The sequence below is a fragment of the Hufsiella ginkgonis genome (assembly GCF_009834915.1).
Taxonomy (GTDB): domain Bacteria; phylum Bacteroidota; class Bacteroidia; order Sphingobacteriales; family Sphingobacteriaceae; genus Hufsiella; species Hufsiella ginkgonis.
In genome coordinates, this window is the sequence record NZ_WVHS01000005.1 from 1 (window position 1) to 230,686 (window position 230,686).

At 49.3% G+C, this 230,686-nt stretch carries 210 protein-coding genes and 1 pseudogene (1 of these 211 cut by a window edge); 49 read left to right on the forward strand and 162 right to left on the reverse strand.

Features of this window, described 5'->3' with window-relative positions; translation table 11 throughout:
• On the forward strand, nucleotides 1–1,138 hold a 1,138-nt coding region (locus GS398_RS18770), incomplete at its 5' end, for an RHS repeat-associated core domain-containing protein (protein ID WP_304622153.1).
• A 340-nt stretch (nucleotides 1,139–1,478) separates the two neighbouring features.
• Here the strand turns inward: GS398_RS18770 and GS398_RS18775 are convergent.
• Nucleotides 1,479–1,643, reverse strand: coding sequence for a hypothetical protein (locus GS398_RS18775; protein ID WP_160908370.1), 165 nt, complete (start codon nucleotides 1,641–1,643; stop codon nucleotides 1,479–1,481).
• Nucleotides 1,643–1,834, reverse strand: a complete 192-nt coding sequence (locus GS398_RS18780; protein WP_160908371.1) for a helix-turn-helix domain-containing protein — start codon at nucleotides 1,832–1,834, stop codon at nucleotides 1,643–1,645. Before GS398_RS18780 ends, GS398_RS18775 begins: the two co-directional genes overlap by 1 nt.
• Nucleotides 1,835–1,873: 39 nt before the next feature.
• Between GS398_RS18780 and GS398_RS18785 the strand changes: the two genes are divergently transcribed.
• Nucleotides 1,874–2,632 (forward strand): ISAon1 family transposase, encoded by a 759-nt coding sequence (locus tag GS398_RS18785; RefSeq protein ID WP_439649232.1) that lies wholly within the window; start codon nucleotides 1,874–1,876, stop codon nucleotides 2,630–2,632.
• A gap of 540 nt (nucleotides 2,633–3,172) precedes the next feature.
• On the opposite strand, the gene GS398_RS18790 is transcribed toward GS398_RS18785, so the two are convergent.
• Both GS398_RS18790 and GS398_RS18795 read right to left on the reverse strand, forming a co-directional pair.
• A complete protein-coding gene (locus GS398_RS18790; protein ID WP_160908372.1) occupies nucleotides 3,173–3,931 on the reverse strand; it encodes a TIGR03915 family putative DNA repair protein in 759 nt (252 codons plus the stop codon).
• Nucleotides 3,931–5,184: a putative DNA modification/repair radical SAM protein gene (locus GS398_RS18795; protein ID WP_160908373.1), complete on the reverse strand. Its 1,254-nt coding sequence runs from the start codon at nucleotides 5,182–5,184 to the stop codon at nucleotides 3,931–3,933. The genes GS398_RS18790 and GS398_RS18795 overlap by 1 nt, the downstream gene beginning before the upstream one ends.
• A gap of 84 nt (nucleotides 5,185–5,268) precedes the next feature.
• On the opposite strand from GS398_RS18795, the gene GS398_RS18800 reads away from it, so the two are divergent.
• On the forward strand, nucleotides 5,269–7,416 hold the full coding sequence (locus tag GS398_RS18800; RefSeq protein ID WP_237488254.1) for an FUSC family protein: 2,148 nt from the start codon (nucleotides 5,269–5,271) through the stop codon (nucleotides 7,414–7,416).
• Here the strand turns inward: GS398_RS18800 and GS398_RS18805 are convergent.
• Together GS398_RS18805 and kynU are read right to left on the reverse strand one after the other, a co-directional pair.
• On the reverse strand, nucleotides 7,413–8,252 hold the full coding sequence (locus GS398_RS18805; RefSeq protein WP_160908700.1) for a histone deacetylase family protein: 840 nt from the start codon (nucleotides 8,250–8,252) through the stop codon (nucleotides 7,413–7,415). The genes GS398_RS18800 and GS398_RS18805 overlap by 4 nt on opposite strands.
• Before the next feature lie 67 nt (nucleotides 8,253–8,319).
• The gene (gene kynU, locus GS398_RS18810) at nucleotides 8,320–9,594 is read right to left on the reverse strand and encodes a kynureninase (RefSeq protein WP_160908374.1); all 1,275 of its coding nucleotides are present in this window, start codon (nucleotides 9,592–9,594) and stop codon (nucleotides 8,320–8,322) included.
• A gap of 191 nt (nucleotides 9,595–9,785) precedes the next feature.
• Between kynU and GS398_RS18815 the strand changes: the two genes are divergently transcribed.
• Genes GS398_RS18815 through GS398_RS18825 form a run of 3 tightly spaced genes read left to right on the forward strand, consistent with a single transcriptional unit; the run spans nucleotide 9,786 to nucleotide 13,110 of the window.
• A complete protein-coding gene (locus GS398_RS18815) occupies nucleotides 9,786–10,934 on the forward strand; it encodes a GAF domain-containing protein (RefSeq protein ID WP_160908375.1) in 1,149 nt (382 codons plus the stop codon).
• 50 nt (nucleotides 10,935–10,984) lie between these two features.
• Entirely contained in the window at nucleotides 10,985–11,683 is a 699-nt protein-coding gene (locus GS398_RS18820) for a ComF family protein (protein WP_369410276.1), read from the forward strand.
• Between the two features lie 41 nt (nucleotides 11,684–11,724).
• On the forward strand, nucleotides 11,725–13,110 hold the full coding sequence (locus GS398_RS18825) for a hypothetical protein (protein WP_160908376.1): 1,386 nt from the start codon (nucleotides 11,725–11,727) through the stop codon (nucleotides 13,108–13,110).
• 136 nt (nucleotides 13,111–13,246) lie between these two features.
• On the opposite strand, the gene GS398_RS18830 is transcribed toward GS398_RS18825, so the two are convergent.
• The 3 genes from GS398_RS18830 to GS398_RS18840 all read right to left on the reverse strand — a co-directional run bounded on the left by GS398_RS18830 (nucleotide 13,247) and on the right by GS398_RS18840 (nucleotide 18,489).
• Nucleotides 13,247–16,369, reverse strand: coding sequence for a PAS domain S-box protein (locus tag GS398_RS18830; protein ID WP_160908377.1), 3,123 nt, complete (start codon nucleotides 16,367–16,369; stop codon nucleotides 13,247–13,249).
• A 38-nt stretch (nucleotides 16,370–16,407) separates the two neighbouring features.
• A complete protein-coding gene (glyA, locus tag GS398_RS18835; protein WP_160908378.1) occupies nucleotides 16,408–17,679 on the reverse strand; it encodes a serine hydroxymethyltransferase in 1,272 nt (423 codons plus the stop codon).
• A gap of 63 nt (nucleotides 17,680–17,742) precedes the next feature.
• A complete protein-coding gene (locus GS398_RS18840; RefSeq protein ID WP_369410277.1) occupies nucleotides 17,743–18,489 on the reverse strand; it encodes a segregation and condensation protein A in 747 nt (248 codons plus the stop codon).
• A 173-nt stretch (nucleotides 18,490–18,662) separates the two neighbouring features.
• Here GS398_RS18840 and dxs point away from each other — a divergent pair, with 173 nt between their 5' ends.
• On the forward strand, nucleotides 18,663–20,591 hold the full coding sequence (gene dxs / locus GS398_RS18845) for a 1-deoxy-D-xylulose-5-phosphate synthase (protein WP_160908379.1): 1,929 nt from the start codon (nucleotides 18,663–18,665) through the stop codon (nucleotides 20,589–20,591).
• Nucleotides 20,592–20,595: 4 nt separating this feature from the next.
• Here dxs and GS398_RS18850 read toward each other — a convergent pair whose 3' ends face one another.
• From GS398_RS18850 to GS398_RS18925, 16 genes are all read right to left on the reverse strand, one after another.
• Nucleotides 20,596–21,600: an acyltransferase family protein gene (locus GS398_RS18850; protein ID WP_160908380.1), complete on the reverse strand. Its 1,005-nt coding sequence runs from the start codon at nucleotides 21,598–21,600 to the stop codon at nucleotides 20,596–20,598.
• A 20-nt stretch (nucleotides 21,601–21,620) separates the two neighbouring features.
• Entirely contained in the window at nucleotides 21,621–23,081 is a 1,461-nt protein-coding gene (locus GS398_RS18855) for a hypothetical protein (RefSeq protein WP_160908381.1), read from the reverse strand.
• Between the two features lie 234 nt (nucleotides 23,082–23,315).
• A complete protein-coding gene (locus tag GS398_RS18860; protein ID WP_369410278.1) occupies nucleotides 23,316–24,530 on the reverse strand; it encodes an MraY family glycosyltransferase in 1,215 nt (404 codons plus the stop codon).
• 102 nt (nucleotides 24,531–24,632) lie between these two features.
• On the reverse strand, nucleotides 24,633–27,152 hold the full coding sequence (locus tag GS398_RS18865) for an SLBB domain-containing protein (protein ID WP_160908383.1): 2,520 nt from the start codon (nucleotides 27,150–27,152) through the stop codon (nucleotides 24,633–24,635).
• A 60-nt stretch (nucleotides 27,153–27,212) separates the two neighbouring features.
• The gene (locus tag GS398_RS18870; protein ID WP_160908384.1) at nucleotides 27,213–28,433 is read right to left on the reverse strand and encodes an MraY family glycosyltransferase; all 1,221 of its coding nucleotides are present in this window, start codon (nucleotides 28,431–28,433) and stop codon (nucleotides 27,213–27,215) included.
• Nucleotides 28,434–28,509: 76 nt separating this feature from the next.
• Nucleotides 28,510–30,192 carry a capsule assembly Wzi family protein gene (locus GS398_RS18875; protein WP_160908385.1) on the reverse strand — a complete coding sequence of 561 codons (1,683 nt, stop codon included), beginning with the start codon at nucleotides 30,190–30,192 and terminating at the stop codon, nucleotides 28,510–28,512.
• A gap of 22 nt (nucleotides 30,193–30,214) precedes the next feature.
• Nucleotides 30,215–30,862, reverse strand: a complete 648-nt coding sequence (locus GS398_RS18880; RefSeq protein ID WP_160908386.1) for a hypothetical protein — start codon at nucleotides 30,860–30,862, stop codon at nucleotides 30,215–30,217.
• A 20-nt stretch (nucleotides 30,863–30,882) separates the two neighbouring features.
• Nucleotides 30,883–32,037, reverse strand: coding sequence for a glycosyltransferase family protein (locus GS398_RS18885; RefSeq protein ID WP_160908387.1), 1,155 nt, complete (start codon nucleotides 32,035–32,037; stop codon nucleotides 30,883–30,885).
• Nucleotides 32,000–33,088, reverse strand: coding sequence for a glycosyltransferase family 4 protein (locus tag GS398_RS18890; RefSeq protein WP_160908388.1), 1,089 nt, complete (start codon nucleotides 33,086–33,088; stop codon nucleotides 32,000–32,002). The genes GS398_RS18885 and GS398_RS18890 overlap by 38 nt, the downstream gene beginning before the upstream one ends.
• Nucleotides 33,085–34,053, reverse strand: a complete 969-nt coding sequence (locus GS398_RS18895; RefSeq protein ID WP_160908389.1) for a glycosyltransferase family 2 protein — start codon at nucleotides 34,051–34,053, stop codon at nucleotides 33,085–33,087. The genes GS398_RS18890 and GS398_RS18895 overlap by 4 nt, the downstream gene beginning before the upstream one ends.
• Complete coding sequence (locus GS398_RS18900) at nucleotides 34,053–35,123, reverse strand: EpsG family protein (RefSeq protein WP_160908390.1); 1,071 nt, start codon at nucleotides 35,121–35,123, stop codon at nucleotides 34,053–34,055. Before GS398_RS18900 ends, GS398_RS18895 begins: the two co-directional genes overlap by 1 nt.
• 8 nt (nucleotides 35,124–35,131) lie before the next feature.
• The gene (locus tag GS398_RS18905; protein WP_160908391.1) at nucleotides 35,132–36,211 is read right to left on the reverse strand and encodes a glycosyltransferase family protein; all 1,080 of its coding nucleotides are present in this window, start codon (nucleotides 36,209–36,211) and stop codon (nucleotides 35,132–35,134) included.
• Nucleotides 36,204–37,358, reverse strand: coding sequence for a non-hydrolyzing UDP-N-acetylglucosamine 2-epimerase (wecB, locus tag GS398_RS18910; RefSeq protein ID WP_369410279.1), 1,155 nt, complete (start codon nucleotides 37,356–37,358; stop codon nucleotides 36,204–36,206). Before wecB ends, GS398_RS18905 begins: the two co-directional genes overlap by 8 nt.
• Nucleotides 37,325–38,218 (reverse strand): glycosyltransferase family 2 protein, encoded by an 894-nt coding sequence (locus GS398_RS18915; protein ID WP_160908392.1) that lies wholly within the window; start codon nucleotides 38,216–38,218, stop codon nucleotides 37,325–37,327. Before GS398_RS18915 ends, wecB begins: the two co-directional genes overlap by 34 nt.
• A gap of 21 nt (nucleotides 38,219–38,239) precedes the next feature.
• Nucleotides 38,240–39,709 (reverse strand): flippase, encoded by a 1,470-nt coding sequence (locus GS398_RS18920; protein WP_160908393.1) that lies wholly within the window; start codon nucleotides 39,707–39,709, stop codon nucleotides 38,240–38,242.
• 11 nt (nucleotides 39,710–39,720) lie between these two features.
• Nucleotides 39,721–40,821, reverse strand: coding sequence for a Wzz/FepE/Etk N-terminal domain-containing protein (locus GS398_RS18925; protein ID WP_160908394.1), 1,101 nt, complete (start codon nucleotides 40,819–40,821; stop codon nucleotides 39,721–39,723).
• Between the two features lie 113 nt (nucleotides 40,822–40,934).
• On the opposite strand from GS398_RS18925, the gene GS398_RS18930 reads away from it, so the two are divergent.
• Complete coding sequence (locus GS398_RS18930; protein ID WP_160908395.1) at nucleotides 40,935–42,524, forward strand: capsule assembly Wzi family protein; 1,590 nt, start codon at nucleotides 40,935–40,937, stop codon at nucleotides 42,522–42,524.
• A 3-nt stretch (nucleotides 42,525–42,527) separates the two neighbouring features.
• Here the strand turns inward: GS398_RS18930 and GS398_RS18935 are convergent, their stop codons facing one another.
• From GS398_RS18935 to GS398_RS19025, 19 genes are all read right to left on the reverse strand, one after another.
• The gene (locus tag GS398_RS18935; RefSeq protein WP_160908396.1) at nucleotides 42,528–43,922 is read right to left on the reverse strand and encodes an undecaprenyl-phosphate glucose phosphotransferase; all 1,395 of its coding nucleotides are present in this window, start codon (nucleotides 43,920–43,922) and stop codon (nucleotides 42,528–42,530) included.
• Between the two features lie 38 nt (nucleotides 43,923–43,960).
• Complete coding sequence (locus tag GS398_RS18940) at nucleotides 43,961–45,064, reverse strand: glycosyltransferase (RefSeq protein WP_202406136.1); 1,104 nt, start codon at nucleotides 45,062–45,064, stop codon at nucleotides 43,961–43,963.
• Nucleotides 45,061–46,029 (reverse strand): GDP-mannose 4,6-dehydratase, encoded by a 969-nt coding sequence (locus tag GS398_RS18945; protein WP_160908397.1) that lies wholly within the window; start codon nucleotides 46,027–46,029, stop codon nucleotides 45,061–45,063. The genes GS398_RS18940 and GS398_RS18945 overlap by 4 nt, the downstream gene beginning before the upstream one ends.
• Entirely contained in the window at nucleotides 46,022–47,146 is a 1,125-nt protein-coding gene (locus GS398_RS18950) for a glycosyltransferase family 4 protein (RefSeq protein ID WP_160908398.1), read from the reverse strand. Before GS398_RS18950 ends, GS398_RS18945 begins: the two co-directional genes overlap by 8 nt.
• Nucleotides 47,139–48,320, reverse strand: coding sequence for a hypothetical protein (locus GS398_RS18955; protein WP_160908399.1), 1,182 nt, complete (start codon nucleotides 48,318–48,320; stop codon nucleotides 47,139–47,141). Before GS398_RS18955 ends, GS398_RS18950 begins: the two co-directional genes overlap by 8 nt.
• Nucleotides 48,321–48,447: 127 nt before the next feature.
• A complete protein-coding gene (locus tag GS398_RS18960) occupies nucleotides 48,448–49,302 on the reverse strand; it encodes a glycosyltransferase family 9 protein (RefSeq protein ID WP_160908400.1) in 855 nt (284 codons plus the stop codon).
• A 420-nt stretch (nucleotides 49,303–49,722) separates the two neighbouring features.
• The gene (locus GS398_RS18965; protein ID WP_160908401.1) at nucleotides 49,723–50,979 is read right to left on the reverse strand and encodes a glycosyltransferase family 2 protein; all 1,257 of its coding nucleotides are present in this window, start codon (nucleotides 50,977–50,979) and stop codon (nucleotides 49,723–49,725) included.
• Entirely contained in the window at nucleotides 50,979–52,478 is a 1,500-nt protein-coding gene (locus GS398_RS18970) for an oligosaccharide flippase family protein (RefSeq protein ID WP_160908402.1), read from the reverse strand. Before GS398_RS18970 ends, GS398_RS18965 begins: the two co-directional genes overlap by 1 nt.
• Before the next feature lie 37 nt (nucleotides 52,479–52,515).
• A complete protein-coding gene (locus tag GS398_RS22745) occupies nucleotides 52,516–53,166 on the reverse strand; it encodes an acyltransferase (protein WP_160908403.1) in 651 nt (216 codons plus the stop codon).
• Nucleotides 53,167–53,181: 15 nt separating this feature from the next.
• Nucleotides 53,182–54,039, reverse strand: coding sequence for an NAD-dependent epimerase/dehydratase family protein (locus tag GS398_RS18980; protein WP_160908404.1), 858 nt, complete (start codon nucleotides 54,037–54,039; stop codon nucleotides 53,182–53,184).
• A gap of 4 nt (nucleotides 54,040–54,043) precedes the next feature.
• Nucleotides 54,044–55,270 (reverse strand): class I SAM-dependent methyltransferase, encoded by a 1,227-nt coding sequence (locus GS398_RS18985; protein ID WP_160908405.1) that lies wholly within the window; start codon nucleotides 55,268–55,270, stop codon nucleotides 54,044–54,046.
• Entirely contained in the window at nucleotides 55,270–55,824 is a 555-nt protein-coding gene (rfbC, locus tag GS398_RS18990; RefSeq protein ID WP_160908406.1) for a dTDP-4-dehydrorhamnose 3,5-epimerase, read from the reverse strand. The genes GS398_RS18985 and rfbC overlap by 1 nt, the downstream gene beginning before the upstream one ends.
• Nucleotides 55,825–56,103: 279 nt before the next feature.
• Nucleotides 56,104–57,150 carry a lipopolysaccharide biosynthesis protein gene (locus GS398_RS18995; protein ID WP_160908407.1) on the reverse strand — a complete coding sequence of 349 codons (1,047 nt, stop codon included), beginning with the start codon at nucleotides 57,148–57,150 and terminating at the stop codon, nucleotides 56,104–56,106.
• A gap of 125 nt (nucleotides 57,151–57,275) precedes the next feature.
• Complete coding sequence (locus tag GS398_RS19000) at nucleotides 57,276–58,931, reverse strand: capsule assembly Wzi family protein (RefSeq protein WP_160908408.1); 1,656 nt, start codon at nucleotides 58,929–58,931, stop codon at nucleotides 57,276–57,278.
• Between the two features lie 48 nt (nucleotides 58,932–58,979).
• Nucleotides 58,980–60,362 carry an undecaprenyl-phosphate glucose phosphotransferase gene (locus GS398_RS19005; protein WP_160908409.1) on the reverse strand — a complete coding sequence of 461 codons (1,383 nt, stop codon included), beginning with the start codon at nucleotides 60,360–60,362 and terminating at the stop codon, nucleotides 58,980–58,982.
• Nucleotides 60,363–60,610: 248 nt separating this feature from the next.
• Complete coding sequence (locus GS398_RS19010; RefSeq protein WP_160908410.1) at nucleotides 60,611–61,351, reverse strand: tyrosine-protein phosphatase; 741 nt, start codon at nucleotides 61,349–61,351, stop codon at nucleotides 60,611–60,613.
• Nucleotides 61,352–61,436: 85 nt separating this feature from the next.
• Nucleotides 61,437–62,762 (reverse strand): lipopolysaccharide biosynthesis protein, encoded by a 1,326-nt coding sequence (locus GS398_RS19015; RefSeq protein WP_160908411.1) that lies wholly within the window; start codon nucleotides 62,760–62,762, stop codon nucleotides 61,437–61,439.
• Nucleotides 62,763–62,946: 184 nt separating this feature from the next.
• Complete coding sequence (locus tag GS398_RS19020) at nucleotides 62,947–64,065, reverse strand: endonuclease/exonuclease/phosphatase family protein (RefSeq protein WP_160908412.1); 1,119 nt, start codon at nucleotides 64,063–64,065, stop codon at nucleotides 62,947–62,949.
• A 167-nt stretch (nucleotides 64,066–64,232) separates the two neighbouring features.
• Entirely contained in the window at nucleotides 64,233–65,333 is a 1,101-nt protein-coding gene (locus GS398_RS19025) for an endonuclease/exonuclease/phosphatase family protein (RefSeq protein ID WP_160908413.1), read from the reverse strand.
• 285 nt (nucleotides 65,334–65,618) lie between these two features.
• Here GS398_RS19025 and GS398_RS22750 point away from each other — a divergent pair, with 285 nt between their 5' ends.
• The 6 genes from GS398_RS22750 (at nucleotide 65,619) to GS398_RS19055 (ending at nucleotide 72,040) form a co-directional block, all read left to right on the forward strand.
• Nucleotides 65,619–66,281, forward strand: a complete 663-nt coding sequence (locus tag GS398_RS22750; protein ID WP_160908414.1) for a CatB-related O-acetyltransferase — start codon at nucleotides 65,619–65,621, stop codon at nucleotides 66,279–66,281.
• 6 nt (nucleotides 66,282–66,287) lie between these two features.
• Nucleotides 66,288–67,556 (forward strand): O-antigen ligase family protein, encoded by a 1,269-nt coding sequence (locus GS398_RS19035; RefSeq protein WP_160908415.1) that lies wholly within the window; start codon nucleotides 66,288–66,290, stop codon nucleotides 67,554–67,556.
• Between the two features lie 7 nt (nucleotides 67,557–67,563).
• Complete coding sequence (locus GS398_RS19040) at nucleotides 67,564–68,436, forward strand: glycosyltransferase family 2 protein (RefSeq protein WP_160908416.1); 873 nt, start codon at nucleotides 67,564–67,566, stop codon at nucleotides 68,434–68,436.
• Complete coding sequence (locus GS398_RS19045; protein WP_160908417.1) at nucleotides 68,433–69,620, forward strand: glycosyltransferase family 4 protein; 1,188 nt, start codon at nucleotides 68,433–68,435, stop codon at nucleotides 69,618–69,620. The genes GS398_RS19040 and GS398_RS19045 overlap by 4 nt, the downstream gene beginning before the upstream one ends.
• 45 nt (nucleotides 69,621–69,665) lie before the next feature.
• The gene (locus GS398_RS19050) at nucleotides 69,666–70,676 is read left to right on the forward strand and encodes an acyltransferase family protein (RefSeq protein WP_160908418.1); all 1,011 of its coding nucleotides are present in this window, start codon (nucleotides 69,666–69,668) and stop codon (nucleotides 70,674–70,676) included.
• A 176-nt stretch (nucleotides 70,677–70,852) separates the two neighbouring features.
• Nucleotides 70,853–72,040: a glycosyltransferase family 4 protein gene (locus GS398_RS19055; RefSeq protein ID WP_160908419.1), complete on the forward strand. Its 1,188-nt coding sequence runs from the start codon at nucleotides 70,853–70,855 to the stop codon at nucleotides 72,038–72,040.
• A gap of 64 nt (nucleotides 72,041–72,104) precedes the next feature.
• Here the strand turns inward: GS398_RS19055 and GS398_RS19060 are convergent, their stop codons facing one another.
• The 24 genes from GS398_RS19060 to GS398_RS19175 all read right to left on the reverse strand — a co-directional run bounded on the left by GS398_RS19060 (nucleotide 72,105) and on the right by GS398_RS19175 (nucleotide 97,056).
• Entirely contained in the window at nucleotides 72,105–72,977 is an 873-nt protein-coding gene (locus tag GS398_RS19060; RefSeq protein ID WP_160908420.1) for an aldo-keto reductase family protein, read from the reverse strand.
• Nucleotides 72,978–72,983: 6 nt separating this feature from the next.
• On the reverse strand, nucleotides 72,984–73,994 hold the full coding sequence (locus GS398_RS19065) for a Gfo/Idh/MocA family protein (protein WP_160908421.1): 1,011 nt from the start codon (nucleotides 73,992–73,994) through the stop codon (nucleotides 72,984–72,986).
• Nucleotides 73,987–74,670 (reverse strand): WecB/TagA/CpsF family glycosyltransferase, encoded by a 684-nt coding sequence (locus tag GS398_RS19070; RefSeq protein ID WP_237488255.1) that lies wholly within the window; start codon nucleotides 74,668–74,670, stop codon nucleotides 73,987–73,989. The genes GS398_RS19065 and GS398_RS19070 overlap by 8 nt, the downstream gene beginning before the upstream one ends.
• Nucleotides 74,671–74,873: 203 nt before the next feature.
• Entirely contained in the window at nucleotides 74,874–75,764 is an 891-nt protein-coding gene (locus GS398_RS19075; protein ID WP_255494217.1) for a glycosyltransferase family 2 protein, read from the reverse strand.
• A gap of 241 nt (nucleotides 75,765–76,005) precedes the next feature.
• Nucleotides 76,006–77,280 (reverse strand): hypothetical protein, encoded by a 1,275-nt coding sequence (locus GS398_RS19080; RefSeq protein WP_160908424.1) that lies wholly within the window; start codon nucleotides 77,278–77,280, stop codon nucleotides 76,006–76,008.
• Between the two features lie 25 nt (nucleotides 77,281–77,305).
• Nucleotides 77,306–78,250 carry a phosphoglycerate dehydrogenase gene (locus GS398_RS19085; protein WP_160908425.1) on the reverse strand — a complete coding sequence of 315 codons (945 nt, stop codon included), beginning with the start codon at nucleotides 78,248–78,250 and terminating at the stop codon, nucleotides 77,306–77,308.
• Nucleotides 78,251–78,255: 5 nt separating this feature from the next.
• Nucleotides 78,256–78,918: an HAD family hydrolase gene (locus GS398_RS19090; protein WP_160908426.1), complete on the reverse strand. Its 663-nt coding sequence runs from the start codon at nucleotides 78,916–78,918 to the stop codon at nucleotides 78,256–78,258.
• A gap of 4 nt (nucleotides 78,919–78,922) precedes the next feature.
• Nucleotides 78,923–79,618, reverse strand: a complete 696-nt coding sequence (gene pgl, locus GS398_RS19095) for a 6-phosphogluconolactonase (RefSeq protein ID WP_160908427.1) — start codon at nucleotides 79,616–79,618, stop codon at nucleotides 78,923–78,925.
• Nucleotides 79,615–80,499, reverse strand: a complete 885-nt coding sequence (locus GS398_RS19100) for an NAD-dependent epimerase/dehydratase family protein (RefSeq protein WP_160908428.1) — start codon at nucleotides 80,497–80,499, stop codon at nucleotides 79,615–79,617. The genes pgl and GS398_RS19100 overlap by 4 nt, the downstream gene beginning before the upstream one ends.
• Before the next feature lies 1 nt (nucleotide 80,500).
• Nucleotides 80,501–81,292: an HpcH/HpaI aldolase family protein gene (locus tag GS398_RS19105; protein WP_160908429.1), complete on the reverse strand. Its 792-nt coding sequence runs from the start codon at nucleotides 81,290–81,292 to the stop codon at nucleotides 80,501–80,503.
• The gene (locus tag GS398_RS19110; RefSeq protein ID WP_160908430.1) at nucleotides 81,273–81,743 is read right to left on the reverse strand and encodes a NanQ anomerase/TabA/YiaL family protein; all 471 of its coding nucleotides are present in this window, start codon (nucleotides 81,741–81,743) and stop codon (nucleotides 81,273–81,275) included. The genes GS398_RS19105 and GS398_RS19110 overlap by 20 nt, the downstream gene beginning before the upstream one ends.
• 2 nt (nucleotides 81,744–81,745) lie before the next feature.
• Complete coding sequence (locus tag GS398_RS19115; protein WP_160908431.1) at nucleotides 81,746–82,420, reverse strand: acylneuraminate cytidylyltransferase family protein; 675 nt, start codon at nucleotides 82,418–82,420, stop codon at nucleotides 81,746–81,748.
• 214 nt (nucleotides 82,421–82,634) lie between these two features.
• Nucleotides 82,635–83,525, reverse strand: coding sequence for a glycosyltransferase family 2 protein (locus GS398_RS19120; protein ID WP_160908432.1), 891 nt, complete (start codon nucleotides 83,523–83,525; stop codon nucleotides 82,635–82,637).
• A 4-nt stretch (nucleotides 83,526–83,529) separates the two neighbouring features.
• A complete protein-coding gene (locus GS398_RS19125; RefSeq protein ID WP_160908433.1) occupies nucleotides 83,530–84,693 on the reverse strand; it encodes a glycosyltransferase family protein in 1,164 nt (387 codons plus the stop codon).
• Between the two features lie 34 nt (nucleotides 84,694–84,727).
• Nucleotides 84,728–86,149 (reverse strand): oligosaccharide flippase family protein, encoded by a 1,422-nt coding sequence (locus tag GS398_RS19130; protein WP_160908434.1) that lies wholly within the window; start codon nucleotides 86,147–86,149, stop codon nucleotides 84,728–84,730.
• The gene (locus GS398_RS19135) at nucleotides 86,146–87,171 is read right to left on the reverse strand and encodes a glycosyltransferase family 2 protein (protein ID WP_160908435.1); all 1,026 of its coding nucleotides are present in this window, start codon (nucleotides 87,169–87,171) and stop codon (nucleotides 86,146–86,148) included. The genes GS398_RS19130 and GS398_RS19135 overlap by 4 nt, the downstream gene beginning before the upstream one ends.
• A 1-nt stretch (nucleotide 87,172) precedes the next feature.
• Nucleotides 87,173–88,297 (reverse strand): hypothetical protein, encoded by a 1,125-nt coding sequence (locus GS398_RS19140; protein WP_160908436.1) that lies wholly within the window; start codon nucleotides 88,295–88,297, stop codon nucleotides 87,173–87,175.
• A 167-nt stretch (nucleotides 88,298–88,464) separates the two neighbouring features.
• Nucleotides 88,465–89,331: an NAD-dependent epimerase/dehydratase family protein gene (locus GS398_RS19145; RefSeq protein WP_160908437.1), complete on the reverse strand. Its 867-nt coding sequence runs from the start codon at nucleotides 89,329–89,331 to the stop codon at nucleotides 88,465–88,467.
• Nucleotides 89,332–89,371: 40 nt separating this feature from the next.
• Entirely contained in the window at nucleotides 89,372–90,673 is a 1,302-nt protein-coding gene (gene rfbH / locus GS398_RS19150; RefSeq protein ID WP_160908438.1) for a lipopolysaccharide biosynthesis protein RfbH, read from the reverse strand.
• Between the two features lie 39 nt (nucleotides 90,674–90,712).
• Nucleotides 90,713–91,792 (reverse strand): CDP-glucose 4,6-dehydratase, encoded by a 1,080-nt coding sequence (gene rfbG, locus GS398_RS19155; protein ID WP_160908439.1) that lies wholly within the window; start codon nucleotides 91,790–91,792, stop codon nucleotides 90,713–90,715.
• Between the two features lies 1 nt (nucleotide 91,793).
• Nucleotides 91,794–92,564, reverse strand: coding sequence for a glucose-1-phosphate cytidylyltransferase (rfbF, locus tag GS398_RS19160; RefSeq protein WP_160908440.1), 771 nt, complete (start codon nucleotides 92,562–92,564; stop codon nucleotides 91,794–91,796).
• A 27-nt stretch (nucleotides 92,565–92,591) separates the two neighbouring features.
• Entirely contained in the window at nucleotides 92,592–93,632 is a 1,041-nt protein-coding gene (locus GS398_RS19165) for a ferredoxin--NADP reductase (protein ID WP_160908441.1), read from the reverse strand.
• A 213-nt stretch (nucleotides 93,633–93,845) separates the two neighbouring features.
• Nucleotides 93,846–96,278 carry a GumC family protein gene (locus tag GS398_RS19170; protein ID WP_160908442.1) on the reverse strand — a complete coding sequence of 811 codons (2,433 nt, stop codon included), beginning with the start codon at nucleotides 96,276–96,278 and terminating at the stop codon, nucleotides 93,846–93,848.
• 16 nt (nucleotides 96,279–96,294) lie between these two features.
• Complete coding sequence (locus tag GS398_RS19175) at nucleotides 96,295–97,056, reverse strand: polysaccharide biosynthesis/export family protein (protein WP_160908443.1); 762 nt, start codon at nucleotides 97,054–97,056, stop codon at nucleotides 96,295–96,297.
• Nucleotides 97,057–97,697: 641 nt separating this feature from the next.
• Here GS398_RS19175 and GS398_RS19180 point away from each other — a divergent pair.
• From GS398_RS19180 to fcl, 3 genes are all read left to right on the forward strand, one after another.
• Nucleotides 97,698–98,429, forward strand: coding sequence for a carbohydrate deacetylase (locus tag GS398_RS19180; protein ID WP_160908444.1), 732 nt, complete (start codon nucleotides 97,698–97,700; stop codon nucleotides 98,427–98,429).
• Nucleotides 98,430–98,622: 193 nt separating this feature from the next.
• Nucleotides 98,623–99,744 (forward strand): GDP-mannose 4,6-dehydratase, encoded by a 1,122-nt coding sequence (gene gmd, locus GS398_RS19185; protein ID WP_160908445.1) that lies wholly within the window; start codon nucleotides 98,623–98,625, stop codon nucleotides 99,742–99,744.
• Between the two features lie 8 nt (nucleotides 99,745–99,752).
• The gene (fcl, locus tag GS398_RS19190; RefSeq protein ID WP_160908446.1) at nucleotides 99,753–100,679 is read left to right on the forward strand and encodes a GDP-L-fucose synthase; all 927 of its coding nucleotides are present in this window, start codon (nucleotides 99,753–99,755) and stop codon (nucleotides 100,677–100,679) included.
• A gap of 7 nt (nucleotides 100,680–100,686) precedes the next feature.
• Here fcl and GS398_RS19195 read toward each other — a convergent pair whose 3' ends face one another.
• The gene (locus GS398_RS19195; protein ID WP_160908447.1) at nucleotides 100,687–101,823 is read right to left on the reverse strand and encodes an acyltransferase family protein; all 1,137 of its coding nucleotides are present in this window, start codon (nucleotides 101,821–101,823) and stop codon (nucleotides 100,687–100,689) included.
• A gap of 10 nt (nucleotides 101,824–101,833) precedes the next feature.
• Entirely contained in the window at nucleotides 101,834–103,081 is a 1,248-nt protein-coding gene (locus GS398_RS19200) for a WcaI family glycosyltransferase (RefSeq protein WP_160908448.1), read from the reverse strand.
• Nucleotides 103,082–103,238: 157 nt separating this feature from the next.
• Here GS398_RS19200 and GS398_RS19205 point away from each other — a divergent pair, with 157 nt between their 5' ends.
• Both GS398_RS19205 and GS398_RS19210 read left to right on the forward strand, forming a co-directional pair.
• Nucleotides 103,239–103,787 (forward strand): LbetaH domain-containing protein, encoded by a 549-nt coding sequence (locus tag GS398_RS19205; RefSeq protein ID WP_160908449.1) that lies wholly within the window; start codon nucleotides 103,239–103,241, stop codon nucleotides 103,785–103,787.
• On the forward strand, nucleotides 103,784–104,623 hold the full coding sequence (locus tag GS398_RS19210; RefSeq protein ID WP_160908450.1) for a glycosyltransferase family 2 protein: 840 nt from the start codon (nucleotides 103,784–103,786) through the stop codon (nucleotides 104,621–104,623). Before GS398_RS19205 ends, GS398_RS19210 begins: the two co-directional genes overlap by 4 nt.
• A 6-nt stretch (nucleotides 104,624–104,629) precedes the next feature.
• Here the strand turns inward: GS398_RS19210 and GS398_RS19215 are convergent, their stop codons facing one another.
• From GS398_RS19215 to GS398_RS19385, 35 genes and pseudogenes are all read right to left on the reverse strand, one after another.
• On the reverse strand, nucleotides 104,630–105,829 hold the full coding sequence (locus tag GS398_RS19215) for a glycosyltransferase (protein ID WP_160908451.1): 1,200 nt from the start codon (nucleotides 105,827–105,829) through the stop codon (nucleotides 104,630–104,632).
• Nucleotides 105,830–105,852: 23 nt separating this feature from the next.
• Nucleotides 105,853–106,515: an acyltransferase gene (locus GS398_RS19220; protein WP_160908452.1), complete on the reverse strand. Its 663-nt coding sequence runs from the start codon at nucleotides 106,513–106,515 to the stop codon at nucleotides 105,853–105,855.
• Between the two features lie 18 nt (nucleotides 106,516–106,533).
• Nucleotides 106,534–107,634, reverse strand: coding sequence for a glycosyltransferase family 9 protein (locus GS398_RS19225; protein WP_160908453.1), 1,101 nt, complete (start codon nucleotides 107,632–107,634; stop codon nucleotides 106,534–106,536).
• A 7-nt stretch (nucleotides 107,635–107,641) separates the two neighbouring features.
• Nucleotides 107,642–109,000, reverse strand: a complete 1,359-nt coding sequence (locus GS398_RS19230) for a hypothetical protein (RefSeq protein ID WP_202406138.1) — start codon at nucleotides 108,998–109,000, stop codon at nucleotides 107,642–107,644.
• 51 nt (nucleotides 109,001–109,051) lie between these two features.
• On the reverse strand, nucleotides 109,052–110,287 hold the full coding sequence (locus GS398_RS19235; RefSeq protein WP_160908454.1) for a glycosyltransferase family 4 protein: 1,236 nt from the start codon (nucleotides 110,285–110,287) through the stop codon (nucleotides 109,052–109,054).
• Between the two features lie 6 nt (nucleotides 110,288–110,293).
• On the reverse strand, nucleotides 110,294–110,890 hold the full coding sequence (locus GS398_RS22755; protein ID WP_304622154.1) for an acyltransferase: 597 nt from the start codon (nucleotides 110,888–110,890) through the stop codon (nucleotides 110,294–110,296).
• Nucleotides 110,891–111,086: 196 nt separating this feature from the next.
• On the reverse strand, nucleotides 111,087–112,229 hold the full coding sequence (locus tag GS398_RS19245) for a glycosyltransferase family protein (RefSeq protein ID WP_160908455.1): 1,143 nt from the start codon (nucleotides 112,227–112,229) through the stop codon (nucleotides 111,087–111,089).
• On the reverse strand, nucleotides 112,226–113,374 hold the full coding sequence (locus tag GS398_RS19250) for a glycosyltransferase family protein (RefSeq protein WP_160908456.1): 1,149 nt from the start codon (nucleotides 113,372–113,374) through the stop codon (nucleotides 112,226–112,228). The genes GS398_RS19245 and GS398_RS19250 overlap by 4 nt, the downstream gene beginning before the upstream one ends.
• Nucleotides 113,375–113,428: 54 nt before the next feature.
• Nucleotides 113,429–113,584: pseudogene (locus tag GS398_RS22945) on the reverse strand (DapH/DapD/GlmU-related protein); the annotation flags it as partial.
• Nucleotides 113,585–113,930: 346 nt separating this feature from the next.
• A complete protein-coding gene (locus tag GS398_RS19260) occupies nucleotides 113,931–115,049 on the reverse strand; it encodes a glycosyltransferase (RefSeq protein WP_160908458.1) in 1,119 nt (372 codons plus the stop codon).
• Between the two features lie 37 nt (nucleotides 115,050–115,086).
• Nucleotides 115,087–116,202, reverse strand: coding sequence for a glycosyltransferase (locus GS398_RS19265; protein WP_160908459.1), 1,116 nt, complete (start codon nucleotides 116,200–116,202; stop codon nucleotides 115,087–115,089).
• Nucleotides 116,195–117,253, reverse strand: a complete 1,059-nt coding sequence (locus tag GS398_RS19270; protein WP_160908460.1) for an NAD-dependent epimerase/dehydratase family protein — start codon at nucleotides 117,251–117,253, stop codon at nucleotides 116,195–116,197. Before GS398_RS19270 ends, GS398_RS19265 begins: the two co-directional genes overlap by 8 nt.
• A 108-nt stretch (nucleotides 117,254–117,361) precedes the next feature.
• Nucleotides 117,362–118,573 carry a glycosyltransferase gene (locus tag GS398_RS19275; protein ID WP_160908461.1) on the reverse strand — a complete coding sequence of 404 codons (1,212 nt, stop codon included), beginning with the start codon at nucleotides 118,571–118,573 and terminating at the stop codon, nucleotides 117,362–117,364.
• Nucleotides 118,570–119,163 carry an acyltransferase gene (locus GS398_RS19280; RefSeq protein ID WP_202406139.1) on the reverse strand — a complete coding sequence of 198 codons (594 nt, stop codon included), beginning with the start codon at nucleotides 119,161–119,163 and terminating at the stop codon, nucleotides 118,570–118,572. Before GS398_RS19280 ends, GS398_RS19275 begins: the two co-directional genes overlap by 4 nt.
• Before the next feature lie 7 nt (nucleotides 119,164–119,170).
• Nucleotides 119,171–120,130: a glycosyltransferase family 2 protein gene (locus GS398_RS19285; RefSeq protein ID WP_160908462.1), complete on the reverse strand. Its 960-nt coding sequence runs from the start codon at nucleotides 120,128–120,130 to the stop codon at nucleotides 119,171–119,173.
• 4 nt (nucleotides 120,131–120,134) lie between these two features.
• Complete coding sequence (locus tag GS398_RS19290) at nucleotides 120,135–121,103, reverse strand: glycosyltransferase family 2 protein (RefSeq protein WP_160908463.1); 969 nt, start codon at nucleotides 121,101–121,103, stop codon at nucleotides 120,135–120,137.
• Nucleotides 121,104–121,107: 4 nt separating this feature from the next.
• Nucleotides 121,108–121,809 (reverse strand): GDSL-type esterase/lipase family protein, encoded by a 702-nt coding sequence (locus GS398_RS19295; protein WP_160908464.1) that lies wholly within the window; start codon nucleotides 121,807–121,809, stop codon nucleotides 121,108–121,110.
• Nucleotides 121,806–122,741: a glycosyltransferase family 2 protein gene (locus GS398_RS19300; protein ID WP_160908465.1), complete on the reverse strand. Its 936-nt coding sequence runs from the start codon at nucleotides 122,739–122,741 to the stop codon at nucleotides 121,806–121,808. Before GS398_RS19300 ends, GS398_RS19295 begins: the two co-directional genes overlap by 4 nt.
• Nucleotides 122,729–123,919: a glycosyltransferase family 4 protein gene (locus tag GS398_RS19305; protein ID WP_160908466.1), complete on the reverse strand. Its 1,191-nt coding sequence runs from the start codon at nucleotides 123,917–123,919 to the stop codon at nucleotides 122,729–122,731. The genes GS398_RS19300 and GS398_RS19305 overlap by 13 nt, the downstream gene beginning before the upstream one ends.
• Complete coding sequence (locus GS398_RS19310) at nucleotides 123,916–125,430, reverse strand: glycosyltransferase (protein WP_160908467.1); 1,515 nt, start codon at nucleotides 125,428–125,430, stop codon at nucleotides 123,916–123,918. The genes GS398_RS19305 and GS398_RS19310 overlap by 4 nt, the downstream gene beginning before the upstream one ends.
• Entirely contained in the window at nucleotides 125,415–126,263 is an 849-nt protein-coding gene (locus GS398_RS19315) for an alpha-1,2-fucosyltransferase (RefSeq protein WP_160908468.1), read from the reverse strand. Before GS398_RS19315 ends, GS398_RS19310 begins: the two co-directional genes overlap by 16 nt.
• The gene (locus GS398_RS19320; RefSeq protein ID WP_160908469.1) at nucleotides 126,260–127,060 is read right to left on the reverse strand and encodes an FkbM family methyltransferase; all 801 of its coding nucleotides are present in this window, start codon (nucleotides 127,058–127,060) and stop codon (nucleotides 126,260–126,262) included. Before GS398_RS19320 ends, GS398_RS19315 begins: the two co-directional genes overlap by 4 nt.
• A complete protein-coding gene (locus GS398_RS19325) occupies nucleotides 127,050–127,814 on the reverse strand; it encodes a class I SAM-dependent methyltransferase (RefSeq protein WP_202406140.1) in 765 nt (254 codons plus the stop codon). Before GS398_RS19325 ends, GS398_RS19320 begins: the two co-directional genes overlap by 11 nt.
• Before the next feature lie 7 nt (nucleotides 127,815–127,821).
• The gene (locus GS398_RS19330; RefSeq protein ID WP_160908471.1) at nucleotides 127,822–128,856 is read right to left on the reverse strand and encodes a WavE lipopolysaccharide synthesis family protein; all 1,035 of its coding nucleotides are present in this window, start codon (nucleotides 128,854–128,856) and stop codon (nucleotides 127,822–127,824) included.
• Nucleotides 128,856–129,581, reverse strand: coding sequence for a glycosyltransferase family 2 protein (locus tag GS398_RS19335; protein ID WP_202406141.1), 726 nt, complete (start codon nucleotides 129,579–129,581; stop codon nucleotides 128,856–128,858). The genes GS398_RS19330 and GS398_RS19335 overlap by 1 nt, the downstream gene beginning before the upstream one ends.
• A 2-nt stretch (nucleotides 129,582–129,583) precedes the next feature.
• A complete protein-coding gene (locus tag GS398_RS19340; RefSeq protein ID WP_202406142.1) occupies nucleotides 129,584–129,916 on the reverse strand; it encodes a cupin domain-containing protein in 333 nt (110 codons plus the stop codon).
• Between the two features lie 5 nt (nucleotides 129,917–129,921).
• On the reverse strand, nucleotides 129,922–130,641 hold the full coding sequence (locus GS398_RS19345) for a glycosyltransferase family 2 protein (RefSeq protein ID WP_160908472.1): 720 nt from the start codon (nucleotides 130,639–130,641) through the stop codon (nucleotides 129,922–129,924).
• Nucleotides 130,634–131,260, reverse strand: coding sequence for an HAD family hydrolase (locus GS398_RS19350; RefSeq protein WP_160908473.1), 627 nt, complete (start codon nucleotides 131,258–131,260; stop codon nucleotides 130,634–130,636). The genes GS398_RS19345 and GS398_RS19350 overlap by 8 nt, the downstream gene beginning before the upstream one ends.
• The gene (locus GS398_RS19355; RefSeq protein ID WP_237488257.1) at nucleotides 131,250–131,903 is read right to left on the reverse strand and encodes a PI-PLC domain-containing protein; all 654 of its coding nucleotides are present in this window, start codon (nucleotides 131,901–131,903) and stop codon (nucleotides 131,250–131,252) included. The genes GS398_RS19350 and GS398_RS19355 overlap by 11 nt, the downstream gene beginning before the upstream one ends.
• Nucleotides 131,885–132,628, reverse strand: a complete 744-nt coding sequence (locus GS398_RS19360; RefSeq protein WP_160908474.1) for a hypothetical protein — start codon at nucleotides 132,626–132,628, stop codon at nucleotides 131,885–131,887. Before GS398_RS19360 ends, GS398_RS19355 begins: the two co-directional genes overlap by 19 nt.
• Nucleotides 132,629–132,703: 75 nt before the next feature.
• Nucleotides 132,704–134,098 (reverse strand): class I SAM-dependent methyltransferase, encoded by a 1,395-nt coding sequence (locus GS398_RS19365; RefSeq protein WP_160908475.1) that lies wholly within the window; start codon nucleotides 134,096–134,098, stop codon nucleotides 132,704–132,706.
• Nucleotides 134,099–134,102: 4 nt separating this feature from the next.
• Entirely contained in the window at nucleotides 134,103–135,377 is a 1,275-nt protein-coding gene (locus GS398_RS22585) for an ABC transporter ATP-binding protein (protein WP_160908476.1), read from the reverse strand.
• Between the two features lie 28 nt (nucleotides 135,378–135,405).
• Complete coding sequence (locus GS398_RS19375) at nucleotides 135,406–136,275, reverse strand: ABC transporter permease (RefSeq protein WP_160908477.1); 870 nt, start codon at nucleotides 136,273–136,275, stop codon at nucleotides 135,406–135,408.
• Between the two features lie 19 nt (nucleotides 136,276–136,294).
• Nucleotides 136,295–138,709 carry a GumC family protein gene (locus GS398_RS19380; RefSeq protein ID WP_160908478.1) on the reverse strand — a complete coding sequence of 805 codons (2,415 nt, stop codon included), beginning with the start codon at nucleotides 138,707–138,709 and terminating at the stop codon, nucleotides 136,295–136,297.
• Nucleotides 138,710–138,781: 72 nt separating this feature from the next.
• Nucleotides 138,782–139,531 (reverse strand): polysaccharide biosynthesis/export family protein, encoded by a 750-nt coding sequence (locus tag GS398_RS19385; RefSeq protein WP_160908479.1) that lies wholly within the window; start codon nucleotides 139,529–139,531, stop codon nucleotides 138,782–138,784.
• A gap of 571 nt (nucleotides 139,532–140,102) precedes the next feature.
• On the opposite strand from GS398_RS19385, the gene GS398_RS19390 reads away from it, so the two are divergent.
• Nucleotides 140,103–140,249, forward strand: a complete 147-nt coding sequence (locus GS398_RS19390; RefSeq protein ID WP_160908480.1) for a hypothetical protein — start codon at nucleotides 140,103–140,105, stop codon at nucleotides 140,247–140,249.
• A 4-nt stretch (nucleotides 140,250–140,253) separates the two neighbouring features.
• Here GS398_RS19390 and GS398_RS19395 read toward each other — a convergent pair whose 3' ends face one another.
• Nucleotides 140,254–141,135, reverse strand: a complete 882-nt coding sequence (locus tag GS398_RS19395) for a hypothetical protein (RefSeq protein ID WP_160908481.1) — start codon at nucleotides 141,133–141,135, stop codon at nucleotides 140,254–140,256.
• Nucleotides 141,136–141,368: 233 nt separating this feature from the next.
• Here GS398_RS19395 and GS398_RS19400 point away from each other — a divergent pair, with 233 nt between their 5' ends.
• Complete coding sequence (locus GS398_RS19400; RefSeq protein ID WP_160908482.1) at nucleotides 141,369–142,340, forward strand: GDP-mannose 4,6-dehydratase; 972 nt, start codon at nucleotides 141,369–141,371, stop codon at nucleotides 142,338–142,340.
• Nucleotides 142,341–142,571: 231 nt separating this feature from the next.
• Here the strand turns inward: GS398_RS19400 and GS398_RS19405 are convergent, their stop codons facing one another.
• Nucleotides 142,572–144,296, reverse strand: coding sequence for a glycoside hydrolase family 3 protein (locus GS398_RS19405; protein WP_160908483.1), 1,725 nt, complete (start codon nucleotides 144,294–144,296; stop codon nucleotides 142,572–142,574).
• Between the two features lie 107 nt (nucleotides 144,297–144,403).
• Between GS398_RS19405 and GS398_RS19410 the strand changes: the two genes are divergently transcribed.
• A complete protein-coding gene (locus GS398_RS19410) occupies nucleotides 144,404–145,471 on the forward strand; it encodes an acyltransferase family protein (protein WP_160908484.1) in 1,068 nt (355 codons plus the stop codon).
• Between the two features lie 27 nt (nucleotides 145,472–145,498).
• Here the strand turns inward: GS398_RS19410 and GS398_RS19415 are convergent, their stop codons facing one another.
• The gene (locus GS398_RS19415) at nucleotides 145,499–145,696 is read right to left on the reverse strand and encodes a hypothetical protein (RefSeq protein ID WP_160908485.1); all 198 of its coding nucleotides are present in this window, start codon (nucleotides 145,694–145,696) and stop codon (nucleotides 145,499–145,501) included.
• 121 nt (nucleotides 145,697–145,817) lie between these two features.
• Here GS398_RS19415 and GS398_RS19420 point away from each other — a divergent pair, with 121 nt between their 5' ends.
• The 7 genes from GS398_RS19420 to GS398_RS22730 all read left to right on the forward strand — a co-directional run bounded on the left by GS398_RS19420 (nucleotide 145,818) and on the right by GS398_RS22730 (nucleotide 153,688).
• Nucleotides 145,818–147,299 carry a glycine--tRNA ligase gene (locus GS398_RS19420; RefSeq protein WP_160908486.1) on the forward strand — a complete coding sequence of 494 codons (1,482 nt, stop codon included), beginning with the start codon at nucleotides 145,818–145,820 and terminating at the stop codon, nucleotides 147,297–147,299.
• Between the two features lie 18 nt (nucleotides 147,300–147,317).
• Nucleotides 147,318–147,893, forward strand: a complete 576-nt coding sequence (gene gmhA, locus GS398_RS19425) for a D-sedoheptulose 7-phosphate isomerase (protein ID WP_160908487.1) — start codon at nucleotides 147,318–147,320, stop codon at nucleotides 147,891–147,893.
• Nucleotides 147,894–148,014: 121 nt separating this feature from the next.
• Nucleotides 148,015–150,285, forward strand: a complete 2,271-nt coding sequence (locus tag GS398_RS19430) for an aconitate hydratase (protein WP_160908488.1) — start codon at nucleotides 148,015–148,017, stop codon at nucleotides 150,283–150,285.
• Between the two features lie 207 nt (nucleotides 150,286–150,492).
• Nucleotides 150,493–152,556, forward strand: a complete 2,064-nt coding sequence (locus tag GS398_RS19435) for a T9SS type B sorting domain-containing protein (RefSeq protein ID WP_160908489.1) — start codon at nucleotides 150,493–150,495, stop codon at nucleotides 152,554–152,556.
• A 61-nt stretch (nucleotides 152,557–152,617) separates the two neighbouring features.
• Nucleotides 152,618–152,911: a YgaP family membrane protein gene (locus GS398_RS19440; RefSeq protein WP_160908490.1), complete on the forward strand. Its 294-nt coding sequence runs from the start codon at nucleotides 152,618–152,620 to the stop codon at nucleotides 152,909–152,911.
• Nucleotides 152,912–153,060: 149 nt separating this feature from the next.
• On the forward strand, nucleotides 153,061–153,534 hold the full coding sequence (gene rlmH / locus GS398_RS19445; protein WP_160908491.1) for a 23S rRNA (pseudouridine(1915)-N(3))-methyltransferase RlmH: 474 nt from the start codon (nucleotides 153,061–153,063) through the stop codon (nucleotides 153,532–153,534).
• 19 nt (nucleotides 153,535–153,553) lie between these two features.
• The gene (locus GS398_RS22730) at nucleotides 153,554–153,688 is read left to right on the forward strand and encodes a hypothetical protein (RefSeq protein ID WP_255494218.1); all 135 of its coding nucleotides are present in this window, start codon (nucleotides 153,554–153,556) and stop codon (nucleotides 153,686–153,688) included.
• A 93-nt stretch (nucleotides 153,689–153,781) separates the two neighbouring features.
• Here GS398_RS22730 and GS398_RS19450 read toward each other — a convergent pair whose 3' ends face one another.
• Nucleotides 153,782–154,309 (reverse strand): DUF5606 family protein, encoded by a 528-nt coding sequence (locus tag GS398_RS19450; RefSeq protein ID WP_160908492.1) that lies wholly within the window; start codon nucleotides 154,307–154,309, stop codon nucleotides 153,782–153,784.
• A 3-nt stretch (nucleotides 154,310–154,312) separates the two neighbouring features.
• Complete coding sequence (locus GS398_RS19455; RefSeq protein WP_160908493.1) at nucleotides 154,313–154,750, reverse strand: peptidylprolyl isomerase; 438 nt, start codon at nucleotides 154,748–154,750, stop codon at nucleotides 154,313–154,315.
• A gap of 149 nt (nucleotides 154,751–154,899) precedes the next feature.
• Here GS398_RS19455 and GS398_RS19460 point away from each other — a divergent pair, with 149 nt between their 5' ends.
• A complete protein-coding gene (locus GS398_RS19460; protein WP_439649231.1) occupies nucleotides 154,900–156,156 on the forward strand; it encodes an asparagine synthetase B in 1,257 nt (418 codons plus the stop codon).
• A 65-nt stretch (nucleotides 156,157–156,221) separates the two neighbouring features.
• On the opposite strand, the gene GS398_RS19465 is transcribed toward GS398_RS19460, so the two are convergent.
• The 4 genes from GS398_RS19465 to GS398_RS22895 all read right to left on the reverse strand — a co-directional run bounded on the left by GS398_RS19465 (nucleotide 156,222) and on the right by GS398_RS22895 (nucleotide 162,199).
• Nucleotides 156,222–158,240: a putative porin gene (locus GS398_RS19465; RefSeq protein ID WP_160908494.1), complete on the reverse strand. Its 2,019-nt coding sequence runs from the start codon at nucleotides 158,238–158,240 to the stop codon at nucleotides 156,222–156,224.
• Nucleotide 158,241: 1 nt separating this feature from the next.
• Entirely contained in the window at nucleotides 158,242–159,060 is an 819-nt protein-coding gene (locus tag GS398_RS19470) for a purine-nucleoside phosphorylase (RefSeq protein ID WP_160908495.1), read from the reverse strand.
• The gene (gene lpxK, locus GS398_RS19475; protein ID WP_160908496.1) at nucleotides 159,038–160,084 is read right to left on the reverse strand and encodes a tetraacyldisaccharide 4'-kinase; all 1,047 of its coding nucleotides are present in this window, start codon (nucleotides 160,082–160,084) and stop codon (nucleotides 159,038–159,040) included. Before lpxK ends, GS398_RS19470 begins: the two co-directional genes overlap by 23 nt.
• Before the next feature lie 93 nt (nucleotides 160,085–160,177).
• Entirely contained in the window at nucleotides 160,178–162,199 is a 2,022-nt protein-coding gene (locus tag GS398_RS22895) for a glycosyltransferase (RefSeq protein WP_369410280.1), read from the reverse strand.
• A 204-nt stretch (nucleotides 162,200–162,403) separates the two neighbouring features.
• Between GS398_RS22895 and GS398_RS19485 the strand changes: the two genes are divergently transcribed.
• Together GS398_RS19485 and GS398_RS19490 are read left to right on the forward strand one after the other, a co-directional pair.
• Nucleotides 162,404–163,459, forward strand: a complete 1,056-nt coding sequence (locus GS398_RS19485) for a glycosyltransferase (protein ID WP_237488258.1) — start codon at nucleotides 162,404–162,406, stop codon at nucleotides 163,457–163,459.
• Nucleotides 163,460–163,488: 29 nt separating this feature from the next.
• Nucleotides 163,489–166,665: a S41 family peptidase gene (locus tag GS398_RS19490; protein WP_160908498.1), complete on the forward strand. Its 3,177-nt coding sequence runs from the start codon at nucleotides 163,489–163,491 to the stop codon at nucleotides 166,663–166,665.
• Between the two features lie 32 nt (nucleotides 166,666–166,697).
• Here GS398_RS19490 and GS398_RS19495 read toward each other — a convergent pair whose 3' ends face one another.
• Together GS398_RS19495 and GS398_RS19500 are read right to left on the reverse strand one after the other, a co-directional pair.
• Entirely contained in the window at nucleotides 166,698–167,609 is a 912-nt protein-coding gene (locus tag GS398_RS19495; protein ID WP_160908499.1) for a sugar transferase, read from the reverse strand.
• Nucleotides 167,606–168,382, reverse strand: a complete 777-nt coding sequence (locus tag GS398_RS19500) for a class I SAM-dependent methyltransferase (protein ID WP_237488259.1) — start codon at nucleotides 168,380–168,382, stop codon at nucleotides 167,606–167,608. Before GS398_RS19500 ends, GS398_RS19495 begins: the two co-directional genes overlap by 4 nt.
• A gap of 303 nt (nucleotides 168,383–168,685) precedes the next feature.
• On the opposite strand from GS398_RS19500, the gene GS398_RS19505 reads away from it, so the two are divergent.
• Complete coding sequence (locus GS398_RS19505) at nucleotides 168,686–170,170, forward strand: lipopolysaccharide biosynthesis protein (protein WP_160908500.1); 1,485 nt, start codon at nucleotides 168,686–168,688, stop codon at nucleotides 170,168–170,170.
• 5 nt (nucleotides 170,171–170,175) lie between these two features.
• Here the strand turns inward: GS398_RS19505 and GS398_RS22350 are convergent, their stop codons facing one another.
• The 3 genes from GS398_RS22350 to typA all read right to left on the reverse strand — a co-directional run bounded on the left by GS398_RS22350 (nucleotide 170,176) and on the right by typA (nucleotide 173,771).
• Nucleotides 170,176–170,979: a class I SAM-dependent methyltransferase gene (locus GS398_RS22350; RefSeq protein ID WP_202406143.1), complete on the reverse strand. Its 804-nt coding sequence runs from the start codon at nucleotides 170,977–170,979 to the stop codon at nucleotides 170,176–170,178.
• Between the two features lie 44 nt (nucleotides 170,980–171,023).
• Nucleotides 171,024–171,884: a glycosyltransferase gene (locus GS398_RS19515; protein WP_160908501.1), complete on the reverse strand. Its 861-nt coding sequence runs from the start codon at nucleotides 171,882–171,884 to the stop codon at nucleotides 171,024–171,026.
• A 75-nt stretch (nucleotides 171,885–171,959) separates the two neighbouring features.
• Nucleotides 171,960–173,771 (reverse strand): translational GTPase TypA, encoded by a 1,812-nt coding sequence (typA, locus tag GS398_RS19520; protein WP_160908502.1) that lies wholly within the window; start codon nucleotides 173,769–173,771, stop codon nucleotides 171,960–171,962.
• Between the two features lie 164 nt (nucleotides 173,772–173,935).
• Here typA and GS398_RS19525 point away from each other — a divergent pair, with 164 nt between their 5' ends.
• Complete coding sequence (locus GS398_RS19525; protein ID WP_160908503.1) at nucleotides 173,936–174,094, forward strand: FeoB-associated Cys-rich membrane protein; 159 nt, start codon at nucleotides 173,936–173,938, stop codon at nucleotides 174,092–174,094.
• Here GS398_RS19525 and ispF read toward each other — a convergent pair.
• Nucleotides 174,091–174,585: a 2-C-methyl-D-erythritol 2,4-cyclodiphosphate synthase gene (ispF, locus tag GS398_RS19530; protein WP_160908504.1), complete on the reverse strand. Its 495-nt coding sequence runs from the start codon at nucleotides 174,583–174,585 to the stop codon at nucleotides 174,091–174,093. The genes GS398_RS19525 and ispF overlap by 4 nt on opposite strands.
• The gene (gene porV / locus GS398_RS19535; protein ID WP_160908505.1) at nucleotides 174,582–175,787 is read right to left on the reverse strand and encodes a type IX secretion system outer membrane channel protein PorV; all 1,206 of its coding nucleotides are present in this window, start codon (nucleotides 175,785–175,787) and stop codon (nucleotides 174,582–174,584) included. The genes ispF and porV overlap by 4 nt, the downstream gene beginning before the upstream one ends.
• Nucleotides 175,788–176,134: 347 nt before the next feature.
• Here porV and GS398_RS19540 point away from each other — a divergent pair, with 347 nt between their 5' ends.
• The gene (locus GS398_RS19540) at nucleotides 176,135–177,796 is read left to right on the forward strand and encodes an SUMF1/EgtB/PvdO family nonheme iron enzyme (protein ID WP_160908506.1); all 1,662 of its coding nucleotides are present in this window, start codon (nucleotides 176,135–176,137) and stop codon (nucleotides 177,794–177,796) included.
• Nucleotides 177,797–177,883: 87 nt separating this feature from the next.
• On the opposite strand, the gene GS398_RS22595 is transcribed toward GS398_RS19540, so the two are convergent.
• The 26 genes from GS398_RS22595 to GS398_RS19670 form a co-directional block, all read right to left on the reverse strand.
• Entirely contained in the window at nucleotides 177,884–178,384 is a 501-nt protein-coding gene (locus GS398_RS22595; protein WP_160908507.1) for an acyl-CoA carboxylase biotin carboxyl carrier protein subunit, read from the reverse strand.
• 4 nt (nucleotides 178,385–178,388) lie between these two features.
• On the reverse strand, nucleotides 178,389–179,036 hold the full coding sequence (locus GS398_RS19550; RefSeq protein ID WP_160908508.1) for a DUF4159 domain-containing protein: 648 nt from the start codon (nucleotides 179,034–179,036) through the stop codon (nucleotides 178,389–178,391).
• The gene (locus tag GS398_RS19555) at nucleotides 179,033–179,749 is read right to left on the reverse strand and encodes a 16S rRNA (uracil(1498)-N(3))-methyltransferase (protein WP_160908509.1); all 717 of its coding nucleotides are present in this window, start codon (nucleotides 179,747–179,749) and stop codon (nucleotides 179,033–179,035) included. Before GS398_RS19555 ends, GS398_RS19550 begins: the two co-directional genes overlap by 4 nt.
• Nucleotides 179,750–179,755: 6 nt before the next feature.
• Complete coding sequence (locus GS398_RS19560; RefSeq protein WP_160908510.1) at nucleotides 179,756–181,090, reverse strand: hemolysin family protein; 1,335 nt, start codon at nucleotides 181,088–181,090, stop codon at nucleotides 179,756–179,758.
• Nucleotides 181,077–181,634: an inorganic diphosphatase gene (locus GS398_RS19565; protein ID WP_160908511.1), complete on the reverse strand. Its 558-nt coding sequence runs from the start codon at nucleotides 181,632–181,634 to the stop codon at nucleotides 181,077–181,079. Before GS398_RS19565 ends, GS398_RS19560 begins: the two co-directional genes overlap by 14 nt.
• Nucleotides 181,635–181,647: 13 nt before the next feature.
• Nucleotides 181,648–182,295, reverse strand: coding sequence for a DedA family protein (locus GS398_RS19570; protein ID WP_160908715.1), 648 nt, complete (start codon nucleotides 182,293–182,295; stop codon nucleotides 181,648–181,650).
• A gap of 166 nt (nucleotides 182,296–182,461) precedes the next feature.
• Nucleotides 182,462–183,850, reverse strand: a complete 1,389-nt coding sequence (locus GS398_RS19575) for an NADH-quinone oxidoreductase subunit N (RefSeq protein WP_160908512.1) — start codon at nucleotides 183,848–183,850, stop codon at nucleotides 182,462–182,464.
• Nucleotides 183,851–183,853: 3 nt separating this feature from the next.
• Nucleotides 183,854–185,326, reverse strand: coding sequence for a complex I subunit 4 family protein (locus GS398_RS19580; protein ID WP_202406144.1), 1,473 nt, complete (start codon nucleotides 185,324–185,326; stop codon nucleotides 183,854–183,856).
• Nucleotides 185,326–187,236 carry an NADH-quinone oxidoreductase subunit L gene (nuoL, locus tag GS398_RS19585; protein ID WP_160908513.1) on the reverse strand — a complete coding sequence of 637 codons (1,911 nt, stop codon included), beginning with the start codon at nucleotides 187,234–187,236 and terminating at the stop codon, nucleotides 185,326–185,328. The genes GS398_RS19580 and nuoL overlap by 1 nt, the downstream gene beginning before the upstream one ends.
• A 181-nt stretch (nucleotides 187,237–187,417) precedes the next feature.
• A complete protein-coding gene (nuoK, locus tag GS398_RS19590) occupies nucleotides 187,418–187,747 on the reverse strand; it encodes an NADH-quinone oxidoreductase subunit NuoK (protein WP_160908514.1) in 330 nt (109 codons plus the stop codon).
• Nucleotides 187,747–188,256: an NADH-quinone oxidoreductase subunit J family protein gene (locus tag GS398_RS19595; protein WP_202406145.1), complete on the reverse strand. Its 510-nt coding sequence runs from the start codon at nucleotides 188,254–188,256 to the stop codon at nucleotides 187,747–187,749. The genes nuoK and GS398_RS19595 overlap by 1 nt, the downstream gene beginning before the upstream one ends.
• A 77-nt stretch (nucleotides 188,257–188,333) precedes the next feature.
• On the reverse strand, nucleotides 188,334–188,840 hold the full coding sequence (locus tag GS398_RS19600; RefSeq protein ID WP_160908515.1) for a NuoI/complex I 23 kDa subunit family protein: 507 nt from the start codon (nucleotides 188,838–188,840) through the stop codon (nucleotides 188,334–188,336).
• Nucleotides 188,841–188,879: 39 nt separating this feature from the next.
• Nucleotides 188,880–189,938 carry an NADH-quinone oxidoreductase subunit NuoH gene (gene nuoH / locus GS398_RS19605; protein ID WP_160908718.1) on the reverse strand — a complete coding sequence of 353 codons (1,059 nt, stop codon included), beginning with the start codon at nucleotides 189,936–189,938 and terminating at the stop codon, nucleotides 188,880–188,882.
• Between the two features lie 17 nt (nucleotides 189,939–189,955).
• A complete protein-coding gene (locus GS398_RS19610; RefSeq protein ID WP_160908516.1) occupies nucleotides 189,956–190,960 on the reverse strand; it encodes an NADH-quinone oxidoreductase subunit G in 1,005 nt (334 codons plus the stop codon).
• 47 nt (nucleotides 190,961–191,007) lie between these two features.
• Nucleotides 191,008–192,369 carry an NADH-quinone oxidoreductase subunit NuoF gene (gene nuoF / locus GS398_RS19615; RefSeq protein ID WP_160908517.1) on the reverse strand — a complete coding sequence of 454 codons (1,362 nt, stop codon included), beginning with the start codon at nucleotides 192,367–192,369 and terminating at the stop codon, nucleotides 191,008–191,010.
• A 1-nt stretch (nucleotide 192,370) separates the two neighbouring features.
• Complete coding sequence (locus GS398_RS19620; protein ID WP_160908518.1) at nucleotides 192,371–192,913, reverse strand: NADH-quinone oxidoreductase subunit NuoE family protein; 543 nt, start codon at nucleotides 192,911–192,913, stop codon at nucleotides 192,371–192,373.
• Complete coding sequence (locus GS398_RS19625) at nucleotides 192,906–194,117, reverse strand: NADH-quinone oxidoreductase subunit D (RefSeq protein ID WP_160908519.1); 1,212 nt, start codon at nucleotides 194,115–194,117, stop codon at nucleotides 192,906–192,908. The genes GS398_RS19620 and GS398_RS19625 overlap by 8 nt, the downstream gene beginning before the upstream one ends.
• Entirely contained in the window at nucleotides 194,114–194,617 is a 504-nt protein-coding gene (locus GS398_RS19630) for an NADH-quinone oxidoreductase subunit C (RefSeq protein WP_160908520.1), read from the reverse strand. Before GS398_RS19630 ends, GS398_RS19625 begins: the two co-directional genes overlap by 4 nt.
• Complete coding sequence (locus GS398_RS19635) at nucleotides 194,617–195,159, reverse strand: NADH-quinone oxidoreductase subunit B (protein WP_160908521.1); 543 nt, start codon at nucleotides 195,157–195,159, stop codon at nucleotides 194,617–194,619. Before GS398_RS19635 ends, GS398_RS19630 begins: the two co-directional genes overlap by 1 nt.
• Nucleotides 195,160–195,384: 225 nt before the next feature.
• Entirely contained in the window at nucleotides 195,385–195,756 is a 372-nt protein-coding gene (locus tag GS398_RS19640) for an NADH-quinone oxidoreductase subunit A (RefSeq protein WP_160908522.1), read from the reverse strand.
• A 91-nt stretch (nucleotides 195,757–195,847) separates the two neighbouring features.
• Complete coding sequence (locus GS398_RS19645; protein ID WP_160908523.1) at nucleotides 195,848–197,500, reverse strand: tetratricopeptide repeat protein; 1,653 nt, start codon at nucleotides 197,498–197,500, stop codon at nucleotides 195,848–195,850.
• 109 nt (nucleotides 197,501–197,609) lie between these two features.
• Nucleotides 197,610–198,536, reverse strand: a complete 927-nt coding sequence (locus GS398_RS19650; protein WP_160908524.1) for a substrate-binding domain-containing protein — start codon at nucleotides 198,534–198,536, stop codon at nucleotides 197,610–197,612.
• Between the two features lie 247 nt (nucleotides 198,537–198,783).
• A complete protein-coding gene (locus GS398_RS19655; protein WP_160908525.1) occupies nucleotides 198,784–199,611 on the reverse strand; it encodes an energy transducer TonB in 828 nt (275 codons plus the stop codon).
• 47 nt (nucleotides 199,612–199,658) lie between these two features.
• Nucleotides 199,659–200,213, reverse strand: coding sequence for an ExbD/TolR family protein (locus GS398_RS19660; protein ID WP_160908526.1), 555 nt, complete (start codon nucleotides 200,211–200,213; stop codon nucleotides 199,659–199,661).
• 28 nt (nucleotides 200,214–200,241) lie between these two features.
• The gene (locus tag GS398_RS19665; protein WP_160908527.1) at nucleotides 200,242–200,868 is read right to left on the reverse strand and encodes an ExbD/TolR family protein; all 627 of its coding nucleotides are present in this window, start codon (nucleotides 200,866–200,868) and stop codon (nucleotides 200,242–200,244) included.
• A 93-nt stretch (nucleotides 200,869–200,961) separates the two neighbouring features.
• The gene (locus GS398_RS19670) at nucleotides 200,962–201,717 is read right to left on the reverse strand and encodes a MotA/TolQ/ExbB proton channel family protein (RefSeq protein ID WP_237488260.1); all 756 of its coding nucleotides are present in this window, start codon (nucleotides 201,715–201,717) and stop codon (nucleotides 200,962–200,964) included.
• On the opposite strand from GS398_RS19670, the gene GS398_RS22735 reads away from it, so the two are divergent.
• Nucleotides 201,710–201,838, forward strand: a complete 129-nt coding sequence (locus GS398_RS22735; RefSeq protein WP_255494219.1) for a hypothetical protein — start codon at nucleotides 201,710–201,712, stop codon at nucleotides 201,836–201,838. The two genes, GS398_RS19670 and GS398_RS22735, sit on opposite strands and share 8 nt — an antisense overlap.
• A gap of 258 nt (nucleotides 201,839–202,096) precedes the next feature.
• On the opposite strand, the gene GS398_RS19675 is transcribed toward GS398_RS22735, so the two are convergent.
• The 3 genes from GS398_RS19675 to GS398_RS19685 all read right to left on the reverse strand — a co-directional run bounded on the left by GS398_RS19675 (nucleotide 202,097) and on the right by GS398_RS19685 (nucleotide 204,782).
• Nucleotides 202,097–202,456 (reverse strand): translation initiation factor, encoded by a 360-nt coding sequence (locus tag GS398_RS19675; RefSeq protein WP_160908529.1) that lies wholly within the window; start codon nucleotides 202,454–202,456, stop codon nucleotides 202,097–202,099.
• Nucleotides 202,453–203,835 (reverse strand): OmpA family protein, encoded by a 1,383-nt coding sequence (locus tag GS398_RS19680; RefSeq protein ID WP_160908530.1) that lies wholly within the window; start codon nucleotides 203,833–203,835, stop codon nucleotides 202,453–202,455. Before GS398_RS19680 ends, GS398_RS19675 begins: the two co-directional genes overlap by 4 nt.
• A 74-nt stretch (nucleotides 203,836–203,909) precedes the next feature.
• On the reverse strand, nucleotides 203,910–204,782 hold the full coding sequence (locus GS398_RS19685; RefSeq protein WP_160908531.1) for a diacylglycerol/lipid kinase family protein: 873 nt from the start codon (nucleotides 204,780–204,782) through the stop codon (nucleotides 203,910–203,912).
• Nucleotides 204,783–204,979: 197 nt separating this feature from the next.
• On the opposite strand from GS398_RS19685, the gene metK reads away from it, so the two are divergent.
• The 3 genes from metK to GS398_RS19700 are packed head-to-tail and all read left to right on the forward strand — an operon-like array spanning nucleotide 204,980 to nucleotide 207,662.
• Nucleotides 204,980–206,236, forward strand: coding sequence for a methionine adenosyltransferase (metK, locus tag GS398_RS19690; RefSeq protein ID WP_160908532.1), 1,257 nt, complete (start codon nucleotides 204,980–204,982; stop codon nucleotides 206,234–206,236).
• A gap of 57 nt (nucleotides 206,237–206,293) precedes the next feature.
• Nucleotides 206,294–206,866, forward strand: coding sequence for an NUDIX domain-containing protein (locus GS398_RS19695; protein ID WP_160908533.1), 573 nt, complete (start codon nucleotides 206,294–206,296; stop codon nucleotides 206,864–206,866).
• 40 nt (nucleotides 206,867–206,906) lie between these two features.
• Nucleotides 206,907–207,662 carry a lysophospholipid acyltransferase family protein gene (locus GS398_RS19700; protein WP_160908534.1) on the forward strand — a complete coding sequence of 252 codons (756 nt, stop codon included), beginning with the start codon at nucleotides 206,907–206,909 and terminating at the stop codon, nucleotides 207,660–207,662.
• A gap of 15 nt (nucleotides 207,663–207,677) precedes the next feature.
• Here GS398_RS19700 and GS398_RS19705 read toward each other — a convergent pair whose 3' ends face one another.
• Both GS398_RS19705 and GS398_RS19710 read right to left on the reverse strand, forming a co-directional pair.
• Complete coding sequence (locus GS398_RS19705) at nucleotides 207,678–208,400, reverse strand: LytR/AlgR family response regulator transcription factor (RefSeq protein WP_160908535.1); 723 nt, start codon at nucleotides 208,398–208,400, stop codon at nucleotides 207,678–207,680.
• Between the two features lie 18 nt (nucleotides 208,401–208,418).
• Complete coding sequence (locus GS398_RS19710) at nucleotides 208,419–209,432, reverse strand: sensor histidine kinase (protein WP_160908536.1); 1,014 nt, start codon at nucleotides 209,430–209,432, stop codon at nucleotides 208,419–208,421.
• Between the two features lie 424 nt (nucleotides 209,433–209,856).
• On the opposite strand from GS398_RS19710, the gene GS398_RS19715 reads away from it, so the two are divergent.
• Nucleotides 209,857–210,762, forward strand: a complete 906-nt coding sequence (locus GS398_RS19715) for an ABC transporter ATP-binding protein (protein ID WP_160908537.1) — start codon at nucleotides 209,857–209,859, stop codon at nucleotides 210,760–210,762.
• Nucleotide 210,763: 1 nt separating this feature from the next.
• On the forward strand, nucleotides 210,764–211,561 hold the full coding sequence (locus GS398_RS19720; protein WP_160908538.1) for an ABC transporter permease: 798 nt from the start codon (nucleotides 210,764–210,766) through the stop codon (nucleotides 211,559–211,561).
• Between the two features lie 35 nt (nucleotides 211,562–211,596).
• On the opposite strand, the gene GS398_RS19725 is transcribed toward GS398_RS19720, so the two are convergent.
• Entirely contained in the window at nucleotides 211,597–213,471 is a 1,875-nt protein-coding gene (locus GS398_RS19725) for an AsmA family protein (protein WP_160908539.1), read from the reverse strand.
• A gap of 21 nt (nucleotides 213,472–213,492) precedes the next feature.
• Nucleotides 213,493–215,319, reverse strand: a complete 1,827-nt coding sequence (locus tag GS398_RS19730; protein WP_160908540.1) for a DUF748 domain-containing protein — start codon at nucleotides 215,317–215,319, stop codon at nucleotides 213,493–213,495.
• A gap of 141 nt (nucleotides 215,320–215,460) precedes the next feature.
• On the opposite strand from GS398_RS19730, the gene miaB reads away from it, so the two are divergent.
• The 7 genes from miaB (at nucleotide 215,461) to groL (ending at nucleotide 222,922) form a co-directional block, all read left to right on the forward strand.
• Entirely contained in the window at nucleotides 215,461–216,924 is a 1,464-nt protein-coding gene (miaB, locus tag GS398_RS19735) for a tRNA (N6-isopentenyl adenosine(37)-C2)-methylthiotransferase MiaB (RefSeq protein ID WP_160908719.1), read from the forward strand.
• A gap of 89 nt (nucleotides 216,925–217,013) precedes the next feature.
• Nucleotides 217,014–218,252, forward strand: a complete 1,239-nt coding sequence (locus GS398_RS19740) for a sigma-54 interaction domain-containing protein (protein ID WP_160908541.1) — start codon at nucleotides 217,014–217,016, stop codon at nucleotides 218,250–218,252.
• 23 nt (nucleotides 218,253–218,275) lie between these two features.
• A complete protein-coding gene (locus GS398_RS19745; protein ID WP_160908542.1) occupies nucleotides 218,276–218,785 on the forward strand; it encodes an LptE family protein in 510 nt (169 codons plus the stop codon).
• Nucleotides 218,786–218,815: 30 nt separating this feature from the next.
• Entirely contained in the window at nucleotides 218,816–220,258 is a 1,443-nt protein-coding gene (locus GS398_RS19750; protein ID WP_160908543.1) for a DUF8458 domain-containing protein, read from the forward strand.
• A gap of 10 nt (nucleotides 220,259–220,268) precedes the next feature.
• Nucleotides 220,269–220,610 carry a preprotein translocase subunit SecG gene (secG, locus tag GS398_RS19755; RefSeq protein ID WP_160908544.1) on the forward strand — a complete coding sequence of 114 codons (342 nt, stop codon included), beginning with the start codon at nucleotides 220,269–220,271 and terminating at the stop codon, nucleotides 220,608–220,610.
• A 344-nt stretch (nucleotides 220,611–220,954) separates the two neighbouring features.
• Entirely contained in the window at nucleotides 220,955–221,230 is a 276-nt protein-coding gene (locus GS398_RS19760) for a co-chaperone GroES (protein ID WP_160908545.1), read from the forward strand.
• Nucleotides 221,231–221,278: 48 nt separating this feature from the next.
• Complete coding sequence (groL, locus tag GS398_RS19765; RefSeq protein ID WP_160908546.1) at nucleotides 221,279–222,922, forward strand: chaperonin GroEL; 1,644 nt, start codon at nucleotides 221,279–221,281, stop codon at nucleotides 222,920–222,922.
• 356 nt (nucleotides 222,923–223,278) lie between these two features.
• On the opposite strand, the gene GS398_RS19770 is transcribed toward groL, so the two are convergent.
• From GS398_RS19770 to GS398_RS19795, 6 genes are read right to left on the reverse strand one after another with little or no spacing between them, the layout of a single operon-like run.
• Nucleotides 223,279–224,610 carry a DUF58 domain-containing protein gene (locus GS398_RS19770; RefSeq protein ID WP_160908547.1) on the reverse strand — a complete coding sequence of 444 codons (1,332 nt, stop codon included), beginning with the start codon at nucleotides 224,608–224,610 and terminating at the stop codon, nucleotides 223,279–223,281.
• Nucleotides 224,607–225,575 (reverse strand): AAA family ATPase, encoded by a 969-nt coding sequence (locus GS398_RS19775; protein ID WP_160908548.1) that lies wholly within the window; start codon nucleotides 225,573–225,575, stop codon nucleotides 224,607–224,609. Before GS398_RS19775 ends, GS398_RS19770 begins: the two co-directional genes overlap by 4 nt.
• Before the next feature lie 31 nt (nucleotides 225,576–225,606).
• The gene (locus GS398_RS19780) at nucleotides 225,607–226,785 is read right to left on the reverse strand and encodes a DUF4350 domain-containing protein (protein WP_160908549.1); all 1,179 of its coding nucleotides are present in this window, start codon (nucleotides 226,783–226,785) and stop codon (nucleotides 225,607–225,609) included.
• Nucleotides 226,785–227,516, reverse strand: coding sequence for a DUF4129 domain-containing protein (locus GS398_RS19785; RefSeq protein WP_160908550.1), 732 nt, complete (start codon nucleotides 227,514–227,516; stop codon nucleotides 226,785–226,787). The genes GS398_RS19780 and GS398_RS19785 overlap by 1 nt, the downstream gene beginning before the upstream one ends.
• Before the next feature lies 1 nt (nucleotide 227,517).
• A complete protein-coding gene (locus GS398_RS19790) occupies nucleotides 227,518–228,378 on the reverse strand; it encodes a hypothetical protein (RefSeq protein ID WP_160908551.1) in 861 nt (286 codons plus the stop codon).
• Nucleotides 228,379–228,380: 2 nt separating this feature from the next.
• Nucleotides 228,381–229,340: a stage II sporulation protein M gene (locus tag GS398_RS19795; protein WP_160908552.1), complete on the reverse strand. Its 960-nt coding sequence runs from the start codon at nucleotides 229,338–229,340 to the stop codon at nucleotides 228,381–228,383.
• Nucleotides 229,341–229,447: 107 nt separating this feature from the next.
• On the opposite strand from GS398_RS19795, the gene GS398_RS19800 reads away from it, so the two are divergent.
• The gene (locus tag GS398_RS19800; RefSeq protein ID WP_160908553.1) at nucleotides 229,448–230,200 is read left to right on the forward strand and encodes an RDD family protein; all 753 of its coding nucleotides are present in this window, start codon (nucleotides 229,448–229,450) and stop codon (nucleotides 230,198–230,200) included.
• Here GS398_RS19800 and GS398_RS19805 read toward each other — a convergent pair.
• Both GS398_RS19805 and GS398_RS19810 read right to left on the reverse strand, forming a co-directional pair.
• Nucleotides 230,195–230,593 carry a DUF2752 domain-containing protein gene (locus GS398_RS19805; protein WP_160908554.1) on the reverse strand — a complete coding sequence of 133 codons (399 nt, stop codon included), beginning with the start codon at nucleotides 230,591–230,593 and terminating at the stop codon, nucleotides 230,195–230,197. The genes GS398_RS19800 and GS398_RS19805 overlap by 6 nt on opposite strands.
• Before the next feature lie 7 nt (nucleotides 230,594–230,600).
• Nucleotides 230,601–230,686: the end of an SGNH/GDSL hydrolase family protein gene (locus tag GS398_RS19810; RefSeq protein ID WP_160908555.1), read on the reverse strand. It continues 631 nt past the right edge of the window; only the last 86 of its 717 coding nucleotides appear in the window; the start codon falls outside the window, past its right edge; the stop codon is at nucleotides 230,601–230,603.

A 230,686-nucleotide genomic window follows, 5' to 3' on the forward strand; every position in this document is an offset into this window, starting at 1 on the left:
CCGCAAAGCCAGCACCACCACCGGCACCACCGACTACATCGGCGGCATCCATTACGGCACCGTCAGCGGGAACTATGTGATTAACTTCATCCAAACCGAAGAAGGCCGTGCCGTGCGCCAATCCGACAATAGTTACAAGTACGAATACAATCTCACCGATCATTTAGGAAACGTTAGAAAAAGCTTCGATATTTATGCGGGAGCCGCAAGGGTGATCCAGTCCGATGATTATTATCCTTTCGGGATGCAGAAGGCGGGGACGGTGCCGGGGAATGCCAATAAGTATCTGTATAATGGAAAGGAAATGCAGGAGGAATTGGGGCAGTATGATTATGGAGCGCGGTTCTATGATCCGGTAATTGGGAGGTGGAACGTGGTCGATCCGCTGGCAGAGATGGGGAGAAGGTGGTCGCCCTATACTTATGCAATGAATAATCCGATTAGATTCATTGATCCCGATGGCATGTGGGCCTATGATGCCAATGGCAATATGTCAACCCGTGATCCTGATGAAATCAGAGATTTTATGAATTCGCATAAAGGCCGTGACGATGAATCTGAAGAGGAAAACAAAGAGCCGAGGTGGGCATCAAAGCCAGGGTTCGGAGTGCATCAGAAAGCGAATGAGAACGGGATATACAGAAATGGGAAAGCAAAGAAGAAATCGCCTGAAGCAGCACTTCAAAAAACAATGATCGACGCACTGAACGATGCCACTGTGTTCGCTGATGGAGCTGATTTTCAAACAGGAGAGACCTCATTTAGACACTCCATGCGCAATGAAGATACTGACCAAACTGTAGAAGAAGCAATGAATGCTGCTGATGCATTTGTAAGAGCTCAGTTCGCCCAAGCAAAACAATTGTTGAAAGAAGGTAATATCTACGATGCATATTTTGCATTTGGAGTTGGCCTTCATGCCTTGCAAGATGCTACGTCACCCGCCCATTCAGGATTTCAGCAATGGGGTGACAATGTATCCGCCGGCCGCGTTCTCGGCCATGTTACGCAAGAAATGTCTTATCCGGGAAATAATAGTAACCTTCAACGGGTTACCAATGTGTATTTAGCCTGGTTCCAAAAAAGCAACGCTCCGTTGCCTAAGACTAATCTATTCAGGGGTATTCGACACGATTAAAATGAAAGAAACTATAACTCTGGTAGTACTCTACCTTTTATTCCTTGTACTATCGCTTTTCTATCATAGGAGGATGATTTCCACAGAAAGGAAATGGGTCTATATCTCGACTCCTATCTACCTAATTGCCATATGGGGTTACTTTGCCCTGATTCTCAAAATACATCAGTATCTCCGAAACAATAATGTGCTAAAGCTTGATTTTGGACATGCCGAAATATCATTGGTTCTCCTAACGGCTGTATGTTATTTGACGGCAATAGTGCTTATTATAAGCATACTTTATAAAAGGTCGAAGAGGTAAATAAAGAAGCCCGGTGGGATCCGCCGGGCTTTTGTGTTATTTGGCCAGTTCCTGGATCTGCCTTTTGGTCAGGAAGGCATCGATGAACGTCTTGACGAGGTGCTTATCCTCCGGGCTTAACTGCTCAACGAGCTTGAACAGCCGTAACAGTTCCTTGTCGGTCAATTGTGCGGCCACGGCTTCGTCCTGGCTCCCCATCATCAGGAATCGGTCGTGGTATCCAGCGCCTGGGCGAGCTTCTGCAATACGTCCGAAGAAGGCGCGGACTTCTGCGTCTCGTAACGTCCCACCTGGATGTAGGTTAACCCCACCTTTGCGGCCAGTTCGGCCTGCGTCAGCTTCTTTTCCGTGCGCAGTTCTTTGATGCGCCCCCCTATGTTTATGCCTGCCATGTATCGTAGTGCTACCTGTATAGATCAAAAATACTGTTAATAGCCAAAGGTCGGAAAGGTGCCCTGGTAGCCATCATAAAGGGTGTTAAAAGCGACCAGATCATTAAGGTGCTGGAGAAGATACCCAAAAGAGAACGCAATAAGGTACAGGAAGTTACGCTCGACCTGGCTGCCACTATGGAACGTATCGTCACGCGAAGTTTCCCTAAGGCCAAACTGGTTTCCGACCGCTTCCATGTACAGCAGTTGGCCACCGATGCCGTCCAGCAATTACGTATAGAATATCGCTGGCAGGCCATAGACCAGGAAAACCTGGAGATCGAACTGGCCAGAGAGCTTGACAAAGAATATGTACCGGACCTGCTGGAAAACGGAGATACCAGGAAACAATTACTGGAAAGAAGCCGCTACCTGCTTTTCAAGGATGAGGGCAATTGGGTACCCTCGCAGAATCACCGGGCAGAGATCTTGTTCAGGCTGTATCCAGACCTGGAAACAGCGTACAGGCTGAGCAGGAAGCTTTCACATATCTTCAGTTCCACCAAAGACAAGGGAGTTGGCTTTACAAAACTGGCACATTGGTACAACCAAGTCGAGCAAGCAGGAATGAAAGCGTTCTCTTCGGTCAGACGTACTATTCAAAATCATTACCTCACCATCCTGAATTACTTCGACCATCGAAGTACTAATGCTTCAGCCGAATCCTTCAACGCCAAGATCAAGGCCTTCAGGGCAACGTCCAGAGGCGTAAGAGATACCACCTTCTTCCTGTTCCGACTCGCTAAAATCTATGCTTAAATCTTATCGTCCCCCAACTTTTCGTCATGATCCACTTTCCTGACTGATCCCTGATCCCGGGGGAGGGCAAACAAATGACAGAAAAGCAAAACGGGAGCTCATTCTTTCGAAAAGCTCCCGTTTCAGACCTCATTGTAACCGTAGTTCTCGCTGAGGCATCTCGTTTCGCGTACCTGACCGACTGACTTCCTTACTCCGTTTAACCGGGATCCGGGTTTTGTCTTTTACCTGCTGCTGCACTCTTCCGTAGAGTCCTGCAGTGCCCGGGTAACGCCTGGCCAATTTTCCCGCTGTGTTGTCCGGAGACGTCACTGCATCCTGTTTGGCTTCGATTGTTCCACTGAATAATAGTTGTCGGCTGTTAAGCTCACCTACATCGCTGTGGTTTTCTCAGGCTGTCAAAGTACGTTGCACTTGATGTAACTAAGGTACGTATTCATTAAAATTTGTCAAGAGCAAAAAGGCCTTTTTTATAAACACTTTTTTAACAGCTAATGGTGCGTTATCCACACCGCGCTCCCTTACGGAGTTATAAAATGTTTATAACTTGTTTTTTTCGGTCAGGTGTTTCCAGTAACGCCGCGGTACATGTTGCAGGTGAAGCTTCGTATTTTTTCGTTCCCGGATATTTACATGCTTGAAATAATCGTTCCAGAGGCTTTCGTAAAGTGGTTCCTCTTCGTGAAAAATACCAGCGGTCTCTTTCACTCCCACTGTTCGCTGAAGCGTTACTTCGGTCACTTTCTCGAGGTCGTAATAAATGCCGTAGTTGCGTTTCATGTCGTAGATCAGCCATCGCTGGTCGGCATATCGTTTCTCAAAATGATTAAGGATTAGCGGCAGCACGTTAAAATCAGGTTCCACTTCGGCAAAAAAAAGCGAGTCAGACGCAAGCCTGAACCTGACGAAAGCTTCCATCCGGTGTTTTTCGCGGTGTACGCTTTTAGCTACCTGGCTCACACGAAGTACGGCGGCATTGGCAAAAGCTTGCTCCACGCGATCCTTTGAAGAGAATATAAGGCGCGTGTAAGCAAATAGCGTATCCTCAATTCCATGCAGTTCTGATAAAAAGCAAGCATAGAACTGGTGAAACCCGTCTGCTGATAATTTCTTCTTTAACCCGGTGATTACCCGCGCGGCCTTCATAGTATTTGTGGTTACCTCTATGTCCTGGTCGAAAGCGGAAGGCATATGTGCCCGCGCCCGGCGGATCATGCAGTTGGTCAATTTGCGGTCAAACGCTTCAAATATCGCGGAAAGCATTCCCGGCCAGGTATGGTCGTACAACAAAATGATCATCAGAACAGATTTAGTTGCGTGTAACTGCTCTTTAAAAATTTACTTTGCGATTCCGCCAATATATATTGCCTGATGCGTGTGCCGGTAAGATCGCGGTGTACATACTCAGATCGTTTGCAGATGATAAAGTACTTTGCCCGGTTAATAGCCACGCCGATACTTCTCAGGTTCTCCCAATTGAGCTTTTGGAACTTGCGGGCCGCCACGATCTTTTGCGCCGACTGCATCCCGATCCCGGGAACCCGGAGCACCAGGCGCAGGTCGGCAGTGTTAATATCTACCGGGAAATGATGCAGGTTCCGGATAGCCCAGCTTAGCTTAGGATCGATCTCCAGGTCGAGATGAGGGTCCTGGTCATTCAGGAGCTCCTCTACATGGAACCCATAAAACCGCATCAGCCAATCTGTTTGATAAAGCCTGTTTTCGCGAAGCGCAGGAACGGCGCTTCCCATTCCAGGCAGGCGCCTGTCCTGGCTCACCGGCACATATCCCGAATAGTATACCCGTTTAAGGTTAAACGCCTTGTAGAACCGGTGAGCAGTGTACATGATCTCCTTATCTGATTCGCCGGTTGCGCCGATGATCATCTGGGTACTTTGCCCTGCGGGTGCAAAAAGGGGCGCGTGCCTGAGCACCTTCTTTTCTTCCGCCTTCGCCAGGATCTCGTTGTTCAGGTAAGTCATGGGCGAGATCATGTCCTTGCGGTCTTTGTCGGGTGCCAGCAACTTAAGTCCTGCCTCCGTGGGAAGCTCAATGTTCACACTAAGCCGGTCGGCGTATAACCCGGCTTCGTGCATCAGTTCATCGCTGGCGCCGGGAATAGATTTAAGGTGGATGTACCCGTTAAATTTATGTTCGGTCCGCAATTTCTTCGCTACGCTCACCAGCCGTTCCATGGTATAGTCTGCGTTTTTAAAGATCCCGGAGCTGAGGAACAGGCCTTCGATATAGTTCCGACGGTAAAAATTGATGGTAAGGTCTACTACTTCCTGCACCGTGAATGCGGCCCGCCTGATGTCGTTACTTTTACGGGTGACGCAGTAAGCGCAATCGTAAATACAAAAGTTGGTTAACAGGATCTTAAGAAGCGACACACACCGGCCATCCTCCGTATAGGTGTGACAAATCCCGTTCCCGGTATCTCCCAGTCCTTTATTATCATTCTTCCGCGTACTTCCGCTTGACGAGCAGGAAATATCATATTTGGCTGCATCCGCCAGTATCGCCAATTTTTCACGTATCCGTTCCGACATGGTCAAAAATACTAAAATAATTAGTAAATTAAAATCCGCTACAATCATTCAGTATCTTCGCATCAGCAAAATCCCTCCGCCCTGATGAAGCAAAGCCGCGAAATCAAACAGTTCATTTTCAGTCATTATTTTTCCGACGGGCTGCGGATCGCGTTTGGCGGCCTGCTGCCTGCGGTACTTTTCGCGCAGCTTGGCGACCTGGATATGGGTATCAATTTTTCGCTGGGGGCGCTTACGGTAAGCATCGCCGATGCTCCGGGTCCGCAGGTACATAAACGGAACGCGATGCTATTCTGTACATTGTTCATGATCATCTCGCTGTTGCTTACCGGGCTCATCAACGCATATCCTGTTCTCCTTGCAGCGGAGATTATGGTGCTGTGTTTCTTCTTCTCCATGTTTAATATTTATGGGGTACGGGCGGCATCCGTCGGTACTGCGGCGCTCCTGATCATGGTACTGAATATCGACCAGCACCTTACATTTCACGAACTGCTAGTGCATGGCGGCATTATGCTGGGCGGTTGTGCCTGGTATATGGTGTTCAGCCTGTCTATTACGGGGATTCGCCCCTACCGGCTCGCGCAACAATCGCTGGCGCTTTCGGTACGGCAGGTCGCCGACTATTTGCGGTTAAAAGCCCTGTTTTACGATAGCGATACCCCCGCCGACGAAACCTATAAAAAGCTGATCTCTCAACAGATCACCGTACACGAGCACCAGGACAGTACGCGCGAACTGTTATTTAAAAGCAGGCTGCTGATGAAAGAATCGACCAATACGGGCCGCCAGTTGGTGCTGGTATTCGTAGACGTGGTTGACCTTTTCGAACAGAGCATGGCCACCCATTACGACTACCAGGCGATCCATAAGCAATATGGCCGCACCGGGGTGCTCGAGTCGCTGCAAAGTGTGATCGGGAAGCTCGCCGATGAGCTCGAAAACCTCGCCTATTATATCAACAATAACCAGCAGCCGGTGCCGGTTTACCGGTTTCAGCCGGAGCTGGAGCATCTCAAGATCGTTATCGACCAGGTAGAAAGCGAGCACAAGGTGAACAACCTGGTACTCAAAAAGATCCTGGTAAACGTTCGCAACATCGTAAATCGCCTGCAAAAGATCTATAGCTACTTCAATCCCACACAATTGGCTTCCGCCAAGATCAGGAGCGAAGCCGATCTGTCCAAATTCGTTTCGCACCAGGACTACGACCCCAAGTTGTTCCTGGATAACCTGAGCTTTAAATCGTCTGTTTTCAGGTATTCCGTGAGGCTGGCCATCGTTGCGGTAACGGGGTATCTCGCCTCCAAGCTCTTCCCACTGGGGCATCATAGTTATTGGATCCTGCTTACCATTATCGTGATCGTGAAGCCGGGGTTTAGTCTTACCAAACAGCGTAATTTCCAGCGCGTGGCAGGAACCATCGCAGGAGCCGCGATCGGGCTACTGATCCTGGCATTTGTGAAGGACCAAAATGCCCGGTTCGTTTTCCTGCTGATCTTTATGATCCTCACGTATAGTTTCCAGCGGCTTAACTACGTGATAAGCGTATTGTTCATGACGCCTTATATCCTGATCATGTTCAGTTTTCTTGGCATGGGAAGCCTTAGTACCGCGCAGGAACGCATTTTCGATACCATCGTGGGATCAGTGATCGCGTTTACGGCCAGTTACCTTATTTTCCCTTCGTGGGAATCGCGGCAGCTAAAAGGATTTATGCGCGCTCTTCTCATTTCCAATTATTTTTACCTGCAGAAAGCGGCATACCTGTTAGCCGGCAAACTCCCCGATATGACTGAATACAAGCTCGCCCGCAAAGCGGTGTATGTAAATTCGGCGAACATGGCTTCCTCATTCCAGCGGATGCTGGCCGAGCCAAAAAGCAAGCAAATGAACCCGAAAAATGTGCACAAGTTTATTGTGCTTAACCACATGCTTTCGTCGTACACCGCAAACCTCATTTTCCACCTGCTGCAAAGCGAAAACAGGGTCGCCAGCAGCGAACATGTAAAATTGGTTAAACGTGCTTTGTACGTATTGTCGGCCGCCATTAACAGGCTGCACGCGGAAGGAGAGCCTGATTTTAAAGAGCCCGAGATCGTGCTACGCGGGAAAGAATTGCCGCCAGCCTTACAAACTGCCGACCATAAACTGGTAAGTGAGCAGCTGGATTTCGTTGTGAACGTAGCTGCGGACATTCAAAAGATCGCGGAAGACCCGGAAAGGGTTTAAAAAAACAGTTCCTGTGCCAGCCTGAAGGTATTGCAATGGGCCTCCACGATGTCGATGATCCCCGGTGAGTAGCCGCCGCCCATGCTTACCTGCACCGGGACCTTACGGGAGTGGCAAAGCTCCAGGACCAATTTATCGCGGGCAGCGCATCCTTGCCGTGTTAGCTTCAAACGGCCCAGGTTATCGGTAGCGAGCACATCCACCCCGGAGAGGAAAAACACGAAGCCTGGTTTTACGCGGTCGAACAAAGGAACCAGGGTTTGTTCAAGGGTCGAAAGATAGGTGTCGTCGCCTGTCCCATCGGCGAGACCGATGTCAAGGTCTGATTTTTCCTTCCTGAACGGGAAATTATATTCCGCGTGCATGGAAAACGTGAATACGCGTTCTTCACTTTTAAAGATCTCGGCGGTGCCGTTCCCCTGGTGCACATCCAGGTCCACGACCAGGATCGCGTCCGCCAGCTTTTCGGCCAGCAGGAAATTTGCGGCGATCGCCTGGTCGTTAAGCAGGCAAAAACCTTCGGCCCAATTTGATCCGGCATGGTGCGTGCCGCCTGCCACGTTAAAGGCGATGCCGCTTTCGAGCGCGAACCGGCAACAGGCGACGGTACCGCCGGCGATGATCATTTCGCGGTCAACCAGCTGCCGCGTCAACGGGAAACCTGTTCTCCGGATCTCTGCAGGAGACAGCCGTAGGTCGCGCAGCCGCTCCCAATAGTTTTTCTCATGTGTAAGCAGGATGACTTCTTCCGACACCTTGACGGGCGGGAAAAGGTCGTCTTCCAGGATTGTGCCTTCATAGCGTAGCTGTTCCGGGATAAGCCCGTACTTGATCATCGGGAACCTATGGCCTTCCGCCAGCGGTAAGATGTAAGCCGGGTCGTAAGCTATTTTCATGGAATGATCACACTTCCATGCCGAGCAAACATTTGCCGAGCCGGTAAACGTCTTCAAACGTATTATACAAAGGCACGGGACTTACCCGGATCACATCCGGCTCGCGCCAATCGCCGATGATGCCGTTCGCCGCCAGGGCCTGGAACGCTTCCCGGCCGTTAGCGCGGGCAATTATCGAAAGCTGGCAGCCTCTCGCCGCCGGATCAGCAGGGGTGATGATCCTGAACCGTTCGCTCCCTGCGCGGCTGTTTACTTCGCGGATCACGAATTCAAGAAAACCCGTCAACCGGATACTTTTTTCGCGAAGCCGGTTTATTCCGCCGGCCCGTTCAAAGATCTCCAATGCCGCTTGGTGTATGGCAAGCAATAAGATCGGTGAGGTACTTAGCTGCCAGGCTTCCGCACCGCGGGACGGCGAAAAATCCTTCTCCATCCTGAACCGGCTGTCGATGTGATTGCCCCACCATCCCTCGAACCGGGGATAAGGGGCCGAAAAATGTTTTTCGTGTACAAACAGGCCCGCAATCCCGCCCGGCCCGCTGTTCAAGTATTTATAGGAGCACCAGCAGGCGAAATCCACATTCCAAAGATGCAGTGCGAGCGGCACATTCCCGGCGGCATGCGCCAGGTCGAAGCCCGCTAATGCGCCTGCGGCATGCGCGGCCCGGGTGATAGGCCCGATCTCATAAAACTGGCCTGTATAATAATTGATGCCGCTGAAGAGCACCAGCGCAAGCTCACCGGCATGGTCGCTGATCGCCTTCAGGATATCTTCGGTTCTAAGCAGCTCTTCATTTTCGCGCGGCGATACCTCGATCACCGCCGTTGCCGGGTCGAAGCCATGAAACCGCACCTGGCTGGCCACGATATACTGGTCGGATGGAAATGCACCCGCCTCCATCAGGATCTTATATCTCCCGGCCGAAGGACGATAAAAGCTCACCATCGCCAGGTGGAGATTAACGCTCAGGCTGTTCATTACCGATATCTCATCGACTTGTGCCCCCAGGATGGGCGAAAGCAGCGCCCGGATCTGGTGGTGATAAGAAAGCCACGGTTTTTTACCTTCAAACCACCCTTCCACCGCCTTCTGCTGCCAGGCGTCGAGCTGCTCGGCGAGAAATGCTTTTGCGGATCCCGGCTGGAGCCCTAATGAATTTCCGCATAAATAGGTAGCCCTTTCCCCCGCATGTTCGGGCAAAAGAAACTGATCACGGAAAGTGTTAAGCGGGTCACTACTATCGCAGTAACGCGCAAACCCGAGGCTAAATTCTCTTCTCAATTATGGTTACGCCGATCAATTTTACAGGCTGATCGTTCTTCCAAATATAGGTAAATCCGTGATCCGGACGCTGTACGGCCTTTCGGCATCTATGCATTATCGCCAAATAAATGTTTGCACTTTTATTGCGCCGGGTCCAAACCATATTATGGTATATACGTATATTGCAAGTGAATGTGCCAACATGAGTTATGTCGAAACCACCTGATAATTATGTTAATGAAGAGGGTCGCCAGTTAGCCGCTGAGCGTTACCGGCATTTCCACGACGGCCGGCATGCTGACCTGAAAGACATCGTTATGCTGGCCTCCCAGATCTGCGAGACACCGATCGCACTGATCACCCTGGTGGGTAAGGATGTGCAATGGATCAGGACGCAACAGGGTATAGATGAGACGATCACGCAAATCCCCCGCGAGTTGTCTTTCTGTACGCATACCATCCAGGAAGATGACATCCTTGAAGTGCATGATGCGCAGCTCGACAGCAGGTTCGCCGCACTTCCCTTTGTTACCGGCGATCCGTACATCCGCTTTTACGCCGGATCGAACCTCCAGAGTTACGATGGGTATAACGTAGGTACGTTATGTGTAATAGATACCGCACCGAAATCGCTTTCCAATGCCCAAAAGGAGGCGCTTGCCGCACTCGGCCGACAGGTAAGCAACCTGATGGAGCTCGACAGGAGCCTGAAGTCGCTGCAAAATAATGTAGACCAGGTACAGATGCAGAAGTTTGATATGGAAGAAGCCCGGCTAAAGCTCCATGCCATTCTCGATAGCTCTACCACTTACCACCTACTTTTAAACCCCAGGCTCCAGGTGTTGACGTTTAATAAAGGAGTGGCCGATTTCGTGAGAAAATTCCTGGGTAAAGAAATCATGGCTGATGACCCGATCAGCCACTACTTCGAGCCTAAGATGCTTGAAAAAGCGCAGCCCAACTTTAACCGGGCGCTGAAAGGCGAAACCGTGACCGTTGAGCGGCTGGTTGAATTCGGCATCCATAAGCCTTGCTGGTGGGAGCTCACCTTCACACCGGCCAGGAATTCTTTCGGCGATATTATCGGGATCTCGTTCCACGCCGTAAATATCCATGAACGCAAGGAACACGAAGAAAAAGTAAAACAGCAAAATAACCTGCTGAGGAAGATCGCGTACATCGAGTCGCACGAGCTCAGGGCGCCGGTTTCTTCCATCATGGGAATTATGGACCTGATCCGCTCAGAGCATGGCGAGATACCGCGCGAATACCTGGAGCTGCTGGACAAAGCGGTGCATCAACTGGACGAAAAAATTCAAAAAGTAGTTCATTATACCGGCGAGCTTGATATAATATAAATCAGGAAAATATTTTATTAATCATTAATTAATAATTGTATCTTAGCGATGTGAAAACACTTGTCGCTTTGTGGGATGATTTTATCTCGTTGTTCTTCCCGGTTCTTTGCATGGCATGCCGGCAACCCTTATATGGCGGGGAAGCGATTATTTGTACCGATTGCGTTTTTCATCTGCCTTATACCGGGTTTCACCATGATCCCGGGAATCGCATGGCCCGGCAGCTATGGGGAAGGATCACTTTCAACGCAGCAGCAGCTTGCCTGTATTTTCGAAAGGGAGCAAGGGTGCAGAGCCTGGTACACCAGTTAAAGTACCGGCGTCAGCCGCATATAGGTAACAAAATAGGTGAACTTTATGGCGTATCTCTTTGCGAGTCGGAAAGCTTTAAACAAGCCGGCCTGGTGGTGCCTGTGCCGCTGCATCCGCTGAAGCTTCGCAAACGGGGTTACAACCAGAGTGCGCATTTTGCAGAAGGACTGTCACATTCCATGGGCATACCTGTTTTGTGCGACAACCTGGTGCGGGTGGCAGACAGGGAAACACAAACAAGAAAATCGCGGTTTATGCGATACGAGAACATGAAAGACGTTTTTATGATACGCGACCCGTCGCTATTCGCCGGTAAGCACATCCTGCTGGCCGACGATGTGTTAACCACGGGAGCGACCATAGAAGCGTGCTGCCTGGAATTGATGAAGGTCCCCGGCGTAACCGTAAGCATTGTGACGATCGCTTTTGCAGACTAATATTAACAATCTTATTAACTTGCCCTTAAATAGCCAGTCTCGTGAGAATCTTTGTATTGATCTTTTTTTCAGCGGCACTGCTTGCATCCGGGTGCAGGAAGGAGGATAAGATCAGCTACGATCCGTCGGCCAGGCTTTCTTTTTCGGGAACGTCGCTGTTTTTCGACACTTTATTTACAGGCGTAGAATCCGCCTCCCGGCGGGTAACGATTTATAACCGACATGATCATGCGTTGCGGATCTCCTGGCTGAAGCTCGGACGCGGCAAAGGTTCCCCTTTCGATCTCATCATCGACGGGAAAAGTGCCGATAGTGCGGGTAATATCATGGTAAGAGGGAAAGATTCGCTGATCGTGTTTATTAAAGCCACGGTGCCGCCTACTGCGGAGGTGGCCGCCTTTGACGTCAGGGATTCTATCACGGTCCTGATCAACGGGAACCGGCAGTCTGTTGAGCTTACGGCTTTTGGCCAGAATGTTAATTTCTATAACGACAGCATTATTAACCAGGACCGCACCTGGAACAATCGCCTTCCCTACCTGGTGTATAGAACATTGGTGGTTGAGGCCAATAAAACGCTGACGATCCAGCGGGGATGCCGGATCTATTTCCACAAAGATGCACGGCTGTTCGTGAGAGGAACGCTTCGCGTGGAGGGTAGCTTCGCGGAACCGGTCTCGTTCTCGGGCGACAGGCTCGAAAAGCTGTATACCAATTTACCCGGTCAGTGGAGCGGGATCCATTTTTCGGGTACCAGCACCAATAACCTGATCCGCAATGCGGTGATCAGGAACGCGCTTACGGCCATACGCTCGGATTCTGTACAAGGTATCGCACCAAAACTCGTACTGGCAAACAGCATCGTAAAAAATATGCAGGTTAGCGGTTTTAGCGGCTACCGAACGAGCCTTGCAGCATTTAACAACCTCTTTTATAATTGCGGACAGTATCTTTTTTATGGAGCTTTCGGCGGCACTTATAACCTGAAGCAGAATACCTTCGCCAACGAGGGCTTTATATTTCCGCGACAGATGTCTTCGGTATATTTCTCAGATTTTGACCCTGGTAAAACGCCGGTAATAACGGGCGAACTATCATTAACACTGGTAAACAACATTATTTGGGGGAGCCTGGCTACAGAACTGGTGATTGAACGAAAAGCTACCACTGGCGCGGCCACCCAATTGCTGCTTACCAACCTTTTTAAAACCAGCAACACCAGTTTACTAAACCCGGGAAATAACTTTAACGCCGACCCGTTTTTTATCTCCCCGCAAGCAGGAATCTACCGGTTAGGGAATATGAGTCCAGCATTGAATAAAGGAATAGACCTCAGTATGGATCCTGATTTCAATAATTATTTATCGGTAGACCTTCAAAATACGAAGCGGAATTTTCCATCAGAGGCAGGTTCTTATGAAAATTGAAGCTGATTAGAAAAAAGATAAAAAAAAGATAAAAAAAATGAAACCTTGTAATCGATTGTCAGTATAAGTACCTGAGAGCGTTAATTTAGATAGAAAAAGCTGGCAGCCGCGATGGCACCAGCTTTTTCTTTTTAGACTATTCGCCAAGATATTTTTCGATCTTTTGGTATAGATCAGTTGGTGCAAAAGGTTTCTGCACATAATCATTCATGCCCGCCAGCAGGATATCCTGGAGGTCGGAGCTTAACACGGAAGCCGTTAAAGCGATAATAGGAAGCTCCCGGTAGTATTTATCTTCCAGCATGCGGATGCGGCGAACCGCTTCAAAGCCATCCATCTCAGGCATCTGGATATCCATAAGTACCAGGTCGTAGTGTTTCGCCCGGATCTTTTCGATGGCGACGCGGCCATTTTCTGCCACATCAGCTTCGATTCCCCATTTAGCCAGTACTTTTCTTGCCAGCAAACGGTTAATATCATTGTCGTCAACTACGAGCACATCGGAGGAGAACGTTTTAAATGTACTTTTTTCCTGGTTCTGTTGTGTCACTTCTATGGCCCTTTGGAATGAAATAGTAAAAATAAAATCAGAACCTTTACCCTCTTCACTTAGGACAGAGATCCTGGAGCCGAAAAGCTCGATCAGCCTCCGGGTAATTGCAAGCCCCAGGCCTGTGCCGCCATAGTTCCTGGCGGTATCGCTCTTTTCCTGGGTGTAAGCCTCAAAGATATAATCTATTTTATCTTTTGCGATGCCGATCCCGGTGTCTGACACTTCAAAACGTATGGAAACGCTTTCCTGGTCCTCGCTTACCAGGATGAGCCTGAGCCTCACCTCTCCTTCGTGCGTAAATTTAAGCGAGTTACCGATAAGGTTGATCAATACCTGGTAAAGGCGCGTTTGATCACCTCTTACCAGGTCCGGTATGCGGTGATCGATCTCGGCATGCAGCGCGATACCCTTCTCCTTCGCTTTAAAACGGAAAGAATCCATGGTACGGGTCACCAGGTCGTGCAGGTTTACGTTCACCGACTCGAGCTGAAGATTGCCGGTTTCTATTTTCGTAAAATCGAGGATGGCATTTAGTAGCGAAAGCAGGTTCTCTGCTGAAAATTTAAGGATATCCAGGTGTTCGAGCTGGGAAGCTGTAGGGTTATCCTCCATCAGGATATGTGTCATCCCGATCACCGCGTTGAGCGGCGTGCGGATCTCGTGGCTCATCACCGAGACAAACATTTCCTTGGCCCGGCTCAAGGCCAGTGCCTCCTCGCGGGTTTTAATCAGTTCCTGCTCAGCAAGCTTACGCTCAGAAATGTCGTTTACGATCTCTATTTCCTGCTCAACGGCCCCGTACTGGTCAAAGATCGGGGTATTTGACACTGAAACCCAGATCGGGGTACCATCTTTTTTATAGTTAAGGAGCTCCGCGTTAAAGGGTTTTGATTCCCGCGAGAGCGTGCGCACACGTTCCAATTCATGAATATCGGTGTCGGGGCCTTTCACCACATCACCGATCCTTTTACCGGCCACATCTTGCAGCCCGTACCCGGTGATCTTTGTAAAAGACTCGTTCACCCATTTAACGCAACCTTTATCGTCGTTGATCACTACGCCGTTCACCGTTTTGCTGGCCACCAGCGAAAGCAATGTGATCTGTTCGTCGGCTTTCTTTCTTTCGGAAATATCTACGATGATCCCAACCTGCCGTTCAACTTCACCTTCCTGGTTAAAAAGCGGGTTATTGGAAATAAACACCCAGGCATCAGTCCCGTCTTTCCGGCTGATGATTATTTCGATCTCGTAAGGCTTTTTATCGAGCACGGCCTGTTTGGCGCTTTCCAGGGTAGCAACATTGCTTTTTTTCCCGATCAGCCGTTCGGCGAAAGTGTGACCCTTCAGTTCTTCGTATGAATACCCGGTGATCTTCTCAAATGCATCATTTACCCAGATGATCTCGCCGTGCGCTTTGCGGATAAACACGCCACTTGCCGATTTGGCGGCCGCCAGGGAGAGTGTTTCGAGCCGTTCCTCATCTTTTTTACGCTCCGTAATGTCGGTAATGATCTCCACTTCTTTGTCGATCTCGCCGGCATCGTTCAACACCATGGAGTTCATTACAGAGAGCCAGATGGGTTGGCCGTCTTTGCGGTAAACCAGCAATTCTACGGAGAACGATTGTTTATTCCTGGTAAACTCGCGTGCTTTCGCTATCGTATTTTCGTCTGTGCCTTCTCCCTTTAATATATCACCGAGCTTTTTCCCGGAGAGGTCGGCGATGGTATAACCGGTGATCCTGGCGAATGCGTCATTTACCCATATTACTTCGTTATCGGCATTGCTGATCACCACCCCGTTGTTTACCTTACTGGCAACCACGGAAAGCTGTTCCATCTCCGAAAGCAGGTTTTTCTGGTTAGTAACGTCACGTCCGTTTGTAAACCATTTCCTTTTTTTGGTGGAAGCGGCCCAACTGATCCATCGTATGCTTCCGTCTTTGGTACGGATCCGGGTTTCCAGTTCAAACTGGCGGTCGCCCTGCATGATCTTTCCAGTAATGTGCTGAATGGTTCTTTCGCGGTCTTCTTTCAGGCAGAAGTGCCACATATTGCGGCCAACCGCCTCTTGTACCTGGTAACCCAGGATCTTGGTCACCGAATTATTAATCATCTCGATCTTACCATACTGATCGAGGATGCAATGCAGCTCGCCCGATGTATTGAACATCGTGTTAAACTCTTCGTACCTGGCAAGTGTTTCCTGCAGCTGGCGGTTCTTTTTGGCTACCTCCATGTGCGAGACCACCTCGTTTGCAAGGACACGCAAGGCATCTTTCTGGTGATCATCCAGTTTATTTGGCTGGTAGTCCATCACGCAAAGCGTGCCTACTTTATGCCCGTCGGGCGTAACCAGCGCCGCCCCGGCGTAAAAACGGATATTTAAATCACGGGTAAGAATATCGCCGGCGAAACGCTCGTCCGCCAGCGTATCGGTGATCTCGAAAACAGAATGATCGAGGATGGTATTCTCGCAGAAAGCGACATTCCTGGGAAGCCCGGTGGCCTGGATCCCGAACCGCGATTTCACCCAAAGACGATCCTCATCGATGAGGTTTATCAGGGAGATCGGTGCTTTACAGATATAAGATGCAAGCCTGGTGATCGCGTCGAACTCCACCTGGTCGGCGGTGTCCAGTACACCGTAATCATAAAGTGCCTGAAGGCGCCTGCTTTCCAGTTCAAGATCTATAACCTCATCCACTTTGTTCCGATTATAATCGTTTTTGCGAGCCCTGCTATTTATTTGTACAGCGGGAATTCCTCCATCAGCTTGTGCACTTTTTTACGCACTTTATCCTGATTTTGTTCGCTTTCTGGATCAGAAAATACTTTATCGATCAGCTCTACGATCGCTTCCATGTGCTTTTCTTTCAGGCCGCGGGTAGTAATGGCCGCGGTGCCGAAGCGGATCCCGGACGTAATGAATGGCGACTTATCGTCAAATGGAACCATGTTCTTGTTGGCAGTGATCCCGGCTTTTTCGAGCACGTTCTCTGCGAGCTTACCGTTGATGTTCTTATTGCGCAGGTCGATCAGCATCAGGTGGTTGTCTGTTCCGCCCGAGATGATCTTGTAATTAAGCGCAGTAAATGCGTTGGCCATTGCTGCGGCGTTCTTCTTCACCTGGAGAATATATTTCATGTAAGGATCGCTCAGCGCTTCGCCAAAGGCGATGGCTTTTGCAGCGATAATATGTTCAAGCGGACCTCCCTGTGTTCCCGGGAAAACGGCCATATCCAATACCGCCGACATAGGCTTAAGATCGCCTTTAGGCGTTTTTATTCCAAAAGGGTTTTCGAAATCCTTACCGAGCATGATCATACCGCCGCGCGGCCCGCGAAGCGTTTTATGCGTGGTGGTGGTTACGATGTGGCAATGCGGCATCGGGTCGTCCAACAATCCACGTGCGATCAGTCCGGCGGGGTGCGAAACATCAGCCACCACGAGGGCGCCAATTTCATCGGCTACTTTACGGATAAATGCATAATCCCAATCGCGGGAATAAGCCGAAGCGCCGCAAATGATCACTTTAGGTTTTTCAGCCAGTGCGGTTTCTTCCAATTTTTTGTAATCGATGAGGCCAGTTTCCCTATCAACCCCATAAAATGAAGGCTCATAAATCTTCCCGGAAAAATTAACCGGCGAACCGTGGGTGAGGTGACCGCCATGGGAAAGATCGAAACCCAGGATCTTATCGCCTGGTTTTAATATGCCCAGGAAAACCGCCGCATTCGCCTGTGCGCCTGAATGCGGCTGCACATTTACCCACTCTGCATTAAAAAGCTGTTTCGCGCGATCGATCGCGATCGTTTCGATCTCGTCAACAATCTCACAACCGCCATAATATCGTTTTCCAGGGAGGCCTTCGGCATATTTATTTGTTAATACGGAGCCGGCGGCCTCCATCACCTGTTTACTGACAAAGTTTTCGGATGCAATAAGCTCAATGCCATTTTCCTGGCGCTTGCCTTCTTCTTCGATCAGTTGAAATACAAGTTTATCTTTCTTCATTATGTATGTAATAGTTTATTGTTGACAAAGGAGGTATAAGAGATGTTCTTAAATTCCGCGAATTTAGCTTAAATTCTTCTCTTCTACCCAGAAATTATTATAGCCAAGACCTACCTGGATAGAAATGAGCTGCTGCTGGAGCATTTCGAGCACGGCCAGGAAGTTATATACGAAATGCACGCGGTTATCAGATGACCGGAGGATCTGTTTAAAGTCCATTTTCTTATTAAGCAGGATAAGATCTGCAATGATCTTCTTCTGCTGTTCGATGCTGTAGGGGTACTGAACTACGGTATGTACCACCTGCTCGCTCTGTTTTTTATATTTACTCATCAGGCGGTCGTACACCAATAACAACCGGTAAAGATCGAAAGAAGCCAGTTCCTCGCCCGGCTCGGCGATCAGGGCGGCCTGCCGGACGTCTTCGGCGATGGTACCGCGCTTTTCTACGAGGAAACGCTCGTGCTCCAGGACCCTCAGCTCCCCGGTAACCAGCTTGATCTTCTTATATTCGATCAGTTTTTGTACGAGATCTTTACGGGGGTCCAACTCATCGTCTTCCGGGTCGAAACGAGGGAGGAGCATCCTGGCTTTTATGCGCATCAGCGTCGCAGCAACCACGATAAACTCGCTGGCGAGCTCGATATTGAGCGAATTCATCCGGTGAATATACTCCAGGAAATCGTCCGTGATCTTAGAGATCGAGATGTTGTGAATATCCAGTTCGTCGCGTTCGATAAAAAACAGCAGCAGATCGAAAGGCCCCTCGAATTGGGGTAATTTTATTTCGAACGTATCGGCAGAAATCACGTGTAAAAATACGTAAGAATAGGTGAAACAGGAAATTGCGGGATTTCAGTTGACAGCAACCAGTTCCTATGTGGCACCGCAGGTGAACTGATTACTGACAACTGACAACTGACCCCTGACAACTGTAAGATTTTTTATATAAATTTGTACCCAACTCAGTATTTAGTACCCCTATGGAAGTTAAGGCGGGTGAATTATTAGAACAGATCCATTATCCATCTGATTTAAAGAAACTTACGGAAAGTGATCTTGAGCGTGTTTGTAAGGAGCTCCGCCAGTATATCATCGATGTGGTGTCTGTTAACGGCGGACATTTCGCAGCCAGCTTAGGGGTAGTGGAGCTAACCGTGGCACTGCAATACGTGCTGAACACACCGTATGACCAGTTGGTATGGGATGTAGGCCACCAGGCCTACGGGCACAAGATCCTTACCGGCCGCAGAAGCTCTTTTCATACCAACAGGATTTATAAAGGGATCAGCGGCTTTCCTAAACGCGGGGAAAGCGTATTTGATACGTTTGGCGTTGGCCACTCGTCCACCTCGATCTCAGCCGCTTTGGGCATGGCGGTTGCGTCTACCTATAAAGGAGAAACCGACCGGCAACATGTCGCCGTAATCGGCGATGGCGCGATGACCGCCGGCCTTGCTTTCGAAGCGCTAAACCATGCCGGTATCGAAAACTCAAACCTGCTGGTGATCCTGAACGACAACTGCATGTCGATCGATCCCAACGTAGGTGCGCTGAAAGAGTATCTCACCGACATTACCACATCAAAATCATACAACCGCTTCCGCGATGACATTTCGCATGTGCTGGGTAAGATCTCTGAACTTGGCCCGAATGCGCACCAGATCGTAAAGAAGCTCGAAAAAAGCATCAAGGGAACCCTGCTGAAGAAAAGCAACTTCTTCGAGGCGCTTAAATTCAGGTACTTCGGGCCGATTGACGGGCACGACGTAAAACACCTGGTAAAGGTATTGAAAGACCTGCGGGATATCCCCGGTCCGAAGCTGCTGCATTGCGTGACCGTAAAGGGTAAAGGTTTTGCATTAGCCGAAAAAGACCAGACCAAATGGCACGCTCCCGGCCTTTTCGACAAGATCACCGGGGAAATAAAGCGGACGGTCCCCGATAAGCCACAGCCTCCAAAATACCAGGACGTATTTGGACACACCCTCTTGGAGCTCGCGGAAAAGAATTCCAAGATCATGGGGATTACACCTGCCATGCCTTCCGGGAGCTCACTGAACATTATGATGAAGGCGATGCCGGATCGCGCGTTCGACGTGGGGATCGCCGAGCAGCATGCCGTTACATTTTCGGCCGGCCTGGCCACACAAGGGCTGGTGCCATTTTGCAACATCTATTCCAGCTTTATGCAGCGGGCGTATGACCAGGTGATACACGACGTAGCGATCCAAAAACTTAACGTAGTATTTTGCCTTGATCGTGCGGGTCTTGCAGGCGCCGACGGCCCTACTCACCATGGGGCTTACGACATCGCGTTTATGCGGTGCATCCCCAACCTGGTGGTTTCGGCGCCGATGAATGAAGAAGAACTGCGCAACCTGATGTATACCGCCCAATTGCAGGATATGGGCCCGTTCGTGATCCGTTATCCGCGCGGCAACGGGGTAATGCCGCACTGGCAAACACCCATGAAAGCCATCCCGGTGGGTAAAGGCCGGAAAATATGCGACGGCGAAGATGTCGCCGTTCTCACCATCGGTACGACCGGAAATGAAGCCCTAAAAGCCTTCGTAGAACTAAATGCAGAAGGAATACACCCTGCACATTACGATATGCGGTTTGTAAAGCCTCTCGACGAAGAATTACTGCACGAAATATTCCAAAAATTTAAGAACCTGGTTATCGTAGAAGATGGCTGCGTGGTGGGAGGCTTCGGAAGCGCTGTGCTCGAATTCATGGCAGACAACGGTTACGCGGCAACGGTTATTCGTCTGGGCATCCCGGATAAAGTGATCGAACATGGTGAACAACCTGAGCTTTGGGCTGAATGCGGGTACGACGCACAGGCCATTATGAACGTCACCCGTAAACTTACCGTAACCCGTACAACCAGCAGCATCGCTTCCTGAGTTATCAAGCCTGTTTCTTTTGTGCTTTATATTTAACCTGCCGGGAGAGCTTTTCGGAAGGATCTTCTATGAGCCTGCAAAACACCCAGGAGACAAGTATTACGAAAACCAGCGTGGTCGTAAAAATAGCCAGGCCGTAGCCGGTACCGGCCTCCTGCTTTAGCACGGAGATCAGTTTAAGCCCCAGGATGAAGTGGATGAGGTAGATTGAATAAGAAATATTTCCGAAGAACTTCAGGTAAGCCGGAACCTCGCCATGGTAAAGCAGGACCACCATGATGGCAAAAAGCGTAGCCAGCGCAGCCGGGCCTCCCTGCCATAAAAAACACAGGCCAAGCAGCGCTAACAACAAAGGATAGGTAAACTTTTTTGGCAACTCGTTTTCAGCAATCACGAACCCCAAAATCCCCACCAGGAAGAAAATAAGGTATGGAGCCAGCGTAACACCGTTGCGCAAACCGATGGCCAGGCAGGCCGCAACTAATAGCGGCAACGCAATAAACAATGCCACCTTAGGTGATTTATTCAACAGCACGTAAAAGAGCCCGACAAAAAGATAATACTGTGCTTCCACCGCCAGCGACCAAAAGACGGGATTATCACCCGGTATGTGCAGGTAAAACAGACTTGCAATAATTGACGATGCTGTTTCGGGAAATGCGACACCCCTTACCCGGTACGAAAGGAACGTCACCAGCAGGGTAATAGCCAGCGCCAGCAGGTATGGCGGGTGCAGACGTAACAGGCGTTTATACAGGAATACGGGATAATCGCTAAGCTGATACTTTCCCTGGTGTAAGCTAAGCGGGATCACAAAGCCGGAGATCACGAAGAACACTTGCACACCGTATCCGCCATAAGCGGCCAGCAAGTTAAACACCGGCCATGCCGGATCACCGGCGGCAGTTGCTTTGGCCAGGTGCCCGACGCAGACAGACATCACGGCAATGCCTCTCAAAAGCACCAGGCTGTCGAGCTTCTGCCTCGGGGAACGCAACGATCCGGTCATCACCAGCGAAGGGAATGCTATTAAAAATCAAAATATAAATTCCGGAAGGAACTTTTCACGCCGATGGTATACAGGGCAGCCTCGTTTTTCCCAAGCCGATTTCGTTCACTCCTCAGGGTCAACCCGCCTTCGAGACGCAGGTTAATACGCGGATTCATCATCCAGGCAAGTTTGAGATCGCCATAGTACAGGCGGGTGTTAATGCCCTGGCCGGTATCGTTGCCATACTCCAGTGTCCTGGTAACATATGATTTAAGGATATCACCCCCGTAGTTGGCGTTCGCCGGATCGATCCCATAGCTGGCGTAGATCATTTGTCCCCGCACCTGGAAAGCCCTGTACTGGTAACTCATTATGCCAAGCACCTCTTTAAAGTTGGCTCCATAAGGATGTGCCAGCGGTTCGTTATAATTGCCGAAGTTCTGCAGGCTGGATCGCGCGGAATAGGTGTACGGGCGTGCTGTATTAAACTCGGCCGCCACGTTCAACTTAGGCACTTTAAAGAAATCGTTCGCTTTTATCCCGAGCTGCACGCCGTACTTATTTGCCCACCAGCCGCTGTTCGAAAACAGCTCTTTGAGACGGAACTCATCCAGCGCCAGTTGCCCGTAGGCGCTGATGCTATTGGTAACGTTATACTTAAGGTTGAACCCGATGAGCGCATTATCCGGCGAGCCGAGGTTAAACTCTACAGGACGCAAAAAAGCAAACGGGTTAAGATAGTTTACATCAAACCCGCGTTTAGAGGTACTATCGGCATCCTGCCAGATCACCGCATCAAAAAACCCGGCGGAGAACTTCCTGGAGAGATTCCAGTCGAGGTAGTGAAATACGCCCCATTTGCGCCTGAAGCCATTATCGTAAGAGAACTGCGGCGCCGAAGGATCCTGGAACTGCGCCCACATGCTCATGTAGCGAACATTATCCAGGGTGAGGTTGATCTTCAGAAACGGGTAATTAGTGCTCACGTCAGACAGCAGCATGGAGCGGTATCCATCGCCTATAAAGTTCTTGTCCTGGCCGAACATCACGTTCAAAAACTTATTTGGCGTGTACGAAAGGTACCCGCCGGCAATGGGGTAATCGAAGTTTTTAGAATCGTTGTATACATCCACCTGGAAGTTAGCCGGCCTTCCTTGCCCGGGAACGACTTTTGTTTCCTGGATATGCCGGCTTATATATTCCGGGAAAAGCGACTGTGTTTCGTAGAGATACGAGTAGATATAGACTTTTTTACCGATATCCAGCTGAACCTGGAATCCACGGGAGTTGGTCCATACAGACCGATCGTTAGCGACATCCTTACCGGTAAAAATAGAAGGCATCACATCCGCGGTGACCGAAAAATCCGGGCGCCTGAATTCCAGGAGATGCTCGTCGAAAAGCTTTCGCATGAACCAGGATGAGTGCAGTTTTTTTCCCACCATAGAGACGGAATCGGCTTTTTTCCTGATTGAGTCCTCCAGGAAATAAGGTTTCATTGAGGTATGGAGCCGCGTGGAACGGTCCTTTGCATATTGCTCCAATCCTGAATAATAGGTGTAATCGTAGGGAGCGACAAAAGCCTGCGATCGGGCTGCAGGTGAATAAAGAACACAGATCAGTAAACAGGAAAGCGCTAGACGAAAATATCCCGGCATAAATTTTTTTCCTTAAAAGTACAACTAAATACGCTTTAAGCGGGAAGGGCTCCCTCGATCCCAATGGTATTCTGGTTAATTGCGAAAGACCTGGCTGATCACTTTATTTGCAAAGCTCTTATCGGCTGCCGTCAAATTAGGTGCAGCCGCTTTTTTACCGGGCTGCAATTCATCCAGCAAATCTTGTCCCGGTTCAAAATTCTTCTCCGGGAGAAGCTGCAGGGCCTCTTCGCCAACCACCTTCTTGGTACCCGTGAGGTATAGGGTAAAGCCCGTATTTAGCACCAATATGGCTAATACTAAGGTAATTATAAGCTGGTTATCTCCAATATACTGCAGAAACGCACTTGCGGCGATCATTCCGGCAGAGATTACGGAAAGCGTTAGCGTAACTTGTGTATGTGACATGCCCGCTTCCAGCAATTTATGATGCAAGTGATTGCGGTCAGCCTTAAATGGCGAGGTATTATTCAGTACTCTGAGCGTAAACACGCGGACGGTATCGAACAAAGGCACCATTAAAACCGATAAAACAAGTGCATAGCCCGACTTGAACCTGATATCGCCCGCTTCCACAGGCTGCTGTAGGGTTAGCTCGATAAAATGAATGCTCATTACCGCAGCGAAGAACCCGATGAGCAGGGATCCCGAATCACCCATAAATATCCGTGCCGGTGCAATATTAAACACCAGGAACCCCGCAATAGCCCCGGCAAACGACAGAGAAAGATACACCCAGCCTGTATCGCCCGCCTGGTAAAACAAAAATGCATATGTTAACGACATGATCAGTCCGATGCAGCCAGCCAACCCGTCTACACCGTCTATCAGGTTAAATGAATTGACAATGCCTACGATCGCAAAAATAGTGAGGCTAATGCTGAACGGGTAAGTAAGCTCGTAAAGCCCCATAATACCGTTCAGGTTCACAAAGCGGATATCGCCGGCCACGGCGATGATGGCAGCGGCGATAAACTGGCCGATAAATTTCTTGAAAGGCGTTAACCCAGCGATATCATCTTTGAGTCCTAGCATGAATAAGATTCCTCCGCACGCCAAGATCTGATTAATGTGAGGCAGCATCGAAGAATGAATAAACAACTGCTGCGTAAACATAAAGCCGGAAAAGATAGCGATCCCTCCCAGGTTAGGAATTACCCTCGTATGCACTTTACGTGACTCTGACGGCACATCGAATAAACGCTTTTGAATGGCCACCCTGATAATGGAAGGCACAAAAATGAATGATAAGATAAACCCAAAAATAAACACAATGTAGATACCCGCCATATTAAATTTCCTTCAAGATTCGCACAGGAATTAGATTAATTGCAGGTTTAACACTCAGAGACGCCTTTTGTTCTGCGCCGCTGCAGGCGACGCAGAATTTTACTATTTAGAAAGATTCATAATCCCGAGCACAATAGCGCCTAACGATGCTATGCCCGAGGTAATCCCTACCAATTCGGCAACGGATACCGCTTTTCTTTCTTCTTTTTGCGGCACGAAAATTACGGCGCCGGGCTTTACCGCCGGGTAATTCGTAAAGAAAAAGATCTTGCTTGTGCTTTTTACCGAGCCATTAGCATACCTGATAAAGGAGTGGCGCTTTTTGGCCTTTTGCGTAAAGCCGCCGGCGTTTGAGATATAATCTCTAAAGCCTTTGGATTTTGCAAAGATCACGGTGTTGGGCGAAAGCACCTCGCCATTAACGGTAACTGTTTGGAGCTGCTTGGGAACGTTGAGGATATCGCCGTCTTCCAGGAAGATATCTTCTTTTGAGCCCGGCTGCTTCATGATCTTTGCCAGGTTAATTCCCACGAAATTGTTAATGTCTTCGGCGGGGAGGTCGAGCGTAGCTGCATTATTTACGCGTTTCTGCAAACGCTCAAATTGTTTGATCCGTTGTTTAGAGTCGTTTACGGGATCAATGGTATCTGTAGAATCCTGCTGCGGCTTGTTGGGGCCGGGACGCCGTAGCGACGCTCCTTCCACATAGGCGATGGCCGTTAAGCCGCCGGCACGCTGTATAAAATCAGAAATACGCTCGTCTTTTTTAGATATGGTATACAACCCGGTGTACAGCACCTCGCCGGTTACGCGCACTTGCTGCTGCTTCTCGTACCCTGCCGAAGCCCTCACGGTTACAATATCGAATGGTTGCAGGACAAACTTAGTTCCCTGCGCCTTCAGATCCAGGCTGATCGTGTGGTTATAAATATCGGCGGTTTTTGCGGATACCGATAGTACGTTACTGTTACTTACACGCCGGGCCACTTCTATGCGATTAGGCGTAGCGCCTTCCTTTAGGCCTCCGGCCTTAATGATCAGGTCTTCTACGGTCATCCCTTCGGCATAAGCTATCGTTCTCGGATTGCGTACCTCGCCGTCTATGGTCACTAAATATTCCTCTTTCAGGTCGAAGATCGAACTGATGGTCACTACATCTTCGCGTTTAAGCGGAATATCAGCGGCAGTACCTGCGAGTACCATACCAAGGTCAAAATCTATCAACTCTATCTGGTTATCATCCTTAAGGCGCGTAATAGAAGCACGGTTACGGAACGCATCTTCCCTTACTCCCTCAGCCTGCAAAATGAGTTGTTTCACGGTCAGGCCCGGCGTGAGCTCATAATCTCCGGCACGAAATACAGCACCTTCCACTTTTACGCGGTTTGCGTAGCGATTGAGGATACGGCTTACGAAAAATTTGTCGCCCGCTTCCGGTTTATAGGTTGCGAACTGGGACTCAGTAATATCCGCCAGCTTCCGCTCCGTAGCCGTATTTTTGAGCACTTTCACCCTTGCCCGGTAAGCGCTTTCGGTAAAACCACTGGTAAAGGAAAGCAGGTCGTTCAGGGATTCTCCCGGAAGCATTTCGAATATTCCGGGATGCTTTACCTCGCCTTCCACTTCAACCCGGTTTTTATAGGCCGGGAAACGGATTACATCCTGGTCCTGTAAACGGATATCGTTCTTTAGCTGCCCTGTAAGCAGGAAGCCATAGACATCAATCGTAGCGATCTTCTTGCCTGCACGGATCAGGTCGATCTCCCTGAAAGAGCCATTTTCTGTCGGGCCACCCGAAGAATAGAGTGCGTGGAATACGGTGGCAAGCGATGGAAAGGTATAGGTGCCCGGTTTTACCACCTCGCCCGTGAGGATCACCTTAATGCTCCTGATGTTCCCGACATTTACACTGACATTTGTATTGCCGGTACGGATTCCCGAATAAATGGTAGATAACCTGCTTTTGATCCTGCTTGTGGCAGCCTCAATGGTGATCCCGCTAACTTTCACCACGCCTACATAAGGTATGTTGATCGTCCCCTCCGGCGACACCTGGAGGTTGTAATTGGCTTCCGAATAGCCGTAAATATCGATCTGGATCTCGTCGTCGGTACCAACCACGTAATTCCTGGGGGTAGCCAGGCGGAGGTTGGGCTCGAACGTGAGCTTATTGGAGGTAAAGATCTCCGATCCGAAGATCCTCTTGCGGAAAGCTTCTTTTTCGCGCTGTTGTGCCGTAAGGCTGTCTTGTTGTACGCCCACCGAATCCATCCCGATCACGCGCCGGCCCGAAGAAGGTTGTCTTCCCTGGTTTGACGGGGTATTGCTTTTAATGGAGCCATCCCTTTTTAGTACCTCAATCCTGGCGATCAGCTTTTTTATTTCGGTAGAGGAGACTTTCATGCCCGCTTCGTTGGCCGCCTGCTGTAGCTGTACTTCGTCGAGCGGATCATAGCCGCGCGCTTCTGCCAACGTAATGAACTGTTTAACCTGGTCATCGGTCAGGTCGTCGACCCGCATATTGCTTATCGTCGATTTGTTAATTGTTTGAGCGAACGCAGGGGCGACAAAGAACAACGCAAGCACCGGCACGATCCATCCAAATATTTTTGTCAAACTCATAAGTTTCAATAGTAAATCCTGCAATAATACAAATTTACCGGGCCACATAGACCATGTCAATCAGTTACGATATATTTTTTTTATCACCTCGTCCGCGAAATCCTCGCGCGGCAAGCGGTTTCTCTGTTTCGGCGATCCCTTTCTTTTGCCTTTCGCCGAAGGGGGAGAAACGGTGTCGGCAGCGCTGAGCACCGCCTCAGGATCACGGGGGACGCTGGCCAGGTAGAGCGTAAAGCCCGTGTTCAACGAGAAAACGATCATCATAATAGTGGCGATCAACTGGTTATCTCCCACTTTTTGCAGGTAGAGGGTAAGGGCGACAAACCCGACGGTAATCAGGCAAAGTGTAATAGTTACTTGTAGGTGACTCATTCCTACAGCGAGCAAACGATGATGTAGGTGATTACGATCAGCCTTAAATGGCGACGTATTTGCCAGGATCCTGATGGTAAATACCCGAAGTGTATCGAAAAGCGGGATAATGAGGAGCGCCAGCACCAGCGCATGCGGCGATACCACCCGGATTGAGCCAAGCACAGGGGTGCCTTTGCCGGCAATATTTACAAAATGAATGCTCATGGTCACTACCAGGAAACCGATCAGCAGTGATCCCGAATCGCCCATAAAGATCCTCGCCGCCGGCATATTGTACAGGAGAAAACCGATGATCGAGCCGGCAGACGCCAATGCGAGATAACACCAGCCGGTTTCGCCGGCTTTGTAAAACAGGAAAGCGAACATAAACGTCATAACCACCCCAAGACAACCAGCTAACCCGTCTACCCCATCGATCAGGTTGAACGAGTTAACGATACCTACGATGGCAAAAACGCTGAGACTAATGCTGAAAGGATAGCTGAGCTGGTAAAGGCCCATGATCCCGTTAAGGTCAATAATCCTGATATCGCCGATGATGGCCACAATGGAGGCAGCAGCAAACTGTGCGATAAACTTTTTGAACGGGGTAAGCCCCACAATATCGTCCTTAAGGCCCAACATGAACAATAGCGTACCGCACATGAGGATCTGGTTGATACAAGGGATCATGCTGGCCCTGATAAACAACTGCTGGGTAAACATGAAACCTGCAAAGATCGCAATGCCCCCGAGATTGGGAATAATACGCTTATGTACCTTACGGGATTCTGTGGGTACGTCGAACAACCTTCTTTTATATGCAGTTTCTATAGCAACCGGCACGACGATAGCAGCGACAACAAAAGCCGAAAAAAAAATTCCAAGAAGATTAATCATGTTCATGTGCGTGATAAAGATAAGCATTACAGGCAATTTTATCACTTTTTTAATTAAGCATTTATCGTGCAGGGCGATATCTGCGGAATTGAAAATCAGCCGGTTAAAACCTGTAACTCACAGAAAATTTGGTGGTTAAATTGACCACATCACGCCCGGGGACCCAGAACACACCGGGTTGTTCCTTCAGGAAAAAGAAATAATTGAGCGATTTATTTCGCTGAAGCTCTCCCGTAAAAGCAAAATGGCCCCGAGTCAGCCCGAGCCTCAGGCTATAACTGATGTCGACCCACGACCGCCTCGCATCATAATATATATAATACATGAGGTCGTCATTATGAAGATAACGTTCGGCACGCAGTCCCACAAAGTTCAGCTTGCGGTGCCATGCAAGATCCAGTGACTGCAAGCTGCTGGCCGGGCCTGTTCCGGCTCCCAGCAATTGCCCCATGTGGGTATATCCTTGCCTGACTACCGAGTTTACGTACCAGCTTTCTCCCGGCTTACTAATATAATCGCCCGGCCCCATAAGCTGGGTAACTTCTGCGTTTACGGAAAGGTCGTCTACCGGCGTTAACGGGAAAAGCTTACGGATCCCGAGCACATACGCGCGCGAATGCCCGCCGGCCACGTCCAGCCTCGACATATCTGCGTAGTGATTGTTCATGCCATACTCGAGGTAAAATTCGCCGTTGGCACGCGGGAATAACCAACGCATGAAAAATGAAGCGTACTGATCAGATTTCCGGTCGTCCTCAAATGTAAACTTCCCGGGCTTGAATCTTTTGACAGGAAGCAGGAACGGCAGGTAATCGGCGGGATGGTCCAGGTCGCTGTGATATGCCTGGGATGTACGTGCATACCCGATAAAAAGCCCTTTTACCCACCTGGGTTGCCAGGTAAGCACCATGCCCGATAAATAACGCCATTCCGTATTTCGCGGACGGTAGATCGGCACCTCATATAAGGTTCTTGCACTATCTATGGGTGCAAACTTAGAATCGGCCAGTCTTCCGGCAATAAACTGGCCCTCAAAAGAGCCTGCGACTGTTTTTACAGGCTTTATCGTATTTAGGGTAATGTGGAAAAAACCCGGAGCCGTATTGCTCATTATAAGCGAGTTACGCATTCCAGGCCCCCACCAGAGATTCTCTGTCGACAGCCCCAGGGAGAAGTTATCCACATTTACCCGGAGACTGCTTTGACCCGGAAGCAGCCGCTGGTATGCCGACGTTCCAAACTGTTCGGGGAGGTCGATCACATTGTGGTAATAGTTGAAAAACAGGGCCCAATCTTCATCCGGGTACTCCGTGGGGAAACCCTCATACAGTTTGTTTTTGGCGGTGACAAGCTCCGGCTTTAAGGTGAGTGACAATGCCTTGTAGTTCAGGTGCACGCCCCAGGTAATTACAGACTGGAGGCCCTTCGCGGGAATCATGGCGCCGTCGTTCCAGCCGTAGGGCACTTTGGTTTGATTTTGCAGGCGAACTTCGAACGGAAGGATCCGGAGTAAACCGTTTCCCGAATCAAAGGCCCGGGTATCGTTTATACGGAGTTTTTTTTGTTGGCTGCTATCGGGATAAAACGGATTAGCCGAAAGAGAAAACGCCGCACCAGGGAGTAAAGGTCTTACCATAAAAGAAACCGCGCTGTCAAGCTCTCCTTTCAGCTGCGCACGCCGGTAGTAATCTTCCAGTTCCGGTGAGCTCACCGGGATGGGTTGAGCACGTAAAAGGCAAACAGGCAGAATAGAAAATACCAGGACCAGTAATACTCGGAACGTCATCAAAATATATTTAAAACTGCTATCAATTCGTTTCAATTGCCGTAATACTGATATTGTCAATAGACCAGCTCTCGTCACATGAAGGTGTCGGGCTATTGGGCTGCCTGAGCTTATCGAGGCATTCCAAATAAAGTGCAGCGCCCGAATGCTTTACCAGTTTTTTAACATCATACACCGAGCTCCCCATGGCTTCATGTTGCCAGATACAGGCACCGGCCAGGAGCACAGGCCGCGCGTTCGTTTTAGGAAGGCGAAATGCGGGATAATTATCAGGGTACGACTGTAAAAAATAGCTATTGGAGAAAGTCGTATTGATAAGGGTATCGCCGTCGACCTTCATTTGCCAGATATCCGGGCCATCTAAGCCCCCCTGGCTATTATTACCGTCCCAGCTATCGTGGATGTAGAGGTTAAAAGAGATTTCCACGAAATCATGAGAGGGAAGATCTTTCAGGTCCAAGGCAAACCCGCTGGCATTATACCGGCCCATATTGGTCCCCCCTCCATAAGAATAGAGATGCCCGTTTTGAATATTTGCCAGATTCCCGCTTTCAAAATCGTTCGCATACACGACCGTTTCTTTCCGTACGTCTTTTTTACAGGAAGGCAAACAAAGTGTCAGGGCCAGTAATACTGAGCAGTTAACACATAGGTTGATGATAAAGCGCATACATTCAAAAGTACGATTATTTACTGCAGTTTGATCCTTGTATAAATATCGTCCATTGCCCGTCGTTTTTCCAGCAACAAGTCCTCCGCAAGCTGCAACGCTTCCTGTTTCCTGCGGTTGATGGCTTCCCGGGTGAGGCTGTTAAACATCCCCGGTATCGAAGTACTGAAGTCTTCGCTTTGCGAAAGCAGCCAGCCGGCCTTTTTGGGCATCTGCCAATTGTCTGACTGTTCCGGTCCGAAATACACGAATGCTCCCCCCATACAAATGGAAGTAAGCACTTTGGAGGGTACGCACACATTTGCCCACGCTGGTTTTAGCGAGGCCAGGTGGATGTCGATCAGCCGCATTTCTTCGGCAGGCAGGAAAGGCAGTACAAAAACGCCGGGTTTGCCCTGTGCATAGTCGCGCAGTTTTTTTGCATGCACGCCATATGCCGAGAGCACCAGGTGATATTTCGAGTGATCAAGGCCGTCGATAATTGCGTACAGAAATTCCGGGGAGTGTGCTTCGCCGAGGTTCCCGCAATACCCAAGTATGATCTTATCGCGCGTGGCCCACACCGGCGGTGCAGTTACCGGCCCAGGCGCAGTGACAGACAGCACGCCCGCGGGAAGGATGGAGATACTTACCGGCGTTTTATACTTCATTTGAAGATATGCCGCCTGCACGCTCCCCAGCGCTATAATATGCCAGGGCGGCCGGTTGGCCACCAGCCGATCGATAAACCGGTACACGGGGTTGTTACCGGAAACAAGCCCGGCCGCCACAAACGCTTCGGGATAGAGGTCCATTGCCCATAAGATCCATTTCCGCCGTTGCAGCAGCAATGCCGCCCAGAAGTTCAGCAGTGGCGGATCTGTCATGCAAATGATCACACCAGCTTTCAGCCGTTTTGCTTTCCAGATCAGCAGAAATCCTTCAAATAGATTGGCAAACAGCCTGATCAGCTTATTTTTCCCGTTATAGAATGTGTTAACACGGATCACCTCGCCCGCCGGGGAAGCGGATACGGTTTTGCCCTCGTAAGGTGCATCAACATGCACTACGTTCACCGCAACCCCCTTCCCCGTTAAAAAAGCGGCCAGCTCCGCAGCGCACGCTCCCGTGATGCCGGGATGTGGCGGGTAGTTACGGTTAACGATGGTGACCGAATTTGCGTGTATGGATGTCATGGTAAAAATCGAGAGTTTGCGCCGCGCACGTATCCCAGGAGAATTTTGCTCCCTGGACAATACCTGCCGCTATCTTTGTGGCCCGGAAGGCCGGATCCTCCAGGCTCCTGATCGCTGCCGCTCCCGCGCTGATGTCAAGCGGATTTATGGTAATGGCGCTTTCACCCGCCACCTCCGGCAGCGACGAGCTATTGGAAACGATCACCGGGCAACCGCATTTCATCGCCTCCACCACCGGGATCCCGAACCCTTCGTATGAAGATGGGTAGAGCAGGCAAAACGCTTTGTTGTACAGCAAGCTAAGCTCATCATCAGAAAGATTTGTACGGGCATGATAGCGACCGGGCATTTGTACATTCAGCAGGAGCTTTTCAGCGGGCGATAGCGGCTTTCCCCCTGCTATTAATAAGTCATAGCCAGGCAGCAACGATACCATTTTAACTGCTTTCTCAAAGTTCTTGTAAGGGTCGCGGCCTCCTACGTATAGTACGTAACGGCCAGGAAGATGGTCCGTTGCCGGTATATTCGCGAGCTGCCGGTACGCAGCTCCCGCACCATTATGGATTACGGTTACCGTCGCCGGATCGATAAACGGATAAAAATACAGCAAATCTTTCCTGGTATTGGCTGATACGCAGATAAAGCCATCGGTACGTTTTACCACCAGCCGTTTAAAAAACAGGTGGATGGTACGCCGGTAACCTGTCCGCATATTACCCAGCTCGTAACCGAGGTCGTGCACCGTAGTGATGTTTACCACATCCCGCTGCAGGGCAACGCGCTGGTAGCTTGAATGGAACACGGATCCCGCCGGAAGTTTCGTCAGGAATGGCAGGAACCGGGTAAGAAAGATCGGCAACCGGAAGTCTTTCACGCCGGGGTAACTGAAAGCGCCCAGGTCATTTACACGGATATGGTACCTGGTGCCCGGGTAATTTACATAGTGAACGTCGGCTCTATGCTTCAGCCGCTGCATCAGTTCGAACCAGTATACAGAAATACCGCCGGACCGCTGTAGTGAAAAAATGATATTGTCGAAGAAAAGCTTCATGTGTTGCCGGTCCCCTTCCAACAGGTGATGAATAATAACACATTTTGCAGCATTGTTTTCCGCCAGATCCGGTGGCGTACGAGGAATCTCCACATAGGAAGGCCCCCGGTACCTGCCACACGAACAAACTCGCCGATAAGCGCCCGGCTTCCGGGATCCATGAGCCTCCCGAACCTGCTTACCACCAGCTCGCATTGAAGGCGTTTTTGCGCCATGTCGCGCTGCAGCTGCGAACTGTCGAATAACCGCGCTACCCGGGCTTTTATTCCGCTGTTGCGGAAGGGCGAGGTTACATTGGCTGCGTGCTGGCGGTATAAGATCGCTGATTCTGTCAGGTGAAGCGTACGTCCGCAGGAAGCGGCGACGAATGCGAGCCAATAATCATGGTTACTAAATGCGGCAGGAATAGCCTTTCCAAGCGATAGCAACGGCTGGTTGAACAGCATGGTGCAACCGTATACGGTATTTTGCACGAACAGGGATTTAAACAAGGCATCTGCCTTATTCCCGGGAGGCGACAGATCTACCCGCAGGGGTATCTTTTCCAGGTCTTGCGTAACATAGGTAAAATTGGAATACACCAGCAACGGCAATTTTGCTCCAAACTTACCCTCCAGCCGCTTCATTCCCGCCATAGCCGCGGCAATCTTACCGGGGAGCCACACATCATCCTGGTCGCAAAACATATAGTACCCGAAATGATCGCCGGCCGCATCCATCAATGCGGAGAAATTGGCGAGGCTCCCCTGCCGGGGGGATTCGTTCACGAGCAGTTTTATCCCTGGCGCGCGGGCGGCGTATTCGTGCACGATGGCCAGGCTTCCATCGGTCGAACCATCATCACGCACCCAAAGCTCCCACTGGGTGTAGGATTGGAGGAGGATACTGTCCAACTGCCCGCGGAGATATTTTTCGCCGTTGAAAACAGCCATCAGGATGGCTACCGGTGGATTTTCCGCTCGCATCACTTAAAATAGGGAAATAAGAACTCGTTGTAATACAGGTCGAACGTAAAGAAAGCGAGTGCAAACGCGATCACAGCCGCCATTGCCACATACTTTGGCCTTACGAGATATACCAGGAACGGCACCACGATCACCTGCACGATCTGCAGCACCTCGCTGAGGCGGAAGGCGGCGATCGGAATTGCAGAAAACAGTACAAAAAAACATGCCGACCAGCTGTAGATCTTTATCAACAGGAATGCGTATTTGTTATGTTCAGCCAGTACGTGTGACTTTATGATAAGGAACGTGCAAAGCGCCAGCTGTATAAGGAAGATGGTATTAAAAACGTTGATCGCGCTGCCGTCTCCCATCTGGAGCATCTGGTTGTAAACCGCGATCTTCTCCGAAATCAGCCCAAGGCTCATTGACTGGAGAATAGTAAGCGGGTTAATATTGAGGAAATAAAGCAGGTATGGCACATACAGCAGCAGCAGGTACGTTCTTTTATGAAGGCTTTGTCCGTCCAGGAAGTAAAAAGGCACGAAGATCAGGATGGAATAGTGGAAAAGTATCCCGATTAAAATAAACAATGCGAAACGCAGGTGATTACGCTGGTAGATCTCGGGAATACACAGCAGTACGCATCCCGACATTACGCCGGCGCGGATCTGCGTCATCTCGTGCAGGATAAAAAAGTGCCCGATATAAACCAGTACGGAGAGAAAAACCAGTTCGGTTAGCCGCTGGATCGCAAGAAATTTAAGGCCTACGCCGATCACCGCCACCACCAGGAACGTTAGCCAAACCTGTATGCCTAATGCCGCCAGGACCGAGGGCACCAGGTAATAAAACGGCTCGTAAAAATAATTGACCTTATATTCGGTGAAGTACTGGCCCGGGCTGCCAACCGATAAAAAATAATCGAGGTAATTAATGGAATCCCTGTCATTCCCCACTTTCTTAAAACCGGCTACCAGCACCAGCATCACCCCGATCACAAGCAGCGAATACACGGGCCGGATATCACCGGCCCTGGTGATCACAAATATTGTCAGGATCAAAAAGAAAAGCAGGTAGTAGAACAGCATATTCTCGGTCAGTTATCGTATGCAGGTTCGCCCGGGACCGCGCGTACCGCCTGTTTAAATCGTTCCTTGTCGTTTAATTTAAGCATCTCCGCGGCAATCTGCATATTTTTCGTGCTTTTTTTGAGGCTGAAATTACTGAAAGGATCTTTATACGATACGAAATCGTACCCTAAATCGTTAAAATCGCCGATGTCGGCAGATTTAACGATCGGGGTAATACCATAGTACAAATACTCGATCATTTTTGTAGGATTGGCCACACGGTTCACGGAGATGTCATCCCGAAGAATAAAGCCGTAGTGTGCTCTTGCGTAATACTGTTCCAGCTCAGCGGGCGTTACACTCAGGATGGTCACGTCGTTAGCTGTTAAACCCGCCGCCTTCGCCTGATGCTTCATGGCTTCCGGCTCACCGGTTAGCAGCAGGTAGGTAACGTGTTCCAGGCGATTATTCCTGATCGTTTGCAGCATCAACCCGATATTTTGCCAAACCTGCGTATTGCCACTATAGATCACCAGCACCCGCTCCTGCGCATTGCCAGTTAAAAGGGACTGGTTTGCGCCAGCAAGATTTTCGGGAACAATTGCATACTTCACATACCGCCCCTTAAACGCAGGGTATTTATCGCGGTAATACTGTTCCATTCGTTCGGTAACGCAGACCATCATCGCCACCCGGCGAAAGGCGGCCGCTTCCGCAAAGCTGTAAAACCACGATAACCATCTTTTGCCCTCCGCTTTTCTTTCTTCGGGCACAAGGCCGTGTAAGTCGAGTACTACCTTTTTATTTCCAGGCCGGCAAAACAACCCGACTTTCGCAAAATTGTACATCGCGTGGCAATACACCGTTTTCGCGTTAAAAAAGCAATACAGGATATAAGGCAGGCCTGTAAAAAAGTTGAGCGAGATAATGGTAAGGTGCGGGTTGGGTTGTTTTTTCTCCGGGAAAACGTGCGCAGTGAAGCTTATATCGAGGTAACGGCGGTTATCTTCTTCAAAAAGCTGGTCGACAGCTTTTACCCGCTGTACCATTCCGTCGCGGAGGTTCTTCTCGTGCGGATAGGGCGCTATAAACAACAGCTCAGCCATTTAGCGCCAGTATTTTGCGGACGATGGACGCACAGGCGGTACCATCTCCATAAGGGTTAATATTCTGGCTCATCCTCGCATATGCAACCGGGTCTGTCAGCAATAACGACGCTTCGGACACGATGGTATCTTCGTGCGCCCCTACCAGCTTTACGGTGCCGGCGTGCACCGCTTCGGGGCGTTCCGTGGTATTGCGCATCACGAGCACCGGTTTACCGAGTGACGGCGCCTCCTCCTGCACGCCGCCACTATCGGTAAGCAACAAGGTGCTTTTCTCCATCAGCCAGATAAATGCGGGGTATGCCAGCGGCGAAATGAGGGTTACGGTATCAATGCCCGTAAGCAGCGAGCGCACAGGCTGCTGCACGTTGGGGTTCAGGTGTACGGGATAGATTACCTGGACGTTTTCCATTTCCGCAATCCGGCGGATGGCGCGGCAGATCTGCAGGAAGCCATCGCCGAAATTTTCGCGGCGATGACCCGTTACCAGCACGATCTTCTTACCAGGCTGAATGAGGGATTTTAGTTCACGGATCTCGTCGTCTTCGTAACCCGCAATCTTTTTCCGCGCCCATAACAGGGCGTCGATCACTGTATTACCGGTTACGCAGATCTGTTGGGACGATATTCCCTCCGATAATAAATTCGCCGCAGCGGTGTTCGTGGGCGCAAAATGCAGGTCGGCAATGCGGGCGGTTAGCTGGCGGTTCACCTCTTCGGGAAACGGCGACCGCTTATTATAAGTACGCAGGCCGGCTTCGACATGGCAAACCCTGGCACCGGCATAAAAGGACGCCAACGCAGCCCCGGTAGAAGTGGAAGTATCCCCGTGCACGAACACATAATCCGGAGAAAAACTTTCGAGCACGGGTTTCATTCCTGTAATTACGGCAGCGGTAAGGTGGTAAAGGTCCTGACCGGGCTTCATCAGGTCGAGATCGTACGCCGGTGTGATCTCGAAAAAACGCAATACCTGGTCGAGCATTTCGCGGTGCTGGGCCGTAACACAAACACGGGTTTCGAACCGGGGATCTGCGGCAAACAGCTTTACCAGCGGAGCCATTTTGATGGCTTCCGGCCGGGTGCCAAACACAATAAGGATCTTCAACTCTTTCACGTTTTCGACAATATCTTCAATTTCTGCCACCAATTTTTATCACGGCCCAATATGCCCGACAGGCAATAGCTGGTGCCATAAAGTATTTTCATGACCGTGGCGCTAACCCTTCCGTAGCATTTTACAAAAAAGTGTTTCCGGCTGCGCATAAAAAGCGTCTCCTTTACCGGGTTAAACGCAGTCCCGGTTTGCTGCTGCGAAGCGCCTTCCAGGTGCACGATCTTTGCTTCGGGCACAATAAAGGATAACCATCGTTTCTTTTTAAAGCGGAACGAGAGTTCGGTCTCTTCAAAGTAAAGAAAAAAATCAGGGTCAAAAGTACCGGTTTCGGTTAATGCCTGCCGCCTGATGAACATGTCGGCGCCGGAAATATAATCTACGGGCCGGTCGGCAGGCGAGGTATTAACCACACCCGGACTAATATGTTGCCGGAAATATGATTTATAGAGCCGGTAAAATCCGAGGTACGAGAAGGCCTCCAGCAATGAAGGGAAATTGCCATAGGCGGCCTGCCCTTCGCCCCCGGGCTTAAACAAAGCGCCCCCGCAGCATCCGACCTGCTTGTTTTGGGGTAACTCCATAAAATGATAAAAGATCGCCGGGGCATTATTAAGAAGCCAGGTATCTGAATTGAGCAAGAAGAGATACTCCCCTGCAGCCTGTTCGATGCCGAGATTATTCGCCCTTCCGAAACCGAGATTTTCCTGGTTACGCAACAGTTTCACTTCCGGGAACGCATCGGTTATCTGCAGGCAAGAATCGCCGGCAGATGCATTGTCGACCACGATGATCTCGTACTCAAGGCCTGTGATCAGCTTTTTTACCGACCCGATACACTGGATGCAGAGACCGGCGGTATTATAATTGACGATGATAATGGAGACTTGCATGCAGTTAACCGGCTACCTGGATTAAGTGAATGTTGTTTCATCGGGAGATCGTAAACCTGCCAACCGGTTCCGGAACGAACGGTAATAGCCGTTGATGAGCTCGTTTTTAAACACAACCAGCTGCAGTATCACATAAGTAATGGCCGAAAGTATAATGGCCAGCGCCGCCCCGAAAATAGTACCCGGCCATACTTCGGCCACCAGCAGCCTGGCAGGCACAAAAAACAAGCAGGAAACAACGCTTTGAATGATAAACCGGGCAGGAACGGGAAACCTGAAGAACTTAGCGGCGTACCAGGCCATCATTACCGTTACCACAGCTTCGGTGGCTACATTGGCAAAAGCGGCGCCGTCGTGTTTAAACCGCGGAATCAGCGCGAAGCTTAAAACGAGATTCACCAGTACGCCTGCCAGCACGCTTCTTAAAATAAATTTCTCCTTGTTAAGCGGGATAAGCAACTGGTTGCTGTAGATCTGCGCGAAGCCAAGAATGATAACCACTATAGCGAAGATCCTGAGCGACGACACCGACGGCATAAAAGCGGCTCCGCCAAACATGCTTACCAGTTCTGGAGCCATTACCCAGGTGCCGATGCTCAGCGGTACGCTCAGGGTGATCACATAAGAGGCAGAGGTGGCCAGGAGCTTTCTTGCTTCCTCCGCATGCCCCTGGCTGAACACAGCTGCCAGGCGCGGCACCAGGGCCGTACCCAGCGCGCCGATCACGACGAGGGAAATCTTACTGATCCTAGCGGAAGCACTGTAATAACCCACCACCGTATCGTTTGTTAAGAAGCCCAGGATGATCGTATCCATAATAGTATATACGCTGATAAATACCGAAGAGGCAAAAATATACAGCATCGGCTTAAGGTGTTTTTTAAAGTCGAGCCCTGTTAACGTGAATGTGACCCATTTTAACGCATAAAGCTGGTTTACTGCCGCGCCACCTGCAAATGCCGCCAGGGTAAGCGCATAATATATTACCATATCCGCGGGTTCGCGTACCCACACAAACATACCCGCCACGATGAGGCAACGCAGCACCAGCGTTCTTTTAACGATAAAACTAAAATTCTCAAGCCCCTGGTAAAACCAATCGATCATAAACGCATTGGAAAGCAGGATGCAGCAGCCCACAAAATAAAGTTCCCTGCTGCTGTATAGTTTGGGTACCGTGAAGATGCATGCTATGTAAACAACCAGGTACAAAAGGGTAAAACCCAGGCTTATTAACATCAGCTCCGAGAAAAGCCGGTCAAGTTTCACGCGGTCGTCTTTGGCTTTGGACACTTCGCGTACGCCATACAGCGGCAGCCCTACGGATGCAAACAGGATAAAGTACTGGGTGAAGCTATCGGCAAAGCTTACAGCGCCTATGCCCCGGGGCAGCAACACCCGCGAGGCATAGGGGAACGTAACAAGCGGGAACAGCAGCTGGCTCAGTGAAAGCAGGATGGAGTAAACGAGATTTTTCTTTACAGATACCATATCGATCCCGCCTAATCCACAGACCGGAACACTTCGGCGAGCAGCAGCAGGATCACGCTTAGCAAACCCGCAATGAGCCCGCCCGCCACCAGGCCCAGCGCTTTGCTGATCTTCTTAATCTCGAGCGGCAGTTTCGGGTAATCTATCACCTGGATGAGCGGCGTTTCGCGGTCCTGCGACATCCTGGCCAGTTCCAGGTTCTTAACGATCTCGCTGTAAAGCGCACCGTTTGCCTGCACATCTACCTGCCGCTGTTGCGAAGGCACTTTGAGCCGTTGAATGGCGATATTGGGATTGGGATTCTGCCCCACTGCCGCAGCAACGCTGCCAATGGACGCGTTGAGCAGGCGTTTTACACTGTCGGCTTTATGTTCGAGCAGCCTTACATTTTTCGCGGATTTTTTCGTTTTTGTCTTTATGTAAAACTCATTCACATTTTCTACCAGCGCCATGGTAAATGCCCGTGAGTATAATTGGTCGCGGCCCGTATATTGTACCGCGATAATGCTGCTTTTCTTGTTGTACCGCCCAACTTCAAGATATTCTTCCCTGATCAGTTTCACCACCTCACGGATCACGCTGTCCTGCCCAACGGTAAAAGGTTGCCTGCTGAAGTCGAAATCTTCCGGCTTTGCCGATTTCCATTTATCTTTCAGCTTATTCTGATCGATAAACCTGCTGATGAGTAATTGCTGCCTTGTGCCGAACGCCGCCTTGCTGAGCAGTGTTTTTTCGAGCATATTGCGCGACTTATACAAGTCGATGATATTATCGTCTTTAAACAGGCCGCTGCTGCTGCCCATGCCGCTCAGGTCGAGACCTACCATGGCGGCTATGCCTTTATATTGGTTGAGGCCGCCGCCGCTATCTTCCTCCAGCACAAAAGTGCATTCGGCGATATACTTTGGTTTTACCAGGAAGGCGATAGCCAGCCCGAGCAAGGCGCCGATAAACGCCGAGATAATGATGATCTTATTTTTTGCGCGCAAGTAACGGTAGCCATTTTTTACACTTTTAAGGCCGTTTTTTAACATAATAGCTTCTTCTTCTTCCTGCCGGTAGCTCCGTCTCCTGGAAATTATTCGTTCCCTTGGTGGTGTAATATTATTCAATGGTGCTTTTTTGAGTTGATGCGGTATAACCTGCAGCCATGTATTAACGGCTTCGGATAAAAATAGTGTTTTAATTTAAAAAAGGATTAAATACTATCTTAGCGGTCATTGATATGAAGTTCCGCCTCTATGTAACCGCATTAATTTGCATCGCACTGGCCATCCCGGCAGCCCGCAGTCAATCGTTGCCCGTGGGCACGCCGGCTTTAGAAGATTATATCCGCAGATCGCAACTAAGCGGCGGAGATTCTGCATTATCGTTCACCATAAGGCCCGTGTCCTATTCAAGTCACTCCATCGACGTATTTTTTCCCGGGGCGGAGGAGAAAGCGTTCACACAATTTTCGGTGCTACCTGTAAGCTGGCAGCAGCAATTCACCACACGAAGCCCTTACGGCTGGAATGACGGCCTGATGATTCCGGCCCGGGGTTACCAAACCACGTTAAGCGGAGGGGTGTACGCCAGGCTCGGTCCGCTAAGCATTCAGCTGAAACCCGAATTTGTTTACGCAAGGAACCGGGATTTCAGCTTGTTCCGATCCGGTAACCCGGGCTTGTCGAACACTTTTTTCAGACTTATCCGGAACGTTTCGGACGTGCCTGAGCAATTTGGTCACGGAGCTTATGCTAAGGCGACGCTGGGTCAAAGCAGTATACGGCTTAATGCGGGACCGGTCTCCCTGGGTTTTTCCAATGAGAATATCTGGTGGGGACCTGGGATAAGAAATTCAATTATACTCACGAACTCGGCGCCCGGGTTCCGTCACGTAACGTTCAATACGTCTCGACCCGTGTCTACGCCCGTCGGATCTTTTGAAGCGCAGGTCGTGGGCGGGAGACTCGAAGGTTCAGGGATAACGCCGGATAACGATCCGTTTCAGTTGTTCGTACCCTATTCTACAGACTGGCGGTACTTTTCAGGCATCATTTTCACCTATAGCCCACGGTGGACGCCGGGGTTATTTATCGGCGTATCAAGAGCCTTTAATATTTATCATTCAGATCTCAAACCGGGATTTCGCGGGTATCTTCCTTTTCTCGACGTGCTAGAAAAAAAGAACTCCGAAGATGAAGACTTCAAGGGCAAGGACCAGGTTTTTTCATTTTTTTCAAGATGGGTTTGGCCAGAGGCTAAAGCGGAGATCTATATTGAATATGGCAGAAATGATCACTCGTACAACACCCGCGATTTTCTTATTGAACCCGATCACGCCCGCGCCTACATATTCGGGATACGTAAATTAATCCCTTTGAACCGTACCGGCGAGTCGATCGGCTTTGGCTTCGAAAACACCAATATGGCCAGTGGGAACACGCGTATGATCCGCTACGGCCCAACCTGGTATGTCCATCCGGTGATAAGACACGGATATACCAACCGCGGCGAAGTGCTTGGTGCAGGTATCGGCCCTGGCAGTAACCTCGTTTCTAATGACCTTTCCTGGCACAAAGGGCTAAATAAATCGACGATCCAGGTTGATTGGTATTGGCACAACCTGGATTATTCGAGAGTGGTGTTCAACGGTGCGGCAGCTAACCAATGGAAAGATGTGAGCGTAGCCGCGCAGGCAGACCGCAGATACCGGAACTTTCTTATTAACGCCGAAATAAGGGGAATATTCGCTTCAAATTATAAATACGAAGCGGGAAACGATCCGTTTAATTTCTATGCAAAGCTCGGCCTGGCCTATTATTTCGAATAGCCTTTAAAACGCATTCTTATCCCCGATAAGCATTCGCCATGCGGTGAGAAATATGATTTTAATATCCAGTTCGAGGCTCCAGTTTTCAATATACCAGATATCGAAAGCCACCCTCGCCTGCATCATTTCCGGTTCGGCTGTTTCCCCGCGCAGGCCATTAACCTGCGCCCAGCCAGTTATGCCGGGTTTTACAAGGTGGCGTACCTGGTAACTGTCGATGATGTTTCTCGACTCAATATTCAGCGGCGTAGGGTGAGGACGCGGCCCAACGACAGACATAGAGCCGATAAGCACGTTAAAAAACTGTGGCATTTCGTCGAGGCTGGTTTTCCTCAAAAACGCTCCGATGCGGGTAACACGGGGGTCGTTACGTTTAGCCTGCTCGAACTTCTGTTTTTTACGGGTTCCGTTATTGGTGTACATCGACCTGAACTTATAGCACTTCATCTTTTTATTTTGCTTTCCCCATCGTTCCTGTACGAAAAATACAGGTCCACGTGAATCAAGCTTGATCAGCAAAGCGATGATAGGGAATAACCAGGAACATATCATGACTAAGATGAGCAGGCTCATGACGATGTCAACCACTCTTTTTACGGTTTTCCAATGAAACTCTTCCAGTGGTTCGTGCCGAACGGTAATAATGGGAAAATTACCAAACATATCCACATTATATTTGGATGACAGGAAGTTGAAATAATCGGGAATGATCCTAACCCTCACCGTCTCCTTCATAGCGATCTGCACCACCTCTTTGATCTTTTGTACCGCGTTATTAGGCAGCGCTACGATCACTTCATCGATCTGCTTATCGCCACGCGCGAAAATCCTTTCAAGCTGCTCTATCGTTCCAAGGTACTGGCCGTTCAGGTAAGCCTTATTTTCATCATCAAGGAAACCAAGCACCTGGTATCCATAGTAGGGATTATTTACCAATACCTCGTAAAAATCCATTCCCACCTTTCCCGCACCTACGATCAAAACATTTCTCAGGTTGCGTCCTTTATTGCGCAGGTACATGAAAATCCGTTTGTAAGTAAATTTCTCTACGGGAAGCAGGATACTGAGCCAAAACAAATATAATAACGCGAATTTCCTGTCGTAAAAAGGTTGACTGATCACAAACAGGAACAACACCGTTAATACCCCCTGGAAAGCGATGTTATTAAAGGTACGTAACAGCTCATATCCCAGCCCTTTAACACCCCTGAACTCGTCGTAGAGGTTGTTCGATTTGGTAGAGAAATACCAGCCGGTAATAAGAAATACCAGCAGGCCGCCATCCAGTAAAGTGAGTGAATAACTCTCTTTTACACTAAATACCGTAAGAACGAAACCTATTGACAGAAGAAAAATATCGGACCAAAAACGAATCCTTTTTATTGCTTTCCGGTACATATAATCGTCAAAGATAGCAACATTTTAAGAATTGGTCTTTAGGAATTCTCCGCGATATACTTTCGAAGCTCGGTTACAAACACCGACTCGTCGAATTTTTTCGCATGAGCGGTAATAAAACCGGGATTAAATTTAAGGGTTTCGAACTGCTGAACGGCACTAATCAGCGACTCTTCCGTTTGTTCTTTAAAAAACAATGCAGTAGCAGCCTGATCGTTACCGGTATAAGGAACCATGGTTTCGAGCACTCCCCCTTGTCCATAGGCGATCACCGGCCTGCCTGAGGCGTTGGCTTCAAGCGGGGTGATACCGTAATCCTCGTGTTGCGGGAAGATGAATCCTTTGCAATTGGCGTACAGCGAAGCGATCTCCTCCTTTGGCAGCCCGCTTTTAAAAATGATATTATCTTTGGCCATCTCCTTAAGCGCCTCCTTCTTACTGCCATTGCCAACAATGACCAGCTTATGCCCCAGTTTGTTGAAGGCCCGGATCGCGAGGTCCACTTTCTTGTAAAACTCGAGACGCGAAACGATCAGGTAGTAATCTGAAGGACTATCCGACTGGTAGAAATTATCACATTTAACGGGCGGGTGAATGATCTTCACGTCGTCCACATGATATGCATCTTTAATTCTTTGAGCGGTCTCTTTGGTCATCCCCATAAAATACCGGCCTTTTTTAGCGGCTTTTGCGTCGATCCTGCGCAGTATGCTGGTTACCAGATCAAAAGCGATCCTTTTAATACCTGATGAATTATTGTATTCGGTATAAGAAGTCGGGTTCCAGGCCAGCCTGAAAGGGGTATACGTATAGATAAATACCTTCGAAGAGCTGTCGACCGACACATACTTTCCTCCAAAAGTATTGGATATCAGCACGATGTCGTAACCTTTGATCTTTAAGAGGTTCATACTGATAATACCAAAGGGGAAAAACAGCATTTTCATTGCTTTCTCCGTTTTTACCAGCTTCTGGAAAACGGATGTATGCACTTTGTACTGTTTAAACTCCACATAAGTAAGGTCGGGCTGGTAACACATCGTGTACAAGTCGGCCTGGGGATAAGCCTTCATCATGCTTAACACGACTTGTTCAGCTCCTCCCCTGCGCATCAGGTCATCGTGAATGATTGCGATTTTCATTTTTTATAATTAGCAGACTCTTCGTCAATCAGGAGGTTTAACACCTCGTAAAAAGTTTTATCATATTCCCATCCGAGGTCCTTTTTGGCTTTAGAGTTGTCGCCATAAATGTCTTCGATATCTGTCGGCCTAAATAAAGATGGGTCCTCCACGAGCCGATCGAAAGGTATGTTCAGGTAATCGAACACATAATGAATGATATCCTTAAGATATACCGATTCACCGGAACAGATAAAGTAATCACCGGGTTTGGATGTCTGCAGGGAAAGCCACATCGCCCTTACGTAATCGGGGGCATATCCAAAGTCTCTTTTGATATTGACATTGCCGACTTTTAACACATCCTGAACACCTGCTTTAATGTCGAGCGATGATTTAAGCACTTTTTTAATGAAGAAATTGGGACTTCTGAGATACGATTCGTGGTTAAACAACACGCCGTTCACCGCATATATGCCGTAAGACTCACGATAATTTATCACTGTCCAGTATGCAGTTGCCTTAGAAATAGCATATGGGCTTAACGGGTGCAATGGCGTACTGGAATTGATAGGCAGTGTAGAAACGCTGCCAAACATCTCGCTGCTCGAGGCCTGGTAGAATTTGGTATCGAGTGCCAGCAACCTGATACTTTCCAGTATATTTAATACGGTGCTGGTATTATAGTTTATGGTTCCGATAGGTTGTTCGAACGACAATCCGACCGAGCTTTGTGCAGCGAGGTTATAAAACTCCAGCGGCTTATATTTGAGCAGGATCTTAATAATGCTCGAGAAATCGAGCAGATCGCATTCTTCTATGATCACTTTATCAAGCACGTCGACGTACTTGAGGTTATTCTTATTAATATTTGAATAACTGCGTGTAAGGCCGACTACCTGGTAGTTATGATCGATCAATAATTTGCTGAGGTACGCCCCGTCCTGCCCGGTGATTCCTGATATAACGGCTATTTTCCTAGTCATTTAGTACGTCATTGATTTTTACAGCGACCTGGTTCCTGAATTTATTCCAGCTGAACTCGCCAAGGCGTTCATTCCCCTTGGCTGTGAGCTCCGCTCTGAGCGAATTGCTGGTAAGCAACAGGGCGATTTTTTCGCTTATGTCTCCCGCATCGTAAGCGTCGCAGTATAGCGCCGCGTCTCCGCAAACTTCCGGAAGCGATCCTTCCCTGGAACTGATTACCGGGCAGTTAAAAAACATCGCCTCTAGCGGTGGCAATCCAAAACCTTCGTATAAGGATGCAAAAAGTAAACACTTTGCATATTTATAAATGTGGGCGAGTGTGACGTCGGATATTTTGCCGGTCATACTGATCCTGCCGTCAAAACCGTCGTTTTCCTCGAGCATGGAAATAAGTTCAGAATCGCCGGTAATAAAGTTTTCCTTCCGCCCCACAATCACAAATTTCAGCTTCGGAAAGGACTCGGCCAATTGGTTAAAAGCGGCAATACAACGTTTCAGGTTTTTATGCGGTTTGATGTTGCCTACATATAAAATATACTCGAGCTCTTCATAGCTGACGCCTGACGCGGCAGGATCACCCGCCGTTTCGAGTTCATGATCGATCCGGGAAAAATGTTCCTTATCGATATCGAGTTTTGCTACGTGGATAATATCGGGGTTACAACCCGTGTATTTTACGATTTCCGCCTTCGAGAAGTCTGAGATCGTAAAAATCACATCAGATTTATTGACGGCTCTCGAAAAGAAAAACTTAGCGTATAACCGTTTGGGTAACGAGAACTCGTTTATAAATACCAGGTGATTTACATCCGGGATAAAGGTCATTTGCCGTTTCGCCTGTGGCAGGAAAAGCGGCACGTTATAATGCGGAGAGATAAAAAGGTCGCACGACGGAGCCGAGAGGAAGGCAAGTTGTTCTTTAACCGAGTAGATGGGGTGATCGAATTTAACTATCGTGATGTTCTTATTATCCTTATACTGATCGAAATCATCGGGTCTGCCCAAAATCGTCACAGCTGCATTGGTGGAGGCCAGGGTCAATATGATCTCCCTGATATACCTGCCGATGCCTGAATGAACGATCATCCTTCCATCAAGAACAATACGTTTATTCATAGGTCAGTTCCTTTTCTCTTAGTAGTATAATAATTAATGCGAGGCTGAACCATGGGTAGATAAAATACAACTGTACTCCACTCACAAAGGGTAAAACGAACGAAAGAAAAACTATTACCAGTATTTTCGACGTTTTTATTTTCATGAAAATGATGTATAAAATCAACGCAAAAGTGGCAAAAAATATAATACCACCTTCATTTAAAAGATCAATAAGTCCGCCGAGGCCGGGCGAATCCCAAAGACTGGTCGGAATGGCTTTAAAAAAACCGAGGTAATCCGGGTCATTTCTCAGTAATGGGTAATTTCCAAGTCCTATGCCCAGGAGATAGTTCTTTTTAACCATATTCGGTACAATGATCATCGCTGGTACACGCCCCATATCCATTGCCCCGTTCACATCATTAGGATCGCTTTTGCGGATGTCGTCGCTTAGTACCGATAAGTAACTTATCAGCAAAAAATATAAAAATACGGATGTAATCACCGCGATAACCGGGATACCGACGGCTTTAAGCATCAGGCGGTACCGGCCCCTGTTAATAATGCTGTATACGTGATAAACCAGGTAAAGGCCCAGGCACGCATACCCGGCTTTTGACTGAGCTACGTAGATGATCAGTATAATAATCGCTTTGCCCAATAAGTCCTTTTTCTTCATAATGGCCAGCACGCCATCGTATAAAACGAACAGGTAGGCATAAAAAAGGCCGAGCGGCCCCCCTTCTACAAAAAATCCTTTAAGTCTGAAAGAGGGAATATCTGAATAATTAAACGTGGTATCGTAAACCAGAAAGCCATTTCCCTGCGCTACGTGCAGAATCCCGAACCGGTAGAGACAAAACACGAAAACGAAGAATGTGCCGATCCAATAGATCTGGAACCGGATAAGCCGATAAACGGCCCGCATTATCCTTTCAATACTGATTTTACGAAAAGAAATACATACGTAATGAACAAATATGAGGCAACAGAAAAGCTCCATAAAGCGTGAGAAGCTTACCACATAAGGTAATTTAATAACAGACAGTTCGGTGTTAATGTAAAAAGTACGGAATGGGTTCAGTATTACGCTCGATAACAGGAACGCCACAAAAAACGCCATGATCCACCATACGAACTTATGAATAACGGTCTTTTTAAAATCGATGACCAAAAGCGTTGCCAAAAGCATAAGCTCACTTAATTTAATATCGAACACTTTTTGGTTTGTGAACTGGAATACGACCGTTACGAATAGGATCAAGCCCAGTACCCGGGCCTTATTAACCTTAACGGAATTTTGAGAGTGAAGCTGGGCACTATCCATTCACCTGAGTATTTTCGGCGAATATAGCCAAAACCTCCGCTATCCCTGAAAACATCGCTTCTATACCGATGTCTCTAACACAGTTCATCTCTGCACATCCTGTAAAGCAAGGGATGCATGGAACGGGATGGATCATCCAGCGATTAACTGATGAAACAGGTTGCCATAATTTTGGCGGGTTAATTCCATTTCCAATCACAACGCAGGGAGTATCAAAGGCGCTTGCGGCATGGCCGGCAAGTGAATCTGAACATACCAGTAACTTCGAACTCTTCACTACCATGAAAAGCTCAGTTAAGCTAAGCTGGTTCGAAAGATCGATACAGCGATGACCGCCGGCGGATCCAATCACCTCCCTGATCAGGGCAGCTTCCCGGTCCCCTTGTCCCGTAAAAACTATCGGGTAACGGTATTCCGAAAGTTTAGCGGTTAGTTGTTTCCACTTTTCTACCGGCCATTCCTTAATCGCCAAACCGGTAGCGATATGAAAGAGCAGATATTCTCCATTACGAACCTCATAACCACCTAAAATCTCCTTCATTCTTTCCTCGTTCTTTTTCGGGAAATTGTTGAAGGCAGGTTTTAGCATAGGTAAATCGCGGTCGTTGAAACCCGGAAGCTCTTTCAGCAGGCGGATATGATACTTAAGCACCGATTCGTCTCCACCAGGCCACTCCACCGCATCGGTAAGCAAGTTTGAAAATCCGGCATTGCGGTAGCCGATCCGATTGGGAATATTCGCCCTTGCTGTAAGAAAATTACAGTTCGTATAGTAAAAATAGAGGTCGACCGATACATCAAATCTTTCTTTCCTGATCGAGGAAACAGCTTGCCTGAAGGTGTTCAAATGCTGTTTCAGTTTCTGGAACCGACCGATCTTCGCCCGGTTCAATAAAAAATGATCAAAGCAATAGACCCTGGTTATCAGCGGATTGCCCTCAACAATGCTTTTCGACCACGAGCCGCAAAGAAAGTGAATTTCCGCCTGCGGATAATTTCTCCTGATAGCCGGTAGGATCGAGGTTGAGAGCAACACATCGCCAAGATGCGCATTATTGCATACCAGGATTTTTTTGGGTGATACCTGGTTAGACCGCGTAGAAGACTTAATTATCAAGAAATTAGCTATCCTGATAAACAAATTCGCCAGGCTGTTTCGAACGGTCAGCCCGTGATACAGGAATCTACCAGGAGTTGATTTCATCGCTCTTTCACCATCTAATTAAATGCATCCTATCAAACGTAGTTAAACGATCGATCCGATTTATCAACTTGTTGCCAGTTTCTTTTTTTTAGCAAGAAAGATCTTTCCAGACATGGCAAGTTCTTTAAAGAACAACATTTTATACTTAAAGTTGGATATGTTTTTATGCTCATTCAGCTGCTGGTTGAAAAGAACCGCATCGTAAATATTCAGGACAGAATCAGGCGTTTTAACTTGCAGGAATTTATCGGTAGTTTTAAACCGGCGGACAAGTTTTTTTAAGATCATCTTTATCGCCGATTTCTCATCCTTAAATTTTTCAAACAATCGTTTCCTGAAGGCCTCGTCAATTTGATTCTTATCGAGAACGGCCTCAACCGTTTCCCTGATACGGGGGTAATTGCCCTGGTAGGGCGACATGATCGCCTCTTCCATTACCACTTCAACTATGTCTTTTACCGATAGATCAGCTTTATACAACCCACGGTCTTTAGCGTGCAGGTAACTTTCGGAGTACATCATGGCCAGCGACGGAGATTTAACCAGCTTATCGTGCCACGGAAGTGTTTTAAGGTTCCAGAAATTCTGGGCGATTTCTTTGGTGCCTTTCGGGTCAAAATAAGCGATGCCGTTGCTATGCCCGGATACTCCTACGAGGATGAATGTCTGGTTAACTACCAGGTATTTGTCTATAGAAGATGAAATGGCAAATGCCGAGTAAACATCCGGTATGCTCGAATGGAAGAACTGGCCTCCCGAACGTTTCCTGATATCGTCGATTACGTCGAATGAAATAAAGCCTACGTTGTAGATACAGGGCAAATTCTGATAAGCTTTTTCCATCTTCAGCACCTGCTTCACCATAGAGGCGGTATCCTGCTCATAAGATTCTTCAAGGAGCCGGTACCGCAGCATCCCACGGCGCTCAACATCCGAGCAGTTATGCCAATAATACTCGTCGAGACGGCCGATAATGGCTTTGTAACCGGTTTCCCTGATGATTTTATCGGCTGCCTTTAAAGCGCCCGGCATCATACCGTCATCATCGCCCATGTACGTAAGATAACCATCGGTTACCTGCTTCAAGGCGAATTCATAGTTATGTGACATGCTCAATGGTTCGCCGGTATTCACATAGGTGATCCTTGGATCGCTATAAGATTCAACTACCTGCCTGGTGTTGTCCTGGCTGAAGTTATCGCTGACAATGATCCTAAAGTTATCGTAATCCTGTTCAACACAGGTTTTTAAAGCCCATTTAAGTGTGTCGGCACGATTGCGTGTAGCTATAATGATGTTGAATTTTGTATTGTTACTCATTATGTTTGAAATAGATGTTTGACCTTGCGCATAATTATATTCCTGGTGAAAGAACTGGCACCCGCAGAAACGATATATAAAAGACAGGTGAACGAGCCGATCAAGAAAAATGTTTTATAGCTATTTGTAAGCATGGCAGCCGGAACCATAAAATGAAGAATATACGCCGCCGCACCTACGATGGCACCGGGTTTGATAAAATCAAACCAATACCAGTTCCACATTTCTGCTTTCAGCAGCGTGCGGTGCATTAGCGGAACAGTTATAAGGATATACCCCATGTTCAATATTACCCAAACCATGGCGCCGCCTTCAGTTCCGAACAAGTTTACAAATAAGAATAACAGCGGCGCTAACACTACGAGGGAAATCAGGTTAACGTAAAACGAAAGGCTGGTGATCCCGTTAGCCAACTGCAGTGCATAGGGAATAAACATCACGCCCTGGAATGCCGTACCGATGATCAGAATACTGGCTATCGGGCCGGCTTCGGTACTTAATAATTGATTTTGTGTCCAAAAAAGAATAATCTCCTTTGGAAAAAAGCCGATCGTAAGCGCAACCGGCGCAACTACCACCAGCATTAACTGCGCATAATTGTGATATTTTCCGGGAAGTGCAGGATCTTTGGCGGAAACCATTTGAACCATCTTCGGATATACCGTTTGGAAAATCGGGGTGATCACTTTATATAATAATGCGACCACCGTACCCGCAAGCACATAATAACTATACTGCTTCAACGATAAGATCTTTATAAGCAATAGTTTATCCATTTGACCGAGTATAACGCCCACAATGGAAAGCATACCCATACCGGCGCTGAACCTCCACACTCTCAAAAACTCCTGCTTTTGAAACCGGGCCCTTACATATCCCGCTGGCAAGTAGTTCCAGTAAACAACAGCGGTTGTGACGGTAGAGATGGTTAAAGCGATGATCTGTGAATAAAAGAAATTAGCTATGCTTGCCCCCTTAAAATGAAAAGCTGTTAGCACCAGCAGCAGCTTACAAAGTTCGGTGATGCCGTTTATAATATTCAATGTTACTTGCCTTTGAAGCCCTGTAAGCCCGCCAGCATAAAGCGACGTAGGCAAATGAAAGATAAGTGATACTCCCATCAGCATGACCGCCTTGCTTACAACATCGGGAGAGAGTGAGGTATTAGTGATCCAATGACTGGATATAAAAGATGAAAAGGCGATGATGAGACATCCCAGGGCGATAGTTACTGCCCAGAATATCACTTCGAATGTCCTGGCGAGATCGCGCATGGATTGGCCGCTATCATTACTGGCAGATAACCGGGCCATTTCGCGCACCATGGTCGCACTAAGGCCCATATCAAATATGGAAAAAACGCTGTTCAATGTGGTATAAAACCCGATCAGTCCATACGATTCTGACCCCAGGTATGTTATATAAATCGGAACAGCCAAAATATTGACTGCGGTGATCAGCACACTTCCAAATAGATTCGAAATTAAATTCTTAATCATATCATCAGGAATACCCAGGAACTTGATACATAGGTGCTCATAATTGCCTGATTACCTTGGCGGGAATGCCTCCTATTACCGAATTTCGCGGAAAACTTTTTGTGACCACACTATTAGCGCCTATAATGCTATTTTCTCCAATCGTAACGCCTGGCAGAATTACTACACCTTCTCCTATCCAAACGTTATTTTCGATAATGACAGGGCCTTTAGAAACCAGTTCTCTCAACGACGGCGAGATTTTGATTGCGCGCTCATCAATTTCGCCGTGATAATGATCTGTGATAAATATTTTGCTTGCCATTAACACGTTGTCACCTATAATTATCTTATTTATACAGGAAATGTGACAGTAAAAGTTTATACTCACTCCATTTCCAATAACTATTGTGGGATTGAAAGTACTCTTATTATGTTTTGAATACGCGCCGATCCGTAAATTCCCCAGGCACATGAAATTATCGCCCACCGAGATGTATTCGCCGCCGGACAGCGTCATCTTTCGGCTGATCCATGGATTAGTTCCAAGGTGTTTTAACCGTGCACTGTACATTGCTCCATAAAATGCTTTCCGCATCTCCCCTAAAAAAACATATGACTGCCGGCTTTCAAGAAATGAAAATATAAATCCCAGCAGCCCGGAAATAAGTTTAAAAGGATAAAGCGCCAATGCAACCGACTTCTTCATATTACAGTAACGTTGCTAGCCCGTATTCAAGGCGCTTAAAAGTTTCTCATTATTTCCCCAAAAGGCCATAGGCTCGTAATCCGGGTAAGGATAATATCCAAGGTTCAGCCTGATCTCTGCGTTCCTGTTTATCAGGTACTCTTCTACAAGCTTTCTCAGTTTCACCGGGTTTCCGCTGCAACAATTAATAACACCGGTACATTTATCCTGCAAAGCCAACGCCACAACCCGTTTAGCCACTTCGGTTACCGGAAGAAAATCCCGTACTTGTTCCCCTCCGCTCATATTAAAAGATTCCTGTCCTGCTGCGATCGCCTTATCCAATTGCGAAAATAACGATGCCGCCCCCTGCCCCTTACCATACATATAAAATAGCCTTACCCATTTTATCCTAAACTCGTGGAATTTCTGCAATTCAAAAAGAAATTTCCTTAAGGTGTCTTTTGCCAGGCCGTAGGGATTACCTGGTTCTGTTTTCATGTCCTCCCTCAGCTCGCCCTCTGCATTTCCATATTCAAAACATGTACCGGTAACGGTAACGTCGCTTAACCCGCCCTGTATCATGTTCTTTAAAAAAGCATAATGAACAGGTAAGTTTTCTTCTATGTGGAAAAGCGACTTATAATTGGGAAGCCCCTGCCATGCGAGGTGTATCAACCGGTGCGGCCTGGAAAAGTACTCGAAATAGTTACTGCTATTGTTGAAGCCGCCAAAATCAAATTCTCTGTAAACCACGCGATCGAACCATGAAAACTCCCTGGCTTTTTGCTCATTTGTTGAAGTGGCTATTACCTCGAAATTTTGCTTTACGAGTTCGTCGATAATATAGCTTCCTATAAACCCTGTCGCGCCGGTGACTAAGATCCGATCCATCATATTAAATAACCTCAATACGGGGTATCGGGATCACAAACTGTCCGCCCCATTCCCGAACATACGCCAGCTGTGCAGTAATTTCGTCGCGAAGATTCCACGGCAAAATCAAAATATAATCCGGCTTCTCATTCTTCAGATGCTCTTCGTTAAACACAGGAATGTGACTGGCGGGCATATATTTTCCCTGTTTATGCGGACTTAAATCTACCACAAAACTGATCAGGTCATTTTTTACGCCACAGTAATTAAGAAGCGTGTTCCCTTTAGCGGCGGCACCATAAGCGGCTACAACCTTCCCGGCGGCCTTTTGCTCCACCAGGAACCGGAGCAGATCAAGCTTCACTTTAAAAGCTTTCTCCTGGAGATCGGTATAATATTCCATCTTACCCATCCCTTTCTCCTCTTCCAAAGCAAGGAGCTCAGCCACTCTACCTGAAATTTCTTTAGTGTTATCTTGCTGGTGTTTAAGATAGATCCGCAAAGATCCGCCATGCGTGGGGATTTGTTCTACGTCAAACATCTCCAGTCCACTGGCAGCAAAGATCTCTTTAACGGTGTAAAATGACAGGTATGAAAAATGCTCATGATAAATGGTATCGAATTGGCTATTCTCCACCAACTGCATTAAATGAGGGAATTCCATGGTGATCACACCATGATAATTTAACATTATTTTCATTCCCCTCACAAAGTCCTGGATATCAGGAACGTGCGCCAACACGTTATTGCCAAGCAAAAGGTCAGCTTTTTTTCCTTGCGCTACGAGCTCGCGCGCCAGGCGTTCGCCGAAAAAGTCGATTACAGAATCTATGCCTTTTTCTTTGGCTACCGCAGCCGTATTAGCGGTAGGCTCGATGCCTAGCACCGGTATACCTTCGCGGTGGAAATATTGCAACAGATAGCCATCATTAGATGCTACTTCCACTACCAGCGATGATTGATCAAAGTGAAAACGCTCGATCATCATCTGGGTATATTTCTCAGCATGCTTTAACCAACTGGTGCTAAAAGACGAAAAATAAACATATTTATTGTCGAATATAGCGCCAGACTTTTTGTATTCATCTACCTGTACCAAACGACATTTATCACAAACAAAGACTTTGAGGGGATAGTAGGTTTCGGGTTCATTTAATTCACTTTTTTCTAAAAATGAGTTAGATGCCGGAGAATTGACCAGGTCGATAAACACGTTGTGTAATTCGGTTTTACAAAATCTGCACTTCATTATTTTATTTTTATTCCTTTAAAGTCTGAATTAAGCAATGGATGACTGAGATCCCTTTCGGAGATCTCTGTAACGGGTAATGGCCAGGAGATACCAATGGCCGGATCATTATATGCGATCCCGCCTTCAACCCCCCTCATGAACATCTCATTATGGCAATAGATGAGCTCGCAGTTAGGCTCGAGCGTTTGGAAACCATGAGCGAATCCTTCCGGGATCAGCACCGCTCTTTTATTTTTGGCAGACAACTCAATACCGAACCACTGCATAAATGTTTCTGACGATTCCCTGAGATCGATAATTACGTCGAAAACCTTACCGGCGATACACCTGACAAGCTTAGTTTCTGAATACGGGGGATGCTGGTAGTGCATTCCTCTCACGGTGCCCTCGCTGGCAGTGAATGATTGGTTCATCTGCACCCATTCGCCGGAGAAACCGGTTTGACGAAACTCATCCTTACAGTAAATTCTCGAAAACCAGCCACGATTATCTGTGATTGGCTGCATATCTACAATAAATACATTTTTAAACAGGGTCTCTGTAAAGATCATTACCGCTATAAATAGGTTAATAATTGGTGCGGGCAGCTATCCTTAACATGCATCCCGCAGATGCAGGCTCGATCCGGCCATCAATTGGTAAATATCCCGGTTTGCATTCTGAATGGAGAATAACAACAAATCCAGGCATAGGTTTATGCCACCCGCAGGTTTCTTTCTCTTTCAATGGTCGGGCATGAGGCGCTATCGCTAACGGTACTTTATACATGTTTACGAATCAAAAGTTGCCCTATTCTTCATTGGGTGAGATTGTCTAAGCTCCACTAGATGCTAACTTAATAATCGTTTCAGGCTAAGAAAGGCGATTGTGGCTAAGGCCCCAGCCATTCCACCCACAAGTATCAGCATCAATTTACTCGACCTGTTGCTCTCCAACGGATAAACCGGCTGGTCGATGATCTGAATGAGAGGCATCTCCTTGCGGTACGACATTTTCGTAATCTCCAGATTCTTCATTATTTCAATATAGATCGCGCTATTTGCTTCAACATCGATCTGCCGTTGCTGAGCCGGCACCCGTAAACGCTGTAAGGCGGGGTTCGCATTGGGATTCGCCTCCAAAGAAGCTCCCGTGCGTCCGATAGCCGCGTTCAACAGTACACGTACACTGTCTGCCTGGCGTTGAAGCGTAGCAATACTTTGAGATGATTTCTTGGTCTTAGTGTCAGTATAAAACTTATTCACGTTTACCACTAATCTTTCTGTAAAAGTTTTTGAGAACCATTCATCACCCGAACTATATTTTACGCTGATAATGCTTAGCTTTTTGTCTGGTCTCGAAATCGACAGATTTTTAGCCCTGATCGTCTTTATAATTTCAGATACTATACTATCTTGTTTACGGGTTAATAAAGGAGGATTAAAATTGAAGTCAGGCTGGGCCACCTTTTTCATTGTCTCCGGCAGTTTGTTAAACTGCACATACTTATCTATGAGGAACGCCTGTTTATCGTTAACGGTTACCTTAGAAAACAACGTGTTATACAACATTAAACGGGACTTGTACAACTCAATAATATTATCGCCCTGGAAAAGCCCGCCACCACCGGAACCCAGCGACACCCCAAATTGGGAGGCGATGCCTGAGTAAACACCCAATCCCCCCGATGCATCGTCTTCTTCCAACACAAAAGTACACTCGGCTGTATATATCTTCTTCTTTAAAACATCAATGGTTAGGGCCAGTGCTACTCCGACCACCCCGAACAAACAGATGACAATCCATTTCGACAATAAGAAAACGATCAATTGCCTGATTTTACCCAGGGCGTCTTTTAAAGTTATTTCGTCATCCTCATTATAAGTACTTTTCTCCAAAACATTGATAATTTATGCCAGTTAGCAAATGGCTGCAAACAATAAAGGCGCCGGTTAAAATTTAAACGCGACAAAATTAACACTTTAATTGTTATCAGCAGCTATTATATCAGCTTTACTATATCCTAAAAACGATAAGCGGTAGCCAACTGTATGTGTACGTTTTTTGTTTTAACACCAGGTCCCCAAAATTGGTCAGGTGAAGTTTGCCGGTAGTACCATTGATAATTAAGAGAATTCACATAGGCGATCTTGGTGTTAAACACGAACCGCCCGTATGATATCTCACCATAAGCAGTTACCGACAGATCTACCCAATTAGCACGGATATCCTTAATAGCTACCGCGTGGAAGTCGTTGTCATGTAAGTAACGTTCGATGAGCAACCCTATACGCTGTAATTTCTCTTTGTTCACCCAGCCTACATCAAGTGACTGCAGGTTACTTCCCTTGCCAATCCCTGCGCCCAGTATCTGCCCAACATGCGTATAGCCGTGTAACACTTTGCCATTCATATACCACGACGGCACTGCCCGGTTCGAATTTTGAGCCTGCTCCAGTTGCGTAATCTCGATACCGGCCTCGATATAATTACCCGAGTTCAGCTTAACCAGTTTACGGAACCCAAGGACATATGCACTCGCATGCGAAGATTCCACTATAAAATCACGCCAGTCATAAGCGAAATCGGCTCTTCCAAACTCTCCATAGATCTCTGCATTAGCCTCTTTCCATACCCAGCGTACATAGCCCGAAAATAACTGGTCGCGCGTTTTATTATCCTCTCCCTCTCCGTTATCGCCCGTATTTCTCTTTTGAAGCGCATTAAACACCGGGAAGAAGTCGTTAAAACCCTTCATATCGTTGCGGTACATCTGTAACGTACGCCCGAACCCGATAAATAACCCGGTTACTCCCCGGGGTTGGTAATTAAAGTTGATGCCAGCAAGATAACGCCAGCCTTCAGGCTTCGCAGGGTAGCTAAGGGTGGGATTACGTTCGGGCAAGGCGGCATCATAGCCTGAAGCGTCCAGGCGGCCGCCGATGATCTGCGCCTCAAAAGAGCCGATGGGTGTAGGTATAGGCCGGGAAGTGTTAAGGGTAACGTGTTTAAAGCCGGGCGCATTATTCGTCATCAGCAATGAGTTTCTCACCCCCGGCCCCCACCACAGGTTCTCGTTGGAAAAGCCTGCCGAAACCGGGCCTACGGTCAAACGAACGTTGCTTTGGCCCCATGAAGTTTTGGACCAGGCCTTGTCGCCAAACCGCTCGGGCTGATCAATCAGGTTATGGTCGCCAATGTAATAGGCCCAGGCAGCATCAGAGTGTCCCTCCGGGAAGCCCCGGAACTTGTTGTTCGCGGCATAAACATACTCAGGCTTTAACTGGACGCTCAGCGGGCCGAACTTCGCATAGGCGCCCATGCTTACAAGCGCCTGGTAACCGCGTGCGGGAATCATCCCGCCGTCATTCCACCCATAGGGATGGTCGGTATTAACCTGCTGCAACCATGTTAAAGGCAACAGGCCATAAGAAATGCCATGATAAGATTTAAGATCAGGGGATAAGCCGCGCCCTGATCCGGTGGCGGCGCCCTGCAGCATGCGCATCTCTATCGGCCGGATGGCGAAAGAGATGGATGAATCTACCTCGCCAAGTAATTGTGCTCTCCGGAAATACTCCTCGGCAACGGGCATTCCTACGGGCAGCGACTGGCCATAAGAACTTACGCAAAAAACCTGTGCGCATAAAAGCAGGGTGAAAATGGTACAGGTTTTCATCGGCGGCAAACAAGGAAAAGAATAAAAGCTAAAGTATTAAAAATACAATTAATAAGCGTTATCCTCTCCTTTAACGACGTTGATGATGGTTAGGAAAATGATTTTCACGTCGAGCATAGAAGACCAGTTTTCGAGGTACCAGATGTCGTGCTCTACCCGGCTTTCCATCATCGAAGCTTCCTTGGTTTCGCCGCGGAGCCCGTTAACCTGCGCCCAGCCGGTGATGCCCGGCTTTAAGAAATGACGCACCATAAACTGGTTGATCATTCCGCTGTACTCCTTAGTATGACTTAGCATATGCGGACGCGGGCCGACTACGCTCATGTGACCGGCCAGCACGTTTAAAAACTGCGGAAGCTCATCGATACTTGTTTTGCGGATAAAACGTCCGATGGTGGTAATGCGTTTATCGTTCTTAACAGCCTGTTTGTGGTCGCTGTCTTTGTTTACCCGCATGCTCCTGAACTTAAGGCACCAGAATGGCTCATTGTCCCGGCCGCTCCGCAGCTGTTTGAAAAATACGGGCCCGCGGCTCTCACATTTAATCAGGATAGCCAGGATGGGGAACAGCCAACTGAAGACGAATATGATCACACCAAGGCTGATCACGATGTCGGCAAACCGCTTTTTAAACCGGTTCTCCATGTCGTTAAGCGGCTCATGCCTCATGTTAAGCACGGGAAATTCGCCCATGTAGTTTACAGTAAACGGCGTGGGAAGTGTGCCGGTAAGATCGGGTACGAACTTAAGCCTTACACACTGTTTCTCGGCTTCCATTATGAGGTGCTCCGCCTCTGCTATACGCTGCGGTGTTAACGATACGTATACTTCTTTCACACCGTTGGTGGCCGCAATGCGGATCTGTTCGCAGGCCGCAGGGCGGATGTCGCCGTTCTCATCGATATGCAGCGATTCCTTATCATTTAAAAAGCCTTCGAAAAGAAAGTTGTTCTTGTTGTTTTTAAAATAAGCCGCGAGCCGTTGACTGGTGTTATTATGACCCAGGATCGCCACCGATTTCCTTATTTTGAAATGGCGGATAAGCACCGTTTCAAGCACGGTACCGGCAAAACGGCTGAAGAGGAATAAAGTAAACAACCCGGTGTAGAAATACATCAGGAAGTGTTTCGAATAGATCGAATCCTTGAAGAAGATCAGGTAAAAAATAAAGAGAATTACATGCAGGAAAAGGCTCCTCCAGGTAGATTTGTAGATCCGTTCCACCCGCTCGATGGTATCGCTGCGGTACATACCAAAAAGATTGGCGCAAAAGATCCACAACAAGTTACAGGCAACGATGTATTGCATATAACGAACCCCTTCTACAGGCTGATCAATTAAAAACCGCGCGGTAATGAATGCAAGGTTTAACAGGAAAATATCAGAAACTGCTAAAACAATACGTAACAGGTATTGGTATCGGGTCTGCATCGTTTTCTATACTAAGGGGCTGATCATTGAATGTTATCCAATTCCACCTACAAATTAACAAATTTATAATCAAAATCCACAATTAAAACTTAAATCCTAATCATAGCAATAATTTGTTGCAGATATGCTAATAAATCAGCTTAACCACCGGTATATATATGTATCCGGGTAAGCAAAACTTTCAGTTATTAACTTAATATCGCAAATATACTTAAAAAGGCAACCAAATTTCCGGTGCCGATATTTATTTACATCAGGTTCATGTTTTTTAACACGGCCTGCTCCTTTAATTTCGTAAGGTACGGAAAGCGCAGCACATCTTTAAACGCCATGGCGTGCCGGGGATGGTGCATATCGCTCGATATAAAATCCAGCAAGCCTTCATCTACCAGCATTTCGGCCATGGTTTTAGCCTGTTTGCCGTAATAGCCGGTGAGTGAGATGGTATTGAGCTGCAGCATACAACCATAAAACTTCAGTCCCCGGATTTCATCGAAAGACATGTACGTATATCGCTCCGGGTGCGCCAAAATGGGCGTGTATCCTTTTGCCATTATTTTCTTCACCACTTCAAGTATGTTCGGCGGCTTGCTGATAAAAGATACTTCAAAGAGCACATATTTGTTTTTGATGAGCATCAGGTCATCGTTATCGACCCGGGCTTCAAATGTCTCATCAAAGAAGTGTTCGGCGGCGGCCTCTACCGGCACATCTATTCCTTCCTTTTCCAGGGCATCCCTAAGCACCGCCAGCGCATCATTGATAGATTCCCTGGTATTGCGGTAATAATCGGCCATGATGTGCGGAGTGGCAATAAACTTGCGTATCCCCACATCCATCATTTCCTTTATGAGCACGATCGACTCTTCGGGAGTTTGCGCACCATCATCTATCCCCGGTAATATGTGCGAGTGCATATCTACTCCTACCCACTCATATGTTAACCCAGAAATATCGGCAGTTTTTTTCCTCTTAAATAGTCCAAACATCGTGGTAGCGTAACAATTAAGATTTAAAACTACTGATTAATTCTATGTTAACAAAAACGGCATCTGTAATATGGCTGCCGCGGAATTACCGGCTCCATATCCCGGTCGCTTTTTTTTGCATGATCAGTTCGCATTGCCAGGTTAAAAATACGCTAATGATAAACATCAGGATGCTATTGGCAAGTACCGTGCCAGCAGTCCCCATGACCCGGATCAGCCACACCGAAAGCGGGATATTTATTACGCTGGCGGCAATTACCAGTAACAGCTGTATCCGCAGCTTGCCGGCGCCGTTAAGCAAGTAAGCGTGGATCATCATCCAGCCCTGCACGATGGTATAGATGGCCATCATAAGCGAAAGGATACCCGGGATCTCTACAAGGTTACCAAGCCACCAGTGGTAAAATAAGTCGGCGCCATAATACATACACCCGGCGGGCAGCATCAATAAGCAGCACACAAGCCGCATTCTACGCATCGACGCTTTTATCCACTCCAGGTCGCCCCTGGCATAAGCGTCGGTAAAAGCGCTCCAGTAAGGAGTGGCAATAATCGTAAAACCCAGGGTGATCACCGAAAAATATTTAAAAGCATTGTTAAACCGGGTAACGGCCAGCGGGCCGAGCATGCGGGTGATAATGATCGTGTCTGTTTCGTATAAAACAAGGGTGCCAACCTGGATGATGAAGAAAGCGCCGCCAATGGTGAGGAGGCCTTTTGCGGCGGATGGCTCCACATACTTCCACTTAGGCGCCATGTGCTTTAAATCTGAGGTGAACAGGTAAAAGGTGACGCCGCCAAGTACCAGCAGCGGCGCGGCGCAAACGGCAAGCACCAGCAGGATTAAGCTGCCGTGGGTGGTATAAACTAGGATCCCGATGAATAACAGGGTAAGCAGTTGTCCGGAAAATGCGATCAGCGATGCCTTAAACGGTTGCTGCAAAGCGATAAGGATGTTGTTGATAGGTTGAAGCACGAACTGCATACAAAATGAACCCATCGTGATAAGCATCACCGGCCAGATGGAATAATTGATATCGCCCTGGATCCGTAACAGTGCGTTCCAATCTAAAAAAGAACCGGTTAAGGCAAACAGGATAAATATCGTTCCCGAAATGGCCGCTAAAATAGCATAGGTGGTACTCACATATTTCCTAACGTCACCCGTCTCACCGAGCGCCGCAGCATGTGCCAGCTTATTACGCAACCCATTGCTCAGCCCGATATCGAATGTATTGATCCAGGCCACCAGCGACGCAATGACCAGCCAAATGCCATATTGAACCGGGCTCACATAGTCGATAGCTATACGCACCAGCACGAAAGTGATTAATATGTTCAGCCCCTTGATCAGGAAGGTATAAATGATATTCCTTTTGATCCCTCTATCGCGATCGTTGCCGTTATCCATCAATTAAAACCGTTAGCACTGGGTGTGATTTAATTTATGTGTCATTTTATACTCAAATCGCTTACAATTGGGTAACGATCACACAGCGTTCATCTAATACCCCGTAACCCTTCACGCCAATGCGCGGCTTGCAAAGATATAATGCATTAAACGGTCGAAAGATCTCACTTGCATACAACCAGGATCACCGCATTCTCAAATCGCTCACTATGGGGAAATGATCAGAGAGTTTTTTCCCGACTACCATATAGCTCAGCACCTCGAATTGTTTGCTGGTAAAGATATAATCAATCTGTACCGGCATAAAATCGCGATGATAAGTGATCCCGGCACCACTTCCCTTTTCGGCGAAAGCATTTGTTAAACCTTCACCGATCCGGTTTACCGAATATGACATCGGCGTATCATTAAAGTCCCCCATTACCAGGTAGGGGTAAGGGCATCGCCGCATATGCGCTTTGATAAGCTCAACCTGGTGACTGCGGCGGGAAAAGGCAGTCCTGAGTTTATCGGTAATGATCCCGATCTCTTTGACGCCTCCCCTGTTTAAGGGGCGCAGTTGCTTGAGGAATTTGTGCTGTGCGAATCCGAAACGTACCGATTGAAGGTGTATCCCATAAACACGGGTGACTTTTCCGCTGATCGACAGATCGACAAATACAGCTTCGGTTTCCGGCGCCTGCGGAGATGGCGCGACAAATCCTGACCTGATGATGGGGAACCTGCTGAACAGGGCGATACCGGTAGAATCCCATTCATCGTTTTCATGCGGTTTAAAATAGTAGTGGTTCAATCCAAGCGACCGTTGCAAGGACCGGTAGATGGCGCCCTGGTCGGCCTTAATAGAGTTGAACTCGATAATCGCGACGATGTCCGGCCGGCTCGAATGAATGATCCCGGCCATTTCATCAGGAACTGGCGTACCGATCACTTTATCCAGCGCCCTGAAACCATGCACATTGTAAGTCATTACGCGTAAATTCTCTTTCGGGGGATTACTGCTTAACGGGCAAAAGTTTTTTAAGCCATAGTTTTGTGAAACCCAAGGCAACCCAATCACCAGGAAAACGACCGGAAATAACACCCATCGACTGCGCCGGAAAAGCCAGAAAATGACGAAAATAGCATTGGCGGGCAGCAAAAAGGGGTATCCAAGGCCCGCCATACCGACCAGCCAGAAATACCTGGGGTTTATAAAGGGAGCCAGGTAACTAAACATCAACGCCAGTCCTGCCAAAACATTCACCGCCAAAACGACCCGATCGAAAACGGTCAGTTTTTTTTGGTTATTAAAAAAATTCATCGGGCAAGAAAGAAGATTAAAGTCTTGTGTGTCGGGTTATTTCAGGCGTTGCTAACCTCTTCGCAATTTCTCATAAAAGATACACATTCTTTACCATTTTAGAAGAAATTATTAAAGAAATTTATTTTTGTTGAAATAAATGATTGATGACAGCCGGAGGGGCTATGTCATGGATTGGCCAGTTGAATATCACATACCACGGGTTTATGGTCCGACAGCTTTTTATCGATCACATCGTAACTTAAAATCTCGAAATGGGGGGTAGTCATAATATAGTCGATCTGTAACTTGGGGAAATCGCTATAGTACGTAGTTACAAAACCGCTGCCTTTTTCTTTAAAGGCGTTTTTCAGTCCGTCGCCGATTTCGTTCACGGCATAAGAGATCGGCGTATCGTTGAAATCACCCATTACGACGTATGGATATTTACAATCGTCCATGTGCCGTTTGATTCTCGCTATATGATAACTTCGATTGATAAATGCCAATTTAAGGCGCGTAACAACAAATGATGATACGCCAAGGCCCACGTCCCCACTTAATATTTTGCCCTTTTTGTTCGCTGCCATCTCTACCGCGGCGAGATGGATACAATACACCCTTATGATTTTCCCGTCAATCTTAATATCGGCGAAAACCGCTTTCGTTTTAAGCATCGCCGGCGAAGGGACTATACCCGCCCCGACAATGGGGTATTTACTAAAAATCGCATTACCGGTTGAGTCAGCAGGCCTGATATTGTATGGAAAAAAATAATGATAAGCGTAACCCGATTTCTTTAAAGAGTCTGCGACAAGCGCTTTTTCCCCGGTTATGGAAGTGAACTCCTCGATGCCGACGATGTCGGGCGACTTCCCGGCGATCAACTCTCTCACCTGCCGCTGGATAGAAGCGCCTTCATGCCTTTCGATACCCGTAAATTTGTGCACGTTATACGCCATAACACGAATATGCCCGGGCGGTTTAGGATCGCCCGCAACGCTCTTCGCGTTAAAGCCATAATCAGACATGACCAGGTTAAATCCCGCAAGGATACATAACAGGGAAATAAGCCAGTACATCCTTACCCGAATTATCCAATACAGGATAAATAAAACGTTAAGCGCTATTAAAAAGTGATAACCGAAACCAAGGATCGCGATGATCCAGAAATCCCGCGGATCGGTGACCGGCGCCAGGTAACTCAACAGAAGTAATGCGGCCGAAATGCCGTTAATGACTAGTATGACCCGATCAACCGGCGTATTTTTCTTCGACTTTTTTGGCATGGGCAATGACAATGATTAAGAACGGTTCCACCGGATAAAGATATTAATTATTTCAGCCGTCATAAACCCCGGCATGCCTTTTTAAGATACCTTTAAGCCTGAACGACGCCTGATCAACCGTTTACCAGAATTTCTCCACAGGCAATGAACTTTCATTTTTAGTGCGATTATTTTATAAAAATTAGCCTTTTCTTGCCATTTCTATTTCATTTATTCGATGTTTTTATAAATCTTCTTTATCTTTACCCAATGGATCGACCCACTAAACCTTAATCGGTACAGGAAATGAAAGCCTGGCTTAAGCGGAATTTTTATAGGTTCTATTATTTCCGAAGGAAGGTGAAGATCAGGAGAGGGGTAACACTCGACACCCGGAATTTTTTCGAGGGCGATAACATGCTCGATGAACATGTCGAGGTTGCGGGTTGCAGGATCGGGCGCGGCACTTACGTTTCAGAACATACCATTCTTCGTAAAACACGCGTCGGCAGGTTTTGCTCCATCGGCGGCAGGGTGTGGACAGGTTTGGGAACGCATCCCTCCCGGACGGTTGTATCTACCCACCCGGCTTTTTTTTCGACTGAAAAACAAGCCGGTTTTTCATTCGTGGATAAGCAGATATCTCCGGATCACCTTTATACAGACCCCGAAAAAAAATACGTTGTCGAAATTGGAAACGATGTTTGGGTGGGCAATAACGTATTGATCGCCGATGGCGTTACCATCGGCGACGGCGCAATCATCGCAGGCGGCGCCGTCGTTACCGCTAACGTCGCGCCTTACAGCATCGTAGCGGGCGTTCCGGCGGTATTTAAACGACTAAGATTTACACCCGACCAGGTAAGCGCGTTGCTGACTATAAAATGGTGGCAGTGGGATATGGCCACATTAAAGGCAAAAAGTGCGTTATTTGCAGATATAGACCGTTTTATAGAAGCAAACAAATAAATATGTATGAAATTTCTCAAAAACTTTGACCTTAACTATTTCATCACGCTATTTTTCTTGCTTTTATCCTCCAATGCCAATTTCCTGGTAGTAAGCACGCCGATCTGGTACGCCATCTTCGGCATCTTTTTGGTTATCGCCATTTACCAAAAACGATTTGAAAAGAAGGACCTGGTCCATATCGCCATATTTACCGGTGTCTATTTATTGGTGATCGCCTTCCGCGACACGCTGCTCAACGAGCTCGACACCGACTACCTCGTGGCCGACTACCTCTTCCTGGTCAGGTTCATTTACCTGAGCTTTATCTACTGTATGCTGTTAAAAGAACGCTTGCTGGCGAACATCGTAAAGGTGATGACGCATCTCACGGTCGTCTCCTTTTTCTTTTATGCGTTCCAGCTGCTATCGAGCGATAACCTCTTCGCCATCACCTCTTCGCTGAAACTGCCCAATGGCAACGACCTTCCGGGCTATTCAAACATCGTTATTTACACCTACACGCAGGGGTTTCACGATTTTAGTAATTCCGGATTCGTATGGGAACCGGGCGCATTCGGCTGCTTCCTCGTGATCAGCCTGATGTTCCACTTCTTTCTTAACAAATTCTCGTTCGATGCAACCGCCGTTATACTAATTATTGGAAACATCACCGCGTTCTCTACAACGAATTACCTTGCACTGATCATTCTTTTCTTCCTTGTCTATAGGTACCGCGTACCGCGGATTAACATTTGGGTGCTGATCCTGATCCCGTCGATCATCATTGCATTTTTTACAATTCCGTTCCTCGCCGACAAGATCGTTGCTACCTATAAGGAAGACATGGACGACCTCAACAACCTGCGTGTACTCGAACGATGGTACCGCCACCACCGCATGCAGGTGCCGCTGAACCGCTTTTCCAGCGCGGTTTATATCTGGGACAACTTCGGCGACAAAATGTTCCTGGGCGTAACGAACAGGTATAATGACATCTTAAACAAACAATATAAGGTGAACATTTCAAATGGCCTGTTCGATTTCCTGGCAAAATTTGGTATTGCCGGCCTGTTGTATTTTCTATACAGGTACCTGCGTTTTTGTGCAAAGTTCATGAAAAACGGGGAACAGGTGATCTATTGCCTGCTGATCATACTTGTAGCCAGTTTCGGCGAACCGATATTGGCGATTCCGTTTACATTGATATTCCTGTTCGTTACGCGGGACCAGGTTCGCTTTTCCAGCATAAATTTGGAACGAACCGCTAACAGGAAGAAAATACTGACCCCGTAAACCGGATATGGCCCCTCACAGGATCGCCGTAATGGCAAGCTGTTATAACAGGAAGCAGACCACGCTTCGGTTTCTTCAAAGTTTGACCGTCCAACCGGCGTTCGCAAATAACGAAACCGACGTTTACCTGCTGGATGACGGGTCGACGGACGGAACCGCGGCTGCAATAGCCGAAAAATTCCCGTTTGTTAAAGTAGTTCCGGGAAGCGGCGCTTTGTTCTGGGCGGGCGGTATGCGTACCGTATGGCAGCATGCCCGCGCACAAAAAGATTACGATCTTTTCCTGTTGTGTAATGACGATGTGGTGCTGTTTGAAAACGCCCTGGGCGACCTGGTAGCGCAATACGAACGTGTAAATAAAACCGGTGTTATCCTCGTGGGGTCTACATTAAGTGAACAATCGGGGAAACTCTCCTACGGTGGTTTCATACTCCGGAAGCCCGGGCATTGCAAATACGACCCCGTGTTGCCGGATGAGCAGGAGCTGGTCCGCTGCCACCTGGGCAATGGTAATATTTTAATGGTTGATCGCGCGACAGTACAAAAGATAGGTATTTTTACGGAGGCATATACGCATTATTTTGCCGACTTCGACTATACGCTTAGGGCGTCTCAATCGGGGATAGATATTCTGGTGCCGCCTGGCTACTACGGCTATTGCGAAGACGACCACGGAAATAAATGGCTGCCGGGAAGCATCCCGTTAAAAGAAAGAATACGTTACCTCTACAGCCCAAAGGGCATGGCTTTTTCGGAACATTTATTGTACATAAAAAAGCACTTTCCAGGGGATTATTTCAGTGAGTGGAGCAAATTATGGCTTCAAACACTTTTTCCAATCGTTTGGGATACATTTAAAAGAGGGGACGACGCATATTGAGAGTAGTATTATTAAATAATGATTTCCGGGTTTACTGGAAAGGACGGCTGGGCTACTTCCATCAATTTTTGACCTCGAAGGGGATCGATTTACACGCTATCGAACTTTTCGGGAAAGGATCGCCCTACCAATTCGATACCTATAACAACAAGGAAAGCTGGTGGACCTGTTTATTTCCCGAAAACAGCTCCGACGAACTGTCAAAAAAGAACATCGAGAGAACGCTGTTCGGGGCGCTCGACAACGCAGATCCGGATGTGATCATTGCGCCGTCGATCGTTTTCTTCGCGGGCGCGCTTGGTCTTCGCTGGGCTAAAAAGAACAAGAAGAAATTCATTATGTTCGATGATGCGAAACCGTCGCACCTGAAACGTAACATGATCGTACAATGGGTAAAAGATATGATCACGTCGGCGGTAGACGGCTTATGGCTGCCCTCTAAAGATTACGACGCAGAGTATTCCAGTCTTTACAAACACGATATTTATTTTTTCCACGGTTATAACTGCGTGGATAACGATCTGTTTAAGAATCTCGGGGTAAACAGCCTCGACCATAAGCGCGTTATTTGCGTGGCGCGCATCGTCCCCATTAAAAACCTGCGAAACTTACTGCGTGCGTGGAAACAGGTGGAACAAAGTGACCAGCAATACGAGCTGAACATCGTGGGCGATGGGCCGCAGCTGGGTTCGCTGCAGCAGTTAGCGCAGAAACTAAAACTTAAACGTGTTGTTTTTACCGGGGCGGTGGATAACCACAACCTCCCGGGATATTTCCACCGCTCGGATGCCTTTATCCTGCCAAGCCTCTCCGAAAGCTGGGGGCTGGTGGTGAACGAGGCGATGGCTGCGGGGCTGCCGGTGCTGCTGAGCAGCCGCATTAATGCAGGCAAGTACCTGCTTCACGAGGACATAAACGGTTTCGGGTTCGACCCAACCGCTACCCGGGAGATCTCGGCCGCTATCTTAAAATATATCCGCCTCAAGGCGGATAAGAAAAGAGAGATGGCCGATAACTCCCTGAGCATCATTAATACCATGAGTTACCAGCACATGGGCAACGAATTGGTGAAGGCCCTGCACAACATTGCGGTCAAGAGATATAAAAAACCCGGCTTCCTGTCGTCCATCCTGGTAAACCTCTGGCGCGGTCGTTATAATACCGCGTTTTGGGATAAGTTATAAAAATTCCGCTTAACTTTCCGGTCAACTCAGCGTACCTCACCGCTTATGAAGCAACCGGAATTCAGGACCAATAATTTCGATCTCCTGCGTTTAATCGCAGCTATACAGGTTATCGTCGATCACTATTTCCAGCACCTGGCCATTCCCGTAAGCCCGTTTGCACAAAAGCTCATTTATCTTTTCCCGGGGGTACCTGTATTCTTCATCATAAGCGGGTACCTCGTATCGGCCTCTTACGAACGAAATCCTGCCCTGCTTACCTACTTCAGGAACCGGGCACTGCGCATTTTCCCGGGCTTATGGTGCTGCATCCTGGTCACCATTCTGGTGATCTCCCTTACAGGTACCAGTTTTTTAAACAAGCAAACCATTACGTGGCTGCCTGCACAATTTGCCGGCTTTATTTACACGCCAGGCTTCCTTCGCGACTATGGTTTTGGGTCGTACAACGGCAGCCTCTGGACCATCCCTATCGAACTCCAGTTCTACCTGCTGCTTCCCCTGGTTTACTTCCTGGTGATAAAACGGCTGCCGCATTACTGGTTGTATGTGCTAACCGGGATCTTTATCGGTTTAAACCTGGTTTCACTGTCGGTTAGTTTTGGCGAGCGGACCGACAAGCTGCTCACCTATTCTTTTTTTCCGCATTTCTACCTGTTCCTTGCCGGTGTGGTGTTCCAGCGGATCAGGCTGTACCGGCTTCCGTTCATCTTTAACAAGGCTGCGTACTGGTTAACGGCATATATCCTGTTTAGCCTGCTGCTCCAGGAACGGATGCCACTACCGCTGTTCCTGGTTGCAAAAAACCTGGTGCTCGCCTGCTGCGTGATCTCTATGGCCTACACGTTACCTGGCGCCGCCGTCAAGCTGCTCCGCCACAACGACATTTCATATGGCATCTACATCTATCACGGGTTAATCCTGGCGGTGATCGTGGAGGAAAAACTCCGGTCGTCGATAAACATTTTCGTCGTCATCCTGTTAAGTTGCATACTGGCCTACATATCATGGATATTTATCGAACGACCGTTTATATTACGTAAACGAAAATTTTAATTTTTTCACCGGCTTGCAATCCTTTTAGTAGCAGCTTCCGTACTGTTATTAAAGGTTCCGCGGTGCGGTTATTTTGCCGCAAATATTTCCGTTAAAAGATATATTTACTTAATTTGGGGGGATCAGTACCGGCGTTCCTCGGAAATTGGACTTTGTTAACTTAGGGATCGTACTCATTGAAAATAGCGCTACTAAATCATGATTTCCGGGTTTTCTGGAAAGGGAGACTACGCTACCTGCACCGCTTCCTGTCATCCCAGCGAATAGATTTGCATGCGATCGAGCTATTCGGACAAGGCTCTCCTTACTCCTTCGATAAATACACTAACACCGAAGAATGGTGGCGATGCCTGTTCCCCAACCACAGTTCAGACGATCTTTCAAAAAAAGAGATCGAAAAATGCTTGTTCGCTGCGCTTGACGAGATCGATCCCGACATTGTGATCGCGCCTTCCATCGTATTCTTCGCCGGTGCGCTCGGGCTCCGCTGGGTAAAGAAACATAAGAAGAAGTTTATCATGTTCGACGATGCCAAACCTTCGCACTTACGGCGAAACCTGGTAACGCAATGGGTGAAGAACACCATCACTTCAGAGGTAGATGGTTTATGGCTCCCCTCCCCGGACTATGATGTGGAATACGCCAACCTTAATACCCCGGAGATCTACATGTTCTATGGTTATAACTGCGTAGATAACGACCATTACAAGCTTGCCGTACATACTAATAAAGATACCAGGACCATTATTTGTGTCGCCCGCCTGGTGCCCATAAAAAACCTGGATAAGCTCCTGAAGGCCTGGAAGATCGTTGAGGGAAAAAACAGCGGGTACCAGCTCAATATCGTTGGCGACGGTCCATTGTTCCAGGCGCTGGTGCAGCTGGCTAAAAAGCTAAAACTTAACCACGTTACTTTCTCGGGCTCCGTGGATAACAGGGACCTGCCGCAATACTTCCACAACGCCGACGCTTTCATACTGCCGAGCCTTTCCGAAAGCTGGGGACTGGTGGTAAACGAGGCCATGGCGGCGGGATTGCCGGTACTGTTGAGTAAACGTGTAAACGCCGGGGGGCCTTTGCTTAAGATAGGCGTTACCGGTTTTTGTTTCGATCCGCAGATCACGCGCGAGATCGCAGAAGCGGTCCTCAGCTATATCAGGCTGGACGACGCCCAAAAGCGTGCCATGTCCGCCAACGCCCTGGCCCTGATCGATACCATGAGCTACGAAGTGATGGGTAACGAGCTGTTAAAAGCGATCAGCCATATTATCGGCCGGAAATACCGGCAGCCTGGCATTTTACCGGCCGTCCTCGTAAATTTATGGGATGGCCGGTACAACACCTCCCGGTGGAATAAACTATAAAGCCACCGCCCCGTTCCGCAAATGCGGTCCCGGACGATGGCTTCTAAATGCTGAGTTTACTATATTACGCGTTCGATGGGGCGCCGTCGAAATGCCTGATAGTTTCTACCGTGTTCTGGATGTTCGCTTTTGACGAAGCGCCAAACAGGATCGATTCGATATTGGGAAGCTCACAAACATATTCAAGGGCTTCTTTAGGAGCGATGGCGCCGCCGCCCAGTACCTGCATGGCAATTGCACGGAGCTTGCGGTTCTTCAGCGTTTCTTCGTAGATCTCTTTTCCGCCCGACATACGGAAGCCTACCTTATTGATTGATGAGCAGATGATGGGGTTTTCGATACCCTGCGATTCCAGCGCATCCAGCAGCTTAGGCATGTTCATGGTAATAAAACCAGCTTCTGCATTGTGCTTCCTTTTCACATAGTGATAGAAGGCCGCAAGCACTTCGTAAGCGCGAAGACCCAGGAGCAGGTCGGTGATCACGTTCTGCAGGAAAATAACGGGAGTATTAATTCCCCTGAACATCTTCATTTCCGAATCCACCAGCAGCTCCATGATAGAAAGGTAGTCTTTTGACAAAAAAGCCATCCCGCCTTTAAACATCGACCCGATGAAGTTACCCGGTACATATTGTTTCAGCGTGCCCGCGATCCCAAGCTCGGTTACGGCGTTGGCATATTTATGTGCGTAGGGCATGCAGGGAAAAATTTTAAAGTCCCTGTATTTTTCAGGCTCCTGGCGAATGATCGCGCAGATATTGGCAATACGGTCATGCGTGGTGCACATAAACGTGTTTACGCCCAGCGACCTCGCGTCATCCAACGTTTTAACGATGGCGCTATCTTCCCGGAATTTGATCGACTGTGCGCGGGATTTCTCGTCTGATATATGGTTAACGGCAAAAAATTGGTTATCCCCAAAAAGAATTCTTTCCATGCTTCCTTAATTAACGCTTTGTTTGATGAGTTCGATGGCCTTGTCGGTATACCAGGCGCTCTGAAATGTATTGATCGTATTGGGCACTTTCCCGGCAACGGCATCGACGAAATAATCAAGCTGCGCGGAATATTCCTCGCCGCGGAGGTAAAAGTCGACCTGCGGGGTGAGGTCGGTAATGTACTTCACCGTCCAGCCTTTGTTGTAGCCTGCGGGTGTTCCGGCATCTTTAAAGTATACCTTCAGTTCGTTGGCATCAGAAATGATCTTTCCTTTGGTGCCCTCGATGGTTACCGAGGTTGTCATTTTACGGTGTGTTTCATCGCTCCAGTTTACCGAAAGCACGCCGCTCACGTTGTTCTGCAGCTCCACCAGCGAATAAACGGCATCCTCTACCGTGGTAGAATAGATGGATTTAAGTAAACTTCCCTTTACGCTTTTCACCGGGGCCAGGATATCGTTAATCAGGTCGATCACGTGCGAGGCGTAATCCAGGAGGCAGCCACCGCCTTCTTTGGGGTCGGAGCGCCAGGTATCCTGTTTAGGGCGGATCACCACCGGGCCATAAGATTCGGCCACGAAATGGTATACCTGGCCCAGGGCGCCTTCTTTGATCAGTCTTTTCACTTCCCCGAAGGTGCCGATAAACTTGTTGTGGTAGCCGATCTGGTTCACTACCTTTTTTTGCGCGGCCAGCTTCACCAGCTCTTCACCCTGTGTTGCGGTAAGGCAAAACGGTTTTTCAGCAAAAATATGTACGCCGCTTTCCAGGAGGTCCTTAATCATCGAGTAGTGGAATTTTGTTGGCACAGCCACCACAACTGCGTCTGGCTTTACGTCGGCCAGCATTTTCTTGTAGTCGGTAAAACAAGTGAATTTGCCATACCGGCTTAAAAAGTCGTTGACCATTTTTGAGGTGTCGCAAACGCCAACTACCTCTACATTCGGATGAGCGCCAAGGATGGAGAGATGGGAGATCCCCATTTTTCCGGCACCGATTATACCAACTTTAACCATGTTTCTTGAGTCGTAAAAAAATTAATAGAACATCTGAAAAAAACTTCATTTGATTGCCAATATTTCTCCTGAATACCTCCGGCCGGTGAAAGATACGGATAAACCATCCCAATCTGATCTTGAACCAGAACGGATGGATAACTTTTTGAGTGCCTGCAAACCAGTCGAATACGTTGCCGATGCAGATAGTAAGGCAGGGAGGTAAGCTTTCGCGATGCTGGATGGACCATTTCTCCTGTTTCGGGCAGGTCATCCCTACAAAAAGAATGTCTGGTTTAAACGCTTGTATGGCCTCCACCATGGCGGCGTTATCCGCCTCGCTAAATTCGGGCTTAAACGGCGGAGAATATGTTTCCACTTCGATATCCGGGTATTCACGCGCTGCGCGTTCTTTAATGAGGCTGAGGGTCTTTTCGGAGGATCCGAGAAAGAATGCTTTTCCGCCGGTGCGGTTCAGCTCATTGATAAAATGATCGAATACATCGGGCCCCTGGTTGCGCGGAATATTTTTACCCTGCAGTAAGATCGGCGCAATAGCGAAATAAACTCCGTCAAGAACAAGATAATCGCTCGTTTGAAGCGCCTTTTTAAATTCCCTGTCTTTCGTGGCTATCCCATAAGAATTCGGACTGATAGTGTTTATAACCCGGCATCTTACTCCCTTAACGGGTATCAACGCCAGATCATCCGAATAAACCCTAAAACCAATAGAATCCAAAAATTTCGGCTCACCCATTGAAAAAATTCACTAGTAACTAACTAAATGATCCACTGCACCCGCAATAGGGCTTTTATATTTCGGATCAAAGATAACTCGATAAATTGCAAAAAAAGGAATCAATTGCTGATTTTATTGAGGATTTACAAATAAAGTTCGGATTATTTTTCGAGCATTAAGGCCGATATAGAAAGGGGCGATACGGAACGCATCCTGCTCTCGCAAATCCACCCGTTCTTACTAAAAGGCTGATGGATAATTTTCGTACGCTCCCAGGTAGTTAGCCTCAATAAAAAATTTGAAAGCATTCCGTTTCCGAACCAGCGATAAAGTAACGGCAGTGGCTTGCATTTCGCAGAGGCCCTTTGCACCTCTGCCATGTATTTGTTCTTTAATATCTGTGAACGGCTCGTGGTCCGCAGGCGAAAGGCAGATAACGGCAAAGCCAGTGTCCACAGATCCGCGTGACATGCAAACCGCATCCACAACTCATAATCGGCCGCCAGCTGATAGTCCATATCTAACCCGCCCGCATTCCGCCACAATTCTTTCCGCCAAAACATCGACTCCTGCTGCAAATACCCATACCCGCCTTGCTTATACCACCCGTTCCTGATCGCCTTAGTCGGCTTGGCGGACACATTCGTATAGATTTTTTTCAAAGATCCGTCTTCATTTAAAAAGGCAGGGATCCCGGTAAGCCACGAAACCTCCTGATGATCTTTAAAAATTTTGGCAACCGTGCGCAACGACCACGGGAATGAGACGTCGTCGGCGTTTAACCAGCAAAAAATATCCCCTGTGGCGAAATTAAAGCCCTTTTGAATGGCATCGTACTGCCCCTTATCTTTTTCTGAAATGAATTTGGCGATGTATTTATGATATCGCCCGACGATCTCGAGTGTACGATCGGTGGATCCACCATCAACTACGACTAGTTCGAGGTTAGGATAGTCCTGTTGGGTGATACTCTTGAGTGTCTCTTCTATGTAGGATTCCATGTTAAAGCACGGAACGACTACGGAGATTTTCGGCAATGAAGGTAACGTCATGCTATCCAGATAAACGTTTCAGTTGTAACATAATTATCGCGCCCGGTATCAGTTTGGGGTAAATACGGCAAAACGCCTTCATCAACGTATATAAACCCAAACGATTCATTTTTATAATCATAAAATGCTTTCCGGGATGGCATAACCGGGTTATTATCATACATACAACTAATTTAAATTCCCTGGCGGTTATCTCATTATTTAAATGACGGGATTTCCTCTTCTGCAAGCCATAAAAGCACTACCTGTTATAATCGTCCGTTTTAATACCTGTGAGTGCGGGAATAAAAGAAGGTGTGATGGTGTGATAATCTTTACCCCGGTCGCGGCCAAATTGTAAAAGCTCTTCTACCGTTTTACAGTGTTGATCATAGTACTCCGTGTATACCCTGTCGCGGAAAAAAGACGGATGGGTTTGAAAAGCGGTTTCCATAAGATCACCAAACTGTGCCGACTTACTATGGTTCCAAAAGTAAGACTCGCTCTTATTCCTTCCATCCGCCCCGAATATATAAATAGACGTTGCGAATACGGAGCTAAGCGGCAACATCAAATTGGTTAACACGTTGCCATTGTCTTTGATAGATAAATTTTCGGCGGAGGGGAAGTTGAATCCCTTTTTAACGTAGTCGATCCCTATAAAAAGATGTTCCAGCCCTGCCACCTCTTTCAATATCAAAGGCAGCGCTTTGATCGGCACAAAAACATAACAATGATATTTTTTCACTATTTTCACCATTTGCTCCCTGAAACTTGCAGCATATTTACTGGGTCCAAAGTGAAACACAGGATCGGCAAAGGCCAGGATGTCAGCCCCACCTACGTATTCCAGGAATTCTTCGTTTTTAACCACGCTATTGCAAATGATTTTCAGATCGAATGACGAAAGATCGTATTGCTTATAAGTATCGAACGAAGGTCCTGTCACAAAGCACACGGCAGAATTTTTTGTGCCCAGGTCTTTCGACATTTGTTTGAAATTAGCAAGCGAAAATTCCCGGTAATAGGTCACCTGGTCTGACGACATTGCATTAAAAAAAAGATTTTGCCATGTAATCGACTCTACGTAAGAAAAGAAATAGGGATCTACAATTTCGATTTTACCGATATTTTTAAGCACGTTCAGGTTGAAGATGTCGCGAAAATGAGTGAGCAGGATTATTGATGAGTTCGTTAAGAGCACCTTCACTTCAGGATCGTTCACCAACTTAACTTTCGGAGCATTCGGAGGAGGAGCCACCTCGCTCAGATAGGGTGAGGGCTTCGACAACCCGTAAACAGCATCGCAGACCATCACGGTATTCGCCAATTGATCCTCATCCGGAATAAACCAGGTTAATTTACTTAAATAGTCAGAAAACTCTTCCTGGGAAGAAGTTCTGTATAATACTATTGTCCCCGGCCCCTGGCGCTTTTTAAAAAGAGACTTTACTCCCCTAAAAATAAGATACACTATCTTTTTAAATAAGATCAGGAACAGGTTTCTTTTGCCATATGCATTATTCGCTGCACTCATAACGGATCAGTCAGGTTATAGAACTTTATTTACCGGCACTTATTAGGTCGAGCAAGTTGTTAACGGCGAAAGTGCCCTGCCTGATAACGCTTTCATAACTTCTTGAACTAATGTGTGGTGTAATTAATACGTTAGGCCAATCTTTCATGGGGTAATCCTTGGGCATTGGCTCGATATCGAGTACGTCGGCAAGGTAGCCGGCAATTATATTATTCTCAAGTCCGTATTTAATAGCATCAAGGTTTACCAGCTTTCCCCGTGCCGTGTTGATAATGATCGTACCGGGCTTAAGCGACTCTTTAACCAGCTTTTCCCCGATCATCCCCTCGGTCTCAGGGGTATGTGGTACATGTAAAGTAATGATATCCGCCTGGGCCGCGAGCGCTTCGATACTTTCCGCCAGCGATATGTTATTTTCTTTTATATAAGTGTGGTCAACAAACTTTTCATAAGCGATCACTTCGAGTCCGAAGCCACGTGCGCGTTTTACCATTTCTTTGCCAATGGCGCCTAAGCCAACGATCCCCATTTTTTTCCCGTAAATTTCGGTGCTCACATACCGTTTCCACCCGCCGGCCTTAGTGATCGGATATTCCAGGTGAATATTTTTAACGAAAGCAAGGAGTAATGCGAACGCATGCTCTGCTACCGAATTCTGGTTAACGCTTGGACAGTTAGTAACGGGAATACCTAATTCCCTGGCTTTAGCAAGATTTATGCGGTCTAATCCTACGCCATATTTAGAGAGATATTTCAATCGTCCGCCTTTTGCTATTTCGAGAATTTCTGCTGTATATTCATCATCACCACAAATAATCGCATCATAATTTCCAACCACAGGCCTTAACTCGTCTTCCGTTAGCGGCCCGCGCATCGTATCGATATCAAAACCCTGGCTATACAGCAAATCCTGGTGAGCGCCAGGAGCGTCCATAAAAGACGTTGAGGTTAGCAAAACTTTAAATTTCATAATAGTTATTTATCTGTTACCAATTCTATTTCCGTGAGTACCCGGGGCAGATCAAGCATATCATTGATCTCAAATCCGTTATAATCCGCAAATAAATGAGCATTTTCTTCCGTTCGGCGCAGGATGAATACCAGGCCGGATCTTTCCGCGGCCTCCTGGTCGGCTTTGGCATCCCCGACAAATACCGTTTCCGAGCGCTTTAAATTCTCCTTGTTTATAATGTATTCCGTCCAATGGTATTTTTTTTCCGGGGAGCCATAGGCATCTTCGAAGTAGCCATTCCAATTCCTTTGTCGGAGGATCGGGCGGATCTCCCCGGTGGGCGTACCGGTAATTATCCAGCAACGGTATTTTTTGTGATATGCACTCAGAAAATCGACGGCTCCTGCGACCTGGGGCGCATTAACTACGCCGTCCAACGCCAGGTCCGAAAACCTGCCCGCCCATTCATTCACCTCGTCATCCGATATATCAAGTTTCAAAAATTCCTTATGATAATACCTGATTTTATCGTACCTGGATACTCCCCCGTTGGCTAAATGATATTCAACCACTTTATCTGCTATATCGTCACCGGCGTGCCGGTATAAATTCCGGAAGGCCTCAGTTTTTACATTGACTGACTCGGCGAGCACTCCATCAAAGTCGAAAAAAATATTCTTAATCATATACCTAATAATAAATCCAGGTCTTGTCGTTCTTTCCCTTCAGGGCTTCTTCAATAGGGTAACCTGTATTACCGCATACAAGCTGCATCAATAGCTTTTTTTTCTCGTCGCCATTAATAAGAACCAGTATCATACGCGCATTGCGTAATACCGGGAATGTCAGGCTCATTCTTGTCGCTGAAAGCTGAGGGACTTCATTTATAACGACCAGCTCATTAGTTTGCTGTAACGCCTTAGTTCCCGGGAACAGGGAAGCCGTATGCCCATCGTTGCCCATACCGAGTATGATCAGGTCAAATGCGGGGAGATCGTCTTCGCCTGCAAGCGAACTTATCAGTGCCGAATATTTTTTTGCCGAGAGCGCTGCACCTTCGGCGTGATGATACATCGGATAAAAAGAAGAGGGCAATTCTCCAATGACCTGCAGGGCGCTCCAATAATTACTATCCGGATGTTTATCGGGCACGATGCGTTCGTCGACCCAGCAGAAGCATACCCGCTCCCATTGGTCATTATCCAGGTAGTTACCGGATACCAGTTCTTTAAAAACCATGCCTGGCGTATTTCCACCGGAGATTGCCAGCACGGCACGCTCCTTAACGGCTAATGTGTTCAAAAGAGCTTCCGCAATAAAGCTTGCAGAAACCAGTACCCATTCTTCCCGGTTCTCGGTCCGGATAAGCTTACCTAGCGTATTCAAATAGTTGGATTATTTCGATAAACCTCTTTTATACATTCCAATATACCTTGCCCCATGTCGATATGGGGATTGGCAATAAGCTTTTTGCTGATTGTAGGTGCGTAAGAATATGGCGTGAAACGATAATGATGATGGTATTCTCCGCTTTTAAGATTGATACTGACCTTATTACCTAAAATTTCATTAATTATTTCGAACAACTCGATCCGCCGTAATTTCTCTGTTCCGGTAAAGATTACATGTTCATTTTTATACTCATCATTTTCGATAATATCGACAGTCAGCTTTGCCGCATCTGAAGCATGGATATATTCCCTGATCTCGTTTCCATCTCCTCCATGATCTATCCTGCCTGTTGTGACGGCTTTTTCCACCAGGTTATAAATATAATTATTATCATAACTCATTTCCGAGTAAACAGATCCGTAGCGTAAAATGGTGAAAGAAAGATCAAATCTGACAGAATATTCCTCGACGATTTTTTCCGAAGTCAATTTACTGATCCCATAAAAAGACCCTTTATCGCTCATTGCATACGCGCTGCTGGCATACACAAACCGCTGTATACCAGTTTTTACGCATGCTTCAAGGATATTGATATTGCCAAGCACGTTAAGCTCCATGGTACGGTACGGATACTTAGTCGACTGATCGAGGTTAGCAAACCCGGCTAAATTTATAACGATATCAAATCCTCCCCCGCTAATTTCATCCGACACGCTGACAGCGTCCATTATATCTATATGCTTAAATCGTAGTTCCGGGAACTGTCTCCTTGGCGGACTCAGGTCATAAACACTAACGGTATGCGCTCTTCGTCTCAATTCCTCAACGAGGTAAAGACCCAAAAAACCACTACCTCCGAAAATTGCAACATTCATATTATTCCTGCCTTACTGCGTCCTTCAACGATTTCATTTCATCTCTTGCCTTATCGCCGAGGAAAAAGAAATCGATACTAAATGCCAGGAAGGTATATCCTGCATTAAATTTATCTACTGTTTTTTGGTGATCGGAAGAGATCACATGAAAACCGAGCGGCTTCTTTAATCGCTTCGCTATTTCTTCTACTTTGCTGAGCGCTTCGGCTACGTCGGGGTGCTCATAATTGCCGGGCATACCCATCGAAGCTGAAAGATCATATGGGCCAATGATAATTCCATCGATGCCCTCCACGGCTAAAATAGATTCCAGGTTATTAACAGAATCGATATGCTCGATCTGCGCAATTACAACGGCTTCATTTTCCAGCCAATCCTGGTATTCCTGGAAACCTGTGCCGTAATTTTGCGCCCGGTTTAAGCCAACCCCACGTTTTCCTTTTGGCGGATATTTAACAAAATCGACGGCCTGTCTGGCTTCTTCGGCATTCCGGACCGTTGGCACGATCACGCCATCTGCGCCGGCATCCAACATCCGTTTTATGATCACTTCTTCGTTCTTACTCACCCGCACAAGTGCTTTCATGCCTTTTCCCTGGATAAGCGCGATCATATTCATCGCCTGGGAGATGTCGATCGCCGCGTGTTCAAGATCGAGTGTGAGCCATTCAAACCCTGCTGTGGCTAAAATCTCTACAACAGACTGGTGCGGTATTGTCAACCATGAACCGATAGTAAGCTCACGGCTCGCTAATTTTTTTTTGAGGGACCAGTCAGGCGAAATATTTTTCATATATCTTAATTACGATTTTATTCACTTCAAGCACTTCGCCGGCCGGGTTTAATGCAGCCAGGTGCGCATCTTCCGGGAAGAACACGGCGAAATAACCGGGCTTTAGCATCACCGTTCCCAGGTGCGCGTCTTCGTGCGGATAAAAGAATTCGCAGTCGGAATGTGACGAGTAGGCGGTCCGGGTGGTAAGCTTAGGTCTGTCATAAACTTCAATCCGTTCGGTGCCCTGCAGTAAAAACTGGATATCTACATACTGGTTATGCGCCTCAACCATGTTATTATTGTCGTGGCTGGTTTCATACCTCAATATCTTTGCATAGACTTCTTCACCGTTCAAAGGTTTCTCCCCGGTTTCGTGCAAATGTTGTGCAGTAGCTAAAAATGCACTGATAAGCTCAACTGCTTCTGGCTTGAGCGCCCTGTATAGCTGGTCAATTTTTCCGTAAATCATTATCAGGCGTTTTCCGTCAATATTTTGTACAGTCCCTCAGCAATGATAAAATCCTGCGGCTCATCAATGTCTACGGCTTCCAGCTTATCAATGGGGTACATGAGTGGTTTAATCCCTATACGTTTCCCATCCGCCTCTTTAAAGGATTGCTTCGTGAAAATGTAAAAATTCGAATTGTCTTCGAATACCGGGGGCAGGTCTTGTGTACGAAGTAATTCTTTAGGGTTGTGATTTACCGGCCGGCCGTCTTCCCAATAAAACCTGGTTTGAAACCGTGTTACGGAAAATACGGAATCACATGCTTCACTCGCCAGAAAAGTCTCTAATGCCTTATCAACTGTCGCTATTTTAAGTAAAGGGCTCGTACTATGGGTTTGTATATATACATCCCCATCCGTTTGGGACATATCATAGCCAATAATGTCGTTCATGGGAACAAAATCGCCCTGGATCTCAACGGGCCTATCGACGATTTTTACTGAAGGAAAATTGGCGTTAACATCTTTCTTTATGTTTTCGCTATCTGTATTAATTACGATCTCGCTGATCAGTTTCGATTTTAACAGTTCTTTAACCACCACATGATAAAGTGGCTGGCCATTAAATAAGCGTAAGTTTTTATTTTTAACTCGCTCAGAATTTCCCTTCATGGGAACAAGAGCAATAATTTTTTTCATCTATTAACTAATATGTAATTATGTAATTTGCAATGCAGCAGCTCGTTAAATATTATAAATATAAGAAAAAAACGGCTTTTTCATTAATTAAGCAAATATAAGCACAGTTTTGGTATTAGCGAAAAGAAGGAGAATTTGCGGAGGAAGATCGCTTTAAAATTTACGAAAATCGCCTGGGCCTCCACCGTATAGAGGCACGTTCCGGAGGTCACACCTATTTCATTTTCGAGAGGTAATAATTCAGGTGTCTTGCCATGTCACACGCGAAGAACACAAAACGCTGAACCAGGTTCTCTGAGTGGCTTCTAGCATAATAATAACGGTACTTCCAGTAAGAAGAACTGCGAAAGTCGAAGAATCTTGCTTTAAAATCTTTAAGCGTGTAATTTTTCTTTATATCTATCCCACTGGTTGTTTCCGGGTTAATGTATACAAGTGCTTTATAAGTAACCAAAAGTGGAAAGCCTGCCCGACGCGCTCTGACTGGTAACTCGGTATCGCCACGATGTTTGAAGTGTTTAAAATCATAAAGACCAACTTTACGGATCACTTCAACCGGTAAAAAAACCCCGCGGCCAATCAGGTCAGAAGACGATGTGAGGGTGTTTATATCAACGTCCGACAGCTTCTTTGATGCATTGTACATGGTAGTCTTTGCGCTCCACGGATGCATGAATTTGCCTCCGTACAAAATGATGTCCCTCGCGTTTACATCTGCTGCAGCACAACCGATCAGCGCTCCGGGATTATCCCGGATCACATCGTAAAAATTCTCAAGCCAATCCTCGTCAACCAACACATCATCGTTTTGGAGTATCAACCCGTGAAGACGGTCTTTAAAATGCTCCATTGCAAAGCGAATCCCGGCATTTACCGACCCAGTCCACCACTGGTTTCCTTCTGTACGTACCACATGTACTTTAGGGTAGTTGGAATTTATCCACTCCGAGCTACCGTCGGTGGACGCATCATCAACTACTACCAATTCAAACTCGGCTATGCCCCTGCCATTTACCCGGGTAACCGCCTGGTAGATGGCGGCTAAGCCTTTTTTTGTAATTTCAATCCTGTTGTAGATGGGAATAATAACTGCAATTATGTTCATGCATCTATTTACTTATCTCTGTATTCGGCCTGCAATTCACAATAGTCGTAATAAAATAGTCTTCAAACGCGCTCATCTTCAGAATCTCCATTTTTCCTTCAGTCGTACTCCGGCCGGTATCAAAATGTTTTAACAGGTGGGTTAAATCACCCACGTCGTTATAAATAAACAGGCCGTCCAGGTTATAATAGCTTCGGGCTGACCCGGGATCTACCACGAGCGGAATGCCGGATAACATAAATTCAATTACCTTGGTAAGCACGCCCGACGAAGGTTGGTTGTAAAGTACTACTCCCTTACACCCGGCAAGTTTTTGCTGAAGGACCTCATTGCTGAGCGTCCCCAAAATATTAAAATTCGCCAGGCCGGAATACTCAGCGTTAAAGCGCTCAGTTCCATAACCGGCGAGGTCGATCACCACTTCACCTAAGCGCCCTTCGAGGTTATCAATTAACTTCTTCATCCCCAAATAGGTAGGCAGGTTAGTTGCCGTACCTATTAATAAAAAATTTCCCGTGGACCGCCTTTTTTTCCTGATCTCTTCAAAGTAATTTACCACTTCTGTTACCGGATAATATGGCAGATAGTGTGCCTTTACACCATGTAAATTAAGAAGCCACTCTTCCTCTCTCGCGATTGCAAAGGTGTGTAAAGCGGTCGACTTTAACATCTTCATTTCATTGGGAAGCCAGGCTGGTGCCGTCTTACTATGTAAAAAGCTCTTGCGACCGGGGACAAGTGATTCTAAATTATGCGGGATAGCAAAAACCGGCAGTTTGTGTTTCTTCAACAGGAACGCAAGCAGAAAGAACCGATCATAAGTGCTCTCCCATATAAAAGCATGGTAATTATTTTTCAGCATTGGTTTCACGCTGGTTACGAAATAGCGGTAACTAAACCCGATAAATAATATCTCCTGCGGAAATGGTTTTATAAAAATCCTTGCCTCGATGCAGAATTTCACGAAATACAAGGCGTATAACGGCGCTCTTAATAACTTATAGATCGTCGGCTTGGAGTCTGAATGTTCCCAGTTAAGGCTATCTAAAATAAATCCGCGTCGTTGGAGCAGTTCTACAACCTGGGCTGTCCGTCGTTCTCCACCATGTCCAAATGGCTTTGCCTTAAATGGAGAGTGATGAAGAATACGTAATCCTTTTTCCTGCATTTTCTTATAACTGTATTGAAGGGGACTTAACAAATTACGGCTTTACCAAACTGTATTTACGCCATGATACATAGCCACCTACCGTTAGGATAGCGATGAACATTAATATCTTTATGCCCATCTGCATGCCCGTAACCGAGATGGATATGGCATAAGCAACGGCAAAGAACGCGCTTAATTTCATAAAGAACATGATTGATAATTCATTTTTTAGATACCGGTAAACAGCGAGCACGCTGAAGAAGAACGTAAGCACCGTCGAACCCAGGAACGCAGCAGATAAATACTCAGCGCCATATTGAGATCCATACCATAAAATGGGCACCTGTAACATTGCACATAAAATGGATAGATAGCTTAATTCACGTTGCCTGTTAATTGCCCCTAATAAGGTACCGATTAAACATACCAGGGCGTAAAGCGCCATGTACCAGCACTGATAACCTAGTACCAGGCCGGTGTTTACATATTTTTCTCCGTAAATAAACAATACGATCTCCTTAAGGAAAAAAGTAACCCCGAACGCGCCTACTACGCCGATTAGAGACATAATAATGAAAATATTCTTGGTACGCCTGATAAAGGACTGCCTGTCTGAAACGAATAAGGACGATAAATTGGGGAACAGGGAAACCAACGCCGTATTAAGGACCAAGCTAAGCGGTGAAAGCACCCTGTTGGCGATATTGTAATAAGCAACTTGTGCCAGGCCAGCCCTATGTTCGAGAAATAACACCGGGATTTGATTACTAAGTAAGGTTAACAAGGCCAGGTAGTAATAGGGCATCGATTCCCTGGCGATGTGGCGGGCATCGCTCCTGAGATGCTGCATGTTGCTTTCCCCGGTAAAATACTTGAACCGGTACACCGAATAGATATATATAGCCGTTTTAGCGAAGTTCAGCATCGCAAAAACGCCAAACAGGATATTCAAAGTCATGTAATGCGCCGGCATTACCAGGATGATGATAACCCAAAAAACGTTATTGGCCAGGCTTATCACGCCTGTAAACTCCATTTTTTCGAGGCCAAATGCTACGCCTTCGATTAGCTCGTAGAGGGCCGAAATCACGATACTAAAAAAAGTTAACGCAAATAATAAGCCGCCGTAATCTTTATTGAAAAAATAATAACTGGTGTACAAAATCAGCGCAGCTATTATACCGAAGGATCGGACCGTTAGCGAGGATATGAACACCTTTTTCGAATTTTCTTTATCCCGTGCAATCGTCCGGACTACAATATTTTTGAGTCCCAAAGATGCAACCACCACAAAAATAGTGACATGAAGCTGCAGCAAGTTATATGATCCATAGGTGTCGGTAGACAGGTATCTCGCAATCTTGATACTGGTAAGTATGCTTAAAACCTGGGATATAATATTACTGGCCGTAAGAATGGAGAAATTTCTAAAAAAAGTACTGTTCCTAAAGGACTTCATTGCAGAGATCTTCATTTCCTACCCTTAAATTTGCTGAGTGTCTTACTAAGCCTGGTTTTAAACCTTGACTGGAACAGGTTAGGCGTGTCGCCGATCTTCTCGATAAGCGACAACTCATTTTCTGACCACCCTACTTTCTTAAGAAGCGGCCGTAACTCGATATCCCATTGTTCCGGAAGCATGACACAGTAATTATACAGGAGCGTTCTGATCGGCCACTCATATTTCAGGATCGCCAGGAACTCGATCACGGCTTGATCGTTTACAAAGATCCGGTCTTTGAGGAAGAGCATGCCTTTTAAATCAAGTATGATCCTTTTGTAGCCGCTGCCGAAGCTTGGTAACCCGATCCTGCATTTTATCGGATATTCATCGACGTAAAGAAGCTTCTTTCCGCTTTTAAGATAGGAGAACCAGTAAAAAAGGTGTGTGTAAGCAGTCCCCGATAACGATTCATCGAACTTGGTATCCCTAACCGAATCGGTATTGTAGACTACGGAACTGATAAAGCTCATTATCCCCCCAAGAGACCTGCAAAGGGTATAATAATATTTCTCCGTTAATGGTAAAGTGAAATCCACCAAAAATGAAGGGACGTCATCCCTGACGAATTTCTCCATACCTGTTTCATTCATGTCTATATCACACCTTATCCTATTGAACGCAAAAACTCCAATCTCCGGTCGTGTAGCTATCAGCTCCAGTATTCGCCGAACTGCTCCTTCTGCTAATGCGTCGTCATCACCGAGCAGCCAGGAGTATTTCCCTCCTGCCAGCACCATAGCCCGGTGAAAATTCCAGTCAGCGCCCTTGTTAACATCACTTCTGGCGTACTTTATACTTATAGACGGGTTATCTTTTATCAGCTGCGCTACCACCGTTTCAGTATCATCTAAGGACGCGTTATCGCTGATACATATTTCTACAACCGCGGACAACTCAGGAGTAACCTGGGAGAGGATGCCCACGATATTCTCTTTCAGGTAAGTGCACCTGTTATAGGTAGGGATGCATATCGACAATTGGATGCTGCTCATATCATTCTTTAACGCGTGTTAACTTTAAAGCGGTAGTGGCGCTTATTCTTAACAGGTAAAGCGCTACAACGGTGGCCGGAATATATCCCGGATCGAATAAGGAATAGCCCGTGAAGACGGTGGAAAGAAGCATGGCAAAATACGCTTTGACATAACCCGTGGTAGTGTTCGACCGGGTGCTAAAAACACGGAAAAAAATAATTACCCAAATCAGCGCCCCAAAGATTCCAAAGTGCAGAAAAATGCCGGTAAGGCCCAAGTCAGCATCGTAAAAACCAAGCTGATCGGATAATTTCGTCAATTTGAGCTGGAGACGACTTCCGCCGAACGGAACCCCGTTCCCGATCGCATAGGTGGTAGTATTTTCCTGGAAATTTGTAAGGAAATACTCGTGCGCCTGGTACCGAACGTCATCTTTAAAGTTTTTTACCTGTAACTGCGAATCCGCACTCAGCTTAACTATAAGATCTCGTGAAACATACAGTCCGGCCATCATAACGACAATAAACATCAACGTGGTACCGGCCCGCTGTTTCACCTGGCTAAAAAATACAAGTGTGACCGCCCCCAAGCCTAACCCCAACAAATTCATACGCGAACGGGTGAGGAAAAACAAACAAAAACAGCCGAAAAGAAACAGCCCCAGGTGGACAAGCTTACGCCGCTCGATGTATTCGCTCAAAAAATAAAAGCAACCCAGCGCGGTAAATCCCTGGCCATAAAAGAACACGGTCAATCCCCCACGGCGTGATTCTGATCTCCATGCAAACAATACATCGGGGAAGACCGCCGCGTTAATTATAAAAACAATAAGTGTCAGGAAAAAAAACTTGCGTAGTAAGGACTCAATATTATCGGCGGAAAAACCGCCGAAAAGGAAAATGAAATATAACAGGAACGAGTAATAAGCAATTGAACCGATAATCGACTGCAGGAATGGCTGTCCCCAAATGTAAAACGCAGGAATGGCGCTTATTAACACACTTATGATAAAGAATAGCACCAGTTTATCCATAAGGTTGGGCTCCTTGATCACCGGCTTCGAGTTAAACCAAAGAAAAACCAGCAAACCAGCAACGGCCATTTCGGTTATCTTGTTCAGGTTACCGATAAAGGTCGGGGACAAATACTTGAAGTTAAAAAATTGCAAAAGGAACAATACCAGCGCAAACACGATTAGTTGAAGGCTTTTTTTCGCTCCTGCAGTAAAAAATCTGCCAATTTCAATAATCATATCTGCCTTCTCATTTTCGTGAAACTAATCCTCACCACAATTATCCGCGAGCCCGGAATTTAGGAAATATTTAGCATTGCGGTTATTCCTTCTTTTAACGAGTATCGAGGCTCCCACCCAAGCGATGCTATCGGTTCGATGTTTGCGACCGCATGCATGATTTCATTTTCACGATAAGGGAGTGCGCCGAAATTAAACGTAGAGGTGGAGCCCGAACAGGCCGCTATAAGTAAAACCAATTGATTAACGGATGTCGGCGTACCGGTACCCACTTCGAATTCAGAAAACCCTTCCGCCAGTGATTCATAACTTTCCAAAACAACTTTATAGGCAGCGGCAACGTCTTCTACATAAACAAAATCCCTCACCTGTTCCCCGGGCGTTAGCTCAATAAGCTGCTTATTCATTTTAATATCGGAAAAAAGCTTCGGTAAAAACTTGTCAGGTGCGTCGCCCGCACCATACATATGGAAAAGCTTCAGATTGATCGTCTTACAACGCTTATTAATTAATTTAAGCCAATCGGCGGCATGCCTCTTTGACAGCGTATAGTCCCCAAGATACTTATACTGATAGTTCGGATTATTAAAAAAGCTATCAGTATTGATAAACATTTTTGTCCCGTATTTATCCGCAAGCTCATACAAATCTACCGGTAACTGTATATTGGTGCTAATAAGCTTATTAACAGGCTCGCCATGACGGCGATATACCGTTGCCACGTGCAACACGGCATATATCTCATAACGCTTGAAGATATCTTCCGGGTTGTCTGTAGAGGCGAATACCTCGAAAGAGTATCCGGTCAGACGAAACAGGTTCTGCGTGCTGTACTCCAGCCCGATCACCTGGTATTTATCAGAGAGATATTTAGCGATATTGGAACCAAGAAAACCATTGATGCCTGTTATAAGAATTGTTTGCATTGGTGCCGACCGGGATTACGTAAAAAATTAATACAATTAGTTAAGCAAGATAGCTTTTAATTACATCCGCGATATAATCATAATGACTCTCATCCAGACCGGGCCAAACCCCCAGCCAAAAAGATTGATTCATCACGATATCAGTATTCTTAAGATCGCCTATTACGCGGTGGTTTACCCCGGCATAAGCAGGCTGGCGCAACAAATTACCAGCAAATAGCAAACGGGTCCCGATCTTTTTCTCCTCCAGGTGCTGAACGATCATGTGCCTGTCTGCAGCATCGCCTTCACGAAGTGTCATTAAGAAACCGAACCAGGACGGGTCGCTATTTGGTGTTGGCTCAGGAAGGATAAAAACCTCCTCAAACTGTTTCATCCGTGCGTAAAGGGCCTGGTAGTTCTCTTTCCTGCGCTGCACGAAATGGTCTACCTTTTTAAGCTGCGATACACCGAATGCCGCCTGCATATCAGTTACTTTCAGGTTAAAACCTACGTGCGAGTAAGTATATTTATGGTCATAGCCGTAAGGAAGCGAGCCCAGCTGCTGTGAAAAGCGACAGCCGCACGTATTATCCTTCCCGGGCTCGCAATAACAATCGCGTCCCCAATCCCGGAAGCTTTCCGCCAGTTTTGCAAGCTCAGGATTATTGATAAGTACCGCCCCACCTTCACCCATGGTGATGTGATGAGCGGGATAGAATGAGAATGTGGAAATATCACCGAAAGTTCCGGTTTTTTTTTCCCGGTAAGTGGCGCCGAGTGAATCGCAATCATCTTCAATCACCCACAAATTATATTTTTTCGCTACACGCATCACTTCATCCAAATCGAACGGATTGCCAAGAGAATGGGCGATCATGATCGCTTTGGTTTTGGGTGATACCGCGAGCTCGATCTGGTCTGACTGTACGTTATGCGTCGCCAGGTCCACATCAACAAACACAGGCACTGCTCCGAATTGCACCATCGGATTTACTGTTGTTGGAAAACCGGCCGCCACCGTAATCACTTCGTCTCCTGGTTTTATGGCGCGGTCGCCCAATTTAGGCGACGTGAGCGCGTAAAAAGCTACCAGGTTTGCTGACGAACCGGAATTAACCAGCAACGCCTTAACCGCACCAAAGTAGGCGGCAAACTCATGCTCGAATTTGTTAGCGAACCGTCCGGTGGTAAGCCAACCGTCAAGTGCTGCTTCAACGCCAAAAAGGATATCTTCTTCGTCCATCACTTTTCCGGTAACCGGGATATAATGCTCGCCAGGAATAATGATTTTGGTCGTGTTTGCCTTCGCGATCTCCCTTAGGCTTTGTTCAAGTTGGGGATTATTAATGTTCTTCAGCATTTGATAATAGTTATTCAGCCAGCTAAGTGGCAGGCATATTTAATTTTGTATAAATTCTATGATTTGTTGCTCGGTAAACGGTATGATCGACGAAGGTTCATTTTTATACTGTTTGTACCAGGCAATAGACTGTTGAATAGCTTTCAGCGCGTTATATTTGGGCACCCATTTCAGTTCAGCTGCCGCCTTGCTGATATCCAACTTAAGCAATCCGGCTTCGTGTGGATTTTTCTCAGATACCAGTAATTCAAAATCCCCTTTGCCCCACGATTCGATCGCCAATGCCACCATCTTACTTACGGGAAGTGCATCGGTAACTTCCGGGCCAAAATTATAAGCCTGTGAGAAATAAACCGGGTTAACTGCTAACTTGCTGCCAAGCAACAGGTAACCCAACAATGGCTCGAGCACGTGCTGCCACGGGCGTACAGAATGCGGATTCCTGATCACAACCTTCTCGTCCTTTGCAAGCGCACGCGCTATATCGGGAATAAGCCTGTCCTTCGCCCAATCGCCGCCACCGATCACGTTTCCCGCACGACCGACTGCGATGCTTTTCCCATGCTCGTGGTACTTTGATACATTAAAAAAAGAATTCCGATAGGAATCGATCACAAGTTCGGCGCATGCTTTACTCGCACTGTACGGATCGTACCCGCCCAATCGATCGCCTTCCCGGTATGGGTATATCCATTCGTTATTATGGTACACCTTATCGGTCGTAATCAGTACTACACTACATGGCTTTTCCAGCACCCTGATAGCGTCAAGCAAGTTGGCGGTACCTATCGCGTTTACCTCGAACGTTTCCGATGGTATCTCGTAAGACAATCTTACCAGCGGCTGTGCAGCCAGATGAAAAACAAAATCAGGCTGAAAGCTTTCAACAGCCTGGAGTAACTTTTCCCGGTCGCGCAAGTCTCCTATTACCGAGTCGTTCAGCGTATCCCCGTTCAGCAGATGATAAAGATCAAAATCATTCTCAGGCGCCAATGAGTAGCCCTTAACGTCAGCGCCCAACATAGACAGTAACTTGAGCATCCATGAACCCTTAAAGCCCGTATGCCCCGTAAGAAAAACACGCTTCCCTTTATATGTTTCTTCTAATTCTTTAAACATATTACCAGATTTTCCATTTCGCTTTACCTGCAGACCAGTCCTCCTCAAGCTCTTGCTTGTCGCGAAGCGTATCCATAGGCTTCCAAAAACCATCATGCTTATACGCCGCCATCTGATTTTCCGCCGCAATTCTCTCCATCGGATCTCGCTCCCAAATGGTACTGTCGCCATCAATATAGTCAAATACTCCAGGTTCGCATACAAAAAACCCGCCATTTATCCATGCACCGTCGCCTTTCGGCTTTTCCATAAAAGAGCGTACGGTATCGTTGTCGGCCAGATCAATTGATCCAAAACGGCCCGACGGCTGCACCGACGTAACAGTGCACATTTTTCCTTTAGCTTTATGGAACCTTACCAGCGCCGTAATATCAACGTTACTCACACCATCACCATACGTGAGCATAAACGTCTCGTTACCTACGTGTTGTTTAATCCGCTTAATCCTGCCCCCCGTAAATGACTCGTTCCCCGTATCAACCAACGTGATCTTCCATGGCTCCGCCTGCGAGTCGTGCACTTCCATGGCGTTTTTGGTAAGATCAATCGTCACATCAGATTTATGCAAAAAGTAATTGGCAAAATATTCTTTAACTACATAGCCTTTGTAGCCCAGGCAAACTATAAAATCGTTAAATCCATGGGCCGAATATATCTTCATGATGTGCCAAAGGATTGGCATACCACCTATTTCCACCATCGGTTTTGGTCTCAATACCGTTTCCTCAGATAACCTGGTTCCTAAACCACCGGCAAGAAGTACTACTTTCATATATAAATTAATTTGTGTGACAAAAGACTAAACCTCAACCTCGACATTTTCGCCGAGGGGATACGAACAGCACAATAAATATTCGTTATCCTGTAAATCGGCCGGGCGTTTGTTAACGCCGATCATCTTAATTGCTCCCTGACGCAGGGTACCTTTACAAACGGTGCAATTTCCTGTCTGGCAGGAGTAAGATAGCTCGAGCAACGCGTCTAATCCCGATTCCAGGATACTTTTACCCTTAGGTACCTCCACCGCATGTTTCTTATTATCTTTTATTAACGAGATGGTCTGGGTAGTAACTTCTTCAAAATCCTTTGGGTCTCTTACGATCTCAAAATCCTCATAATGAATATCATCCGGCGCTACACCGACGTGTGCCAATGCTTGCCTGACGGACTCCTTCAGGCCCGTCGGTCCGCAAATGTAATGGATGGTTCCGGTAGAATTATCTGTTTGTTCCAGTAACGCAAGCACTTTCTGCTCTGTAATTCTACCCTGTATAAGATAAGGGTTGGCTGCGTCGACCGTAAGCCGCGTGTGAAAATGGACAGCCTTAAACATATCCGGGTACTCCTTTAACATTTCGCCGATCTTATTGAGAAAAATCACGCTTTCGAAGTCCCTGTTGCCATAAGCCAACGTCACCCGGTTGCCTGTATTGTGGTGTAAAATATATTTCGCTATAGAAATCAGCGGCGTGATCCCGCTGCCGGCTCCCCAAAGCATAATATGTTTGGAAGGCGGGGTACCGGCCGGGTCAAAAACAAAGTCACCCATCGGTTTAAGTACTTCAACCATGTCGCCCTCCGTTACCTTATCATTAATATGGTTAGAAACGATACCGCCAGGGATGCGTTTTACAGTGACTTCAAGACAGGGATCTACACCAGGGGCTGATGAAAACGAATAAGGGCGGATATAACGTCGTCCATTGATACGAAAGATTAGCGTAAGGTACTGTCCGGGTAGATAAGATACCTTTTTCAGAGCAGGTTGTTTGAAGCAAATAGTAACCGTGTCCTTTGTTTCCTTTTTTAGCTCAACGACCTTTAGCGTATACGTTAACATCTGCGATAGACATTATTAAGACCACAATAATAATAAAAAATTTCAAATTAATAGCGGCATTTCTTGTTAAGAAATTAAAAATATAACTTCTTTTTTGCGAATTAAATCACGGCGAAGCCAAGTCACCAAATAAAAATGACAGAAGCAACGAGTTTGTGCTTCTGTCAGTATTAACCACTTTAGCGCTTAAACAGCACCTTTTATTAAAGGATATCAGAACCTTCTCAAGAAACCCTTAAGGATAGTTCCGAACGTTTCTTTCTCCCGATCGGTATAAGAGTTGTAGTAGCTGTTTTTATATCCGCCGTAACCATAGCTATAACCATAACCGTAACCATAGCCGAATTTATCTCTCCGGATACCATTAAACACGATGGTGAATTTAGGGAATCGTTTGGCTTTGTCGATCTCATTAATAAAATCGAGCTCTTCCTTCATCGTATATCCCTGGCGGATCATGTAAACGGAAGCGTCAGCGGTACGCGCAATGATCAATGCATCCGTTACCAGGTGGATCGGCGGCGAGTCAATGATAATATCATCGTACGTCGTTTTCAACAAATTGATCAGTTCGTCGAGGCGTTCCGTTTCAAGCAGCTCTGACGGATTGGGCAGGATAGGTCCGCAGCTTAATACGTCCAGGCCGGGGATATTTGACTTCTGGATCAACGCCCCGAGGTCAGAAGTTTTCCCGGATAGAAAATCGCCGATCCCCGGGTGATCGGGGTTAAGATCGAATATCCCGGAAACTTTCGGCTTACGAAGGTCCATCTCGAGGATGATCGTTTTACGGGAAGCATAAGCTAACGTCACTGCAAGGTTAGAGCTTACAAAGCTCTTACCCTCGCTACCGATGCTCGAGGTGAATAGGGTGACCCTGCCCGGATCGTTATTGGCATGTAAATGCGAGAGGTTGGTTCGGAGCACCCTGAATTGCTCGCCGATGGCGAATTTTCCCCTGCCCTGCGTAACCACGATCGGGGTATCCGATTCCTGGTATGACAGTTCGCCCAATACCGGCACGCTCACCGCGTCTTCGATCTGGCGGCGGTGCGTGATCTGCTCGTTCATCATTTCGCGTGCATACAGGATGGCCGCTGCTGCGCCTAAACCGAGAATGAGCGCCGCACCATAGATCACGGCAGGCAGCGGCCATTTGGATTTACCGGCATGTGCATCATCCACTACTTCCGCATCCGAGATGGAGGAAGCATAACGCAAAGATACCTGCTCCCTTTTTTCCAGGAGGAAGGTGAATATCTTCTCCTTACTTTCCTGGTTACGTTTCATCGAATTGTAAGTCCTGTCCTGATCGGGAACCAGCTCGAGCGACTTCTGGATACCGCCGCCAAACGACTGCAAGGTCTGTCTTTTGGTGAGCAAGGCCGATTTGATACCCTTTACCTTTTCGTCGAAGGTCTCGCGAAGGCTTTTGATTTCCTCGTTGATGGGCGTAAACATAGGGTTTGCCTCCGGCACAGTGGCGAGCAGCCGTTCGCGTGCAGCTATTCTGTCGCCCAATTTGTCATAGAGCGCCTGCAGCGTCGGATCATCCAGTAGTCCGCTCGATGCCGGAAGCTTTTCCAATATCGCGTGATTGGACGATGCCAGTGACCTTTCTATTCCGTTGATAATACTCAACTGAATATCAACTTCATTAAGGGTGCGTATGTTTAATTGTTTAATATCGCGGAAGCCCTGCGCCTGCGAAGAGATATCGGTCATCCCAACGCTGCTTTTGTAGCGTTCGATTTCTTTTTCCGATACGGCGAGCTCGCTCCGAAGCGAGTCGAGCCGGGAGTTGATGAAATTGATGGTATTCTCAGCTTCCTTATTTTTGTCGGTCATCGCGTCAGTTTTATACCGGTCCATCAGGGTGTTCAGTACATCTTTTCCGCGTGTTGGGATCTGGTCGGTAGTAGAAAGGATAACGAAGGGTGCATCTTTATTCTCCAGGTCGACTTTCACTTTACCCATAAAATCGTCGGTAACGATATCCGGGTCGCGCACCGTAATAACCAGGGTAGCGCCCGGGTAATTGTTAAACTCGCCCGTTTTGGCCAGCTGCCAGGTACCAAATCGACTTTTAATTGGAGTGGAATAGGCATAGTCCTTGTCGCCATCTTTTTCATCGGCCAGGGTGAAGGTCTTACTATCTTTTAATATGATCTCCAGTTTTTCACCGAGCCCGTCGAGACTTCCGTTTTCGGTAATAAGCGAAAACCTTACCGGCGTATTTTTATACAGCTCCTTTTTGGTAGCGCCCGACGTCAGGTCATAACGCGCCCAAAGCTGGAGGTCCATAATCACCTGGTACATCAGCTTTTTAGATTGCATCACCTCGATCTCGTTCTCTACGATCACGGGGTTGCTGATGGGGTCGAGCTGCGTTTCGGTGCCGCTTTTGTTTAATACGGTACCGCCCTCACCGGCCACAGGGACCTTAAACTCAAGAGTCGCCACGATCGGATAGGTAGGCTTGGTAGCTTTGATATAAAAATAGGCGCCCACCATTGCCAGGACCACCGCTACCAGGAACAAAGGCCAATGGAATATATATTTCTTTATTAACCTGCTAATATCCGAAGTCTCACTCTCACCCCCGGGTAAAGCGAATGCCGTAAGCTGTGCTGTTTTCTTGCTCATAATTTATAGGATTATATTACCGGGCGATAAGTAATGCGATAATAGAAAGAACAGATATAATCAAGCTCGCCTGCTGGAACGTAGTTCCGTCGTTGGCTGCCCTTGCTTTGTTTGGCTGCACATAGATCACGTCGTTTTTCTGCAGGTAATAGTAAGGCGACGTAAACAACTTCTTCGACCTCAGGTCTATCGGTATATACTCACGCTTGCCGTTTGTTTCCCTGATCAGCATAATTACGCGAAGGCCGGTTACGTTCAGGTCGCCCGCAAGGCTAATCACTTCCGGGATCGTCATACGCTCGTTTGGCACGTTAAAAGAACCGGGTGTCTTAACATCGCCGAACACGGACACTTTAAAGTTTTGAACCGTTACCTTCACTACCGGATTTTTAAGATAGGTACTTAACTGGGTCTCGAGGTGTTTTGACAGTGCCAGTGTCGACTGACCTGATGCTTTTACAGCGCCTATCAACGGCATGTGAATACTACCTTCACTATCCACTATATAGTTAAGCATCGGACTGGTCAATGCGTTCACACTGTTCACTTCTGTAGCCGGGTTGAATATAGCGTCAGCTTCTTTGCTTTGGCTGATCACGTGAACACCTAGTTGATCTCCTGCCTGGATAGTAGAGGGAGTGAAATTGACAATTGGCTCGCTTGTAACAGTGTCCCTCCTTAAATCCTGGAAATATGGAACATTCTTGTAAGGCGTACAAGATAATCCGAACAGGATAAGAAGCATAAAAACACCGGTTATAAAATGTTTCAGGTTCATATTCATTTTTGTATAGTCAAACGACAATTAGAAACGTAAAATGTTGGTTCCCGGTGGAGAGAAGCGGTCCGCTGCGATATAAAAGCTCCCGGGAAAAAAGAATGCCATGATTAAAACGAAAGGTGCGACACCGTTTGGGTTACCTGGGTGAATAGCCTTGAGCTCTTTTGCAGTACCAACCGGTTATCGGCAGGTCTGAATAAGTAGTTATTGGACATGGATAAATCTTTTAAATTCAATAATTAAATATCGGGTAAACACCGCGAAAATAGTAAAAAAACGTCACAATCAGCAGATTATTAGTTTTATTATTACACATTTTACATTAAATATAATCAAATTTTAGGAATTTGTTAATCCCCTGTCGGCTTCACACGTCGCCCATTCACAACGTATCCGTAATGATAAGTACGGAACCACGGGGCTGGAAGTTTTCTCAAAAAAAGTCTACCGGGCATTTAATAGCTCACTTCTTTAACTGATACGGTAAATAACTGGTGGTTAGTTCGCTGGATATACGGATCTGCACAAAATACAAAGGTAAAATAAAAAGTGACGTGGCAGGTACCATAATTCATATAATTGCCGCTGCGCTGCGTGGAGTATGCCCTGATTTTTGTTAATTCGCGTCAGGTTACGCCATGAACATCCCTCCCAACTTGCTTGTCAATGCCGATGATCTCGGTCTTAACCCCTCGGTCAACAGGGCTATCGCGTATTGTTTCGAAAAAGGCTACATCAACAGCACTTCCCTGCTTACCAATACCGTGCTTTTTGAAGAAACCGTTGCGCTGATCCGCCAGCATGCATCCATAAAAAAAGTTGGGGTACACGTCAACTTCTCGGAGGGCAAACCGGTAAGCGACTTTCGCCTGCCGGAATACCTGGATGAAACCGGAAACTGGAATATCGCCCGGACCAACAAAAAGCTGCAGCTGCTCAGCGCACAGGAGAAGGCTGCCTTCTACCGGGAGCTGGAGGCCCAGGTAAACCGGGCGATCGCTCACAGGTTGCCGGTTATGCACCTCGACTCGCATTACCATCTTCACACCCTGCCAGCGTTCCTTTCATTGTTTATTACGGCGGCAAAAAAATACAACCTGAAGCTCCGGCTTGCACAAACCTTTAACGAGGGCAACTACCTGAAATTTGCTTACCGTAAATATGTTAACCGGCAATTGAAAAGAAATAACCTCCATTACACGGATTACTTTGAAACGGTGGAACATCTTTTAAAAAATAACAGGATATTGGCGCCAGGTAAAATGATCGAGATAATGCTTCACCCCGGTTTCGATGCCAACGATCAGCTGACCGATCATTACGATGCCGGAAGTATGGTTAAGTGGCTGAACTTTTTAAATAAATCCTGATCCCCGGTTATTTAGCTGTTAATTTAATATTGAAATGGCAGGTCATCGGTTGTCAGCTATTCACGATCCTGAAGCAGGATCGACATCAAGACTTAGATTATTTTTTTATAACAATGTAAGTTTTCAGTGGCTTATTTAACATATTTTATAATATATTTGAACAATTTTTGAAAACATCCTAATTATTAGTTCTATGCAAGGAAAAAAAGTTGCGTTGCTTACCGGGGTCACAGGGCAGGACGGCGCTTATCTTACCGAATTACTTTTATCGAAAGGCTATGAAGTCCATGGCATCAAACGTCGAAGCTCTTTATTCAACACTGACAGGATCGACCATTTGTACCAGGATCCTCATGATTCGAATAAGAATTTTTTCCTTCATTACGGTGACCTCACCGATTCTACCAACCTGATCCGCATCATCCAGCAGGTGCAGCCTGACGAGATCTATAACCTCGGCGCCATGTCGCACGTCAAGGTAAGTTTCGATACGCCGGAGTATACTGCCAACGCAGACGGAATCGGGACGCTCCGTATCCTGGAAGCTGTAAGGTTACTGGGCCTGACCAAAAAGACCCGCATCTACCAGGCATCTACTTCAGAGCTTTACGGATTGGTACAAGCCGTACCACAGTCAGAAACTACTCCTTTCTATCCGCGCTCGCCCTATGCCGTAGCAAAACTGTATGGCTACTGGATCACCGTTAACTACCGCGAAGCGTACGACATGTATGCTTGCAACGGGATCCTGTTCAACCACGAAAGCCCGCTGCGCGGCGAAACGTTCGTAACCCGTAAGATCACCCGTGCGGTAGCGAAGATCGCGATGAACCTCCAGGATAAACTATTCTTAGGAAACCTTAACGCTGAACGCGATTGGGGCCACGCTAAAGATTATGTAGAGGCGATGTACCTCATTCTTCAGCAGGATACCCCGGAAGACTTTGTGATCGCTACCGGTGTAACCACCCGCGTGCGCGAGTTTGTGCGCATGGCCTTTGCTGAAGTAGGCATCGAAGTTGAATTCAGGGGCGAAGGCGTAGACGAAAAAGGTTACGTAATAAGCTGCAGCAAACCCGAGTACCAGGTAGCCGAAGGCACCGAAGTGGTGGCTGTAGATCCGAAATATTTCAGGCCGACGGAAGTGGAACTGCTGATCGGTGATCCTACAAAATCAAAAGAGAAATTAGGATGGGTTCCTAAATACGACCTCCAGGGTCTGGTAAAAGAAATGGTTGCCGCAGATGTTGAGTTGTTCCAGCGCGAAAAACTGCTGAAAGCGTCAGGCTATTCTATCAAGAACCAGTTCGAATAAAACCCCCTATGGAAAAAAATGCGAAGATCTATGTAGCCGGTCACCGTGGCATGGTTGGCTCGGCTATAACTAGAAAACTCGAAAAAGAAGGCTACACGAATGTGGTGGTACGCACGTCCGGCGAGCTGGACCTGCGTAACCAGCAAGCAGTAGCCGACTTCTTTGATTCCGAGAAGCCCGACTATGTATTCCTCGCTGCCGCGAAGGTAGGCGGTATCGTTGCCAACAATACCTACCGCGCCGACTTCCTTCTTGAAAACCTGCAGATCCAGAACAACATCATCCAGTCTTCGTATACAAACGGCGTAAAGAAGCTGTTGTTCCTTGGCTCAAGTTGCATTTATCCCAAGCTCGCCCCGCAACCGTTAAAAGAAGATTATCTCCTTACCGGTTTGCTGGAACCCACCAACGAGCCGTATGCGATTGCCAAAATTGCCGGGATCAAGCTTTGCGATGCATACCGCAGCCAGTACGGCTGTAACTACATTTCGGTAATGCCGACCAATCTTTACGGCTACAACGACAACTATCACCCGGAGAACTCGCACGTGCTGCCGGCGCTCATCCGCCGCTTCCACGAAGCGACAGTGCAGGGTCTTGACAAAGTGACGATCTGGGGCACCGGTTCACCTAAACGGGAATTCCTTTTTGCCGACGACCTGGCTACTGCCTGCTACTACCTGATGCTGAACTATAACGAAGAAGGATTGATCAATATCGGCACCGGCGAAGACATTTCCATTAAAGACCTGGCTATGCTGGTGAAGCAGATCACCGGGTTCAAAGGCGAAATCCATTTCGACACCTCGAAACCTGACGGTACGCCGCGGAAACTGATGGATGTGAGCAAGCTCCACAGCAAAGGCTGGAAGCACACCATCGACCTTGAAGAAGGCATCGCGCTGGCATACCAGGATTTCCTGAGCAGGTATTAAAAAGCGCTCAGGCCTTGAAGAAACGGTCTTTAAGCTTCAGGAACTGCTTCTCGTAAAGATGCCAGCTTATTTGCGAAATTATAATAGATATGGCAATGCAGATCAGCGTGAATCCTATGATCCACGGGACCTCACTGCCGTGTACCATTACCGGCTTACCCAATAATTTCGCCATCACGAAACGGATGATGGGATGGAACATGTAAAGCGCATAGCTGTACTTCCCCAGGAACAGCAGGAACTTATTCACAAATAATCCCCGGTAAAATACCGGGTAAGACGACTGAAGCATCAGGATCAACACCCCGAACATCATCCCCGACAACGTATAGGATAGCATGAAGGTGGGTTTCTCCGCATCGCTGTATTTCAAGCCGTGCACGGCATAAAATACAACGGCAACACCCACCAGTAAATAGAACACGTAGTTCATCAGCCGGTAGTTTATCTTTACCTCGCTCCGCACCGCAATGGCTGCCAGGCAACCAAAAGACAGGGTGTCAAGCCTGGCCGGAGTGAACAGGAAAATAGCATCAATACCCCAGCCGGCCACAAACTTTAAATAAAGCCTGGTTACCAGCGAGAAGATGATCAAACCGATCGATATATTACGCAAAGAAGTTTTCGTGGTAAAATAAACGAGTACTGGCCACATCATGTAAAATTGTTCTTCAATAGCCAGCGACCATAGATGCCCGACACCGGCCAGGACGAATCTCCCGGCAATAGCCTGCTTGACATTAGCGAGGTAGATCCAGAACCACCCGTTGAGGCTCTGGGCATAACGCACCTTCTCTGCTTCAAAAGGGTCGGCATGGTGGATCAGGAACGGGAAAACGATGCCGAACATCATAAAGAGAAACAGGTAGTAGAGCGGGAAGATCCGCAGCGCGCGCCTGTAATAAAAAGAAGTGAAGAAATACCTGGTCTTCTTTTTATCGAGCAGGATGCCGGTGATCAGGAAGCCCGAAAGCACAAAGAAAAGATCGACGCTGATCCAGCCTAATTCCAGCACGCGGTTATACAACTTGTCGATATATAAAGACGAAGACCGTTCAACGAACTTAAAATGATACACCATGATGATGAGCACCGCAAGTCCGCGCACACCATCGAGTTCAGGGATATGTCTGGGAGCGTTCATTTATACTGGATTACGGCAAAACCTGGCCGGCAAAATCGTTCATTACTTTGTCGAGGCTCAGGTAAGTGGTGGCGTATCGTCGCGCATTCTCTCTTTTTTTCTCCAGATCGGTATCCTGCTTTATCTCGTTGATCTTGGCGGCAAACATCTTCGGGTCGCCCGGTTCTACCAGGTAACCGAGGTCAAAATCATTAATGAGTTTATAAAGCGAGGTACCCGCGGAAGAAGTAACCAGGCTTGCGCCCCCTACTGAAAGAATGGTAGCCAGCTTGGAGGGCATTACCAGGTCATCCGCATTTGATTTCTGCAGCACCAGGTGCAGGTCGGCCATGTTCAGGAACTCGTTAAATACTTCCTTATCCTGTACCGGCACAAATGAAATGTTCCTGAGTCCCATTTGCGTGGCCTGCACCACCAGCCGTTCTTTGTAAGGACCCGAAGCGCAGATCACGAACCTGATATCTTTATCATGCTGCAGGATTTCGGCTGCATCTAAAACCGATTCGAGCCCCTGCTTTTCACCGATCGCTCCCGCGTATAAATAGATCAGTTCGTCGCGGTGATATCCCCACTTCTCTTTTAGCAGGTGCCGCAGCGGCAACGGGTAAAACGATGCCGTATCCACCCAGTTAGGGAAGAAAAGTACTTCGCGTTTCGCTTTCGCTTTGATCTTATTGATCATTCCTTCCGAAATGCTGCTGATGTAATCGGCGCCCGACATAATGGTATGTTCCATCTTGAAAAGCTCCTTGAACAAGCGCCTGCTCGGCAGCATGTTTAAACGCTGGGCGGCTTCGATCTGCATATCCTGGATGTGGTAAACCAGTTTCCCGCCAGACCGGTTCCGCAGCATCAGGCCCAGGTACGCCAGGTGGAAGGGAGGCGCAACGGCAATGATCAGGTCGAACTTCTCCCTTAACAGGATCAGTTTCAGGATCATCCAGAATTTGGTAACGATAAAGGAAAGGTCCTGCATAGACCTCTTCAATCCTGACGGATTGGCCGGTATATACGAAGGACAGCGGTAGATCTTTACCGATGCGCCGCTTCCGGGATAATTCACAATTTCTTTTTTATACCAGTGGTTGTTATACGGCGCCTGTACTTTCCAGAACGGATAATAAGGAAAGGTGGTAACAACCGTACAATTGTGGCCCTTTTTAGCGAACCAATCAATCATCTCTCCATTGTATTTGCCAATGCCAACCGGTTCAGGGGAAAAATTATGACTTAGTAAAAGAATTCTTCTCTTCTCCATTCAATTCAATTTCGGCGGGGGGTCTCCGTGGTTAATTCTGGCGAATGCAGAAAAACAGCTAAATATAGCAAATTTTGGCGGATTGCGCCCCATCCCACCGCAGAGAATGCGCGGTTGATGATAGAAATTCCGCATTTTTTCGCATCATTGCAGCAGCATGGTTAACCAGGACACCTACAGAGGGCCTTCATTTTCATTACGTAACCGGCTCGGAAGGATAGCCTGGCAAGTTACCGCGTTCTTACTGGTTCGGTTCTCACCGCGGCCGCTTCATGGCTGGCGAAGTTTCGTGCTCCGCTGCTTCGGCGCGAAGGTTGGCCGGGGCGTTCATGTGTACCCCAACGTAAAGATCTGGGCGCCATGGAACCTGCAGCTCGACGACGAATGCGGCATCGCCGATGGCGCCATATTGTACTCGCAGGCACTGATCACCGTAGGTAAAAGAGCGATCATTTCGCAGGGAAGCAACATCTGCACCGGGACACATGATTATACGCTGAAGGGCCATCCGCTTATTGCGAAACCGATTGTTATCGGCGACGAAGCATGGATCGCCTCAGAATCTTTTATACATCCCGGGATCATTATAGGCAACGGGTGTGTGATCGGGGCGCGATCAGTGGTAACCAAAAACATGCCCGAATGGATGGTATGTGCGGGGCATCCGTGCAAAGCGCTGAAACCCAGAATTATGAAAACCGAATGATCTCCGTATTGATCCTCACTAAAAATGAACAGCAGGACCTGCCGGGATGCCTGGCGTCTGTTGCCTGGGCGGATGACGTGCATGTGTTCGATTCGTTCAGTGAAGACCTTACGGTAACCATCGCCGAAAAAGCAGGGGCGACCATTACCCGGCGGAAGTTCGACAATTGGTCGGCACACCAGAACTGGGGACTGGTAAATATCCCGTTTAAATATGAATGGGTATTGTATATCGACGCCGATGAGCGTGTTTCTGAAAGCCTGAAACAGGTATTACAAAACTTTAAAGGCGACGAAGCTACCGCCTCCGCCTTCGAGATCCGGCGAAGAGATTTTGCCTGGAACGGCCGGTGGCTTAAACACGCGCAGATCTCGCCGTATTATATCCGGCTGTTCAGGCCAGGGAAAATGAGGTATGAACGGCTGGTAAACCCGGTATCTGTTGTAACCGGCCCGGTGCAGCGGCTGGATGGCTTCCTTGATCACTATCCGTTCAGTAAAGGCTTCAGGGCGTGGGTACAAAGGCACCTCAGCTACGCCGATATGGAGGCTGCCATGCGCCTGAAAGATATGGGCGAAGGAAAGAATTTTTCCCTGAAGAAAGCCTTGTTCAGCAAGGATTTTACAGAAAAACGCTATCACCAGAAAGGCCTTTTTTACCGGCTTCCCGGCCGGCCACTGGTAAAATGGATGTACATGATGTTTGTGCGCCTCGCGTTTCTCGATGGAAGCGCCGGGGTTACTTATGCCACGCTGCAGTCGATTTACGAGTACTTTATCTCGCTAAAAACAGCGGAACTGATCAGCGCCCGCACCGACCGGGCAAAAAAAGGCTAGCCTGCACTACTCCGAAATGGCCTGGTGCAGCGCTACCGAGAACGGGTCGATGTGGAAGTGGCTCTGGTAAACCGCCAGCGCGTTCTGTCCCATTTGCGCGCGTTCCTCGTCACCCAGGCTAAACCATTTACGTAAGAGGTCCCAGGTGCCTGTAAGCGTATCGGTAGCCACTATCCCGGCGCCGCCCGCATGGATCTCCATACAAATATTTACCTGGTTAGAAATGAGCACGGGCTTTTTGCAGGCCAGCGCCTCTACTACGGCTATCCCGAAATTCTCCTGGTGACTGGGCAATATGAACGCCTCACAGCCATACACCGCTCCCCATTTAGCATCGCCGGTTAACATGCCGGTAAAGAGCACACGTTCCTTGAGATGCGGAAATTGATTGATCAGGTAAACCAATCGTTTACCATACGGTGTTTCGGTGCCCGGCCCCGCGATAACCAGCTTTGGCAGTGCCTTTTCGCGCGATGCGGATGCCTTGATATGAGCGGCAAAACTTTTGATCAGCAGATCCACACCCTTTTTCCCGTGGATGCGGCTAAGGAACAATAAGTAAGGCTGCCCGTCCAATCCGGGACAGCGCGCCGAAAATGCTTCCGACATTTGAGGCGTGTAATCCGGGGGCTGTACAATACCGTATCCTACATTAAGCTCTTTCCTGGGGCGGTACCCGCTAAAGGTGCCCCTTGCAAGTAACAGCTCCGTTTCGCAGGTAAAAAGCAGGCCCGCAGAATCGTTAACTACCGCGCGCTCTACCAGTTTCCAGTAAAACCAGTTCCTTATCGCTTTAAAGCGGCGGTCGCGTGCACGCTGAAAGTAAGGATCGAGCATACCATGCGGCATTACATATACCCTGGGAAGGTCTGCCCCGGGCGATGCGCGCTTCAGCTTTTTAAAAGCCCGGTGAGCGGCATAACTTGAATAGATCCACAACCCGTTGATAATCACCACATCAAACCGGCCTAGGTTGTTCATCAACCAGGGGTATAACTTCTCTGCGTAATGCCATGGACCGCGGGCAGGGCCGAGCGCATGGATGGGAAAATCGTCCATCCCCAAAAAGGAAGCGTCGGGAGCATCCAGGCACACGATTTCGCGCTCAACGCCCAGGTTCACCATAGCGCTGTTGCTGTTGCGGATTCCCTGGCAAGGTCCCCCGCTGCGTGGGTCCATACTTCCGATCACGTGTAATAACTTCATCTTCTTCTGTTTATTTGCGGGTATTAAAAAACGAACCCCTCGGCCCTGGCGAAATATTTGGCCTCGCGGGAAATATCGCCCACCGCCGCCGCGGGTACCCCGCCATACAGCTTCCACTCTTCTGTATAGGCCTTGTTAAGCAGCGACTTAGCGCCCAGCACAGATCTTGCCGGTAATACCGCTCCCCCGAGCACCACCACGTTGGTTCCCACGAAGGTATACTCGCCTATGGTGATCGGGGCACTGTCCTGCCTGTTCCCCATCACATTAATGGAGTGTGTAAGAAACTGCGACCGGTATCCCGCCACCGTACTGAAACGGCCGATCTCTATCCGGTTAGTGCAATCAAGGTGGTGATTTTTGGTCACCGCAGCTTCTTCTCCGATGAACAAGGCCGCCTGCCGCCCGGGCTGGTGCTTAAAATGCGGCGAACTGCCGTTGGTAGGGAACCCGGTGATCCAGTTCCCCCTTCCAAGCGAGGCTTTACGCTCCATTTTTACCAGGTCGAGGTGAATCGCAACCGTAAAATGGCCGATGCGGGCGCCCTCCGCCATCTCGAGCTTCCCGGGGAATATCCATGCCAGGCCGATCTTCGCGCCCGGGTGTATTTTATACCCGAACCATCGCTGCAACGCACGCCGGCGGAGGGGCCAGGGAAGAAAAAAGGTAAAGATCTTTAGTAACATATGTGATAATTCAGCTGATCATTGTTGGCTGCCCGCTTCACGCCGGAGAAGCACCTCCATTACGGCATCTATTACCTCATCGACCGTAACCGAGAGGATACATTTCTTTTTCTCTGCAACACATACCTCCAGCACGCAACCGGCACAATCCGTTTTATGGTAAATAATCCGGTTGCCATCTCCCCTCGGGAACCACTGCCGCGGCAGGTTTCTCGCCGAATAAATGGCCACTACAGGCGTGCCGGTGGCGGCGGCCAGGTGCATGGGACCGCTGTCGTGCCCCACAAAAACACGCGCCTGTTTAAGCACGGCGCCGGATACGCGCGGCGATGTCTTCCCGCAGAGGTTAACACCGCCGCCCCAGGTTTCGATACACTTATCGGCACGCGCTGCCTCATCCGGGGCTCCCACCATTACCAGCTGCCACCCCGGCAAAAGCGTTTTCAACCGGCTGGTAAAAGAAAGCCAGTTCTGTTCCTCCCAGTCCTTCGATTGCATTTTAGTACCGGCGCACATCGCCACAATGGGCTGCCCGGGCGCCAATGGCTGCAGCGCCTGTTTCGCCTGGCCGAGCTCCTCCTCGCTGAAATGCAAGTCCCAGTAGCGGTCACTGGTAAGGTCCGCCGGCCCGAGCGATTCCAGCCGCCGCATCACCCGCAAGGCTTCCCATTCGTATTGCCCGGTTACAGGATCTATGCTCAGTTCAAAATCCTGCCTGATGGCCGGGAAACCGAGGAACTGGCGAATCCCCGTGGACCATAAAAACCATTTATCACGTAATACGGTACGCTTGGTGGTGGCCAGGTCCTTTAAGATCCGGGTGGTAGCCAGATTAATGGCGATGTCTATTTTTAACGCCCTGAGCTCCTTCCATAGAGCCAGGAGCACCAGCGGGTTACGGGTGCCGCTCGGATAGTTCACCACCCGGTGGAAAAAATATCCCTGCCCGAGCACACTCTCTACTGCCGCCGCCTTCGAAACGATGGGCCGGTTGGTAAGCAAGGTGATATCCGCATCAGGGAACATCTCGCACACTTTATTAAATGCGGGCAGGGCAATAATAGTATCGCCCAAACTGCCTATGCGATATACGAGGATCCTTTTGCGGGCGGGAGGCATGAGCAGCTTATTGAGCTTGTTGGTCTTCTTCAGTTTCTTTACCTTTTAGCGAGGCGATCACCCATCCGCCGATCAACGTAGAAAAGCCCAGTGCTGTTGGCTGAGCCCATTGCCCGGTAGCCACGGTGTATATTGCAAAGCTCAGGAGTATCCAGGGCAGCATATCATTTTCGCGCAGCCATTTGTATCCTTCCGTAAGTATCTTATAGCAGAAACGCAAACGAATAACGATCACCGAGATCCCGAGTAACGAGCCCATCTCGCCTACCAGGCGGGCCCAGTCTTCTTCGGCGATCAGGAAGAAATCCACGTTACCCATCATCAGCTTCGCGCCTGCGTTTGTTCCCATCCCCATGCCATACCCGAAGAACGGCTGGTTTGAAGAAAACAACGCGTTTAACAACCCGCCTAAAAACCGGTTACCCAATACACCCTCCAATCCCCCCTCACCTTCGGTAGCCGAATCGTATCTTACGGTAAGCGCGGCGGTAGCGTTTTGAAAAAACTCAAACTTGTTCAAAAAAACGAGCGTAAAAAATAACCCCGCACCCACTATGGCCGTCCTGGCCCAATACTTGGGCTTACGGTAAATTGCCAGCAGTGCGAATCCACCGGTCAGGATTACCTGGAAGGTAAGCGTGCGGCTGATGGAGAACGGGATGGCTGCCAGCAATGCCACGCTTGCGCCCATGAGCACGAACCGGTTGATATTGGTTTTTTCGAGCCAGAAATAAGCTACGAACATACCGGTAACGCTAAAAAACTGTGCATTACCGGTGGTGAAGGAAAACGTGCCTGGCGGGCGATAATATCCCAATGCCCCGCTAAAGCCGGCGCCGGCCACGTCGCCCCCTACCCCCCGGTTTATCAGGGCAGATTGCGGGCTGTAAAATTGCAGCATGATCAGCAGCAGCATCGGGATGGATACCAGCAACCATACTTTTCCCATTTGGATGAGGTCCTTACGTTCGAGCACCCGCCCGATGAGGAACATCAGCGGCCAGTGCAGGATCAGGATCCTGGCGCCAAAAGCAGCCACCACAATATTCCTGTGACCCACGATCAGGGTGGTGAACAGCGAGATCGCCGACACGGTAATCATCGCCCTGATATACCAGTTCAGCTTAAAGATCCCGTGTTTCCATGCCACAAAAAGCATCCAGATGGCCAGTGGGTCACGCACCACCAGTAAAGGAGCAGCCAGCCTGGGAAGAAACCACTTCCGCAACGCACCCTCGAAGATCAACAGTAAGAGATAAATCCAAACCCCTCTCTTCAGCGATTCAATCGCCTGCCCGGTTTTCTCACGTAAAAAGAACGACGTGTCTACTGCCATTCCCGGTATAGTGTTGCTCTCTGGTTGCATGTACATTTAAGATAGGTACTTTTTTAAAATCATCGTTACCAGTATAAAAGTTCAGGTAAATGTTTGTATCGCGGCGGCCAGCTCCCGGCCGTACACCTCCCAGCTGCGTCCGCGGGCAGTATCCATGGCCGCCATTCCCGCAGCAGCAACCGAGGACCGGTCGGCAAGCAGTTTTTCTATCGCCAGCCGCAGCGCATCTGTAGAGCCGGCTTCCACCAGCCATCCGTTAACGCCATCGGTAATAAGGTCGGGTCCCGCCGTACGATCGGTGGTGATAACCGGCGTGCCCTGCGCCATCGCCTCGGTGATCACCAATCCAAAGCCTTCAAACAGCGAGGGGAACAGCAATACGTCGTGTTGCCTCATAAGCGCCAGCACCTCATTATGCGGAAGACTCGGTATCCAGGTATGCCTGGCAAGGGCCTGGTCGAGCGCCGGGCATTCGGCGGTTACTTTACGGCCCACTACCGTAAGCGATACCGCGTCGCCAAGCTGCTCCACCGCTGCAAATACATCGGCAACCCCTTTGCGCTGTGATAAACCGCCCACAAACAACAGCTTTAACGGACGATCATGCTGTTCATTATAAATCCGCCCGCCCTGCACCATGGGAAACGCGTACGGCACCACGGCAACGGGGCCCAATGCGCCCGGGTAATCCTTTAAAGTGCGGGCGGTAAACGAGCTGGCAACAAAAATACCGTCGGCCAGCCGCAGCTCTTCATCTTTTCGCGCAAGCTTAGCCTCCGAATCCTTAAACCCGGTAAGCGTGACCGCCCATTCCGGCCAGCGTTCGCGTTCGCGCTCCAGCAAGGCGCGGGCAGTGCGCCAATACCCTATCGGGAGATCATACAAACATTTAATGCCATGTTTTTTTGCTTCCCGGAACGACAGCAGCGCTTCATCCTCGTAGGCATAAACGGCTTTTACGCCGCCGGCGGATGCGCGATTAAGCACCGACGCCAGCTTTTTATCGATATGGCGGTATACGGCGTCGATACAAAAAGGACCGGTTTCGTGCGCCAGCAGGAATGCGGGACCTGTTTTGGCGGTAATCAGCCGGCCGGTTTCCACAAACGGCCACGTAGTTGTATAAGGCTCCAAACGGGGGTCGAAGCTGCGCCGGCGGATCTCCGATAAACCAGGCAACCCACTCAGCCGGTGCGGCAGGTTACCCGGGAAACAAGCGATCGAAGTATGAAAACGCGACAATAGCCCCGCATCGAGCAAACCACCGGCCGCTGCCCTCACAAACGAATTTCCTGTAGGATGTGAAAGAATGACCATATTCCGTTACCCTTCTACGAGCCATGCCCGGTTAGCTGCTAAATACTCGCAAGGATTATAATTCAATTGCTCGCTCCTCTTTTTCCCGGTGGGCCTGGCAGGGTTGCCCGCCACGATCTCGCCGGGCGCTACCGAGCGGCCCACTACGGCCCTCGCACCCACCACGGCACCTCTGCCCAGGGTAACTCCCGGAAGGATCATGGCGCCTATGCCGATCCATACATAATCCTCGATAACCACCGGGCGGGAAAACTGGGTCCACCGGGGGTCGGCAACGTCGTGCGATGCCGTGAGGATCTCAACCCCATCATTGATACAAACATATTGCCCGATGCGTACCTCATCATGAAGCGACATACTCACCCTTCCCACAAAGGAGAATTTTCCGACCGACAAATTATTTTTGCGCCCCATGATCTTTCCCCGGCTAAACTCCGCGGTCTCGTCAATATGTGCGCCTGCCCTGGCTAGTTTCCAATGGCGGCGGTTCCTTCTAAGGAGGTTGGGAAACAGCAATATTCTCTTCGCCCAGGAGCGAAAAAAATTAACAGACCCGATAGCTGGCCTGGCCCTGTTTACCCATAGATACTTTAAACTTGCCAATCCGCTAAAATACCTGTTTGGTCACGAAATGCGGTAATGTTTTCGATCAATGTTGCGGTCGGGGGATTTTTTAATGGTTTTGACAATAAAATCGTTCCCACATAAACCCCCGGGCTATGGGGACGTGTATATAGAACGGGCATAAGGCAAGCCGGTACATATCGCTTTGCCGGAATGACCGTAGCGGGTGATATACTTACAGCAACCGGGCGTTGAACGCACGACGCATCACCATCAGGTTCTTCTCGCCGAAATAATGGTCGCGTGCCGCCAGCCAGGTACCGTGCGATGGCTCGGTTTCAAGCGCCTTTTCCAGTGCGGCAAACCCGGCGTCAGCATCGGTGCCGGTCCACATAGCGCCGGTACCGGTGGCTTCCAGGAACTGGCTCAGCGTGCTATCGGCGGGGCCGTGACCGAACACCGGCCGCGTTGCCTGCAGGTAGCTGGTAAGCTTGGTAGGAAGACTGGTTTGCGAGAAACGGTGCAATGCCTTCGAGGTAGGGTACATGGCGTACAAAATATCACAGTCAGCAAGTTGGGCGACGACCACCTCTTCCGGCAATGTTTCATGAAACTGTACATGCGGCCTTAACGCCTCAGGCATATCATCCGGGGTTAAATGGCATCCCCATAAATGCACGGTAGCCTGCCGGTTTCGCCGGCGGGCAAAATCCTTAAACAGCGTGAGGAAACTAACAAAGTCCTTTTTATCGTAAATGGAACCGATATGGCCGGCAGTGAGGCCGTCTTTCACCCGGGGTAACGGCGACCTGATCGAACCTTCCGGAAGATACCGGTGACACACTTCGCCCGGGCGGCCGCTTAGTTGCTGGTAGTAGGCGCGCATGCCTTCGCTGATCACGTCGAAACCCGGCACTTCCCGCAGGGTAGCGCGGGTAAGCCGGTCGGCAGCACGCCCCATCAGCCGGTAGCGGAACGAGCGAGCGCAGAGGGCTGCGGCCCAATCGTCGTGTACGGATAGGTGCACTTGTTTGCCCAGCCGCGCAAGCTCAAGGGCCACCCGCAGTCCTTCATTGTGTGATACGATCCAATAACCGTCGCAATGTATGCGCAGCAGCTGCTGTATAAGCGCGTCGAGAGCGGGTACCTGTTGCTGGTTCAACAGCGACCAGGTGATCCCCAGGTCCTTCAGCAGGTTTCCGCCCATTACTCCCCGGCCGAGGTAGCCGCTTTCGTAACCCTGTGCGGGGCGCTCTTCTGTATAATGCCAGGCAACATCTATTTCAGGGAGGTGAGCGATCAGGCTCCTGAGCACGGCGCCTCCTCCGCCAAAAAGCGGCGAATGGGCGGTAAACAGACAGATCCGCGTTCTTTTCATGAGTAGCTAAGCAGTTCGTCGGCTGCAAAAAGTGTAGTGGCCATTACCTCTGCAACTTCGGTAACAGTATGGTAACCCGGATGTTCTTCGATAGAAAGGAGGCAGGCACTTAATTTTCCCCGCTCATAGATCACCATGCCCGCAGGCGTTTTTTGCGGGCCTGCTCCCCTGGGGGTCCACGGGTTTGAGACGCCGATCACCGGCAAGCCATGCTCGAGCATCGCCGCAAAGGAGCCGCTTTTTTGCGCAACCGCACAGGCCGTGGAAGAAAGGCCGATGGTACAACCCTGAAGTACCTCCGACACCCGTGCGGGCGACAGCTCTCCCAGGACGATAAACGGCAACCCGGCCGATTCCCACGCCTTTATCCACCGTTCCTGTTCGCCGCCGCAGCGCCCGAGGAACACCAGCGACACCGGTACGTTGTTGGCTTTGGCATAGACCGACGCTTCTTCGGCAAACGGTACAATGGGAACATTCCGGTGGATAGATCCGAATACGACGAATATGATCTCCCGCTTTTCGCGGATGGCGAATGGCTTACCTGCCTGCAAATGCGCCGCCCCCGTTGCCGGGATGTTCGAAAATACAGGAAGGAATACCGACTTAAATTTCCATTGGGCAAGGTACTCGCGGTACAGGAACGTGTTGGTATGGATAAACTCCGGCTGCAGCTTTTCCAGCAGCGACCGGATAAAAAAGCGCTGCACCCATCCCCATGCCTGCAGCTTGAAAGGCTCTTCTTTTGCCATTCCTACCCACATCTCGTGGAGCATTATGTGCCAGCGGCGCCCGTCGCCCAGCCGCGACAGCAGCTTACCGAGACCTTTATGAAACCCCCGGATGTGGAAAGCGAAGGGAACATACTGGAGGCTTACCCAATCGGGGTTCATCTCCTCCATCCAAAAATATGCCTGGTCATACCGGTCTACGGCGCTCCAGGCATCCGGGATCCGCATTACCAGGAAGCGGTGTCCGTCGCTTTGCTGCATAACGGTAATGTGTTTCTGGCAATGCCTGTCATGCAAAGCCAGCACAGAAACCGAGATCCCGCGGTGGATCAGTTCACCGGACATGCGGCGGATGTAATCTCCTACTCCATCGCGTCCGGGCTCCATGGAACCGGTTATGAACATTACCTTCATTGAGTCCTATTGAAATAATCGCCTGTAAGAAATCGTATAATCAAGTTTTTCACTGCGCTTACGGATCACCCTGGCGGGCACCCCGCCCACGATGGCGAACGGTGGCACATCCCTGGTAACTACCGCACCGGCGGCAACCACCGCTCCTTTACCAATGGTGATGCCGGGCATAATGAGTGCCCGGGACCCGATCCAAACGTAATCGCCGATCGTTACCTGCTTATTTCGACCTGTAAAACCGGGCGAGTCGGGGTCATGATCGGCCGACAGGATCATCACTTCCTGCGAGATCGACACGTTGCTGCCGATATAGATGCCTCCCTTGTTGTCTATCCGGCATTTGCCATTGATCACGGCGTGATCGCCGAGGGAAAAATTTCCGGCGCAATCGAAGGTAGCGTCGAGGAAAATGGCAGATCCTCTTCCCACCGGGAACTTCATGACGCTGCGATAAAACCATAACCGCAAGGTATGGCTTGGCAGCCTGGAGACCCAGCGATTGCAGAGATAGATGCGTAGTTCGGGGAGGAAATGTTTCATAGCCGGTTTTGGGTAGTCAAGATATTTCCTTCCAAAATTGTTTCCTGATCGCCTCCAGGTCGAATCGCTCGCACGCCAGCTTCCCGGCATTCGCAGAAACCGACCTGTTTTGTACCAGTGCAGAAATGGCGTTTACCATATCGTTAACATCTAAGGTGTTGCAAGATACCGCAGCATTTGCAATATCCAACATTTTACCTGCCGCACTGCCTGCAGGCCCGTGATATAGTATTGCGCCCGAAGAACCCAGGTAGCTCACCATTTTTGTTGAAAGGCTGTACAGGTAAAACTCCGGCGGACTAAATTTAATGGGAAGATAGAGAATTGTTACCTCGTCCATCTCCGCCTTAATGGCCTCGTCGCTGATAAAAGAAGTACGATATTCTGTGATAAACGCCTTGTTTTCCAGGAAACTTAACTGCTGCGTACCGCGGAGTACCAGCTTAAGTGCCATGCCTTGTTTACAAAGCACTTCCATTGCCGCCACCAGTACTTCGAATAAGGGGTAATATTCCAGGTGGAGCGAGCCGGAAAAATAGACGACCAGGGGTGCGTCACTTTCGCCTGGCAAACGTGGAGGCGAAAGTTCGCCCGCCAGCACACCGTCGGTAATGATCTCAAATTCTTTATCGCCAAACAGCCGCCGGTACTCCTCCCCTAATTCTACCGAAATGGCCAATCGCCTGTCGGCCTGTGTCCAAAGCCGTTTAGTATCTGCAAAGGTTCCGCCGGTAAGCGAGAAATGATCGTGGAAGGAAACCCATAACTGCTTGTCCCTTAAGATATCGTTGGTGCAGAGTGCCGTACAAAAAGGGCCATGCTGCACCATGTGCAGTACGTCGCTTTTATCACCAGAGGCCGCCCGCCGCAGCCTGTTTACCGTTAAATTCTTAAAAAGCTTTTCCCTTGCCCACGTAAACAGGTCCCGGGCTTTCCAGCGCATCCAGTAACGGTGTGCGGGAAATGCGGTGATAACCGTTTCCGGCAGCTCACCCTGTTGCGGTAAGATCTTTCCTGTAACAATACCGAGCGAGGTCACCTGGCTTTCCCTGCCCGCATACAGGCGCCGGAGCACGCGCGAAGCGCCGCCGTTCTGGTACAGGGAAACGGGTTGAAAAGACAGTATTTTTAACATGCCTTGCCGAAATAATGAATATATAAACTACAAAACATCATACTTCATGATGCCAGAATCTTTGCTGGATGTTTTCAAAACCGAATCTCTCCAGGGCCAGCGCTTTGGCATTTGCCGATACGAGTGTTCCCTGGCGCAGCAATTTGCGGATACTGCCTGAAAGCTCCCCGCTATCCAGCGTATGGCAGCATACCCCGCAAGGGGACGCTTCCAATAACTTGCAAGCCGCACTATCGCCTGGCCCGTGATACAATATGGCGCCGGGCGCGGCCAGGTAACCGACCATCTTGGTAGACAGGCTGTAAAGGTAAAACTCGGGGCTGGTAAATTTTATCGGCAGGTACAGGATGGCCGAAGTGTCCAGCTCCTCTTTAAGGACCGTATTATCAAGCGTTACGGGCCGGTAGTCTACTTCGAAGGCCCGGTTGTTAATAAACGGAAGGTCCTGTGTGCCGCGCAAAACCAGCTTAAACGAATTGCCTTCCGCCGTAAGTGCGTCGAGGGCGTCGGCAAGCACGGCGAATAAAGGCAAATAAGTCATGTGCAGCAACCCGGCGAAATAAATGGTTACCGGGTTGGTGATCACCGGCAGCGGAGGCCTGATTTCGCCGCTCATCACGCCGTCGGTAATAATTTCATAGGGCTTGTTACCAAAGATCTGCTGGTATTTCCTACCCAAGGCTTCCGAGATCACCAGCCTCCTGTCTGCTTTGTTCCAAAGAAGCTGTGTATCTTCAAACGGGCTTCTTATTTCGATATAATGATCATGGAAAGATACCCACAGCTGCTTCCCTTCATAAAATGCGGGGGTACAAAGCGCTGCAGAGAACAGTCCATGATTGACCACGTGCAGCACATCATACTCAATTGCAGCGGCGGCTTGCCGGATCCGGCTGATCGTATACCGCTTAAAGGCATGGTTGCGCAGCCAGGTGAGCAGGCTGCGCAGTTTCCACCTGGCCCAGGTGCGGGCAATGGGTACCGCATCAACAAGTATTTCGTTTACCGGGCCCTTTCCCGGCTTTACAAAAGAAGCATGTACGGCAAGGGAAGTAACATATTGTTCTTTCCCCTGGTACAGGCGCCTGAGGATCCGGTTGCCGCCTCCATTCGCGTAAAGCGAAAATGGCTGAAAGGAGAGCAGTTTAAGCATTACGTACTTTCAAGGATGCTACGATCTGGCGGATGGTTTCAGTTAACGAGATGCTGATATCCCAATCCGGGTAATGTGTGCGTAATTTCGAAAGATCGGAAATGTAGCAGATATGATCGCCGATGCGGTTATCGTCCACGTAGCGGTATACCTGCTGTTTTCCTGAGAATTGCCCGGCAATACCGAAAGCTTCGAGGATAGAACAGGAGTTTGCCCGGCCGCCGCCCAGGTTATACACTTCCGCCACACGCGGCGTATTGACAAACGCACCGATAAAACGGGCCACATCATAAGAATGGATGTTATCGCGCACCTGTTTGCCTTTGTAGCCGAATATCTTGTATTCCCGCCCTTCCAGGTTGCATTGAACGAGGTAGCTGAGAAAGCCGTGCAGCTCGACCCCTGAATGGTTAGGGCCGGTTAAACATCCTCCGCGAAGACAGCAGGTGGGCATATTAAAGTACCGCCCGTATTCCTGCACCATTATATCTGCGGCCACTTTTGAGGCGCCAAACAGGGAATGCTTGCTCTGGTCTATCGGGAAATCCTCGGTGATGCCATTGGCGTAGTGGGGATCTGCGTAATCCCAGCGGGTTTCGAGCTCGGTAAGCCGGATGGTATTGGGCCTGTCGCCATACACCTTGTTGGTCGACATGTGCACAAAAGGCGACTCCGGGCAGGCCTGCCTCACTGCTTCGAGCAGGTTGAGGGTACCGGCGGCATTCGTATCAAAATCGTCGAAAGGGATGGCCGCGGCGCGGTCATGCGACGGTTGTGCGGCGGCATGTACCACGGCATCGGGCCTTATTTCGCGCAAGAGCGCCAGTACGCCGCTACGGTCGCGGATATCGAGCTCATGGTGACGGAACGAGGCCCCCAGCTGCCCCGCAATGCGCTGCTGGTTCCACCGGGTATCGCCCTGCGGACCAAAGAAAACGGCGCGCTGGTTATTGTCGAGCCCATGCACCTCCCATCCGAGACTTGCGAAATAAACACAAACTTCTGATCCTATTAGTCCTGAAGAACCTGTTACGAGTAGCTTTTTTTTCATGAATAACTTAACGATCTCTTTCCGGCCCCTAAAAATCCGAAGATACGGATTCGCCGAATTTGAGCCTTAATTTTAAAGTAATAACCGCTCCTATCTGCTGCGGTAGCGCTACCTGATGATGTTCGCCAGCTCAAGGTAAGCTTCTGCCTGGTTTAACAGCGCGTATTTGCGGCCTGCGGCGGCGGCGATGGCTTCACGGTTAAGTAATTCAGGGTTTTCTTTCAGCCGCAAGATGTGCATTTTAAGCGCAGCGAGGTCGTTTTTCGCCACGGTGAAGCCGTTCACGCCATGGATTACGGCGTCTGTGATCCCACCTGCGGCGAAGCCTATGACCGGGCAGCCGCAGCACAATGCTTCTAACATAGTATTGGGCAGGTTATCTTCGCGCGAGGGGATCAAAAAGCAATCTGCGGCTGTGTAAGCTTGCGCCACTGCGTCCTTTTCCGCTATGAAACCCAGGTTAATTATACCCTCACGGGGCATGGCCGCTTTCCCGGCAGCGAGGAAAACGATACCAGGCTCATCTGCCAGTAACGCCTTCAACCCCAGGACGGCATCAAACCCCTTGCGATATTCTGCTAGCGAGGTTCCCACGAAAAGCACGGCAAACTGGCCCGGTAAAATGCCGAGCTTCGTGCGTGCAGCATCGCGATCGTGCGGCTTAAAAATGTCCGTATCGATGCCATAGGGTATATTTTCATGCCTGAACCGACTGAACAACGCACTCTTCTCTGAAAGTGACTTCAACCATCGCGAAGGTGATACGACAATTGTCCTGGCGGGTTGGAGCGTAACCAGGCTCTCCGCCTTTACGCGCAGATTGTCTTTTGCCGCGAAATCTCTCACAGGCGCCGAAAGCTGTTTACAACTTGCGCAGGTTTCCCTAAACAGCTCACAGCCAAAATTATAATGACAGCCGCCCGTAAAAGGGTTGGTATCGTGTAACGTCCATATCACGGGTTTGCCGAGCTTCCGGAAAAAGCTGGGATAATCTACCATGTTGCTGATCCAGTGAATATTCAGCACATCGGCATTTTTCACCAGCGGATGTTTATGAATATTGCGGTAGCCGGTTCTTGCGAAGGTAAAGTAGTCATACCCGGGTGGCGGGTCCTGCTGAAGTTTAAAATTGTCGAGGATATTTTTTCGCACCAGCCACCAGTTGTACAGCCGCTTCAGCGGGTTACGCGAGGGCTGCTGAAAATCCCTTACGGTTAAAAAGCTCACCCCGATACCGGCCGCCAAAAAACCCAGGTACAGGTTCTTTGCTGCGTAACCGGCGCCTCCTTCATCTGTGGTGCTGATGATCGTTACTTTCATTTTTCCGGCGCACGCTCCTGTATGGAGGTCCCGCCCGTGGATCTTACGATCGAGTTAGCCGGAACATCCTTAAAAATCAAACAATTGGCGCCAATAATTACGTTATCACCTATTACCACGTTATTGAGGATAATTACGTTACTGCCAATCCAGCAATGCTTGCCGATGCGTACGGAGCCGATCTTAAAATCGTCGCGGGCTATATTAAGCACGCCCTGCCCGCTGTAATCGTAGGTGTGGTTATGGTCGTAGATCTTCACTCCTTCGCCAAACAGGGTATTCTCGCCGATTTCCACCAGCCCGAGGCAATTCACAGAACAATAGTTATTAAAAAATACATTTTCGTGAATAATCAGCACAGCGTCCGGGTACATCATGAAATTACAGGAACAACGGGCCATTACGTTCCTGGCGATACTTAATTGTTTAATCTTTCCCTTAATATTGAAGAACGTGCCCGACTGCACGTAAAAGCTCTCATGAATGTCTGTTCCCGGAAGCGTTCTGAGATGAAGGATCTCGAGCTGTTTCCGCTTGTATGCCAGGATACCCAGCAATTTAGCACACAACCTGATAAAAGTCCGTTTCATGCAACTATCAATTTACTACCCTCCTTTTGCTTCCGAAGGTTCTCCCGAACTTTTTATAAATACGGTTTCCCCTGACAAATAGCGGCAGTGTAACCTTGCCGGCTAAAGATACTAATAAGCGGTACCATTTGGCATGCCCCGGGAGGATGGGGGCTATCAAATCCACCAGTTGAAATGCTTCCTCTTTCCGTCCGGTGCGGAGCAGCGTGGGAAACAAATCGTTAAGCACCGGGATAAACGCCCGCCTGGTCTCTTTCGCGGTAAGCTTACCCGGAACATAATTTTTTGCGAGAATTTTCACCTTACAAACAGCTATCCTGACGCTATTGGCCGATGAGCCTTCCGGGTGCCGCCGGTAATAGAATAAGCGGTCCGGCATCCCGTAAAATGTCGCTCCCGCAAGGGCCGCTCTCAGCCAGTAATCCCAATCCTCGCAATAATCGTCACACTGCGCGCCTACTCTGCCAACAATGGTGCGTTTAACAAGTACCGACAGGTTTGCGATGAAGTTTTCGCGGTATTGATGTTTGTACATTTCACCTGCGCTGAATTCACCGGTAATGGTGGTGTAAGGGTTATTGGAAGTGATATGGTCGCCGGAAAACTTCCATCCGTCGGTATAGATAAAATCGATATGCGGAAATTTCCGGGCGAGGGCGAGCTGTTTCTCCAGCTTGCCGGGATCCCAGAGGTCATCGCTGTCCAGGAACGCGATCCATTCGCCCGTGGCAATGCCAAACCCGTTTGTGCGGGCGTTACCCTGGCCCTGGTTGGGTTGATTCACCAGTTTTATGCGTTCGTCGGCTGCAGCATACGATTCGGCGACGGCGCGGGTATCATCCGTAGAACCGTCATTGATGACAAGCAGTTCCCAATCCCGGTAGCTCTGACCCAGGACGCTTTGAATGGCATCCCGCAGGTACCTTGCGGAATTGTATGCCGGCATAATGATAGATACTTTCGGCATATGGTTAATCACCCTTCCTTTCCCCTGTTAAAAGTTTTTCCGCTTTAAGGTAGATCTTATGAGCGAGTTTAAAACCCCCTACCGTTTTACTGCCCGAAAATCTTAACAGGAAAAGGTACCAGGCAGCCAACGCGGGGAAAATATTCGACACAGACCGGATGGCATCCCGTGCCTCGGCCTTTCTCCCCGACGAGACGAGGACGATAAAAAGCGAATTAAGCAGCGGTACAAAAGCGCGTCGTTTTTCAGCTATCGAAAACCGGTGAGGCTCGTAGTTTTTTACAAATACCGATAGCTGCGCCATCAGCATCCGGCTTTGATCGCCTGAGGTATTGGTATCATGCCGCCGGTATAAAAAAAGCCGCTCCGGCATCCCGTAAAAACGCGCGCCCCTGGCAGCCAGGCGGATCCAGTAGTCCCAATCTTCGCAACCTCTCATGGCTGCACACTCATCCTGCAACCCTGTCCGCTCAATTATTTCGCGTGAAAGCAACACGGACAAGATCGGCACAAAATTGCCGGTATATTCCAGCTTGTACATCGCTTCGGGCTCGAAATAGCCTGCGTGAATATCGTAAAGAACGGTCTTCTCCCGGTTCGTTCCTTCAAATTGCCAACCGGCGCAAAAGGCCACATCGACATTTTTAGCCTTTTCCAGGAAACTCCATTGGACTTCCAGCTTCTGCGGCAGCCAGAGGTCGTCTGCATCCAGGAATGCGACCCATTCGCCCGTGGCAGCACTTATCCCGGCGTTCCGGGCGCTGCCCTGCCCTTGATTGTGCTGGTTCAATACTTTTATACGGCTATCTGAGGAGGCATACGCCAGGGCGATGGTCGCGGTCTCATCCGTAGACCCGTCATTCACCACCAACAGTTCCCAGTTTTTGAACGTCTGATCGAGCACGCTTTGAATCGCCTGTGCCAGGTACCTGGCCGCATTATAAGCGGGCATGATGATTGAAACCCTGGTCATCCTGTTATTCGTTCACGTACTTTAAAACCGCGTTTCTCCACACCACGTAGCCATCCAGCGTGAGGTGTACGCCGTCCAGCGTCAATTTCTTTTTTATCTGTGTACCATCTAAAAACAACGGGAAAATATCGATATAGGTTGCCTGGTACCTGGCACAGATCGTGCGGAGCTGGTCGTTATATCCCTTAATCACGGCTACCGTTCCCGGGTTGTTATCAGGAAGAATAGAATGCACATAGATCCTGGTCCGTGGCGATAGCTTCTGAATGTGCCGGATGATCTCCTCGAAATTACGCATGGTTTTCTCTCGGCTTACCCGCTGCCCGATGTCGTTGATACCGTCCATGATAAAGATCTTTTCAGGCCGCGGTGCGGCAATCGAATCTATTCTTGCCAGTAATTCGCCGGTATTTGTCCCGGCAATACCGCGGTTCTGAACCTTCAGCGAATTAAACATAGGGGTAACCGGGAACGACTCGACAAGGCTGTTGCCAACAAACACGATATCGGTGCTCCGGATGGGAAAGAACCGGTAGTAGGCTTCGCGCTGCGCCAGCACCTTATACTTGTTGTAAGTGAAGGTCACCATCGAGTCTTTAGACGTATCGCGCGTGCGCGCGTAGTAGTTGGCGGCTCGTTTCCAGGCGAAATGGGCTGCAAAGAGGAAGTTAGCCGCTAACGACAAAATAAGCAAGTACTTTCTCATAAGCCCAGCCTCCTTGCCGTTTTGGCTTTTAAGAGTGCGATACGTGCGCTCATTGAAATCCGCCTGGCATCGCCGCTGCGGATACCCGCAAAAAATGTCGCTTCGATCTCCTGTTGTACCCCGGCGGGGAACCTCTTCTTCAAGCCCAGGTACTGGACGTACCGGGGTGCCAGGGACTTTTTTAACAGGTCGTAATCAATCAGGCCTGCGGATCTGAGCAGCGATAAGGCCCTGATCTCTTCCACGAAACTTTGCCCGGTAGCGTACATAGCCGTGCTCACATCCCCGTCGTGTTTCCGGAAGTAGTTAAGGGATTTCCCGGATACGAATACATTACCTTGCCGGGCGATCTCCGTCCAAAAAATCCAGTCGCCGCACATCTTAAAGGACGAATACCTGTTAGAAACGCCGTAAAAAGCCGACCTTTTGAACAGGGCCATGCTCGCGTTACAAAGCAGGCAGTAAGGAAACAGACAGGTAGCTATGAAATCCGGTCCGGCAAAGTACTCGCTTAATTTGCGGTGGCTGGTACGTTTAAGCACTTCGCCGGTACGGCCCACAAGCGTAGACTGCACGTATCCGAGCACACAATTCTCCCCGTGCCGGAGGCCTATTACCAGGTTGTCCAGCAAGGTCGGCTCGCACCAGTCGTCGCTTTCGGCAATCCATATATATTCGCCCCTGGCAAGGCCGATGCCTTTTTCCCATTGTTTAAATGGAGAGCCGCCATTGCTGTCGTTGTACACGATATGGCTGATCTTCGGGTGGCCGCGATACCGTTCGATCACCTCCCTGCTCTGGTCGGCAGAAAAGTCGTCGAGGATAATGAGCTCGAAGAACTGGAACGTTTGGCCAAGCACCGAATCGATGCGTTCCTGCAGGAAAGCTGCGTGATTATAATTGGGGACGATTACTGATACTACCGGTTCCATGGATAAGCGTTAATGGTTTGCCGGATAATGCCCAGGAGCTTTTTGCCGGCGAGGCGCACCTCGTATTTTTCTGCCAGTTTGCCTGAAGCTTCGCCCATTTGATGTCGCAGCACAGGGTTGTCGAGGATACGGATGATCTCCGCCGCCATGGCCTCCACATCGCCGTAAGGCACCACCAATCCATTCTGCCTGTGAGAAATCGCTTCGGCCATGCCGCCCGACCTATCGAAACAGATCACCGGTTTTTTGATGGATGCCGCCTCGATGGCCACCAACGGAAACGGATCTTCGCGGGAGGTAAGCGCAAATACATCAAAGAGCTGGAAATAGTTTTGCGGCTGCTGCTTCGTCCCGGTAAAGATAAAATGCCGGTCGATGTCGAGCCGCGATGCCTCGTATTTCAACTGTCCTTCGATTTCATCGCCGATCTCGCCTACCCAAATCATTTTTATTTGCCCGGGGCGCAGCTTACCGAGCAATAATCCCAGTTGCAAAAACCAGTCGGTCCCTTTTCGCCAACCGGCGATACCGCTGCCGCCGATGATCAGTTCGCTGGTAATCTCTAATGAGCGTTTTATATCCGCAGCGGCGATGGTAGCGGTTTTAATCCGTTCGGGATTAATAAACTCGTACACCAGGCTGATTTTTTCGTACGCGACCGATAATTGGCCGATCAGCGCCTGCCTGGTACTTTCTGAAACGGCTATGAAATGGTCTACCGGCTGCAGGTTTCGCGGCAGGGTATGAGATCTGTAAAAGGTGTGGAGTGTATATTCATTTTCGTGAACGTGACAGATCACCGGGCAACGGAACAATTCCTTGAGACGTGGCGCCAGGTCGAGACATACTACGGTATTCAGGTAAACGAGGTCGAACGACTTCGACTTTAGCGCCTCAGGGATAACATCCGCTTCCTGGTTACCCAAAAAGCTGGCTCCCAGTTTGCGGAACCTGCGCTCCCACTTACCCGGGAAAACGGGACGATACGTTGGAGCAATCGATTCGAAGGCGGTAAGCAGGTCGCCATCCGCACGCCTTAACAGGATGGTAAGCGTTATGTCCTCCTGTTCTTTTAACCAGGCCAGGAATTCCAGCAACACGATGGGGGCGCCCGTACGCGATGCGTCATGACTTACAAAAAGCACGCTCGCTTTATTTCCCGGGGCTACAGCGGTCATAGGCGGTCGATGATAATAGTTTCGGCATGTTTAACCACGCTGTTGGACGGGACAGATCTATACACAAGACAGTTAGCGCCGACAATCACGTTATCGCCGATTTCGACACCCTTTAAAATGGTTACGTTGCTGCCTATCCAGCAATTCTTCCCGATTTTGACGCTACCGAGCGTAAATTTATCTTTTTCCACGAATAACCTTTCCTGCAGCAATGCGGGGTCGGGCCTGGAATATGCGTGGTTATGGTCATAGATCTTCACGCCTTCGCCGAATTGGCAGCCGCTGCCGATGGTTATCTCAGAAAGGCAGTTTATGGAACAGTAGTTGTTAAAGAACACCCGGTCGCCGATGGTAAGCGTTCCCTTGTCCTGGATATGAATGCTGCAGAACTCGCGCATCTCTACGTTATTCCCGATGACGAGCTTGAATTCATCACCGAATAATTTAACATTCCTGGATTTGCCGATATTAAACGAAGCACCCAATGTTACGCCGGGATTGTTCTGAAAAACCATGGCATGGGGGCCTGCCGGGGTTTTACCAAATAACCTGAGGTATCTCATTTTAAAAAAGAATTTTGGCCGGCTAACCGCGGTAACCAGCGGATACCATCGCTTGCCGATCAGCGTGATTAGCCTGTAATGTATGAAATTAACTGCCGAGGGGAAAGTTTCCTGCTGCCTGGTGTAAATATACACCGCATCCTGCTTTCTGCCGGCGGCTAACAGATCGATGATCAGCGGGTGAATGAGCGGTTCGAAGATCTGCCTGCATGCTGCTCCGCTGAAGGCCGCCGGGTCGAAATTCTTTAAAAAGATGGAAGCTTGTGCCAGCCGCATATTCAGCTGGTTTCCCGACATGTTTGAATCGTGCCTGCGATAATAGAACAAGCGATCTTCCATGCCCAGAAAGCATGCGCCGGCCCGCGCCATGCGAAGCCAGTAGTCCCAGTCCTCGCAACATTGTATCACCTCTTCCTGCAGGCCGATCCGCTGCAGCAGCTCCCGTTTAAAGATCACTGAAAGTACGGGAATATAATTCCACTGGTATTGCAGGCGATACATTTCTGCCGCACCGAACAACCCGGCTATCGTGGGATATGGCTCGCAGTTGTTTATATCGCCGTTATAAAACGTCCAGCCGCCGGAATAAATAACATCGGCTTCGGGATGCAACCTGCCTGCCTCCAGTTGCCGTCCGAGCTTTACAGGCACCCAGAGATCGTCGGCGTCGAGAAAAGCGATCCACTGCCCTGCTGCCGCCCGCAAGCCCGTATTCCTGGCGCCACCCAGGCGCTTGTTCTCCTGGGTGATCAGTTTCACCCGCGCGTCGGCGGAGGCATATCGCGTGGCGATAGCGGCGGTTTCATCCGTAGAGCCGTCGTTTATGATCAGCAGTTCCCAGTTTGGCCAGCTCTGGCGGATAACGCTTTCGATAGCGCTTTCTATGAACGCAGCCGCATTGTAAGCCGGCATCACGATGCTGACCAAGGGATTCAGATGCGGATCCATGTTTCGGGAATTAAATCGCTGGCGTTCACGGAAGGGTCGCGGAACCATGCTTTAGGAGCGACGACAATTTTCCGCTTATTGGCGTTCAGCCAGGCTCCCCACCAGCTAAAACTACTGTTGGCAATGATGTTGTGTTTACACAGCGACATCAGGCGAAGGTCTTCGAAGCTCTTTTTCCCATCGTTGCCTTCCACGAAGGTATGCTGGCCGGGAAAGGTGATGTTCGCTTTCACCCAGGGTATATCGTCTGAAAAGATAAAATAATGAGGATTTACCACGTTTGCTTCTATGTATGCCATGGCCTGGCGGTAGTAATCGGGCGAACATACACCGTGAATGGAAGCCGACGGAAGCGAAACATAGTCGCCTCTCCGGAAATGTATGGCCACCGCATTTGAATGTACAATGGCGTCGATCACATGCTGCGATCCCGGTCCCGGGGGTATTTTGAAGGTAAAGTCGTTTCTTAACACATCGCTCACCTCCGCAAAATATTTCTCCGTTTGCCAGTACCCGATCAGGTGGGCGTCGCCCTTTATCTGCAATAAGGCCGGGTCGAATGGTTTGCCGTCTTCATTCAGGTAAGTCACCTGTTTAAGCTTACGCGCTAAACGATAGCCAAAGGTATTTCTTACATCGTTAAAATTGCTGAAGCTGACGTTGAATACATCCAACTCAAATTCACGAAAGGTATAATCGATTTCGGGGTTGCGGGCCAGCAGCATCGAAAGATCGACTACCAGCCTGGACTTGTTCTTTATCGCCAGGTGCCGGCCAAATGCATACTGGAACATCTGGTTTCCGAGCCCGCCCAATAGCGTAACGACAATCATTTCCTGTGCGAAAAAAGCAATGACCTGATCTTACCGCGCAGTAAACTTAAAAAAGTGTTGCGTACCACAGGCGGTTGAGGGAAAATTGCAGGATCAACATAGGTGGCGTTTACATATAGGTGGTCACCGGTTACGGCGTCGGTTTCGTCTTTTACCAGTACGAATCCGTTGGCGGTCATATACGAATAGATCTCGCCTGCAAGCGGCTGATCTTTATACAAGTGAATTTTGGAGACTTCCAGCCAGATCGCCTTTACCGACCGCAAAAACTCCCCGGCACCTTTTAGCACCCGCAACTCAGCACCCTGCACGTCCATATGAATGAAGTCGACAGACGACAGGTTATGCCGCAGGCAAAAATCCGCGATGGTAGACAGTTTGACTTTAATCCGATCCGTGAATTCGATAAAGTCGACCAGCTCGAGGTGTTTGTCGGGTTGCAGCAATGAGCTGGATTTATTACCGAAATCCCAGTTTTCGTTTGCCGGCTGCCTGGTACTGGAAGATACAAAAAACTCCGCGTCTCCGGGTGCGTCCGAGAGTGCGAACGGCTGCGGAATGACGTTCGTTATCCCGTATTTTTCCAGGTTGCGCCGGATAATACTCATATTTCCCGGGAGGGGCTCGAACGCATAGATCGTGGCCTGGGGAAACATCCGGGAATATTTTATAGAATCTTCGCCTTCACAAGCTCCTATTTCAAAAAAAACCAGCTGCGCAGCTCCACCGAACAGCAGCTTCAGTTCCTCCCCGATGGGGCTGGGTTGCTTTACATATTCGTCTCTATCATATTTCATGGCGGTCGTTCTTTTTTTGTGCAAACACGTGGAGGCCAAAATTCAGCAGCTCAAACGATCGGGTATCTTTGTCCGAAAACCGCTGCAGGGCCGTTAACAGCACATTCGCAGCGATCATTTCTTTTTGTGTAAGACCATCTTTTGAGTAAAGAGAGGCAATATGCCCGATCCTGCGCACCTCCTGCGCTACATATTCGAAAAAATTGCCGTTTGCCTGGATATCCAGTATATCGAACCCTTTGGCGCCCAGCTCCTTTTCATAAAAAAAACGGTTAAAGCCGGTATAATAATGGTAAGGGGCAAAATGGGTAAGGCTGCAAAAGGGAGCGGTAATAAGCAGGTAACCTCCCGGTTTAACCAGTCTCGAAAATTCCGAGATCGCCTCGCGCGGATTGACGATGTGCTCGAAAACTTCGGTACACATCACCGCGTCAAAAGAATGATCGGGCTCCGGGATAGCGGCGATATCAGAAACGATATCCAGTTTGCCGTAATCCCAGGCAGCCATCTGCAACCCGCTGTTGTATTCCTTCGGATCGTATTGGGCAAAGTCCTGCGAAACATACGTTAAATGACCACAAAATTTACGGAACTGCTGTTCGCCCGCGCCGGCATCCAGTATCCTTGCACCTTTGGGGATCCTGGCCAGGTTCCCGCGGATCCAGTCAACACGGGTGGATTCATTCTTCGTGCCCACTGCCAGCGGCTTATTGAGCCCAAGGATCCTTGTAAGCAATGATTTTATTATCCTCATGACCATGTTATAATACCCCGGGGATTTTTTCCCCGAACGCACTTTCCAGGTAAGCTTCGGGGAAATCTGTTACTTTATTTAAATATAAGGATAACCAGTCAGCAAAGGTCATTTGCTGCAGGGAATGCACTTGGTAATATTTGAACCTGAACTCGGTGCGCAGATCGTATTTTGGCCAGTACACGTCGAGCTGCGAATGGTCGATCACGCAGAAGTATTTCGCCATCAGTTCCCAGCTTTGCCGCAGGGTCCAATCCAGGGTATGACCCATCTTTTCGAAATAATGGCTGCAGTAGTACAGCTCACCCAGTCTCAATTTAGAGAATTCGGCGATCGAATATGCATTGGCGTCTTTTAACTTCAGCACGCGTGTATCGGGAGCTATCGTCCAGTAGTTCAGCATGTCGGCAATTGCGCCGAACATGATCATATCGCCGGCGCCATATAACCGGTACTTGATCGTTCCCAGGCTGGTGATTACCAGGCGCCCGTATTTTTGCGGCCCTGCGGCAGGGAAGGCCTCCAGCATATCGTTAAACAACCGCAGGACCGGGGTGGAATAGATCCGCTGGTCTGTGCGCGTTTTAAGTACGTGGTCTGCACCGGCATCCCGCGCATGCGTCATACCTGCAAGCGTACTTACCACCTGGTAATTAATGTTTTGGTTACCGTTATACGCGGGGGGCTCGCTAACTATTACGGTGACGCCAAGCGCCCGCACCCGGTTAAGGGTGGCGGCATCCTCAGTAGTCCAGGTAGAAAGAATGACCAGCCCGGGGCTGATTTGCCGCGCATACAATGCCAGTGTCTGGTACGTAAAGTCATCATGAAGGAGCAAAGGACCCTGCATCACAATGGCCTGCCGGCCGGTCAAACCGCTTTTACCCACGTAAATGTCGCCGGTGGTTACCGGCCTGGTATTAAGCGTATAGAAATTCCCTTCCGCCTGCCCGTTCAACGTGACCAACCTCTCCAGCAACACTTTTTTGTTTACCCGCGGAGAACGGACCAGGTGATCGAACATGCGATGAAGAAATCCCATTACGGCAGCGCTAAATATTTATCGAGGTCCCCGGGCGTTCCCAGGCCATGCATTTCAGAGAATTCCATGTTATAAATGCCCGTCCTTTTCCCGTTCCTGATCGTATAATTATATACGGGACAGGTGTAAAATTCGTTATTTACGCGGTCGTTACTCACGATCATGTCGATTGCCCCGTCCACAAAATCGCTGCCCTTACTAAAGAGATAGATCCCTACGGTGGCAAATTCAGAAATGGGTTTTTTTTCCTGCACCTCGGTAACGATCCCTTCGGCGTCCAGCCTGGCGAATGACCATTTCGGGCTCAGCTCATGGTCAGTAAACGTGAGGATCGAACCGTCGAGACCGCGCTCAAAACAGTCGTCGATATACTTCCTTACGCTGATGTCTACCAGCTGGTCGGAATTAGCGATCACCAGCGGCGTATCGTTGTTAATGTATTCGCGGGCGAACAGCACGGTACAGGCGGTGCCCTCCGTCAGTTTATCAATGGCGATGAAACGAGCATTGTATTTTTCGGAAATTTCCTTTACCAATTCCGCCTCCGCCTCGAGATGCTCCCGGCGGCCGATCAGGATATATTGCGCTTCGGGATAAGCCAGGTTCTCCATTACTCTTACGATCATAGGTTTACCGTTCACGTCTATAAATGGCTTTGGTTTTTCATAACCGGCTTTTACAAACCGGCTTCCTTCGCCGGCCATGGGGATCACTATATTTATCATTCTTATTGAGGGTCTACGTATTTATCATTACCGGCTCCGGGAACCTTCACTACACAAGTGGTTACAGGCGTCAGCGTACGGAAGTTGGCGGAGGTGCCGGGAGGAACCTTTAAAATGTCGCCTGCTGAATAGCGCTTTCCATTCACTTCTACTTCCCCTGTAACGATCACTGTAAACTCCGTGGCGATCTTGTGGTGGTGGCTGGCTTCGTATTCGCCTTCTGCATACTGTTTCACGCCGACTTCCACGTCGTTGGTCCGGTAAAGTGTCGGTTCAAAGTTGCCAACGAACCAGCCCTTAACCATATCGGCAAGGTTATATTTTTCTATTTCCATGAGATTTACTTTGATTCAAAATCCTTGAGCATTTGTGGTGAGTAAAAGGAGTGGTATTTTCCGGTGGCTATGTGGTAGTTCATCACCTTCCTGCCAAGCAATACATATTCGTTCATTACCGGTGAAATATAATAATTTCCGTCTGTTTGCACGTCATTTTTGATGGCGCTGAAGGCACATTCAAAGAACACGGAAGCCCGGGCAAAGTAATAATAACCAGCGATGGCATGCTGGCTGATCGGGTTTTTCTCGGCGGTTTGCACCACTTCGCCGTCCGCGATACGGGCATACGACCAGCGAGGATGTACCGATTTAAACGTAACCACCCCAGCCTCTGCGCCGGTGGCTTTCCAATGGTCCATTATCCTGGTAAAATCTTCATCTATCACCTGGTCACCGTTCAATACCAGCAGCTCATCCTCACCGGAAACCTTATCAATGGCCATCAGCACGCTGCATAAGCCGCCGCGTGTATCTTTTTTGAGCCTGATCACTTCACAGTCGGGCGACAGCAGCCGGAGTGTATTGTCCAGGTGATATTTCCGGGCGTCTTCTTCACGGACGATAAAGATCAGCTGCCGGTTTCCCGCTATTGCAGAAACCTTCTCCACTACCAGCTGGACCATCGGCGTACCCTTTACGTCGATAAGGGGCTTGGGGTAGGCATAACCGGCGTTATAGAACTGCTCCGAAGAGCCTGCCAGCGGAATAACGATCTTAAGCATTGTTTATCTCCTCCAGCCTTTTAGTGATATTATAATAATGCACGTCCTCGGTCGATTCGACTTTAAGCAAGTGCGCACCGGCAGCCATCGCCGCCTTTATCCCATTGTCGTTATCTTCTACAACGAGACATTCGTCGGGCCGAAGGCCCAAACGCGCGATGGCGTTAATGTACATCTCCGGGTCGGGCTTGCCATGCACCACGTCTTCATTCGAAATATAGAAATCGAGGAACGGGGCCAGCGCCGATTTCTCCATCATGATCTCGATCGAGCGCCTCACGGAATTTGAACAAACGGCCATGCGGTAACCCTCCTTTTTTAACCGCGACAAGGCAAACTGGTGCTGAAAAATGGGCTTGCATTTTGCATAAACGATCTCCATCGTATATTGCTGCTTCAGTTCGTTTACAAAACCATGCAGCTTCCTGGGAAAGCCCCCCTCCATGCTTAGCATTTCGAGTTTCTTTTTGGTGGGCAGCCCGTCAAAAGTCACCAGGTGATCGTATCGGCTGATCTCGGAGCCAAACAGCTGCAGCGCTTTATTCAGTGCTTCGTAATGCCACTCTTTGGCTTCGATAAGCACCCCATCCATGTCGAAAATAATAGCCTTAATTTTCATAGGTCGAAAAAAAATGTGTCGCATCTTCGGGTAAGTCCGTACAAAGTATCACCTTTTCAGAATGATGCAGGCCGCTGTTTTTCAAAAGCTTCCACAGTTCAAGAGGTTCTCTTTTATGCAGTTCGGGTGATACGATCGCTACTGATTTACCATTGGCCGCATGTGCTTCGATTACAGCCGCATCGTACCAAACCGATTGAAAGGCATCCAGCCAGATCCCGGCACATTCTTCGTAAAAAGCCGGTTGGGGCTCGTATTCGCTTTGGCGGCTAAAGAATCGTATACCTGCGCGGATGTACCCCAGCGTATCCGGTATCGACATATCGAACACAAAATAATCGGTAATGGCGTATTGATCTAGCAAAACCCGGAGCGCTGCCTGTAGCCCATCAGCTTTGATGTTAAGCGCCAGGGGCAGCGACGGGTAAGTTCCTGTTGCCCGCTCGAAAAAGGCATCAGCAGTAATGGCGCTTTCATTGGCCATGTCATGCGAGATCACCAGCGATTCGCGGTGGTCCCTGAGATCGGTTTCGGTGCCATAACCCAGCGAGAAAGACCGGTCGAAGGCTTCCCAGCGGTTTTTTTCCGCATCGCTTTTCCAATAACCACGGTGACTGATAATGATCATAGCGCTTGATTCCATTTATTAAGAAATGCAGTTTGGGTTTCGGTACTGAAGTGATACGCGAAATCGTCGCCAGAATGGGGAAACACGTCCCGTGCGTCTATTTGCAGGTTCGTTAATTTAAACGTGCCTGCTAACCTGTTAATCACTTTCGCAATGCGATCGCCCCGCTCAACGAATTTTTCACGCAGGTCCAATGTGGTTGGGAAATGAATGAACACGATTTTCTTCCCGGGGAACCTGCGGTTTATCGTGCTGAAGAAATTAACATACGTTTGCTCGAGCTCATCGGGGTCCAACAATCCTTTATTCTCGAAGAGCGACATGAACTCGGGTGAATGATCAAGATCGGAATAATTGGCGCAAAAACTCCATCCTTCAGTACGATGGGTAAACTTTTGGTCCGTTAGCTCCGAAAATGAGTCGATAAGCACCCAATCGGCGGTTTTACGCGGATGCCCCCATTCGAACTTCTCTTGCTGAACAATAAAAGGATAGACATTATCGCGGGCGATGAACGGCCCGACTACCGCTGCCGCGGGACGGGCTTTTCCATTAGCAAGATCAACGAACAAATCGGCGCGAACCTTCTGCATGTTGATCAACTCCTTAGCTGAGGTTGTTTTATTAAACTTGAGATTAAAAACGTCCTGCCCGAGACAGGCGGTTCTTCCCAGTACAAAGTTGTTGTATGCCAGGTAATTTTTCAGCCTATGATAATTAATCCTTAAAAGATCAGCCATTTCCCGCCTTCTATTTTATAAGTACATACCCGTTATCGGTAATCGCATTTTATCGTATTACCGTGCGCCGCCTGTTTATTCGGCTACGGCGCTCAGGATCATCGTGTTCCACAAATAAAGTATACGGCCCCTGCCTTTGAAACCGGTTACCTTAAAACCTTGCTCCTGCAATAACCGGGTGGCCATTTCCTGCGTCCAGAATTTTTTTATGCCGTTTTCAGACATCCGGTTTAGCTGCGTGCGCTTACGTCCGGTGATGCGTAGTATAAATTCTTTCGCAAGACCGTGGTACGAAATACATGCGATCAGCCGTCCGCCCTGGGGTAACAGGCGCTTACACTGGAGGATGAACTCCTTAGGATCGTCTATACGTTCGATCAGCCCGAAAAACAGGATCGTATTGACTGGCAGCGTGGTCTCGAGCCGGGGCGCTGCGGGATCTACTTTCATTCTCGTGCAGTTAACGCCCTTGGAGGCAAGGTATTTAGCCAGCGATCCATCATCATAGTCTAACGCAAGCACGGCAGCATCGGGCATGTTTTCCAGGAGCGGCCACAGCCCTTTAAGTAGCGAAAGCGCGTACAAAGTAAGGTTGCCATAGTTAAGCCTGGCTAATTTCTCCCGGTATGCCTGTACAAAGTACCTGTAGGTGCCGGCGCTCTCTTTATTCGTAGACCTGTGGTTGTAAGGTCCGGGCGTAAAATGAAAATAACCTGGTTTTATCACTCCGTCCATCGGTTTATCGCGCCATAGAATCTCATTCCAGATGGCAACCGGCAGCGTAACTAACTTAGCATCGATGAATTTTTCCCACGTCGCAGACAGCCTGCCGGAAAAAAAGCTAAATGCAATGCGGTTAACAAGGGGATTAGTCAGTCTTTTCCGGTGATCGAACAGTGAAAAGTATTTTAACCCGAGGTCGAACGCGATCCCCGGATGATATAACTTCGGGTAACTGCCTGTAATAACTGACAGGTAATCGTCAAGGACGCTGCACGTTCCGGCAAACACGAAATCACCCAGGTAAAACGGATGATAAAGTTCCGAAACGAGGAGCTTTTCCGGGCTCACGGGATCGGTCATCAGCCAATTCCAGAAGCTGTCCGGCATCTTCATATCCGTTCTTATCTTAACGACCATGTCGGAAGATTTTACCGGATACCTTTCTTTTAGAAACTCTACGCCTTGTTTCACGGCGTAATGATGTTTAAAACGATGATCGACATCCAGGGGGTAAGGCGATTCGAGCAGGATATTCGGTGCGGGGAAAAACGGCGCCTCTGCAACCAAGTGCTCGTCGGACCTCCAGGTACAAACTACGAACTTAATACGGCGGCGTTCCAGTTGTGCGACATTAGCTATTACTGTGTTTATCGCATTAAATCCCTCTATGGAATTATTCGGCCCCTGCCCGAAGGTAAGCAACGGTCCCTGGATAACGCAGAAGATATTTCTTGATTCCCCCTCCATATTATTATTTTTCAACGGCCCAATCCGGACGGAAAATACCCGCGCGCCCGCGCGACCTGGCGGTCTGGTATCGCCTGCCAAGGCCATTAACGTTCTCGAGCGAAAAATTAAGCGATCCTTCTGCGGTGATAATGCGCTTAATCATATGGATGCCCAGGTCGAACATGATCCTGTATGTACCGATCGCGAGCGTGTTTCCGGGGATCACAAATCGCTTGCTATATACACCGGGCGTTACCAGTTCCGGCGAATCGCTTTGCCTGTCGTCAAACTGTACATACGCCAATTCGTATCCAAATTCAGAATACAACGTAAACCCCACTATAAGGCCATGTACAGGTTTTAAAACTTCGAAGTTTACGCCGATCTCAAGGTCCGAATCCGTTTGGAAAAAATTAAACTCGTTTTTACAAACCACCCAGGTTTTGTGCAGCCTGATGTGCTCGTCGCCTTCATTGCCCTCCCATGCGGTATCGCCATTGAGCGGTTCGTCGTCAGCGTAGATCTTTACCGCAGTTTCCACGTCGCCGCTAAACCGCAGCTGCCCGTTATCCAGTACGATCGCATTATTGCAAAGCGTACTTATCGCGCTCATGTTGTGGCTCACAAACAGCACCGTACGACCTTCTCCTTTCGAAACATCCCCCATTTTACCGAGGCATTTTTTCTGAAATTCCACATCGCCTACAGCCAGCACTTCATCTATCACCAGGATCTCTGAGCGGAGATGTGCCGCTACCGCAAAGGCAAGACGCACGTACATTCCTGATGAATAACGTTTTACGGGAGTATCTACATACCGCTCAACGCCCGAGAAGTCTACAATGGCATCAAATTGCGCCTGTATCTCCGATTTGCGCATTCCAAGGATCGCCCCGTTCAGGAAAATATTCTCCCTGCCGGTTAACTCGGGATGGAACCCGGTGCCAACTTCCAATAAGCTCGCAATACGTCCCCTGATCTTAATATTTCCATGCGTAGGTGAGGTGATCCGGCTCAATATTTTCAGTAAGGTGCTTTTACCGGCCCCGTTCCTGCCGATAATTCCAACGGCGTCGCCCTGGTTAATCTCCATGCTGATGTCGCGAAGGCTCCAAACAATATCGCTTCCACCCTTAACGGTCCGGTCGTTTACTTCGCCGATCGTAAGGAAAGGGTCTTCTTTTCCGCGTAAGCGCGCCCACCAGCGTTCCAGGTCGCGGCTAATGGTGCCGGTACCGAAATCACCAAGTTGGTATGCTTTTGATAAGTTTTCGACTTTAATGGCGATCTCGCTCATAATGCTCTTATCATCTGTTAGTAGATCATTAAACGGTATCTACGAAATTCTTCTCTACCTTATTAAAAATCACCAGGCCCAGCAGCAGGATGGCAAGGCTTGCCAGCACGCTGTACAAAAATGCACCGCTATAAAAATGCCCGGCATCCAGCACGCCGTATCTTAACGTTTCTATTACGCCTGTCATCGGGTTCAGGGAAACTATCGCCTTGTATTTAGGCGCGAGGTCTGCAAGCGGGTAAATAACCGGGGTAGCATACATAAACAGCTGCATACCGAAGGAAACCGCGAAAGCGAGATCGCGGTACTTGGTGGTCATTGCAGTAACGATCAGCCCCAACCCAAGTCCGAGGATAGCCATGATAAATACCACCACGGGAAAAAGCAGGATATATATATTAGGCGCAATATGCTTACCGTTTATAAGATACCATAAGTACAATAAGACCATCAACACCAGCTGCATCCCGAATTTCACAAGATTGGACATCACGATACTCAGCGGCATGATAAGCCTGGGGAAATACACTTTTCCGAACATCGCGGCATTGTCTCTGAAAACCGTCGAGGTCTTTACCAGGCAGTCGGAAAAATAGGTCCAGGCCACGATCCCGGTAAGGTAAAACAGCGGTGCAGGCGCCCCGTTGGTACCAAACTGTGCAAACTTATTAAATACCAGAGAGTAAATAAAAATGGTAAAGATCGGCTGAATAAAGAACCAGAGGGGCCCGAGCAGCGTCTGCTTGTAAAATGAAACGAAGTCGCGCCTTACCAATAACCAAAGCAGGTCGCGATAGTTCCATACATCCTTTAAATGCAGGTTGAAAATGTTTTCAGCTGGCTTTATCTCTAAGTCCCATGTATCTGTATGCGATTTACTTGCAGACTCTGTTTTCATGATCTTGTCCCCTGGCTGCTTAATCCTGGCTGCTTTTGCTCTTTCTTTTAAAAAAGCTTTTCTTTTCCTTGTCTCCGCTGGTATAGCCGTAACCATATCCATAACCATAGCCGTAACCGTAGCCATAACCATAACCATAACCCTGGCCGATACCGAACACCCCTCTCGCTTTTAAGCCGTTAAATATGATATTGATATTCTTCAGCTCCTGGTTTACATACAACTGTTCTATCAGCTTCAGGTAATTCTTCGGGGTGTACTTGTGGCGCACCATGTATAGGGTGGCATCGCTATGCGCGTTCAGGATCTTGGCATCGGTAACAAGCCCGATCGGGGGTGAATCTATCAGGATAAAATCAAACTCATCGCGCAGCTTTTCTATCAGCATTTCGAGCCGGCCGTTCAGCATCAGCTCCGTAGGGTTGGGAGGGATCGCACCTGCCGGGAAAACCACCAGGTCCGGGACATTGAGACTTACCATAGGGATGGCAATTTCTTCGTAATTGGCCAAACCTGCCATGTAGTTACTGATACCGGGCTCGCGCTTAAGATTCAGCATCTTACTCACTTTTGGCTTGCGAAGGTCGAATTCCAGGAGGGCGATTTTCTTACCGGTAAGCGCGATACTTACGGCAAGGTTGATGCCCATAAAGCTTTTTCCTTCACCGGAAATCGAGGAGGTAACCAGGATCACCTTCTTATCGCCCTGGATCCCCACATAATTCAGCGACGTTCGCAATGCGCGGAGCTGCTCCGCAATGATCGTCCGCTTGCCATCTCTAATGACGAGGGTCTCGCCACTCTCATCGTTCATGATCTCCGCCAGTACCGGCGCCCCGGTGATCTTCTCAATATCGGCCCGGAACAGCACTTCCTGGTTATACTGCTCGCGGAGCAGCACGAATATCACCCCTGCAATCACCCCCACCGTAAGCGCCATCAGGTAAATGGTAACCGGTACGGGCTTCACCGGTGTACCGTTACCTTCCGCATAGTTTACAATGCGGCTTCCCGCTACGGCAGATGCCTTAGAAAGGGAGGCTTCTTCTTTCTTTTGAAGCAGGAAGGTATAAATATCGTTCTTGATGCCTTGCTGGCGACTGATCTCCAGCAGCTCACGCTCCTTTTGAGGGACCGTTCTCATTAGCCCCTCGTTTTTCGCGTTTTCTTTGTTATAGCTCCTTTGGCGCAGCAGCAGCGCCTGCCGGGTGGAATTAATGTTCTCCAGCAAGCTAGGCTTCAGCTTCTCCAGTTCCTCCCTTACCGCGCGCACCGCCGGGGCGTTTTCCCCGGAGATCTGCAGCATACCCGCCAGCTGTTTCTCTAAATTATACATTTTCCCGATCAGTTCGCCAAGCATAGGGTCTGCGATCCCCGAAGCAGGTACCGCACTTGCTACTTTGGATCCCTTCTTCACGATGTATTGCTCCACCTGATCGAGCAACAGCAGCTGGATCTCCAGGTCAGAACGTTTCTGGTCGGTCTTTTCCACACTGCTCAGCACGCTGGCGCCTTCGGCAGAAAGGTTAATGATCCCTTCCCGCATGCGGTAGGTCTGCAGGTCGTTCTCTACTGCCGCCAGCTCTTTTGCGACGATCTTTAACCGCTCATCGAGGAAAGTAAGCGTATTAGCCACCATCTCGTTCTTGTCGAAAACACCTACTTTGTTATATACGGCGATCACGCTGTTCAGCTTGTCCTCGGCACGACGCGGCGAATCATCCGCCAGTTTAATGTTGATCAGGGATGATTGACGGCCTGCCGGCGCAACGGCGATCGATGCCATCAATCCGCGCGAAACGGCCTTTACGCTGCGCACCTGCAGGTAATACTCGCCGGGAAACTTATTGCCGGGCTCGGGAAATATCCCCGGGCCGGAAGATTCGATCTTAAAAGTGCCATAGGGCGTTTGCACCCAGCGGTCCATCGGGTAAGGCTTCCCGTCGATCAGCAATACGTGTTTGGAAGACAACAGCTCGAAGCTTACCGGGATATTGCCGGAGTTGACCAGCAGGTCGGGATTCATGGCGGTGAAAGTTACCGGCGCCGGGTAAATCAGTGCATCGCGCAATGTCCCCTTGTTATACACCTGTACATAGTACTTGGTCTCACGCGCCACCTGGTCCAGCAGCGTCCGCGATTTAAGCACTACGAGCTCGTTTTCAACGATCTTAGCCGAGCTCGAAACGCCCATAGCCTCGAGGATACTCGCTCCGTCGGTACCGCTTCGCTCGTCCTTTAATAAGATGGTCGCTCCTGCCTCATACAACGGCGTCTGGTAGTTGATATAGAAATACCCGATAGTTACCGAGATCACGATGGTAATCACAAATATCGGCCAAAAAGGTAAATAACGGAAGGCCAGTATATTCAGCGCATTTTTCGAAGATGTTTGTTCAAATGGATCGTTACTTCTTTTCTCAGTAGATTTCATTCTGATATATTAGTTTTCCTGCCAATCGCGCAGGGTTATTACGGGGATCAGCCCATCTGGCATCATGCCCGGTTATTTAAGAAGCTGAAGGTAAATCACGACCAGGAATGAGATCGAGCTCAGGATAATGGAATAGAGCTGGAAACCGCGGTTCAGCGGCAATGATTTCTCCTTCACCGGCGGAACATAGATCACATCCCCACTCTTAAGGAAGTAAAAATCTTTGCTGAAGACCTGGTCGTCAAGAAGGCTGAAGTGAGTAGTTACGCGCTGCCCGTTTTCCTCACGGATGAGCATTACATCGTCGCGTTTAGCATAAAGGGTCAAGTCGCCAGCTGCGCCGATCGCCTCAAGTAATGTCATACGCTCACTCGGCATCGGTATCGCTCCCGGGCGTGCAATCTCCCCAAGCATGGTGATCTTGTAATTAACTACCCGCACCGATACGATAGGCTCTTTAGCAAGTTTATCTTCCAGGATTTTATTGGTGATGGCGGTTGATAGTTCCGCTTTGGTTAATCCTTCGGCTTTAATGTTCCCCAGGAGCGGTAATTTTACCAAACCGCTTTCCTGTACCAGGTATTCGCCGGCTTTAGCTCCCCCGTTCAACGTTTCGGTCATAGACGGATCAAGCGTAGTGATCCAGATCTGCAGGACGTCGTTCTTGCCGATCACCGGTTGAAAAGATTGTACCGAAGCCGGTGCGGAGCCATCTTTCAGGTTGCCAAAGTAGGTAAGCTTTTTGCTGCTGAGACAGGATGATAAACAGGCAATCGCGAGTCCGCAAAAAAATATCGCAAGGCAATGAGAAATGCGTTTCATTAAGTATTTATGTTTTTAAAGGGCTCACTAAGCTCAGATCCCACCGTTACACCACACCTGTAGCCTAGCCACAAATTTAAAATTTTAAAATTATATCGCAATTACTTTTGATCTTTTAAAAATTAGGGTGTCGAAAATTTGAAATTTGAAATAATTTTCAATTTCGCGTCCTTCCACAATATACTTTGCGAGGCAATTTCTTTGCCCGTCCGATAAGATAAAAAAACGTTAAATCTTCCTTTTAGGTATCGGCAGGAGGCCTTTTCAATGTAAACCACATTTAGCCTTTTAAGCATAAGTTCATTTTGGGTTAAAAAAGCCCCGAAATCGCTAAAATAGCTCATTAGAAAAACCGCCGTTTCATTAAGGATTTATTTACAGGCATAAACATGTATTAGCAAACAATTAAAAAAATACCGGCATGATAAAAAGTATACTAAAAGTGTAACTCCCAGAACTATTTGTGTTAAGAAGCGTTATATATGTAACTGATTATAAATCAAATAACAGTATTTAAAACGGGAGTGCTGTAAGGGTTTGCAATCGATTAAGCGAGCTACAACTTTATATCATGAAAGCGACTAACAATATCCGGAATTCAGACGGCACACGTAAATTCTTCATTTTCAACCACGAACTTATCGCCTTTATAATCGGGAATGCCCTTGTTCTTGGGTTTTTCATGACGGTACTGGCTATCGTGATCTCCCTGAGATAGGGGCCTATTTCTCCATAGGAATAATATCCGGGTGAACGGTATATAAGATGTCCAGATCTTTGCCGCTGGCCTCGAGCAGTGAAATGTTCTTCGCCTGGATGGCCGACAGCATGCCTAAACCAACCTCATCCCCGAAGGCCTTATAGAACGTTGTGAAAGCAGAAAAGTCTTTAATAAAACACGGTCCGCCTGCGCCGCGTCCATTTTTGTGAACCGGGTTAAGGTATTGCAGTTCACTGTCAGGATAAGCTGCGGCCATGGCTGTTCTCACTTCCTCCCAGTTACCACCCGTCTGTTGACTAATATCGTAAAGCATGTTGTTAAAAACGATGCGAAGGTACCCGCCGGCATTGTGTGCATATTTAATAAGCTCGGCGTTGGCCGCTAAGCACACCGAGGTATAGGGAGCGGACGGCAATACTTCCAGTACCCGTGTTGCAGCTTGCTGGTAACCTTCGTCGTCAAACGGGATCCCGATAATATTTCTTTTCGGATAAGCTGCGTCATGATCGGCCGTAGCTACTGATAGAAACTCCGGGGAATGAAGCACTATGATCTGCGGATTTTCCTGCTGCAGCATCCGTGTCGTTCCCGGCAGCACGGTAGATTTTATTACCGCGATCTTCCCCGTCCCAACAAGCTGCAGTACTTCCCGAAGAATAGTATAGCTGGCCCCGTGCTGCTCTGTAGGAGTAGGGACAGCGATAAATACGATGTCGCAGTCGCCTATCAGGGATTTATTTGCGCTGAATTGCGGCTCGAGGGAATAACATACGGGCTGTAGTCCCCGGGAACTAAAGTCCTTCGCATAACTTGCACCTACCCACCCGGTACCTATGATCCCGATAGCCGGCTTATCACCGTTCAACAATACTGCATCATTCATAGACGTTTTTAACAAAATGCCGCTTCCCGTGTTTTTGAGTCTTCAAAATTACTAAAATAACAATACCGGTTAACCGGCACGGTAATAAATCGATAATAGCTGTTACTAACTACGTTATTACAACGTCATACGGTTGCGTGCTATCGAGTTTTGTCACCGCAATGAAAACTTAACACTACGGGGCTCGTTTATCACGGAGGTTAACAGGAATTTCCCCAATTTTGCTTCGTACCATGAAGATTTTAGTTACCGGAGGAGCCGGATTTATCGGCTCCAGCCTGGTTGACGTTTTGATAGAACAAGACCACCAGGTAGTGATTTATGATAATTTTGATCCCTTTTACGCCCGGGAAACCAAGCTGAACAACTTACGCAACGCGATCGGCTCCTCAGGCGCCATCCTGGTAGAAGGCGATATCAGGGATAAAAAGCTGCTCACGGCTACCCTGGAAGATAACAACATCGAACTGGTAATCCATCTTGCCGCAAAAGCAGGCGTACGGCCCTCCATCAAACACCCGGTCGAATACTTCGATGTAAATGTGAACGGCACAGTATCCGTGCTGGAAAGTATGCGAAATGCAGGGGTTACGCGCCTTGTCAATGCATCCTCATCGTCGGTGTACGGAAATAACCGGAAAGTGCCTTTTGCGGAAACGGATCCGGTAGACAATCCCATCTCGCCTTATGCCGCCAGTAAACGTGCCGCTGAGCTTAGCTGCAGCGTATATTCACATCTATATGGGTTCGACATTACGAGCCTGAGATTCTTTACCGTGTACGGCCCAAGGCAGCGGCCCGATCTGGCCATCTCTAAATTTACCAGCCTGATCCAGCAGGAAGATCCTATTCCTTTTTATGGCGACGGAACCACCGCAAGAGACTACACTTATATCACCGATATTGTAAATGGCATTATTGCCGCCGTTCACCACCTTAACGGTTACCAGCTCTATAACCTTGGCGGCCGGCACACCACTACCTTAAAAGAACTGGTGGATCACCTGGCGGCTTTACTTGATAAGCAGGCTGTTCTTAATCCGCTGCCTCCGCAACAGGGAGACGTAGAAAAAACCTGGGCAGATACCAGCAAAGCCCTGGTAAAAATTGGTTACAGGCCCCAGGTTGGCATCGTAGATGGCCTTAAACGGTTTATCGAATGGTATAAAATGGATAGTAAGCTTAAAAAGCGGCCATCATTATAATTCCGATAAGCGAAAAAAAGGCAAGTACAAAAAAATTACCGATAATAAAGGCGAAAATTCCCCCGTTTACTTCCATCATTTGTTTTAAAGAGCTGGATGGCTCGCTCGTTTCGTTAATTTCCATAGGTATTGGCAGTAGGCTATCTTTAAAACGCAAAACACGCAATAAGGTTGCAGGAAATTAAGAAATTGGTAAAAATACCTGTTAACAGCGTATTTATTTTTGCAAAATCACAAACCATCTCCATTTTTAAAGTACGAATTAATGGTAACTGGAAGCTTTCCCGTCGCTTTTAACTGGCCTGAAATGACCCTGGCGGCGGCACGTTGCAATTCGTCGGTATTCTGGTAATTCACTACCAGTGTTTTGCTTTTTTCTATGCCTGGCAAACCCGCTATCGTGTACGGATTGGCAAATACACAAGTGATGGTGTTCATCCGCGAAAGCTCGGCAATAAACGTTTTGAGACCGGCATTGTAATCGAGCACCGCTCCCGGACGTTTACGGTAATCGTGAATGGCCACGATCACCTGGTCGTACGCCTTAAGCTCTTGCTGCATTTGCGACATATCTGCCTGTGAGGCGATCTTCGATAAAATAAAGTTGGTGGAATTGGGGAAATATGATTTCAGCTGCCGCTGGAAAAGTGAGATCTCCGTTACGCCCAGGCTCACCAGGGCCGTCCGTTTATTGGGATCGGCGGCGCGCAAAAGGCTGTCGCTTTTAAGCACGGTTACCGCAGCATCGGCCAGCCGCTGGTTTAGCGCATTGGCTTCGGGCCGGTTAAGAAATGCTGGTATACCCGTGGTATCTACGGTTAAATGCCGGTTCAGGCCGGTCCAGTACTTCGCTGCCAGCACCTTTTTTACACTGGCTTCTACCTGGTCTTTGGAGAGACGTTTCTTTCTGACCGCCTTACGGATCATTTTAATGGCACGGTCGCTGTTTGCCGAAAGCTCCAGTATATCATTCCCCGCGATCAGCCCGCGCACCTCGGCTTCGCCATCTTTAAAGTATTTCACTACGCCTTTCATCTCCATGGCATCCGAGAACACGATGCCTTTAAAACCCAGCTCTCCCTTCAGGATACCCGTTACGATCGGCCGCGAAAGCGTAGAAGGCAGATTGGGAGTGGGATCCAATGCCGGGATACTCATATGCGCTACCATCACCCCCGAGGCGCCCTGGCTAATCAATTGCCTGAACGGATACATTTCCAGTGAGTCGAGACGTTTGCGGTCAAAAGGGAGCTTCGGGAGGTCGTAGTGCGAATCTACATCCGTATCGCCATGGCCCGGGAAATGTTTGATACTCACCAGCACACCTTCGCCCTGCAAACCCATTACGTAAGCGAGCCCTTTGGCGGCGACGTTGTACTTATTGTCGCCAAACGAGCGGTACCCGATCACCGGGTTAGCAGGATTGTTGTTCACGTCTACATCCGGCGCAAAATTCACGTGCATACCCAGCCGCTTAATATCGAGCGCCACCTGCTTGCCCATTTCCTGAAGGAGCGAGTTGTCGCGGATCGCCCCCAGCGTCATCTGGTAAGGATAAGAGATGGTACTGTCGAGCCGCATGCCGAGCCCCCATTCCGCGTCTATGGCGATCAGCAGCGGCACATTCGCCAGCGCCTGGTATTTGTTGGTGAGCGCTGCCTGGCGTACTGGTCCGCCCTGGAAAAACACGAGCCCGCCTACCCGCTGTTTGCGGATCACCTGGCCAACCGAATCTTCGTACGCCTTGCCCATATTGGTATGCGCCCGGACCATCAGCAGCTGCGCGATCCGCTCTTTTTTGTTAAGCTTACGGTAAACGGAATCAACCCACTTATCCTGTGGTTTTGCAACCGCGCCGCGGGATAAGGATTCGATAAACGAGGTTTTGTCCTGCGAAAACGCCGGAACAGCAAGTAAGGTACAGGAAACTATCAACAGGTGTTTAAAGTTCGGCATTAGCGGGTAAGTGGATGATTTATGGTGCAAATATGAAAAAAAAGACAGAAGGTGGCAGCCGGCGCCGTTTGTTTAACTCGCGCTGAAAGGATATTATTGCTGAATTTATGGAGCGGAACACCAACCCACTATACTTTCTCAGGTTTGTTGCGGCATTGGCCATCGTGTTTTTCCATTATACGCCGGAACCGGAAAAACCCGGGCTGAACTGGCTTAACTATAATTCGGACGAAGCCGTTACGTTCTTCTTTTTTATTTCCGGCTTCGTAATGGTGCTTACAAACGGCAACTACCTAACAGCGGCCGTCGCTTCATTTTCGAAGAACGAGTTCTATCTAAAGCGTTTCGCACGTATTTATCCGTTGTATATTTTCGCGATAATCACGCTGGCTTCCTTTCATTACGGCATCCGGCCGATCGATACCGACACCGTAAAATACCGCCTGATCTTTGAAACCCTGGCTATCCAGCGATGGTTGTATGCGGGATCATTCAACTACCCGGGCTGGTCGATCTCCGCCGAGTTCTTTTTTTACCTGCTGTTCCCTTTCGCATTGGTTTTTATGCGGAGCCACCCTAAAAAATATACCTGGCTGGTTTGCGGCTACTATATCCTGGCCGTAGGCGCAACGCAGGCCCTGGCATACCTGAAAGAAATGCATATGCCGGGTGCGCCCGGAAAAATAGCCGATATCTTGTTTATGCACCCGGTATTTAAGTTTGCCATATTCCTGGCAGGTACCCTTTGCGGGAAAGCATTCGTGGAGAGCAGGATCACCTACTTCCGGAAAAAATGGAACCGGGTCTTTGCCATGCTCGCAAGCGCGGCCGTTATCCTGTTCGCCAAGTATACGTTACCGTTCGAAATGCTGGGATCGGGGCTGCTGTCGCCCGTTTACTTCGTATTTGTCCTGGCTGTCACAGGGTTCAGCAAACGCGGGTCGGCTATTTTCAGCACACCGCTGATGTTGTTCCTCGGCGAGATCAGTTATGGCGTTTATATCCTGCAATACCCGGTTTACGTTTATTTTAACCGGTACCTTACAAAGGTGACCACGCTCCAAAGCCTGGTTTTATATGCTGTTACGCTGGTTATCGTTGCGTCCGTTACTTATCACCTGGTCGAAAAACCGGCCAAAAAGCTGGTCCTTTCCATGGGAGCACGAAAACAATAGGAGGCTTCCGGAGACAACCTCTTATTATTAAGGTTTTGGAACTGAGTCAGGTTTAACGGTATCCCCCGCTGTAGTGTCGGCAGGTAAAGTGGTGGTGGCGTTGGTACTATCAGACATAGTGGAGGTAGCCATTGAATCAGTACCAGATTGGCCCTCTTTACCCGCCGAACATCCCGCGACAGCTAATCCGGCTGCGGCAAGAATCACAAAGATCTTCATTTTCATAGTTTAGCTTCTAGTTAATATCTCTTGGACAACAATGTTCTTATCTTATGGTTTTAAGTTCCTTTCTCATTGTTGCCCGCTCCTTATTTGTTATAAAAGAGTTTCGACTATATTTGCCGCCATGAGCACTTCTTCCGACGATCTGTTTAAAAACGTGATCTCCCATGCAAAAGAGTATGGCTTTGTATTTCCGTCGAGCGAAATCTATGACGGGTTAAGCGCTGTATATGATTATGGCCAGTATGGCGCTGAGCTGAAAAACAACCTGAAAACCTACTGGTGGAAGAGTATGGTTCAGATGAACGAGAACATCGTCGGGATCGATTCTGCCATCTTTATGCATCCCAAGATCTGGAAAGCCTCCGGGCACGTTGACGGGTTCAGCGACCCGATGATCGACAATAAAGACTCTAAAAAACGTTACCGTGCCGATCAACTGCTCGAAGACAAGATCGAACGCTATGGCAAAGACGGAAAGACCGCCAAAGCAGAACGGCTCCAGGCGGATATGGAACAGGCCCTCAAAGACGAAAACCTTCCGCGGCTGCGGGAGCTCATCGTGGAGCACGAGATCGCCTGCCCGGTCTCGGGCACCCGGAACTGGACCGAAGTGCGCCAGTTTAACCTGATGTTCAGCACGCAGATGGGAGCCGTGGCCGACGATTCGGATGTGGTATACCTCCGTCCGGAAACCGCACAGGGCATCTTTGTAAACTACCTGAACGTGCAGAAGTCCGGCCGCATGAAGATCCCCTTCGGTATCGCCCAGATCGGCAAAGCGTTTCGTAACGAAGTGATTGCAAGGCAGTTCATCATCCGCATGCGCGAATTCGAGCAAATGGAGATGCAGTTCTTCGTACGCCCCGGCACGCAGATGGAGTGGTTTGAATACTGGAAGGAAACCCGCCTCAAATGGCACCTGGCACTGGGTACCGACGCCGCAAAATACCGTTACCACGAGCATACCAAACTGGCTCATTACGCCGATGCGGCATTCGACATCGAGTTCGAATTCCCCTTCGGGTTTAAAGAAGTGGAGGGCATTCACAGCCGCACCGACTTCGACCTTAGCCAGCACCAGAAATTCTCCAATAAAAAGCTCCAGTATTTCGACCCCGAAGTTGATCCTAAAACCAATAAACCATACGGGAATTATGTTCCGTTCGTGATCGAAACGTCCATCGGCCTGGACCGCATGTTCCTGCTCACCATGATTAATGCCTTCGAAGAAGAAGCCCTTGGCAACGAAGAAACCCAGGACAGCCGCACCGTATTAAGGCTGCACCCATGCCTCGCTCCCATCAAGGCGGCGATCTTCCCGCTTACCAAAAAAGACGGCCTTCCCGAAAAGGCCCGCGAAATTATGGATAAGCTAAAAATAGATTACAACCTCGTATACGAAGAAAAAGACGCCATTGGTAAGCGCTACCGCCGCCAGGATGCCATCGGCACCCCGTTCTGTATCACGGTAGACCACCAAACACTGGAAGACAATACCGTTACCATCCGCTACCGCGATACCATGGCGCAGGAGCGCGTGGATGCAGGCGAGCTCAACAAAATCATCGGCGGATTGGTAAGCTGGAGTAACCTCCTGGGATAATTGGCGTAAGGAATACATATGACATCACCTACATTTAACGACTCAATTACCGAACTGCAGGAAACACTCCGCGCAAGCACGGCACTCGCACCTGCGGTACACGCCGCAGGATCCGCCATCATTCAGTCACTAAAAAACGGCGGCAAGCTCCTGACCTGCGGCAACGGCGGCAGCGCCGCGGACGCACTTCACCTATCGGAAGAACTGGTTGGCCGCTATAAAACGGAACGCAGGGCCCTACCCGCCATCTGCCTGAACGCAGACGTTACCGCCCTTACCTGTATCGGTAACGATTATGGCTACGACCGCATATTTTCCCGCCAGGTAGAGGCATTGGCCAAAACCGGCGACGTATTGGTGGGCTTCAGCACCAGCGGCAACAGCCCGAACGTGCTTGCCGCGTTCGAAGCCGCCAAACTGAAAGGCACCATCACCATACTCCTCAGCGGGAAAGACGGCGGACAAATGAAAGACACCTGCCACCACGAGATCATCATTCCCAGCAACACCACCGCCCGGATCCAGGAAATCCATACCCTTATCCTCCACCAATGGCTTGAAGCAATAGACAGCGCCGACTGGAGCGCGCTTTAAGAGAGGCGCCCGGGGACAGAGAATGGAGATGGGCCGGTTCACTATTTCCCAAATACCATTTCCTTTTCCCCCCCTTATTTCGTAATTTCGCAAAATAAATTGGTACCCAAACTATTCGGCCATGGCATTTGATTTAGACATGATCAGGAAAGTTTACGGTTCAATGGGCGCCCGAATTGAGGCCGCACGTAAATCCGTAAACAAACCCTTAACACTTACTGAAAAGATTTTATACAGCCATTTGTGGGCAGGCGACGCCACCCAGGCATATGAGCGCGGCGTTACTTACGTTGATTTCGCACCAGACCGGGTGGCCATGCAGGATGCTACAGCGCAAATGGCGCTGCTGCAGTTTATGCAGGCCGGCCGGCCGAAGGTAGCGGTACCGTCTACTGTACATTGCGACCACCTGATCCAGGCAAAGATCGGCGCCGACCAGGACCTCGCCACCGCCAATACCACCAATAAAGAAGTGTACGACTTCCTCTCATCCGTTTCCAACAAATACGGATTAGGATTCTGGAAACCCGGGGCTGGCATTATTCACCAGGTAGTGCTCGAAAATTATGCTTTCCCGGGAGGTATGATGATCGGTACCGACTCTCACACTCCAAATGCCGGCGGACTTGGAATGGTGGCTATCGGCGTAGGCGGTGCAGATGCCTGCGACGTGATGGCCGGATTCGCCTGGGAACTGAAATTCCCTAAATTGATCGGCGTAAAGCTTACCGGTAAACTCTCCGGCTGGACCGCGGCCAAAGACGTTATCCTTAAAGTAGCCGGTATCCTCACCGTAAAAGGCGGCACCGGGTACATCGTTGAATATTTCGGCGAAGGAGCACGCTCCATGTCGGCTACCGGCAAAGCCACCATCTGCAACATGGGAGCGGAGATCGGGGCGACTACTTCCATCTTCGGTTACGACGAAAAATCTGAAGCTTACCTCCGTGGCACCAAACGCGCGGAAATTGCCGACCTGGCCAACGAAGTAGCAGCACACCTTACCGGCGACGAAGAAGTATACAACAATCCTGAGGCTTACTTCGACCAGGTGATCGAAATAAACCTCTCAGAACTTGAACCACACATCAACGGTCCGTTTACCCCGGACCTGGCATGGCCAATCTCTAAATTCGCGCAAGCGGTAAAAGAGCACAACTGGCCGGCTAAGCTTGATGTAGGGCTGATCGGTTCATGCACCAACTCTTCTTATGAAGATATCACACGTGCAGCGTCACTCGCCCAGCAGGCGATCGATAAAAAACTGATCGCGAAATCCGAATATACCGTAACGCCGGGCTCCGAGCTGGTACGCTATACCGTAGAACGTGATGGCTACCTCGATACTTTCGAGAAAATTGGCGGCGTGGTGCTGGCAAACGCCTGCGGGCCCTGTATCGGCCAGTGGGCCCGTCATGGTGCGGATCTCCAGGAAAAGAATTCAATTATTACCTCCTTTAACAGGAATTTTGCAAAACGTGCCGACGGAAACCCAAATACCCACGCTTTCGTAGCATCCCCGGAAATGGTAACAGCACTCGCCATAGCGGGATCGCTTACCTTTAACCCGCTTACCGATTCGCTGATTAACGAAGATGGCCAGGAAGTACGACTGGACGAGCCGCAGGGATTGGAGATGCCGACATTGGGTTACGCAGTAGAGGACGCAGGCTACCAGGCTCCCGCGATAGACGGCAGTACGGTAGAGGTACTGGTAGACCAGCGATCGAGCCGCTTACAGCTCCTGGCGCCTTTTCCCGTTTGGGAGGGCACCGATCTTACCGGCCTCAAGCTCCTCATCAAGGCAAAAGGTAAATGTACTACCGACCATATTTCTATGGCTGGTCCATGGCTTAAGTTCCGTGGCCACCTGGACAATATTTCGAATAACATGCTCATCGGGGCCATTAACTACTTTAATGATACTCCCGACCATGTAAAGAACCAGGTTACCGGCGAATACGGACCCGTACCCGCTACACAACGTGCTTACAAAGCAGCCGGCATTGGCACTATCGTGGTCGGCGACGAAAACTACGGCGAAGGCTCGTCCCGCGAGCACGCGGCGATGGAACCACGCCACCTGGGCGTACGTGTGATCCTGGTAAAATCTTTCGCCCGTATCCACGAAACCAACCTGAAAAAACAAGGCATGCTGGGGATTACCTTCGCCGATCCGAAAGACTACGACAAGGTACGCGAAAACGACACGGTCGATGTAAAAGGATTAACCGAATTTACCCCGGGCAAACCGCTCACCGTGGTACTGCACCATGATGATGGCACCGAAGATTCGTTCGATGTAAACCATACTTACAATGAGCAGCAGATCGAATGGTTTAAAGCGGGCGCGGCGCTCAACATCATTCGAATGAAACAGGAGCAGCACTAAGCGGCCTAATTAATAAACATACAACCGTCTCATAGCGCTTATGAGACGGTTTTGTTATATACTACCTTACGCGCCCCAATACCGCTTGTCGCAAAATGTTATAAGTACACGTATTATGCCATAAGGAAGCACGACTATTACAAAATTTATTTAACCGCAAACCGTTAATAGTCGGAGCGTTTAGTTTTACTTTTGGGATGCCCCTCTATGGTTAAAAAGTTTACCCTGCTTATTTTCTTTTGTCTGTTTTTACGGGAGGCCTTTGCGCAAACGCCGGAGAATGACGAATGCGGGGAAGCCATCGAACTGCCCAGCGAAAAAGAATATTGCTCGGGCGACAATGCTTTTACCAGCACAGGGTCCACCCCTACGTTTAAAGGCGGGGAAAATGATGTATGGTTCACTTACACACCCAGGCACGCCTACGATGTATACTTTACCGTTTATGGCGAGGGACAAGGAGGTACGCTCCGGTCGCCGCAAATTAATATGTACGCAAACTGTGCCGGGCCGGGCGGCACATACAACGAGGTGGTCGGCAAGTCTGTGAGTGCGGATAACGTAGTTACACTGTATGAGGGTCAGCTCACCATTGGCAGGACCTATTATGTACGCGTCAGCGGCGCCACCCGGGGCACTTTCAAGATCTGCATCGAAAACCGGGATTCGCCCGTGAGGGCAGGGCAGGATTGCATCAGCGCGAAGCGCCTGTGCAGCATGGAAACCGTTCGCGAAATTGATATTACAGGCCCGGGGGCAGTGCTCAACGAGGGCCAGGGCACTTGCCTGGTCGACAACTTAGGGCGGTCGGAATCGAACTCGGCCTGGTACAAGTTTACCGCCGCCAATAACGGCACATTCGTATTCACCATTACGCCCACGGTAACCTCCGACGATATAGACTGGGCCTTCTTCGATCTCGGCATTTCCGGCGATTGCGGTACCAGGACCGTATTACGCTGTGCAGCCGGCAACGGCCAGCTCATAAACTGTCCCAGGGATGCTCCTTATTACAAAACGGGGCTGGATTTTAACTCCCAGGACCTCTCCGAAGACGGGGGGTGCAATACGCCCGGCCAGGTTAAAGACGGGAAAGTTAAATACGTCGACCTGGTGAAGGGACATGTTTATGCCTTGCTTGTTAACAATCCTTACAGCCAGAATAACGGCTTTTCACTGGCTTTTACCGACCAGGCAGGCAAAGCAGGCACCGCCCGTTTTGTCGGCCCCGAAGCGTCCATCACGCTTACAGAGAATAGTCCCTGCCTGGCGGGACAATCGTTTTCCTTCACCACTACGCCAAACAGCGAGACCTCGTCTATCAGGTGGATCTTCGGAGAAGCGGATGACGCCAGCATAACTGCCTCCACCACCAATGTCAATGTGCCCGTTACCTACAGGAAGCTGGGCGTTAAAACGGTCGTGCTGGAGGCGACGGGTTTTGAAGGGTGTAAAACGATGTCGACAGTAACCTTTAACGTGGGGCTTACACCTACGCGGCCCATTGTTACGGCTTCCAGTCAGCGCTATTGCATTGACGATACGATCCGGCTGAGCGTCACAGAATTTCCCAGCTCGCTTTATCACTGGAACGGTCCGAACAATTTTTCGTATGTTGGAAAAAAGCCGGTGCTGCTGGTCCCGGTAAAAAGCGGGCAGGAGGGCGGAACATATACCGTATACCTCGATAACTTCGGTTGTACCAGCGAAACGGTTTCTATTGATGTGACCGGAGTACTCGAAAGACCGGTCGCCGCATTCTCCACCAGCCCCGGCTCTCCCGGCATGCTCGCCAATCCCACCACGGTAAAATTCACCAACAACTCCAGGAACGCCACCAACTACTTGTGGGATTTTGGCGATGGTTCTACCTCTACAGAAGAAAACCCCGAACATACTTACAGTAAAAATGGCGACTATAAAGTAAAGCTTACCGCCACCAACCAGGATGTATGCAGTATGTCTGTCATCCAGGGAAGATTCGCGGTCCGCGAGTATGGGTTCATTTTTGTGCCTAATACGTTCACTCCCAATAATGATGGGGTGAACGACGAGTTTGTAGTCACCCTCCTGAACATCTCCAACTATCACATCCGTATTTTTAACCGCTGGGGAACGTTGCTTTTTGAATCGTCGGACATTTTTAACAATTGGAAAGGCACTTTTCGCGAGGCCGAAGTCCCTGTTGGCACCTACTATTACCTGATCACGGGCATTGATGGCGAATCGAAGCACCTGTCGCGCTCGGGCTCAATCACGGTGATCCGCTGATAATCTCCTAAAACAGTCTGCTATATATTGGTGTTAGTACTCATATCATCTACCGAAAAACATGGATACTTCAATAATCACCGAAAAATTATCGAACGCCTTTAATGGCCCCCTGCTCGAAGAGAACGAGTTTACCAACGTAAGCAAAAGTGAGCGCATCCTGTCTATCGGCAGCGGCAGCTTTATCTTTGTGCGTGGCATTACCAACTTGTTTTCACATCCCATGCTTGCGCTTGGCGAACTTGCCCTCGGCGGTTTCCTGGTGCATCGTGGCGTCACCGGTCAATGCAAAGTAAAACCGATGATAGAGCAGGAAGACGCGAAACTGGATACAGTGTATATTAGTGTACCGTAAACGTTAGCGGTTTGACGTTGGAGGTTTGGGACCTTAACTGCGTTGTTTAAAGCGGGATAAGAACATATTACGTTCAACGTCGAACCGGTTTATGGAATCTGCCTTCCCTGGTCATCCTCATATAAAATGATCTTCATTACCTTTGTGCGATGAAAATCACCCTGCTGGTAACCGGCAAAACTGAGGATAACTATTTAAAGGAAGGGATGGAAAAGTACCTGAAACGTCTAAAGCTTTACGTTAGTTTCCGCGTACAGGAACTTCCCGAGCTGAAGAGCACTAAAAACCTCACCGAAAGCCAGCAAAAGATCGCGGAAGCAGAGCTGATCTCCAAACATCTCTCACCGGCAGATCACCTCGTATTGCTGGATGAACATGGACAGGACCTTTCATCGGTTGGTTTTTCGGGTCTGCTGCAAAAAAAGATGCTCGCTAATGTGCAACACCTGGTATTCGTGGTGGGTGGCCCCTATGGATTTGATAACAGCCTGCACCGGCGTGCCGCCGAAAAGCTTTCTCTATCTAAAATGACGTTCTCGCATCAAATGGTGCGGCTGTTCTTTATCGAGCAGCTTTACCGTGCTTTTACTATCCTTAAAGGAGAGCCTTATCACCATAAATAAACTAACCGACCTGCAAGCCATGGCCCTTGACCCAAACCAATTCCGGAGAAAATACCGGTACCGCGGAACCGATACCGATAAAGAACAAAAACGATTCTGGATCGTGGTGCTGATCACCTTAGCGATCGTTTTTGGAATTATTTATTTGTTTTAGTTGTCAGTGATCAGTTGTCAGTTATCAGTTCTTTATAGCGCATTAAAGGAACTGACAACTGGCAACTGATCACTGATAGCCGATCACTCCCACTTAACTTGCCTTTCTCGGCAGCCTGTTGGATCCTTTTCCGGCGGCCTTTTGTACAGGCTTCGATTTCTCTTCATGAACGGCAGCTTCCTGCTGTTTTCGGGCGGCGGCTTCTAATGGAGAGCCTGCTTCTTCTTCGACCGGTGCTTCCTCGCCGAAAAGCGGAAGGTCCTTCAGGATATGAAACCAGGATAAAATCTTTTTGATATCTGAAGCATATACCCGTTCTTCGTCATGCGAAGGGGCAACCTCCCTAAAGAAGTTCCGAAGCGCAGCGCCGTCGGCTTGTTTCGGATCGGGTACCAGGTTGGCCGATTTCATGTTCTCGAGGATGTCGATCAGCTTGAGGTCGTCATCTTCACCAAAAACGGTAATATCTTCCAGTGAAGCAAGTTTGGAAGTGGACATGTTCACTACCAGTTTTACTTTAGCCGCATCCAGGCTTTCCAGAATAAAACCTGATTTATTTTGTCCCACCAGCTTATGCAGGCCAGGTTTCCCGGATACGGATATAATTCCACGTAAGTTCATAGTCTATTCTTCAATCACATCAATTCCTAAAATCTTATCGCCAACGCGGATGGCGTCGACCACGTCCACATTGTCTACCACTTTACCGAAGCAGGTATGGTTACGATCGAGGTGCGCTGTATTGCGGCGGCTGTGGCAGATAAAAAACTGGGAGCTGCCGGTATCTCTTCCCGCATGGGCCATAGATAACACGCCGCGATCATGGTATTGATTATCGCCGGTAAGCTCACATTTAATACGGGTGCCCGATCCGCCTGCGCCGGTACCGGTAGGGTCGCCGCCCTGGATCACGAAATCGGGGATCACGCGGTGAAAAGTCACTCCATTGTAAAAGCCTTCCTTTGAGAGCTTTAAAAAATTGGCCACGGTATTTGGCGCGTCCTTGTCGTAGAACGCTACCGTCATGTCTCCTTTTTCGGTTCTGATAACTGCTTTACTCATATTTGTTTTACTTAAAGTCAAAGGTAATAAAATTTATATTTGTAATTGACCGGCCCGCACACTCCCTGCGTTGTATGGATAACGAACGGTATTTGAATGAGTTTATAAATCTTTGTACCTTTAAAAGGCTTTGAACGTTAATTAAGATGATGAAACGAATTTTAATCGGTTTACTATTGCTGTTATCGGCCGTCTCAAAGGGAGCGTCCATTCTTATTCCCATGGACGAAGCCCAGAAAAATCACCTCAAAGCTTATGGCATCGCCTTCTGGACGCTGCAGAACGGTCTCGAAACAGACTGGCTTCTTAACTACCGCGGCGGCAGCTTCATGACCAAATATGCACAGGCAATAGAGAACGAGTGTAAGATCAGGGGCGTGTCATACACCGTGATCACGGACGTGCAGGTGAACGGGATCCTGAACGAGATCGTTGATCCGCAGGTGAATATGGACCTGGTGAAACTGGAGAAAGCACCGAAGATCGCGGTTTACAGCCCTAAAAATAAGCTGCCATGGGACGATGCCGTAACCCTGGTGCTCAATTACGCGGAAATTCCTTACGACCTGATCTATGACGACGATGTACTTAAAGGCGACCTCTCAAAATACGACTGGCTGCACCTCCACCACGAGGATTTCACCGGGCAATATGGCCGTTTCTGGTCCGTTTACCGCAATGTAGCCTGGTATATAGAAGATGTGCGCATCCAGGAGGCCGCGGCTAAAAAGAACGGTTTTAAGAAGGTATCAGAAATGAAGCTCGCCGTAGCCAAAGGCATCCGGGATTTTTGTTCCAATGGCGGGTTCCTGTTCGCCATGTGCTCAGGAACGGATAGCTTCGATATCGCCCTGGCGGCGGATGGGGTAGACATCTGCGAAAGCATGTTCGATGGCGACGGAGCAGATCCGAACGCACAGTCTAAACTCGATTACGGGAAGACGTTTGCTTTTAAAGATTTCAAGCTTAATTTCGACCCGTACGAATACGAATTCTCCAATATCGACGTAACGGGCCGTACACGTACGCTCGACCAAAGCAACGACTTCTTTACCTTATTCGATTTCTCTGCCAAGTGGGACGCCGTGCCTACCATGCTTACCCAAAATCATGATAAAGTGATTAAAGGCTTTATGGGACAAACCACTGCGTTCCGCAAAAGCCTCGTTAAGCCGGATGTACTGGTGATGGGCGAAAATAAAGCGGCCGGTGAGGCCCGCTATATCCATGGCGAATACGGCAAAGGGCAGTTTACCTTTTACGGCGGTCACGATCCCGAAGACTACCAGCATATGGTGAACGATCCGCCTACCGACCTTAACCTGCATCCCAACTCCCCGGGCTACCGCCTGATCCTGAACAATGTACTGTTCCCGGCGGCAAAGAAGAAGAAGCAGAAAACGTAGGAAGTTGCCAGCATACAGGCCCGGCGTCGCGCATTTACAGGAGCTGATAACTGCCCCCCGGCAGCTTAATTATAAAAATCCCATTTTACCGAAAACAAGAATTTACTCCCCGGCATGGGGTAACGGTTTACCGTATAGTAGCCTTTAGAGAAAAGTCCCTGGTTAATGTAGTTGTTCTTTAAGAAGATCGTAGCACGGCGAAGTGACACTTTAAGCCAGACGTCAATCACCGGGTAGGAAGAAAAAGAGGTCGCACTGCGGTCGTTATAAAACTGGCTGATATCGATGGCGTATGCCGGGGCCGCAAAAGAGGTGTTATACCTCGAATCAAAACCGGCTTGCGCATCGATCGATTTAAAGATCCTTCTGCTGTAATAGAAGCTGTTGTAGAGATAAAGTTCCGGGGTGCGCAGTACATCCTGCGCATCTGTTTTCTGGTACACCGCGTAATTCTCCGACCCAAAGCTCCCGAACCTGAAATCCTTGGCTGCCGATACCTTCAACAAGCTGATATTAGCAGACGATTGCACCGGTTCCACCTGTTTATCTACCGCGGTTTCACGCAGATAGGTATAATTGTTTAGCAACAGGTATTCTGCCTTAGCATTAAAAAAGTACTTCGGGTTCTGGTAGCTAAAGGAAAGGCTGGTGATCTTGCTGTCGTCGAGGTCTGCATTCCATTTATGGAACTGGTAGTCTGTATTGCGGTATATCTCCTCGGGAGTACGGTTCAGCAGGTAGGCGCCCAGCACCACCTTTCCTACCGAGCGGCTCAGCATAATGCTTGCATTAGCCTCGTAGAGGAAATTTCCGAAGCTTCGTCCCGCCATTACCTGCTGCAGGTCTGCCACCAGCGAAACACGGTCGCTGAAACGATACCCCGCGTTGCCTTTTAACGTGATGTTCTGGAAAGACAGTTTCCTTACGGTCATGCTGTCGCTCACCTGCCGGTACTGGACCAGCTCATGCAGCAGGCCCACATCCAGCTTTACCTCATTTTTGAGAAAGCTCACCGATTTCCCGCGGAGGTAAAAACTGTAGGAGAACTCGTTGGCCAGCGTTTTTACCGATGTAGAATCGTTGGTAACCAGCACCGTGCTATTCACCATTCCTGCCGGGAAAGCGCCATAGGTATCCGGTTCATTTCGAAAGAACTTATATTGTGCGTTGGTATAGTGAAGCGAATAGGTAACACGCTGGGTAGGAAGCACCGCGGTAGCTGAATCGCCGTTAAGACTGTCGAGCCGCCCGAGGTAATAAAAATGCTTCATAAACAGCTCGCGTTCTTTCCAGCTCTGTACCGGCCGGTTGGTACCGGTGCCAACCAAACGCGTCGGCTCGGTTTGCGGGCCAAAACCGTTCTCATTTGAAGACGTGAAAATACTGTCGTTCAGGATCGAGCCATTTTCCCCGGCACGCAGCGTGTTAAACAAGGCATTAGCAAGCAGGTTATAGCGCTTATTTTTAGACCGGTACCAGGTGAACACCGTAACATTCGTATGATCGCCGCGCTGGGTGCGGTAAAAACCATCTGCCCCGATCCGTTTATAAGAGGCGCCTACATTTAGGTTCGGCTTCACATTCTGCGTATGGATCAGGTTAAAGTACTGTTCTACCTGGCCGCCGTTCACATAATACAGTTCGGTAAAAGGCGTGCGGGCACGGTAATAGTTCACCGAATCCTGGGTGTATAAAAAGCGGTCGAGCGCATGGAAACCGGCATCAAAGCCGATATTTTTCCGGGGGGTATATAACAGGTCGCGCGAAGAAAGCCCGCCGTTACCGAGGTGAATGGATGGCGAAAAAGGATTGTTCTGCGGGTTGTAATGCTGTGCGTTACGCAGCGAAGTGTCGATAGGCAGCGTGTACGTACTGTCGTCAAGGAATTTCAGCCTCGTATACCGGATGTATTTAGAAGTAAATATTACGGTATCCTGGGTGCTTTCTTCTCTCTGCCGCAGCGAATCGATCTCCGCGGAGGCATCGGGTTTCTTCACGGTGGGTTGCGGTGTCTGGGCCGTTGCCCGATATCCGGTAAGCCCGAAAAGCGCCAGGAAAACAAACAGGCATACAGATCTCGACATGTTATAAACCGGCAATCAATTCTTTTAGTATGGTGGTCATCTTGGGTTCCGCTTCGGTAGCCACGCGAATGATCTCTTCCAGCGACACCGGCTTAAGCACCTCGTGAAAGCCTTCGTCGGTAAGCACGGAAATGGCGAATACCGGCAGCCCCATGTGGCGCGCCACTATCACTTCGGGCACGGTGCTCATCCCCACGGCGTCGCCGCCGATGATGCGCAAATATTTATATTCCGACCGGGTCTCGAGATTGGGTCCGCTCACGGAAACATAAACTCCCTGGTGGCAGGTAATATTGTTGCTGGCGGCAATAGTGAGCGCTTTTTGGATCATGTCCTCGTCATAAGGCACATTCATGTCCGGGAATCGCGGGCCGAATTCGTCGTAATTGCTCCCGCGAAGCGGGTTTTCGGGCTGCAGGTTGATATGGTCGCGGATCACCATGAGGTCGCCGGTGCTAAAGCCCGGGTTTAGGCTGCCGCTGGCATTGGACACGAACAGGCGCGTAATACCAAGCATTTTCATTACCCGTACCGGGAACGTGATCTGCTGCATCGAGTATCCCTCGTAATAATGCAGCCGTCCCTGCATGGCCACCACCCGCTTTCCGCTGAGGGTGCCGAAGATTAGCCGCCCGGAGTGAAACTCCACCGTAGAGATGGGAAACCCCGGGATATTGGCATACATCAGCTTATGACTGATCTCGATGTCGTCTACCAGCCCGCCCAGCCCTGTGCCGAGAATGATGCCGATCTCTGGTTCAAAATCACCGACCCGTTTTTTGATGTACCCGGCGGTACTATAGATATCTTGTATTGACATAGTTAATAATGATCTCGTTAAACGCTGTTTCGCCCGGGGGGTGGATCTTTGCCGTTACCGGAAGATAATACACCCGGAGGCCCTTTAGTGTTTCGGCCAATGCCGGCGAGTACAACCGCTGCGCATCTTTTTCCGTGGTAATGATCAGGCGGCCCTTCCCGTCAGCTGCAAGTTTAGCAATATTTTTTTGGGTATACGCGTGATGGTCGGGAAACGAAAGGTGAATAATTGACGAGGTATACTTATTCAGCTCGGCCACCAGGGGCGCCGGATTCGCTATACCGGTTAAGAGCACCACCACTTCTCCGGCAGCAATAGTGTTGAGCGGCTTACTGCCGGCGCCATCCAGCGACTGCAGATCGTGGTATTGCAGGTACGAAAAGAACAGCCGCTGACCGGGATATAAGCCGATCCGCCGCGCGGCGCGTTCCATATCATGCTCCGTAAGTGCTGCCGGCGCTTTGGTGACCACCACCAGGTCGGCCCGTTTCCGTCCCGCAAAAGGCTCGCGCAGGCTGCCGGCAGGAAGCAGCATCCGCAAATTCCAAAGCTTGCCGTATTCCATCAGTACCAGGCTGAGGCCAGGCTTTACGGCACGGTGCTGGTAGGCATCGTCGAGAATCACTACGTCGTGCGAAGAACAAAGCCGTTCGATGCCGGCTACCCGGTCTTCGCAAACCGCTACGGTAACGTCATTAAACTTGCGCCGGATCTGCACAGGCTCATCTCCGCCTTCCGATGCCGGGGTTTCTGCGGTGAGCTCGAGGTACCCGGTAGTCTTGCGCCCATAACCGCGGCTGAGGACCGCTACACGGCAGGTATCTTTTAAGAGCCGTACCAGGTACTCGGTCATGGGGCTTTTACCAGTACCGCCTACATCGAGATTACCCACTGATATAACCGGCAGCGGGAAACGCCGGCTGGCAAGCCAACCCCGGTCATACAAAAAGTTGCGGACAATGACCACCAGGCCGTACAGCAGGGAAAACGGGTACAAAAGGAGTCGTAACGCGCTGATGATCATAATGTGCAAAATAGGATGTTTAATTTCCCGCGGTTCAACGTTTATGTGGTAGGGCAGTATTTCCGGCAAAGGACGCGGATTTCCATCTCCACCCTAATCATTTGTCCTCCTGTGAACCAAATAATACCAGGCCAGCTTTGTTGCGATGACTGCGTGGTTAAACAAATTTGGCAACAGCCCGTAATGCTTGCTAAAGATCCCGAACCGCTCTTTCAGGCTCTGCCGGTGCTTTTTCTTTGACATACCACCTACCAGGTATTTAGCCACATAACGGCGGGTATTCACAATTTTCCCGGCCCTTTTAATGGCATGGAGAATGGAATCGATATCCGCGCTCAATTGGTATGCGGCATCAAAAGGCTGCAAAAGCGCCCGGCGGATATAGATCGCCTGGTGGCTTACGCTCATGCCGTATTTAAAACTGCCATGAGCCAGCTTTTCCGGTGAAGCATGGCGCCGCCTGCCGAGATTCGCGAGATCAGGCCCCAGCATCTCCGTTTCACCGTAGTAGATGTCGGCATCCGGCGAAGCCGAAAAAACCTGCCGCACGGTAGCGGGCGAGTAAAACTCATCTCCCGAATTCATAAACAATACATAGTCGCCGGTAGCCATCCGGAGCCCCTTATTCATGGCATCATAAATGCCTTGATCAGGCTCGGAAACCCAGCCGGTGATGCGGCCTGCATATCGCTTAATTATTTCCAGCGTACCGTCTGTGGAACCGCCGTCTATTACCAGGTACTCGATATTTTTCCAGGTCTGGCCCGTTACCGAACGTATTGTCCTTTCTATATGCCGCACATCGTTGTACACCACCGTGATCACGGTGAGCACCGGCTGGAAGTCTGCAAAACCAGGATCGAGCACCCGGTTATACAGCGAGATGTGCTGCCGCGCGATCACTTTCTCCGAAAAGCGCTGCATTACCGTACTCCGGGCCTGTTCCCCTAATTTCTGCCGGTCGTGGTGATTGTACACCCACTGAATGCCTTGTGCCAGGTCGTCAGCGGAGCGATATTCTGCCAGGAACCCGCTTTGCAGGTGATCCACCATATCAGGAATACCACCCGTGGTAAATGCCACCACCGGGGTGCCGCAGGAAAGGCTTTCCATTACGGTGTTAGGCAGGTTATCTTCCAGTGAAGGCGTAACAAACACATCCGCCGCGCTATAACAAAGGGTTAGCTTGTCGTCGCCGGCAATGGTGCCCAGGAAAGTGGCAGCCACGGGGAATTCCGGCACGTTCTTCGCATCGCGGTTACCGAAAACAAGCAGGGCCACTTCCTCGCGCGGGACGCCATATTTACTGATGATGAGGCCGAGCGCTTCCAGCAGGTAGGGCGTACCCTTGTGCAGATCGTTGCGGGAAGGCATAAACCCGCTCAGGATAATGAATTTATCTTCCGGCAGGCCCAGCGCCTTGCGCGAAGGACCTTTCGGAAGCGGCCGGAAGGTTTGGGTATCGAGCGTATTGGGGATATTGTAAACATGATGCAGCCCGGCCAGCTTGCTGCGCCTTACAGAACTCTCCATCCACCGGCTCGGAGCAATTACGGTATAACCGAGCCGCCGGTAGGCCTGTTCTTTTGCTTTCCAGATCTTGTGCGACCAGTCGCCGGCCCCGGGATTCTTTAATACCGGGCAATTGCCGCACTCGCGTTCAAAATGATCGCAGGTGTACCGCACATGGCAGCCGCCGGTAAACGCATTGCTGTCATGAAAGGTCCATATCACCGGTTTACCGAGTTCGGCCAATGCGGCCAGGTCCTTCGGACGAAGAAAACCGTGGTTAATCCAGTGGATATGGATCACGTCTGCGCCTGCTAATGCGGGATGCCGTGAAATGTCGCGGCCCCAAACGGGAAAAGAGAAAGGTACCGGTACCTTTTTACGCAGGAAACTGGCAACGATCCGTTCAAAGATGATCCCGAACGCGGTGACTGCCCTGCCAAAGAGACCGCGGGAGAACACCCGTTCAGTATCCCCGCTGTTGAATGAGAAATTAATCCATACCTCAGAATCGACGCCTTCTTCCCGCAACGCTTTGTTAAGACGCTGGCAGGCACGGCCTGCGCCGCCGTTTTCTTTATATGTATTGAGATGGACGATCTTCACCGGCGCTAAAATACAGAATCTGGGGCACACGATGCGAAGGGGCATTTTTTCTGTTAATTTGCGCCAGGAATGCTATTCTCCCGGCCCGTTAGCATCCTCCCCAAGGCGGACGGGGGATTAGGTTACCCGCAGTTAAGTTATCAAATATGCTATACTGAACCGTGTTGCGAAAACAATCTTCGATCATATCATCAAGCCACAGGGATGGTTGTATCTTATCCCCCTTTGGAGGGGGTGCCACAGGCGGGGGAGGACACCATGTCGAATAACCGGTATCGTGTCTGCGTTGTCACCCTTACCTACAGCAACCGCTGGCAGTTCCTGGAACAGGTACTGAAAAGAGCGCTCGCGGCCGATGCCGTAGTGAACGTGGTACTGGTAGATAACGGCTCTACTTACCCGGTTCGCGGGCAATTGTTTGACGATCGCATTATCCTGCTTCAAAACGTGGAGAACCTCGGATCCGCCGGTGGTTATCAACAAGGCATCCGCTACGCTTTTAAGGAGGTTGACTGCGATTTTATCTGGCTGCTGGATGACGACAACCTGCCGGACACCAATGCCCTCGAAGAATTGCTGAATCATTGGGATACCATTCCCGGCCCCGCTAACAGGAAAGCGCTTTTTAGTTTTCGCACGGACCGCCTCCCGCATGTTAAGATCGCCATGGGAGAGGATCCCGGCCGGTATTACCTCGTGCCCGACAATTTCCTGGGGTTCCACCTCTTCCGGATCGTGAAAAACCAGTACCTGAAGCTGCTCGGTAAGTTCAAAAAAACAGGGCCCTTTGCCGACCATGTAAAGATCCCTTATGTGCCGTACGGAGGCCTGCTGCTGCACAAAGAACTGGTACGAGAAATTGGATATCCCGATGAACGGTTCTACCTGTATGTCGATGATTCGGAATATTCGTACCGCATTACACAGCGCAATGGCGCTATCTGGCTGGTCCCCGCGAGCAGGATCGTGGATATTGACCGTTCACAGGGCCTCACCTACCATAAAAAAGCATTTCACTCACACCTCCTCGATCAATGGAGTTTCAGAACGTATTACCATGTACGTAACAGAATGTTCTTTTATTCACACGTCTCCTTGAGAAATAATTTTATATTCGGCATTAATAAGACTTTATATTTAACATTCCTTCAAATAATCAGCATACTAAGCGATAAAAGATCAGCATATAAAAAATTGCTGGGCGCAGTTAAAGATGGATTGAAAGGAAACTTAGGTAAAGCCGATCCCGGGAAATTTTAATCAGCCGCCAGGCGGTAATAAATATTCAAATGAAGATTCACGCATTATTTTTAGGCCTGCTTGCCGCAGGGCTTTCGTTGAACGCCCAAACCACCCAACCTTATTTTGCTTCGTACCCTACCCTGACGCCCGATGGCAGCACGGTAATTTTCAGCTATGAAGGCGATCTCTGGAAGGTCAGCACCGGCAACCCCGCAGCATCCAGGCTTACGGCCATGCAAGGCGAAGAAACCAGCCCGCGCGTATCGCCGGATGGCAAGTGGCTTGCTTTCGCCTCCAACCAGTTTGGCAATAACGACATATACGTAATGCCCCTTGCCGGCGGAAATGTAAAGCAGCTCACCTTTCATGACGCCAATGACGTGCCCGACTCCTGGAGCTGGGATTCAAAAACCATTTACCTCACCTCCGGCCGCTATAACGGTTATGCAGGATACCAGGTTCCCGCGGAAGGCGGAACACCCAGGCGGCTGTTCGGCAACTATTTTAACACGGTACATCATGTTTTCCCGCATCCGTCAAGCGGCGAGCTTTTCTTTAACGACACCTGGGAAAGCAACCAGTTCGCACAGCGGAAGCGTTATAAAGGAGAATATAATCCCGATATCCAATCGTATAACATTAAAACCGGCGTCTTTAAAAAGTATACCGACTATATCGGGAAGGATTTTTGGGCAACGCTCGATAAAAAGGGCAATATCTATTTCGTGTCCGACGAGTTTAACGAGGAATACAACCTGTACACCTTCGTGAATGATAAAAAAACACGCCTCACTAATTTCGAAACTTCCATCAGGCGGCCTTATGTAAGCGCGGACGGCAGTAAGGTGGTGTTCGAAAAAGATTACCAGTTGTACATATATGATGTAGCTGCAAAAAAAACAGATAAGCTGGACGTCGACATTTTCCGAAACGCAGTGCTTGGCAAGGAACAGGATTTTGACGTCCGTGGCCAGGTCGAAAACTTCGACATTTCGCCCGACGGCAAGAAAATGGCGTTTGTTGCGCGCGGCGAGATCTTCGTATCAGATATCGATGGCAAATTCGTGCAAAAACTGAATAAATCGCCCGAAAGGGCATTGGAGGTAAAATGGCTGAGTGACAACCGCACCCTGCTATTTAACCAAACCGACGGCGGCTACCAAAACCTGTTCACCATTGCGGCCAATGGCAGCGGCGGGTTAAAACAGCTCACTAAAGATGCGCGCAACAATCGCGACATCGGCCTTAACAAGTCGCGCACTATGGCGGTATACCTGAGCGGACGCGACGAAGTACGCACCCTCGACCTGAAGAGCTTCCAAAGTAAAGCTATTGTAAAAGACGAGCTGTGGGGATTCCAGAATTCGGCCCCCTCGTTCTCTCCCGACGAACAATACGTACTCTACACCGCGATACGGAACTTTGAGCAGGACATTTTTGTGTTTAACCTGAAGACCGGCCAGGCCATTAACCTTACCAATACGGGCGTTACCGAGGCGTCGCCATACTGGTCGCCGGATGGCAAACACATCTACATGAGCTCTTCACGCACAAAACCTTCCTATCCTTATGGGCTGCAGGATGCCCATATTTACCGGATGCCGCTCGACAAATACGAAGAACCCTTCAAACTGGATAAGTTCAACGAGCTTTTTAAAGCGGATGAAAAGAAGAGCGATGACAAGAAGGACGAAAAGCCTGTCACTGCCACCAGGGCAGAGCCGGCAAAAAACCCCGCAGAGAAAAAAACCGAAACAGCGCCGGTGACCATCAACGCCGACGGTGTTATGCAACGCCTTGAAGTAGTTGGTCCCGTATTTGGCGCGCAATTCGGGCCATCCGTATTCCAGAAAGGAGAAAAAACCACGGTATATTATGCAAGCACGCATTCCGAAGGACGTCCCGCTATTTACCGCACTACGTTAGAAACTTTCGAGCTTCCCAAAACGGAAAAAGTAAGCGACGGTTTCAGTTTTGATATCCGCGAGAACAACGGAAAGTTCTATATGCTGCTGGATGGCGCCATTAACAAGTACAATCCCGACCTGAACAAGCTGGATAAGATGGACATCACCTATAAGTTTCGCCGTAACCTGGCAGGTGAGTTTAACCAGATGTTTTACGAAACCTGGGCCAACCTGGAAGAAAACTTCTACGATGACCAGATGCACGGCGTAAACTGGCCGAAGATCCGCGACCGTTACCAGGCATTTATACCTTACGTAAATAACCGCGCCGACCTGCGCATCCTGCTTAACGACATGCTGGGTGAACTAAACTCGTCGCACATGGGCTTCAACTCATCGGGGAGCGAAGAAACCGCCAGGCTGAACTACCGCACCCTCGAAACCGGTATTATTTTCGACAATGATGACCCCTATCGTGTGAGCTATATCGCCAAAACGAGCAACGCGGATAAAACCGGTACTGATATTCAAAAAGGTGATGTTTTGGTTAAAGTGAACGGCGAGCCGGTGGATAAGCACACAGACCGGAACGCTTATTTTACCAAGCCGTCGCTCGACCGGGAGATCGTGCTTACGTTTGACCGGGGCGGCAAGCAGCAGGACGTGAAGTTACACCCGGAATCGTCAGGTCAGCTGAAAACCAACCTGTACGACGAATGGATCCGTACAAACCAGGAACGCGTAGATAGCCGCAGTGATAAAAAGATCGCTTATGTACACATGAAAAACATGAGTGGCGGCGAGCTGGAAACCTTCCTGGTCGAAATGGTCAGCGAAGCGGATAAACGCGATGCCCTGATCCTCGATATCCGTTACAATACGGGGGGTAATGTGCACGATGCCGTGCTTAACTTCCTGGCGCAAAAACCCTACCTGCAATGGAAATACCGGGGTGGTAAGCTCACCCCGCAAGCCAATTTCGGTCCGGCGGCCAAACCGATCGTGCTCCTCGTTAATGAGCAATCGCTAAGTGACGCGGAAATGACCGCCACCGGGTTTAAAGCGCTCAAGCTGGGCAAAATCATCGGAACGGAGACCTATCGGTGGATCATATTTACCTCTGCCAAAGGATTGGTCGACGGATCATCGTACCGCCTTCCCTCCTGGGGATGTTTTACGCTCGATGGAAAAGACATTGAGAAAGAAGGTGTTAAGCCTGATATCTATGTTAAAAACACCTTTATGGACCGCAAAGACGGAAAAGATCCGCAGCTGGATAGGGCGATTGACGAGATTATGAAGGACCTCAAACATTAGACGCGGTTACGTTGTACGTTCCTATTCTGCGCCTAACGTCCCGCCCGTACCATTTTCTCCCTCAAAAACCTTACCGCCCTGTCCCACAGGCTTCCCTTCCGCGTCCGCAGGAAGGATTTGATGGCGGCATAGGCTTCCGGGTGCTCGGCGATAACGGTGGGAAAGCTGGTAACCGGTGCCTCGCTGACCGTTACCTGGTAGATATCATTAACGCCCGAATGTACGCCGGTGCCATCGTGGCCGATGTTGTTTATGAGCGATTTTGCCGGGTTAAGCGTAAGGCCTCCCGCCAGGAAAACCGAGGCATACCAGCGAATGGCCCAGGAATTGTTCCTGCGGTTACGAAACTCCTGCACCTGTTTCCAGAAATTCATCGTGCCATCTATGGAGAAACGTTTAATACGCTCATTATCGAACCGGGCAACAAGCTTCCCGATATCAGGCTCAAAGTGGTTCCAGGCCCGCTCCCAGGTAGCCCAACCCCAGCTCGAGGCGGCGCGGTAAAAGAACGTTTCCGGCAGGCCTGCAGCTTTTAAGGGATACATATAAGCCGCGATGTGCATTACCTTCCCGGTATCCTTGTACAGTTCAAGCGCATCATTAAAATACCGGAGTGTGTAAGGCGACGAAACAAGATCGTCTTCAAAGACAATGATCTTACCATACTTCTTCACCAGTTCGGTGACGCCATGGATGATCGACTCGGCAAGGCCAAAGTTTTTAGGGCGCTCTATCAGCTCCACGGACCTGAAGCCTTCCGCACCACGCGCCAGCGCGCGCACCTCGTTCACCCTATCCTCGTCGCCCCCGTTTTTGGCGCCATCAGAAAAAATAAACAGGCGCGATTCGACGGCCAGTTGGTTCATCGCCAGGAACCTGAGTGTACGCCGGGTATGCTCCGGCCTGTTATACACAAAAAGCGCAATCGGGGCGAGGGTCTTCATGTACTAAGGATCCGGAAATCTTTCATTTTTTGGGTAAGTACGGTATAAGCGTTGGCAAGGTCTTCCTGCTTCTTTTGGCCGGCAAGCGCCGAAAGCATTTTTTTGAGGCGATATTCCAGGTTGATGCGCAACGCCCTGGCCAGGCTCTTCGGCTTTTTCTGGTTTACGAAAGTGTTAAATTTGGTCACCTCCGGAGAGATCATCGAAACCTGGCCGCCGAGGATCTCCAGTCCTTCAGACTGCAGCAGGAAACGAAGCGACGAGGGCGTATACATGTTGATATGCCCATAATCAAGAAAATGCTTCATTCGTTTATCAACCCCGAAACGATAGTCCTTCGGAACCTCGATCACCTGGAATTTCGATACACGTTTGATCTCACGCAGCAACAGGCGCTCAAATTCAACGTGTTCCAGCACGTGCGACAAGATCACCAGGTCAAATTCGTCATCCCCGAAAGGGATGGCATAACCATCGAAGATACCTACCGATTTAACACTGGCCAGATTCCGCGAACGGATGGCCGTTACCCCGCTTTCGGAAATTTCCAGCGCGTGAAGCTCGGGGGCAAAATGCCATGCGTCGAGAAAATGAAGAATACTTCCATCGCCGGCCCCCACTTCCAGCACCCGGGTAAATTGCCGGCCTTTACAAATATCGACAATATGCTGCGCCTTAAACTTCGCGCTTAGCATGCGCCATTTATAGTCGCTGGCCTCGTAAAAATTGTCGTAAGCGGATTTAAGATCCGAACTGATCATATTCGTTGACATTGCGTCAAAGATACAGGATCGTACTTAGAGCGTTGCGTTGTACGATAAATTGATTTCGGCGGAGGTAACGCCTTCCCGCAGACGCCCGTGTCGGCCGTCGATCGTGGTATCAGGCTTAACCTCAAGCTCTTCCACCGGCGCCTCACACGATGTTAGCGGATACCAGGGCCATACCAGCCAGAAATCAAGTGCTTCTGCATTTCCAACCTATTAGCCAGTAAAGATGCATCTTTTCGTTAAAAAACCGGTACGCGGTTTAACAGGTTATATTTTTTTATGTTTGCCACCTGTAACTTTACGTGAATGGGGATCATCCAGCAACAAACCATTAAAGGTTCTATTTACTCGTACCTGGGCATTTTTGTTGGGTTTATTACCACTTTCCTGGTACAGCCGCACGCCATTTCTACCGAGGAAGTGGGGTTAATCGGTTTATTAGGCCCTTATTCGCTCATGTTCGCGCAATTCGCTTCACTTGGGTTTAACGGTACCGTGCGCTACTTTCCGTATTTCAGAAGTGAAGAAAATAAACACCATGGATACCTATTCCTATCGTGTATGGTGGCCATGGTGGGAATGACGATTTTTGTGCTGCTCGCCTGGATCTTTAAAGAAGAGATCATAAGCCAAAAGTCACAACGGTCTACCCTCATTAGCCGGTACTACTGGTACCTCGTGCCGCTAACTTTCTTTACGCTGTTCTTCAATGTGTTTAACCTGTACGCCCGCATGTTATTTAACGTAATTACGGGCACGGTGCTAAGCGAGTTCGTAAAGCGGTTGCTGGTGCTGGTACCTTTCTTCCTTATCTATTTTAAGCTGATCGATTTCGACGTATTTATGGTCTTGTGGCTGGTGGCAAACATTCTCCCAACGATATTGCTAATGCACAAGCTGATCCGCGACAACCAGTTTCACCTGGCTCCCAACTTTAAATTCCTTCAGCCGGAAATGGTCAAAAAACTCGTTGGGATCTCCGTGTTTGCCATGATCACCGGTTATGCGCCATTGCTGCTGCAGAACGTAGACACCTACTTTGTCAATAAGGAATACGGGCTCTCGGAAACCGGGGTTTACGTTATCGCGTTCTTTATGGCCAATGTGATCGGTGTTCCCTCGCGCGCGCTTAGCAATATCGCTTTCACGATCGTTGCAGAAGCATGGAAGAGCGAAGACCGGCCAAAGATCAGCGAGCTGTATGCAAAAAGCTGTATCAACCAGCTGATCAGCGTCCTGTTCCTGTTTCTCCTGATCTGGGCGAACATCGATCATGTGTTTAAATTCCTCGGTCCGGAATACAGTGCCGGCAAGTACGTGGTTTTTTTTATCGGTATCGGCTGTTTTATCGACTCGGCTACAGGAATCAATGCCATCGTGATCGGTACGTCGAAATATTTCAAGTATGACTCCTACTTTTACGTGTTGTTGGTAGGCATTACCATTGTACTTAATATACTCCTGATCCCCATATACGGGATCACCGGCGCGGCCATCGCATATGCCATCGCGATGGCGATCTTTAATTTAGGCAGGTACCTCTTTGTACTGCTGGTTTTTAACATGCAGCCGTTTACCTACAAAAGTCCGCTGGCCATTTTGGTTGGTGTGGTGATTTATTACCTGGCGATCTATTGCGTCCCCGGCGATCAGATGAATTGGTTCTTAAACGGATTCCTTCGCTGCGCGCTGATCACCTTACTGTATGGCCCGGCGATTTATTTCCTGAAGATCTCGGTAGATATTAACAGGTTCGTGGATAAATACCTGGGAGTGCGTGCTGCGTCCTGACAGGATTAATTTTTCACCCCAACGATCGTGAGGTGATGCGGGAAAGAAGCGTCGGTTAACACTACTTTCAGCTCCAGGTAAGCGAAGATCCGCCGCAGCAGCGCCAGGTCATATACATGCTGGTGTAAACAACGGTTATCGATATTATGCAGCGAGCGTTCTCTAAACCCGGCCTGGTCTTTCACGCCGGCATCGCGCGTAAAGTCGTGCAGGGCGCAGATCTCCTCGAGGTGGGTAAGATCATCTTCGCCGGTATTGTTCCGGTAATCTTCCAGCAGGTGTTCGAAACGGGTTATGGGCCGTTTATGATCGAAGGTATACCGCGAATCTGGCAGGATCATGGTAATGGAACCGCCTGGTTTGAGTACCCGCAGCCATTCTTTCAACGCCTTAAGGGGATTAGCGATGTGTTCGAGGCTATGGCTCGACAAGATAAAATCATATGAAGCCGATGCGATTGGTGCCAGGTCGATGGCATCCAGGATATATTGGTGACCGATCGCGTGATCACCGGTACGATAGGTCATGCCTTCCTGGATGGTATTTTCCCACACGGTGTTGTTGCTGAAGTTGCTCCCATCGATCTGCTTCGCCAGCGGGTAAAGCGGAATGTATCCCTTTGCGCCAAAAATGGGACTGGGTCCGCCGATCTCGAGTCCTTTTTTCTCCTTATAAAGCGGCTTTAGCCGGCCGAACGAGCCGATCCGTGTATGAAATTTGGAAGCAAGGTATTGTGCTAAACGCGAAGGAGTTTTTGCCAGCCTGGCCATGTAACCGATCTCGTAGCTTAGCTTTTCTCTAAAAGTCATGGGTGCAATTTTCTAAAGCAAAGATAGAAGATAAACCTGAAGCGCTATGCTTTTAACCGGCCGGTACGACCCCATAGGTAGTGTAGCAACCCCTTTAACATATACTGCAGTTTGCCCGCCTTCATGTTTTCGTAAAAAAGCACATGCCGCAGGTCGCGGAAAAGGCTTTTGAACACCGCGTAGCAAAACTTCGGGTAGCGGCGCAGGTACCTGGAGATGATGATCAGCTTGTTACGGGTAATATAATAGCGCCTGGTCTTATTGTAATTCAGCGCCGTTACCTGTTTACCGGTAACGGAAGTATGCGGCGATGCATTGCCGAGATTATGCTGCAGGTGCGCCCGGTTATATCGCAGCACCTTGAATTTCCCGGTGTTGAGGCGCAGGCAATAATCCCAGTCTACGGCGTCGATAAAGTAACGTTCATCATACCCCCCCGTCCTTTCCCACGCGTACAGGCTTACCAGGTTACCGGAGGTCATGATCGTCAGCACCTCATCTACTTCCGCAACGGGCTCGACGGAGATCTTTGTATGGTGAAAAGGTGATACCAGGCCGGTAGCAACCGGGTCCTGCCTTAAGGTAAAATCAAGCAATTTTATGAAAGCACCGGTTTCAAACCGGCTGTCCTGGTCCATGGTGAGCAGCCAGGCGGCCCTGTTGTCCAAGGCAAACCTTGCGGCAGCATTTAACGCAGCCGCGATGCCGTCGTTCGATCCGTTATGCAGGTATTTACAGTTGGGGAAATCCCGCAGCGACGCCACTATCGCCTCATCGGGGTGCGGGGAGTTATCCACCACGTACAGGCGGTTCAGCTCACCTGCATAGGACCGTATGTTATCAACAACCGGACCCTCCGGGTGAAATAAAACGACTACGCCTTCGACCTTGGTTTGCTGGATCATGGAAGGGTAAAGGTAGAAAACAGGGAATAGAGTACAGGTAATTGCCTGTTTCTATTCCCTAAAAAACTTTATCTCCTATTGCGACTGGAACCTCTTCGCGTTGATCTTCCTTTCGTTCTCATTCAGGTAGATCTTACGCAGGCGCATTGCCACAGGGGTGATTTCGATATATTCGTCGGCCTGGATGTACTCCATGGCTTCTTCCAGCGAGAACTTGATAGCCGGCGCAATACGCACGTTGGTATCACTTCCCGAAGCGCGCATGTTGGTTAACTGCTTGCCTTTGGTGAGGTTGATCACCAGGTCGTTATCACGGATGTGTTCGCCGAGTATCTGTCCTTCATAAATATCCACGCCAGGTTCAACGTGGAACCTGCCGCGGTCCTGCAGCTTATCGATCGCGAAGGCGGTAGTTTTACCAGAATCCATCGATACCAATACCCCGTTCAGGCGGCCGGGAATCGTACCCTTCCACGGTTCGTACGCTTTAAAACGATGTGCCATGATGGCTTCGCCGCCAGTGGCGGTAAGCACGTTATTGCGCAGGCCGATAATGCCGCGGGCCGGGATATCAAACTCCAGGTGCTGCAGATCGCCTTTAGGCTCCATTACCAGCAGGTCGCCTTTGCGTGCGGTTACCAGCTCGATCACCTTCCCGGCAACATCACCCGGTACGTCTACGATCAGGGTTTCTACCGGTTCACATTTCACGCCGTCGATCTCCTTGATAATTACCTGCGGCTGACCCACCTGCAGCTCGTAACCTTCGCGACGCATAGTTTCGATCAGTACCGACAAATGCAGGATGCCTCGACCGTACACCAGGTAAGAATCCGGCGATTCGGTTTCTACGACCTTCAACGCGAGGTTTTTCTCTGTTTCCTTGTACAAGCGGTCGCGTAAGTGACGCGAAGTCACAAACTTTCCCTCTTTACCAAAGAACGGGGACGTATTAATGGTGAACAGCATGTTCATGGTCGGCTCATCAATTTTGATGACCGCCAGCTGTTCCGGTTTGTCAAAATCAGCGATGGTATCGCCGATATCGAAGCCTTCGATACCTACCACGGCACAGATATCTCCTGAGCTTACCTCAGATGCACGTACCTTTCCAAGCCCCTCGAAAGTATAAAGTTCCTTGATCCTCGATTTCTGGATGGTACCGTCGCGTTTTACCAGCGATACCGGCATATTTTCGCGGATGGTGCCACGGGCCACGCGGCCTACGGCAATACGGCCCACGAACGAGGAGTAATCCAGCGACGTGATCTGCATCTGCAGGGTGCCTTCCGATACCGGCGCGGGAGGGATAGTGGCCAGGATGGTATCCATCAGCGGGAAAATATCGGTAGTAGGTTGTTTCCAGTCGGTGCTCATCCAGCCTTGTTTCGAAGAACCGTAGATCACCGGGAAATCCAGCTGGTCTTCTGTCGCTTCGAGGTTAAAGAACAGCTCGAAGATCTGTTCGTACACTTCTTCCGGGCGGCAGTTCTCCTTATCGACCTTATTCACCACCACGATCGGCTTCAAGCCAAGTGCCAGCGCTTTCTGGGTTACGAAGCGCGTTTGAGGCATAGCGCCTTCAAAAGCGTCGCAAAGCAGCAGCACGCCGTCGGCCATCTTCAGTACACGTTCCACTTCACCGCCAAAGTCGGCGTGGCCCGGTGTATCTATGATGTTGATCTTAACATCTTTATAGCGTACCGAAACATTCTTGGATACGATGGTGATCCCGCGTTCACGCTCAAGGTCGTTATTATCTAATATAAGCTCGCCTGTTTCCTGGTTGTCCCTGAAAATGGCACAGCTATGTAAAATTTTATCAACCAATGTGGTTTTACCGTGGTCAACGTGCGCAATAATTGCGATATTCCGAATCTTCTGCATGAAATGCCTTCTAAATTTGGCGCAAAGGTACGGTTTATTTTTGAAACTTAGGGGTCGGTGGTCAGTTTCGGGTGTAGCCTTAAAGAAAGCGAGCTAACGCCGATAACTGGCTGCTACCAACAATTTGTTTCCTAAAACCGCGTTAATAACTAGATTTGTATTCCATGAACTACCAGCTCATTATCGTTTTCCTTATTTTCGCGGCGGCGCTGTTTTACCTGGGCCGCATGATCGTAAAAAGCCTGAAGCCTTCCGGCAAGGGATGTGGCGGAAATTGCAAATGCGGGGTTGATTTTTCGGGGATTGAAACCCCGGAACGCTAATAGGCGTTAGTTAGCGTCTTTTGGATCAGGCATACCGCATAAGCTACCACCCCCTCTTCACGCCCGATAAAACCCATCTTTTCGTTAGTGGTGGCCTTTATCGAAATATCGTCTTCATCAATTCCTGCCGCTTTCGCGATGTTTTGTTTCATGGCAGGAACATGCGGGTTTAGTTTCGGCGCTTCCAGGCAGATCATGGCATCGATATTCCCTACCGTCCATCCTTTTTGTGCGAGTAAACTGATGCATTCCTGCAGCAGGATAAGGCTGCTGATCCCTTTCCATCGGTCGTCTGTATTCGGGAAATGGTAACCGATATCGCGCAGGTTGGCAGCCCCAAGCAAGGCATCGCAGATTGCGTGCACAAGCACATCGGCATCCGAATGGCCGTATGCGCCCGAAGCATGTTCCAGTTTTACACCGCCCATGATAAACGGGTGGCCTTCTTTAAGCTGGTGCACATCGAAACCAAAACCGACTCTTATTTTCAACGGCCTTCCTGTTTGGTTTTGAAGTTAAATACGAGGGAGAAGCGCAGCGTATTGGCCAGGGGACTATTCTTCTGGCTCGCCACCGTGTAGGCAAAATCGAGGTTAAATACGTTATACCGCAAACCCGCGCCGAGAGTCAGGTATTGGCGGTCGCCCTTATCAGGGTTCTCATAAAAGTAACCAGACCTGACGGCGAATTGCTTATTGTACCAATATTCGAGGCCGGCCGAATAGCTGATCTCCTGCAGTTCCTCTTTAAGACCACCCGGGGCATCGCCGAAAGAGCTGAAAATAGCAGCGGGGACAGACAGGCTTGAAGGGTCGCGTCCCTGCACGATATAGACCTGGTTATTGGCGTCCAGCCCGTAAACCGGCGGCGAGGGAACAAGCAGTTTATTCAGGTCGAGTGCAAAGGTAAGCTCATTCATGGCATCGGGGTAGATCGTGGCAGCCCCCCCCAGTTTAAAATTCGTTGGCAGGAACACTTTATTGCCATTTTCTACATAGCTGATCTTGTTACCGATATTAGAAATGTTCAGCCCGGTGCTGATGCGTGCATCTTTGCCAAACAGCACGGTACCCTTGCGGTAATACCCGGAAATATCAGCAGCGAGTGCGGTGCCGGCCTTGGTATCCTGCCCGCTGGAGAATTGCCCGTTCGACAAGTTGGAGTAGATGAACCTGAAAGCCGTTCCCAGGGAGAAATTCTCCCCGAACTTCCTGGCGAAGGTGCCGTCGAGCGCCAGTTCGCTTGGGCTATAGGTACCCAGGTCGTTGCGGTTAACGTCGATCAGCTGGATCTGGCCAAGCGAGAAAAAGCGCAGTGACATGCCCACGGTGTTGCGGTCGTCGAGCCGGTGGTAAGCAGAGAAATAAGATAAGCTGATATCCGGCACCAATTTCTGCAGCCATGGGCTATAGGAAAGGGAAACCCCGTTCTTATTCTCCATAAACGCCAGCTTGGAGGGGTTCCAGTGAACTGAATTCGCATCGGCCGAGAGGGCCACGCCCACATCGCCCATGGCGCCTGAACGCGCATCGGGAGCAATTAACAGAAACGGAACACCGGTATTGATGATCCGGGTACCTTCCCGGCCATCGGTTGTAGTGCCACCACCGCCTACCTGTCCATACGCAGCAGCCCCGGAGATTGAAAACAACACCTCGAAAAAGAAACGGAGCGGCAACCTTTTAAAACTCATACAGTCCTGATTAGGGCAAATGCTGGAAGCTTAGCGCAAAAAACGTTCCGTTCCGCAGAATATCCCCATTATGTCTCACAATATTATTGAAAATATCTTATCTTTTTTCGTCAAATAATTAATTTGACTCGCCGCACATATTCCATGTTCTTCTCAGAAAAAAAATCATTATTGGCGCATACCTTTCAACCTTTTTATACGTTCATACGTAGAATCAATAGCTACCTAACGGGTTTCGACGATCTATGGTATCATTCCGGCGCAATTTACGGAATTATACCAGATCGCCCCCGGGTGGATATGTGGATTCAATTTCTTAACTTAGCAAATTAATGCTTTACAACTAGATGAAAAGGATATCGATACTATTTACTGCAGGATTTTTGGCATTAGGCATCGGGTTCGCAGGCTGTAAAAAAGGTGTAGCGCCCAGGAAAGGCAGCTCTTCGAAAACCGGTATGTCGTACAACAATAAGTATAACGGCGGATTCCAGCCATCCAGCAATAAAATAAAGCCGGGACCAGGACCGGGCCTTATTACGATAGAGGGCGGTACCTATGTGATGGGCGGAAGCTTAAACCAGGACCTCACTTACGAATACGATAACCTGCGCAGGAAAGTGACCATCGCCTCCTTTTACATGGACGAAACAGAAGTCTCTAACGTAGATTGGCTCGAATACCTGTATTGGATCAAGAATAATTTCCCCCAGGATAAAGAATATTATTACAATGCCCTCCCGGATACGCTGGTATGGAGACGCCCGCTCTCTTATAATGAGCCGTACGTGAACAATTACCTCCGTCACCCGGGATTCCAGGATTATCCTGTAGTAGGCGTTACCTGGGAGCAGGCTAACGACTATTCTGAATGGCGTACCGACCGCGTAAACGAAGAGATCCTTCGCAGCCGCGGATTTATGAAGACCTATAAGGAAATGGCAGGTGGCGGAGCGCCAAGCGGAACCACCGTGGTGAATGCCGGTGCCAAGGAGCCTTTCAATACCGATATCTATCTTAACGGACAGATCCGCGAGCAGGACGGCAAAAAGCTGCCAAAAGACCTGAACCCGAACTCAAGCAACACGGGCGGCACCGCCGGCGCTAAACCTGTGCGGCCAATCCGTATGGAAGACGGCGTACTTAAACAAGCGTACCGCCTGCCCACGGAAGCCGAATGGGAATACGCTGCGCTTGCCCTCGCCGGTAATACCGAATATGAAAACATCGCCGACGGCAAGATCTATCCATGGAATGGCCTCGGCGTACGTTCACCCAAAAAGAAAACGCAGGGGATGATCCTCGCCAACTTTAAACGTTCAGGTGGTGATAACATGGGTGTGGGTGGTTTCCTGAATGATAAAGCCGAATTCACCGCTTCGGTGAGAGAGTTTATGCCAAATGATTTCGGCTTATACAACATGGCGGGCAATGTGAACGAGTGGGTGGCCGATGTTTACCGAAAGCTATCGTTCGAGGATTTTGAAGACTTTAACCCTTTCCGTGGTAACGTTTACGTAAATAAACGGCTTGCAGATAAAGACAACTTCCAGTACGCCAAAGACAAATATGGCCGCCCGATCAAGGATGCGGCGCCATCCGGCAAGAAACAGAAATGGAGCGAAATAAACGCCACCACGCCCGACAGTGCGGGTAACGTTCCGGCCGCAGCGACTACGCCTGCTGCTACTACTGCGCAGCCTGCCCCGGGCATTGCCGGGAAAGCGTACAACAACGACTTCAGAGGGCACCTCGACACCGTGAATAACCAGCTTTATGGGATCACCACCCTGGTTAACGATCGATCTAGGGTATATAAAGGTGGTTCATGGAACGACCGTGCTTATTGGCTCAACCCTGCCACACGCCGCTTCCTGCAACAGGATGAAAGCAGCGCAGAGATCGGTTTCCGCTGTGCGATGGACAGGATCGGCGCCTCCGAGATCAGCTCTAAAGGAAAGCCGCAGTTTAAACAACCGAAATCAAAGGCAATGCAAAAAGCGAAATAACTGGCTGTAACGCACAATACTTAATAAAAAGCCCGTCAGGTTTATACCAGGACGGGCTTTTTGTTGTGTTACGCGTTATTCCCGGTATTAAAGGAAGGCGACCAGTACCTGGTTTTTTTCTACTTTATCGCCCAATGCCATCTTTACAGATCTGACGGTTGCGCTTACGGGCGATTTGATAATGTTTTCCATCTTCATCGCTTCCAGCGTGAAGAGATTATCACCGGCGGAAATCACATCCCCCTCCTTTACAAACACCTGCAATACGAGTCCTGGCATCGGCGCCTTTATTTCGCTTACCCTGGGGGCGCTGGCGATGTCGATTCCAAGGCGAAGCAGCAATTCACTAAAACGGTCCTTTATAGACATCTCGTAATTATTCCCGTTAATCCGCACAGTGCAACGCATCTCCTTCGGACAGAACTCCAGTACTTCGGCCAGGTACGACTTATTGCCGGATAAGATATGGTAGGAAGACGGCCCGACCTTACTGAGGCTGGTGGCAGATTCTCCGCCATTTACCGACACCTGTGCGCGTAAGAACGCGACTTCGAATGTTTCCTGCTGATTTACCGTTACCTTGTACATGCTGCTATTGCGTCATGGCGTATTGCACGAGGTTAGCACCCATTTTCAGGGCCTTCTGCCGCGTTTCTTCCGTATCACCGCTATAAGTGCCCAGGTCTTCCCATCCGTTTCCAAGATCGCATTCAAAAGAATAAAAGCACACCACGCGCCCTTTAAATATCAGTGCAAAGCCTTGTGGCCGCTTGCCGTCATGCTCGTGGATCTTCGGCAGGCCGTTAAACTTATATTTTTGGTTATACAGCGGGTGATCCGGCGGCAGTTCCACGAACTCGAGCTCAGGGAAAACCTTTTTCATCTGCGGCCTGATAAACTTATCGAGCCCGTAATTATCATCGATATGCAGGAAACCGCCGGCGGTCAGGTATTTCCGGACGTTTGCCGCCTCCTGGTCTGAGAAGATGATGTTTCCATGTCCCGTTAAAAAGATGAACGGGTAGTTGAATATCTCCGTACTTCCGGCCTCTACGATGGATTCTTCGGAGTCGAAATTTGTGCCGAGATTCTTATTGCAATACTTAATCAGGTTAGGTAATGCGGTGCGGTCGCCGTACCAGTCGCCGCCGCCGTTGTACTTTACCTTTGCCATCTTATAGGAAGGCGGTTGAAATCCGAATAAGGAGAAAAGCAATACCAGGGTAGCCAGGCGTTTCATGATCTGTTAAGGTAGTTAATTTCAAAACAAGCTTCGAGCGCAGCGGTTTCGGTCCGCAGGCGGCTATTTCCAAGTGAGATGGGCAGGTACCCGGCAAGGGCGGCTTTCTGTACCTCGGCAACGGAAAAATCTCCTTCAGGCCCGATCAGCACCGTGTACCTTCCGTTCGGCCTTACTTGTTCCCGGAGTACCAACCGTTGGGTATCCATACAATGTGCTATAAACGACTGTCCTTCGCGGCCGGCCGCCACGAAACTACCGAATTTAACCGGCTCGTTCAGTTTAGGAAGATAGGCTTTTAAGGATTGTTTCATTGCCGATATGATCACTTTAAGCAGGCGCTGCGTTTTTACCTCCCGCCGTTCCGAGCGATCGCAGATCAGGGGAGTGATCTCATCGATCCCGATCTCCGTCGCTTTCTCCAGGAACCACTCCAACCGCTCGATATTCTTGGTTGGCGCCACTGCAATATGAAGATAATGATTTCTTTTCTCAAAGGAGCGCTGCACGCTTAACAATTTCAATACAGTAGCCTTAGGTTCCGGCCGGTCGATCTGTGCCGTATACCAGCCCCCTTCACCGTCGGCAAGGAAAACTTCGTCGCCCGCCGCTAAACGAAGCACGCGTACTGCATGTTTGCTTTCTTCTTCATTGAGAATATAGGCATCCCCGGGCTGCCGCATCTGTACGCCGGGTGTGTAGAAAATATGCATAGCGCTTTACCGAAGGTCTTCGACGTCTTCTTTGTTGATGATGAGCTCCAGCTTTACCGCTTCGATGTTCTGTTCGGTCTTTTTCAGCACGGTGAAGATATAGCCATAGAAGCTTTTTCGTTCACCCACGTCAGGGATTTTGCCGAAGATATCACTGATCAGGCCTGAAAGCGTGTCGTAGTCGCCGTCTTCCGGCAGGTCGTGCGGCAAGTACTCGTTAATGTCGTAAATGCTCGAGGAAGCGTTTACGATGAACTCGTTCTCGGAGGAGCGCTCTACGATCGGCTTCTCCTCGTCGTACTCATCCTGGATCTCGCCAACAATCTCTTCAACGATGTCTTCCAGCGTAACCATGCCTGCGGTACCGCCAAATTCGTCGAGCACAATGGCGATCTGGATCCGTTTAAGCTGCAGCTCGTTAAGCAGGTCGTTGATCCGTTTGGTCTCCGGAACGAAGTATGGTGTGCGGATGATCTCTTTCAGCACCAGCTCTTTGTTGGATACCAGCAGGGGTAAGATATCCTTCGCGTGTACGATCCCAACAATCTTGTCGATGGTTTCATCGTACACCGGCACGCGCGAATAACCCTCCTTTACCAGCAGGTCCAGTAATTCGGCTGCGGTGGTATTGATTTCCACACCGGAGATCTTGGTCCTGGGGACCATGATATTTTTAACCACACGCTCATTGAAATCAAACACGTTCTTAATAAGCTCATGTTCGGTGGTATCGAGGGCGCCGCTTTCCTTACCCTGGTCGAGCAGGTACTGCAGCTCTTCGGAGCTATGGTGTGCTTCGTGACCGTCGATCGACTTGATGCCGAACAGCTTAAGCACCAGGTTCGCCAGTGTGTTCATTAACCAGATAAAAGGCTTGAACACTACATAAAAAAGCTGGAGCGGCAGCGAAATTCCCATGGTGATGGCCACAGGCCGCTGGATGGCCAGCGATTTAGGCGCCAGTTCACCGAATACGATATGCAATACGGTAATAATGGCGAAGGCAAGACCTGTAGCGATATTCTGAACCAGGCCTTCGGTAATCTCGACGTTAAACAGCCCGAAAATGTTGGCCACCACGTGCTCCATCACCTCCTCGCCAACGAAACCGAGGCCCAGGGAGGCGATGGTGATACCTAACTGCGTAGCTGCCAGGTAGCCATCCAAATGATGAGTGATATGCTTCGCTACTTTAGCAACCCGGCTTCCCGATTTGGCCTTGATCTCGATCTGCGAGCCGCGAACCTTTACGATAGCAAACTCCGCCGCCACGAAAAACCCGTTCAGAAATACAAGGAAAAAAGTGAGAAGTCCCGGGAGAAGTAAACTACTTTCTGCCATCTTCTGTGTTAATAAATGTCGTTTGGTAAAGCTCGAGGCTTTCCATAATCACTTTGTACGCATAGCGTTTACCCATCAGGTGCTCGATGGTTACGTTCTTATGCTCAAGTGCTTTATAGTCCTGGAAAAACCTCACGATCTCCTTCATAAAGTGCGGAGGCAATTCTTCGAGATCGTTGATATAGTTGACAGACATGTCATGCGCGGCCACGGCGATGATCTTGTCATCCTGCTCGCCGTTGTCGACCATGTGCATGACGCCCACCACTTTCGCCTCGATAATGGATAAAGGATACACGTCTACGGAGCAAAGCACCAGGATATCCAGCGGGTCATGATCGTCGCAGTATGTTCTGGGGATAAATCCGTAGTTAGCCGGATACATTACGGAAGAGAATAGTACCCGGTCCAGCTTTAACAGGCCGGTTTCCTTGTCGATTTCGTATTTAGCTTTCGAACCTTTGGGGATCTCTATGACGGCATTAACCGACGAAGGAATATCGCTGCCAGCTGAGAGGTCGTGCCACGGGTGATTTTTACTCATGTTTAATTTCGCTTTAGCTATCTTTTGTTATGTTGCCGGTTGCTCTTTTTTTAAAAAAGGCCAGGATGAGCGGAACGGCGGTTATCGCTATAAATCCAAAGATAATATACAGCAGGTAATCGTCTATTTCCTTCTCAAATCTCCGGCCAAGTAAGAAACCCAGCAAAGTTAAGGATGAAATCCACAGAATGGCCCCGGTAATATTATAAAATGCAAATTTTTTAAAGTCGAGTTGCACCACTCCCGCGAAAATAGGCGCAAAAGTGCGGACGATCGGGATGAACCTTCCCAGGATCAACGCAACCGCACCCTGTTTATGGTAATATTCTTCGGCGGCAATCAGGTACTTCTTTTTAAAGAAAAAGGAATCTTTACGCTGGTACAACAGCGGGCCGGTCCGCCTGCCAAACCAATATCCTACGAAATTCCCGGTCACAGCTGCCACGATAAGGCAAACGATGAGTATCGTGATGGATATGTTGAGCTTCCCGGTGGCGCTAAACATTCCGGCAAGGAATAGGAGGTAGTCGCCCGGGAGGAAGAAGCCGAAGAATAAACCTGTTTCTGCAAATACCACGAACAGGAGCAGGTAGAATCCGCCTTCCCTGAGCAACCTCTCGGGGTCGATAACTTGCTGGAGGTAATTCCAGATATCTTGCATCATTTATACTGGTAAATCTACGAATAAAATGCTTACAGCGGTACCCGGACGGAAGATTACCGAAACCTTGTCATCCCGGGCTTGTCGGGGTTAATACGATAAGCTTCGACAAGCTCAGCCCGGCAACGATATAGCGGGTGCTAAGAAGCCGGTACATCCTGCAGGTTTAAATCACGTTGGGAAGGAAAGCGGGCCAGATCCCGATCAGGATGGTGGCAACCACCGAAATAGCCAGTACCACTTTAAAATTAAGCGGAATCTCCAATTCAGCACGTTCTGCGTCTTTAAAATACATGGCCACGATCACACGGAAATAATAGAAGATACTGATCACCGCATTTATTACCGCAAGCACCACCAGCCAGGTATGCATGGACGACAGTGCGTTAGAGAACATAATAAACTTACCAATAAACCCGGCGGTAAGCGGGATACCGGCCAGCGATAGCATCGCCACCGTGAGCGTAAAGGCGAGAAACGGATTTTTACGACCCAGGCCGTTAAAGCTGTCGAACGAGTCGGAACCGGTATTTGCCTGCATCAGCACCAGGCCCGCAAAAGCGATGATGGAAGCCGCAGAATACGCAATAGCATATACAAAAACGCCGTAGCTTGCTTCGCTGCCAAGCGAAACGATGGCAAAAAGCATGTAACCCGCATGCGAGATGCTCGACCAGGCAAGCATCCGCTTAAAGTTGTTCTGGTACAACGCCGTGATATTCCCGGCGAACAGGGTAATGATGGTAATGACCAGGATCACCGGCATCCAGAAGTCGTGCAGCGGGTAAAAGCAGGTAGCGAACAACCGCAGGAACGCCGCGAAGCCGGCTGTTTTAACCACGGTGCTCATAAATGCGGTAATAAGAGAAGGCGAACCCTCGTAAACATCGGGTGTCCAGAAGTGAAACGGCGCCGCTCCCACTTTAAATGCCATGCCTACCGCCATTAACACCACGCCGGTATAAAACAGCGGCGAAATAGCCTGACCTGTCTGCAGGTTTGTTTCGAGGTGCATTTTGATGGCCTCGAGATCGAAGGAATGGGCAGCACCGTAGATCAGGGCCACACCAAACAACAGGAAGCCGGTAGAGAACGCGCCCATGAGGAAGTACTTAAGCGCAGCTTCGTTGGAGGCGAAATCCTGCTTGCGAATGCCCGCAAGTATGTACAGGCTTACCGACATGATCTCGATGCCGATAAACAACATGGTCATATTATGGTAGGAAACCATTACCAGTATCCCCGCCAGGGAAAAGAGAATGATGCTGTAATACTCGGCTACGTGATCGCTGATCTTTTCGAAATACCCTTTTGAAAGCAGCAGGATGAGCATGGTGGAAGTGATGGTGATCCCCGAAAAAGCCACAGCGAAATTGTCGTAGCTCATCATGTCGTTAAACGTGGGCCCGGTAAACACGTTCCAGTGGTTGATGGTAAAAAATAATGCCACCGCCAGGCCAAGCAGGGTAACAGGCAACAGCGCCTTGTTTGCTTTATACAAACCAAGGTACAGCACCAGCACCGCCAAAACAGATATTGTGATTAACGCATTCATTCTTTAAAATCTGACGACCTGTATCTTTGTATTCACCACATTTACCAGGTTAGTAATTGCGGCCTCCGAAAGGTGCATTAATGGTTTCGGGTACACACCGATCCCGATCACAAGGATCCCGATCAGCACAAAAACCGCGTACTCCGATCCGCTGATGTCTTTAAATACCAGTGTCCGTTCGTTGCTTACGCCCAGCATCATCTTCTGGAACATGCGCAACATATATACTGCCCCGAAAATGATGGTTAACCCCGCGATAATTCCCGCGTAAAGGTTGTATTGGTACACGCCCATCAGCAGTAAAAACTCACCGATAAAGCCGTTCGTGCCCGGAAGCGCAACGGAGCCCATCAGCACCACGAAAAAGGCGATGGCAAACTTAGGCGCGTTTTTGGCAATCCCGCCAAGGTCTTCAAGCTTGTCGGTGTTTAAACGGTCCAGGATAATATCGCATACAAAGAACAAACCGATCACATTGATCCCGTGGCTCAGCATCTGGATCATCGCACCCTGCAGGCCCTGTACGTTCCAGGCGAAAATACCCGCGGAAATAAGGCCGACGTGCGCGATGGAAGAGTAAGCGATCAGCCGCTTGCTGTTCTTTTGGGTGAAGGCGATAAGGGAAGCGTAAACGATCCCGATAATGGAAAGCACGATGGCTGTTTGTCCCCAATGTGCAAAACCGAGCGGCGCCACCGGGATAAGCCACCTGATCACCCCGTATACGCCCATCTTAAGCATGATGCCAGAAAGCAGCATAGTGCCGGCCGTGGGTGCGGAGCTGTACGTATCCGGCTGCCAGGTATGGAAAGGGAACACCGGCATCTTGATGGCAAATGCCACGAAGAAAGCCCAAAAGATCCACCCTTGTGTTTGCGGATCCAGATCGAGCGCGTAGATCGCGTCGATATCGTACATCTTTCCCGGGGTTTGCATCGCCAGGTAGATAATGGCGATCAGCATCAGCAAGCTCCCAGCCATGGTATAAATAAAGAACTTAAGATTTACGCGGATGCGGTTCTCTCCTCCCCAAAGTGCGCAGATAAAATAGATCGGGATCAGTGCGGCTTCCCATCCCACGTAAAACAGGAACGCATCAAGGGCCGTGAAAACTACCAGCATGCCGCTCTGCATGAACAGGATGAGCGCATAAAATGCAGCTGCGTTTTTATAGGTATGCTTAAAAGTGGCCAGGATAATAACCGGCACGAGGAAGTTGGTAAGCAACACCATCAGCAGGCTGATACCGTCGACCCCAGCCTTAAACTTTATACCCATCGGGTAGATCCACCAGTAATCGAAGCCGAACTGAGGGGTAATTACATCCGGGTTGAAACAACAAACCATGCGTGCGGTAACAGCCAGTGAAAGCAGCGACCATACCAGCGCCACGGTTTTCGCCACCAGCGATTTGCCCAGGAATGGCATGAGGATGGCTCCTGTTAACGGTAAAAGTATGAGAAGCAATAGTTCCATTATATCTTGATAAAACTGTACACCAGGATGGCCAGGATTCCGATCACCATCATGAAAATATAGAATCCGATATTCCCGGTTTGCAATAAGCGAAGGCCCTTGCTGGTTTCAACGGTACCTTTTCCGAGGCCGTTCACCAAACCGTCGATGCCCGTTTTGTCGACTACGCTGAACAGGAAGCCGGAGACCGCGTCCAGCGGTTTGCGGATAAGGGCGTCATAAAACTCGTCGATGTAGAACTTATGGTAGGAAAGCTTCGCGAAGAAACTGCGGGGCCCGAAATCCGGTGCGGGTACATGGCCGCTTTTACCGTAGCGGAAATAAGCGATCACCAGCGATACCAGCGCACCGCCTACGGAGATCGCCATCAGCATAAACTCCGTGGCATGATCCATAGGTTCGCCATGCGCTGCCGAAGCGGTGCTTGCCGCGAACACGGGACTTAAAAACTCATGCAACCATTGGCTGCCTCCAAGCGCTTCGGGAACATTCAATAAACCGCCGGCAACCGAAAGAATGGCCAGGATGACCAGCGGGATCGTCATAGACGACGGTGATTCGTGCGCGTGGTGTTCCTGCTCGTGCGTTCCCCTGAATTTCCCGCTGAAAGTGAGGAACAACATGCGGAACATATAAAATGAGGTAAGCATGGCGCCGATCACCCCTAACACCCACAGCAGTTTATTATGCTCGTAAGCATGGGCCAGGATCTCGTCCTTTGAAAAGAACCCGGAAAACGGCGGCAATCCGGCTATCGCGATGGTGCCGGCAAGCATGGTCCAGAAGGTAACAGGCAGTTTCGATCTGAGCCCGCCCATTAACCGCATATCCTGCTCGTTGCTCATGCCGTGGATCACCGATCCGGCGCCAAGGAATAACAGGGCCTTGAAAAAGGCGTGCGTAATAACGTGAAAGAATGAACCGGTAAAGGCGCCGACGCCTAAACCCAGGAACATATAACCCAGCTGAGAAACGGTAGAGTAGGCCAGTACTTTCTTAATATCCGTTTGTGTGATGGCGATCGCGGCAGCCAGGAGCGCCGTAACGATCCCAATGACGGCCACGATATCCAGCGTATAGGGAGCCAGCGTAAATAAGATGTTAGAGCGGGCGATCATATAGATCCCGGCAGTAACCATGGTGGCGGCGTGGATCAGCGCCGAAACAGGTGTCGGGCCGGCCATCGCATCGGGTAACCAGGTAAACAACGGCACCTGTGCCGATTTCCCGGTTGCGCCGACAAAAAGGAGGATGGTAATGAGTGTCAGCATACCCGCCCCTATTCCCGGACCGTCCGCTTTGCTGAATACTTCTGTAAACTCGATGCTTCCGAAAGTAGTAAAAATGAGGAATACCGCGATGAGGAAACCAAGGTCGCCGATACGATTCATGACAAACGCTTTTTTTGCCGCCGATGCGTAAGCGGAATTGGTAAACCAGAACCCGATCAGCAGGTACGAGCACAAGCCCACACCTTCCCAGCCGATAAACATCACTACGTAATTAGAGCCCAATACCAGGAGCAGCATGAAAAAGATGAAAAGGTTCAGGTATGCGAAAAACTTCGCGAAACCTGCATCATAGTGCATATAACCGGTGGAATACACATGAATAAGGAACCCGATGCCGGTAATGATCAGCAGCATGATGGCGCTAAGCCCATCGACCTGGAAAGAGAAAGGAACCTTAAAGTTCCCGGCCTGGATCCAGTCGAACAGCGGGATGACGTGTGCGGCCTGAGGCGATGAATGAAGCTCATTAAAGATCAGCACACTGATGATAAACGATCCGAGCACCACTGCCGAGCCAATAAAACCGAGGACGCCTTTGGATAAAACATTTCTGCCGAGGCCGTTGACCAAAAACCCGATCAATGGTAATAAAGGAACTAACCAGACTAACGCTATCATCTCTGTGGTACGTTATACTTGCCACTTGCTATGGCGACCCCGAAATTACTGACCGGCTGATTTCCTGTCAGGCTGAGCTTGCCGGAGCTTACCTGACCGGTTTCCGGCAGACCCGGGTTGACAAGATCACTTAATAAACGGATACTCATAAAACGTTCTATGTTTAAAATCATCATCGATCTTACCATTTCAGCCGGTTCATCACGTTGATATCGATGGTATTGGTGTTGCGGTAGATCATCACGATGATCGCCAGCCCCACCGCCACTTCGGCTGCCGCCAGCGCCATGATAAAAAATACAAATACTTGTCCCGCAGGATCATTGCTGAAAGCCGAAAAAGCGGTTAACAGCAGGTTTACGGCGTTAAGCATCAGTTCTACCGACATAAAGATCACGATGGCATTCCTGCGGATGAGTACGCCCGTAACGCCGATCGAGAAAATGATGGCGCTCAGCAAGATGTAGTGATTCAGCGGAACGCCCTGTATGGTTTTTACGATATCTTGCATTATATTTCCCTGGGTTCGCGTTTAGCAAGTAATACAGCGCCGACCATTGCCGAGAGCAGCAACAGCGAAGACACTTCAAATGGCAGCAGGAAATCGTGGAACAACACCTGCCCGAGATTTTTCACCAGGCCGAGATTTGGTCGCTGTACTACTTCCTCATGTGCGCCGGCCGGTAAAAAGCCCGACCCTTTGAGCGCGCCCGCCAGTGTTACCAGCAGGCACATCCCGGCAACGATCCCCGCGATCTTCATCAGCGACGATTTTACAGGCTCACTGTTAACGTTCAGGTCCAGCAGCATCAGTACATATAAGAACAGTACCATAATGGCCCCCATGTACACGATAAAATTCACGATCGCCAGGAACTGCGCATTTAACAGCACATAGTGAATGGTGAAAGTGAAAAACGTAATAATAAGGTATATCACACTGTGGACCGGGTTCTTGGAGAAGATCACCAGCAGTGAAAAAAATATGGACAGGAAAGCTACTAGATAAAAAACAGCCATTAATATTTTCCGGTTAAACTCCGTTCAAACGGCGCAAAGGTATCATTCTGAGCGCAATTTCTGAACAGGTTTTTGATTTATGCGTTTACGCCTTCTATTGTCTTTTCTACCAACTTGTCTTTTCCGTAAATAAAATCCTTGCGGAGATAATCAGCGGGAACGATCGGGCCATCGAGGTAGATCGCTTCCTTCGGGCAGGCCTCTTCACACAATCCGCAGAAAATACAACGGAGCATGTTGATCTCGTAAACCGCGGCATATTTCTCCTCGCGGTACAGGTGTTCCTCGCCTTTTTTCCGCTCTGCGGAGATCATCGTGATGGCTTCTGCCGGGCATGACAAAGCACATAATCCGCAGGCGGTACACCGCTCCCTACCCTGCTCGTCTCTTTTCAGCGAATGCATGCCCCTCCAGTTTTCGGAGAACTCGCGCTGCACTTCAGGATAAAAAACCGTTTCCTTTTTCCTGAACATGTGCATAAAGGTAATGCTCATGCCTTTAACGATCGCCGGGAGGTACATACGCTCCAGCAAGGTCATCGGCTTTTGTTCGAGTACTTTCTTTTTATTAGTTAATGATTCCATAACCACACTTCAATCCTCCGGGGAGGGGTTAACAGTCAATTAAAAATAGGTCGCCTTTACGGTCATCCATAGGCCGGTCGCCACAATATTGGCAATGGCAAGCGGGATGAGCACTTTCCATCCCAGGTTCATCAGTTGGTCATAACGGAAACGCGGAACTGTCCAGCGTACCCACATGAAGAAGAAGATGAAGAAGAATATTTTACCCAGCAACGCCGCAACACCTACCAGTGGCCCCCAGGTCGGGCCGGCATGTTCCATCACCCAGTCCATCCCCGGGTAATTGTAACCGCCAAAATATAGGGTCGACATCACTGCCGACGATACGAACATGTTGATATACTCCGAGAACAGGTAAAAACCCAGTTTCATCGAGGAGTACTCGGTATGGTAACCGCCTACCAGTTCCGTCTCACATTCCGGAAGGTCAAATGGCGTACGGTTCGTTTCCGCGAAAGCGCAGACAAGGAAGATCAGGAAACCCAGGGGCTGCGAGAAAAAATTCCAGGAGAACCAACCCTCGTGCCAGAAACCATGCTGCTGGTTTGTGATGTCGCGGAGCGAAAGGCTCCCGGTCATCATCAATAAAGCGATGATGGAGAGCCCCATAGCGATCTCATAGCTGATATTCTGTGATGCGGCACGGATCGCGCCCATTAGCGAGTACTTGTTATTGGAAGCCCAGCCACCGATCATGATGCCGTAAACACCCAGCGAAACCACGCCGAAAATATAAAGTACGCCTACGTTGATATCGGTAACCTGCAGGTCTACGGTCCTCCCGAAAAGAACGATCGTATCTCCCCACGGGATCACCGCGCTCCCGATACACGCTGTCAGAATAGCCAGCGAGGGGCCTACGATGAACAGGAATTTGCTGGACTCGGCCGGAATGATCTCTTCTTTTAAAAACATCTTCACCCCATCCGCCAGCGGCTGCAGCATACCGCCCCAGCCGGCCCGGTTCGGCCCCACACGGTCCTGCAAAAACCCCGCGATCTTCCGCTCAGCCAGGGTAGAATACATCGCTACTACGAGGCTCAGCGCAAAGATCACTGTGATCAGCCCGAACTTCTCGAGAAAATAATACCCGTCTATAACAATTGCCAGTTTCATTAAAATTTAGTTGCGCGTTCGAATTGTTCTTTGTTAGCTTCCTGCAGCAATGCGTTATTTTGTACCACCGGCAATGGCCTGAGTGTTTCGTAATGATTGGCGGAGATCACCGAATTATTGGAAATGTTCCTTGGCCCCTCGATCACCCAGTCGCCGGTTTGCTTGGTATCAAAGCGGCAGGTATTGCAAATAAATTCTTCTGCCTCGCCGAACTGGTCCTTGCGGGCGGTCACGCGAAGCACATCAGCCCCCTTATACCAGAGTGTTACCTTACCGGAACAGGTAGGGCAATCGCGATGTGCGTCCACCGGCTTGGTAAACCAAACGCGGTTTTTGAACCGGAACGTACGGTCGGTTAATGCGCCTACAGGGCATACGTCTATCACGTTGCCCGAAAAATCGTTGTCGATCGCTTTCTCGATATAGGTCGAGATCTCTGAAGCATCGCCCCGGCCCAGCACCCCGTGAACACGGTTATTGGTGATCTGGTCGGCGGTATATACACAACGGTAACACAAAATACAGCGCGTCATATGCAGCTGGATCTTGTCGCCGATATCGATCCTGTCGAACGTGCGCCGCTCAAACTCGTAACGCGTCGCTTCAGAACCATGTTCAAAAGCCAGGTCCTGCAGGTGACATTCGCCCGCCTGGTCGCAGATCGGGCAATCCAGCGGGTGGTTTATCAGCAGGATCTCCACCACGCCTTTGCGCGCTTCCACCACTTCCGGGGAGGTAATGTTCTGTACCTCCATGCCATCCATCACATTCGTGCGGCAGGAAGCCACCAGTTTCGGCATCGGGCGCGGGTCTTTTTCAGAACCTTTGCTTACCTTCACCAAACAGGTACGGCATTTACCACCGCTTCCTTCCAGTTTCGAATAATAGCACATGGCCGGCGGCACCACGTCGCCCCCGATCTGCCTTGCGGCATTCAGGATGCTGATCCCCGGCTCTACCTCAACCGTTATTCCGTCTATTGTTACTTTAACCTTGTCGCTCATCGTTAAAGATTCCTAACTTTTAATTCTTTTCAATCGAACCGCTTACCTCAGGCAGGCTCCGCTACCGGCGGCAGCGGATCTGCGTAATGCGCCAGCCCGAAGTTTCTTTTTACCGCTTCCGCGGGATGGGTGATGTGCCATTCGAACTCATCGCGAAAATGCCGGATCGCACTCGCCACCGGCCAGGCAGCGGCATCGCCCAACGGGCAGATCGTATTGCCTTCGATCTTCCGGGAAACATCTACCAGCAGGTCGATATCGCTATATTTACCGTGACCGTACTCGATCCGGTGAAGCACCTTCTCCATCCATCCCGTACCTTCCCGGCAGGGCGAACATTGTCCGCAGCTTTCATGGTGGTAAAAGCGCGAGAAGTTCCAGGTGTTGCGCACCATACACTGGTCCTCGTCGAACGCGATAAATCCGCCCGATCCCATCATCGATCCGCTCACGAAACCGCCATCGGCTAAAGATTCGTAGCTCATGAGGCGTTTTTCGCCGTTCACCGTTTTCAGGATCAGGTTAGCGGGTAATACCGGCACGGAAGATCCGCCGGCAACCACCGCTTTCAGACGCTTGCCATTGGCGATACCACCGCAATACTCCTCTGAGTAGATAAATTCTTCTACCGGGAGGCCCAGCTCAATTTCATATACACCCGGCTTTGCAAGATTGCCTCCCGCCGAGATCAGCTTAGTTCCGGTGCTCCGGCCGATCCCGACTTTTGCATATTCTTCGCCGCCGTCGTTAATGATCGGTACAACGGCGGCAATGGACTCGACATTATTTACCACCGTAGGGCAGCCGTATAAACCGGAAATGGCGGGGAACGGCGGTTTGATCCTCGGGTTGCCTCTTTTCCCTTCCAGCGACTCGATCAGCGCCGTTTCTTCGCCGCAGATATAAGCGCCGCCGCCCGGCTGCACATACAGCTCGAGGTCATACCCCGAGCCCAGGATATTTTTGCCCAGGAAGCCAGCGTTTTTTGCTTCCGCGATGGCCCGTTCGAGGATACGGATCTGCGGCATCATCTCGCCGCGTACGTAGATATACGAAACAGCTGCACCCAGTGCGAAGCTGGAAACGATCATTCCTTCGATCAGCAGGTGCGGGATGTAAGTCATCAGGTAGCGGTCCTTAAACGTTCCCGGCTCAGATTCATCCGCATTACAAACCAGGTAACGTGCCTTGCCTTCCGGCTTTGCCAGGAAGCTCCACTTCATGCCGGTAGGGAACCCGGCGCCGCCACGTCCGCGCAGACCGGATTTCTTAACCTCCTCCACGATCGCTTCAGGCGACAATGTTTTGAGGGCTTTTTCCACCGCACGGTATCCGCCCTGCTGCCGGTACACATCGAACGTGTTGATGCCCGGCACATTAATATGTTCAAGTAGTAATTTGCGGCCCATATTAGCTGATCGAATCAACCGGCGTTTTCGCCGTGGTTAACTTTAAAGTATCTATTAGTTCATCGATCTTACTTTCAGTAAGATTTTCGTGGAAGGTATATTCCGGGCCGATCTGGAGCACCGGGCCAAAGCCACAGGCCGCCAGGCATTCCACACCGCGCCAGCTGAACATCCCGTCGGGGGTGATCTCCCCTTCTTTTACACCCAGCTTTTGTTCCAGGTACTGCATGATCTTCTCTGCTCCTACCAGGCAGCAAGGGCCTGTGCGGCAAACCTCCAGCATGTATCTGCCGGTTGGCTTGAGAAAATACATGGTGTAAAAAGTGGCCACTTCGTATACTTCGATCGGTTGCAAACCCAGGTATACCGCTACTTTATCCATCGCGGGAACGCTTGTCCACCCGTATTCGGCCTGCACCAGGTGCAGTATCGGTAACAGCGCAGACTTTTGCTTGCCTTCAGGGTAACGGTTCACGATTTCGCCGAACTTGGTAAGCAGCTCAGGGGTGAAAATAATTTCCGCTGATTGGTTTATGTTAAGCATCTAATTCTCCTGCAATAACGTTTAAGCTACTCATGTTAATAATTGCGTCAGACAACAGCATGCCGCCGGTCATTGGCGCGTACATCTGGTAGTTGATAAAGCTCGGCCTGCGGAAATGCAGCCGGTACGGCGATCGTCCGCCATCGTTTACCAGGTAAAAGCCAAGCTCGCCGTTTCCGCCTTCCACGCAGTGATATAACTCGGTTTTGGGGGTATCGATCTCGCCCATCACAATCTTGAAGTGGTAAATAAGCGCCTCCATATTGTTATACACCTCCTCTTTCGGGGGAAGGTAGAACTCCGGCACATCCGCATGAAAAATGCCTTTAGGCTCCTTCTCTATCTTCTGCATCGCCTGCTCTATGATGCGAAGGCTTTGCCACATCTCCTCGTTACGAACAATAAAACGATCGTATACGTCGCCCGTAGTGCCTACCGGGATCTCGAAATCAAAATCTTCATACGAGCAGTAAGGCTCGTTTACGCGCACATCGTAATCTACGCCGGTGGCCCGCAGAATAGGACCGCTCCAGCTATAGCTCAATGCGGTTTCCGGGTCAACAGCGGCTACGCCTGAAGTACGGTCGATAAAGATCCTGTTCCTGTTAAACAATTGCTCGAACTCCTTTAATACCGCCGGGAAGAGTTTGAGGAACTTGCGGATCTTGGCAAAAGCGATGTCGTTAAAGTCGCGCTCAAATCCGCCGATACGGCCTATGTTAGTGGTTAAACGGGCGCCGCAAACCTCTTCATAGATCTCATAAATATGCTCGCGCTCCTCCATCAGGTAGAGAAAGCCGGAATAAGCACCGGTATCTACCCCCAGGATCCCGTTACAGATCAGGTGATCGGTAATGCGGGCAAGCTCCATAATAATCACACGCAGGTAGTCGACCCGTTTCGGGGTTTGTATGCCCAGCATTTTCTCTACCGTCATATGCCAGCCCATGTTGTTGATCGGCGACGAACAATAATTCATCCGGTCTGTAAGCGGGGTGATCTGGTAAAACGGACGGTGTTCCGCGATCTTCTCGAATGCGCGGTGTATATACCCGATGGTAGACACGCCGCTCACGATGCGTTCGCCGTCCATCTCCAGCACATTCTGGAATACACCGTGCGTAGCGGGGTGCGTAGGACCGAGATTGAGCGTGGTGGTCGCTATCTGCGGGTCGTTATCTGAAAAAACAAGATGGTTGCTCATCTTCCGAAGAAAAAATCTTTTTTATCAACTCTGTTAGGGTCTTCCAATGGATATTCTTTGCGCATAGGGAACACATCCATCTCATCCACATTTAAAATGCGGCGGAGATCGGGATGTCCTTCGAAATTCACACCAAAAAAATCATAGGTTTCGCGCTCCATCCAGTTAGCACCCTTCCACAAACCGGTAGCGGTGGGAATGGATGGCTGCTCTCCTTCGAGAAAAACTTTGATCCTTACCCTTACGTTATTCGTTAAGCTATGCAAGTGATAGATCACACCGATCGGGAGCTGCTGCTCAGGATAATGAATGGCGGTAATATCTGTCAGGTAATTGAACCGTAAACTTTCGTCCTGTTTCAGGAAGGTCAGGATCTCCGTGATATGATCTTTCCCCGTTTCAAAGGTTAATAATCCAAACGGCTCCGCCGGAACCGAAACCTGTTCGCCGAAACGTGCGGTAATTTTTTGTAGTACTTCCTGGTTACTGATCTTACCCATTACTGGATCCCGTATTTTGCCATTAATTGTTTATACTCAGGAGAGTTTCTCCTGCGAAGAGATTCGTTTCTTACCAGGTCCTGTATGCGCATCACTCCATCCAGGATAGCTTCCGGGCGTGGCGGGCAACCGGGCACGTAAACGTCTACCGGGATGATCTCGTCGATGCCCTGCATTACTGAATAGGTATCAAAGATCCCGCCGCTCGATGCGCAGGCGCCAACGGCGATCACCCAGCGAGGTTCCGCCATCTGGATGTATACCTGTTTTAATACCGGCCCCATCTTCTTGGCAATGGTCCCCATTACCATAAGCATATCGGCCTGCCGGGGCGAGAAGCTCGGACGCTCGGCGCCAAACCGCCCCAGGTCATAATGTGATCCCATGGTGGCCATAAATTCGATACCGCAGCAAGAGGTCGCAAACGGAAGCGGCCACAATGAATGCGACCGGGCAAGCCCGACCACTTTATCCAAAGAAGTCGCAAAAAAACCAGACCCTTCTACTCCCGGGGGAGCCTCCACTAAATTAACTTCACTCATTTGCCTACTTATAAAAAAAGCTCATTACAAACCAGTTGAATGAGCCGTAAAATTACAACTTATTTAAGTTTCCCCTTAGCGGAGGCAATTATTTAGAACCAATCTAAGTAAGTTGAAGGTCGGACGCAATACGCTGCACGTTGCGGGATTTCACGCAGGCAACAAATAGGGAACACGGATCATCACTGTATGCACAACTAGTGATACGTATAATGTCAAACGCCTTCAGTCCCAATCCAGCGCTTTTTTCTTGATGATATAGAAAAACCCGAGCAGCAGTGTTCCCATAAAGATGAACATCTCGATCATCCCGGTGCTTCCGAGCTCCCTGAAGTTTACCGCCCAGGGGTACATAAAGATCACCTCCACGTCGAAGAGCACGAACAGGATAGCCACCAGGAAATACTTTACAGAAAAGGGCTGCCTGGCGTTACCAACAACCTTGATACCAGCTTCAAAAGGGGTCAGCTTATCAGAGGTTTTACGCTTCGGGCCGATCATGTGGGTAACGGCCATCGTTCCTACTGCAAACCCCAATGCCACCAATATTTGGAAAATGATGGGTAAATAATTAATCGCGGTGCTTTGAGCTTCCATAGTATTTTAAAAGGGCGAATATAACGAGAGCCCTGAAATAATCAGGGCTCTTTCTGTAATATTTAACTATACGCCGACGGAGCGGCGGTAATTATTTTGGCGTGTTCGTCATGCTGGCCAATTGCTTTAAGGCATTGGTAGCATACTCGTTAGCGGGATCGAGGGCAACACTCTTATCGAAATATTCTTTAGCTTTTACTTTATCGGTATTGGCATAGAATGCGCCAAGATTATTATAAGATTCGAGCAAGTTATTTTTTACCGATGCGGTTAAAGTGGCAGCACCTTTAGCCGCGACGTTGGCATTGGTGAGTTCCACAAATTTCTCGTAGAAAGGAACCATCAGGCCTTTAGGTGCGGTCTCATCATCCATCAACCGCCCGATACGCGCCCTGAAAATATAAGGGTCGGCGCTGGCAGGCGCGCGCCTGTTCAGATAGCTTAGGGTAGAATCAGCTTTTACCAGGATATCTTTCGACGGGCTCAGGTTAGCTTTCGACTTTGTAGAGTAATCAAAATAATACGACAGGGAAAGGTACAGGTAGTCGGTAACTTTTGCTTTCGGGTTTTTTACTGCAAGCTCATACGCTGCCGAAGCTTCATCGAACTTTTTCGCATCATACAGACCCTTGGCAATCTCCACCATCATTTCTGCGTAGGTAGAATCCATCAGAATCGCCTTTTTAAGGTTGGCAAAGCCCGCAACGGTCTCACCTGTTTTCATCTGCGCTTTTCCGAGGTATAAATAATCTCTTGGGATCAGGCGGGTAGAATCTACCTTACTGATAAAATCTTTCAATGCCTGTATACTGGCCGGGTAATTCCCGTTCTCGGAAGCTGCATAGCCCAGATACCTGAAGATCCTTGGATTGGTTTTATCTAGCTTAGCCATTTCATTAGCTTCGGCTTCCAATGCCTTGTACTCTTTGGAAAGGATCAAGAAGTCGGCATGTTTCATACGCGATTCAAGCGAACGGTCTGTGAGGTCCATATATTTCTCATAGTTCTGCAGCGCAAGCTTGATCGTTTCATTCTGTGTGCCGCTCTCGCCATTCCAGATCCAGCGATAGGTATCCGCAAGCTCGCGGTAAGCCGGTCCATAGTTCGGATCGAGTGCGATGACCGCTTTAAACTCATCGGCAGCTTCTTTATAAGCCTTGGCCATCTTGGTGCTCACGCCCTTTTCAAGCTTGGCGCGGATAAGCGTCTTATCAAGGTCGTAAGCGGCAATATAGTCGCTATACGCTGCGCTGTTATCACCCAGGTTCCGGTGTGCATTGCCTATTGCCAGCCATGCTTCGGCATCTTTAGGATTCAGGGCTTTTGCTTTTTCGAGGTAAACGACGGCTGTTTTGAAATCAGGTTTCGAAGCCTCTGTATAAGCTCTTCCTATATAAACCAATGGTTTAACGTCTTTCTTTGAAGCCGAAGCTGCCGCTTTTTCAAAGAGCCCTTTAGCACCTGTCTCGTTGCCTGTTTCCAGTTCAACCGCGCCCTGGCCAATGTAGTTCAGGGGATAATCGGCCGCTGAAGCAACGCCCTTCGCAAAAGTCGCCCTGGCAGAGTCTATATAGTCTGTCTGGAGGTATACCTGCCCCAAGTAAAAGTAATTTTCACCAGCGGCCGGCTGAGCGGAGATCAGCTTCTTGAGAATGCCTTTTGCTTTTTGGTACTGTTCCGCATCAATCGCTTTTTTCGCATCGGCAGCAGTTTGGGAGAAAGCTGCAGAGGCTGAGAGGGCCATTGCGAACGTTAACTTGATTATTCTTTTCATCACTTTCATAATTTCAAATATACTATAATCCAGTTCTTTGTCAATATTTCACTTAAAATTCTGTTTCCTTGTGGATTTTCTACTTTGCGAAGCCCTTCTTTAGGATTATTTCACGTGGCGGAAGCTTATTTGGCATTAAACCCGACCTCAATACGATCCGTTGACCGCGTTCTCCCGCAATAAAAGCCGCAAAACCTGTGCCTAAGCCGCCGGAACAGTTGATAAGCCACAAACTACGCATCAGCGGGTATACTCCTGTAGCAAGAGTAGTCTGGTTAGGCTTGTAAAAAGCATCCGATCCCGGCTTCCCCGGGAGGTTTTTCACCCCCATATATTTCAGCTGCTCCACTACCGGCGCCATAGCCGAATCAGGCTGCTCCATCCAGTTCATGCCAACCACCCCGACAGCCCCGGGATGATCCTGTACATAACGGATCACTTCCGGGTTCGATTTAAGCGCATAGACACCGGCAGCAGGAAGATTCTGTACCTCGCTGAGCTGCTTCAGGTAGCGCACCGTGCTTGAATTGGCGTTATCAAACACGAGGTCCCTTCCTTTTAAGCTTTTTCCCCGCATAATATCGATAATCTCCTGTACGGTGATTAACGTATCCGCCGAAGTCCGATGCGTTACCAGCGACACCCCGTCGATGGCAAACTTATTAACGAGCACCGACTGCTGTTTATTTTGGAAGTGTTTCTTTTGTTCCAGCGTAAGCGTATCAGAAAGGATAGCGATCTTCATACTATCCGTTAAAAGCAGGTTCAGCGCCGAGGTCTCAGGCAGGTACACCATTTCGATCTTCGCTTCGGGATAACTGTTATGAAACACCTGCCACTGATCGTCCACGATAGGCGCCAGGCTTTCGTCAACAACGATCTTCGCCGAACCCTGGGTATAGTTATACGCCTCTTTTGTGTTCACAGTACCGCTGCAAGCAAAAAAGACAACCGGGATCAGTAATACGGCAGACCCGGAAAATATCCTCTTTAAATTTCTTATCATATGATCAGCTGGCAGATTTAATCTTTCCTTACCTGGACAAGCCTGATAAACCTGAAAAACGAATAAACGATTAACAACACCCCAAAGAGTATCCTTAACATGGACGACATCTCTATCGGGAAGTCTTTCCAAAAGATAATCACAAGGCCGAGCACGAAGTAAAACCCGAACATAACAAGGCCTAAAATGAGCAGAAATCGCTTTTGGGGCGATTTCTGCTGGTTATTTGTGTTATACATGCTGTATCTTACTGTGCCTCGATACTTAAAGCTAGTGGTAAAGTAAAAGCTACCCGCACCGGACGGCCGTTTTGAATACCGGGCTGCCATGGCGGCATTTTGGCCAAAACGCGTTTAGCTTCGTCGCCGGTACCCATACCCAGATCTCTCACGACCTTGATATCGGTAAGGCTTCCGTCCTTTTCAACCACGAACTGCAGGATCACCTTTCCAGACACACCTTGTTCGGTAGCCATTGGAGGGTATTTGTAGTTTTTCTGGATGTAAGCGCGGAATGCTTTTTCACCGCCTTTAAACTCAGGAGCCTTCTCGATCGCAGCGAAATCATGTACGCTGTTATCTTCAGTTACTTCTGCTTCTTTAGGCGCTTCACCTACCGGCTCGTCGATCTTGATCTCCGCATTGGGGTCACCCTCGATAGTCTTAGGTCCCGGATCTGCTTCTTTCATATCCTCAACGGTTGGCGGCTCCTCGGTTACCTCTTCTTCAGGTGCAGGCACCGGAGGAGGGAAACGGATCTGGTCCACCTTTGGTTTAGGTGGCTCAGGCGGCGGCGGCGGCGGAGGTGTCTCTTTGTTCACCGGGGGCGGCGGCATGAGCACCACTTCTGTTTTAACAAGCTTCTCTTCATCATCAGGTATAAAACCTGAGAGTGCTTTGATGATCATCGGGGAACAGATTGCCAAAGCAAACAGCACACTACCGATCACCAACGCCCTGGAAGTCGTTTTCGAATTTTCCTTACGAAGCTCATAGGCTCCGTAGGCTTTGTTGCGGTTGGCAAAGACAACGTCCAGCCATTGCAACTTAAAAATATCCAATTTTGACCCGAACATACTTTAAAATTAAAGCGTTAACAAATTATCTGACTCTTCTATACTCACTAATAAATATTATCACGCTTGAGTAAGTTGGTAACTTCAAGAGGGTGAATATCTACAATTGCGTATTGTGTCACATTCAGTACCGCCATCTCATCGAGGATGTCTACCAGGTTTCGATAGGTGGATTTATCACTCGGTTTGATAAGTACTACAAGCCCTTTTTTCGGATCACCGGTTAACGCAGTAACGGACCGCTGTTTATCCATGATCACCTTGCGGATCCCGTTCTTACCAAATCCGGCTACTTCGGCAGACCCGATGATGTTATCGAGCCTTCCCATGTACCACTCTACCTTGTTGTTCTTCCCGAGCAGGATGTTCAGCGTACGGTTCTCAGATACTTTCAGCTGGTCTTCCGGCTTGTCCTCGTTCTTGTCAGGCATCACAAGGTCCATTGCCTTGGGTTTGGCTAAGCTGGTAGTGAGCATGAAGAATGTAATAAGAAGGAACGCAAGGTCTACCATCGCGGTGAGATCCACCCTGGTCGACATTTTCTTGGTCCTTATCTTACCACCCTTGCCGCCGCCACCGCCGCCGGTATTTAATTCTGCCATTTCTTAAGATTTAACTTCTTTTTATAACTTATTTCTTTTCAGCTGCGCGTAAAGAAGTGATCAGGCTAAACTTGTTCAAATTCTGTGCCTGAACGATCTTGATCACTTTCTGTATTGCAGGATATTCTTCCGGCGCATCGCCCTTGATACTTAAACGCATATCCGCGTTGTTGATCTCCTTGGTCGCGTAACGTGCCTGGTAGATCCATTCTGCCAGCTGCGAACGTGTATCACCGACAGAGTCGGTAGGAATACCAGGCTGGAAGCCTTCTTTGTTACGCTGTGTGTTATCCAGGTTAATGATCGTTTTCAGGTTGTTCATATCCACACCGAACGATTCCATCAGGGAAAAACGCTTCTTTTCGTCTTCAGTGAAGGGGATGTGATAGATGCCGCTCATTTTCTCGAGCATCGACCTGCGTATCGCTGGTTCTTTCACCCCGAAAAACACCTTTCCTTTTCCTATGGTTACTGTACCGATATCCTTGTCAGGCTGAGGCGTAGTAACGGTAGAAGCAGGGGTATCAACCGGGAGCGGTTCTGGCTGACGCGCGGTAGCGGTCAGGATAAAGAACGTAAGCAACAGGAACGCCACATCGCACATCGCCGTCATATCGATCGCTGTACTCTTTCTTGCAATTTTTACTTTTGGCATTGCCTTAGTTTTTAATTGATTCTCTGTTCTTTGATATAGTGATGCGAACGTTCCCGGGATTCCATAAGCCCGGGAATGTTTTTTTTCACTTTTTTATTTGTGTGTACTTGCGTAGGTCTGTACGATAGAGAAACCGGCCTCGTCGATCGAGTAAGTCAGTTTATCGATCTTAGACGTGAACACGTTGTACATGATGATCGCCAGCGCAGAGGTGAAGATACCTGTCGCTGTGTTGATCAACGCTTCAGAGATACCATTTGCAAGCTGTGCCTGGTCAGGGGCACCGGCAGTTGCCAGACCGGCGAACGCCTTGATCATACCTGTTACCGTACCTAACAGGCCCATCAGCGTTCCGATAGAAACGAGGGTTGCGATAACGGTAAGGTTCTGCTCAAGCATCGGCATTTCAAGCGCGGTGGCTTCTTCGATATCTTTCTGGATCGCGAGACATTTCTGCTCGGTATCCATCACGGTATCGGTCTCCATTTCTTTGTATTTCCTTAAACCGGATTTGATCACGTTAGCTACAGATCCTTTTTGTTTGTCGCATTCAACGATAGCGGCATCAATGTTTCCTGAAGAAAGGAATCCCTGGATCTTTTTCACGAAAGCATCTACGCTGCTTGTGCCTGAAGCTTTGTTGATCACGAGGAAACGCTCAAATGAAAATACGATTACCATCAGTAACATTCCCATCAGAACCGGTACGATAAATCCTCCTTTGTAAACCATGCCGAAATAGTTACCAACTTTCGGGTGTCCGGTTTCAGGATCCCCACCTTCAAAGTTCGCAGGGCTACCCATTACAAATTTCCAGAGAAGGAAACCGATGATGATACAGATGACCATTGTTAAACTTGCAAAAATGCTTGAACCGGATGAGCTCTCTTTCTTCGCTGTTGTTGTTGGTTTGGGTGCAGGTGCGCTTGCCATTTTTTTTAATTTTAGTTTTAGTGTTGATTTAGAATAGTGTTTGTTGATTTTTCTTTTTTAACATGTGTTCTGCAATAACAGAATAACAAATTTAGAATTTTCGAATTAATAAAAAATTATTTGTGCATTAAATAACAATTACGTTACGGCTAAACAAAATGGCTCCCAGGACACCTGCGGACGCTTTTAAAAAAAAGATTGTCTCTTCCGGAAACAATCTTTTACAATGAAAAGTAATTTTTAATGAAATACAAAATGGTTTGGCAATTACTAAAACGTTTTGCCGGCCAGGTTGTCATCCCCCGACGCGCTTCACATGATAACCTGCGGCCTGTAAAATCGCAATCACTTTATCCCGGAAATCGCCCTGTACCAGGATCTCTCCGTCTCCCGTGCTACCACCTACCCCGCATTTTTGCTTAAGCTCCCTGCCCAGCGCCTGCAGTTCGGCCGCGGAACCCGAAAATCCTGTCACCAGCGTCACCTTCTTGCCGCCACGCTGCTTTTTGTCCAGCTGCACCTTTAAATGCTGGGCCCCCGGCGGCGGCGCCGGGGGCTCCCCTACCTCGCCGGCCTGGTAAACATGATCGGGATCGGTAGAATAAACGATCCCCTCGAAACTATTAAACTTCTTCGAACGCTTGTCGCTGCTCATTTCCTTCTTTTTATAAAAATGATCTCTACGCGCCGGTTACGGTGTCGCCCTTCTTCGGTGGAATTGGTGGCGGCCGGCTGTAAAAACGCTTTCTCCGAAATGCTGTTGGGCCGGATGCCGGGTATGTACTTGTTCAGCGAGTCCGTTACCGCCTGGTTGCGCCGCTTCGAAAGCTCAATGTTGTAAGAAAGGCTTCCCACGCTGTCGGTATGCCCTACCAGGAACATCTCATAGTTTGATTTGATCATGTCGTAAACACCCACCATCTTTTTCAGCTTCGCGAGCTCAGACGGAAGCACCTCAGACTTATCGGTGTCGAAATACACCGCAATGTTGTTAATGCTCAGGGTATCTGGCAGGATGTCTTCTACTTTCTTCCCCGCCAGGATGAGCTTAGGATCGATGATCTTCGACATATCGGGATAATCAACGAAACCAGGCGCCAGCGAGTCGCGCTTTGCGGTAAGGCTGCGGTCCTCGATAAATACTCCCGAATCATAAATATTGTCGGCTACGTCTGCGATGATGATCTTGAGGTGGTACTTTTTATAGGGTTCGACGAACGCCTGTGCGGCCATTTTGCGCGTAATGCCGTCAAACTGAAGGTTGCGGTACATGGCCGGGTTAAGTTTTTTGATCAGGGCAGGGTCCTGGATCACGCCGGCGGCTTCATCTTCCACCTGTCGCGGAGAAAAGATCGAGGCCACCCCATGCAGCACCTTTCCGGGAATGGTACGCTTAACGTCATCCTTCCTGGCCTCGCCCGGCCGTTTCGCCACCGGTTGCGCGAAGGGGTTGTTATCCAGGAAATAGGCCGAATCGGCCTTGGCGTTAATGGTGTTCACACTCACCGGAACGTCTTTGCCCGGGATCACGGCGATGTTCCTGGTGGATTTATCATCCGAGATAAAGAACGCGAAAATATCGTTGTAGGCCGATCCTACGTACTCGGGATACTCGTCAGAGCCGAACTGGTAATTGAACTGTACGCTGTTACCCATCGGTACGAAGTCGAACTCGATGTAGCAAATGTCATATAATTGCCCCTTTATGATCTTGGAAAGGTCGGGGTCGGTTTCGTTTTCGCCCATATTGCGAAAGGCGGTCGACGCGTTATAGCGGTTGTTAAAACCGGCCACCATGAACGCGCTGCCCGTTGACAGTACCAGCCCCCGCTGTACCTGCAATACGTTCGGCGTACTTGTAAAAGCAGCCATCGAAAGTGTGGCGCCGTGGAACTTGATGTTCCCGATCACTACACCCTGCCCGGAAAAATTCTTCTTAACCCAGTCGTCTACTTTCGTTGAGCTTACCCTGATCTGTGCCATGCATAGTTGTGCATACAACGCTATGCACACCAGGCACAAGTACTTCTTCATACAGAATAAATTTAGGTGATAACGGGAAAGCTGCACCTGATGATGTGCAAACCTTCAAGTAAATGTAAAAAACTTTACACGAGAATTTTCAGGCTAAGGGGCTTCATCTCAATTTTAAGTTCTTTTTCCATTACCACGGGTTCGCCGTCGAGGTGCACGGGGCCTTCTTTTGCCCGGCTGATCTGTATGCTGCTGCCGCGGATGATCTCCACATAGCCCGATTTGTCGGCTGTTTTACTGAACATATGATAGCCCATCACCGGGAAGTGATAAAGCGGGAAAGGCTTGATAATACATACGTCGAGCAAGCCGTCTGTTAACGAGGCATAAGGCGAAACATGTGCCCCGTTGCCAAATTGCGATGAATTGGCGATGCTGATCATAAAAGCCTCCCGGTCGGCCACCACGCCGTCAACCACCACGCGGTAATCCTGGGCGCGGTAAGTGGTGATCTCCGCAAAAGAGGTCCGCACATAACCCATAAATCCACGCGTATGGTCGTGCGCAAACTTTGCGCTGATGTGTGCATCAAATCCCATTCCGGCCATGTTAAAGAACTTCTTGCCGTTCATGTCACCGGTATCGATCACTTTTTCCTGCAGCAGGTTCAGCTCGCCGATGGCCTTTCTCAGGTTCAGCGGGATACCCAGCGACCGCGCAAGGCCGTTGCCGGACCCGCAGGGAATGATCCCCATGGTGGTAGCGGATCCCTCGATGGCGCCCGCCACTTCGTTAATAGTGCCGTCGCCCCCCACCGCAACGATAATGGCCGCCTGGTTAGCTACTTCAGTTGCCGTCAGCTCGCGTGCATGCCCCCGGCCTTCGGTAAACAAATACTCCGGCCGGAACTTTTCTTTATCAAGATATTTCTCGATCAGCCGCGGAACGCGTGTCTTATCCTTTCCGCCAGAAATAGGATTGATAATGAACAGGATTCTTTTTCTCAATTTCTCAAAAATTCAGGCAAAAGTAACCCTAAAATTTTTCACAATTAAAAATTGTTGTATTTTCGTGCCGCAAACAGTGGATTGATTTGAGTTGATTGCAACCACGTTAAAAAAAGTGCTAAAACAAGTTCTTTACCTGCCTGCAATCGCCTTTTTTCTTCCTGCTCCTACAAATCAATATTAATTTAAAACAAATTATGCCTTATTTATTCACTTCAGAATCCGTTTCAGAAGGACATCCTGATAAAGTTGCAGATCAGATCTCAGATGCATTAATTGATAACTTCCTGGCTTGGGATGCAGATTCTAAGGTGGCCTGCGAAACCCTTGTTACTACCGGGCTGGTAGTGCTTGCGGGCGAGGTAAAGTCAAGCACTTATCTTGATGTACAAAAGATAGCCCGCGAAGTAGTCCTGAAAATCGGGTACACTAAAGCGGAATACATGTTCGAAGGTAACTCCTGCGCGGTGATCTCCGCCATTCACGAGCAGTCAGCTGATATTAACCAGGGGGTTGACCGTAAAGAGAAACAGGAACAGGGTGCCGGAGACCAGGGCATGATGTTCGGTTATGCGACCAACGAAACAGCCAATTACATGCCGCTTGCCCTCGACCTCGCACACAAGATCCTGCTGGAGCTTGCCGTGCTCAGGAGAGAAAACAACGACATCACCTATCTTCGCCCGGACGCAAAATCGCAGGTGACCATCGAGTATGATGACAACGGGAAACCGATCAGGATCGACGCGATCGTGGTTTCTACGCAGCATGATGATTTCGACACCGAAGCAGCCATGCAGGCTAAGATCAAACAGGACGTGATCAATATCCTCATCCCGCGCATCAAATCACAACTTACCCCGGAACTTGCCGCATTGTTTAACGACGATATTAAATACCACATCAACCCTACCGGGAAGTTCGTGATCGGCGGACCGCATGGCGATACCGGCTTAACCGGCCGTAAGATCATCGTAGACACTTATGGCGGCAAAGGCGCACATGGCGGCGGCGCCTTCTCGGGAAAAGACCCTTCAAAAGTTGATCGTTCTGCAGCCTACGCAACCCGCCATATCGCCAAAAACCTGGTGGCTGCAGGAGTGGCCGACGAAATTCTTGTACAGGTTTCTTATGCTATCGGCGTAAAAGATCCGATGGGTGTTTACGTAAACACCAACGGCACCGCAAAAGTAAACCTTACAGATGGTGAGATCGCTAACAAGATCCTCGAGATATTCGACCTTACGCCTTACGGCATCGAAACACGTCTCAAATTACGTAACCCGATCTATTCGGAAACCGCTGCATACGGCCACATGGGCCGCGAATCAGAGGTAGTAACAAAGACCTTCGTAAGCGCAGATGGGAACAGCAAGTCGGTGGAAGTAGAATTGTTCACCTGGGAGAAACTTGATTTCATCGACAAAGTGAAATCAGCCTTCAGCCTGGCATAATCCTAAAGATCGGTTATATGGCCTTCTGCAATGCAGAAGGCTTTTTTATTTACACAGATGCCCCCTCAGCAAGAAAAAAATCCCTGGAAAACGCTTTCCGCGAAGGAGATTTATGACAACCCGTGGATCCGGGTAACGGAGTACCTGGTAATTAATCCCGGGGGCGGAAAGGGAATTTACGGCAAGGTCCATTTCAAAAACCTCGCCATTGGCGTAGTGGCACTCGATGAGGAGTTAAATATCTGGCTCGTTGGTCAATACCGTTACGTGCTCAACCAATATAGCTGGGAAATCCCCGAAGGCGGCGGTCCCGAAGGCACCGATCCCCTCGAGTCGGCAAAACGCGAGCTGGCGGAAGAAACAGGCGTAACGGCTACACAATGGTCGCAGTTGCTGGTTATGCACCTGTCAAACTCCGTCAGCGACGAATACGCGGTCATTTTCCTCGCCAGGGACTTACAGGAGGGACATGCGGAACCCGAAGAAACCGAAGACCTTCAGGTAAAAAAGGTCCCGTTGGAAGAGGCCTGTCAAATGGTGATCTCCGGTCAAATAACTGATTCGATGAGCGTTGCCGCGATATTGCGCACAAAGCTGCTCTTTGGCGGGGGCACAAAGGCAAAAGTTTAAAAGAAATTTACATTTTTTTTATTTTAGCCCTCTCTTGATTATGCATAAACTCGCTGGTTATATATTTAGCCCGATACATTACCTCGTTTTTGGTTTGTTCCTGGGGATCTTCCAGCCCATCCAGTGGCTTTGCCTCAAAATAGGTGGGTATAAGGCACATAAACGCTCCGTAGATATCCTGAACCTGCTCCTCAGCAGCACGTATTATCTTATCGGTTGTCACATCAGCTTCAGGATGAGAGATGGTATCCCGGAAAACCGGCCGGTTATTTTTATCGCCAACCACCAGAGTATGTATGATATTCCGCCGCTTATCTGGCACCTGCGCCATTATCACGCCAAGTTCATCTCCAAAATAGAGCTTACCAAAGGCATCCCCAGCATCTCTTTTAACCTTAAACATGGCGGCGGGGCGAATATCGACCGTAAAGACAGCAAACAGGCCATCGCCGAGATCCTGAAGCTGGCGCGCCGCATGAGCGAAAACTGCTGGTCTGCCGTGATCTTTCCTGAAGGCACACGCTCCAATAACGGCGATATCAAACCCTTCGCCGTAGGCGGAATAGCTACCCTGCTCAAGAAAGTACCTACGGCGTTGGTTGTCCCTGTTGCTATCGACGGCTCCTGGAAACTGACCCGCTTCGGCATTTTCCCCCTTAGCTTCGGCGAACAGATCCGCTTTACGGTGCTGGAACCTATCGAACCCTCAACATTACCCGGCCCCGCAGAGCTGGTGGCGAGAACGGAAGAAGTGATCAGGAAGGCGTTGGGGAAAGAGCTAAAAACTGAGGTCTAAAAGCTGATAGCCATACTAAATGTTCCTTCCCTCGATCAGCTTAAAAAAATAGTCCCTGTAGGTGTCCCCTATCGGGATGATCTTATCACAGATCTGGATCCGGCTTCGCTCAATGCTGTCGATCTTATCCAGCGATACGATGTACGATTTATGTACCCTGATGAACCGGTGCGAAGGCAGCACCTCTTCCATCTTTTTCATATTCTGCAGGGTGATCACTCTTTCGGCGGCCGTAAATATGGAGATATAATCTTTCAGTCCCTCTATATAAAGAATATCGTCGAGATAGATCTTCTGGATCTTATGTTCCGTTTTTACAAAGATGAAATCATGGGAGTTAGGCACCGGAACGGGCGCCGGGACCGCAGGAGCAGCTGCCGGTTGTAAGGCCTGCGCCTGTACTTTTTGAACTGCCTTATAAAACCGGTCGAATGCGATCGGCTTGAGCAGGTAGTCTACTACATCCAGCTCATAACTCTCCAACGCATACTGCGGATAGGCCGTGGTTAAAATAACACCGCATTTGCCGTTAATGATCTTCAGGAACTGGATTCCCGTAAGCTCGGGCATCTGTACGTCGAGGAATACGAGATCCGCCTCGCCTTTCTGTACCTGCGCCAGCGCTTCAAACGCACTGGTTGTAGCGTTCACCAATTGCAGGAAGGGCACTTTCTCAATATAATCTGTCAGGATATCAAGTGCCAGGGGCTCATCATCTACTACAATGCAGCGAATCATGGGGAGTTTACTGTTCGGCTATAAATCTAAAGATAATTCACAAGTATATTGATCCGTGTCTTCATTAATTACCAGGTGATGTCTTCCCGGGTACAACAGCGCCAGCCGCCGGCTCACGTTGTGCAGGCCAATTCCACCCGTATCGTCTTTATTCGAATACTGGTTTTTTTTATTGCTCACGCGGATAAGCAATTTGCCGGTTGTCGCTCTTACGCGTATCCTTACCGGGTTTGCACGATCATTGATCACCCCATGCTTAAATGCATTCTCGATGAACGGGATCAGGATCAGCGGAACGATCGTTTGCGAAACATCACCTTCCACATCGAGCTCAACGAACGCACTATCTTTAAGCCGGATCTTCTGAAGCTCCACGTAATTTTCCAGGTAATGGATCTCTTTCGAGATCGGCACACGCATGTCATTACTCTCATACAGCATGTACTTCATAATCTCCGAGAGCTTCAGCACGGCTTCGGCGGTCTTTTCCGACCGCTGATAGGCAAGCGAGTAAATATTGTTGAGCGAGTTCAGCAGAAAATGCGGGTTGATCTGCGACTTGAGGAAAGAAAGCTCCGCGGTAAGCTTTTCCTTCTCAAAGCTCTTTCGGGAGTGCTCATTCCTGAACCAGTCGACCGTAAAATGGACCGTACAGCTCAAAAAAACGAAAAACGTACTGGCCAGTAACGTATGGCGGTAATAAGTGGTGAACGACATCGGCTTCTTCATGTCGCCGATCAGCACCTCCTTTTCAAAAAAACTGGCTAACCCGTACTTAACAAAACCAGCGGCCAGGACGAGCGCCACCACGGAAAGCAGGAACACCTTATATCTTTTCCTTGCCAGGAAATGCGGCAGCAGGTACACGTAGTTGATATAAAATATCAGGATGTTTAACAGGCCGAAGTATACCACCACCACCACCAGCTCGTGGCTGATCGCGAAGCCATTACTCCCAAGGAGCAGACAGAACGAGATCAGCACAAACCAAACCAGGCCATGGATCCCTATTTCTTTTTGTTTACTATTCACATTAAGAACACCAAAACATAAGTTACAACGTCTAACTTACGTTAGCCGGGTCGAAAGTGCTTATCGATTTCGACCAACAGGCCGAATTTATCTGCCAACGGGCAAAATACCTCAAATTACCCTTTGGCGCCCATTATCTGCCGTTCATCTAATAATACAGGCGCTTAGTCTAAATAATTTTAAGGGGAGGGATCCTTGCCGTTTCTTTGATCCATCAAACAAATCGCAATGAAACCGACCCCCACAATGAAAAAGTCATTTATCACCGCATCTCCGTTTTTAATGCTTTTAATTCCTGTATTTCTTTGCATCGGCATGTTAATAATAAATACCCCCGCAGAGATTTCGTCAGAAAAGTCTGCCGCAACCGCAACATTCCAGCTTCCTACCCTTAAAACAATGGTAAAAACATTATTTTAGCTGAATGCTGCAATCCGTTATACAAACCCACGAGCTTAGTTACCGTTTTGCCGATCAGCAGGTGCTTGATAAAGTTTCCCTGCAGGTGAATAAGGGCAGCATCTATGGATTCCTGGGGCCTAATGGCGCCGGGAAAACCACTACCATTAAGGTATTGCTTAACCTGCTCCGGTCTGACGACCAGAACGTGTTCCTCTTCGAAAAAGAGATCTCCGCCAATCGCTCACTGGTGCTCGCCCAGATAGGCTCTCTGGTAGAACAGCCCGCCATTTACGGGCATCTCAGCGGCCGCGAAAATTTAAAAGCACGCGCTATTTTGTTGAAAGTAAAAGACGACAGGATCTCGGCCATACTAGACCTGGTAGCCCTTTCGGCGCATGCCGACAAAAAAGCTAAAAATTATTCGCTCGGGATGAAACAGCGCCTCGGCATCGGCCTGGCATTGTTGCACGATCCTGAATTACTGATACTCGACGAACCCACAAACGGCCTGGACCCTAACGGGATCATCGAGATCCGGAAGTTACTGATGCGTCTTACCTCCGAAGAAGGTAAGACCGTTTTCGTTTCCAGTCACCTGCTGGGTGAGATCGAACGGATGGCCACCCACGTAGGCATCATCAACAAAGGCAAACTGGTGTTCCAGGGGACTATCGGCGAGCTGCAGCAGCTGAGCAACGAACAGGTGATCATCGAAACCAACGACCTCGTGGAAGCCGCCAATACACTGCTTGCCGGCGGTTACCCGGCTGATATCACAGAGGAGTATGTCACCGTTCCCTTTACCGATGCCGAACAAATGGGCGCCATGAATACGCTGCTGGTCAATAGCGGATCCACGGTTTACAGCATCCGTAAAACTAAAAAAGACCTCGAGCAACTGTTCTTAAGCTTAACGCAACCTCTTTAATATGCAGGCATTTTTCCTCTCCCTTAAGTCAGAATTCCTTAAAACACGCAAAACGCTGGGTTTCTGGAGCGCCATCCTGCTGCCGCTCGTTATTTGCGGACTGGTTTTCGCCGCCGTTTATTTTAAGCACCAAGGGTTGATCAACAAACCGCCGCTCGTAATCTGGATGCAATACAGCATGGCCAGCCTCGGCGTGATGGGCGTATTACTGCTCCCTATGTTCGTGATCTTTACCTGTTACTCCGTTAACAGCATAGAACACCGCGCCGATACCTGGAAAAGTCTCTTTTCCCTGCCTATTCCCAAACTCACCACCTACAGTGCCAAGTACTTTTACACGGTTTTTCTTGTGGCGCTCTGTCTTACGCTCTTCGCTTCATTCACCCTGCTGTCTGGCAACCTGCTAGGCGTCCTGGTACCGGAGCTCAAATTCAACGATTACTCCTTTATCCGGCTGCTTTCCAGCGTTTACTTTAAGCTTTTTCTTTCGTCGCTTGGTATCCTTTCCATCCAGTTTGCGCTAAGCCTGCTGTGGGCGGATTTCCTTAAACCCATGGGTATCGGCTTCTGCGTGTTTGTGGTCGCTATGATCGCCTCCATTAACAATTGGGAGCATGCCTGGAAAATTCCCTATGCACATCCCATGATGGTGATCAGCAACCTTAAGCCTTCAAACGCGGGCCCGGGAAAAGAGCTTTCTATCGACCTCTTAACAAAAGAGATTTATCTTAGCCTGGCGATTTCGGCCGTCATGTTCGTGGTGGGATATTTCGTAATCTCCAGGCGCAGCGTAAAATAAAGCACGCTGCCACCGGCCCTCAGGCCTCCTGGACTTTAATCGACCTTCTCTTTCTCTTTTTTCTCCTCATTCTTCTCCTTTTCCTTCAATAGCTTCTTTTCTTTGCGTTCCTCTTTGCGCTCTTTCCGGCGTTCCTTGCGTTCCTCCAGCTTTTGTTTGATGCCGTTCACCAGGTTGCCTACTTTTTGTACCGTGTTCTTAATTTTCGTTTCCTTTTCGGCGCTTACGCCTACGCTTTCTTTGATCCCGGTAAAGAGGCTCTTCCAAATCACCGCGAAAAAAGCGGCCTCCGGCGGACGTACATAGCTGATCGTTCCCTCCGTAAACTTCCCTTTATCCGACGGGTTATCGGCATGGATCACAAAAATGTTGGCCACCGTAGAGATCAGCCCCTGCTTTTTCACTTCACCCGTTTCCTTATCACGCTTAAACACGTTCACGTTCAGGTCGTTGTAATAAAACTGCACGGAGCCCCTCGCATTGATCTCGCTGGCACGGGCGCTAAAGGTCATGCGTTTGATAGACGCGCTGTTGATCTCCAGCAAGCCCAGCGGACGTGTGATCTTATTAAAGCTTCTGCCGTCCATTTTACCCAGCGTGCCCGAATAGGTAAACGCGCCGTTCTTATCAAAGAGGTCGAAATCGAGCTTCAGGTCGAGTCGCCCGCTATTCATCACATAAGTGGTGATAAACGCCTTCATATGGTGATTCTTGGCAAGAACTACAGAATCATTGGTGAGGTTAAAGATCCGGCCGTAAGTACGGTCGAGCGTGACCTTACCTGTTTGTCGGGAAACCTTGTTATATTCTGAATAGCTGATGTTGATATTACGGAGATTGAACGTATCGATCTTCAGATCGAGCGCCAGCTTTTGCAGCTGCTGATGCGGGAACTTGCCATATTTCGGCTTGCTGGCCAGCTTGGGCAGGTCGTTGGTATTGTATATGGAGAGCTCCCCGTTCTTTAGATTGAAGCTGGTGGCATATAATTTCTGGTCTCGGGAGAAACGCCGCAAATCGATTCCCTTTAACAGCACTTCATTAAAAGCGATGTTGAACCGCTCCTTCCGGTGCCCTACCCTGCGGTAAAACTCGGCGGTTTTGTACCGGGGCTGCAGGTCTATGCGGTCGAACCTGAGCCTTCTCCCGGACGTAGAAAAGGCCATGTTCTTAAAATTGAGGTAGTAGAGGCTATCGGGCGTCGCAATGCGATAGTCGGTCATCAGCAGGTCTACATTGCGGGTATGGTACAGCCGTGATTTGTCGGTTTCCGAAAGCGAATCGATCAGGATATCCGAAATATTGATATTGAGGTTACGCACCGAGTTCTGCTTCGCCGGCTGGTTGCTCCGGTTGATGAACGTAAAATCGATATTCTTCAGGTTAATACCTCCTATCTTCACTTCCTTAAATACCTTGGAGATCATCTGGTACATAGTTTTCGGCTTTCCTTTATGTACGGGCACCGTATCATTATAAGGCTGGCGTTTGTTGGTGATGGCAAGCGAAGGGTTATCGATCACGATACTGTTAATGTTCAGCTTCTTTTGCTGGTAAAGCAGCTTGGGATGGAAATTACGCAGCATCAGCGACTTCACTCGCAGCTCATACAGGTTATCGGGCGCTTCCTGGTTGGCTACCATTCGCAGGTACACGGATGTGTCAGACAACAGCCGGAAGTTGGTGATGCTCGCGTTGCCGGTTACCAGGTTAATATCGAACGAGTCGTATTCGATATGGTATAAACTGTCTGACGAGGCTAGCACGAGTTCTTTCATCTGCTGACCCAGCAGCGGCTTCCATTCGCGGCTCAGGTACCAGGCTATCCCGGCCAGCACCGCCACGATAAATAATACCGAGCCCAGTATCCACCCCCAGATCCGCGATCTGCGACGCTTCTTCGTTTCCATGCCTAATCAACCTGCAATTGGTCAACTTGTTTTTTCATCCGCCTTTTCCCTTCGCTCCCGGCGTTCCTGCCGCTTTTTCCGGCGCCCGGCACGCTTCTCCTTGCGTTCCTGTTTCTTGTTTTCTTTTACCTTCTCCGTACCGGGTGGCGCCTTTTCCGGGATCATGCCCAGGCCGATGCTCTCCTTAATGCCTAGGAACACTGTTTTCCACAAAACATTAAAAAAAGAAGAATAGGGCGGCCTGTCGAACTTAACAGCGGCCACCCGGAGCGGCTCGCCCGGCGATGGGTTGTCATTCTTCACCAGCGCCACGTTGGCTAACAAAGAAAGGATCCCGTTCTTTTTTAAATGTCCATCTTCTTTGTCCTTTTTCAGGAGCCTGATCTTCAGGTCGCGGTAGGTGAGCCTTAGCGTTCCCCGGGTACCAAAACGGTTGCCATGCGCCTGGTAAACGGCCCTGGTTACGTATCCGGACGCGATTTCCAGCATGCTCATCGGCCGGCTAAGTGAATTGAGCCCGGCGAGGTCGAGATTGGCGGCAGATCCCCGGAAGCTAAATGCCGCGTCGGGATCCGCCAGGTTGAAATCTATCTGCATCGACATGGGCGTTTTGCCCATCAGCAGCGCGGAAACCCGCGCATACGCGTGATGGTTTTTCGCCAGGCTTAGCGAATCGTTGGTCACATTGCGGATACTGCCGTTAAATGCGCGGAACGCCACGGTGCCATTCTGACCGGAAACCGGGTTAAATTCGGAATACGTTACCGCGCTTCGTTTAATGAACAAGGTATCGATCCGCACATTCAGCGGCAGCTTTTTGAGCACTACATGCGGGAAATTAACCCACTTATCGATGGCTGGCGGCGGCAGCTCCCGGTTCAGGAAGACCTTCGCCCGGGCGCCGCTTACGGTCATCGACGGGGCGAACAGGCGCTCGTCGCTGTCCAGCAGCCTGAAGTCCATACCCTTTAACAGGATCTCGTCGAACCGCAGGTCGTAGCGGTCATGCTGGACTTTGTATTTTCGGGAAAATGCCAATTCCGGGAGCCGGGGCGTCATCGCGAATCCTTTCAACCGGGTATATCCATGCTGCGTAGAAGCCGATAGCTCCTCAAATCGCATCGTGTACATGCCATCGGACGTATGTTGCCGGTAGTTTTTTAGCTGTACGAAAATATCACGCGTACCGTAAAAGCGTTGCTTATCCCCGGCCGAAACCGAATCGACCAGCAGATCGGTCACTTTTATGGCCATTTCCTTAAACGCGTTGGCGGTATGCCTGGCCTTCCGGTTATCGTTAATCGTTACATCCGCGTGGTAAAACACGATCTCGCCCACCGAGACGGAATGCAGCGCCTCCGGTAAACGCCGGTAAAGCGGCCGGTTGGGAGCAACGGGCTTCCTGGCAGTTTGGGGGCGGTAACGCGTGATGACCAGCTTCGGCTGATCGAAAATGATCGCGTTAATCTCCAGTCGCTTCTTAAAGTAAGCGGTAAGCGGACGGGTACGCTCCAGTACCAACGTCTTTAGCGAAATGTCATACAGCGATCCCGGGCCCAGGCCCGCCTCCCGCATTCTCCGGTAAACGGCCGTATCGGGTTTAAAAATAATGTTGGTGAACGCCACGTTACCGGTAAAGAGGTTGAGGCGCATGTCGTCGAAACTGATAGAATAAAGAGAATCGGTCCCCTTCGTTACCGCTTCCCGCAGGCGCGACGAGATCATCGGCTTCCACGCGGCAGCCAGGTATAAGGCCGCGGCCAGCACCAGCAACGCAATGCCCCCGAAGATCCCCATCACCCATTTCAAGGCTTTCGGAATGCGGCGGACACTGAATTTTCTTTCCATTCGTTAAAAAGAGCGACACAAATACAAGTGATTTCTTATAAGCCGGTGCCTTCTTTTAACGCTCCTGGCCCGATAAGGTTTTTACTGCCAAACTGTCATTTAACAAAAAAATCCCTACTTTTGCAGTCCAATTTAGTACAAATGGTTAATCCGGAGATCAGCGAAAACGATACGATACATACCGCCGCCCGGCATGATGAGTCGCGCCAGGGCGAGGCGCTGGTGCTGGAAGTATCCATAACGGCCAGGGCAGGCAGGAAGCTTTATATCGAAAGCTATGGCTGCGCCATGAATTTCTCGGATAGCGAGATCGTAGCTTCCATTATGGCAGGTGAGGGTTTCCAGACCACGGGCGACTTCCGCGAGGCAGATGTGATCTTTATCAACACCTGTTCTATCCGCGAAAATGCGGAAGTCAGGGTACGCAACCGCCTGAAAGAATTCGGCGCCGCCAAACAGAAAAACCCGGGCATGACCGTAGGCGTACTTGGCTGTATGGCCGAACGCCTGAAATCGAAGTTCCTCGACGAAGAGAAGCTCGTTGACCTGGTGGTCGGACCGGATGCCTACCGCGACCTGCCGAACCTGGTGGGCAGGGCCGATGAAGGTGAACGCGCCGTAAACGTGTTGCTCTCGCGGGAAGAAACCTATGCAGACATCAGCCCGGTGAGGCTGAACTCGAACGGGATCACCGCTTTTATCTCCATCATGCGCGGATGCGACAACATGTGCTCTTTCTGTGTCGTGCCTTTTACCCGTGGCAGGGAACGCAGCCGCGACCCGCAATCCATCGTACAGGAGGCCCGCGGCCTGTTTGAAAAAGGCTATAAAGAGATCACCCTGCTGGGACAGAACGTGGACTCGTATAAGTATAAAACCGCTTCCGCCGAAGGCGAAACCGCCGAAGCCCCGGCAGTTAATTTTGCCGGGTTGCTGGAGCTGGTGGCGCAGGTAAGCCCGGAGCTTCGCATCAGGTTCTCTACCTCGCATCCCAAAGACATTACCGACGAAGTGCTGCATACCATCGCTAGACACGGCAACATCTGTAACTATATTCACCTCCCCGTGCAGTCGGGCAACTCGAGGGTGCTAGGGTTGATGAACCGCACCTACGACCGCCAATGGTATATGGAACGGGTGAACGCCATCCGCCGGATCATCCCCGGGTGCGGGATCTCTACGGACGTGATCACCGGATTCTGCACGGAGACCGAAGAAGAGCACCAGGAAACCCTGAGCATGATGGAGTTCGTGCAATACGACTATGCCTATATGTTCTCTTATTCCGAGCGCCCGGGCACACTGGCCGCCAAACGTTATGCCGACGACATCCCGGAAGAAATAAAAAAACGTCGCCTCACAGAAGTGGTTAACCTGCAGCGTACGCATTCGCACGTCCGGTTAAAGGAACAGGTGGGCTCCATACACCGCGTACTGATCGAAGGTTTCTCTAAGAAATCAGACAAGGACTACTGCGGCCGCAATGACCGAAACGCCATGGTGGTTTTCCCGGTAAGCGAACGCTTCAAACCCGGTGAATATGTAAACGTGTTCGTAGACCGGTGCACACCGGCTACGCTTCTTGGTACAATCATTAATGGTTGAAGGTTTAAAGTTTAAGGTTGCGGCTAACTGCGCTTTGTTAAGCTCCCGACCTAAAACCCCGAACCCCAAACCCTAAGCGCCAACTATACATGGACGTACAAGACATTAAAAACCGGTTTGGCATTATTGGGAACTCGCCCCTGCTGAACCGCGCCATAGACATTGCGAGACAAGTGGCCCCTACCGATATTTCCGTACTCATTACCGGCGAAAGCGGGAGCGGTAAGGAAGTATTTTCTCACATCATCCATTCCATGAGCTCGCGGAAACACGGGCCGTTTATTGCGGTTAACTGCGGAGCGATACCCGAAGGCACTATAGATTCTGAACTCTTCGGACACGAGAAAGGGTCGTTTACCGGTGCGCACGAGGCCCGCAAGGGCTACTTTGAAGTAGTGAACGGCGGTACCATCTTCCTCGACGAGGTAGCCGAGCTGCCACTGGGAACACAGGCCCGTTTGCTGCGTGTGCTAGAAACAGGCGAATACCTGCGCGTAGGCTCCTCGAAAGTGCAGAAAACCAATGTACGTGTGATCGCCGCCACCAACGTCGATGTATACGATGCGGTAAAAAACGGCAAGTTCAGGGAAGACCTTTACTATCGCCTTAATACCGTGCCGCTTAAAATTCCCCCGCTTCGCGAAAGGAAGGACGATATATACCTGATCTTCAGGAAATTCATCGCCGATTTTACGGATAAATACCGGAGCCCCAACGTACAGCTGGATGATGCGGCCCAGCAAATGCTTGTAAATTACGCCTGGCCCGGCAACGTACGGCAGCTAAAGAATATCGCCGAACAGATCGCCGTGCTGGAAAAAGACAGGAACCTTACCGCTTCGTCCATGCTCAATTACATCCCCGTTGAATCCGGCAGCAACCTTCCCATGCGGGTAAGCCGGCAGGGAAGCGAAGACCTTTCGGAAAGAGATATCCTCTATAAAGTGCTTTTCGATATGAAACGCGACATGGTTGAGCTGAAGAAACTGGTTGCCGAGATCATCAGCAACGGCGGAAGCGCATCGGCCATTGCCAATCCACAGCTCATCAACCAGCTTTACCGCGACATCGAACTGCCGGTAAACGAACAATCTACGTTAACCATTCACACCCCGGTACCGGTACCACAGCACCAGGCGGCCGAGGAGTTCGACATCACGCACCACGACGAAGAAGCCGAGGAGTCCCTTTCGCTGATCGATAAAGAATCGGACCTGATCCGTAAAGCGTTAAAAAAACACCGCGGAAAACGCAAGATGGCGGCAAAAGAACTCGGCATCTCCGAACGCACCCTGTACCGCAAGATCAAAGAACTGAACCTTTCATAATATTCCATTAAGAAATACGCGCAATGAACAAAAGGGCCAAACATATTGCCGGGAACCTGGTGCTGCTGCTGGTGCTCTTTAGCCAGGGATGCGGAGTTTACTCATTGGGAGGTATTAAAGTGCCTCCGGAAATGAAGACCGTTTCCGTACAGTTTTTCGAAAATAATGCACCGCTGGTGGTACCTGACCTGGCGCGAAAGCTGACCGAGGCCCTCAAAGACCGGATCAGGAGCCAGTCGTCACTAAGTATCGTGACCGCCAACGGACACGGCAATTTCGAGAGCAGGATCACCGATTACAGCATCGCTCCCAAAGCCATCCAGGGCAACGACCGCGCAGGGTTACTAAGGCTCACCATTACGGTGAACGTTAAATATACCAACGTATTCAAGAAGGAAGATGAATTTGAACAGTCGTTCTCCAGGTATTTCGACTTCCCCCCCCCGGTGCAGGCGCAGGAAACCAATGCGATCTCGAAGGTGAACGTGATGCTTACGGAAGATATTTTTAACCGCGCTTTTGCGAATTGGTAGGCATTTTGCTTATTTTACGACGATAAATTAATGGAGCAGGTGGAACAATTGAATTACAGGGAAGAGTTTAACAGGGTTGTTTCCGCTTACCTTGAAAACCCTGACCTTACCCCCGTACCGGACCTCCCTGTTCTGAATTCGCTCATTGAACGGTTCCCGTTTTGCCAGCTGCTCTATCTTGTAAGAACGGCAGCGAGCAGGACCGATGGTAATGCCTTCAAAGAACAGCTGGCCAAAACGGCGGTATACATGCCGCAGCGCGGGGTACTCTTCAAAGCCCTTCACCGGCCGGAAGAGTGGCGAAAACAGCTGAAAGAACATCTCCCGCACCCTGCATCGATCCACGGGGAGAACGCGGAAATCCCGGAAGAGCCTGCCGGGAATGAACCTGCTGAGGCGGACCCGGGAATGTTACCCGAAGATGGCAGCTCTCCGGGAACTCCTGCTGCTGAAGAAACAACTTTTACGCCTCCTTCGGCAAATGAAGGAGAACCGGCACCCGAAGAGCAACTGTATACCGAAACGTCCGACAACAGCTTACCGCAAAACAACGCAGCTGAACCGGCTGCCACCAATAGTGAGCATGAAGCGCCGGGAATAGAAACGGTGGTACCCGAAGCGGAAACGCCTCTAACAGAGGAGACCGCGCCGGAACCACAGGAGATAGAGACCACCATCCCGGAGGCGGAAGCACCTGCGCCTGAAAAAGAAGATGGCGCTGCACCCGCATGGCAACCTGAAACGGTAATACCCCAGGCGGAAGAACCCGCCATGGCTGCCGGTGAGCAAAATGCGACAAAGCTTACCCGGGATGATATCCAGGCCGAAAGAATGATCATAGACAGTATCGCAGAGGCTGACTTTTTTGCTTTCGAACGCTCGTTGGCGGACCCGCTCGAGGCAGAACACGCCGGTAATGAAGAGCCTGCGTTAGAAAACCCGGGAGAATCCGCTCCGGTAAACCGCGAGGTTTCTAAGTACGACGACGATAAAATGCCCTATACCTTCCTGTGGTGGCTAAGTAAGACCCGCAAAAAGCACGCGCAAACCTACCAGCCGTACGTAAATCTGTATCCTGACTATAAAAAAAACCTGGATAAAGCACTGAATCACCAGATCATCGAGAATATTTTTCACCTGAAAACACAACTGGATGACCCGGATTACGTGATGCCTCCCAATACGGTAGAGTTCGAGATCAAGCGTAAAGACGACCAGATCATCGAACGCTTCTTAAAGGAAGAACCACAGATCAAGCCGCCGAAGGCCGAAAAGATCGATACCGAGAATAAAGCACGCAAGAGCTCCGAGGATCCTAACGACGTTGTATCAGAAACATTGGCGCGCATCTATTCAGATCAGATGCTATATTACAAGGCCATAGATACATACAAAAAATTAAGCTTGAAATTCCCGGAAAAAAGCGCTTACTTTGCCGACCAAATAAAAGAACTGGAAAAAAAAGTCAATTAATTCATAAAATATGTACTTCACTTTAATCATCCTGGCCATTATTGTATGCGTGATCCTGGGATTTTTCATCCTGATCCAGAATCCAAAGGGCGGCGGCTTATCGTCAGGATTTTCCGGCTCGAACAACATTATGGGCGTACAGCGCACCGGCGACTTCCTGGAAAAGGGCACCTGGGTACTTACGGCGTTGCTGATGGTATTCGCCATCGCGATCAATGTAGCCATCCCAAGAGGCGGAGCAGAAAGCCAGTCGCAGGAACTGCAGAAACAGATCACCAAACCGCAGGTAAATCCACTGTCACAGCCATCAACAGCCCCGCTGCCGGCAGCAAGCGATACCGGAAAGAAATAACCTGTTGCCAGGCTGAAATTGCTCACCACCAGATAGCGGTAGTGAGCAATTTTTGTTTTAGGCAGGGGCTTCGGCAGGCTAGCCTGACAGGAGCAAATAGGTGACCGGGCGTACACGCTGGGGGAAAGTAGTATTTATTAGCCGGAAGCAGAAAGTTAAAACTGAAAGCGTTGGTCAAGCAGTTCAATGGCTGACACGTTGACATCGTGTAACTCAAATCATGATGTAATGTCTGCCGAAAAGTGAAATTTTGACGTCAAACCCCTTAACTAACCCGATACCGATCGATTGGCATAATTACTGTGCCCGTTAAGCGATCTCAAAACTTAAATTTTTAATTAGATATGGCATTGAACATTAAACCTATCGGAGACAGAGTAGTAGTTGAAGCTGCTCCTGCAGAAGAAAAAACCGCTTCAGGGCTTTATATCCCTGATACCGCAAAAGAGAAGCCTCAAAGAGGATTGGTTGTGGCTGTTGGCGAAGGCAAAAAAGACGAGCCCCTCACAGTTAAAGCCGGCGACCAGGTATTGTATGGCAAATATGCAGGTACCGAAATCACCTATGAAGGCAAGGAATACCTCATTATGCGCGAATCTGACATCTACGCTGTTCTGTAAGATCCAAACGACTTTAACTACAAGAAAACGAACTAACAACAAAGAAAAATGGCAAAATTGGTCAAATACAATGTAGAAGCAAGGGATGCCCTGAAAAGAGGCGTCGATACCCTGGCTAACGCGGTTAAGGTGACGCTGGGCCCTAAAGGCCGTAATGTGATCATCGATAAAAAATTCGGTTCCCCGGCTATTACCAAGGACGGCGTTACCGTAGCGAAAGAGATCGAACTGAGAGATCCCCTGGAAAACATGGGCGCTCAAATGGTAAAAGAAGTGGCTTCCAAAACCGCCGACCAGGCCGGTGACGGTACCACCACCGCCACTGTATTGGCACAGGCAATTGTAACTGCCGGTATTAAGAACGTAGCCGCAGGCGCAAACCCGATGGATTTGAAGCGCGGTATAGATAAAGCCGTAAACGCGGTAGTCGAAAACCTTAAAGGCCAGTCGCAAACCGTTGGCGAAGATAACAGCAAGATCAAACAGGTCGCTTCTATCTCTGCAAACAACGACGACGTGATCGGCTCGCTGATCGCCGACGCGATGGCAAAAGTTGGAAAAGACGGCGTGATCACCGTTGAAGAAGCCAAAGGAACAGAAACCGAAGTGAAAACCGTAGAAGGTATGCAGTTCGACCGTGGTTACCTTTCTGCTTACTTCGTAACCAACACCGACAAAATGGAAGTTGAGCTCGACAATCCGTATATCCTGATCTACGACAAGAAGATCAGCAGCATGAAAGAGTTGCTCCCGGTATTGGAAAAACAGGTCCAGACCGGCAAACCGCTCCTGATCATCTCCGAAGACCTCGACGGCGAAGCACTGGCTACACTGGTGGTGAACAAGATCCGCGGCTCGCTGAAAATTGCCGCTGTTAAAGCGCCAGGCTTCGGCGATCGCCGTAAAGCGATGCTTGAAGATATCGCCATTCTTACCGGTGGTACCGTGATCTCGGAAGAAAGAGGTTACAAGCTTGAAAATGCGGATCTTTCTTACCTCGGACAGGCGGAAAAGGTAGTTGTTGACAAAGATAACACCACTATCATTAACGGAAACGGTAACGGCGACGATATTAAAGGCCGCGTAAACCAGATCCGCTCACAGATCGAAACCACTACTTCTGATTATGACCGCGAGAAATTACAGGAACGCCTGGCGAAACTGGCCGGTGGCGTGGCCGTACTTTACGTAGGTGCTGCTACCGAAGTAGAAATGAAAGAGAAAAAAGACCGTGTTGACGATGCTTTACACGCTACCCGTGCCGCTGTTGAAGAAGGCATTGTAGCAGGGGGCGGTGTTGCGTTCATTCGCGCTATCGAGTCGCTCGAAGGTCTTAAAGGCGCCAACGAAGACGAAACTACCGGTATCCAGATCGTAAAACGTGCCATCGAAGAACCGCTTCGCCAGATCTGCGAGAACGCAGGGATCGAAGGCTCCATCGTGGTTCAGAAAGTGAAAGAAGGCTCCGCGGATTTCGGTTACAACGCACGCTCTGACAGGTACGAGAACCTGATCACCGCCGGTGTGATAGACCCGACTAAAGTAAGCCGTATCGCGTTAGAAAATGCGGCTTCTATCGCAGCCATGCTGTTAACCACCGAATGCGTACTTGCCGACGAGCCTGAAGAAGATAAAGGCCATGGTGGCGGCATGCCTCCAATGGGCGGCGGCGGCATGGGCGGTATGATGTAATCTAACGTTCATATACGTCGGCCGTTATAAGTCATACGTGATAACCCTGTTCATTAATTTGGACAGGGTTTATTTTTTGATACACCGTTAGCAGGCGAAAACGCCCGGAAAAACGACCTATCCCCTGGGGCGGACCCCTAAAACAATGCCTTTATCATTTTTCTATCAGGAAATAACGGTTTTATTTGTGCGGCATTAATTTTGCAGCTGTGGGAGTATGAAGTCCTTCCCCCGGAGAAGCCGGCAGATCCCGGTAAAAGTTTTTGAATGGATGGTGCTCGAAGCGCCACGCCTGCTCGTTAACATGATCGTCTGATCGTTCAGCTTCGCCAGTCTTTCCCTGCGAATTGTTATCCCTATATTTTCTGCTTCGCCTTAAGTTCCAGGTACTTGTTAATGGTGTTTATATTGAGGTCTTTAGGCGTGCTCAGGATCGATTGAATGCCATACTTTGCCAGCTCCGTTACGATCTGCTTTTTCTCGTAAGCAAACTTCGCGGCAATAGTCTGGACGTAAATATCTTCCACGTTTTGCGCCGGCTCCGCCGAAAGCCTGGCAAGCTCGGTATTCTCGAAGAATACCACCAGTAACAGGTGGTACCTCGCAATGCGCTTTAGGTATGGAAGCTGCCGGTGCATGGCTTGCATACTTTCGTAATTAGTAAAAAGGATCACTAGGCTCCGCTGTTTTATTACGTTGCGCATGGCGCTGTACAACGCCTCAAGATTTACCTCCAGGTAGCGTGTTTTTTCTTTATACAGGATCTCGAGGATCTTGTTAAGCTGCGTGGGGCGACGATCGGCAGGCAGCACGGAGCCGATCTTCTCGGCCACGGTGATAAGCCCGGCTTTGTCCTGCCTGATCATGGCGATGTTAGAAAGCACCAGGGTGGCGTTTATGGCATAGTCCAGGAGGCTGAGCCCCTCGAAAGGCATCTTCATGGCACGGGATTTATCAAGTACGCAGTAAATATGCTGCGCCCGCTCGTCCTGGAACGAGTTTACCATGAGCTCGCCGCGCCGGGCGCTGGCTTTCCAGTTCACACTCCGCTGGTCGTCGCCGGCCACGTAATTCCTGATCTGTTCAAACTCGAGGCTATGCCCCAGTCGCCTGATCTTCTTTACGCCGATCTCAGACAAACGGTTGGATACCGCCATCATCTCGTATTTGCGCATCTGCAGGAACGAAGGATATACCGGCAGGTTCTCCGGCTGCCCGAAATTATAGCGCCTGCTGATGAGCGCCAGCGGCGACCGCACATATAGCCGGATAATCCCGAACTCGTACTCGCCCCGTTTAAGCGGCCGCAGCACATACGTAATCATTTTATGCTGCCTTGCGGCCAGCCGTGTCTTAAACCAGATATCACGTTTCTGGAACTGGAAAGGGATCTCGTCGATAATCCCAAGTTGTACCGGGAAGGAATAAAAGTTCTCCGCATAGATGCCGATCTCGTTCTCGTCGCCGTTGCTGAGCCTCCCGGGCGCGTTACGACGGGCAAATACCCCCTTACCCTGCCTGAAAAGCAGCGAGACGTCTATCACCACCAATGCCAGGAATCCGAAGAAAAAGATCTCCGGGATATCGCCCAGCCATGGCAGGAAGAACGCGAGCAGGAAGAGCATAACCGCACATCCCGCCACGGTAAAAAAGCGGTTGGTTAAAAACAGCTCGCGGTAGAACCTCATCGCGGCACCTCTAATTTATTAATGATCTGAAGGATCACGTCGTCGGGTGCAGCGCCTTCCATCTCTTTATCCGGTGTAAGGATAATGCGGTGACGAAGCACGGCAGGCGCTACCGCGATCACGTCATCAGGCGTTACAAAATCGCGTCCGCGGATAGCTGCCATCGCCTTTGCACCATTTACGATGGCCAGGGAAGCACGTGGCGACCCGCCAAGGAACAGCGACTTATTGTTACGTGTTTCGTACGTGATCTTTGCTACGAACGACAGGATGTTGGGCTCTACGTGAAAGGCCTTTACCTGCTTGCGGTAGGCATAGATCTCCCCGGAAGTAAGTACCGGGGCGATCTCGCCCACCTGTACCGAAGTATGCTGCTGGTGCTGCCGGTGAAGGATAGCCGTTTCCTCTTCGAGCGACGGGTATTTCACTTCGATCTTGAAAAGGAACCTGTCCAGCTGTGCTTCCGGAAGGCGGTAGGTCCCCTCCTGCTCTACGGGGTTCTGTGTAGCGAGTACGATGAACGGCTCCTCCATCACATACGTTTTTCCGTCGATGGTTACCTGGCGCTCCTCCATAACTTCGAAGAGCGCCGATTGTGTTTTTGCCGGTGCGCGGTTAATCTCGTCCACCAGGATAATGTTGCCGAACACCGGCCCTTTCTTGAACTCAAAACTGGCGTTTCCCGGGTTGAACACCGAGGTGCCAAGTACATCCGATGGCATGAGATCGGGCGTAAACTGGATGCGGGAGTAACGAGCGTCTATGCAGCGCGCGATAAGTTTGGCGGTGAGCGTTTTGGCTACGCCCGGCACGCCTTCGATGAGCATATGCCCATCGGCAAGAATGCCGGTAATAAGCAGCTCGATCATACTTTGCTGGCCGATAACCACGCTGCCAATGGTGTTTTTAATGCGCTCTACCGCTGCATTCAGCTGGCCGAGGTCGGTACGTTGTTCAAATTCCATAATTACTTGCTGGCGTTAGGTGCCTGGCTCTTTAAAGTGTATTAAATTCCTGTATCAATGTATGCAGTTTTATGAGCTGTTGGTCGGATACCATCCCGCCCGTACGCACCTGCGCGATCTCTCTTAGCAACGACGCAACCAGTTCGGGACTGGCGCCCGACCGCTGTACAAGCATTTCGGCAAAAGCCTGGTCGAGCCCGGCGGTCTTTACGTGGTAACGGCTACGGATATGCTCCAGCAGGTACCGGATCTTTTTCTCTGCAATGTTCCGGTTATCGCGCTGGTGGTAATATACCTGGCCCACTACCTGTACAAACTCGGTTGTGGCGTTCTTCATCGGGTCGGCAATGGGAATGATCCGTTGCCGCCGCTTCATCTCGAACAGCACAAACAGCAGCATGGCAACCAGCGTAATGTAATACGCATTGCGCAGCGGCGGGTTCGCGGAGATGAAACGAAGCGGGGAGACGTCCTTTCCCTCGTTGCCCATCACCGTATGCTCATCCCAGATCACCTCCTTCCCATGCGGGAAATAAGAAAAAACGGTCTCTGCGTAACGGGCGCCCGCTGGTTTCAGCAGTACGTAATTGGTAAAAAGCTGCGGTGAGGCCACCAGGAAAAGTGCGCCTTTACCAAACCTGAACCTGATAAAATTAGCTCTTCCATTTCCATTAACGCCCAATACCGTGGCCCGGGCACTGTCAAACTTACTGAAAAACTGCCAGCCGATCTGCTTGTCGAATCTATACCTCCTGGCTGGAAGCCGCTTGTCCGTAAAACGAAGGCCGTTCGGCTTGCGTACTCCATCAAATACGATACCCGTGGTTTTAAGCTTTAATTGCCTATCGAGAAACTGGCCGAAGTTATAGGCGGCGATAAAGACCGTATTCCCGCGTTCCATATAAGCTTGCATGCGCTTAAAGTCATTGCGGTCTATGTAGGCCGAACCGGCGAGCAACAGGTAGGTGCTGTTGGTTAGCCCGGCGCGGCTCTCCAGCGCGTTGTAAACCGGCAGACGGTTATCGGTCACCTTGCTGTGCGGGAACAGCGCGGGCAGCTGGTTGTAAAGCACATAAGTGCCAAAGGGGATCTTATCTGCACGTTTATAGGTCTCAGACCAGTCGACCGGCTTGGGCTTATTATACTGCGCAACCAGGTAACCGATAAATAAAATGGAGGCCAGCGAAATGTAGATCTTCAGGTCTCTCATTACTTTTTACCGGTAAAGTGTTTAAATGCGCCCCTGATCTCCTGGAAAGCATCAGGCTGCACCGGGAAATTGCCGTACCAGATATATTCGAACTGCCTGGTGAGCACAGAGAACTGTTCCTTTTTATCGGTATTGGCCAGTTCCTGCAGGTAGGCGCCGTTCGTCTTATCGTTTTGCCAATGGATCATCCCCGAGTCGCTGAGGTATTTTAAACTGCTAAGATAGAGCAGCCGAACCGCTAGCCGGTAGTTCTGAACGCCTGCAGCACGCTCGATCTCATCGTCGAAGCTGATCTCGTGGATGTTTTCGAGCGATTCCTCGTAAGGCACTTCAATGCCTGTCGGCTTGCGAGTAAAGACCTGGATAGGGTCCATCCCGATAAGCTTCAGAAAAGCGTAAATAGACCCGGCAATGCCCAGTCCCCAGAAAAGTATCTTAAAAAGATTCCCTGTAACCGGCGCCGATGTTATCCCTTCGAATAAGCCCCAGAACCATCTCCAGAAACGTGACCACAAGGATTGCCCCGCGTATACACCGTTATCCCGGTAAATAAAGGCAGGACTCCGGCGGTATTCGCCAAGCTGCCGCTCATTAAAACTTCGCGCGGTGAATGCCGACGTATCGGCAACAGCCACCTGCTGTTCTATCGTCGCCTTAACGGGAGAGGGGTTACCGGACCCGTATGCGGGCCAGGACGCAAAGCACAACAAAACAGCAAGGAAAAATCTCATCTCAATATTCTTCGGGCGATGCAGGGCCTTCCTGTTCCAGGCTGCCGAGTTTCTCGATCCTGCCGACTAAACCGGTACCATCTTTCACTTCGGTGAGATTGTAATAGCATAGACAAGTAACTACCCATGGAAGGATGTAAAACACTGCCGAGAGCTGCGAAACAATGCTGATGGCGATTATCAGCGGTTTTGAGATCGTTTCGCCCGTACCCGCCATCACACTGCCCATCCCGATGATCATCGCCGGGATGGCAAATATCATCGCGAAAGCGTATAGCACGAGGCCGATCACGAAAAGCGCGCCGAAAGTAGTCCACCAATAATCTTTAACGAGGCTGAAGCCGCGGCTGAATGCATGACCGATGGTGCCGTTCTCCATCACCAGCACTACAAGGATCAGTGAACTGATCGGGATCAGGTAGATGCCCGGCAACACGCAGCAAATAATGCCCAGCACCTGCATAAGCCCTACCAGGATGAACGCACCGGTATATTGGAAGAAATAATATTTCACCTGCGTCCATACTTCTTCTACCGAGGGCGGTACCCCAAGCTTTTCGCGAAGCGATATGTACGAGATCACGGTGAGGCCGATGGCGACATGCTCCAGCAAGGCCATGATAAGCACAAGCACCTGGCCAAGGCCAAATGCCGCGAAACGCCGCTGGGGAAACACCGGTACTTCATCATTGGTGAGCGACAGTATCTGCAGCTGGGTGAGTGTGCTGACGATGATGCTGGCCACGATAAAAAAGCCGCAGATACCGGCAAAAGCCGTTAACAACGGCTTCCAGTTCAGTTTTACAAACGTAAAGGTGTCGGAGATCAGCTCGCTGAAGTCTCTTTGTTTTCTCAGTTCCATATTTATGATAAGTTTCCGGTTTTGGCGCGACGATGAAGAATATTAGGATAAATGATCACATACCACGTGATGAACAGGAAGGATGCCGCCAGGATCGCACCGCTTAGCCAGCCCGGCATTTCGGTATGCCGCGTGATAAAGCTTTCCAGGAACCCGGCCGCGATAAAGACAGGCACCAGGCCGATGGCGATCTGCGTGCCTTCGCGGGCGCCGCGCTTAAACGATTCGAGCCGCGTATATGTACCGGGAAAAAGCAGGCTGTTACCCAGCACCAGCCCGGCACCGCCGGCAATAACGATGGCCGAGATCTCCAGCGTACCATGGATCCAGATCACCAGCACGGATTCGAGCCCCAGGCCCTTGCTAAAAAAGTAATATTGAAACGAGCCCAGCATAATGCCATTCCTCATCAGGTGATAAACCGTGCCCAGGGAGGCCATGATTCCCCAGATGAACGTGTTAAATGCCACGTAAATGTTGTTGCTGGTGATCATAAAGAACATGGTGAACTCGCCATGCCCTTTGTAAATACCGAACGGATCGCCTTTGGCTATGTTCTCGTTGGTTTCGTTCACATAGCTGTTGCCCATAATGACGCGCACGAACTGGTCGTCGTACTTCGCCGATAAGGCCCCGATGAGACAGAAAAACACGAATATCAGGAACGAATACAACAGCTGCCGCTCGTTCTTTTTAAACAGCAACGGAAGCTCCGTTTTCCAGAAACCGACAAAACGGTTCGACTTCTCCTTCTGGTTCTTGTAAATGGTTTGATGGAACCGCGACGCCAACCCGTTCAGATACGCCGTAGTTTTCGATTTCGGATAAAACGTTTTGGAATAAGCCAGGTCGTCGGTGATCTCGATGAACCGTTCGGCCAGCACGTCCGGGTCCTGCGATTCCAGCTTATCGTACAGGTGCCACTTTGCAGAATTTTGCTTAACAAAAAGGGCTTCTCTCATCCGCGGAGGTATCTCTCATATTTTGTTCAAAATAAATACAATATTCAACTTTTCAGGAAAAAAAACAGGAAGGAAAGGGGAAAGCGATAAAAAGATATATTTGGATTATGCATACGGTAAAGATCACCACTTCACAAAACATCGATATTGAATATGACGCGGCTTCTGTGGGCGACCGGATACTGGGTTATATCATAGACCTGGCGGTTTTTTTCTGTCTATATATCGTGGCGACCATTATCGGTTTTATGTCGACCGCCACCCTGGGGAATTTCGCCGGATTCGGCGTCCCGATCATATTTATCATCCTGATGGTATTGCTGGTGTTTTACGACCTCCTGTGCGAGGTGTTTATGAACGGGCAAAGCATCGGCAAAAAAGTAATGAAGATCCGCGTGATCAGCCTGAGCGGCGGGCGCCCCACTTTTGGGCAATACTGCATCCGGTGGCTGATGCGCATTGCAGACATGACGCTTACCTCGTGCCTCGGAGCATTGATCACCATCATCGTTACCGAGAAGAAGCAACGCCTGGGCGACCTGGCGGCAGGCACCACGGTGATCAAAACGGTACCGAGGACCAATGTTTCGCACCTGGTGTTCGTACCGCCGGCGCCGGGTTATAAACCGGTTTTCACCAGGGCGGCCGACCTGAGCGAACAGGACATCGTGCTCATCCACGAAGTGCTTGCCAATTATGACAAGAGCAACAACGACAGGCTGCTCTATTCCATGGCCAGCAAGGTGAAAGCGCACCTCGGTATCACCACGGCAGACACCATGACCGACCTCGCGTTCCTTACTTACATTATACAAGACTACAATTACGCAGTGGCGGAGGCAGATAGCAGTGCGTTATGAAGCCAGGTAAGTGAACGGGTAAACGGGCAGGTTGCGAAGGAGCCAGAAGCCGGCTACCAGCCCGAAGATCACATGGGGCGTATACCGGTACGAGGGCAGCTGCCAGCGGCGGGTATCGCCCGTGGCAGTACGTAACCGGTAATAGGTATATACCGGCAGAAATGGCAGGGAAACCACCAGGAGCAGGTTATAGTCGGCGGCGCGGGCAACTTCCCCATGCAACAAGGCATGAAACGCACGCTGGGAACCACAACCCGGGCAGTCGAGCCCGGTGAGCCGGCGGAAGGGGCAGTGCAGGAAAAAAGCCGGCGACACCGGATCGCAAGCGACGTAGATAACCGCCAGCGCAGCAACCGTGACCACGGGCAACAGGTAATACTCCGGCCTTTTCATACGCGGATCACTGGCTGCTCACCACTTTTCCAACTAGCTCTTTCACCCATAAGCTGTATTGTTTCCCGGAAGGATGCAAGCCATCAGGCGCCG

What these genes read in the sequence shown, in the direction of transcription:
- GS398_RS18775 (WP_160908370.1), bottom strand. Translation starts at nt 1,643, where the DNA reads ATGATGGGGAGCCAGGACGAAGCCGTGGCCGCACAATTGACCGACAAG.
- GS398_RS18780 (WP_160908371.1), bottom strand. Translation starts at nt 1,834, where the DNA reads ATGGCAGGCATAAACATAGGGGGGCGCATCAAAGAACTGCGCACGGAA.
- GS398_RS18790 (WP_160908372.1), bottom strand. Translation starts at nt 3,931, where the DNA reads ATGATCATTTTGTTGTACGACCATACCTGGCCGGGAATGCTTTCCGCG.
- GS398_RS18795 (WP_160908373.1), bottom strand. Translation starts at nt 5,184, where the DNA reads ATGTCGGAACGGATACGTGAAAAATTGGCGATACTGGCGGATGCAGCC.
- GS398_RS18800 (WP_237488254.1), top strand. Translation starts at nt 5,269, where the DNA reads ATGAAGCAAAGCCGCGAAATCAAACAGTTCATTTTCAGTCATTATTTT.
- GS398_RS18805 (WP_160908700.1), bottom strand. Translation starts at nt 8,252, where the DNA reads ATGATCAAGTACGGGCTTATCCCGGAACAGCTACGCTATGAAGGCACA.
- GS398_RS18815 (WP_160908375.1), top strand. Translation starts at nt 9,786, where the DNA reads ATGTCGAAACCACCTGATAATTATGTTAATGAAGAGGGTCGCCAGTTA.
- glyA (WP_160908378.1), bottom strand. Translation starts at nt 17,679, where the DNA reads ATGAAGAAAGATAAACTTGTATTTCAACTGATCGAAGAAGAAGGCAAG.
- dxs (WP_160908379.1), top strand. Translation starts at nt 18,663, where the DNA reads ATGGAAGTTAAGGCGGGTGAATTATTAGAACAGATCCATTATCCATCT.
- GS398_RS18850 (WP_160908380.1), bottom strand. Translation starts at nt 21,600, where the DNA reads ATGACCGGATCGTTGCGTTCCCCGAGGCAGAAGCTCGACAGCCTGGTG.
- GS398_RS18855 (WP_160908381.1), bottom strand. Translation starts at nt 23,081, where the DNA reads ATGAAACCTTATTTCCTGGAGGACTCAATCAGGAAAAAAGCCGATTCC.
- GS398_RS18860 (WP_369410278.1), bottom strand. Translation starts at nt 24,530, where the DNA reads ATGGCGGGTATCTACATTGTGTTTATTTTTGGGTTTATCTTATCATTC.
- GS398_RS18865 (WP_160908383.1), bottom strand. Translation starts at nt 27,152, where the DNA reads ATGAGTTTGACAAAAATATTTGGATGGATCGTGCCGGTGCTTGCGTTG.
- GS398_RS18870 (WP_160908384.1), bottom strand. Translation starts at nt 28,433, where the DNA reads ATGCTTATCTTTATCACGCACATGAACATGATTAATCTTCTTGGAATT.
- GS398_RS18875 (WP_160908385.1), bottom strand. Translation starts at nt 30,192, where the DNA reads ATGACGTTCCGAGTATTACTGGTCCTGGTATTTTCTATTCTGCCTGTT.
- GS398_RS18880 (WP_160908386.1), bottom strand. Translation starts at nt 30,862, where the DNA reads ATGCGCTTTATCATCAACCTATGTGTTAACTGCTCAGTATTACTGGCC.
- GS398_RS18885 (WP_160908387.1), bottom strand. Translation starts at nt 32,037, where the DNA reads ATGACATCCATACACGCAAATTCGGTCACCATCGTTAACCGTAACTAC.
- GS398_RS18890 (WP_160908388.1), bottom strand. Translation starts at nt 33,088, where the DNA reads ATGAAGCTTTTCTTCGACAATATCATTTTTTCACTACAGCGGTCCGGC.
- GS398_RS18895 (WP_160908389.1), bottom strand. Translation starts at nt 34,053, where the DNA reads ATGCGAGCGGAAAATCCACCGGTAGCCATCCTGATGGCTGTTTTCAAC.
- GS398_RS18900 (WP_160908390.1), bottom strand. Translation starts at nt 35,123, where the DNA reads ATGCTGTTCTACTACCTGCTTTTCTTTTTGATCCTGACAATATTTGTG.
- GS398_RS18905 (WP_160908391.1), bottom strand. Translation starts at nt 36,211, where the DNA reads ATGGCTGAGCTGTTGTTTATAGCGCCCTATCCGCACGAGAAGAACCTC.
- GS398_RS18915 (WP_160908392.1), bottom strand. Translation starts at nt 38,218, where the DNA reads ATGCAAGTCTCCATTATCATCGTCAATTATAATACCGCCGGTCTCTGC.
- GS398_RS18920 (WP_160908393.1), bottom strand. Translation starts at nt 39,709, where the DNA reads ATGGTATCTGTAAAGAAAAATCTCGTTTACTCCATCCTGCTTTCACTG.
- GS398_RS18930 (WP_160908395.1), top strand. Translation starts at nt 40,935, where the DNA reads ATGAAGTTCCGCCTCTATGTAACCGCATTAATTTGCATCGCACTGGCC.
- GS398_RS18935 (WP_160908396.1), bottom strand. Translation starts at nt 43,922, where the DNA reads ATGTACCGGAAAGCAATAAAAAGGATTCGTTTTTGGTCCGATATTTTT.
- GS398_RS18940 (WP_202406136.1), bottom strand. Translation starts at nt 45,064, where the DNA reads ATGAAAATCGCAATCATTCACGATGACCTGATGCGCAGGGGAGGAGCT.
- GS398_RS18945 (WP_160908397.1), bottom strand. Translation starts at nt 46,029, where the DNA reads ATGACTAGGAAAATAGCCGTTATATCAGGAATCACCGGGCAGGACGGG.
- GS398_RS18950 (WP_160908398.1), bottom strand. Translation starts at nt 47,146, where the DNA reads ATGAATAAACGTATTGTTCTTGATGGAAGGATGATCGTTCATTCAGGC.
- GS398_RS18955 (WP_160908399.1), bottom strand. Translation starts at nt 48,320, where the DNA reads ATGCTTTTGGCAACGCTTTTGGTCATCGATTTTAAAAAGACCGTTATT.
- GS398_RS18965 (WP_160908401.1), bottom strand. Translation starts at nt 50,979, where the DNA reads ATGAGTAACAATACAAAATTCAACATCATTATAGCTACACGCAATCGT.
- GS398_RS18970 (WP_160908402.1), bottom strand. Translation starts at nt 52,478, where the DNA reads ATGATTAAGAATTTAATTTCGAATCTATTTGGAAGTGTGCTGATCACC.
- GS398_RS22745 (WP_160908403.1), bottom strand. Translation starts at nt 53,166, where the DNA reads ATGAAGAAGTCGGTTGCATTGGCGCTTTATCCTTTTAAACTTATTTCC.
- GS398_RS18980 (WP_160908404.1), bottom strand. Translation starts at nt 54,039, where the DNA reads ATGGATCGGATCTTAGTCACCGGCGCGACAGGGTTTATAGGAAGCTAT.
- GS398_RS18985 (WP_160908405.1), bottom strand. Translation starts at nt 55,270, where the DNA reads ATGAAGTGCAGATTTTGTAAAACCGAATTACACAACGTGTTTATCGAC.
- rfbC (WP_160908406.1), bottom strand. Translation starts at nt 55,824, where the DNA reads ATGATCTTTACAGAGACCCTGTTTAAAAATGTATTTATTGTAGATATG.
- GS398_RS19000 (WP_160908408.1), bottom strand. Translation starts at nt 58,931, where the DNA reads ATGAAAACCTGTACCATTTTCACCCTGCTTTTATGCGCACAGGTTTTT.
- GS398_RS19005 (WP_160908409.1), bottom strand. Translation starts at nt 60,362, where the DNA reads ATGCAGACCCGATACCAATACCTGTTACGTATTGTTTTAGCAGTTTCT.
- GS398_RS19010 (WP_160908410.1), bottom strand. Translation starts at nt 61,351, where the DNA reads ATGTTTGGACTATTTAAGAGGAAAAAAACTGCCGATATTTCTGGGTTA.
- GS398_RS19015 (WP_160908411.1), bottom strand. Translation starts at nt 62,762, where the DNA reads ATGGATAACGGCAACGATCGCGATAGAGGGATCAAAAGGAATATCATT.
- GS398_RS19020 (WP_160908412.1), bottom strand. Translation starts at nt 64,065, where the DNA reads ATGAATTTTTTTAATAACCAAAAAAAACTGACCGTTTTCGATCGGGTC.
- GS398_RS19025 (WP_160908413.1), bottom strand. Translation starts at nt 65,333, where the DNA reads ATGCCAAAAAAGTCGAAGAAAAATACGCCGGTTGATCGGGTCATACTA.
- GS398_RS22750 (WP_160908414.1), top strand. Translation starts at nt 65,619, where the DNA reads ATGAAAGCCTGGCTTAAGCGGAATTTTTATAGGTTCTATTATTTCCGA.
- GS398_RS19035 (WP_160908415.1), top strand. Translation starts at nt 66,288, where the DNA reads ATGAAATTTCTCAAAAACTTTGACCTTAACTATTTCATCACGCTATTT.
- GS398_RS19040 (WP_160908416.1), top strand. Translation starts at nt 67,564, where the DNA reads ATGGCCCCTCACAGGATCGCCGTAATGGCAAGCTGTTATAACAGGAAG.
- GS398_RS19050 (WP_160908418.1), top strand. Translation starts at nt 69,666, where the DNA reads ATGAAGCAACCGGAATTCAGGACCAATAATTTCGATCTCCTGCGTTTA.
- GS398_RS19060 (WP_160908420.1), bottom strand. Translation starts at nt 72,977, where the DNA reads ATGGAAAGAATTCTTTTTGGGGATAACCAATTTTTTGCCGTTAACCAT.
- GS398_RS19065 (WP_160908421.1), bottom strand. Translation starts at nt 73,994, where the DNA reads ATGGTTAAAGTTGGTATAATCGGTGCCGGAAAAATGGGGATCTCCCAT.
- GS398_RS19075 (WP_255494217.1), bottom strand. Translation starts at nt 75,764, where the DNA reads ATGACGTTACCTTCATTGCCGAAAATCTCCGTAGTCGTTCCGTGCTTT.
- GS398_RS19080 (WP_160908424.1), bottom strand. Translation starts at nt 77,280, where the DNA reads ATGAGTGCAGCGAATAATGCATATGGCAAAAGAAACCTGTTCCTGATC.
- GS398_RS19085 (WP_160908425.1), bottom strand. Translation starts at nt 78,250, where the DNA reads ATGAAATTTAAAGTTTTGCTAACCTCAACGTCTTTTATGGACGCTCCT.
- GS398_RS19090 (WP_160908426.1), bottom strand. Translation starts at nt 78,918, where the DNA reads ATGATTAAGAATATTTTTTTCGACTTTGATGGAGTGCTCGCCGAGTCA.
- GS398_RS19100 (WP_160908428.1), bottom strand. Translation starts at nt 80,499, where the DNA reads ATGAATGTTGCAATTTTCGGAGGTAGTGGTTTTTTGGGTCTTTACCTC.
- GS398_RS19105 (WP_160908429.1), bottom strand. Translation starts at nt 81,292, where the DNA reads ATGAAAAATATTTCGCCTGACTGGTCCCTCAAAAAAAAATTAGCGAGC.
- GS398_RS19110 (WP_160908430.1), bottom strand. Translation starts at nt 81,743, where the DNA reads ATGATTTACGGAAAAATTGACCAGCTATACAGGGCGCTCAAGCCAGAA.
- GS398_RS19115 (WP_160908431.1), bottom strand. Translation starts at nt 82,420, where the DNA reads ATGAAAAAAATTATTGCTCTTGTTCCCATGAAGGGAAATTCTGAGCGA.
- GS398_RS19120 (WP_160908432.1), bottom strand. Translation starts at nt 83,525, where the DNA reads ATGAACATAATTGCAGTTATTATTCCCATCTACAACAGGATTGAAATT.
- GS398_RS19125 (WP_160908433.1), bottom strand. Translation starts at nt 84,693, where the DNA reads ATGCAGGAAAAAGGATTACGTATTCTTCATCACTCTCCATTTAAGGCA.
- GS398_RS19130 (WP_160908434.1), bottom strand. Translation starts at nt 86,149, where the DNA reads ATGAAGATCTCTGCAATGAAGTCCTTTAGGAACAGTACTTTTTTTAGA.
- GS398_RS19135 (WP_160908435.1), bottom strand. Translation starts at nt 87,171, where the DNA reads ATGAGCAGCATCCAATTGTCGATATGCATCCCTACCTATAACAGGTGC.
- GS398_RS19145 (WP_160908437.1), bottom strand. Translation starts at nt 89,331, where the DNA reads ATGCAAACAATTCTTATAACAGGCATCAATGGTTTTCTTGGTTCCAAT.
- rfbH (WP_160908438.1), bottom strand. Translation starts at nt 90,673, where the DNA reads ATGCTGAAGAACATTAATAATCCCCAACTTGAACAAAGCCTAAGGGAG.
- rfbG (WP_160908439.1), bottom strand. Translation starts at nt 91,792, where the DNA reads ATGTTTAAAGAATTAGAAGAAACATATAAAGGGAAGCGTGTTTTTCTT.
- rfbF (WP_160908440.1), bottom strand. Translation starts at nt 92,564, where the DNA reads ATGAAAGTAGTACTTCTTGCCGGTGGTTTAGGAACCAGGTTATCTGAG.
- GS398_RS19165 (WP_160908441.1), bottom strand. Translation starts at nt 93,632, where the DNA reads ATGTTAACGTATACGCTAAAGGTCGTTGAGCTAAAAAAGGAAACAAAG.
- GS398_RS19170 (WP_160908442.1), bottom strand. Translation starts at nt 96,278, where the DNA reads ATGAGCAAGAAAACAGCACAGCTTACGGCATTCGCTTTACCCGGGGGT.
- GS398_RS19175 (WP_160908443.1), bottom strand. Translation starts at nt 97,056, where the DNA reads ATGAACCTGAAACATTTTATAACCGGTGTTTTTATGCTTCTTATCCTG.
- GS398_RS19180 (WP_160908444.1), top strand. Translation starts at nt 97,698, where the DNA reads ATGAACATCCCTCCCAACTTGCTTGTCAATGCCGATGATCTCGGTCTT.
- gmd (WP_160908445.1), top strand. Translation starts at nt 98,623, where the DNA reads ATGCAAGGAAAAAAAGTTGCGTTGCTTACCGGGGTCACAGGGCAGGAC.
- fcl (WP_160908446.1), top strand. Translation starts at nt 99,753, where the DNA reads ATGGAAAAAAATGCGAAGATCTATGTAGCCGGTCACCGTGGCATGGTT.
- GS398_RS19195 (WP_160908447.1), bottom strand. Translation starts at nt 101,823, where the DNA reads ATGAACGCTCCCAGACATATCCCTGAACTCGATGGTGTGCGCGGACTT.
- GS398_RS19200 (WP_160908448.1), bottom strand. Translation starts at nt 103,081, where the DNA reads ATGGAGAAGAGAAGAATTCTTTTACTAAGTCATAATTTTTCCCCTGAA.
- GS398_RS19205 (WP_160908449.1), top strand. Translation starts at nt 103,239, where the DNA reads ATGGTTAACCAGGACACCTACAGAGGGCCTTCATTTTCATTACGTAAC.
- GS398_RS19210 (WP_160908450.1), top strand. Translation starts at nt 103,784, where the DNA reads ATGATCTCCGTATTGATCCTCACTAAAAATGAACAGCAGGACCTGCCG.
- GS398_RS19215 (WP_160908451.1), bottom strand. Translation starts at nt 105,829, where the DNA reads ATGAAGTTATTACACGTGATCGGAAGTATGGACCCACGCAGCGGGGGA.
- GS398_RS19220 (WP_160908452.1), bottom strand. Translation starts at nt 106,515, where the DNA reads ATGTTACTAAAGATCTTTACCTTTTTTCTTCCCTGGCCCCTCCGCCGG.
- GS398_RS19225 (WP_160908453.1), bottom strand. Translation starts at nt 107,634, where the DNA reads ATGCCTCCCGCCCGCAAAAGGATCCTCGTATATCGCATAGGCAGTTTG.
- GS398_RS19230 (WP_202406138.1), bottom strand. Translation starts at nt 109,000, where the DNA reads ATGCAACCAGAGAGCAACACTATACCGGGAATGGCAGTAGACACGTCG.
- GS398_RS19235 (WP_160908454.1), bottom strand. Translation starts at nt 110,287, where the DNA reads ATGGTCATTCTTTCACATCCTACAGGAAATTCGTTTGTGAGGGCAGCG.
- GS398_RS19245 (WP_160908455.1), bottom strand. Translation starts at nt 112,229, where the DNA reads ATGAAAAGAACGCGGATCTGTCTGTTTACCGCCCATTCGCCGCTTTTT.
- GS398_RS19250 (WP_160908456.1), bottom strand. Translation starts at nt 113,374, where the DNA reads ATGAAGGTAATGTTCATAACCGGTTCCATGGAGCCCGGACGCGATGGA.
- GS398_RS19260 (WP_160908458.1), bottom strand. Translation starts at nt 115,049, where the DNA reads ATGTTAAAAATACTGTCTTTTCAACCCGTTTCCCTGTACCAGAACGGC.
- GS398_RS19265 (WP_160908459.1), bottom strand. Translation starts at nt 116,202, where the DNA reads ATGCTTAAACTGCTCTCCTTTCAGCCATTTTCGCTTTACGCGAATGGA.
- GS398_RS19270 (WP_160908460.1), bottom strand. Translation starts at nt 117,253, where the DNA reads ATGAAAAAAAAGCTACTCGTAACAGGTTCTTCAGGACTAATAGGATCA.
- GS398_RS19275 (WP_160908461.1), bottom strand. Translation starts at nt 118,573, where the DNA reads ATGAAAGTAACGATCATCAGCACCACAGATGAAGGAGGCGCCGGTTAC.
- GS398_RS19280 (WP_202406139.1), bottom strand. Translation starts at nt 119,163, where the DNA reads ATGAAACGGACTTTTATCAGGTTGTGTGCTAAATTGCTGGGTATCCTG.
- GS398_RS19285 (WP_160908462.1), bottom strand. Translation starts at nt 120,130, where the DNA reads ATGCCGAAAGTATCTATCATTATGCCGGCATACAATTCCGCAAGGTAC.
- GS398_RS19290 (WP_160908463.1), bottom strand. Translation starts at nt 121,103, where the DNA reads ATGACCAGGGTTTCAATCATCATGCCCGCTTATAATGCGGCCAGGTAC.
- GS398_RS19295 (WP_160908464.1), bottom strand. Translation starts at nt 121,809, where the DNA reads ATGAGAAAGTACTTGCTTATTTTGTCGTTAGCGGCTAACTTCCTCTTT.
- GS398_RS19300 (WP_160908465.1), bottom strand. Translation starts at nt 122,741, where the DNA reads ATGGAACCGGTAGTATCAGTAATCGTCCCCAATTATAATCACGCAGCT.
- GS398_RS19305 (WP_160908466.1), bottom strand. Translation starts at nt 123,919, where the DNA reads ATGACCGCTGTAGCCCCGGGAAATAAAGCGAGCGTGCTTTTTGTAAGT.
- GS398_RS19310 (WP_160908467.1), bottom strand. Translation starts at nt 125,430, where the DNA reads ATGGATCCGCATCTGAATCCCTTGGTCAGCATCGTGATGCCGGCTTAC.
- GS398_RS19315 (WP_160908468.1), bottom strand. Translation starts at nt 126,263, where the DNA reads ATGATTGTCGTTACGCTATTGGGCGGGCTCGGAAACCAGATGTTCCAG.
- GS398_RS19320 (WP_160908469.1), bottom strand. Translation starts at nt 127,060, where the DNA reads ATGAAATATGATAGAGACGAATATGTAAAGCAACCCAGCCCCATCGGG.
- GS398_RS19325 (WP_202406140.1), bottom strand. Translation starts at nt 127,814, where the DNA reads ATGAGGATAATAAAATCATTGCTTACAAGGATCCTTGGGCTCAATAAG.
- GS398_RS19330 (WP_160908471.1), bottom strand. Translation starts at nt 128,856, where the DNA reads ATGGGATTTCTTCATCGCATGTTCGATCACCTGGTCCGTTCTCCGCGG.
- GS398_RS19335 (WP_202406141.1), bottom strand. Translation starts at nt 129,581, where the DNA reads ATGATAAATATAGTGATCCCCATGGCCGGCGAAGGAAGCCGGTTTGTA.
- GS398_RS19340 (WP_202406142.1), bottom strand. Translation starts at nt 129,916, where the DNA reads ATGGAAATAGAAAAATATAACCTTGCCGATATGGTTAAGGGCTGGTTC.
- GS398_RS19345 (WP_160908472.1), bottom strand. Translation starts at nt 130,641, where the DNA reads ATGCTTAAGATCGTTATTCCGCTGGCAGGCTCTTCGGAGCAGTTCTAT.
- GS398_RS19350 (WP_160908473.1), bottom strand. Translation starts at nt 131,260, where the DNA reads ATGAAAATTAAGGCTATTATTTTCGACATGGATGGGGTGCTTATCGAA.
- GS398_RS19355 (WP_237488257.1), bottom strand. Translation starts at nt 131,903, where the DNA reads ATGGAATCAAGCGCTATGATCATTATCAGTCACCGTGGTTATTGGAAA.
- GS398_RS19360 (WP_160908474.1), bottom strand. Translation starts at nt 132,628, where the DNA reads ATGGCTGATCTTTTAAGGATTAATTATCATAGGCTGAAAAATTACCTG.
- GS398_RS19365 (WP_160908475.1), bottom strand. Translation starts at nt 134,098, where the DNA reads ATGGAGGGGGAATCAAGAAATATCTTCTGCGTTATCCAGGGACCGTTG.
- GS398_RS22585 (WP_160908476.1), bottom strand. Translation starts at nt 135,377, where the DNA reads ATGAGCGAGATCGCCATTAAAGTCGAAAACTTATCAAAAGCATACCAA.
- GS398_RS19375 (WP_160908477.1), bottom strand. Translation starts at nt 136,275, where the DNA reads ATGAAAACAGAGTCTGCAAGTAAATCGCATACAGATACATGGGACTTA.
- GS398_RS19380 (WP_160908478.1), bottom strand. Translation starts at nt 138,709, where the DNA reads ATGAAATCTACTGAGAAAAGAAGTAACGATCCATTTGAACAAACATCT.
- GS398_RS19385 (WP_160908479.1), bottom strand. Translation starts at nt 139,531, where the DNA reads ATGAAACGCATTTCTCATTGCCTTGCGATATTTTTTTGCGGACTCGCG.
- GS398_RS19390 (WP_160908480.1), top strand. Translation starts at nt 140,103, where the DNA reads ATGAAAGCGACTAACAATATCCGGAATTCAGACGGCACACGTAAATTC.
- GS398_RS19395 (WP_160908481.1), bottom strand. Translation starts at nt 141,135, where the DNA reads ATGAATGATGCAGTATTGTTGAACGGTGATAAGCCGGCTATCGGGATC.
- GS398_RS19400 (WP_160908482.1), top strand. Translation starts at nt 141,369, where the DNA reads ATGAAGATTTTAGTTACCGGAGGAGCCGGATTTATCGGCTCCAGCCTG.
- GS398_RS19405 (WP_160908483.1), bottom strand. Translation starts at nt 144,296, where the DNA reads ATGCCGAACTTTAAACACCTGTTGATAGTTTCCTGTACCTTACTTGCT.
- GS398_RS19410 (WP_160908484.1), top strand. Translation starts at nt 144,404, where the DNA reads ATGGAGCGGAACACCAACCCACTATACTTTCTCAGGTTTGTTGCGGCA.
- GS398_RS19415 (WP_160908485.1), bottom strand. Translation starts at nt 145,696, where the DNA reads ATGAAAATGAAGATCTTTGTGATTCTTGCCGCAGCCGGATTAGCTGTC.
- GS398_RS19420 (WP_160908486.1), top strand. Translation starts at nt 145,818, where the DNA reads ATGAGCACTTCTTCCGACGATCTGTTTAAAAACGTGATCTCCCATGCA.
- gmhA (WP_160908487.1), top strand. Translation starts at nt 147,318, where the DNA reads ATGACATCACCTACATTTAACGACTCAATTACCGAACTGCAGGAAACA.
- GS398_RS19430 (WP_160908488.1), top strand. Translation starts at nt 148,015, where the DNA reads ATGGCATTTGATTTAGACATGATCAGGAAAGTTTACGGTTCAATGGGC.
- GS398_RS19435 (WP_160908489.1), top strand. Translation starts at nt 150,493, where the DNA reads ATGGTTAAAAAGTTTACCCTGCTTATTTTCTTTTGTCTGTTTTTACGG.
- GS398_RS19440 (WP_160908490.1), top strand. Translation starts at nt 152,618, where the DNA reads ATGGATACTTCAATAATCACCGAAAAATTATCGAACGCCTTTAATGGC.
- rlmH (WP_160908491.1), top strand. Translation starts at nt 153,061, where the DNA reads ATGAAAATCACCCTGCTGGTAACCGGCAAAACTGAGGATAACTATTTA.
- GS398_RS22730 (WP_255494218.1), top strand. Translation starts at nt 153,554, where the DNA reads ATGGCCCTTGACCCAAACCAATTCCGGAGAAAATACCGGTACCGCGGA.
- GS398_RS19450 (WP_160908492.1), bottom strand. Translation starts at nt 154,309, where the DNA reads ATGAACTTACGTGGAATTATATCCGTATCCGGGAAACCTGGCCTGCAT.
- GS398_RS19455 (WP_160908493.1), bottom strand. Translation starts at nt 154,750, where the DNA reads ATGAGTAAAGCAGTTATCAGAACCGAAAAAGGAGACATGACGGTAGCG.
- GS398_RS19460 (WP_439649231.1), top strand. Translation starts at nt 154,900, where the DNA reads ATGAAACGAATTTTAATCGGTTTACTATTGCTGTTATCGGCCGTCTCA.
- GS398_RS19465 (WP_160908494.1), bottom strand. Translation starts at nt 158,240, where the DNA reads ATGTCGAGATCTGTATGCCTGTTTGTTTTCCTGGCGCTTTTCGGGCTT.
- GS398_RS19470 (WP_160908495.1), bottom strand. Translation starts at nt 159,060, where the DNA reads ATGTCAATACAAGATATCTATAGTACCGCCGGGTACATCAAAAAACGG.
- lpxK (WP_160908496.1), bottom strand. Translation starts at nt 160,084, where the DNA reads ATGATCATCAGCGCGTTACGACTCCTTTTGTACCCGTTTTCCCTGCTG.
- GS398_RS19485 (WP_237488258.1), top strand. Translation starts at nt 162,404, where the DNA reads ATGGTTGTATCTTATCCCCCTTTGGAGGGGGTGCCACAGGCGGGGGAG.
- GS398_RS19490 (WP_160908498.1), top strand. Translation starts at nt 163,489, where the DNA reads ATGAAGATTCACGCATTATTTTTAGGCCTGCTTGCCGCAGGGCTTTCG.
- GS398_RS19495 (WP_160908499.1), bottom strand. Translation starts at nt 167,609, where the DNA reads ATGAAGACCCTCGCCCCGATTGCGCTTTTTGTGTATAACAGGCCGGAG.
- GS398_RS19500 (WP_237488259.1), bottom strand. Translation starts at nt 168,382, where the DNA reads ATGTCAACGAATATGATCAGTTCGGATCTTAAATCCGCTTACGACAAT.
- GS398_RS19505 (WP_160908500.1), top strand. Translation starts at nt 168,686, where the DNA reads ATGGGGATCATCCAGCAACAAACCATTAAAGGTTCTATTTACTCGTAC.
- GS398_RS22350 (WP_202406143.1), bottom strand. Translation starts at nt 170,979, where the DNA reads ATGACTTTTAGAGAAAAGCTAAGCTACGAGATCGGTTACATGGCCAGG.
- GS398_RS19515 (WP_160908501.1), bottom strand. Translation starts at nt 171,884, where the DNA reads ATGATCCAGCAAACCAAGGTCGAAGGCGTAGTCGTTTTATTTCACCCG.
- typA (WP_160908502.1), bottom strand. Translation starts at nt 173,771, where the DNA reads ATGCAGAAGATTCGGAATATCGCAATTATTGCGCACGTTGACCACGGT.
- GS398_RS19525 (WP_160908503.1), top strand. Translation starts at nt 173,936, where the DNA reads ATGAACTACCAGCTCATTATCGTTTTCCTTATTTTCGCGGCGGCGCTG.
- porV (WP_160908505.1), bottom strand. Translation starts at nt 175,787, where the DNA reads ATGAGTTTTAAAAGGTTGCCGCTCCGTTTCTTTTTCGAGGTGTTGTTT.
- GS398_RS19540 (WP_160908506.1), top strand. Translation starts at nt 176,135, where the DNA reads ATGAAAAGGATATCGATACTATTTACTGCAGGATTTTTGGCATTAGGC.
- GS398_RS22595 (WP_160908507.1), bottom strand. Translation starts at nt 178,384, where the DNA reads ATGTACAAGGTAACGGTAAATCAGCAGGAAACATTCGAAGTCGCGTTC.
- GS398_RS19550 (WP_160908508.1), bottom strand. Translation starts at nt 179,036, where the DNA reads ATGAAACGCCTGGCTACCCTGGTATTGCTTTTCTCCTTATTCGGATTT.
- GS398_RS19555 (WP_160908509.1), bottom strand. Translation starts at nt 179,749, where the DNA reads ATGCATATTTTCTACACACCCGGCGTACAGATGCGGCAGCCCGGGGAT.
- GS398_RS19560 (WP_160908510.1), bottom strand. Translation starts at nt 181,090, where the DNA reads ATGGCAGAAAGTAGTTTACTTCTCCCGGGACTTCTCACTTTTTTCCTT.
- GS398_RS19565 (WP_160908511.1), bottom strand. Translation starts at nt 181,634, where the DNA reads ATGAGTAAAAATCACCCGTGGCACGACCTCTCAGCTGGCAGCGATATT.
- GS398_RS19570 (WP_160908715.1), bottom strand. Translation starts at nt 182,295, where the DNA reads ATGCAAGATATCTGGAATTACCTCCAGCAAGTTATCGACCCCGAGAGG.
- GS398_RS19575 (WP_160908512.1), bottom strand. Translation starts at nt 183,850, where the DNA reads ATGAATGCGTTAATCACAATATCTGTTTTGGCGGTGCTGGTGCTGTAC.
- GS398_RS19580 (WP_202406144.1), bottom strand. Translation starts at nt 185,326, where the DNA reads ATGGAACTATTGCTTCTCATACTTTTACCGTTAACAGGAGCCATCCTC.
- nuoL (WP_160908513.1), bottom strand. Translation starts at nt 187,236, where the DNA reads ATGATAGCGTTAGTCTGGTTAGTTCCTTTATTACCATTGATCGGGTTT.
- nuoK (WP_160908514.1), bottom strand. Translation starts at nt 187,747, where the DNA reads ATGCAAGATATCGTAAAAACCATACAGGGCGTTCCGCTGAATCACTAC.
- GS398_RS19595 (WP_202406145.1), bottom strand. Translation starts at nt 188,256, where the DNA reads ATGGCTGTTTTTTATCTAGTAGCTTTCCTGTCCATATTTTTTTCACTG.
- GS398_RS19600 (WP_160908515.1), bottom strand. Translation starts at nt 188,840, where the DNA reads ATGGAATCATTAACTAATAAAAAGAAAGTACTCGAACAAAAGCCGATG.
- GS398_RS19610 (WP_160908516.1), bottom strand. Translation starts at nt 190,960, where the DNA reads ATGAGCGACAAGGTTAAAGTAACAATAGACGGAATAACGGTTGAGGTA.
- nuoF (WP_160908517.1), bottom strand. Translation starts at nt 192,369, where the DNA reads ATGGGCCGCAAATTACTACTTGAACATATTAATGTGCCGGGCATCAAC.
- GS398_RS19620 (WP_160908518.1), bottom strand. Translation starts at nt 192,913, where the DNA reads ATGCTTAACATAAACCAATCAGCGGAAATTATTTTCACCCCTGAGCTG.
- GS398_RS19625 (WP_160908519.1), bottom strand. Translation starts at nt 194,117, where the DNA reads ATGAGCAACCATCTTGTTTTTTCAGATAACGACCCGCAGATAGCGACC.
- GS398_RS19630 (WP_160908520.1), bottom strand. Translation starts at nt 194,617, where the DNA reads ATGGGTAAGATCAGTAACCAGGAAGTACTACAAAAAATTACCGCACGT.
- GS398_RS19635 (WP_160908521.1), bottom strand. Translation starts at nt 195,159, where the DNA reads ATGAGTGAAGTTAATTTAGTGGAGGCTCCCCCGGGAGTAGAAGGGTCT.
- GS398_RS19640 (WP_160908522.1), bottom strand. Translation starts at nt 195,756, where the DNA reads ATGGAAGCTCAAAGCACCGCGATTAATTATTTACCCATCATTTTCCAA.
- GS398_RS19645 (WP_160908523.1), bottom strand. Translation starts at nt 197,500, where the DNA reads ATGGCCCTCTCAGCCTCTGCAGCTTTCTCCCAAACTGCTGCCGATGCG.
- GS398_RS19650 (WP_160908524.1), bottom strand. Translation starts at nt 198,536, where the DNA reads ATGATAAGAAATTTAAAGAGGATATTTTCCGGGTCTGCCGTATTACTG.
- GS398_RS19655 (WP_160908525.1), bottom strand. Translation starts at nt 199,611, where the DNA reads ATGTTCGGGTCAAAATTGGATATTTTTAAGTTGCAATGGCTGGACGTT.
- GS398_RS19660 (WP_160908526.1), bottom strand. Translation starts at nt 200,213, where the DNA reads ATGGCAGAATTAAATACCGGCGGCGGTGGCGGCGGCAAGGGTGGTAAG.
- GS398_RS19665 (WP_160908527.1), bottom strand. Translation starts at nt 200,868, where the DNA reads ATGCCAAAAGTAAAAATTGCAAGAAAGAGTACAGCGATCGATATGACG.
- GS398_RS22735 (WP_255494219.1), top strand. Translation starts at nt 201,710, where the DNA reads ATGACCATTGTTAAACTTGCAAAAATGCTTGAACCGGATGAGCTCTCT.
- GS398_RS19670 (WP_237488260.1), bottom strand. Translation starts at nt 201,717, where the DNA reads ATGGTCATCTGTATCATCATCGGTTTCCTTCTCTGGAAATTTGTAATG.
- GS398_RS19675 (WP_160908529.1), bottom strand. Translation starts at nt 202,456, where the DNA reads ATGAGCAGCGACAAGCGTTCGAAGAAGTTTAATAGTTTCGAGGGGATC.
- GS398_RS19680 (WP_160908530.1), bottom strand. Translation starts at nt 203,835, where the DNA reads ATGAAGAAGTACTTGTGCCTGGTGTGCATAGCGTTGTATGCACAACTA.
- metK (WP_160908532.1), top strand. Translation starts at nt 204,980, where the DNA reads ATGCCTTATTTATTCACTTCAGAATCCGTTTCAGAAGGACATCCTGAT.
- GS398_RS19695 (WP_160908533.1), top strand. Translation starts at nt 206,294, where the DNA reads ATGCCCCCTCAGCAAGAAAAAAATCCCTGGAAAACGCTTTCCGCGAAG.
- GS398_RS19700 (WP_160908534.1), top strand. Translation starts at nt 206,907, where the DNA reads ATGCATAAACTCGCTGGTTATATATTTAGCCCGATACATTACCTCGTT.
- GS398_RS19705 (WP_160908535.1), bottom strand. Translation starts at nt 208,400, where the DNA reads ATGATTCGCTGCATTGTAGTAGATGATGAGCCCCTGGCACTTGATATC.
- GS398_RS19715 (WP_160908537.1), top strand. Translation starts at nt 209,857, where the DNA reads ATGCTGCAATCCGTTATACAAACCCACGAGCTTAGTTACCGTTTTGCC.
- GS398_RS19720 (WP_160908538.1), top strand. Translation starts at nt 210,764, where the DNA reads ATGCAGGCATTTTTCCTCTCCCTTAAGTCAGAATTCCTTAAAACACGC.
- GS398_RS19725 (WP_160908539.1), bottom strand. Translation starts at nt 213,471, where the DNA reads ATGGAAACGAAGAAGCGTCGCAGATCGCGGATCTGGGGGTGGATACTG.
- GS398_RS19730 (WP_160908540.1), bottom strand. Translation starts at nt 215,319, where the DNA reads ATGGAAAGAAAATTCAGTGTCCGCCGCATTCCGAAAGCCTTGAAATGG.
- miaB (WP_160908719.1), top strand. Translation starts at nt 215,461, where the DNA reads ATGGTTAATCCGGAGATCAGCGAAAACGATACGATACATACCGCCGCC.
- GS398_RS19740 (WP_160908541.1), top strand. Translation starts at nt 217,014, where the DNA reads ATGGACGTACAAGACATTAAAAACCGGTTTGGCATTATTGGGAACTCG.
- GS398_RS19745 (WP_160908542.1), top strand. Translation starts at nt 218,276, where the DNA reads ATGAACAAAAGGGCCAAACATATTGCCGGGAACCTGGTGCTGCTGCTG.
- GS398_RS19750 (WP_160908543.1), top strand. Translation starts at nt 218,816, where the DNA reads ATGGAGCAGGTGGAACAATTGAATTACAGGGAAGAGTTTAACAGGGTT.
- secG (WP_160908544.1), top strand. Translation starts at nt 220,269, where the DNA reads ATGTACTTCACTTTAATCATCCTGGCCATTATTGTATGCGTGATCCTG.
- GS398_RS19760 (WP_160908545.1), top strand. Translation starts at nt 220,955, where the DNA reads ATGGCATTGAACATTAAACCTATCGGAGACAGAGTAGTAGTTGAAGCT.
- groL (WP_160908546.1), top strand. Translation starts at nt 221,279, where the DNA reads ATGGCAAAATTGGTCAAATACAATGTAGAAGCAAGGGATGCCCTGAAA.
- GS398_RS19770 (WP_160908547.1), bottom strand. Translation starts at nt 224,610, where the DNA reads ATGAGGTTCTACCGCGAGCTGTTTTTAACCAACCGCTTTTTTACCGTG.
- GS398_RS19775 (WP_160908548.1), bottom strand. Translation starts at nt 225,575, where the DNA reads ATGGAATTTGAACAACGTACCGACCTCGGCCAGCTGAATGCAGCGGTA.
- GS398_RS19780 (WP_160908549.1), bottom strand. Translation starts at nt 226,785, where the DNA reads ATGAGAGACCTGAAGATCTACATTTCGCTGGCCTCCATTTTATTTATC.
- GS398_RS19785 (WP_160908550.1), bottom strand. Translation starts at nt 227,516, where the DNA reads ATGAGATTTTTCCTTGCTGTTTTGTTGTGCTTTGCGTCCTGGCCCGCA.
- GS398_RS19790 (WP_160908551.1), bottom strand. Translation starts at nt 228,378, where the DNA reads ATGGAACTGAGAAAACAAAGAGACTTCAGCGAGCTGATCTCCGACACC.
- GS398_RS19795 (WP_160908552.1), bottom strand. Translation starts at nt 229,340, where the DNA reads ATGAGAGAAGCCCTTTTTGTTAAGCAAAATTCTGCAAAGTGGCACCTG.
- GS398_RS19800 (WP_160908553.1), top strand. Translation starts at nt 229,448, where the DNA reads ATGCATACGGTAAAGATCACCACTTCACAAAACATCGATATTGAATAT.
- GS398_RS19805 (WP_160908554.1), bottom strand. Translation starts at nt 230,593, where the DNA reads ATGAAAAGGCCGGAGTATTACCTGTTGCCCGTGGTCACGGTTGCTGCG.